Below are 230,686 nucleotides of genomic sequence, written 5' to 3'. Positions count from 1 at the left end.
GCCTACAGTCGTCTGAAATTCGAATCGGGCGGCCACCGCGTGCAGCGCGTCCCCGCCACCGAAAGCCAAGGCCGCATCCACACCTCCGCCTGCACCGTCGCCGTCATGCCCGAAGCGGACGAACTCGAAGACATCGAATTGAACCCCGCCGACCTGCGCATCGACACCTTCCGCGCATCCGGCGCGGGCGGTCAGCACATCAACAAAACCGACTCTGCCGTCCGCATCACCCACCTGCCCACCGGCATGGTGGTCGAATGCCAAGACGGCCGCAGCCAACACGCCAACAAGGCGCAGGCGATGAAAGTCCTCGCCGCCCGTCTGAACGACGCGCAAAAACGCGAAGCCCAAGCCAAAGAGGCCGCCGAACGCAAATCCCTTATCGGCAGCGGCGACCGCAGCGAGCGCATCCGCACCTACAACTACCCGCAAGGCCGCGTGACCGACCACCGCATCAACCTCACCCTGCACAAGCTGGATTTTGTGATGGACGGTGACTTGGAAGAAATTACTAATGCCCTGATTGCCGAGCATCAGGCAGAACTTTTGGCGGCAATGGGTGATTGAAAAGAAAAGTAGAGGAAAAATTAATTAACTTTTTGATATATAGAATACTGCTGTCGAGGCCGCAGCGATAAGAAGATACACCCAGTTAATCCCGAAACCATATTTTTCGGCGGAAAAATGTTCTTTAAATCTGAATAATCTTCCAACGAAAAAACATAAAAAGAAAATACTGAAGAAAAATATTCCTAAGTCGTTCCGCATACTAAATGCTCCTTTAATTTGGTTTATGTTTGTAGTTTCCCTTTTCAATAATCAGATTATTTTTAGTGTTTAGCGAGATGACCTGTAGCAAGTCCTCCAACAGCAGAGACTCCTATCATATCAACTGCTGCTGTTATACCTAAAACCATACCTGCATAGGCTGCGTAACCACTGATTCCCCCCGCGATTGCTCCGGGAACAGCAAATGCTCCAATAACCTTAACCAATTTACGATTATTTAATTCGTGTATAACTTAAGTCTCCTTGAAAAGAAAATGTACTAAAACAACGTACAGTAATGCGACGGTTAAATATAAAAAAGTTCACTAAAGAATATATGGTTATGATGTCTTGGTGTTTTCTGATTAAGTTTTGAAGGTTATAGGGTTATATATAACCTTTGTGTTAAAGTGATAAAATGAAAAATCAGTTTAGATGTTTTTTCATTTTTGTTGATGACGAACATATCAAAAAGGACACACAACATGGCAAATGTATTGGTAGTACCGATTTCTTCCGGTGCAGACGGTTTGGTCGTTACCGGCGCAGTAGCGGCCGCACTGGGTGCGCAGACATTCCGTGCTTTCGACAATAAAGCGGAAACTTTGTTGGCGCAAGGCAAGAGCGACGATTGGTTTGATTCGCTGGTCGGCAAAGTGGAAGCATTGAAGGCGGAAAAACTGGTTATCGAAGGCATTTATCCGAATGCCGAAAAAGCCTTTCTGTTCGGTAAAAACTTTGAATTGGCGCTTTCTTTCGATGCGGCGGTAGTGTTTGCCGTGGCAGGGGATGACGTGCAAGTGCTGGCCACTCAGTTGAATCTGGCCAAACAGATCTTCGCCACTTCTCCCGATTCCGTCGCCGGTTTCGTGCTCGACGGCGCGGATGAGGCGACAGGTAGCGCGGTAGCGGAGAAAACCGGTTTGTGCTACTTCGGTTCGAGCAGCGCGGTTAAAGATACCGAGCGGTTGGCCGCGCGTCAAAGCTCGCGCCTGTCGCCTGCACAGTTCCGTTTCAACCTGATTGATTTCGCACGTAAAGCCGACAAACGCATCGTTCTGCCCGAAGGATCGGAGCCGCGTACCGTTGAGGCCGCCGCCATCTGCCACGAAAAAGGCATTGCCAGCTGCGTTCTACTCGCCAAACGAGAGGAAGTCGAAGCCGTTGCCAAAGAGCGCGGCGTAACTCTGCCCGATTCTTTGGAAATCGTTGATCCCGCTTCCTTGGTAGAACAATATGTCGCGCCGATGTGCGAACTGCGCAAATCCAAAGGGCTGACTCCGGAAGACGCGCGCAAGCAACTGCAAGACACAGTGGTGCTCGGTACCATGATGATGGCGCAAAACGATGTGGACGGCTTGGTATCCGGCGCGGTTCACACCACCGCCAACACCATCCGTCCGGCCTTGCAGCTCATCAAAACCGCACCGGGCGCAAGCCTTGTGTCCAGCGTGTTCTTTATGTTGCTGCCGAATCAGGTTTTGGTATTCGGCGACTGCGCGGTCAATCCGAATCCGACCGCCGAGCAACTGGCCGACATCGCCATCCAATCTGCCGATTCTGCCAAAGCCTTCGGTATCGAGCCTAAAGTCGCCCTGATTTCCTATTCCACCGTTAATTCGGGCAGCGGTCCTGATGTCGATGTTGTGGTGGAGGCAGCCAAACTGGCGAAAGAAAAACGCCCCGATTTGGCAATCGACGGCCCGTTGCAATACGATGCCGCCACCGTGCCGGATGTCGCCAAATCCAAAGCGCCGAACAGTTCCGTTGCAGGCAGGGCCACTGTCTTGGTGTTCCCTGATCTGAACACCGGCAACTGCACCTACAAAGCCGTACAGCGCACCGCCAACGTATTGAGCGTAGGCCCGTTGCTGCAAGGCTTGCGCAAACCGGTCAATGACCTGTCGCGCGGCGCGCTGGTGGACGATATCGTCTACACCATCGCATTGACCGCCGTTCAGGCCAAACAGATGGAAGGCTGATACGCCTGATAGGTTGGAGGCCGTCTGAACACCGTTTCAGACGGCCTTTTTGATGTTAAAATCGTATCGGTTAACTTTAGAAAAGAAAGCCCGTTATGTCGGTTGACGAACAATTACAGCCCCACCGCGATGCGATTGACGCGATTGATGAAGCCGTGCTCCGCCTGTTCAATGAACGCGCTGCCCATGCCCATGCCATCGGCGAATTGAAAGGCACGGGGGCGGTGTACCGACCCGAGCGCGAAGCCGCCGTGTTGCGCCGCATCCAGAGTTTGAACAAAGGACCGCTGCCCAACGAATCCGTCGCCCGCCTGTTTCGGGAGATTATGAGCGAATGTCTGGCGGTGGAACGTCCGCTGACCATTGCCTATCTCGGGCCGAAGGGAACGTTTACCCAGCAGGCCGCCATCAAACATTTCGGCCATGCCGCCTGCACAAAAGCGTGTACTACGGTGGACGACTGTTTCAAGCTGGTGGAAACGCGGCAGGCGGATTATCTGGTCGCTCCGGTGGAAAATTCTACCGAAGGTTCCATCGGCCGCACGCTGGATTTGATTGCCGTGTCGCCGCTCAAAGCCTGCGGCGAAGTCGTCGTCCGCATCCACCATAATCTGCTGCGCAAAGACAATCACCAAATCAACGGAATACGCAAAGTGTTCGCCCATGCGCAGGCATTGGCGCAATGCAACGACTGGTTGGGCCGCAATTTGCCCGAAGCGGAGCGCATACCGGTTTTCAGTAATGCCGAAGCTGCGCGTATCGTAGCGGAATCAGACGACGGCACACTGGCAGCCGTCGCGGGTGTAACCGCTGCCGAAATCTACCGTCTGAGCATGGCGGCGAAATGTATTGAAGACGAGCCGAGCAACACCACCCGTTTTTTGGTGTTCGGTCATCAGGATACCGTCAGTACCGGCAGCGACAAAACTTCGTTGGTGGTTTCTGCGCCGAACAAGGCGGGGGCAATGATGTCGCTGCTGCGGCCGTTTACCGATTTAGGCATTTCTATGACCAAATTCGAGAGCCGTCCGAGCAAGTCCGCGATGTGGGAATATCTGTTCTTTATCGATATCGAAGGCCACAAAGACGACGAAAACGTGCAGGCTGCATTGAAGTTGTTGGATGAACGTGCCTCGTTTGTGAAAGTGGCCGGTTCTTATCCGACGGCAGTTCTGTAAATCAGATGAGTAATGCGAACCGCCGATCCTGTTCGCTCAGGAATGACGGCGGTTGATGAATTTAAAGAGGCCGTCTGAAAACCGAAATACGGTTTTCAGACGGCCTCTTCTGGTTTCTGGAACCCATTTTTACTGCTTGTTGTCCTCGCTGTCCAAGAAACTGCGCAGACGGTCGCTGCGGGTCGGATGGCGCAGCTTGCGCAGGGCTTTGGCCTCGATTTGGCGGATTCGTTCGCGGGTTACGTCAAACTGTTTGCCGACTTCTTCGAGCGTGTGGTCGGTGTTCATGTCGATGCCGAAACGCATACGCAACACTTTGGCTTCGCGCGGGGTCAGGCTTTCGAGCACTTCTTTGGTGACTTCGTGCAGGCTGGAATACATCGCTGCGTCGGCAGGGGCGACATTGTTGATGTCTTCGATGAAGTCGCCCAAATGCGAATCGTCGTCGTCGCCAATTGGCGTTTCCATCGAAATCGGCTCTTTGGCGATTTTCATGATTTTGCGGATTTTGTCTTCCGGCATTTCCATCAGTTCGGCCAGTTTGGCGGAATCAGGCTCTTCGCCGGTTTCTTGCAGATACTGGCGCGAAATACGGTTCATTTTGTTGATGGTCTCAATCATGTGCACCGGAATGCGGATGGTGCGCGCCTGGTCGGCAATCGAGCGGGTAATCGCCTGACGAATCCACCATGTTGCGTAAGTCGAGAATTTGTAGCCGCGCCGGTATTCGAATTTGTCGACCGCCTTCATCAGCCCGATATTGCCTTCTTGAATCAAGTCAAGGAATTGCAAGCCGCGGTTGGTATATTTTTTAGCGATGGAAATCACCAAGCGCAGGTTGGCCTGAATCATCTCCTGCTTGGCGGCAGCAGTTTCTTTTTCACTGATGACCATGTTTTTGTTGATGTCTTTCAACTCGCCGATGGAAATGCGGGTTTCTTTTTCCATTTCCGCCAACTCGGTCTGTTTTTCAAGGATGGCATGACGGAAACGGTCAAGTGCACCGCTCCATGCGTTTTCTTTGGCAATCTCGTTTTCCAGCCAGTTCAAATCGGTAATGACCGGCAGAAAATTCCGGATGAAGTAGTCTCGGTCCATGTGGACGCGGTCTAGGCAGATGTCGCGGATTTCACGCTCGAGTTTGCGGATGTTGTCTACGCGGTTGCGCAGGCTGCCGCTCAGGCTTTCGATTTGGCGGGTGGCAAAACGTACTTCCAACAACTTGCTGGCAATCGCGTCGCGGTGTTCCAAATAGGCGGCATGGCGGCTGTGGTGTTTCGTCAGTTGCTCGACCATTTTGGTATAAGCCGTTTCGATTTGGACAAAATGCTCCAGCACTTTTTGCTTCAGTTCCTCCAGATTCGCGGCGGACAGGGCATCGGAATCGTTATTGCCGTCGTCTTCATCGTCGTCGCTTTCGTCGTCGTTTTCATTGTCGGAATCGTTATTGTCGTCGGCCGAGGCGTTGTTTTCCAGATGACCCAAGCCGAGTTCGTTCAGCAAAACTTCATTCGGATCGATAATGGCTTCGACGACTTCGTCAACGCGGATTTCGTCGTTGCGCACCTGCTCGATCAGCGCGAGGATTTCGGCTACCGAACCGGGACAGGCGGAAATGGCCTGTACCATGTTTTTCAGGGCGTTTTCGATTTTTTTGGCAATGATGATTTCGTCTTCGCGCGTCAACAGGTCGACTTGCCCCATTTCGCGCATATACATGCGTACCGGATCGGTAGTACGGCCGAATTCGCTGTCGGCGCTGGAGAGGGCTGCTTCGGCTTCTTCAACGGCGTCGTCGTCGGTAATGGTGGCGGCGTTGTCGCTCAGCAGGATGTCTTCCGCATCGGGTGCCTGTTCTGTAACTTGGATGCCCAAGCCTGAAATCATGCTGACGATGTTGTCGATTTGGTCGGCATCCGACATGTCGTCGGGCAGGGCGTCGTTGATTTCGGAATAGGTGATGTAGCCGCGCTCTTTGCCCATGATGATGAGCTGGCGCAGGCGCGCCCGCTGCTCTTCAACGGTCAGCGGGCGGTTGTCGTCTTGATCGTGGTATTCGTCGGTATGTTTGGACATAGATTATCTCGTCGGTGTAACGGTTTTTAACAGTGCCGGCGGTATGCGGGTCTGCACCTTCCGGCAGGTGCGGAGCACGGCTCTGTGTGCTCCGAAGCCGTCTGAAACGTTTGAAAACGGTTGTTCTGCGGTGGGTTCAAGACGACGCGGTTGCAGCGGGAAAAACGGTTTTCAGACGGCCTGTTTTGTTTTTGGGTTCGGCGGGAACGGGTTGTACACCGTATCGTATTGCCGGTCGGACGAAGGTCAGTTCGCCTTCGATATCAGCAGCGACATCAGTAGCTGCTTTTCATAATTGTTCAGCCCGCTTTGCGAGCTTTTTTGTTTAAGTAATTCAATTTGGCTGTATTTTAACTCATTCAAGAGTTTTTTCATGCCGATTTTGAAACTTTCGCAATCTTCCTCATTGCCGCTTTCCATCTCGTCTGATGAATTGAGTGCCGATTGGAAGATTTGGTTCAATGCGGTTTCGTAGGGCGACCCGCGCATATGTTCCAAAATCTGCGCGCTGCTTGGCGGCTGGGGGTGGCTTTTTATCATTTCCGCCAGATTGGCCAAACAGGCGAAATCACCGGTCAGGGGCAGATATTCGGGCAGGTCTATATATGATGCCCATGCCGGATTTATCAAGAGGCTGCGGATTTGCCGCTGCACCAGTGTCAGCATGACCGGTTGTTTGACGGATATGGCCGGCAGTTTGTAGCTTTTCTGCTTTACATGGCGCTTGGGAGCTTCCTGCCCGAGCAGTTGGGCGAGGTTGTCAGGGTCGATGCCGACCAGTTCGCTCAGGCGTTGTTTCAGCAGGAAACCCAATGCCGGCGCGGTAATCTGTGCCAGCAACGGCGAGCTGGTTTTCACCAATTCAGCCTTGCCTTCCTGCATATTGAGGTTGAGGCCGTCTGAAAGAGCGTCCCAGAAATATTCCGAGAGCGGCTTGCTTTGGTGCAACAGTGCGTCTTCGAACTGGGCTTTGCCGTAGGCGCGGACGTAGCTGTCGGGGTCGTGTTCTTCGGGCAGAAACAGAAAATGCAGCGATTTGCCGTCTTTGAGCTGCGGCAGGGCGTTTTCCAGCGCGCGCCAAGCGGCTTTGCGGCCTGCGCTGTCGCCGTCGAAACAGAAATAGATGTCGTCGGTCTGGCGCATCAGGATTTTGACGTGCTCGGCGGTAGTGGCGGTGCCGAGTGCGGCGACACTGTAGCCGATGCCGAACTGCGACAAGGTGACGACGTCCATATAGCCTTCCACCACCAAAATACGGCCCGCGTCTTTAATGGCAGCGCGGCCTTCATACAGGCCGTAGAGGTTTTTGCCCTTGTCAAACAAAGGCGTATCGGGCGAGTTGAGGTATTTCGGTTTGGAATTGTCCAATACGCGCCCGCCGAAACCGATGACTTGCCCGCGCGGGTCACGGATGGGAAACATGATGCGGTGGCGGAAGCGGTCGTAATGCTTGCCTTCGTTGGCGATGACCATGCCGCTGTCCACCAGCGCGGTGTTGGGATAGGGTTGGAATACTTGCGCAAGCGGCTGCCAGCCGTCGGGCGCGTAGCCTAAGCCGTAATGGGCGATAACTTCTGTGCTCAGGCCGCGCTTGTCCAAATATTCTTTGGCAGCCGGATTGAATTTTAACTGTTGGGCGTAAAAATCCGCCGCCGCCGCAACGGTTTCTTCCAGTGTCTGTTGTTTTTTCTTACGCTCGGCACGGACTTCCGGATTGTCGTTCCGCCCGCGCACCTGCGGCACGGTCATGCCTACGCGGTCGGCCAGATATTGCACCGCTTCGGGAAACGACAGCCCTTGGTGTTCCATAACGAAACCGATGGCCGAGCCGTGTGCGCCGCAACTGAAGCAATGGTAAAACTGCTTGCTCGGGCTGACGGAAAAAGACGGGGTTTTCTCCTTGTGGAACGGACAGCAGGCCATATAGTTCGCGCCGCTTTTTTTCAGCGGAACCTGTTCGTCGATGATGTCGACCACATCGACTTTGGCCAAGAGTTCGTCTATAAATTCGCTCGGTATCATGGAGGCGGAGATCCGTCATTTTCAGACGGCCTTATGTTCAGGCGCTTAATACGGTTTTCAGGATTTTGTTGACTTCGCCCATATCGGCTTTGCCGGCCAGCGAAGTTTTCAGCACACCCATGACTTTGCCCATGTCGGCCATGCCGGATGCGCCCGTTTGCGCTACGGCGGCGGCAACGGCGGCTTGGATTTCTTCTGCGGACATCATTTGCGGCAGGTAGCGGTACAGGATTTCCATTTCGGCATTTTCTTTGTCAGCCAAGTCCTGACGGCCTGCCTCTGCGTAGATTTTGGCGCTGTCTTTGCGCTGTTTGACCATTTTGGTCAGGATGGCAGTAATTTTGGCGTCGTTCGCTTCGGTGCGTTCGTCCACCTCAAATTGTTTGACGGCGGCGTTAATCAGGCGGATGGTGCCCAGAGACACTTGGTCTTTGGCGCGCATGGCGGTTTTCATGTCTTCGGTCAGTCGCTCTTTCAGGCTCATTTTCTACTCGCTTTTCTCAGGTTGTTTCAGATGGCTTTACGGAAATGCTCCGTCGGACGGAAAGAAAAACACACCGCTGAACAAAGCCGGCGGTGTGCTGCGTCAATCACAGGGCAGGCCTGTAACCGGTCGCTTCCGATTAGTACATTTTCGGGGGAAGCTGTTGGCTGCGCAGGCGTTTTTGCAGGCGTTTCACTGCGGCTGCTTTTTTGCGTTTGCGTTCGGTAGTCGGTTTTTCGTAGGCTTCGCGGGCACGCAGCTCGGTCAGCAGGCCGGTTTTTTCTACGGCGCGTTTGAAACGGCGCATAGCGACTTCAAAGGGTTCGTTTTCTTTTACACGGATTGCAGGCATTTTATTTCCTTTAATTTAAATCGTAATATTCGTTTTGAGGCCGTCTGAAAAAGGATTTTGTGTCGTTTCAGACGGCCTGCGGATGGGGTGGTCCGTATCGCTGGTGTGCCGTATGCGGCTTCGGCGGGATACGCGCGCCGTGATGTGAACATCACCTCCTAACGGGTCGGCATTTGCCGGTCGGCGGCCTCTTTCAGGCCAGTAAACAATCGGGCGATTATCTTATAAGTGCGGCGTTATGTCAAGGCGGCGGAGGGCGCGCGAGGCCGTCTGAAAACCGGTTTGCCGTCAGTTTCGGATGACTTTGCGGACCTGAGGGATGGTGTGCAGATTGTGGATGATGCGGTTGAGTTGTTCCAAATCGGCGGTTTTGACGATAAATCTGAATTCGACGAAGCCTTCGGTTCCGTCTTGCGAACGCGAGGGCGTGTCCACGGATTCGATGTCTGCGCCGGAGCTGGAAATGGCTTGCGCCATCAGTGCAAGCAGGCCGTGAGTATCTGCCGACTGGATGAGTAGGATGGTGCGGTAGGTTTGGTTGCCGATGTTGTCCCAACCGGCGTCGAGCTGCTGTTCGGGATCGGTTTTGAGCAGGGTGGGGCAGATGTCGCGGTGGATAATCATGCCGCGGTCTTTGGTCAATACGGCGCGGACAGGGTCGCCCGAGACGGGGTGGCAGCATTCGGCCAGATGCACGCGGCCGGTTTCTTGTCCGTTGATTTTAATCGGACTGAGCTTGATTTCGCTGCCGAAGTGCTCGCCCGCCAGTTCGGCGATGTGCATGGCGACGGAAACGGGCAGGGTGTGGCCCATGCCGACGTTGTAGAGCACTTCTTCAAACGAGGTTTGCTTGTCGTTGAGATCGGCAAGGTATTTTTCTTTGAGGTCGTCTGAAAGCAGGATGTCTTTTGGCAACAGGCTGGAAAGAGCTTTTTGCAGCAGGTTTTCGCCGAGGACGATGGCATCGCGGTGATTGAGGTTTTTGACGTACTGGCGGATGGCGCTGCGCGCACGGCTGGAAACGGCGAAATTGAGCCAGGCGGGGTTGGGTTTGGCGTGTTCGGAGGTGATGATTTCCACCGAATCGCCGGTTTTGAGCTTGGTACGCAGCGGCATCATGGTGTTGTTGATGCGGGCGGCGACGGTTTTGTGGCCGATGTCGGTATGGACGGCATAGGCGAAGTCTATGGGTGTGGAACCTTTGGGCAGGGTGAGGATTTTGCCTTTCGGGGTAAGGATGTAGACTTCGTTGGGGAACAGGTCGACTTTGATGTGTTCCAAAAATTCGATGGCGTTCGCACTGCTGGCTTGCAGGTCGAGGATGTTTTTCAGCCATTGGTTGGTATGGAGTACGGCTTGGTCTACGGTGTTTTCGCCGGATTTGTAAATCCAGTGGCCCGCAACGCCCCCTTCGGCGACGGCATCCATTTCGCGTGTGCGGATTTGAACTTCGATGGGTAGGCCGTAAGGGCCGACGAGGGTGGTGTGCAGACTTTGGTAGCCGTTACTTTTGGGGATGGCGATATAGTCTTTGAAGCGGCCGGGTTTGGGTTTGTAGAGGGTGTGCAGCGCGCCGAGCGCGGCGTAACAGGCGGGAATGCTGTCGACGATGACGCGGAAGCCGTAAATGTCCATCACGTCGGCGAAGCGCAGTTTTTTCGCCAGCATTTTCTGGTGGATGCTGTACAGGTTTTTTTCGCGGCCTTTGATTTTGGCTTCTATGTTGGCTCCGACCAGCCGCTGGCTGAACGCGTGTAAGACTTTACCGACTACGTCGCGGCGGTTTTTACGGCTGTTGTTCATGGCCTTGCGCAGGGTTTCGTAGCGGTTGGGATGGAGGTTTTTAAACGATAAGTCCTGCAATTCCTGATAGGCGTTGTTCAGGCCGATGCGGTTGGCGATTTGTGCGTAGATTTCGAGGGTTTCTTTGGCGATGCGGCGGCGTTTGTCGGGGCGCATGGAGCCGAGCGTGCGCATGTTGTGCAGGCGGTCGGCGAGTTTGACGACGATAACGCGCACGTCTTTGGTCATTGCCAGAATCAGTTTGCGGAAACTTTCGGCCTGATGCTCTGCTTGGTCTTCGAATTTGAGTTTTTCGAGTTTGGAGAGGCCGTCCACCATTTCGGCGATGGTATCGCCGAATTCCGCCGCCATTTCGATTTTGGATACGCCAGTGTCTTCCAATACATCGTGCAGCACGCCCCCGCACAGGCCTTGGATGTCCATGTGCCACATGGCAAGCTGGGTGGCGACGGCGAGCGGGTGGGTGATGTAGGGTTCGCCGCTTTTGCGGGTTTGTCCGTCGTGGGCGCGAAACGCGAAGGCAACTGCTTTTTCAAGCTCTGCCTGTTCGTTTTCGCTGAGGTACGATGCGGTGCGGAACAGGAGTTCGCGGGCTTCGGCGGTCAGCGCGTCGTAAGGGGCGGTGGGCTGTGGGGCTGGCATTTCAGACGGCCTTTTTGTTTTGTGTGTGTCGGGGCGGCATTCCGAATGACGCGGGTGGGGTGTGCGGGAAAGTGTTCGGATGATTCTTTGAATGAAGGCGGCCGGCGGTCGGGATTTTCAGTTTTGCGGGAAAGAAACCGTGCCGCACGGGCCGTGCGGTTGTTTTAGGTTATTTGTTGCGTTTGAGCAGTTCCATGCCGATTTCTCCGGCGGCGATTTCGCGCAGCGCGGTAACGGTCGGTTTGTTGTGGCGGATGTCGTCTACCAGCGGGGTGTTGCCGTTTTCAAGCTGGCGGGCGCGGCGGGCGGCGACCAGCGTGAGGTCGAAGTGGTTGGGGATTTTGCCTGTGCAGTCTTCAGTGGTGATACGGGCCATGTCAGTCGTCTTTCTTATCGGATGAAATAAAAGCGTATTTTCGCTGTTTTTTAGGAATTTTCCAACAGGTTTTCTATAAAGGGCTTCTGTGCGGCCTGTTTCAGACGGCCTGCTTTGATGATGTGGAGCAGGTCGGCTTCGGCGGTGTCCAAATCGTCGTTGACGACGATGTAGTCGAACAAAGGGGCCTGCCCGATTTCGTGGCGTGCTTTATCCAGTCGGGTACGGATGACTTCCTCGCTGTCGGTGCCGCGGTTGGTCAGGCGTGAGGCGAGGATTGCAAACGACGGCGGCAGAATGAAGATGCTGCACGCTTCAGGCAGGAGGCGGCGGACTTGCTCCGCCCCCTGTACGTCGATTTCCAAAATCACGTCGTATCCTTGGCTGCGCAGTTCGTCTACGCCGGCGATGCTGGTGCCGTAATAGTTGCCGAATACGTCGGCGTGTTCTAAAAAGGCGTTTTGGCGGATGAGCGACTCAAATTCTTCTTTGGGTACGAAGTGGTAGTGGACGCCGTGCCGTTCGCCTTCACGCGGTTGGCGTGTGGTATGGGAGATGGAGACGCGGATGTCGCCGTTGTTTTTCAGCAGGCGGGAAACCAAAGTGGTCTTGCCTGTGCCTGAAGCGGCGGAAATGATGAAAATATTGCCTTTTTTGTTTGTCTGCATAATGGTTTTTGCTGCGGAAAACTATCTTTTCATTATAACACAAAGCGCCATATCCGCATTTTCAGGCGGCATCGGCATGGCGGCGGGATTTCGGGTAGAATATCCGTTTTTAGCTCACATAAACAAAGTGTTTGAAAACTTCTATCTGAGGAATAAATAAAAATGTTGATTCATCCTGAAGTGATGGGCGTGGAAGCGTTGGCGGCGAAAATCCGCAAAATCGAAAACTGGCCGCAAAAGGGTATTTTGTTTCACGATATTACGCCGGTGCTGCAAAGTGCGGAATATTTCCGCCTGCTGGTGGATTTGCTGGTGTACCGCTATATGGGGCAGAAAATCGATACGGTGGCGGGGCTGGATGCGCGCGGATTTATCATCGGCGCGGCCTTGGCATATCAGTTGAACGTGGGTTTCGTGCCCATTCGTAAAAAAGGCAAGCTGCCGTTTGACACCGTATCGCAGAGCTATGCTTTGGAATACGGCGAGGCGACGGTGGAAATCCACACCGATGCCGTCAAAAAAGGTGCACGGGTGTTGCTGGTGGATGATTTGGTGGCGACTGGCGGCACGATGCTGGCGGGAGTGGAGCTTATCCGCAAGCTCGGCGGCGAGGTGGTCGAGGCTGCTGTGATTTTGGAATTTACCGATTTGACCGGCGGTGAAAAAATACGTGCAAGCGGCGTGCCGCTGTTCAGTTTGTGCCGGAACAAGGGTTGCATGTAGCCTTTCGGGTATCAAAAAACGAAAAAGGCCGTCTGAAAATAAGCGTTTCTGCTTTTTCAGACGGCCTTTTAACAGTTTTTTAGATGACATAAAAGTAAATGCAGACAAACTGCGCCAGGCTGCCGCCGAGTACGAATAAATGCCAGATGCCGTGGCCGTGTTTGATTTTCATGTCGTTGACAAACCAGTAAATTCCGGCGCTGTAAAGAATGCCGCCGAGTGCGAGCCAGAACAATCCCGCGGCAGACAGGATTTTGGCCAGAGGATACATGGCAACCAGAATCAGCCAGCCCATGATGACGTATAACGCCATAGACAACCGCCGCTTTTCACTTTTCCGCCCTATGGTCAGCTCTTGGGTGATGCCGAACAGGGCCAGTCCCCAAGAAACGCCGAACAGCGACCAGCCCCAGCCGCCCTTGAGCGTAACCAGCGTAAACGGCGTATAGCTTCCGGCGATGAGCAGATAAATCATGCAGTGGTCGATTTTTTGCAGGACGGCTTTTGCTTTCGGTTGGGGAATGCTGTGGTAGAGGGTGGAACCCAGATAAAGCAGAATCAGGCAGATGCCGTAGGTCAGTGCGCCCGCGAGTTTGTAGGGGTCGAAATTGACGGCTGCTTTGACGGTCAGCAGCACCATGCCCGTAACCGCCAGCATGGTGCCGATTAAATGGCTGTATGCGTTGAACCGTTCGCCTTTGTACATAAAATTGATTCTTACTTGGATGAAAGAGCGCCAGTGTACGCTAAAGCCGGTACAAAAGGGCGGCGGCAAGCATAAAGATTGGTTAAGGCCGTCTGAAAAACAGGCGGGGCGAAAGGTTCGGGGTGTTTTGCCCATTCGGAGCGGCAAAGGTGAATGCAAAAAACGCTTTCACCGGAAAATGAAAGCGTTTTTAATAAACTGGCACGCCCACGGGGAATCGAACCCCGGTTACCGCCGTGAAAGGGCGATGTCCTAACCGCTAGACGATGGGCGCGGAATATTCTTGTGGCGCACCCGGAGCGATTCGAACGCCCGACCCTCTGGTTCGTAGCCAGATACTCTATCCAACTGAGCTACGGGTGCAGTGCAAGAAAGATTGAGATTATAGGTATGTGGTGCCGACCCGTCAAGCATTGTGCTGAAAAAAGTCGGGAATGCGGGTAGAATGCGCGCTTGTTTGTTGAATTTGCTGGAAAAGAAAAATGACGCACACAATGCGTTGGCCCAATCTGGCCGCCGCTTTCGCGGGATTCGGGCGGCCTGTGGCCGTGGTTGATTTGGAATCGACCGGCGGTAATTTTTACCGCGACCGCATTACGGAAGTGGCGGTGTTGCGTTTCGAACGCGGAGTGGCGAAGCGTTACGAGTGGCTGGTCAATCCGCAACAGCCGATACCGAAATTTGTGGCAGAGCTGACGGGGATAACCGATGAAACCGTATCCGGCGCGCCGGTGTTCGCCGACATTGCGGCCGACTTGCTGCCGCTGTTGCACGGGGCGGTGGTAGTGGCGCACAACAGCCGCTTCGATTATACCTTTCTGTGCCATGAGTTCCGGCGGGCAGGTATGAATTTTGCCGCGCCCGCGCTTTGCACCGTGCAACTGTCGCGCCGCCTGTATCCGCAGTTTTACAGGCACAACCTCGACAGCATCATCGAACGCTTCGGCATTGCGGTGGAAAGCCGCCACCGCGCGATGGCCGATGTGGCGGCGCTGAGTGATTTTCTGGAAAAGAGCCTGATTGAGAAAGGGGCGGAGGAATGGGGGCGGCATTGCCGCAGCCTGATGAATCCGAAAATGCTGCCGGCTTCGTTGCCGGAAGGATTGTCGCGCCGCCTTTACCAACTGCCCGACAGCAGCGGCGTGCTGATATGGCTGGACGAATCGGAGGGGGCGCTGGCGGTGGGGGTGCACGAACGGGTTTATTCGGAAACGGCGGCGGCGCTGCATGGCGGGAATATTCCGCCGTATGTGGCGCATGCCGCCGAGGTGCGCTTCTTGCCTGCCGCGGGCGGTTTGCACGCTTTATGGTTGAAGGCGCAGGCCGAGCGGAAGTATGCGTTGAGGCCGTCTGAAAAATCGGGAGGCTATCTGACGGTGAACTTTGTTCCCGACGAGCGCGGGGCGTTGCAGGCGCGGATTGTGCCGCTGGCCAACGGCAGCCGCGACGGGCGGCCTTACGGTTTGTTCGTCCACAAAAAAGCCGCCCGCCGCGCATTGGCGGCATGGGCGCTGGAACACGGGCTTTGTCCGGATTCGCTGAACATTCTGCCGGAAAAACACGCCCAGGGCCTGCCGTGTCCCGTACATGCCGTCGGACGGTGCGGCGGCGGTTGCGGACGGCAGGACGGTATCGGGAGGCAGAATGAACGCATCCTGACGGCGGCGCACCTGCTGCCCGTTACCGATTGGGGCAGGGTGCGCGAGATGGAAGTTACCGAAACCGATGCGCTGACGGGCGAAAGCATCACTTTGCGCTGCGCGGGCGGAGCATTGGCCCTGCCCGACGGAAGCTGGTATTTTGACGACACGCTGCCCGCTGTGTTGAAAGCCAAGTTCAAACAGGGCAGGGACGGAATAAAAGTGGTGGCTTGAGTTTTCAGACGGCCCGGCGGATGATGCAGGCCCTCTGAAATATTGGGTGTTGGAGTCTGGCGGGGTTTCTGCAAATTGCGGAAAGCTCGGCGATACGGCAGTGTACATGACATATTGAGGCCGTCTGAAAACAGGTTTTTCAGACGGCCTCGAGCTTTATTTTGTTCTCAATCCGCGCCGCGTGCGCGGTGTTCGTGGAACTGTGCCTGCCAGTCGGCGAATTTGCCCTGTTCGATGGCTTCGCGCATTTCGGCCATGATGGTTTGGTAGAAATGCAGGTTGTGGATGGTGTTCAACTGCGCGCCCAAAATTTCGCCGGCGCGGTGCAGGTGGTGCAGGTAGGCGCGGCTGAAGTTTTGGCAGGCGTAGCAGGTGCAGGATTTGTCGAGCGGTCGGGTGTCGTGTTTGTGCTTGGCGTTTTTGATTTTGATGTCGCCGAAACGGGTGAACAGCCAGCCGTTGCGGGCGTTGCGGGTGGGCATGACGCAGTCGAACATGTCCACGCCGTGCGCCACGCCGTACACCAAGTCTTCCGGTGTGCCGACGCCCATCAGGTAATGCGGTTTGTGTTCGGGCAGTATGGGGCCGACGGTGCGCAGCATACGGTACATTTCGGGCTTGGGTTCGCCGACGGACAAGCCGCCGATGGCGAGGCCGGGGAAGTCGAGTTGTTCCAGCCCGCGCAGGGACTGTTCGCGCAGGTCTTCGTACATTGCGCCCTGCACGATGCCGAACAGGGCATTGGGGTTGTTCAAATCTTCAAAGACTTTTTTGCTGCGTTCCGCCCAGTGCAGGCTCATTTGCAGCGATTTTTCGGCCTGCTCGCGCGTGGCTTCGCCGGGGGTGCATTCGTCGAGCTGCATGGCGATGTCGGAGTTGAGCACGGTTTGGATTTTCATGGAGATTTCGGGCGAGAGGAAGAGTTTGTCGCCGTTAATCGGGCTTTTGAAGGTGCAGCCTTCTTCGGTGAGTTTGCGCATGTCGGATAGCGAAAACACTTGGAAACCGCCGGAGTCGGTCAAAATCGGTTTGTTCCAGCCGATAAAGTCGTGCAGGCCGCCGAACTGTTCGATGACTTCGAGGCCGGGGCGCAGCCATAAATGATAGGTGTTGCCGAGGATGATTTGGGCGTTGATGTCGTGCAGGTTTTGCGGGGTCATGGCTTTGACCGAGCCGTAGGTGCCGACGGGCATGAATACGGGGGTTTCGATGCTGCCGTGGTTGAGTTCCAATGTACCGCGGCGGGCGTGGCCGTCTTTGTTGTGTAAGGTGAATTTAAGCATGATGGTTTTGTTTTTTAATGGTTTCCGTCAACCGGAGTAAAAACGGATTATAAAGGATTTTGCGGCCGGAACGTGCTTCGGATCGCACGGAGGCCGTCTGAAACGGTTTTCAGACGGCCTCCGGTTTGTGTTGCGGACGGTTGGCTTATTCCAGCACTTCTTCCGTTGTTCCGTTTCCGACGGGAACGTAATTGCCGAAGGTAACGGGCGGCGGGAGCAGGGAGTTCAGGTTCAGCGTGGCGGCGTTGAGGGTGGGATAGCCGCTGAACGTTACCGAGTAGCCGCCGTTGCCCGAACTGCGGATTTTGGCGTGCGCGCCCAGCGGGAAGGTGGATTTGTTGGCGATATGGCCGAACGGGAAGCCGGTCAGCACGGGCACGCGGATGGTGCGCTGGATTTGGCTGACGACCGACGGGAAATCGTAGCTGGAGTCGTAAATGTCGCGGATGGTACCCATGCGGAAATCGCCGAAGACGATGGCGCGCTGTTTTTGCAGAATCCCCGCCAGATACAGCGTGTTGAGCATACGCTCGATGCGGTAGGGCTGTTCGCCCACGTCTTCGATAAACAGGATGCCGCCCTGGATGTCGGGCATGTAGGGCGAACCTGCCAAAGAAGCCAGTACGCTGAGGTTGCCGCCCCAGAATGTGCCTTCCGCATTGACGTCGCTGCGCTGGATGACGGGGACGTCGACGGTGTTGCCGGCGGAGGTCGAGCCGCGGATGAACGAATCCATCGTATAGGTGCTGGGCTGCGGTTTGCCGAACTCGCTGTACACCATCGGGCCGGCGAAGCTGGAGACGTTGCCTTTGGCGAGCAGGGCGAGCTGGACGGCGCAGACGTCGCTGAAACCGAAAAACAGCGTGCCGCGTTCGCGCATCCTTGCGCCGAGCGAGGCGAAGTCGATGTGCGGCAGGATGCGCGCCGCACCGTAGCCGCCGCGCAGCCCCATCAATACTTTCGGCGTTTTGACGCGGCCGGTGGCGACGTCTTGGAAGTCGGCGATGCGTTGCGCGTCGGTGCCGGCGAAACGCTGGTAGCGGCGCGAACCGGCTTCTTGGTTGGTTACGGTAAAGCCTGCGTTATACAGGCGCGTCAGGCCGATGTTGACGCGGTTGATGTCTTCGGCGAAACCGGAAGGGGCGACCACGCGCAATACGTTGTCGCCGTGGTGGACGGTGGATGAGCTGATGGGTTGCACGGGTTTGGCTTTCTGAGGATTGTTCGTTGCCGCGGGTTGGGAAGTCGAGCCGGTGCCGCAGGCCTGAAGCAGCCCCGCGCCTGCCACGGCGGCGGAGGCGCGCAGAAAACGGCGGCGTGAAGGATTCCAGTCCATTGTTTTTCCTTTTGTTTGATAATGACGAAGCCTTGAGGCCGTCTGAAAGTTATACCAGTAACGCTTTGATTTGCTCTGGCCAGTCGTCGGGCAGGGACATTTCGTGCCTGCGTACCGCGGGCGCCCAAATCGGGGCGGGGAAGTTGGCGTCGTTTTCGAAGCGGGCGATGACGTGCCAGTGCAGGTGGGGGACGACGTTGCCCAAGCTGGCGAGGTTGATTTTGGCGGGACGGAACACGCGGCGCATTGCGGCTTCGACTTTATACACCGTTTCCATGATTTCCGCGCGTTCGGCGGCGGAGAGGTCGGTCATTTCCGCGACATGGCGCCGCCAGATGACGCGGCAGAAGGCGGGCGCGCCGGCTTCGTCGTGCACGGCGATGACGCGCAGGTTGGCGGTTTGCAGCAGGATGTGTTCGTTTTGCGCTTGGCAGATGGGGCAAGTCATCGGTTTTTCCGAGGGTGTTTGGAACCGGCCTATTCTAAGCCAAAAGACCGTCCGAATCATCTTAATTCTTTCGCATCGGGCAAGGGCGGAATGTCGGCGGCGTTTTCAGACGGCCTTTGACGCGGTTTTCGGACAAAAGGCCCGTTTGGAATCGCAGACGGGTCATAAAAACTGCGCCGCCCCTTGGTTGGCCAATACGTCCGCTTTTTCGTTTTCCGGATGTCCGGCATGGCCTTTGACCCATGTCCAGCGGACGTCGTGCTGCCGGACCAGGTTGTCCAGCTCCTTCCATAAGTCGTCGTTTTTGACGGGTTGTTTGGCGGCGGTTTTCCAGCCGTTTTTCTTCCAGCCGTGTATCCAGCTTTCCATGCCGTTTTTGACGTATTGCGAATCGGTGCAGATTTCCACCGTGCAGCGGCGTTTCAGGCTTTTCAGCCCTTCGATGACGGCGGTCAGCTCCATGCGGTTGTTGGTGGTTTCCGCTTCGCCGCCGAACAGTTCTTTTTCATGCGTGCCGTAACGCAGCAAAACGCCCCAGCCGCCCGCGCCCGGATTGCCTTTGCAGGCGCCGTCGGTGTAGAGGTAAACGGTTTTGTCCATGTTTTTTCCCGTGGTTGCGCAGGCGTCATCATAACATACGGGCCGTCTGAAATATTGCGTCCCGCCGGACACGCCTATAATATGAATGTTCTTTGGACGAAAGGAGAAACATATGGGCCGACAGGAGTTGTACCTTTACAAGCAGATGCCGAAATGGACGAAAGACACGGTGCCGGAAACGTTTTTGTCGAAACACAATACCGCCGAGGGTACTTGGGGGCACATTACGGTAACGAAGGGCCGTCTGAAATTTTACGAATTGGACGAAAAGGGCGCGGTGCAGGAAGAATACGAACTGTCGCCCGAAGGCGGCGCGTGGATGATAGCGCCGCAGCAGTGGCACAAAATCGAACCGCTGAGCGACGATTTGGAAATGCAGCTTGAGTTTTACTGCACGGCGGACGATTATTTCAGCAAAAAATACGGCATGAGCGCCACCCATTCCGCCGTGCGTGCGGCGGAAGGCATCGTGCCTGCGGGCAAGGCGTTGGACATGGGCTGCGGTCAGGGCAGGAACGCGCTGTTTCTCGCCTTGAAAGGTTTTGACGTAACCGCCGTCGACAACAATCCGCACGCGGTGCAGAACGTGGCGGAGCTGGCGCGGGCGGAAGGCTTGCCGGTGCGGGCGTTCGAATATGATTTGAACGCGGCGCATTTGCAGGACGATTTCGACTATATCGTGGCGACGGTGGTGTTTATGTTCCTCCGGCCGCAGTCTGTGCCGCAGATTATCGCCGACATGCAGGCGCATACCAATCCGGGCGGTTACAATCTGATTGTGTCGGCGGTGGACACCGCGGATTTCCCCTGCCCGATGCCGTTCCCGTTCAAATTCGGCGAAGGCGAACTGCGCGGCTATTATCAGGATTGGCAACTGGTCGAATACAAGGAAGAACTCGGCTCGATGCATGCGCGCGACGAGGCGGGCAACCCGATTCAGTTCAAATTCGTTACCATGCTGGCGAAAAAGCCTGAGTAGGGGCCAAACGGGCAAAGGCCGTCTGAAACGGGGTTTTCAGACGGCCTTTCGGCTTTTCGGCGGCCTTTCGGAGCGGCCGGCGGCAAAATCCGCACAAGGATTTTCGACAAACCGTTTCATCCTCTGATATGCTGTCGCCTTGTTTTGTTTTTCAGACGGCCTTTTTAAGGAAAACCATGTTTCGCAACTTTGATTTAGGTGTATTTTTACTGGCGGTGCTGCCGGTGCTGCTGGCGCTTACCGTGCGCGAAGTCGTGCGCGGCTATACCGCCCGCCGTTGGGGCGACCACACCGCCGAACAATACGGGCGGCTGACGCTCAACCCGCTGCCGCATATCGACCCGATAGGTACGGTGCTCGTGCCGCTGTTTTGCCTGATGCTGTCGGCGCCGTTCCTGTTCGGCTGGGCGCGGCCGATTCCCATCGACTCGCGCAATTTCCGCGACCCGCGCCGCGCATGGCGCTGGATTGCCGTATCGGGACCGCTGGCCAACCTGCTGATGGCGTTTTTCTGGGGACTGGTCATCGTATCGGCAATCTATGTGCCCGAAAACTTCCAGTCGCCGCTGGTGCAGATGGCCGGTTACGGCATCCTGATTAACGCCGTCCTGTTCGCGCTCAACCTGATTCCGATTCTGCCGTGGGACGGCGGCATCATCATCGATACCTTCCTGCCCGCCAAGCAGTCTATGCAGTTTCGCAAAATCGAGCCTTACGGTACATGGATTATCCTGATTCTGTTGTTCACCGGTCTGCTCGGCAAACTCATCATGCCGATGGTGGCGGCGGTTCAGATAGCGGTGCAGGCGCTGATGACGCTGTTTGTCTGAATCGGGTATCCTTGGCGGCAGGAGGCCGTCTGAAACGCCGTTTCGGTCGGTTTCAGACGGCCTGTTTCTTTGCAGGCGCCGAAAAGAAATGCCGGACGGCGGTGTAAAAGGCGTTGGAAAACCTGCTTAAAAATTGTACAATTTCCATCCTTTTACCGGCGGCGGAACTTCCATGCAAATCGGCGCATACACAATCGACACCCCCATCGCGCTCGCGCCGATGGCGGGCATTACCGACAAGCCGTTCCGCAGACTGTGCCGCGCGTTCGGCGCAGGCTGGGCGGTCGGCGAAATGCTGCACAGCGACCCTGCGTTCAGAAACACCGCCAAAACCCTGCACCGCAGCGATTTCGGCGGCGAAGAAGGAGTGGCGGCGGTGCAGATTGCGGGCAGCGACCCGCGGCAGATGGCGGAAGCGGCCGTATACAACGTCGCCCTCGGCGCGCAGCTTATCGACATCAATATGGGCTGCCCCGCCAAAAAAGTCTGCAACGTCCAAGCGGGCAGCGCGCTGATGCAAAACGAACCGCTGGTGGCCGCCATACTTGAAGCCGTCGTCGGCGCGGCGGGCGTTCCCGTTACCCTCAAAACCCGTCTGGGCTGGCACGACGACCATAAAAACATCCTCACCATCGCCCGCATCGCCGAAGAGTCGGGCATCGCCGCCATCGCCATCCACGGCCGCACGCGCACCCAGATGTACAGGGGCGAAGCGAGTTACGAATTAATCGCCGAAGCCAAAGGCCGTCTGAATATCCCCGTCTGGGTCAACGGCGACATCACTTCGCCGCAGAAAGCCGCCGCCGTATTGCGGCAAACCGGTGCCGACGGCGTGATGATAGGGCGCGGCGCACAGGGCCGGCCGTGGCTTTTCCGCGATTTGGCCCATTACGCCCGACACGGCGTGCTGCCCGAAGCCCTGAGCCTGCGGGAGTGCGGCGAAACCGTGTTGGCGCACGTCCGCGCCATGTACGATTTTTACGGTGCCGCCGCCGGAGCGAGGATTGCGCGCAAACACATAGGCTGGTATCTGGATTCCATGCCCGAAGGCGAAGCGGCGCGTCGGGAAATCAACCGTCTGGACGACGCGGCGGCGCAATATGACGCGGTGGCCGCCTATCTGGACAGGCTGCCCGAACTGACCGACGCTTGGGCGTGCGGCTACCGCTGAGGCCGTCTGAAAACGCTGTTTCTGCGGAGACGGGTCGGAAAGGAAACGCAATGGACTTTTGGCATGGTTTTTGGATTATCACCGGCGTGCATTTCCTCGCCTGCATGTCGCCCGGCCCCGATTTCGTGTTGGTTTCGCAGCAGTCGCTGGGCCGCGGCAGAGCGGCGGGGCTGCTGACCGCGCTGGGTATCGCGCTCGGTTTCGGCGTGCACATCGTTTATTCGGTATTCGGACTGGTTACGCTGGTCGCGCAGTCCGCGCCGCTGCTGACGGCGGTCAAAATCATCGGCGGCCTGTATCTGGTCTATATCGGCTATAAGGGCATCCGCGCCAAAGCCGGCGGCGGTGTGTTGGAAATCAAAGCGGAGAAAGCCGCGCGCGAACCGGTTGGCAAAACCGTGTGGCGCGGCGTGTTGTGCAACGTGCTGAACCCGAAGGCGGTGGTGTATATGCTGTCGCTGTTTACCGTGGTGCTGTCGCCTGCGACCCCGATGTGGCAGATGGCGGTTTACGGCGCGTGGATGACGCTGATGATTTTTATCTGGTTCGCACTGGTGGCGCTGATGCTGTCCGTTCCCGCCGTGAGCAGGCGGTTTTCGCGTTTCGGCCACTGGATAGACAGGGTTTGCGGCGGCGCGCTGGCATTGTTGGGCGTGAAAGTGATGAGCGGAAGCTGAGGCCGTCTGAAAACGGATATGGCAATCGATTTTGGAAAGGGAAGATAAAATGAAACAAAAAATAGACATCGCGCAATGTATCGAACAGAACCTGAAGCAATACTTTAAGGATTTGAACGGGGAAACGCCGTGCGCGGTTTATGAAATGGTGCTCAACCAAGTCGAAAAACCGCTGCTCGGCTGCGTTATGGAGGAATGCGGCGGCAACCAGTCGAAAGCCGCCGCCGTATTGGGGTTGAACCGCAACACGCTGCGGAAGAAACTGGTGCAGCACGGGTTGCTGGAAAATTAAAAAAGACACGACAGGCCGTCTGAAAACCGACCGTTTCAGACGGCCTGATTGCTTTTTGCGGCCGGATACATGCGGGCGGGGCGTCAAAGGATTTTCAATGAACAACCGAACCAAACTGTGGCTTGCGCTGACGATGGTAGGCATAACCGGCGGGCTGGTCGGCATCGTGCTGACGGAATTGCTGCATTTCGTGCAACATCACGCCTACGGTTATGCTTTGGACGGCGGACATCAGTCGTTCCGCGAAGGCGTGGAGGCGGCCGCCCCGCTGCGGCGGTTTTACGCGCTGCTCTCGTGCGGCGTTGCCGCGGGCGGCGGCTGGTGGCTGCTGAAGCGGTACGGCAAACCGCTGGTCGGTATCAAGGCTTCGTTGGCCAAACCGCTGGAAGGGTTGCCGTTTGCCGCCACCGTCGGCCATGCGCTGTTGCAAATCGTAACCGTCGGACTGGGTTCGCCGTTGGGGCGGGAAGTGGCGCCGCGCGAAATGACGGCGGCGTTCGCCTCGTTGTGGGTCAGGCGGCTCGGTTTGGACGAGGACGGCGCGCGGCTGTTGATTGCCTGCGCTTCCGGCGCGGGCTTGGCGGCGGTGTATAACGTGCCGCTGGCCGCCACGCTGTTTATTTTGGAAACAATGCTCGGCGTGTGGACGCGGCAGGCGGTAACGGCGGCGCTGTTCTGTTCGGTGCTGGCAACCGCAGTGTCCAGAATGGGGCTGGGCGACATGCAGCAATACAGCGTCGGCTTGCAGATTGACCGGCCGCTGCTGTGGTGGTCGGCGGCGGCCGGGCCGTTGTTGGGCGCGGCGGCGGTGCTGTTCCGGCGCACGGCCGCCCCGTTTCCGCTGCTGGCGCGCGGCGACCGGCGCATTGTGCCGCTGGCGGTAGCGGCGTTCGCCGCCGTCGGCCTGCTGGCGATGTACAGCCCCGATATTCTGGGCAACGGCAAAGCGGGCAACCAACTGGTGTTCGGCGGCCTAATCGGCTGGCAGGACAGCCTGCAACTGGCGGTGCTGAAATGGCTGGCGGTGTTGCTGGCGCTGGCGGCCGGCGCATACGGCGGGCTGATTACGCCTTCGATGATGCTCGGCAGCACGCTTTCCTTCGCAAGTGCGGCGTTGTGGAATGCTTTTTTACCCGCTATGCCGTCTGAAAGCGCGGCCGTGGTCGGCGCGGCGGTGTTTCTGGGCGTGTCGCTGAAAATGCCGCTGACCGCCGTCGTGTTCGTGCTGGAATTGACCCGCGCGCCCGTCGCGCTGCTGATGCCGCTGTGCCTTTGCCTGACCGGTGCGGTGGCGGCGGCGGAACGGTTGGAAAAGGCAATGAAATAAAGGGAAACCATGTTCTACCAGATTCTCTCGCTGCTGATTTGGAGCAGCTCGTTTATCGCCGCCAAATTCGCCTACACCATGCTCGATGCGGCATTGATGGTACAGGCGCGGCTGCTGATTTCCGTGTTCATCGTACTGCCCGTCTGCCGCCGCTATCTCGACAAAATTCCGAAAAACAAATGGAAGCCGCTGCTGTGGCTGTCGTTTCTCAATTATGTGGTGGTGCTGATGCTGCAATTCATCGGCCTGAAATACACCTCCGCCGCCAGCGCGGAAACCGTTATCGGGCTGGAACCGCTGCTGATGGTGTTTATCGGTCATTTTTTCTTCCGCGACCGGGCCGAATGGTATCACTGGCTGTGCGGGCTGGCCGCCTTTGCCGGCGTCGCCGTTATGATTGCCGGCGGGCACGGCGGCGGCAATATCGGCATTCGGGGCTGCCTGATGATTTTCATCGCCGGCATCGTGTTTTGCAGCATCACCCGCCCGACGCAGAAACTGATTGCCGACATCGGCGCGCCGGCGTTTACCTCCATGTCGCTGGCCGTTTCCGCCGTTATGTGCCTGCCGTTTTCACTGCTGCTGGCCGACAGCTATCAAATCAACTGGAACTGGCCGGGCGGCATCGCGCTGCTGTACCTCGGCGTCGGTTGCAGTTGGTTTGCCTATTGGCTGTGGAACAAAGGCATGAGCCGCGTTCCCGCCAACCTCTCCGGCCTGCTGACCACGCTGGAACCGGTGTTCGGCATCCTATTGGCGGTCGTTATCCTCGGCGAACGCATTTCCGCCGTGTCGGGAGCAGGGATGATGATTGTCGTCGCGGCGGCATTTGCAGCGGCACTGCTGCCTAAAGTTCTGAAGAAACAGGTAAATAAGGCCGTCTGAAAACCGGTTTTCAGACGGCCTTACTCAAAGGATTGTCAACAATTTTTCCAAAAACCTACTGCCAAAAAGCCGAAAATAGCGGATAATGACGCCTTGAAAATTTAATTAATATCTTTGCAAAAACACCGGTTCAACCTTCAAAAAAGGAATCCCCATGCCTTCCATCAAACGCGCCCTGATCAGCCTGTCCGACAAAAACGGCGCAGTCGAATTTGCCCGAACCCTGCACAAACTCGGTGTCGAAATCCTCTCCACCGGCGGCACGGCGAAGCTGCTTGCCGATGCGGGCGTTCCCGTGATTGAAGTCGCTGACTACACCGGTTTTCCCGAAATGCTCGACGGCCGCGTGAAAACGCTGCATCCGAAAATCCACGGCGGTATTTTGGGGCGGCGCGATTTGGGCGAACACGTCGCCAAGATGGAAGAGCACGGTATCGGCAACATCGACCTCGTTTGCGTCAACCTTTACCCTTTCGCCGCCACCATCGCCAAACCAAACTGCACATTGGAAGACGCGATTGAAAACATCGACATCGGCGGCCCGACCATGGTGCGCTCCGCCGCGAAAAACTGGAAACACGTCGCCATCGTTACCGACACCGCCGACTTCCCCGCCATTGCCGCCGAAATGGAAGCCAATGGCGGCGCGTTGAGCGACAAAACCCGTTTCAACCTGTCGCGCAAAGCGTTCAGCCACACCGCCCAATACGACGGCATGATTTCCAACTACCTGACCTCGCTTTCAGACGACGTCTTGAGCGGCACGCCCCAAATCGGCGAGTTCCCCAGCCAGTTCAACCAAAGTTGGATTAAAGTACAAGACATGCGCTACGGCGAAAATCCGCACCAACGCGCCGCGTTCTACCGCGATGTGTACCCCGCCGCAGGCAGCCTCGCCGCCTACAAACAGCTCCAAGGCAAAGAATTGTCGTACAACAACATTGCTGATGCCGATGCTGCATGGGAAGCCGTTAAGTCCTTCGACGCGCCCGCCTGCGTGATTGTGAAACACGCCAATCCGTGCGGCGTCGCCGTTGCAGCCGATACATTGACCGCCTACAAACTCGCTTACGCCACCGACACCACCAGCGCGTTCGGCGGCATCATCGCCTTCAACCGCGAAGTGGACGGCGCAACCGTGCAACAGATTACCGACAACCAGTTTATGGAAGTCTTGATGGCACCGAAGTTTACCGCCGAAGCCCTCGAAATCGCCGCCGCCAAGAAAAACGTGCGCGTATTGGAAGTGCCTCTAGAAGTAGGCGCGAACCGCTTCGAACTCAAACGCGTCGGCGGCGGACTGTTGGTACAAACGCCCGACATCCACCGCATCAGCCGCGCCGATTTGAAAGTCGTCTCCAAACGCCAACCGACCGAGCAGGAGTGGAACGATTTACTGTTCGTCTGGAACGTCGCGAAATACGTCAAATCCAACGCCATCGTGTTCGGCAAAGGCGGTCAAACCTACGGCATCGGCGCAGGTCAAATGAGCCGCGTGGACAGCACCCGCATCGCCGCCCGCAAAGCGCAAGACGCAGGTTTGGACTTAAACGGCGCGTGTGCTGCTTCGGACGCCTTCTTCCCGTTCCGCGACGGCGTGGACGTCATCGCCGAGCAGGGCATCAAAGCCATCATCCACCCCGCAGGCTCGATGCGCGATCAGGAAGTTTTCGACGCGGCAGACGAACACGGCATTGCCATGGTAGTAACGGGTGTCCGCCATTTTAGGCATTGATTCGGAAACACATTCAAAGGCCGTCTGAAAATTGTTTCAGACGGCCTTTTATAATTAATAAGCTTTCCGCAAGCGTGTTTAATTTAAGGGTTTGCCGGTATTCAAATCTTCACAGGAAACCCGATAAAAAACGACTTCAGAATCCGTATTCCACTTTAAACATGTATTCGTTGCGCTTGTAGCGGTTCAGCCAGGACGAGCTTTTGTTGTCGGTGTGTTTTACGGTGAGGACGGGTACGAAGCCGCGGAGGAAAGGGCGGTCGAATTTGATGTCCAACTGGTAGGTGCGTTCGAAATCACGGCGGCGGGTTTCCAGCCAGGCATGGTAGTCCTGATAGGCTGTTTTGCGCCAGATTGCCTGAAAGGTGGCGTCGATGCCGGATTCAAAACGTTTGTTGACACCTGCGCGCAGGCCGTGCCGGCGGTAGGAATCCACTTTTTCGCGGCTGTTTTTGCGCAGGTAGTCGTAGCCGCCGAATACCAGCCAGTCTTTCGGCAGGGCGTAGATGGCGGTGGTGAACAGAAGCGTCTGCGGGCCGTTGAAATGTTTTAATTCGCCGCGGTAGCGGTCGTATTTGTGGTCGAGCTGCACGCCCAGCGAGGCTTGGTCGGAAAAGGTGCGGCTGTATGCCGTGCTGATGCCGGCGCTGCTGTCGCGCAGTTTGCCGCCCGACCATTCGTATTGCACCTGCGGGCCGATACTGAAGGAATGGTCTTTGCTCTGAAAACTGTAAGCGGGGCTGACGTTGATATTGTGTTCGCCGTATTCCTTGTTGCCGGGATAGAGCCGGCCCCATGCGTAGCCGCCCAGTTGCAGGCCGTGGTGGCCGTTGAGCGAAATGCGTCTGCTTAAGTTGGCTTCATATACCCACATCCGGTTTTTCAACGCATCGGGCGCGTAGGCGTCAAGCCGTTCGTTGCGGCAGGACAGCATTCCGGCGTCGTCCAGAATCGGCTGCCCGTTCGAATCGAAACCGCAGCTTGTCTGATTGCGGACAACCGTCGCGCCCGACGACTGGTTTAAGTTGGTGTCGTAACCCGCGCCGAACGAAACCGAACCGCTCCACGCATCGCGTTTCTTCAAAGCGTCGGCAAACACTTTGATTTTCTCATTGACGGCGGGCACTTCGGGAATATCGATGCCGTCGAACAATGCCGCCGATTCTTTGTTTTGTTTGTCTATAAACAGCAGCCGCGCCAAATCCAGGCGGCCGCGCAGAAATTCGGGATTTTTGCGGTAAAGCTCGCGGTATTTCGCCAGCGCGGCCTTCAAATCGTCGCGGAACACCGCCTGATTGGCCTCGGCAAACAGCACTATATCGGGGTCGTAATCATCCTGACGGCGGTAAATGTCCAACAGCCGCGCCGTTTCCTCTTCGTTTTGCGCGTTGACCGCCTTCATCAGCGACAACGCTAAATCTTCGCCGTCCTGCACTTCTCCCGCGCCGAACTCAATCGCCGTATTGTCCGCTTCGTTCCTTTCCTGCTGTGCGCGGCGGAGTTCCGTTCCCTGTTTGAGCTGCATGAAGCGGTCTTCCCTGTCGTCGGCAAACGCGTGGGGCAGCAGGCTCAGAAAAACGGGCAGGATGAGCAGGCGTTTCATTTAGATTACTTTCCTTTTGGTGTGGTGGGATTGGGTTTTCAGACGGCCTCTGAAGCGGGCCGGCAGACATTCATTCGGGTTTTCAATTATTATTTTTTCGTACCGCCGAAAGCAGTATTGAGATTCGGATTTCGGGCGAACTCGGCGACACCGGCCAGCGCGGCGGCATCGTTGCCGTAGAAATTGCCGCGGGTCGTACCGCTTACATCGTTGGCCGTAGCCCTGCCGCCGAACGAAGCGTTCGCGGTGTTGATAACGGCATTGTCGACGGTAACGCTCAGGCCGGGGCGTTTAATCGTGCCGTTCAGCCTTTTTTTAGCGAAGTCCGCCTTTAAATCGCCGGTCAGCAGGGCGGTATTGGCGTCGACATAGTGATTGATGCCTTTGACCGAGTAAACGGCGGTGCCGCCGGTCGGCATTTTTGCGGTTTTGCCCGTACCGTTGTAGAACACGGAATAATTGGTTCCGGCCGTTCCCGCCGCCGCACCCGGCTGCACGTCCGCCCAATCGCCGAAATACACGTCCGCGTTGCCGACCCTGGCAAAAGATATACGGCCCAGGTTGGAATAATCGTTGGGTACCCCGCCGGGGACATATCTGTAAATCGGGCTGTACATACGGTAAAGGCGGGTAACGGTTACGCCGTTATCATCCCGGTTGACGATACCGTCGAACAGGCGACGCACCAGCGGTTTTTTGCCGATTTCGTCGAAGCGGGCGAACGAAGTCGAATTTTTATGGGTGTGGTACAGCATTTTCCCTTTATAAGTCAGTAGATTGGAATAAGTAACATGAACGGAGGCCCTGTTTCCGTACCAGCCTGACGATTCGGTTCCGAGCCTGATATAGCGCGGTTGCCTGCCGTCCGTAACCGTTGCGCCCGCTTGAGTGCCGGATACAAAAAAATGGGGCTGTGCCTGCGCGGCGGTAGCGGCAAACACAGCCGCCGCTATCATCAGAAGTTCGGTATGTTTCATAATCAACCTCTTCGGTATCGCTAAATATTTTTTGAAAATTCGTTAAAGGCCGTCTGAAACCGAATCGGGCGAAAGCGGGGCTTCCGCCCGACGGATAATCATCGTTTTCCAATCAGCCTGCTTTAGCGTCTGGTGCCGCCGAAGGCAGTGTTGAGTTTGGGATTGTTAAAATCGGCCACCCCGGCCAGTGCGGCGGCATTGTTGCCGTAGAAATGGCCTTGGGTTCTGCCGTTGATGCTGCCGTTGGCTTTGGCGGCGCCGCTAAACGAAGCCTGGGCGGTATTGATAACGGCATTGTTGATCGCAACGCTCAAACCTGTTTTGGAAATCGTACCGTTCAATTTCTTAGCGCCGAAATCGGCGGTCAGCGTGCCGGTCATGATGGGCGAATTCTGGTTAACGTAATTGTTGATACCTTTAACGGCATAGGTAGCCTTGCCGCTGGTCGGCATTCTGGTAGTTTTGCCCGTGCCGTTGTAGAACACGGAATAATTGGTGCCGGGATTGCCCGCACCGGCTCCCGCTTTCACATCCGCCCATTCGCCGAAATACACATCCAGATTGCCGACTTTGCCGTAAGTCATACGGCCCAAATGGGAGTGGTCGGGCATCACGCCTGTCTTGCTGAGAAGGTTCCATCTGCCACCAGTCATACGGTACATACGGGCAACGATAACGCCGTTTTTGTCTTTATTGACTACCCCGTTTGCTAGCGCTCGAATGATTGGTTTGGTCCCGATAGAATCTACTTTGGCGAACGGAGTGGGATTGTTATTGGCTACCTTTTTTCCTTGATTTTTCAGGCTGGGATCAACAACATTGATAGCAGCCTTGCCTCTGTAATTGCCTTCTCCTTCTATTCCCAATTTGATATGACGAGGAAGTCCGTTGTTTGTAACCGTTGCCCCCGCTTGAGTACCCGAAACAGAAGGTGCGATTTGAGCTTGGGCGGAAGATGCGGCAAACACGGCGGTCAAAGCTATCAGAAGTTTAGCGTGTGTCATGATTAAATCTCCTAAATATGGTGTTTACAAATGCCTTCCGAAGATTTACAAAAGGCCGTTTCAATCGGACCGGATTCGGATAAGCGGTCTTTAATGCGCTCAGAAGGCGATATGAACTATACGCCTGATTACAACTAATGCAAATAAAAATAATTTTAATTATCTTATTTGTTGAATATATTTCATCTATCAACTTTTGTGTTAATCAAATATAACTAAAAAAATAATTGTTATAGCGGTTGCATAAATATGTAATGCCGACCGGCACGGATAAATCTGCTTTGTTTCCCACCCGTTATTCCCGCCTGTGCAGGAATGACGGGTTTTTGTTGTCCGAGGGAATGGCGGGGTACGGGGAAGGGCGGTTTTGTCAAAGGGAATAATGGATGGGTTTGAAAAGGCGGAGAAGGCCGTCTGAAAAGGAGAAGGCCGTCTGAAAAATCTTCCGGCTGCTTTGGCGCGGCGGTGTTTTTCAGACGGCCTGACGATAGGCAAATAAATGGTCAGAATTTGCCGGTAATCCCTATCCTGACCGTCCTGCCCGGTGCGGGCATATAGGAACGGCTGAACGGGTCCATATAGTAGCGGTTGGTCAGGTTGGTGCCCACCAGTTCGGCGCTGATGTTTTTGTTGATGCGGTAGCGCAGATAGGCATCGACTACGGCCGTGGCCGACCAGCGCATGTTTTCTATGCCGTCGATATAATTTGTATTAATACCGTAGTTGCTATTGACTGCCTGCTGGAATCCGACCCATGAATCTTTGCGGCTTTTGTATACGTCGCTGTGCCAGTGGAAGCGGGTGCCGACATCCAGTTTGTTTTTCAGGAAACGCGCGCCCAGTTCGGCATCGACCGACCAGCGCGGCTGCATCATGGATGACAGGTAACCTTTGATTTCTACCCCGCCGGGGAAGCAGGTCGGTGCGCGTACCAATGGCTTGCTGCCGCTGCTTTGGACATAATGTGCCAATACTTCGGACTGTGCGTTGTCGGTAAATGCGGCACCCTCGTCGCAGACGTCGTTGCGGATGGTGCGGATGACGCCGAGGCTGCCGTACACCTTGCCGGTATCGAAGCGGGCGGACAATTCCGCGCCGGTGCGTATCTGCTTGTCGAATTGTTCGAATTCAAGCTGGTCGTTGCGGTCGATGATGTTTTTGGTGGTGTTGCGAAAATAGTTGATGCGGAAATCGGCCTTGCGCATTTTCGGGAACAGTCCGGTCAGGTCGTGGATATAGCCGACCTCGAAATTCTTGCCGCGTTCGGGTTTCCATTGGTAGCCATAGCGGTTTACCGAGGTGGTGTTAACCCTCGGGCTGATGGGAACACCTGCGGTACCCTCGAAAGTGCTGGGAAAACGCAGGGTTTGGGTATAGCGCAGATAGGCGCGGGCATAGTCGGTCAGATTGAAGGTTACCGAAGCGGCGGGCGCCCAGCCGCTGCCTTTCTGCTTCAGCGCCTGCTGCTTCTGCGCCGGTGTCAGTGCGCTTTTATAAGTGTAGTTACTTGCAGTTTCGGCCGTAAGGTTTTGGAATTTGTTTACAAAACGCGGGCTATTGGGATCGGCCGGATTATAGATGGGGTTTTCGACACGGGTCAGCACTTTGGGATTGCTTAAGATAGGATGGTCGGCCATATTCAGATTGCCGTATTGGTCTTTGGTCCAATCGAAACGTGCTTGAGTAACATACACTGGTATACCGTTAGATCCTCCGGGATTGATTTTAGCAGATGCATCCAACATGTCTTGTGTCGGTTCGCATGTAGGAGACATGATGCAGGCATCGGCTTTTTGATAGGCCTCATAATCTTTTTTCGTCGCCACGACATCGGCGGTATATCGAAGCCCTCTGTGGGCTTCCAATTCACCGCCGTTGTCTAAGAATTTTTTGACACTGTCGTCTTGCAGGGAGAAGTTGGTATAGCGCGCGCCTGCGGTCAGCGTCAGCCACGGGCGCGGCTCGAAGCGGAAATTGAAGCCGAGGTTGTATTCGCGTCGCCTACCGTTGCGCGGATAGGTGATAACGTCGAGAAATGGGTTGGGATAGAGCGAATCTTCACCGATTTCCTTTTTGAAATGGTCGCCGTATAAATCGGCAAATTCATTGCGTGTTGCCAGTTTTTCGTTCTGAAAGTCGCCCAATACGGTCAGCTCAAGATTGTCGCGCAGCTTCATGCGGTTGGAGAAATTGAAGCCGTTGCGGTTGTTGGTGGCATAGAGTGCCTGCGCCTGGCGGGTATTGAAGCGGCCGTCGGTATTCGGCAGGCCTTCATCTAAGCCGGGCCTGTTGCGGCGCAGGCCGTTCCTCCAATTATCGTAAGCCTCTCCCCAAGGGATATCCATCCAAGCGATATCGCCGGGGACACCGCCGGAGGAATTGGTTTTGGAGCGGGTGCGGGTGGCCCATAGCGAGGCGTTCAAATCAATCCAGCGGCTGCCTTCGGGTTTCCACGAATAGTCGATATTGTAGGCGCGCTGCTTGACCCATGCCTGCGGCCATTCGGCGATTTTGTTTTGGGAATCGATATTATCACCTTGGAAACCGCCGCCGCTGAGGATGCGTGATGGCATAACCTCGCCGAAGGTGGAGTGCGTATGGCGCAGGCCGAGTTTGATGCTTTGGTTGTTCGGCAGGCGGAAGGTGGTTTTACCCAGCCAGGATTCGGTTTCCAGCGAAGTATTGGCTACCTCGCCTCCCGGCGTGTAGAAGAGGCCGATAATGGGGACATCGGGGCTGAGTTCCTTTATCCCCTGTTCTTGTTCCAGCCTGCGGAGGTTCTCGGCATTGTCGGTGGAGTAGAAGCCGTAACGGTGCGCGCCTTTTTTGCCTGAAAAGTAATTGCCCTTGTTGCGGTAGGCATAGGTGAGTATGGCATCGAAATTATCTTGTTTGGTCGCAGCGGCGATGCGGTAGGCCTTGTCTTCCGAAAATTTATGCTTGCCGCCGAAGCGCGGGGTTAATCTGTCTGAATCGTCGGCATAAAACCGCCAGTATCCGCCTACTACATTTTCAGGATGTTCCAAAGTGCGGTAATCCACGTTTTCGGCATAGGTGGCTTTACGCGGCTTGATGGAATTGTTGCTGGTTTCCGCCTTGATTTCCACGCCGTATTTCTGACCTTCGGGCACGATGTCGTCGGCTTCGAGGGTTTTCAGCGCCACCGAACCGCCGATACCGCTTTTGACCTCGCGGTTGAACGACGGACCTTTTTCCACATACACGCTGCTGATGATATTGGGATCGACATAGTTGCGGTTGTTTGCGCCGAACATGCCGCGCCAGACGGTAATCGCCTGCTCGGTGCCGTCGATGGTAACGGGGATGCGCCCCTGTCCCTGTACGCCGCGGATGTTTGGGTCGAGCGCGCCGCTGTTGCGCGCTTCGCCGCTGTAGACTCCGGGCAGGCCGCTGAAGAGGTCGGATACAGTGTTGCCTTTGAAGGTTTCGACCTCTTCCTTGCCTTTGTAGAGGTTGACGATTTCGCGGGTATAGACGCGGTCCTTGCCGCGTTCGTCTTTGTGTTTGCCTTTTACGGTAATCGGATTGAGCGTAACGGTTTGGGTGGCGGCTCCTTCGGCGGAGGCGTCGGCATTGTCGGCGGCAAGGAGGGAAGGGCAGAGGCCGAGCACGCTCAGGCAGGCCGCGATGGTTTTCAGTCGGTTGTTTCTCATTGAGTGACTCCAAAATATTGTTTTGTTGTTTCACCCGTTTGTCGTAATTGGCGGGTACAGAGAAAATTAAAAAAGAAGCAGTTTGAATGTGATTCGAAGTTAAATTATTTTGAATAATATTGATTATTGTTTGGTTATTTGACGGAAGATGATGGATTTTGTTTCACTGCTTGGAAACTTTTACAAAAGATTTTCGCAGAAAATTCTAATTGTTTGCTATTCGGATAAAAAATATGGCTTGAATTAAAAGATTTTCGGTATTAAAAACCGATAAGCGGTATGAAGGACAAGCAGGCCGTCTGAAAACTTTTCAGACGGCCTGCTCCGATAGAAATAACGTGTCAGCCGCCTGCGCCGATGGTGTAAACCTTACCGATGCTGTCGGGGTTGCGGATGATGGCGGAAACGGCGGCGGCGAGTCCGTTCCGAGTCATGTATTTTTTTGGGATGCCTTCGGGTTGCAGGGTCAGGTTGTAGCTGTTGCCGTCGCCGTCGGCGAGGCCGCAGGGGCGGAGGATGGTCCAGTTCAGGCTGCTTTGTTTGAGGTAGATTTCGGCTTCGGTTTTGGTGCGGACGGCTTCGCCGAGGGCTTGTTTGAAGGGTTCGCTCATCATGTCCCATTGTTCGCCGCAGCCCATGCTGGTAATCAGGATGAAACGGGCTTGCGGGTTGGCGGCTTGAGCGGCGGCGATGATGTTGATGTTGCCCAGTGCGTCGCTGCGTATGCCTTGTTCGTTTTTGCCGCCGACGAAGCTGATGACGCTGTCGGGGCGGTATTGTGCGAACACTTTGTCGAGCGCGTCGGCATCGAGCGCGTCGGCTACGGTCGTCTGAATGTGATGATCGCTGAAGAACGAGTCTTCAGACGGCCTTCTTAAGACGGCGACGGTATCGGTGGGGTTGGTGAGCGTGCGGATGAATGCGCGGCCGGACGGGCCGTTGGCACCGAAGATGAGTTGCATGGGGTCTCCTTTGTTGGATGGTTTGGGGTAGGCTGGTTGATTTTCAGACGACTTGTTGTGTTTGATGTTGTGCTGTCGTGGGCATAGCCCACGCTACTTCTTTTCAGTTTTCTTTTGCGGTAGAGCTGAGGTCGTCTGAAAAACAGGCAAAGCGGGTTTTATAACAACTGCCGTGGCGTGGGTTTTACCCGCGGAATTGACTGCTTTGCCCTCTCCCTAGCCCTCTCCCACGGGGAGAGGGGATGGGTTGGCAAGGAAACTCCAAGTGGCAGAGAAGCCAAAAATGCTTGAATCTCAGTATCCTCAATTCCCTCTCCCCGTGGGAGAGGGTTAGGGAGAGGGCGGTAAGCGCAAGCTTACTTTGGGGTAAACGCCAATCTTGCAGGCAGCCTGTCGAATTTCATCGGCTATTTACGATGCCGGAAGATGATTTCGTTTGTGCAGGAATGTGGCAATTTCTATCGGTTTCGGGCAGAGGTCGTCTGAAACCTGTTTAAGCCGCATCAAACAGTTTTCTCATGGCTTCGATTTGGTGTTGTTTGAGTTCGCCTGCTTCGTCGCGGCCGACGAAGATTTTGAACATGGCGCCGCCGTTGCGGTTGATGAAGTTGAGCGAGCAGGTGTCTTTGCCCATAAACGGGCGTTCCAAAAGGTAGATGGCGGCGCAGTTTTCGTAATAGATATGACCGTGTACGCCGCCGTCGGTTTCGGGGTGGTCGAAGTTGTAGAAGCCACGGCCGACTTTGCCGCTAGGTAATTTGCTGGTAACTTCGACGATGGCGTCGGGGGTATGGGCGATGAAGGTGACGGCTTCGTTCCAAGCAGCGACGGCTTGGAGGATTTCGACGATGCGACTGCCTTCGGTTTGGCGGATGCAGTTTTCGGGCAGGCAGCGGATGACGTCTTCAAAGCTGCATTGGTTTTGTGCGGCGAGCATTTCGAGCACTTGGCCGGGATTTTTTTCCAATGATTGGCGCAACATGATTTGTTGTTCGGATGAAAGTTTTTGCATGGTTTGATCCTTTTCTTGGGTCGGGAGGGTGAGCATGAGTTTGCGGATGAGGGTGGGCGACCAGTAGCGGCCGCTGGTGTTCAGGCGGATGAGGCCGTCTGAACCTTGTTTTTCAAAGAGTTGCATTGCCTGCCATTGGGCGATCAGTTTCTGCGCGGCGGCGTTGCCGTCAAACAGGGAGGGATTCAGACGGCCTGTTTCCATGTCGTGCTGCACTTGTCCGAGCAGGGCTTTGTTCGGGCTGTGACCGCTCATGAAGGCGATGTTTTTTTCGCCTTTCGGGGTGGCGAGGTAGCTGTCCAAATCGCCCTGCACCTGATAGCTGAAGCCGCCGAAGTTGCCGCCTGCGCCGGAGCCGAACGCCCAGCAGGGGATATTGGATTTGACCAGGGTGTTGTAGCGGTTGCGTTCGCCGCGGCCGGGATAGGCGAAATGGCTGTTGCTGACTTGCTTCCAGCCTTTTTGCGCCAGCGTTTCGACGGCGTAGGCGTATTGGTCTGCCTGAACGTCGAAACCGGGCGGGGCGGGAAATGCGCCTTTTTCCACCATGCGGTTGATGGGTAGCATGGGATAGAGGTTGAAGGCGTAGGTGTCGAGTCCGGACAAAGGCAGGGCGGTGGCGCGTTCGAGGTCGTTTTGCCAGACGGCGTCGGTTTGGTTGGGCAGGCCGAACATCAAATCGACAACGATGACGGCATTGATTTCACACAGTTTTTCCAGATAGGCAAAGGCTTCGTCTCCGCCGTGTTTGCGGCCGAGGCGGCGGCGGATGGCGGTGTCGAAAGTTTGCACGCCGATGGAAATGCGGTTGGCACCCGCTTCGATGCAGGCTTGGGCTTTTTCGATGTCGAAATGGCTCATGCGGCCTTCGATGGTGAACTCGCAGTCGTCGGCAATCGGCAGGTATTGGTAACAGGCGCGGATGAGTCTGGCTAGGTCTTGGGTTTGCAGCGCGGTGGGCGTGCCGCCGCCGAAATAGACGGCGCGGATTTCGCCGTTGCCTTGGCGGATTTCCGCTTCCGCCGCCATTTCTTCGATGATTTTGTCGGTGTAAACGCTGCTGTAACTCTCTTTCCACGCGTTGCGGTAGAAGCCGCAGAACACGCAGTGGTTAGCGCAGAAGGGGATGTGCAGATAGGCGAGCGCGTCGGAATCGGCGGCATGAGGGAGCTTCTGCCGCCAGATGTTCTGCCACTGCGGACGGGGAATCGGTATGCCGCCCCATATCGGCATCAACGCCTGCCGTTCGGGAAAGGCTTTGGGCGCGGATTGGCGCGGTGTCCAAACAAGCTGCTGGGTCATAAGCAATTAAAAACGATTATTGTTCACTCTAATAGAGTAAATAACTAATTTTGAAAGGTCAAGGAAAGAAGCGCGGAAGGTTGCCTGGGCCGACGGGTAACTATGAAACCGATTTTCAGACGGCCTCAGCTTCTGAAATAAATCCCTTCTTCGTCTTGGCAGCGGCGTATCGGCCAGCCGTAAACCGCTTCGAGCAAGTCCGGCCGCATGACGGCTGCCGCATCGCCGGCAGCGATGATTTTCCCTTTATCCATCAGGACAATATGTTCGGCATAACGGGCGGCAAGATTGAGGTCGTGCAGCACCATCACGGATGAGGCGCGGCTTTTGTGGCGGACGAGATACTGCATCAGGCGGTGTTGGTGGCGGATGTCGAGGTGGTTGCACGGTTCGTCCAAAAGCAGGACGGGGGCGTTTTGCAGCAGGGCGCGGATGATGTTGGCGCGTTGCTGTTCGCCGCCGGAAAGAGAACCGATGCGTTTTTCCGCCAGTGCCGCCAAATCGAAATAGTTTAGAAGTTCGTCCGCCCATTCATGGTTCAGACGGCCTTTCTGCACGAACGCCGCCAGAGCGATGTATTCGCGCACGGTCATGGGCATGTTGTAACGGCCGTGCTGTCCGACCCACGCCGCTTTGCCTGCGCGGATTTGCGGCGCGGCGGCTTCGTCCAGAAGCGTAATCTCCCCTTGCCCCGCCTGTCCGATTAAGGCCCTCAGCAAAGTGGATTTGCCTGCGCCGTTAGGGCCGATAACGGCGGTGCTGCCCGCGGGAATATCGAGCGCGTCGATTTCGAGCAGGGTTTTGCCTTTGATGCGGACGGAAAGATTGCGGATTCGGAATACGGGTTGCATGGTGATGAAAGATACGGGGTAATGGGTTTTCAGACGGCCTGAACAGGCATTAACTGCCTTTCAATGGCTTAATAAACAAATACATAAAAAACGGTCCGCCGATTAGGGCGATGACGATGCCGACGGGCAGGTCGACGGGATAGGTAAACCGGCGCGCCGCACCGTCCACCATCATCAGAAACACCGCGCCCAGCCAGGCGGACAGGGCGGTGAGTTTGCGGCGGCCGCCACCGACGGCCTGCGAGAGCACGTTGGGCACCATCATGCCGAGAAAACCGATGATGCCGGCTAGCGACACCGCCGCGCCCGTCATCAAGGCCGCGCCGATAACGGTCTGCACGCGCAGTGCACCGACCGACACGCCCATGCTGGCGGCGGTATCCTCACCCGTCATCAGCACATCGAGGCGGCGGCCTGCGGAAAGCAGGAGCAGGAAGCCCGGCAGCATCACCGCCAGCGCCGCCGACGGCGAGGTAAAACCCGCTTCGGCCAAACTGCCCGAAAGCCATGTGGTCGCACTGCGCAACACTAGGTCGTCTGAAAGAAACAGAATCATGCTGACCACCGCGCCGGAAAACGCGCTCAACACAAAACCCAATACCAGCAGCCCCAAAGTGCCGCCGCCGAACAGCCTGTGCGCCGCCAAAATCAGCAGGCACACGCCCAGCGCGCCGGAAAAAGCCGCCGCCGGTACGCCGACGGCACCGCCGCCTGCCGCCAGCAGGGCAATCACGCCCAATGCCGCACCGCCCGAAGTGCCGATCAGGCTGGGGTCGGCGAGCGGGTTCTCAAACAGGGCCTGCAACGCCGCCCCCGAAGCGGACAAACCCGCGCCGACTAAAAGCGCGGTGTAGATGCGCGGCAGGCGGATTTGGCGGACGGTTTCGTCCATGGCAAACGGTGATTCCCACGCACCGAAACCGATGCCGCAGCAGAAATAAACGGCGGCGGCGGTGAGGGTGAGACAGATGAGGAAAGTGGGCAGTTTCATGGGTTTACAATGTCGGGGGCGTTCTGCTTTCAGTCGGCCTTTGAGGTCGTCTGAAAGCGTCAGTTTCAATAAAGTTAAAATTTAAAACGGCAAACCGTGAAGCAAACAACTGAAGTTTACCGGCCATCATCTCCGAAGGGTCGTCTGAAACCTATAAACCGTCATTCCCGCGCAGGCGGGAATCCATTTTTGAAATTCAGAAACTGTTTTTCAAATAAAGGTTATCAAGTTTTACGATGGAATCCCGCCTGCGCGGGAATGACGGCGGCGGGGAATAAGGTGTTCGGGTTGAAACATAGGTCGTCTGAAAACCGCGGCCTATTTCGCCAGCCCGTTCAAACGCCGCACCACCTGCGGCGTATCCAATCCGTAGCGGAACATGTCGTTGGCCTTCCACAGGTAAATCTTGCCGTTTTTCGCGGCGGGCGAGCCTGCGATTTCGGGGCGGGCGGCGAATGCTTTGGCACTGCCTATCATGGCGGTGTTGTGGTCGGCGATGACGATGATGTCGGGTTTGGCCGCTATCCATGCCTCGCGCGTCATCGGCTTGAGGCCGTCAATGGCGGCTGCGGCGTTGATGCCGCCGGCGCGGCGGATGATTTCGTCGGCGGCGGTGTTTTTACCCGAGACGATGCGGCCGTCGTAGCTGAACAGGTATCGTTTGCCGTTGGCGGGCTGCTGTTTCATGTCCGCCTGCCATTTCGAGGCGATTTTGTCCGCCTGCGCGCTTTTGCCGATGAGCTGCCCGATGCGGCGGATGCTTTGCGGGTAGGCGGCGATGCTGTCGTCGGGCGCGACGTTGACGGCGTTGATACCGGCTGTTTTCAGGCGGGTGAAAATGTCGGCAGGCTGTGCCATCCACGAACCGATGGCGATGTCGGGCTTGGCGGCGATAATGGGCTCGACGGTCAGGCGGCGGTGGATGCCGATGCTGGGTTTGCTTTGCAGGACGGGATTCTGCACGGTCTGGTCGCGGCCGACGATTTCGTCCAGCGAACCGAGTGCGGCGACGATGTCCGCCGTATCGGGCGTCAGCACGACGATGCGCTGCGCGTGGGCGGCGGCTGTAAGGGCGATGAGGGCGGCAAGAACGGGGTGTTTGGGTTTCATGGAATTTCCTTTGAGGGTTTCAGACGGCCTTGAAGGATTCGCGTTTAACAATCCGATTAATGACGGATTTTTTACGGAAAAATCTGATTGCTGCGCGTTTGCGGCCGGCGGTAACGGCTTTCAGTTCGGCTTGTCCGACGCATACGGATTATTGGGAAAACAGCGCAACCAACGCACAAGCAACAGCTTCTGGTTTCATGATATTTCTGTTTTTAGTTTTAAACTAAATAGTAATGATTTATATTTATAAAATAATTAAACATGGTTTGCAAGTTTTATCATGTCAATGATGAAAACAGGTTTTCTGAGATAGATTATTGCCGTTTTGTGCGCAATTTAATGATATAGGTTTGCCGATTTTTTGCATTTCTCTGCTGAATATGCAAAGGTCGGGGCGGAGGCGACAGCAAATATTTCAGGCAGATTGCTTGCGGTTGCGACAAAAGGCCGTCTGAAATTTTCAGACGGCCTCAAACTACTGCTTGATATGAAGGGGTTTATCCTCAGATTTAGAAAGACTAGAATACCTTATATATAATCCATCCAACACGGAAACCGACCTATATGACCCATACCGTCCACCTGCAACTTGAAGACATCGACAACACCGTCCTCCAACGCCTCTGCGGCGCACTCGACAGCAACCTTGAAGCCCTGGGCAAAGCCCTCGACATCCAAATCAGCCGCCGCTTCGAACACTTCACCTTCATGGGCGAACTCGCCCACGCTGGTCGCCGTGCCTTGCTCGCGCTCGCCGAAGCTGCCGAACAAGGCGATTTGGACGACAACGCCATCCGTCTTGCCGCTGTCGAAGCCAAAACCGCCGACGAGAAACACGAAGAAAAGCATCATGACCAACAATATTATTTCCGCACCAAACGCGGTAGCATAGGCGGGCGTACCCCGCGCCAAAACGGCTACATCCGCGCGCTGTTGAACCACGACGTCGTCTTCGGACTGGGTCCCGCCGGTACCGGCAAAACCTATCTTGCCGTCGCCGCCGCCGTCGATGCCATGGAAAAACACCAAATCGAACGCATCGTCCTTGTGCGTCCCGCCGTCGAAGCAGGCGAAAAACTCGGCTTCCTGCCCGGCGATTTGGCGCAAAAAGTCGACCCCTACCTGCGTCCGCTCTACGACGCGCTCTACGACTTGATGGGCTTCGACCGCGTCACCAAACTGATGGAAAAAGGCCTGATCGAAATCGCTCCGCTCGCCTATATGCGCGGCCGCACGCTCAACGGCGCATATGTGATTCTGGACGAAGCGCAAAACACCACGCCCGAACAAATGAAAATGTTTCTGACCCGTATCGGCTTCGGCGCTAAAGCCGTCATCACTGGCGACATCAGCCAAATCGACCTCCCGCGCAACGTCAAATCCGGCCTGAAAGACGCCCGCGAAAAACTGCGCGATGTGGAAGGGCTGTATTTCCACACCTTCACCAGCGAAGACGTCGTCCGTCATCCGCTGGTGCAGAAAATTGTGGAGGCATATGAAGCGGCCGAGGAAGCGGAAGACAAGATTTCCGGCCGAATCGGAATTAAGTTTTAGCGGTTGGGAAAGCGGGCCGGTTTGGTAAGCCTAAAAGGATTTTTTATTAAAGAATTTGTTTAATAAAAAATTAATCGGTACAAAAATCAGCGTCGAAATAACGGTGAATTTAAAGGCTTCACCGATTTCATGGTAGATGAAAAAATAAGAAAATATCAGCATGTATAAAAAAAATATCGCTCCGGAGATCAACATAAATTTTTTCATAATGGTTTTCTCATAATGTGAAGTTGAGATGACGGGATTGCAAGACGGCTTTGTTTCAAGCAAAGCCGTCTTGCAATCCGCCGATAGCTAATGTGTAGTTTCACCAGGCATCGTTGATAACTGAGCCTCCGAATCCGGCTATAAATCCACCGGCAGCACCAAATCCTGCGCCAACAGGGCCTCCACCGGCGCCGGCTATTCCGCCACCTAATGCTCCTACGCCACCTAGTGCGGCAGCCTTACCCCAATCTACCTTATTCCAATTCTAACCGCCGGAAACCAAATCCAGTTCGGTCATAGTCAATTCACGTGTACTAAATCCAGTTGCAGTTAATGTTTGCATGAGTAAACTCTTTATTAATTAAATACAAAAATAAAAATATGAGTTTGATTCCATAACTTTTGTGGAAAACGCACTAAGTCGGAGTATTTTCTTACAAAGTTTGTTCCTTATTTTTGTGTTTTCTTTTGCAATAATTATCATTAACTTTGTTTGCTTAAATACTCTACATATTTATTTGACAATGAGGCCGTCTGAAAAATATTTTCAGACGGCCTCAATATTATCCGGCGGACGCAGACCGGTTAACGGTCAACGCTGATGCTTTTTGCGGCGTTTTGTTTGTCCAGCCGTTTTGGCAGCGTGTCGCAGGGTGTTTCGCAGTCGCACACTTTTTTCATGCCCAGCGATGAAATGCCGCCGCAGCTTCCTTTGATGGTGCGTTTGGAGAAAATATAGCCGACCGACATGCCGAGGATAATCAGCAGGAAAAAGCCGAAGGTAAGTAGGATGGTGTACATAGGCGGTGTCGCTTTTTAGCGGATAAGTTGTTTGAATTTAGACGACATTTCCGTGCGGTAGCCGTCGCGTGTCCTGATGATTAAGAATACTGCCAAACCCTGCTGTTCGGCAAGGGCGAGGGCTTTTTCTTCGCCTAGGACGAACAGGCCGGTAGAGAGGCCGTCGGCGGTCATTGCGGTATCCGCCACCACGCTGATGGAGGCCAGATTATGGCTGATGGGTTCCATTTTCTGCGGATTGATGATGTGCGACAGACGCTTGCCCTGCTTGTCGGTGTGAAAATTGCGGTAGTCGCCGGAAGTGGCCAGCGCACGGTTGTCCAATGGTACGATAATCTGCGTACCGCCGCCTTGCAGCAACTGCGGCTGTTCGATGCCGATGCGCCACGGTTCGCCCTGTGCGTTACGCCCTTTGCCGCGTAGCTCGCCGCCGATTTCCACCAGATAATCGCGTATCCCCAGGCTTTCCAGATAAAGCGCGAGCTTGTCCACGCCGAAACCTTTGGCGATGGAGGATAAGTCCAGATACACTTCGGGGCGGCTTTTGGCCAGTGTGGCGGAACCGTCGTTGTGCGACAGCGAAATTTTGTCGATGCCCACAACATCCGACGCCCGTTTGATTTCTTCGGCGGAAGGGCTGTAAGTAAGCTGTTTGTCCGGTCCGAAGCCCCAAAGGTTGACCAGCGGGCCGACCGTTACGTCCAATGCGCCGTGCGTTGCTTTGTTCAGGCGGACGGCTTCGGCGGCTACGGCTGCAAAATCGGCGGCAATAGGCATAGGCTTGCCGGTTTCGCGCATTTTGTTGAAACGGCTGATTTCCGAATCTTCGCGGTAGGTGGACATCTGCCGGTTGACCTCTTCCAGAAGAAGGTCCAGTTGGGATTTGACTTTTTCAGGGGAAGGGAGGCCTTTGAGGCCGTCTGAAAGATATTTGACGGTGTAGGTCGTGCCCATCGTTTCGCCTTGCAGTGTTATTGTCGGGCGGGCGGGCTGCCGGTCGCAGGCGGTCAGGATGCCGGCGCTCAGCAAAATCAGAAAGGGGATGACGAGCAAGTTTTTTAAAAGGGACATATTGTTGAATCAGGTTAATACTGTGTTTTCAGACGGCGTATTGTATCGTAAAACCTGTTGTGGGGAGGCAAGACGGTTTTCAGACGGCCTAACCGAACAGGTAAAGGCGCTTTTCCTTGCGGAGAAAGCGCCTTTTTCAGGGAGAGGGTACGGAGATTATTTTAAGCTGGCTTGGTTGATTTTGCCGGTTTCGGAGAATTTGATTTCTTTCACCAGACTGAATTCCTGTGCTTGCCCGTTAACGAATACGGGTGTCATTTTTTGTGCTTCCAGCCATTGGACCGCGCTGTTGTCGATGCTGAGCGAACCGCTGCTGCGCACGACGCGTACATTGCTGATGTCGCCGTCGGTGCCGATGGTCAGACGCATCGCCACTTTGCCGGTAATCGGGGCTTGCGCTTCAGAAGCCTTTTGGTAGAAGGAGATTCCGTTGGCCATAACGCTTTGGGAAGCAGCCAGTACGGCAAAAGCGGCGAGGGCGGTTAAAGTGCGGCGGATATTCATGATGATGGTCCTTATGAGTTGTTACGTTTGTCGTAATTTTGTTTAAAATATCAGATTCATTATTTTTATAATGAGTTTTTATTCGGGCTTTGGGTCCCGTCAAACAAGTTTCCTTGTTTTGATGAATGCATTTTGCATTTTTATGAGCCGGAGTGCAATAGATAAATGCACGAAAAATGCGATGAACGGTTTTATTTTTAATAGCTGATACTCTAATTGTTGACAAAATAGACAGAATTTCAACTATACGAATCAAATCGGAATATAATTTCTCGATGTGTCAAACGTTTCAAATTATATTAAAAACATGATTTTGGAATTTAATTGTGATATGGCGGAGGATATCGGGGAAAACGCGGTTTGACGGTATATTATTTTATTTTCATAAAATACCGTTTGTCTCTTTTATGCACCGATTGTTTTATTATTGCCACAGTACAACAGCCCGTTTGAAGATTTTTCGTTTCGGAAGGTTGCCGGCCGTAATCCGATATTTGTGGTGCGCCGTTAAAACGGAAGCAGCCAACCGGTATGCGATATGGTGTAGAATCGCAGCATCACGCAGCAGGTCTGCAATACCTGCCGCATACGGTTTCCGCATGGTTGCACAGATTTGAGGAATGGCAATGAAAACCTTGAAATTTACCAAAATGCACGGTTTGGGCAATGATTTTATGGTAATCGACGGCATCAATCAGACGTTCGAGCCGAAAGAAGCGCCGTTGTCGGCGTGGTCGGACCGCTTCAGAGGCGTAGGTTTCGACCAGCTTTTGCTGGTGGAGAGGCCTTCTTCCGAATTGGTGGATTTCCGTTACCGGATTTTTAATGCCGACGGCGGAGAAGTCGGACAATGCGGCAACGGGGCGCGCTGTTTCGTACGTTTCGTTACCGATAAGGGATTGACCGATAAGAAGGAAATTTTGGTGGAAACGGCAGGCGGCGTGATTGTGCCCCGTTTGCTGGATAACGGCTTGGTAACGGTCAATATGGGCCAGCCGCGGTTTATGCCGTCTGAAATACCGTTCGTACCTGATTCGGGGGAGGATTCCGATGCGCTGACCCATATTATTTTGGTCGGTTTGGAGTCGGTGCCGGTCAGTTGTGTGAATATGGGCAACCCGCATGCCGTGATTATCGTGGAAGATACGGAAACTGCGCCTGTGGGGCAGTGGGGCGAGGCCATCGAATCCCACGAGCAGTTTCCCGAACGGGTCAACGTAGGATTTATGCAGATAATCAACCGCCGAGAGATACGGTTGCGTGTTTACGAGCGCGGTACCGGGGAAACCCAGGCCTGCGGTACGGGCGCGTGTGCGGCTGTGGTGGCCGGCGTCCGCCTGGGATTGCTGGATGCGGGCGAGTCCGTCAAAGTGATGCTGCCCGGAGGGGATTTGTTTATCAGTTGGGCGCCTGAAGGCGGCGTGATGATGACCGGTCCGGCAGAAACGGTGTTTGAAGGCGAACTGCAATATTGAATATTAAAAGGCAGATATGGGTTTTGATTTAGCGGCGGCTGTGGTTTATGCAGCCGTCTTTCTGATTGCGGCTTTCCGCGCGGGGATGTTCCAATGGCTTTGGGGCAGCGTGCTGTTATGGTTGGGGTGCGGCATGATCGGCGTGCAGCTTTTGCCGGGCATTTGGGGGATTACCCATCTGGGGCCGCTGTTTTTTCCCCATCTTTATATCACTGCGGCCAGCCTGTTTTTCTTCGTCGATCATTGGAAACGCCGGCCGGAACCTCAGTTGTGGCAGGCTGATTGCAGTCATATCTGGTTGGGTTTGTTTGCTGTCAGCAATGCGGTCATGACTTTGGCTTTCCTGATTCTTGCAGCCGCAGTGTGGTACCACTATCCGGGCGGGGTGAGTACTTTTGCGGCAGTGTCCCTGTTCAATCTGTATGCTTTGAAACCGTCAAACTGGTTTGTGATGCAGGCGGTTATCATGATGGTGTTTTACCTGCACAGGAAAGCGGTTGCGAAACAGGAAGCTTGCTTATTCAGTGCGAAGCAGCTTCAAGCCGGATTGTTTCTGGCCTTGGTTTTCCAGATGGTTACCGTAGTGGCGATGATGCTGGAAGGGCACTATTAACGAATGGTTATAAAGAAAGAAACAATAGCTATTGGTTTTTCAGACGGCCTCGGATTAAGATAATGCCGTCTCGTTTTTACTCAGGAACAGGATTATGAAGATTGCAAACAGTATCACAGAATTAATCGGCAACACGCCTTTGGTCAAATTGAACAATCTGACCAAAGGATTGAAAGCCGAAATCGCCGTCAAATTGGAATTTTTCAATCCGGGCAGCAGTGTGAAAGACCGTATCGCCGAATCGATGATTGAGGCGGCGGAAAAAGCAGGAAAAATCCACAAAGATACCGTAATTGTAGAGGCAACCAGCGGCAATACCGGTATCGGTTTGGCGATGGTATGCGCCGCCCGCGGCTACAAATTGGCGATTACCATGCCGGAGAGTATGAGTAAAGAACGCAAAATGCTGTTGCGCGCATTTGGCGCCGAGCTGATTCTGACACCCGCCGCCGAAGGCATGGGCGGCGCGATTGCCAAAGCACAGGCTTTGGTTGACGAGCATCCCGATACCTATTTCATGCCGCGCCAGTTTGATAACGAAGCCAACCCGCAAATCCACCGCGAAACCACGGCCGAAGAAATTTGGCGCGATACCGACGGCAAAGTCGATATTTTCGTGGCGGGCGTCGGTACGGGCGGTACGATTACCGGCGTGGGCGAAGTGTTGAAACAGCGTAATCCCGCCGTCCAAATCGTAGCGGTCGAGCCGGCGGCTTCACCGGTATTGAGCGGCGGAGAAAAAGGGCCGCATCCGATTCAGGGACTGGGCGCAGGTTTTGTGCCGAGCATCCTGAACACAAAAATTTACGACAGCATTATCCAAGCTCCGAACGAAGCCGCATTTGAAACCGCCCGCGCCATGGCGGAGAAAGAAGGCATTTTGGTCGGTATTTCTTCCGGGGCGGCCGTGTGGAGCGCCTTGCAGTTGGCCAAGCAGCCGGAAAACGAAGGGAAACTGATTGTCGTCCTGATTCCTTCCTACGGCGAACGTTATCTTTCTACTCCGTTGTTTGCCGATTTGGCGTAACTGCATGTCAGGTAGTTTGAAAAGGGCCGTTTCAGACGGCCTTTTTTATAAGCGTTGCGGCAGAATTAAAAAAAACGTTTCGTCAATACTTAGTTGGCATCCCTGATACGTAAAAGTTTATGATGACGCGCTTCGGTTATCGGTTATAATGTGCGGCATACGAGGCCGTCTGAAAATAGTGTTGCAGCCCGACCCTTTTCAGGCAGCGGTTATTTCATCGTTTTGATTATCAACCGAATCCGATTATAATAACGCCCATGAAAAAATATCTCCCCCTCTTATTTATCACTGTCGCCCTTACCGGTTGCGAATCGGTTTACCTGCCTTCTTTGAAAGAAGTGCCCGTGCGTCCCATCAACGTGAAACAAGGCGATACGGCGTCGAAAACACCGGCGGGCAAAACCGGCCAGTCGAATTTCCATCTTGCTTCGAACCACTGGTCCGACGTCTCCAAAATCCGCGATGAAGCGACCCGCCTGAGTTATCAGGTCAGCCAAGGGAAAATGACCAAAGTGCAGGCTGCGCAGTATTTAAACCGTTTCCGTATCCAGTTGGTCGGCCGTAACTCGGTTGACGATAGCATGTATGAAGTGTATCTGCGTTCGGCGGTGGACAGCCAGCGCGGCGAAATTTCGACTTCCCAGTCCAAGCTGTATATTCAAAATGCCCTGCGTGGTTGGCAGCAGCGCTGGAAGAGCATGACCAACAAACCGTCCAATCCTGCGTTTACCAACTTCCTGATGGAAGTGATGAGCATGACGCCGCTGCAATAAATTGTCGTGCCACAAAGAGGCAAGAGGCCGTCTGAAAAAATTCAGACGGCCTCTTTGATTTTGTTTTGTGTCAGTACATCATGATTTCTTGCCGAACAGGTTTTCGGCCGCCTGTCTGGCCCGTTCACGGATGTCCTCCGTAAGATATGCCTTCACTTGGCTGTATACCAAGGTAATCACGGCAATATCGTCGCTGAATCCCAAGGGGCCGAGCATATCGGGTATGCTGTCTATCGGGCTGAAAAAGTATACCAATGCGCCCAAAATAATCATCTTGGCACGTTTGGGTGTATACGGTGATTTGAAAAGAAAATAAAGCGCGTAAAGCTGACGGACGACAGGTTGCCCCAATCTGCCTGCAAAGCGTGCTAATTTTCTTAAAAACCCAGGTTCGTCGAGTTGCCTGCGACGGAAGCTGGGGATGTATTCTTCCGGAGGTGTCGTATTCATCAGAATCCTTTGTTGTGGTACGGGGAGCGTAAACAGTATAGGATGGTTGATTGAAAAGAAATGTAAGTATTTTGAATTTTCGGGCTAAACAGATGCCCGCCGAATCTATTTTTTGAGAATGATTCAGATTATATTAATGATAGCAGGTCAACATCGGTAGAAGGGCGGTATGGTTGAAAAAGGTACGAATAATCAGTCATACGAAGCAGGGCGGACTAATACGATAGATTTAATTTGTCGTATTTTTGTAAAAAAACATGAGATTGTTAACAGATTGCTCTGTTCAAATGCGGCTAAAACGGGTAAATTATGTTTCGTGTAACTTGATGTAGTTTGAGTTGCAGCGGTTTTGAAAAGAAAAAATCTGAGGAACGGACTATGCCTGTCAAATCACGCCCTGTTTTTCTGGAAATCCCGAATATCCGTCTGCCGATACCGGGAATTGTTTCTATCCTGCACCGTATCAGCGGTGTCATTTTGTTTGTAATGCTTCCCGTTTTGCTGTATCTCCTGTCCGGTACGTTGAGCCGCGAGTCTGCGTTTGAAACTTACCGTGCCATCGTTTCCAATCCTTTGGTCAAGTTGATTTTAATCGGCGTGTTATGGGCTTATCTGCACCATCTGCTCGCCGGTGTCCGTTTTTTATTTTTGGATGCACACAAAGGCCTTGAGCTGAATACTGCACGCAATACCGCCAAATTGGTGTTTACTGCTGCGCTGGTGTTGACCGTCGTTTTGGGAGCGTTGTTATGGTAGAACGTAAATTGACCGGTGCCCATTACGGTTTGCGCGATTGGGCGATGCAGCGTGCGACTGCGGTTATCATGTTGATTTATACCGTTGCACTTTTAGTGATTCTGTTTACCTTGCCTAAAGAATATTCGGCTTGGCAGGCATTTTTCGATCAAGTTTGGGTGAAAGTGTTCACCCAGGTCAGCTTTATCGCCGTATTTTTGCACGCTTGGGTGGGTATCCGCGATTTGTGGATGGACTATATCAAACCCTTCGGCGTGCGTTTGTTTTTGCAGGTTGCCACCATCGTTTGGCTGGTCGGCTGCTTGGTGTATTCAATTAAAGTAATTTGGGGGTAAGTATGGGGTTTCCTGTTCGCAAGTTTGATGCCGTGATTGTCGGCGGTGGTGGTGCAGGTTTACGCGCAGCCCTCCAATTATCCAAATCCGGTCTGAATTGTGCCGTTTTGTCTAAAGTGTTCCCGACCCGTTCGCATACCGTAGCGGCGCAGGGCGGTATTTCCGCCTCTTTGGGCAATGTGCAGGAGGACCGTTGGGACTGGCACATGTACGATACCGTGAAAGGTTCCGACTGGTTGGGCGACCAAGATGCGATTGAGTTTATGTGTCGCGCCGCGCCTGAAGCGGTGATTGAGTTGGAACACATGGGTATGCCTTTTGACCGCGTGGAAAGCGGCAAAATTTATCAGCGTCCTTTTGGCGGTCATACTGCCGAACACGGTAAACGCGCGGTAGAACGTGCTTGCGCGGTTGCCGACCGTACCGGTCATGCGATGCTGCATACCCTGTACCAACAAAACGTCCGTGCCAATACACAATTCTTTGTGGAATGGACGGCGCAAGATTTGATTCGTGATGAAAACGGCGACGTCGTCGGTGTGACCGCCATGGAAATGGAAACCGGCGAAGTTTATATTTTCCACGCTAAAGCCGTGATGTTTGCTACCGGTGGCGGCGGCCGTATTTATGCGTCTTCCACCAATGCCTATATGAATACCGGCGACGGTTTGGGCATTTGCGCCCGTGCGGGCATTCCGTTGGAAGATATGGAATTTTGGCAATTCCACCCGACCGGTGTGGCAGGTGCAGGCGTGTTGATTACCGAAGGTGTGCGCGGTGAGGGCGGTATTCTGTTGAATGCCGATGGTGAGCGCTTTATGGAACGCTATGCACCGACCGTAAAAGACTTGGCTTCACGCGACGTAGTTTCCCGCGCAATGGCGATGGAAATCTACGAAGGTCGCGGCTGCGGCAAAAACAAAGACCATGTATTGCTGAAAATCGACCATATCGGTGCCGAAAAAATTATGGAAAAACTGCCGGGTATCCGTGAGATTTCCATTCAGTTTGCTGGTATTGACCCGATTAAAGACCCGATTCCCGTCGTGCCGACTACCCACTACATGATGGGTGGTATTCCGACCAACTATCACGGCGAAGTCGTTGTTCCGCAAGGCGGCGAATATGAAGTGCCGGTGAAAGGTCTGTATGCTGCGGGCGAGTGCGCTTGTGCTTCTGTGCACGGTGCGAACCGTTTGGGTACCAACTCCCTGCTTGACTTGGTGGTGTTTGGTAAAGCTGCCGGCGACAGCATGATTAAATTCATCAAAGAGCAAAGCGATTGGAAACCGCTGCCTGCCGATGCCGGCGAGTTGACCCGCCAACGTATCGAACGCTTGGATAACCAAACCGGCGGCGAAAACGTTGATGCACTGCGCCGCGAGCTGCAACGCTCCGTTCAACTGCATGCCGGCGTGTTCCGTACCGATGAGATTCTGAGCAAAGGCGTTCGAGAAATCATGGCGATTGCCGAACGTGTGAAACGTACTGAAATCAAAGACAAGAGCAAAGTGTGGAATACCGCGCGTATCGAGGCTTTGGAATTGGACAACCTGATTGAAGTGGCGAAAGCGACTTTGGTGTCTGCCGAAGCACGTAAAGAATCACGCGGCGCGCACGCTTCAGACGACCATCCTGAGCGCGATGATGAAAACTGGATGAAACACACGCTGTATCATTCGGATACCAATACCTTGTCCTACAAACCGGTACACACCAAGCCTTTGAGCGTGGAATACATCAAACCGGCCAAGCGCGTTTACTGATGCGTTTTCAGACGGCTTCCGTATCACAAGAGGCCGTCTGAAAATCAAATACACCACCACACTGAACAGCCTGAACCCATAACATAAAACCATCAGGCGGTTTATGAGAAAAGGAACACTTCTCATGGAAAAAATGAGTTTTGAAATTTACCGTTACAATCCGGACGTTGATGCCAAACCATATATGCAACGTTACGAGTTGGAACTGGAACCGACCGACGTAAAACTTTTGGACGCGCTGGTGCGCCTGAAAGCGCAAGACGATACCCTGTCTTTCCGCCGCTCCTGTCGCGAAGGTATTTGTGGGTCGGACGGTATGAACATCAACGGCAAAAACGGCTTGGCATGTTTGACCGATTTGCGCGGTTTGAAGCAGCCTGTGAAAATTCGTCCACTGCCCGGTTTGCCTGTTATCCGCGACCTGATTGTGGACATGACCCAGTTCTTCAAGCAATACCACTCCATCAAGCCTTACGTCGTCAACGACACTCCGATTGATGCCGACAAAGAGCGCCTGCAAACGCAGGAAGAGCGCAAAGAGCTGGACGGTTTGTATGAATGTATTTTGTGCGCCTGTTGTTCGACTGCCTGTCCGTCGTTCTGGTGGAATCCTGACAAATTCGTCGGTCCGTCCGGTTTGCTGAATGCCTACCGCTTCATTGCCGACAGCCGCGATACCATTACCAACGAGCGTTTGGATAATTTGAACGACCCGTATCGTCTGTTCCGCTGCCATACCATCATGAACTGCGTGGACGTCTGTCCTAAACACTTGAATCCGACCCGTGCCATCGGTAAGATTAAAGAAATTATGTTGAAACGAGCCGTTTAAGAAATGATGGTTTTTGACGATATTGCCAAGCGGAAAATCCGTTTTCAAACCCGCCGGGGATTATTGGAATTAGATCTGATTTTCGGCAGGTTTATGGAAAAAGAATTCGAGCATTTGAGCGACGATGAGCTGACCTGTCTGGTGGAGATATTGGCGTTTCAGGACCAAGAGCTTTTGTCCCTGATTAACGGCAGCCGTACCACTGACAAAGCGCACTTGGTTCCGATGCTCGAAAAAATAAGACGGTCATGATCCAACGGGAATCTCCGGAGACAATGGAGGCCGTCTGAAAACGAAAATAATGGGCGGCCGGGCCGCTACTTTTACAAAGGAGTCATCTAAATGTCTGAAAAAACAAAAGTAACCTTGACCGTTTCCGGCTGCGAAACAGAATTACCGGTATTGGACGCGACTTTGGGCCACAATGTCGTCGACATCCGGTCATTGACCAAGTCCACTGGACTATTCGCCTTTGACCCGGGGTTTATGTCCACCGCCAGTTGCGAATCAAAAATCACTTATATCGATGGCGACGAAGGGCTGCTGTATTACCGTGGTTATCCCATCGAACAGCTTGCCGAAAAATCCGACTATCTGGAAGTCTGCTACCTGCTGATTTACGGCGAACTGCCTACGCCCAAGCAAAAAGCGGAATTTGAATGTACCGTGCGCCACCACACCATGGTACACGAACAGCTTACTTGGTTCTTCCGCGGTTTCCGCCGCGACGCGCATCCGATGGCGATGATGGTGGGTGTGGTCGGTGCTCTGTCCGCGTTCTATCAGGACAGTCTGGACATCACTAATCCCGAACACCGCAAAATCGCGATTTACCGCCTGATTTCCAAAATCCCGACCATTGCGGCGATGTGCTACCGCTATTCCAACGGTTTGCCGTTCAATTATCCGAGAAATAACCTCTCTTATTCCGAAAACTTCATGCACATGATGTTCGCGACGCCGTGTGAAGACTACAAACCCAATCCCGTATTGGCACGCGCGCTCGACCGTATCTTTATCCTTCATGCCGACCATGAACAAAACGCATCCACTTCCACCGTGCGGCTGGCCGGTTCTTCCGGCGCGAATCCGTTTGCCTGTATTTCGGCGGGTATCGCCTGTCTGTGGGGCGCTTCGCACGGCGGGGCGAACGAAGCCGTTTTGCTGATGCTGGATGAAATCGGCGACGTGTCGCATGTTGCCGAATATATGGAAGGGGTCAAACAGCGCAAATACCGTCTGATGGGCTTCGGCCACCGCGTGTACCGCAACATGGATCCGCGCGCCAGCATCATGCGCCAAACCTGTTATGAAGTGCTGAAAGAGCTGAACCTTGAAGATAATCCGAAATTCAAGTTGGCGATGGAGCTGGAAAAAATCGCACTGAAAGATCCGTTCTTCGTTGAGCGCAAACTGTATCCGAATGTGGATTTCTATTCCGGTATCGTATTGTCCGCACTCGGCATTCCGACCTCGATGTTTACCGTGATTTTCGCTTTGGCGCGCAGCGTGGGCTGGATTTCACATTGGCATGAAATGATTGGCGATCCTTCGCTGAAAATCGGCCGTCCGCGTCAGCTTTACACCGGTGCACCGCGCCGTGATTTTGTGCCGCCGGAGCAACGCTGATATCCGAATGCCCGACCATCGTAACGAAAGGAAGATGTCGGGCTGTTTGATATTATCAAACAAAAAGTTAAATTGTACCTGTACCGTTGAAAGCCTTGTCGGGCCGAAATACTACAAGCAGTTTCATCCGGAAGGGAGTAGAATGCTATCGTTCGGGGCGGTCGTGCAGGCCGTCTGAAAACAGACGGAGTTCTACTCTTTATTCACATCTTAATTGAAAAGAGCATACGCCATGATGGACGACAAACTCAATTTCTCTTACCTTTTCGGTTCAAACGCTCCCTATATTGAAGAGCTGTACGAACAATTCCTTGAAAATCCCGATTCCGTAGATGAAAAATGGAAGCAGTATTTCAGCGATTTGTCGAAACAGCCCGGTGCAGCCGCAGTCGATGTCGCCCACGGCCCCATCCGCGAATCGTTCGCCAATCTGACCAAGCACAAATCCCCCGCGGCGGGGGGTATGGACGAAACGATGATGAGGAAACAGGTCGGCGTATTGCGCTTGATTTCCGCTTACCGTATACAAGGTGCCGGTGCCGCCCAGCTTGATCCGCTGAAACGTATGCCGCCGCGCAATATCGAAGCCCTCGACCCCAAATTCCACGGATTGAGCGATGCCGACATGGCCGTTCAGTTCAGCATGGGGGAGGGCGATTTCTTCGGCCGCGACAAAATGGCGCTGTCTGACATCGTCAACAATCTGAAACAGACTTATTGCGGCCATCTCGCCCTGGAATACATTTATATCCCGAATACCGAAGAGCGTCGTTGGTTGCGCAATTATTTTGAGAGCGTCCTCTCTACGCCGCAATACAGTGCCGAACAGAAGCGCCGCATCCTGAAAGAACTGACCGCCTCGGAAACGCTGGAACGCTACCTGCATACCAAATACGTCGGTCAAAAACGCTTCGGTATCGAAGGCGGCGAGAGCGTGATTGTCGGGCTGAACTACTTGATTCAGAACGCGGGTAAAGACGGTGTGGAAGAAGTTATCGTCGGTATGGCGCACCGAGGCCGTCTGAATGTGTTGGTTAATTCCTTGGGTAAAAAACCGGGCGATTTGTTTGCCGAATTTGAAGGCCGCGCCGAAATCAAACTGCCCAGCGGCGATGTGAAATACCATATGGGCTTTAGTGCCGATGTCGCTACGCCGAACGGCCCGATGCACGTTTCATTGGCGTTCAACCCGTCCCATCTGGAAATCGTCAATCCCGTAGTCGAAGGTTCGGCGCGCGCCAAACAGGGCCGCCACGGTGAGAACGGCCGCGATAAAGTGTTGCCCGTATTGATTCACGGCGATTCTGCATTTGTCGGCTTGGGTGTCAACCAGGCAACGTTTAATTTGTCCAAAACACGCGGCTACACCACCGGCGGTACGGTTCACATCGTTATCAACAACCAAATCGGCTTTACCACATCCGACCTGCGCGACACCCGCTCAACGGTGCATTGTACCGACGTGGCGAAAATGGTTTCCGCTCCGGTTATCCACGTCAACGGCGACGACCCTGAACGCGTATGTTTCGCTATCCAGGCCGCGCTGGATTACCGTAAGAAATTCCATAAAGACATTGTGGTCGATGTGGTCTGCTTCCGAAAATGGGGCCATAACGAAGGCGACGACCCGACATTGACCCAGCCGATGATGTACAAAAAAGTATCGCAGCATCCGGGGACGCGCGCACTGTATGTCGAAAAACTGGTTGCGGAAGGTATCGTAACCGAGGCGGAGGCAGACGGTTATGTACAGGCTTATCGCGATGCGTTGGACAAAGGCGAACATGTCGAGCAGACAACTTTGAGCAGCTTCAGGCATACCCAAGTCGATTGGAGCAAATACCAAGGCAAAGACTGGCGCGAAAGCGTCGAAACCAGCCTGCCTGCTGCCGACATCGAGCGTCTTGCCGAAAAATTCACCGCCGTTCCCGAAGGCTTTTCCCTGCATCCGACGGCGAAGCGTGTGATCGAAGCGCGAAAAGGCATGGCTGCGGGCAGTCAGCCGATTGACTGGGGTATGGCGGAAACCCTCGCATACGCCAACTTGGTGACCAAAGGTCATGGCGTGCGCATTTCCGGCGAAGATTCCGGACGCGGTACGTTCTCGCACCGCCATGCCGTGTTGCACGATCAAAACCGCGAAAAATGGGACGACGGTGCCTATGTGCCGCTGCGCAATATGGGCGACAGTGCCGCCGACTTCCTCGTCATCGACTCTATCCTGAATGAAGAAGCAGTGATGGCATACGAATACGGTTATGCCTGCTCAGCACCCGACAAACTGACCATTTGGGAAGCGCAGTTCGGCGATTTTGCCAACGGCGCGCAAGTGACCATCGACCAGTTCCTGTCGTCCGGCGAAACCAAGTGGGGCCGTCTCTGCGGTCTGACCACCATCCTGCCGCACGGCTATGACGGTCAGGGTCCGGAGCATTCTTCCGGCCGCGTAGAACGCTGGTTGCAACTGTGTTCCGAACACAATATGCAAGTTATCATGCCGTCTGAAGCGTCGCAGATGTTCCATCTGCTGCAACGCCAAGTCTTGGGTTCGTACCGCAAACCGCTGGTGATTTTCATGTCCAAACGCCTGTTGCGCTTCAAAGGCGCGATGAGCCCGCTGGAAAACTTTACCGAAGGTTCGCGCTTCCGCCCCGTTATCGGCGATACCGCCGAGCGTGGCAACAATGAAAGCGTGAAACGCGTGATTCTTTGCGCCGGACAGGTTTACTACGATTTGGAAGCAGGCCGCGCCGAGCGCAAACTGGAAAACGATGTCGCCATCGTCCGCGTCGAGCAGCTTTATCCGTTCCCATACGACGAGGTGCGCGCGGAGTTGGCGAAATATCCGAACGCGAAATCCGTGGTTTGGGCACAAGAAGAGCCGAAAAACCAAGGCGCGTTCTACCAAATCCGCCACCGCTTGGAAGACGTTATCGGCGAAAGCCAAAAACTGTCTTATGCCGGTCGTCCGAGCAGCGCATCGCCAGCCGTCGGCTATATGAGCAAACACGTCGCCCAGCTGAAACAACTGGTTGAAGACGCAATGACGCTGTAACGCAATACGGTGCGGCGTTCCGAATGAAACACTTCAGACGGGACGCCCGCCAAACAAAAGAGATAACACACAACAGGTCGTCTGAAAAACAACGACCATCCGGAGACACAAAATGATTATTGATGTAAAAGTACCCATGCTGTCCGAAAGCGTATCTGAAGGCACGCTCTTGGAATGGAAGAAAAAAGTCGGCGAAGCCGTAGCGCGCGACGAAATCCTGATTGACATCGAAACCGACAAAGTGGTTTTGGAAGTACCTTCCCCACAAGCCGGCGTATTGGTTGAAATCATTGCTCAAAACGGCGAAACCGTTGCCGCCGAGCAAGTGTTGGCACGTATCGACACCGCTGCTACCGCTTCCGCTTCTGCTGAAGCCTCAGCCGCCGCGCCTGCGCCTGAAGCCGCTCCCGCCGCTGCGCAAACCAATGCCGCCATGCCTGCCGCCGCCAAACTGGCAGCCGAAACCGGCGTGGATGTGAACGCGCTGCAAGGTTCCGGTCGCGACGGTCGTGTCTTGAAAGAAGACGTGCAAAACGCCGCCGCCAAACCTGCTGCTGCACCCGCTGTTGCGCCAGCCCCTGTTCCGGCGGGCGCACGTCCGGAACAACGCGTTCCGATGAGCCGCCTGCGCGCCCGCGTTGCCGAGCGTCTCTTGGCTTCGCAACAAGAAAATGCGATTCTGACTACGTTCAACGAAGTCAACATGAAACCCATCATGGACTTGCGTGCGAAATACAAAGAAAAATTCGAGAAAGAACACGGTACCAAACTCGGCTTCATGTCTTTCTTTGTCAAAGCAGCCGTTGCTGCGCTGAAAAAATATCCGGTGGTCAATGCCTCCGTTGACGGCAACGACATCGTTTATCACGGTTACTTCGACATCGGTATCGCCATCGGCAGCCCGCGCGGTTTGGTCGTGCCGATTCTGCGTGATGCCGACCAAATGAGCATTGCCGACATCGAACAAGCCATTGTCGATTACGCCAAAAAAGCCAAAGACGGCAAAATCGCGCTGGAAGATTTGACCGGCGGTACGTTCAGCATTACCAACGGCGGTACGTTCGGTTCCATGATGTCCACTCCGATTATCAATCCGCCACAATCCGCCATTTTGGGTATGCACGCGACCAAAGAGCGCGCAGTCGTGGAAAACGGTCAAGTCGTCGTCCGTCCGATGATGTATCTGGCGCTCTCTTACGACCACCGCATCATCGACGGCCGCGAAGCCGTGCTGACTTTGGTTGCCATCAAAGACGCGCTGGAAGATCCGGCACGCCTGTTGTTGGACCTGTAAACGCCGCTAAAGGGATAGAAAGCGGATAAAAACAAAGCAGTTTGAAATCGGGCTGCTTACTGGTTTTCAGACGACCTTGAAACGAAAAAAGGTCGTCTGAAAACGGCGGGATATGTGAAATCTAAGGGAGGAAGTTTGTTGCTGCCATTTGCCGTGCAGAAGCAAACGGTTGAAAATCCATTAGGAGCGTATCCATGAAACCCATTTCCCTGTTTCCGCTTTTGGCTGTCGTTTCCCTGCTTGGCGCGTGTGCCGCATTCGAAGGCAAGGAATATTCCGTCAACGCCTACGACGCGCGCGGTAGAATGTTGAACAAGCGTTTTGAAATGGACAGCAACAAAGCAGGCATTCCCGTCGCCCGCAGCGTTTTGTGCAAACGCTATCCGCACGCTACCGTCCGCGTTTACAACAATTTCACCGGACACGAAGTCAGGGAATACAGCCCGCATTCCTGCCGCCGCTGATGCGTCCGAACCAATCGGGCTGAAATTTCAAAAGGTCGTGCCTGCGGGCAGGCTTCGCACTCTGAAAAAGGCAGAATGAGTTTTAACTGCGTTGAAGCCGCGCTTTCAGACGACCTCTTATGCAAAATATAGTGGATGAACTTTAAATCAGGAGAAGGCGACGAAGCCGCAGACAGTACAGATAGTACGGCAAGGCGAGGCAACGCTGTACTGGTTTAAAGTTAATCCACTATACCGCTGCCGAAGGTTTCCCTGCGGCAATTATGTCAAACAAAGGATTTTTCACATGTCTCAATACGATGTAGTAGTCATCGGCGCAGGCCCCGGCGGATACGTTGCCGCCATCCGCGCCGCCCAACTGGGTTTCAAAACCGCCTGTGTCGATGCAGGCGTCAACAAAGCAGGCGATGCGCCCGCGCTGGGCGGCACCTGCCTGAACGTCGGCTGCATTCCTTCCAAAGCCCTGTTGCAATCCAGCGAACATTTCCATGCCGCGCAGCATGATTTTGCCGAACACGGCATCAGCGTCGGCGACATCAAATTTGACGCGGCGAAAATGATTGCGCGCAAAGACGCCATCGTTACCAAACTCACCGGCGGCGTGAAATTCCTGTTCCAAAAAAACAAAGTAACCAGCCTGTTCGGTACGGCTTCATTTGCCGGAAAAAACGGCGATGCCTACCAAATCGAAGTCGATAACAAAGGCGAAAAAACCGTTATCGAAACCAAACACGTCATCGTAGCAACCGGTTCCGTGCCGCGTCCGCTGCCGCAGGTTGACATTGACAATGTAAACGTATTGGACAACGAAGGCGCATTGAACCTGACCGAAGTGCCTGCCAAACTCGGCGTCATCGGTTCGGGCGTGATTGGTTTGGAAATGGGTTCGGTGTGGAACCGCGTCGGTTCGCAAGTCACCATCCTTGAAGCCATGCCGACCTTCCTTGCCGCCGCCGACCAGCAAATCGCCAAAGAAGCCTTCAAATACTTCACCAAAGAGCAGGGCTTGAACATCGAGCTGGGCGTGAAAATCGGCGACATTAAATCTGAAGGCAAAGGCGTGTCCGTTGCCTTTCAAACTGCCGCAGGCGAAGCCAAAACCGAAGTTTTCGACAAACTCATCGTCGCCATCGGTCGTATTCCGAATACTAAAGGTCTGAATGCCGAAGCCGTCGGCTTGGAAAAAGACGAGCGCGGCTTTATCAAAGTGGACGGCGAATGCCGTACCAACCTGCCTAATGTCTGGGCAATCGGCGATGTGGTTCGCGGCCCGATGCTGGCACACAAAGCCAGCGACGAAGGCGTGGCGGTTGCCGAGCGTATCGCCGGTCAGAAACCGCATATCGACTTCAACAGCGTACCGTTCGTGATTTACACCGACCCCGAAATCGCTTGGGTCGGTAAAACCGAAGAGCAGCTCAAAGCCGAAGGTGTGGAATACAAAAAAGGCATTTCCGGCTTCGGCGCAAACGGCCGCGCGTTGGCGATGGGCAAAGCCAAAGGTACGGTCAAAGTGTTGGCGGATGCCAAAACCGACCGCATTTTGGGCGTACACATGATCGGTCCGGTTGTCAGCGAATTGGTTACTGAAGGCGTCACTGCGCTCGAATTCTTCGCCAGCAGCGAAGACATCGCCCGCATCATCCATGCCCATCCGACCTTGTCCGAAGTGGTTCACGAAGCCGCACTGGCCGCCGACAAACGCGCTTTGCACGGCTGATAAGGTCAAGTAAAGCATAAAAGGTCGTCTGAAACTTTTTCAGACGACCTTTTCGGAAAGATGAATGTTCGGAAGCAATGTTCCGATAGGTATAGAGAGAAAATAGGGCATATCAGTTGCCATTGTTCCCTTACCGGAATGACGATTTAAGCAGAATCTACTATATAATCGGCGACACATTCACAGACAGCATTTGATTATGAATAAAGAAGTAATCGGTATCTTGTTCATACCGATGGGCATCATCAGCATGTGTATGGCCGCGTTGTGGCAGATGTATGTGATGATGACCGAAACTTATACGCTCAACCGCTTCAAAGACAAAGAATTGGTTTGGCGCGTGGCATTGTTGTTTATCAGTTTCAGCCTTGCCGTTTACCTGCTCTGCCCGAATTCGCGTAAAAAAGGCATCGTCTTTTTTATCCTCGGGGGCGGCGGCGCAATCATGTATCTGCTTGCGCGGATGTGGTTGCCGTTCAGCAAGTGAAACGACGATTTTCCGACCGCCGAAAGGTCGTCTGAAACGCACGGGGTTGTCATTTATGGGCAGTCTCAGGGCATTCCACTAATCTAAAGGAGAAATCCATGAATCTACACGAGTATCAGGCTAAAGAACTGCTGGCAAGCTACGGCTTGCCCGTGCAAGGCGGTATTTTGGCGCACAACGGCGAAGAAGCCGCAGCCGCTTACGACAAACTGGGCGGCAAATTTGCCGTCGTTAAAGCCCAAGTCCACGCAGGCGGACGCGGTAAAGCGGGCGGCGTAAAAGTCGTCAAAAGCCGTGAAGAAGCCAAAGAAGTGGCAGAAAGCCTGATTGGCACCAATTTGGTTACTTATCAAACCGATGCCAACGGTCAGCCGGTCAACAGCGTTTTGGTTTGCGAAGACATGTATCCGGTGCAAACCGAGCTGTATTTGGGCGCGGTGGTCGACCGTTCTACCCGTCGCATCACATTCATGGCTTCGACCGAAGGCGGTGTGGAAATCGAAAAAGTTGCCGCTGAAACCCCTGAAAAAATCTTCAAAGTAACCGTTGACCCGCTGGTCGGCCTGCAACCCTGCCAAGCGCGTGAAGTTGCGTTCCAACTGGGCTTGAAAGACAAACAAATCAACGAGTTCGTCAAACTGATGACCGGCGCGTACAAAGCGTTTGTTGAAAATGACTTCGCCCTGTTTGAAGTGAACCCGCTGGCAGTTCGAGAAAACGGCGCGCTCGCCTGCGTGGATGGCAAAATCGGTATCGACAGCAACGCCCTCTACCGCCTGCCGAAAATCGCCGAATTGCGCGATAAATCCCAAGAAAACGAACGCGAGCTGAAAGCCTCCGAATTCGACCTGAACTACGTTGCGCTGGAAGGCAACATCGGCTGTATGGTGAACGGCGCAGGTTTGGCGATGGCGACCATGGACATCATCAAACTGAAAGGCGGCCAACCTGCCAACTTCTTGGACGTAGGCGGCGGCGCGACCAAAGAGCGCGTAGTTGAAGCGTTTAAACTGATTCTCGAAGACAAATCCGTCAAAGGCGTATTGATCAACATCTTCGGCGGTATCGTCCGTTGCGACATGATTGCGGAAGCCATCGTGGCAGCCGTTAAAGAAATCAACGTTGACGTGCCTGTCGTTGTCCGTCTGGAAGGCAACAATGCCGAACTCGGCGCGAAAATCCTGAACGAATCAGGTCTGAAACTGACTTCCGCCGACGGCCTGAATGACGCAGCCGAAAAAATTGTCGCAGCCGTAAACGCCTAAGGAGAAAAGAATGAGCGTATTGATTAATAAAGACACCAAAGTATTGGTTCAAGGTTTCACCGGTAAAAACGGTACTTTCCACTCCGAACAAGCTCTGGCTTACGGCACTAAAGTTGTCGGCGGCGTGACTCCGGGCAAAGGCGGTCAAACCCACCTGAACCTGCCCGTGTTCAACACCATGAAAGAAGCGGTTAAAGAAACCGGCGCGGACGCATCCGTAATTTACGTTCCCGCTCCGTTTGTATTGGACTCTATCGTTGAAGCGGTTGATTCCGGCGTAGGATTGGTCGTTGTGATTACCGAAGGCGTTCCGACTCTGGACATGCTCAAAGCCAAACGCTACTTGGAAACCAACGGCAACGGCACACGTTTGGTCGGCCCTAACTGCCCGGGCGTGATTACTCCGGGCGAGTGTAAAATCGGCATTATGCCGGGCCACATCCACACTCCCGGCCGCATCGGCATCATTTCCCGTTCCGGTACATTGACTTACGAAGCCGTGGCACAAACCACCAAACTGGGCTTGGGTCAATCAACCTGTATCGGTATCGGCGGCGACCCGATTCCGGGCATGAACCAAATCGACGCGCTGAAACTCTTCCAAGAAGACTCCGATACCGACGCCATCATCATGATCGGTGAAATCGGCGGTACTGCGGAAGAAGAAGCAGCCGAATACATTCAATCCAACGTAACCAAACCTGTTGTCGGCTACATCGCAGGTGTGACCGCTCCTAAAGGCAAACGCATGGGCCACGCCGGTGCGATTATCTCCGGCGGCAAAGGTACTGCGGAAGAAAAATTCGCCGCTTTCGAAAAAGCCGGCATCGCTTACACCCGCAGCCCTGCCGAATTGGGCAGCACCATGCTGGAAGTGTTGAAAGCAAAAGGCTTGGCGTAAATGTTTTGAGCTAATCTATAATGAGTAAGGCCGTCTGAAGGGGGTAAACCTTTTTCGGACGGTTTTTTATAAAAATTTCGAAATGTTTTAATTCGATAATACGCTTGTCGGAGGCGGGAGATATTCTTATACTGGCCGTTCGTGAATGTATTTATCAATATGGCCGATGGTAACGGCCGGACATCTAGGAGAGAATTATGGGCAAACAGGATTTTGAAGCGCGTCGGGATGCGTTGTTGCAGGACATCCGTTCTATGATGGACGATGTGCAGGAGCTGTACGACAACAGTGTCGAAGAAGGCACGAAAGAGGCGAAGGAAGCTAAAGCGAAATTGCAGGTCAAGCTGGATGCGGCTAAGGAAAAACTGGGCCGTTTTGAAGAAGAGGCCGCCAAACGTGTGAAATATCATGCGGAGCAGGCCAAAGAGCGGTTTGCGGAGTTTGGCGAAGAAGCCGGCGAACGTTTCAAACGCGGTAAGGAATGCTTCGACCGCTTTGAAGAGGAAGCCGCGGAGCGGGTTAAACACCGTGCGCGTCAGGCTGACGAAGCGGTACGCGAGAAACCTTATTATGCAATGGGCTTTGCCGCACTGGCCGGCTTGGTAGTAGGCGTATTGCTGAACCGCCGTTAATGATGTAGGTGAGAGGCCGTCTGAAAAGTTTTCAGACGGCATTTCTGTCCTTACCGTGCGAGGGGGTGAAAGATGGGCATCAGGCAGAACATCGAGCAGACGAAATTCTTGTTTAACCAAGGTATCGATTTGTTGCTGCTGCGCTTGCAGGTGTTGAACCTGGATTTGGCCGAGCAGGCCGGAAACGTGTTGCGCGCGGCAGTGTGGCTGGTGTTGGCGGCGGTATTGCTGTTTGTCGGCCTGATCAGCGCGCTGTTCGGCTTAAACAGAATATTGGACGACACGGCGGCGGTGTGGGTGTTTTTCGGTATCGCCGCATTCTGCCTGTTGGTGATTGCGGCGGCGGGGCGTGCGGTCATTGAAAACTGGCGCGGACAAAATAACCGGATTTCTGAAACTTTACGCGATATTCAGACCGATATTGCCTATCTGCGCGGAGAAACGGGGATAGAGGCTGCTGGCGGAAAAGGAGAAGGCGATGAATAGGGAGGCGCAACAGACCAGAGAACTTTTACAGTTGGAAATCAAACTGATACGCCTGAAAATTGCCGCGGCGCACCTTAAGCGGCAAAAGTCGGAAGAGAAGCGGCGCAATCGGCAGGAACCGCTGTTTAGATTGCTTGATTTGGGCAGCGAACTGGCTACGGGCGAGTTGTTGCAAAAGGTTGCCGGATTGCCGGTCAGCCGGAAATATCGATTCGGTACGCTGGCGGCCCTGCTGGCCGTACAGGTGTTGCAAAACGGTATAAAGCGCGATAAATAATAATCCTTATCAAGTTGAAAACATTGTCTGAACATTAAATTTTCATTACTATTTCCCGGCGATTTTTTTAAATTTCCGGGAATAATTTTATGAAAAGAACCATCATCGCCTTGGTAACGGCAGGCCTGCCGTTTGCCGCAGCGGCGGAAGTAACCCTGTACGGCCAAATCAAAAGCAGCGTATCGGCAGGTCAGGTCAGAATCAAGGGAGGTTCGGGCACGGAGAAAAGTCCGACCGTAACCAAAATCAACGACAACACATCACGCATCGGCTTCAAGGGCAGCGAAAAAATCGGCGATGATTTGAAAGCCATCTGGCAGGTTGAGCAGCGCACGTCTGTTTTAAACGAAAGCAACAGCACCAATTGGGGCAGCCGTGATTCCTTCATCGGTTTGGAAGGCGGGTTCGGTAAAATCCGTGCGGGTCACATGAATAACCTGCTCAATGAGATGGATACCATCGACACATGGCTGTACAAATCCAGCGCACTGGGTTTGGGGGCATATGTCCGCACCGGTTCGCGCACGACTTCCGTGCGTTACGACAGCCCTTCGTTCGGCGGTTTGAAAGCGAACCTGCAATATTCTCCGCGCGACAACCAGAATCCGAGCGACAGAAACACCCATGCCGAACCCGGCCGCGATCAGTACAATGTCGGCCTGACTTACGAAAACAGCGGGTTCACCGCCAATCTGGCCTACAACCTGCGTAAAAACCGTTATGCCGAAACGGGCGGCGGCGAAAGAAAAGACGGTCATGTCGTCCGCCTGGAAAGTTATTACGACAAGGATAATCTGTTTTTGGGTTTGGGCGCGCAATACGCCAGAGGCAATGAAACCGCCAACGATTATCTGGCCATTTTTACCAGCGGTTTCAATACTTACAACGGCAGCGGCATAACCGCCGATACGGGCAAGCAGGAAGCCGTCAAGGTAGTTGATGCCGCCGTTACCGCCGGTTACAACTTCGGCAACTGGCGGCCGCGTATTTCTTATGCCCGCGGCTGGCCGGCCAAGGGGGTGGAAAGCGGTGAGAAACTGGTAGACAAATTCGATCAGATTATCGTCGGCGGCGATTACACGTTCAGCAAGCGCACGGCGTTGCGCGGACAAATCGGCTATCTGCGCGTCGGCGGCAAAACCCGCCTGACTGCGGCGGAGCGGGGCAAAATCGAGCAGAGCGGCGCATCGTTGGGTATGGTGCATAAGTTCTGACCGCCCGATAAACGGATAAAACCTGCCCGAAGGGAATCGGGCAGGTTTTTTTTGCCGTTTCAGACGGCCTCTGTGTTAGTTCGGCGGCTTTCCGTATCCGAAAGTTGATCGATAATCGGGCAGTCAGGGCGATTGTCGCCGCCGCAGCAGTCGTGCCAGTTTTTCAATGTGTTTACCATGTCTTGCAGGCGGTCGATTTTGGCTTGCAGCGTAGCGATGTGCTCGGCGGTCAGCCGTTTGACTTCGGCGCTGGTGCGTTGCGGGTTGCTTTTCAGTTGCAGTAGCGTTTTAATCTGCGCCAGAGAGAAATCCACGTCGCGGGCGTGCCTGATAAAGCTCAGGTTTTCCAAATCCTGTTCGGTATAGCGACGGTAGCCCGATTCGCTGCGTCCGGCGGGCCGGATAAGGCCGATTTTTTCGTAGTCGCGAATCATTTTGCTGCTCAGGCCGCTGCGTTTCGCCATTTCGCCGATGTTCATCCTGTTCCTTTCTTTTCAGACGGCCTCACAAAGCCGCGCGTCAAACATAAGGCCGTTTTGCGGGATATTAAAGAGGCCGTCTGAAACCATTTTTCAGACGGCCTGCCGCCTTTCTTTTGGGCTTTATTTGTCGCGGTTGGTCAGCGAAGGGGAGTATCTGCCTGCGCGTTGCGTCAATCGAGCGCGCAGGGCGTCGACGGAAGAGGGGACGCCGTCTTCGCAGAAGGTTTTATAGATAACGGTGTGCAGCGCGTCGTTTCTGCTCATGGTCGAACCGATGTCTTTCCAAGTGCCGTTGCGCGGGCTGATCCAGCGTTTGTTGACCGTGTCGCCGTAGCCGAACACTTTGTAGGACGAGCGTTTGCTGTTGCCGGAGCTGAAAGAAGTGTCGGCGCAAAACAGGCCTTCCGCACTCAGGTTGTCGTAACCTTGTGCGGATTTGACGTTTAACACATAGCGGATGCTGCGGTCGGGGGCGATTTCGATGCTGTCGGTCAGGATTTTCGGGGATTTTCCGTAATTGCGGTCGACATAGATGTCGAACCAGTTGCCGCGTGCGGGATCGGGAAATGCGGGCAGGGGGATGTCCGCCTCTTTAAATTCCCGCGCGTTTTTCTCGGCGGCACTCTCTTTGTAGCGGGTATTGACCAGAGAGTCTTTGTCGGTGGAACCGGCGGCGTAAGCATGGGCCGCGGCAAGGGCCAGAACCAGCAGACTGATGCGTCGCATTGCATTCTCCATCTTGAAAATAACGGCCATTGTAGGGTTTGGAAGGTGCAGGTGCAAGCAACTGCGGTATAATTAACCCAATCTTAATTTTGAAAAAAATACCATGACACAGATTTTGGACGTTACCGGCCTGCGATGCCCGCTGCCGATTCTGCGGGCGAAAAAAGCACTGGCGCAGATGGAGGCGGGCGAGGTGTTGACCGTCTTGGCGACCGACGGCGGCGCGCCGGGCGACTTTGAAGCGTTCTGCCGTCAGACGGGACATATCCTGCTCGAATCCACAGAAGCGGACGGCGTGTTTACGCTGGTCATGCGGCATAAATAGTCGGGAGGCCGTCTGAAAATGCGTATTGCCGCGTCTGCGGTATCGTTCGGCATACTGCTGGCGGGATGCCGCGCCGATACCGTGCCGCCGGAGCAGTTGCAGCGGCAGGGCAGGGAAGTCGTAGCGCTGTTTGAGCAGTCCTGCGCAGCCAACGGCGGCGACGGTGCCAAAGTGACGGCATGGGCTGAATCGCGCCAAGCGCAGAAGCTGGCGGTGGACGAAGTGAACAAACTGCCTCCGGGTATGATGGAATCGGGCGTACAGGTCGTTTGGCGGATTCAAAAAGACGGCGCGGATTATTACCTCGGCCTCTCGCCAGACAGTTGCAGCGTCAAAACCGCCAAGGCCGACGAAAACACCGTGCGGCAGCAGTTTGAAGAACTGGTCAAACGCGGGGCGCAGGGCGCAAACGTCGAATTGCGTGCCGACAACGCCGCGCAATCGCCGTTTCCCATCCGCCAGCTTTCCTACGCATGGCGGCCCGCCGGCAGCGGCAGCGAAACCGTACTGACCGCCAATACCTCGACGTCCGACCGTCTGCCCGTTCAGGCGGCATTGATGCTCACGCATCAGGTTTACCATTCCGCCCCGATACTGGAGCAGGACTGAGCCATACCGTTTTTTCAGACGGCCTCGTCATACGTTCGGGCCGTCTGAAACCCGAAACAGCCCTTCCGAATAAGGAACACCTATGCAAACCCTGACCATCACCCGCCCCGACGATATGCACCTGCACCTGCGCGACGGCGACGCGCTCAAAGCCGTTGCCCCCTATACCGCCCGCCAGATGGGGCGCGCCGTCATCATGCCCAACCTCAAACCGCCCGTCGTCAGCGTTGCCGACGCGCTTGCCTACAAAGCGCGCATCATGGCGGCGTTGCCCGAAGGCAGCGCGTTTACGCCTTTGATGACGCTTTACCTGACCGACCAAGCCACGCCCGAGCTGGTGCGCGAAGCCAAAGCCGCCGGCATCGTCGCCTTCAAACTCTACCCCGCAGGCGCAACCACCAATTCCGATTCCGGCGTAACCGACCTGTTCAAACTCATCTCCGTTTTGGAAGAAATGGCAAAACAGGGCATCCTGTTCCTCGTTCACGGCGAAGTAACCGACCCCGAAATTGACATTTTCGACCGCGAAGCCGCCTTTATCGAGCGTGTGATGAAACCCGTTTTGGCGCAAGTGCCGAATCTCAAAGTCGTGTTTGAACACATCACCACTGCTGAAGCCGCCCGACTCGTTTTGGACGCAGGCGACAACGTTGCCGCCTCCGTTACCCCGCAACACCTCCTGCTCAACCGCAACGACCTCTTGGTCGGCGGCGTGCGCCCCCATCATTTCTGCCTGCCGGTACTCAAACGCGAGACCCATCGTCAGGCATTGGTCGCCGCCGTTACCGGCGAGAAGGCGCACAAATTCTTCCTCGGCACCGACTCCGCGCCGCACGCCAAATCCGCCAAAGAAAACGCCTGCGGCTGCGCCGGTGTGTTCAGCGCCATGACCGCCATCGAGCTTTACGCCGAAGTGTTTGAAAAAGCAGGCGCGTTGGACAAACTCGAAGCCTTCGCCTCGAAAAACGGCGCAAGGTTCTACGGCATTCCCGAAAACACCGACACGATAACGCTCGTCAAACAAAGCCAAACCGTCCCCGCAAGCGTCCCTTATGGCGACGGCGAACTCGTCCCGATGCGTGCGGGCGGCGAGATAGGTTGGACAGTCCGCTATTGAAGATTTCGAACCGGCAGTCAGGCCGGTTTAACGATACTGACAGGCCGTCTGAAATGTTTTCAGACGGCCTTTTTATATTCTGAATAATTGTCATGTTTCATATTTAACAAAAATATAATTTAATTTATAATTTCAATTTTAAATTTAACAAGAGAGGGAAACGAGATGGCAATCAAGGATACCGCAACAGATTTTGAATTACCGCAAGATAATCAAATCATTTTTGAAGATGCGTCGGTCGCAGATATCGAAAATATGCTGGAGGGCGAAGTGGAATTGCTCCCCATTCAAGCCGACACGAAAGTCAGCCGACTTCCCACTGTCGAAACGGTAGAGATGTTGGCGGAGGAAGTTCCGCTCAAACCGATTAAAGCCGAAGAAATCACCATTCCGCAGCCCGCCGCGTCCGCCGTATCTGCCAAAATGCTGCTCGGCTTGTCGGCACTGCTTGGCGGGGGCGCAGTATTGGCAGCGGCAGGGAAAAGCTCCGGCGGTGGAGAATCTAAGAAACAGCCGGTATCCGAGAAAAACGTTCCGCAGCAGGATGACCGGGAGAACGACGGCGATAAGGCGGAAAGGCCGTCTGAAAACAATCCTGTCCATAACAATGACCAAACGGCACCTGCCCGACCCAAACCGGATGAGGCGGCAGGTAGCAAGGTAACGTCGCCCGAAACCCCGCCTGTTGCCGAAAAAGCGCAGATTACCACGCATATCTATTATCCGAACGGAGCATCGGCCAGTATTACTTCTCCGGAGGATATGGCGTTTGATACGGCTTCGTTGGAGTATTCGGTTGCTGCCGTACAAACAGAAACTAAAGCAGGCGGGCGGCATCTTAGCCTTCCGAATACCGGTGCGGAAGTCATCACACTTAATCCCGACAAAGTTGCTTCATCTATCTACGGACGGGATACCGATAAAGACGGTTTGATAGATGTAATAGACAGAGCACCTAAAGAATGGAACGTTTCCGAACGTGATTTGCGGATGTTTGCTTCGTTGGCTTATGAAGATAAGGAAACATTAGAAGCTTTGTTTAGAGGAAAACATGAAGACGGCTCTAAATATATTAGTCAAAAAGAACTTGTAAATTACGCGGATGTATCCGAATTGACAGGTAAATGGGAATTGCTCAAAGCCGAAAGTCCGGGAAGTGGTTTGGATTATGCTGTATTTGGTAATCGTAATGAAAAAGGAGAATTGGATAGTGTAGTTGTTGCGTTTAGGGGAACACAATTATTTAGTCTGAGTGATATTTGGGCAGATTTGAAAATTCTATTTGCCAATACCCCGACGCAAGCTACTTATTTGAATGATATTGCTCAATTTATAGATTCTTTAAATCCAAAAAATGTTTATTCTACGGGGCATTCATTAGGTGGATATTTAGCAGAATATTTTGCTGCGCACACAATGCAGCAAAAATATGATTGGTCTGTTAATTTCCAACATAGTAGCTTATTCAATCCCGCTATCCTTAAAATTGATAATAATTCAAGCGATAACTTAAAAAATGCACGTTATATGGCTGAATCATTCACTAAAACTCCTGTAATTGATAAAAGTGATATTACGCAAGATAAACAACTCTATAAAACCAATTCGTATGTAATTAAGGGGGAATGGGTGAGCTCAGGTAACTGGCTTTTTAGCGGATTAGGGGAGTATAACAACACAATTTCTTTTGATTTTAAACAATCAGATTGGTGGGGAAAGCATGATATGTCCAGTTTCTATGAAAAAGATGCTACTGGAAAGCTGGAAAAATATTTTTCATATGGTTCGCGTATTGATAGCCATTATAACAATCCATACAAAACAGACACCGACCGCGACGGTTTTTCAGACGGCATCGAAGCCAAGCTCAAAAGCGATCCGCAGGATGCTGACAGTACGCCATTTGCCGTTACCGAACCTGCGGTGGCCCCGGATGAGGGCATGAGTTTGGCTATTGTTCAAACTGAAAAGGCAGACGGCAGCATAGTCAGTGTCAAAGGTGTCGAGATGACCGGAACGCAAGAGGAGGGAAATACGGTGTACAGGCCGTCTGAAAATCCCGTAGTGGATTTGGGTACGGAGAAAATCCAGTCCGCAGCCGACGGCGTTCATCAGGCCGTTATTACCGTCAAAGGTACGGCCGGTGACGATACCATTGTCGGCAGTAAAGGTAACGACATTATTTGGGGTGGCTTGGGCAGCGATACCATCAAGGGTAACGGCGGCAGCGATACGATTGTTTTTTCGGCGGAAGACATCCGCGCCGGCAAAGTGGATACCGTTACCGATTTCGGCCGTGATGATTTTCTTGATCTGGGAAGGTTGAGGACGCTTTTCAGCGACCATCCTGAAAATTTCAAATGGGAAAATATTTTGGATAATACAGACATTTCGTCTTCGGCTTTGGTTTATAAGGCTGAAGAGCATACGTTGGCTTACCGTGCGGCGGGTTCGGAAAATGCGAATGTGTTTGCCCGTTTTGACGAACAGGCGGAGGTTTCGGCGTCTCAGTTTATCGGTTAACCGCCATTTTTATAGAGTGGAGGCCGTCTGAAATGTTTTCAGACGGCCTTTTCCTTTTGTATATTGACCAAGCCCTACAGCAACACTTTCTCCACGCCGCCGTTGTTGGCTTTTTTCACAAACTCGTCCAGCCAGTTTTCGCCGAGGATGTGTTTCGCCATTTCGATGACGATGTAGTCGGCGGGCATGTCGTTGTCGTCGGCGTAGCGGCTCAGACCCTGCAGGCAGGCGGGGCAGGTGGTGAGCATTTTGACGGGTTCGCCCTGCGGCAGCTCTTTGAGGTTTTTCTCGATTTCTTCCTGTTTGCGGAATTTGACTTGGGTGGCGATGTCGGGGCGTTTGACGGCGAACATGCCGGATTCGCCGCAGCAGCGGTCGCTTAAGACGACTTTCTGCCCCATGAGGCTGCTGGCCATTTGGGTGGCGTTCATGGTTTTGATGGGCGTGTGGCAGGGGTCGTGGTAGAGGTATTGCTGACCTTTCACGCCGTTCAAGTGCACGCCTTTTTCGAGCAGGTATTCGTGGATGTCGATGATGCGGCAACCGGGGAAGATTTCTTCGAAGCGGTATTTTTCGAGCTGGTCGTAGCAGGTGCCGCAACTGACGACGACGGTTTTGATGTCGAGGTAGTTGAGGGTGTTTGCCATGCGGTGGAAGGCGACGCGGTTGTTGGTGCTCATTTGTTCGGCTTTTGCCTTGTTGCCGCCCGCGTCCTGCGGATAGCCGCAACACATATAGCCGGGCGGCAGGACGGTTTGTACGCCGACGTGCCAGAGCATGGCTTGGACGGCGAGTCCGATTTGGCTGAACAGGCGTTCGGAACCGCAGCCGGGGAAGTAGAACACGGCTTCGGCATCTTCGGGCGCGGCGGGGTTGCGGATGATGGGGATGCTTTTGTCGTCTTCGATGCCGAGCATGGAGCGCGGTGTTTTGGCGGGCACGCTTTTGGGCAAAGGACGGTTGATGAAGTGGATGATTTGTTCTTTGACCGGAGCGGTGCCGACGGTGGCTTTGGGTTCGGCTTTTTGTTTTTTGGTGCCGACGGGCAGGAGTTTGCCGATTTTATAAGCGAAGTTCTGCGCGGGGAAGCCGGTCTGTATCATGGCGGCGCGCAGGGCTTTGATGGTTTTAGGACCGGTGGCGTTCAAAAATGCCATGCCCATCGATGCGGCGGGGGCGAAGCGTTTGTGGCCGGAGTCGGCAAGGTAGTTGCGGATGGCTACGGTTACGTCGCCGAAGTCGATGTTGACGGGGCAGGGTTTGACGCAGCGGTGGCACACGGTGCAGTGGTCGCCGATGTCCATGAGTTCTTCAAAGTGTTTGATGGAAACGCCGCGGCGGGTTTGTTCTTCGTATAAGAAGGCTTCGGTCAAGAGCCCCACGCCGAGGATTTTGTTGCGCGGGCTGTACAGCAGGTTGGCGCGCGGAACGTGGGTGGAGCAGACGGGTTTGCATTTGCCGCAGCGTAGGCAGTCTTTGACGGAATCGGCGATGGTGCCGAGGTCTGATTTTTCCATAATCAGCGATTCCGCGCCCAAAAGCTCGAAAGACGGTGTGTAGGCGTTGCGTAAGTCCGAGCCTTTCATCAGTTTGTGACGGTTGAAGGTGTGCTTGGGATCGACTTGGTTTTTGTAGTCCCAAAACGGTTGCAAATCTTCATCGGTCAGAAATTCGAGCTTGGTGATGCCGATGCCGTGTTCGCCGGAAATCACGCCGCCGAGCGAGCGGGCGAGTTTCATGATGCGCTCGACCGAACGGTAGGCCGTCTGAAGCATTTGGGCTTCGTCTGAATTGACGGGGATGTTGGTATGGACGTTGCCGTCGCCGGCGTGCATATGCAGGGCGACGAATACTCTGCCACGCACGGTTTTGGCGTGGATTTTGCCCAAGCCTTCAATGATTTTGGTGTCGGTTTTGCCGCTGAAGATTTCGGCGAGCGGTTTCATTACGTCTTCTTTGACGGACACGCGCAGGCGGAAATCTCGGAAAGCGGTGAAACAGCTCTCGTCGTCTTTGGCTTCGGGCGCGGCGTGGACGGCAGCGCCGTAGCGGGCTTTGTAGTCGGCAAGCGGCGTGTCCAGATTGGCGAGTAACCAGTCCCAACGCGCTTTGACGGCGGAAACGTGGGCAAGGGCGTGTTTGCCGCGTTCGCCCAAAAGTTCGGCGGTCGGCAGGTCTGTGCCCATTTTGTCGATGGGGAGTTTGCCCGAAAGATATTGCTCCAATGCGGCGCACAGGGTGAGTTTGTTTTGGATGGAAAGCTCGATGTTGATGCGTTCGATACCGTCCGAATACTCGCCCAGCCGTTCCAGCGGAATCACCACGTCTTCGTTGATTTTAAAGGCGTTGGTGTGTTTGGCGATGGCGGCGGTGCGGCTGCGGTCGAGCCAGAAGGTTTTGCGCGCTTCGGGCGACACGGCGATAAAGCCTTCGCCGTCGCGGGCGCGGGCGAGTTCGCAGATGTGTTCGGCGGCTGCCTGCACGGCGGCTTCGTCGTCTGAAACCACGTCCGCCAGCAAGACCATTTTCGGCCGTCCTTTGCCCGCCGCTTTGGTGGCGTAGCCGACGGCGCGGACATAACGCCAGTCCAAATGCTCCAAACCCGCCAGCCGCACGCTGTCGTGGGCGAGCAGGAAATCGCGGATTTCAACGATGGACGGCGTAGCAGTGGCGACCGTGCCGAAAAACTCCATACACACGGTGCGCGTGTATTTCGGCATGGTGTGCAACACGAAGGCGACGCTGGTGATGATGCCGTCCGTACCTTCTTTCTGCACGCCGGGCAGGCCGCTCAAGAATTTGTCGGTAACGTCTTTGCCCAAACCGACTTTGCGGAATTTGTGGCCGGGGATTTCCAAGCGTTCGGTTTTAACGATATTGCGGCCGTCTGAATCCAGCGTGTGAACGTCGAACACGGCGGTTTCTTCGTCGTGGATTTTGCCGAAATTGTGGCGCACGCGCTCGATGCGCAGCCATTCGCCCTGCGGGTTGACCATCTGCCAGTAGGCGAGGTTGTCCAACGCCGTCCCCCACAACACGGCTTTTTTGCCGCCCGCATTCATCGCCACATTACCGCCCACGCAGGACGCGTCGGCGGAAGTCGGATCGACGGCGAACACCAAACCCGCCTGATGCGCGGTTTCTTCCACCCGCCGCGTTACCACGCCCGCGCCGCAATGGATAATCGGATGTTTGCCGTCCAAGCCCGCCAGTTCGACAAATTCGACGCCGCGATGCTTGTCCAGCTTTTCCGTATTGATGACCGCGCTGTTCGCATCCAGAGGCACGGCACCGCCGGTATAACCCGTGCCGCCGCCGCGCGGGATAATGACCAAATCCAGCTCGATTAAGGCGCGCACCAAAGGCGCGACTTCCGCCTCCGTATCGGGATTGACGACGACAAACGGATATTCGACGCGCCAGTCGGTCGCATCAGTAACGTGCGTTACCCGCGCCAGCCCGTCAAACATAATATTGTGCGGCTTGGTGATTTTGCTCAAACGTTCCAAAATCTGCCGCCGCTTTTGGCGCGTTTCGTCAAAGCTGCCGTCAAAACGCTCGACCGCCTTTTCCGCCGCCGCAACCAATATATCGACTTGCGGATTGTCGTCGCGGCGTTTGCGGATTTCGTTCAACCGGTGGCGCATTTCCCGCACCAACGCGGCGCGGCGTTTCGGGTGCTCCAGCAAATCATCAACCAGATACGGATTGCGCACGACCACCCAAATATCGCCCAACACTTCAAACAACATCCGCGCCGAACGCCCCGTCCTGCGCTGTCCGCGCAAGTCTTGCAGAATCTGCCACGCCTCATCGCCCAACAGGCGGATGACGATTTCGCGGTCGGTGTAGGAAGTATAGTTGTAGGGAATTTCCCGAATACGCTGCGGGGCGGTAGTCGTGGTCATGGTGGCGTTCTTTGGTGTTCGGTATTTTTTAGTATTTGAGGCCGTCTGAAAACAGGAATGCGGCCAGAGGGAAGGTGTTAATGTAGTTTAATTTCCATTATTTTTCAATGGGAAAAAGGGTTTATTTTACTGCGCCGACGGGCGCGGATGACGGCGGGAAGCGGCCGGAGCGGTGGTTTTTGTTGACAATCCGTAGCCTGCGTTGCGGGCGGGCGGCCCGGGAAGCGAAATTTCAGACGGCCTCTGCCGCAGTGGCGGCATATTGTGCCGCGATACTTGGTATTTCGGATAAAAGCCGTTATAATGCCATTCTCTTACGGCGGGCCTCCCCGCATGGCAATTCGGAACAACGGGTCAGGGGCGGAAGCCAGCAGCCCACTCCGATGCGTCAGTGCCGGGGGTTCGGCTCGCCACCTCATGAAAAAACCTGTTTGCTTAGGCAAACAGGTTTTTGTTTTGTCCGGCCGGATCAAACCGCCGCTTCGGAGCGTTCGCCCGTGCGGATGCGGATGGCTTCTTCCACCGGCAGCACGAAGATTTTGCCGTCGCCGATTTTGCCGGAGCGGGCGGTTTCGATGATGACGTCGATGGCGCGTTCGACATCTTCGTCGGCAAGCACCAGTTCGACTTTGACCTTGGGCAGGAAATCGACGGCGTATTCCGCGCCGCGGTAGATTTCAGTATGGCCTTTTTGGCGGCCGAACCCCTTGACTTCGCTGACGGTCATGCCGGTGATGCCGATTTCGGTGAGGGCTTCGCGCACGTCGTCTAGTTTGAAGGGCTTGATGATGGCTTCGATTTTTTTCATGGTGCACCTGTTTGGGTTGTGCCGACGGGAGTTTCAGACGGCCTTGAAATGGGCAGCCGCAGGAAATGCGGACGGTTTGCCGAAATTAGCATAAAGCGGGGCTTTATTCAATCGGAGGCCGTCTGAAAACCGGATGTCGGAAGTGGTTGGATTGTCAACATTTCGAGTAAAAACACGGCGGTCGGATACAGCTGCGGGCGGCGCGGCAAACCGCGGCACAGGCTGATATTGCGGCAGGTAGGACGATACGGTGCAAGATGAAATTTATCCTCTATTTTCAGGTATTACGACCGTTATCGGCGTATAATACAGCCTTTCCCAACCGCATTTGAGAGCTGAATCATGTCTGTTGTGTTGCCCTTGCGCGGCGTTACCGCCCTTTCCGATTTCCGTGTTGAAAAACTCTTGCAAAAAGCGGCCGCACTCGGTCTGCCCGAAGTGAAACTGAAAAGCGAATTTTGGTATTTTGTCGGCAGCGAGAAAGCATTGGATGCCGCGACTGTCGAAAAACTGCAAGCCTTGTTGGCGGCGCAAAGCGTTGAACAAACGCCCGAAGCGCGCGAGGGCTTGCATTTATTTTTGGTAACGCCCCGCTTGGGTACGATTTCGCCGTGGGCTTCCAAGGCGACCAATATCGCGGAAAACTGCGGTTTGAAAGGCATAGAGCGCATCGAACGCGGCATGGCGGTGTGGCTGGAAGGTCGTCTGAATGATAAACAGAAACAGCAATGGTCGGCTTTGCTGCACGACCGCATGACCGAATCCGTGCTGCCCGATTTTCAGACGGCCTCCAAATTATTCCACCATCTCGAATCCGAAACTTTCTCCACCGTCGATGTTTTGGGTGGCGGTAAAGAGGCTTTGGTCAAAGCCAATACCGAAATGGGTTTGGCACTCTCCGCCGACGAAATCGATTATCTGGTTGAAAACTATCAGGCTTTGCAGCGCAATCCGTCCGATGTGGAGCTGATGATGTTCGCGCAGGCAAACAGCGAACACTGCCGCCACAAAATCTTCAACGCCGATTTCATCCTCAACGGCGAAAAACAGCCGAAATCGCTCTTCGGCATGATACGCGACACGCACAACGCGCATCCCGAAGGCACGGTCGTTGCCTATAAAGACAATTCGTCCGTGATCGAAGGCGCGAAAATCGAGCGTTTCTATCCGAATGCGGCGGAAAACCAAGGCTACCGTTTCCACGAGGAAGACACGCATATCATCATGAAAGTGGAAACGCACAACCACCCGACCGCCATCGCACCGTTTGCGGGTGCGGCAACGGGCGCGGGCGGCGAAATCCGCGACGAAGGCGCGACGGGCAAAGGTTCGCGTCCGAAAGCGGGCTTAACCGGCTTTACCGTCTCCAACCTCAACATTCCCGACCTCAAACAGCCGTGGGAACAAGACTACGGCAAGCCGGAACACATTTCCTCGCCGCTGGACATCATGATTGAAGGCCCGATTGGCGGCGCGGCGTTCAACAACGAATTCGGCCGTCCCAACCTCTTGGGCTACTTCCGCACTTTTGAAGAGAAGTTCGACGGTCAGGTTCGCGGCTACCACAAACCGATTATGATCGCCGGCGGCCTAGGCAGCATTCAGGCACAACAAACACACAAAGACGAAATCCCCGAAGGCGCATTGCTGATCCAACTGGGTGGCCCGGGCATGCTTATCGGCTTGGGCGGCGGCGCGGCTTCTTCGATGAACACTGGCACGAACGACGCCTCTTTGGACTTCAACTCCGTACAACGCGGCAACCCCGAAATCGAACGCCGCGCGCAGGAAGTGATCGACCGCTGCTGGCAGCTCGGCGACCAAAACCCGATTATCTCCATCCACGACGTCGGCGCGGGCGGCCTGTCCAACGCCTTCCCCGAACTCGTCAACGATGCCGGACGCGGCGCGGTATTCAAGCTGCGCGAAGTGCCGCTGGAAGAACACGGCCTCAACCCGCTGCAAATCTGGTGCAACGAATCGCAAGAGCGTTATGTGTTGTCGATTTTGGAAAAAGATTTGGACACCTTCCGCGCCATCTGCGAACGCGAACGCTGCCCGTTTGCCGTGGTCGGTACGGCGACCGACGACGGCCATTTGAAAGTACGCGACGATTTGTTCTCCAACAATCCCGTCGACTTGCCGCTGAACGTCTTGCTCGGCAAACCGCCCAAAACCACGCGTAGCGACAAAACCGTGAGGTCGTCTGAAAAACCATTCACTGCCAAAGACATCGACATCACCGAAGCCGCCTACCGCGTTCTGCGCCTGCCTACCGTAGCCGCTAAAAACTTCCTGATTACCATCGGCGACCGCAGCGTCGGCGGCATGACCCACCGCGACCAAATGGTCGGCAAATACCAAACCCCCGTAGCCGACTGCGCCGTTACCATGATGGGCTTCAACACCTACCGCGGCGAAGCGATGTCTATGGGCGAAAAACCGACTGTCGCCCTGTTTGACGCGCCTGCCTCGGGCAGAATGTGCGTCGGCGAAGCCATCACCAACATCGCGGCGGTCAACATCGGCGACATCGGCAATATCAAACTTTCCGCCAACTGGATGGCGGCGTGCGGCAACGAGGGCGAAGACGAAAAACTCTACCGCACCGTCGAAGCGGTTTCTAAAGCCTGTCAGGCATTGGACTTAAGCATTCCCGTGGGCAAAGACAGTCTGTCGATGAAAACCGTGTGGCAAGACGGCGAAGAGAAAAAATCCGTCGTTTCGCCGTTGAGCCTGATTATCTCCGCGTTCGCACCTGTCAAAGACGTGCGCAAAACCGTTACGTCCGAATTGAAAAACGTCGAAGACAGCGTATTGTTGTTTATCGATTTGGGCTTCGGCAAAGCACGCATGGGCGGCTCGGCGTTCGGTCAGGTCTATAACAATATGAGCGGCGACGCACCCGATTTGGACGATACAGGTCGTCTGAAAGCGTTTTACAACGTGATTCAACAGCTTGTTGCCGAAGACAAACTCTTGGCGTATCACGACCGCAGCGACGGCGGCTTGTTTGCGACGCTGGCGGAAATGGCGTTTGCGGGGCGTTGCGGATTGAATGTGGATTTGACTTCACTGGTTGCCAACCAAGCCGACGTCAACGAAGCCAGCATCCGCGCATTGTTCAATGAAGAACTGGGCGCAGTGATTCAAATCGCCAAACAAGATGTCGCGGCAGCAGAAGCCTTGTTCAAAGCGGCGGCACTGCCCTTGCATACCGTTGCCACCATCGGTACTGACGAAAAAATCGTTATCCGCAATCAGGCAGGTATCGTGTTGGAACAAAACCGCGCCGACCTGCAACGCGCATGGCAGGAAACCAGCCACGCCATCCAACGCCTGCGCGACAACCCCGCCTGCGCCGACAGCGAGTTTGCCCTGATTGGCGACAACGAACGCAGCGCATTGTTTGCCGACGTGAAGTTTGACGTGAACGAAGACATCGCCGCGCCCTTCGTCAACAGCGGCGCGAAACCCAAAATCGCCATCTTGCGCGAACAGGGCGTGAACGGGCAAATCGAAATGGCCGCCGCCTTCACCCGCGCCGGATTCGATGCCTACGACGTGCATATGTCCGACCTGATGGCAGGCCGCGTCCACCTTGCCGACTTCAAAATGCTGACAGCATGCGGCGGCTTCAGCTACGGCGACGTACTCGGCGCGGGCGAAGGTTGGGCGAAATCCATCCTGTTCCACCCCGCCTTGCGCGACCAGTTCGCCGCCTTCTTCGCCGACCCGGACACGCTGACATTGGGCGTGTGCAACGGCTGTCAAATGGTCAGCAACCTCGCCGAAATCATCCCCGGCACGGCAGGCTGGCCGAAGTTCAAACGCAACCTGAGCGAACAGTTCGAAGCGCGCCTGAGCATGGTTCACGTCCCCAAATCAGCCTCCCTGATCCTGAACGAAATGCAGGGCTCCAGCCTGCCCGTCGTCGTCAGCCACGGCGAAGGCCGCGCCGACTTCGCGCTTCACGGCGGCAAAATTTCAGACGGTCTCGGCATCGCGCTGCAATACGTCGACGGACAAAACCAGGTTACCCAAACCTACCCGCTCAACCCCAACGGCTCGCCGCAAGGCATCGCCGGCGTTACCAACGCCGACGGCCGCGTTACCATCATGATGCCCCACCCCGAACGTGTGTACCGCGCCGCACAAATGAGCTGGAAACCGGAAGACTGGACGGAACTGTCCGGCTGGTACCGCCTCTTCGCCGGAGCAAGGAAGGCTTTGGGTTAACCGGCAGGCTGATTTGATTCGGCTTTAAAGAAAAGATCGTCTGAAAACGATTTAGTGGATTCTGCTATACCTATTTTCAGACGACCTTTATATGTTCTTTTGCGTATAAGACCGAACCGACCGCCGTCATTCCCGCGCAGGCGGGAATCCAGACCCCTGCATTTCAGAAATACTTCAAGATTACTGTAAATCCAAACTTCTGGATTCCCGCCTGCGCAAGAATGACGGTCATAGGAAAATCAATGCATTACCCAAAATAATTAAATTAGAAAACTTAACTTTGGTAGGAAGACTTAAATGGCAAAAACAAAATATTCCGCACGGATCAATGGAGAACATATTGATGGGACAATAGAAATTATAAAAAGAATCGTCTTACATCTGCATGATATGGGCAAAACACAATTTAAGGTAAAAGATGTAGATGAACAGATTGAAGAACTAAAAAACCAATGGCAGATTACTCCTGACTATAATGATGATACACGTGCTTCTTTGTATGTACTTAGTGTTAATTCAAACTCAAGGAAGCATTATCACGAATCAATGCACCAAGACTTTTTATGGTGGAAAAAAGGAGGAATATTTGAATTATACAAACCAACAAATTTTCAAATAAACTCAACCCAATCTTTGGAACAAGATCTCGGTAAACTCAAAGAACAATTAGCATCTGAAATTGAACCAGAAAAACGAACCGAAATCGAAACCTTAATAAAAGCCCGTCAAGGGCAAGGCAGATTCCGGCAAAAACTACTCGAACTGTATCCGAGCTGTCCACTGACAGATCTAGATGTTCGGTCTTTACTTATTGCCAGCCATATCAAACCTTGGAGCAAGTGCAATAATGAAGAGAGGTTAGATCCCTTCAATGGTCTGATGCTCGCCCCCAATATCGACGCATTATTCGATAGCGGTCTGATTACGTTTGAGACCGACGGTACGATAAAAATCAGTCCGAAAATCGATCTGGAAAATCAAAAGCGGCTTGGAATTTCTCCCGATATGAAATTAAAAATTCGACCGAAAAGCGAAAAATATTTCGAGTATCACCGCAACCATGTTTTCCAAAAAGAAGAATAGAAAGTGTTGAACAATCCGTTGACTTAAGGTCGTCTGAAAACGATTTAGCGAACCCCGCTATACCTGTTTTCAGACGACCTTTTTGCGTCCTTTTGCGTACAAATACTAACCAATTACCGTCATTCCCGCGCAGGCGGGAATCCAGACCTCTATATTTCAGAAATATTTAAAGATTACTGTAAATCCAAACTTCTAGATTCCCGCCTGCGCGGGAATGACGGCGGCGAAGTGTTTTTGGATTCCCACTATCGGCATTCTATCGGCGTATTCTGCAAGCAGAAGCATCATTCCGTATAATCCCCCTTAGCTCCCCATCAACTATAATCGGCACATTCAGACGGCCTCTCACGACACTATGACCCGACAAGCCTTTATCCTCAGTGATTGCGAATTTTCCGAATGCGGCGAAAAGCCTTATGCGCTGTTGACGGCGAATCCGACCAAGGAACACCACTATATCGCCCAAACCGAGCAGCGGCAGCACGCGCATAATCCGCAGGTCAGCCCGCAGAATCAGAATGTTTACAAGCTGCCTTTGTCCATGTTCCGCGAACCGGCTGCCGCCCGACGCTCCCGCTCCGGCGACAAGGTTCGCGGCGGGAACGAAAATCGCGGTGCGGCGGCGAGTGTCAACATCATCGGCAATCTGGCGGCAAAAAACCTTTACACGCTGACTTTCGTCGAAAACACCGCCAACCAGTACAATTTGGAAAGCTGGTTCAACCGCCACGAAAGCGGTTACGAAGAAGCCTGCAACCATCTGCGCACATTGCCCGAATGCCGTCTGAAAACGGGCGAACCCGATACGGTCAAAGTTCCCGAAGCATTGTGGCGGATATTGCGGCTGAAATTCCTCGGCATCCTGCGCAATCCGCACAACCATAAAAACCTGTTTGCCCACCGCCTGCATGAGGCCGTTCGGGCGCGGCTGCCGGAGGTCGGGTTTGAGTTTGTGCGCCTGATCAGCAAGCGCGATCCCAGCCGCATCGAAGCCATCATGCAAAACTACCGTTTTTCGTTTCTCGGCTATGTCGATTGGCTGGCGGGGCTTTACGGTATGTTGAGCGAAGGCGTGGCGCAGCCGTCGCTGTTTGAGCGGCTGTTTTGCACCATATTCGCCGAACCCGATGCGGTGAAAATTGAGCTGTTCCGCTATGCCGAAAACGAGGGGCTGTGCCTGTTCGGCGACAGCAGTTTCTGCCTTCAGGCTTCGCCGAAACTCATCAGCGTCGGCGTGAATATTTCGCACGATATGTTTGCCGTCGTCCACCTGCAAACCGACCGCTGGCTTGCGTTTAAAAACACTTTCCACCACGACGCGCCGAAATTGGAAGGCAGGGTAAGGATTATCGACGGCGACCAAACCCAGCGGCTGATGTTCAACCGGCTGACCATCAGTCAGGCGCATGAAGCCGTGTTCGGCAGAAGTCCGAATGCCGAAGATTATTTAGAGGCCGTCTGAAACCCCCAAACAAGAAGAGACCTTATGAACATCACTCCAATCCATGCCTTAAACGACAACTATATCTGGATGATACAAGACGGCAACCACGCCGCCTGCGTCGATCCGTCCGATGCCACGCCCGTTTTGAAATTCCTTGTCCGCAACCGCCTGATGCTGGCGCAAACGTGGATTACCCATCCGCATCACGACCATATCGGCGGCGTGAAAGCCCTTAAAAACAGCTTTATGGAATCGCTTGTGTACGGCGAGGCAGACATCGAAGCGGCAACGCATACGGTTAAGGCGGGCACGCAGTTTCCTTTCGGAGACGGTCTGGTTACGGTGTGGGCGACACCCGGCCATACCGGCCGCCACGTCAGCTATCTTTTGGAAAATTCAGACGGCCTGCACGTTTTCTGCGGCGACACTTTGTTTTCCGCCGGCTGCGGCAGGGTGTTCACGGGGACGATAGAAGAGTTGTACGACAGTTTCCAAAGATTCAATCAGTTGCCCGAAGAAACGCTGTTTTATCCCGCACACGAGTACACCGCCGCCAACCTGCGTTTCGCCGGATTCATCGAACCGGAAAATCCCGATATTCAGGCCGCTTTACGCGCGGCGGAGCATACGCCGACCCTGCCCGTTACCCTCGCGCACGAACGCAGAATCAATCCGTTTCTGCGGGTTGATTTCCGCCAAGTCCGCGAACGGGCGGAAGAACTGGCGGGGCGGGGTCTGAACAGCGGTTTGGAAGTGTTCGCCGCGCTGCGGGAATTGAAAAACCGTTTTTAGGCCGTCTGAAAACAGGGCGGGCAGGAACGGCGCAAATCAGGCATCATTGCCAAAGAGGCCGTCTGAAAATATTTTCAGACGGCCTCTTTGGCCGATATATAGCGTGGAATCGCTCAAAAATAAAACCATGCAAGGCATGGCGGCAATGGGATTTCAGACGGCCTCTATGCCGCAACGGCAATCTTGTCTCTTTTCCCGTTTGGCGGGGGAAGGTTAGGGTGGGGTAGCTTTGGGGGCTTGCAGAAAACCAAATTCATAGGGGCCGTAGGGCCGCGCTTTCCTGCCGGTCAGGAGAGGGGGATTACTGAATATGGCCGTTACTGTTTTTTAGATATTTCAATATATTAAACCCGTTTCGCTTTTTTCTTTTCCTCTTCCGCTGCTTTCAAGTCCACCAGCCGCGTTCCGGCCAAAAAATCATACAGAAACTGCCGGTCGGGATTGAAAAACGCAAACCCCCACGGCAGTATCAGCCAGATTAAGGCCGCGCCGAATGCGCCTTTGGGCGGAATTTGGCCCCAATAGCGCAGCCCGCTGTAAGCCAGAAGCGGGACGAACACGATGAAGACGCAGGCCCAGATGAAACGCAGGCGGAGCTGGTGCAGCGGCGGCCGCACGCCTTGCCGGTTGCAGAGGCCGATTTTCCAGACTTGCATCGGCAGGGTCCGGCCTTTTTTGTGCCAGTTGATTTTGAAGTAATACCACCAGCAGGCCAGCATCAGCAGGCATACCGTCAGCGAAGCGAGCCGATGGGAAACGGGATTGAGGCGGATGGCGGCGATACCCGCCGCAATGGCGGCGGCCGCGGTTACGGAGCCGACCAGCAGCAATTCGTACATCAGGGCGGCAAGGCGGCGCTTGACGGGGGCGGGGGGGAGTGTGGTCATGGCGGATCTTTTAAAACGGAAAACAGGCCGTCTGAACGGGCGGAAACATTCGGGCTGCGCGACGGCGCCGTTTCAGACGGCCTCGGGCGGTTGCGGGAAGCGGATGGATTAAAACAGGTTGAGCGGGCTGGCGCGCAATTCGTTCAGACACAAATCCGCCGTTACCGCGCCGGATTGCACCGCCGCTTCCAGCGTACACGGATAGCGCGGGTGCAGGTAGTCGCCGGCGGGATAGATGTTGCGGTGGTGCAGCCAGGCGAAATCCGGCAGGGTGCGGCCGGCCAGGGAGGCGGCGGTAGCGCGTTTTTCGGTGATGATGCGTCCGGCAACGGGGTCGCCGATGTCGGGACAGACGCGCAGTACGTCGGCATGGATTTTTTCCGCAAACTCGCTGTTTTTCAAATGAAGGCGGTCGGACACGCTAACGACGGCGGCGATTTCGTTGGCGGGCAGCCCCAGCGCGCCGCGGTTGACCAGCCATTGCGCCGTGCCGTCGGCAAGCCCCGTCAGCACGGCGGGCAGTTTGACGTCCTTGGCGTAACGCAGGTACACGGTGGTTACGGAGTGATAGCGGAGGTGGTCGTAGGCCGTCTGAATATACTCCGGCGTGGACGAGGGCAGCAGCATGGCGGTGTGGTAGGGGGCGGTGGCCAGAATGGCGGCGTCGAAGGCTTCGCTGTTGACGTCGACCCGTCCGTCGGGCAGATTGCCCAGCGGCGGAACGCGCGTTTCGAGGCGCACGGACGCACCGTGTTTCCTCAGGTAATCCAGCGCGGGTGCGGCGACGATGCCGCCCAAATCGCGTTTCGGCAGCAGGTAGTCGCTGCCTGTTTTGTCCGCCCATATGCCGTCGTGCAGCACGTTGCAGAGCGTGTTGAGGCCGGCGTCTTCCAGCGGTGTGTTGAGCGCGCTCCATACCAGCGGCTGCCAGAACTCGGCCAGCAGCTTGCGCGAAGTGCGTCGGTCGCGCAGCCATTTGGCAACGGGGACGTCGGGGCGTTTGCGCATGTGGTGCCGTTGCAGCGCGGCCATGTCGCGCAGCAGTTGGATTTTGTGGGCGAGCAGGATGTTGTCGGCCCGGAGTATGCCTGCGGCGATGTGCCACGGCGAAGGCAGGGAGGCCGTCTGAAACTGCAAACCTTCATGAATGTGCCATTGCAGCGGGCGGCGCACGAGGGCCTCTTCCGCCCGGACGCCGATGCGTTCCATCAGGGTCAGCACGCCGCGGTACGCGCCTATCATGATGTGTTGGCCGTTGTCGAGGAAGCTGAAGCTGTCGTTGCTGTTTTCGAGCGAGCGGGCGCGCCCTCCGGCCTGTTTTCCTGCTTCGAACAGGGTTACGTCGGCGCGGCCGACAAGTTGCACGGCGGCGGAAAGCCCCGCCCAGCCTGCGCCGATGACGGCGATTTTCGGTCGTTGGGTGTCATTCATGGTCTGAATCCGAATAACCAGGTTTTCAAGGCAATGCGCTTTTTGCGCGGCGAGGGGATGGCAATTTTGTAGGTCAGCACGTTTTCTGCGCCGTCACGCTCGATTTCGTTGAGCAGCGCATAGTAAATCGCCGCCATAATCAGGCCGACCTTTTGGGATTTCTTATCGGCGGCGGGCAGCAGCGATACGGCCTGGCGGTAGGTTTCGCGGGCGCGGCCGATTTGAAACGCCATCAGCGCGGCAAATTCGGGCGTGGGTGCGGAGCGCATGACGACGGACGCGGGTACGCCGAAACGCTGCATGTCTTCCACCGGCAGGTAAATCCGGCCTTTGCGCGCGTCTTCGCCCACGTCGCGGATGATGTTGGTCAGTTGCAGCGCCAGCCCCATTTTGTCGGCATATTCCAGCGTCTGCGGCTGCGTAAAGCCCAAAATCCGCGCAATCAGGCAGCCGACCACGCCGGCGGCGCGGCGGCAGTAGAGCTTCAAATCGTCGAAACTGTTGTAGCGCGCCTGCTCCAAGTCCATCTGCATCCCGTCGATTAATTCGCTGAATTCCCCGTGCGGCAGCGCGAAGCTGCGCAATACGGTTTTCAATGCCTGATTGACAGGATGTTCTGGCATTTGTTCCGTAAATGCTTTGGCCAAATCGGCGCGCCACCAGTTGAGCGCAGCCTGCGCCACGGCGGAATTGGAACTGTCGTCGGCCACATCGTCCAGTTCGCGGCAGAAAGCGTACAGCACGGTCATCGCCTCCCGCTGCGCCTGCGGCAGGAAACGGAATCCCGAAAGGAAACTGGATTTGCTTTCCGCCGCTTTCAGGCGGCAATATTCGAGCGGTTGCACGGCGTGTCCTGGGTTGGGTTGCAAAAGCGGGGGATTTTATAGCGAATCGGGGCGGGCAACAAATTTTCAGACGGCCTCATGCGCCCGCCACGGTCATTTCGGCAATCAGTATCGAACCGATTTTATTGGGCGAGCGGCGCAGGGCGTCGTCGGCGATGCCCGCGATGTTGAGGTACATGTCCTGCAGGCGGCCGGCGATGGTGATTTCGTGGACGGAATGGGCAATGACGCCGTTTTCTACCCAGAATCCCGCCGCACCGCGCGAGTAGTCGCCGGTGATGGTGTTGACGCCCTGTCCCATCAATTCTGTAACCAGCAGGCCCGTGCCCATTTCTTTGAGCAGGTCGGCTTGGGCGGCATGGGTGGGGGCCAGATAGAGGTTGTGCGGGCCGCCCGCGTTGCCGGTGGTTTGCATACCGAGCTTCCTCGCGCTGTAACTGCTGAGGAAGTAGCCTTCGACAATGCCGTTTTTGATGACGAAACGCGGATGCGTGGCGACGCCTTCCGAGTCGAACCAGCAGCTGCCGAAAGCGCGCGGAATATGCGGCTCTTCGCGCAGGTTGACGAAATCGGGCAGGATTTTCTTGCCGATGCTGTCCATCAGGAAACTGCTTTGGCGGTAGAGCGCGCCGCCGCTGAGCGCGCCCGCCAGATGGCCGATCAAGCCGCCCGACATCGTCGTGTCGAACAAGACGGGATAGGTGCCGGTCGGAATACTGCGGCTGTCGAGGCGGCGCACGGTGCGCAGGGCGGCGGTGCGGCCGATTTGTTCGGGGGTTTCCAAATCTTGATGGCAGCAGGCAGAATCGTACCAGTAGTCGCGTTCCATGCCTTGTTCGTCGGCGGCGACCACGCTGCACGAAATGCCGTGGCGCGTACCTTGCTGGTGCGCCATAAAGCCGTGGGAATTGCCGTAGACGTATTGGTAATGTCCGGTCTGGACATCCGCCCCTTCGGAGTTTTCGATACGTTCGTCCGAATCCAGCGCCGCCTGTTCGCATTGCTTTGCCAAAGCCGCCGCCTCTTCCGCACTCAAATCCCATTCGTGATAACGGTCGAGGTCAATCGGTTTGTCCGCCATCAGATCCGCGTCGGCCAAGCCGGCGCAGTCGTCTTCGGCGGTATAGCGCGCGATGTCGATGGCCGCCCTGACCGTATCGACCAGCGCCTTGTCTGAAAAGTCGGCGGTGCTGGCGCGGCCCTTGCGACGGCCGGCATAGACGGTGATGTCCAGCGATTTGTCCTGCTGGAACTCGATTTGTTCGATTTCGCCCAAGCGCACACTCACGCTTTGGCCGAGCGATTCGCTGAAATCGGCTTCCGCCGCCGTTGCGCCGTACTTCTTGGCAAGTGCGAGCGTGCGGCTGCATAAATCGGTCAGTTCGTCGGGGGTATGGTTGAACAGCATAACGGCATTTCCAAAGTATTTTCCGCATTTTAACCGTTTTCAGACGGCCTCGGCAAAAATGTATTCCGCGCGGCAGCGGCGGGCGTCTCATGCTAGAATACGCGGATTGAAAATGACAGAGCACCCGCAAGCCATGTTTGAACAGGAAGAAGAATGGGTCAGCAGGACCCGTATGAAAAAGCAGATGAACGATTTGCAGGACTTGGGCATGGAGCTGACCAAGTTCTCTCCCGACACCCTGAAGAAGATCGGTTTGGACGAAGAGCTGCTCGAAGCGGTGCTGGCCTATAAGAAAATCACTTCCAACGGCGCGCTCAAACGCCAAGGCCAGTTTATCGGCCGCCTGATGCGCGACACCGACCCCGCGCCGATTGAAGCGTTCCTCGCCAAACTGCGCGGCGACAATGCGGCGCACAACGCCTTTCTGCAACGCATCGAGCAGGCGCGCGACCGCCTGCTGGCGGACGACGGCGCGGTTACGCAATTCATGGCGGACTTCCCCCATGCCGACGCAGGCAAACTGCGCACCTTAATCCGCAACACGAAAAAAGAGCAGGAACAAAACAAACCGCCGAAAAACTTCCGCGCCCTGTTTCAAGAAATCAAGGCCGTGATGGAAGCGGGTGAAGGTTCGGAAGCCGAATAAGCTTTCTGCTTTCAGACGGCCTCTCTTTTGCAGACTGCCAAAATACTAGGAAAAAATATGCGATTTCGTCACACGATGGTTGCGCTGCTGATTGGCACGCTGACACTCAACGGTTGTACTGCCATGCTTTGGGGGATGAACGATCCGTTTCACAAAACCTATGCTGAGAAAACTGTTGCCAAAGATCAGATCCACGCATTCGGCGTGGTAGCCAAGGACAACATGCAATTGGAAAAAGGCAGCCTGGTCATGATGGGCGGCAAATATTGGTTTGTTGTCAATTCTAAAGATTCTGCCGAGTTGAAGGCTATTTTGGATGTCAAGTTGGACAAGCAGTTTCAAATGGTTCAGCACAACCCGAGCTATGCCTACGAAGCTTTGCCGGTTGAGTTGGAATCGCCTGAAAAGCAGACATTCAGTTCGAAATTCTGTCTGCGTTATGACACGAACAAGGCTGCCGATATTGCCAAACTGGAAAAGTTAGCATTCAAATCCGTCGAACTCGATGAAAAAACAGTGTACACACGTTGCGTGTCTGCCAAAGGCAATTATTACGCCACGCCTAACAATGTTGCCGAGGATTACCGCTTTGAAAAAAGCGTTCCTGTCAGAATCTATTACAAGGAAACCAAAACAAAGACTGATGGGTGGAAGCTGACAAACAATATTCTGCAAACGCCGTTTACACTGGCATTGGATGCTGTCGGCGCAGTGTTGGTCTTACCGCTTACCGCGCTTGGCAAGGTAGCGGATACTGTCCGCAAATAATCTTAAGGCCGTCTGAAAACAGCATGACTGTTTTCAGACGGCCTTCCCGCCTTAAAATACACGTTTCAAACATACCAATCCCATTTCTCCGTACCCGCACACCATGCCCGTCAAAATCCAAACCCGCCCTATCAACCAAAACGTCCTCGATGATTTGCTCACCGCCGGCGCCGACCCTTTAATCGCCCGCCTGTGCGCCTCGCGCGACGTGCAGAGTCCTGCCGAATTGGACGACAAACTCGCCGGCCTTCTGCCTTATCAATCGCTGACGAATTGCGAAGCCGCCGCCCGCCGTCTGGCGGATGCCATCGAGCGCAAGGAAAAAATCCTGATTGTCGCCGACTACGATGCCGACGGCGCGACGGCGTGTTCCGTCGGCATGAGCGGTTTGGCGGCGATGGGCGCGGCGGTGGATTTCCTCGTACCCAACCGTTTCGAACACGGCTACGGCTTGACGCCCGAGCTTGCCGAAATCGCCGCCGCGCAAGGCGTGGATTTGCTGATTACGGTCGACAACGGCATCGCCAGCATTGCAGGCGTGGCGCGGGCGCAGGAATTGGGTTTGGACGTGATCGTTACCGACCACCACCTGCCCGCCGAAACCGTACCCGACTGCATCATCGTCAATCCGAACCAAAAAGGCTGCGGCTTCCCAAGTAAAAGTCTGGCGGGCGTGGGCGTGATTTTTTATGTATTGATGGCGTTGCGTGCCGAATTGCGCCGCCGCGATTATTTTTCAGGCGACCTTAAAGAGCCGAATCTGGGCGAACTTCTGGATTTGGTCGCACTCGGCACCGTCGCCGATGTCGTTCCCCTTGACCACAACAACCGTATCCTCGTGTCGCAAGGTTTGAAACGGATGCGCTCCGGCAAGATGCGTCCCGGCATCCGCGCCTTATTTGAAGTGGCGCGGCGCGACTGGCGCAAAGCTCAGCCTTTCGACATGGGTTTCGCACTGGGTCCGCGCATCAACGCCGCCGGACGGCTCGACGATATGTCGGTCGGCATTGCCTGCCTGTTGGCGCGCGACGACGCGGAAGCGCAGGCATTGGCGGCGCAGTTGAACGACCTCAATATCGAACGCCGCGAAATCGAGCAGTCCATGCTGCAAGACGCGCTGAACGCCTTTCCTGAAACCCTGCCTTCAGGTCAGACGACTCTGGTCGCCTACCGCGACGACTTTCATCAAGGCGTGGTCGGCATCGTCGCCAGCCGCCTCAAAGACCGCTTCTATCGTCCAACTATCGTTTTCGCCCCGGCTGACAACGGCGAAGTGCGCGGTTCGGGGCGTTCCATTCCCAACCTGCACCTGCGCGACGCTTTGGATTTGGTGTCCAAACGCCATCCCGATTTGATTTTGAAATTCGGCGGACACGCGATGGCGGCGGGCTTGAGCATACTCGAACACAACATTCCCGCGTTTCAGACGGCCTTTGAAGAAGCCGTGCGCGAAATGGTTTGCGAAGACGACTTGTCGCAAACCTTCATCACCGACGGCAGCCTGAAAGCCTGCGACATCACGCTGGAACAGGCGCAAAACCTCGCCCGCCATGTTTGGGGACAAGGCTTCGCGCCGCCGAGCTTTACCGACGAATTTCACGTCATCCGCCAGCAACCCTTGGGCGCGGAGGGCAAACATAAAAAAGTCTGGCTGCAAAAAGACGGCTACGAATTTGAAGCCATGTTTTGGCGGTGCAGCGAAGACATCCCCGAATACATCCGCACGGTTTACCGCCCCGTGGCAAACGAATGGCGCAATCAGATGGAATTGCAGCTTTATATCGATTATTGGGAAGCGGCGTAAACGGCAAAAGGCCGTCTGAAAAAACAAATCCCTTATTCCTTTCCCCGTCCGCCGCTGCAATCGGCAACTGCTGCCACGTCGGACAGAAATCGCCTGATGTTCAGGGCCTCTCCGTGCTGGTGGGCTGTATTACGCGCATTGCAGAAAATGCCGGGCATTGCGCTGACGCCGTTAGGGATTCATTTTTTGGTCAGGAAGTAGGCAAACTGTATGCTAAAGGCCGTCTGAAACATTTTCAGACGGCCTTTTATACAAGAAACGTAAACCCCATTGTCCTGTTTTGCAGGATTTTGTACCAAGTACCGCCTTTCTTTAAGACGAAAGTACGGGAGGTAACGGCGGATAACAAACGGGCGGCAGTTTTAGTGAAGATTGTCTGCGTGTTGACACATGTTTACGCGTGTGCGGCTAAGATAACGGCCAGCAACCGGACGAGGTTGCGTGTATCTGTTTTGAAACTTAAGAAAGAGAGTTCGAAATGAAAAAACTGATTGCTGCCGCCCTGTTGCTGGCGACTTCTGCCACATTGATGGCAGCTCCCCGGCTCAATGACACGATGCGCGAGAAACAATACCGCCACGACGAGGCGCTGCGTGAAAAACAAGACCGGTATGATGAGGCGCTGCGCCGCAAAAGCGAGCAATACAGGGGAGACGACCCCCGCCGCTACGATGACATGTTGGATGAAAAAAGCGACCGCTACTATGACGCTTTGAAAGAACGCCAGCGCAAATACGATGAAGCGCTGGAAAGAAAGCAGCGCGAATATAACGAAGCCCGCGATCGCCGTATCGATGAAGCCCGTCGGGCGCGCGAACGCCGCATCGACGATGCCCGCCGCCGTTCGGACGAGCGCCGTTACCGCAGGTTTTAAAAAACGGTTCGGGTAAACCGGATGACGGCGGAACGTACGTTCCGTTTGGCCGAGGCCGTCTGAAAATCGTTTTCAGACGGCCTCATTGCTGCAAAAAACGTTTAAAACCGCCGTTTCAATTTGCACGCCTGCAAAATATGTACGGCCAGTTCTTCCACCGATTTGTCGGTCGTGTTGGTAAACGGGATGCCGTGGCGCTTGAACATGCTTTGCGCATCGGAGATTTCGCTGCGGCAGGTGTCGATTTTGGAATAAGTCGAGTTGGGGCGGCGTTCCTGACGGATGGCCTGGAGGCGTTCGGGCTGGATGGTGAGGCCGAACAGCTTTTCTTTGTAGGGTTTGACCATGCGCGGCAGGTCGGCCGACTCCAAATCGTCGGGAATCAGTGGGTAGTTGGCGGCGCGGATGCCGTATTGCAGCGCAAGGTAGAGGCAGGTCGGCGTTTTGCCCGAACGCGATACGCCCATCAGGATGACGTCGGCCTCTTTCAGGTTTTTGTCGCTGACGCCGTCGTCATGGTTGAGCGAAAAATTGACCGCCTCCATACGCGCGTCGTAACGCTGGGTGTTGCCGATGCCGTGGTGGCCGTGGTGGGCTGTGGTGGCTTCGACATCCAACTCTTTTTCCAACTCGCCGAGAAAAGTATCGAAGAAGTTGATTTGAAAAGCATTCGCTTCCTTGATGATTTGGCGGATTTCGTTGTTGACCACGCTGACGAAGGCAATCGGCCGCCGCCCCTGCGATTCGGCGGCCCGATTGACGATGTCGACGACCGAACGGGCTTTTTCGGCGGTGTCGATAAAGGGGTAGGTAGCCCGCTTGAATTCGATGTTGCTGAACTGGTTGAGCAAGGCTTCGCCGATGTTTTCAGCGGTCAGGCCGGTACGGTCGGAAATATAAAAGATATTGCGTGTGACGGTCATGGGGTGTTTTCCTTAGTGTTCAGGACGGTTTCGAATCATCATAGCAAGAGAACCGCAGGGAATAAAGCGGGAAAGCTTTGATTACAGGTGGTTACAATTGAAGTTGAATGAAATAAAAATACCAATTTTATATGGTGAATCATAAAATAATTGGTATTTAATGCTAATATTTTGTGTTAATATTAGGGCGGAAAAATCATTAACCTATTGCAAAACCCCTGTTTTACAAGATGATAACATACGGAGCATATGTTCCCGCCGGTTGGATTTCATTCTGCTACATGGTCGGAAGCGGCAATTTTTCAGACACCTGCAATGTTTGTCAAGGGATAAAGTACATGACAGGGGCGGATTGAATGCCTTAAAATACCCGAGCGGACTCATTTCTTTTTTAACATTTTGAATTGGACACAACAAATGGCTGACAACTACGTTATTTGGTTTGAAAACCTGCGCATGACCGATGTGGAGAGTGTGGGCGGTAAAAACGCCTCTTTGGGCGAGATGATCAGTCAGTTGACTGAAAAGGGCGTGCGCGTTCCCGGCGGTTTTGCGACCACAGCCGAAGCCTACCGCGCTTTTTTGGCGCACGAAGGTTTGAGCGAACGCATTTCGGCCGCGTTGGCCGAGTTGGACATTGAAGATGTTGCCGAGTTGGCGCGTGTGGGCAAGGAAATCCGCCAATGGATTTTGAACACGCCGTTTCCGGAACAACTGAACGCCGAAATCGAAGAGGCGTGGAATAAAATGGTGGCCGATGCAGGCGCGGACATTTCCGTGGCGGTGCGTTCGTCTGCCACCGCAGAAGACCTGCCCGACGCATCGTTTGCAGGCCAACAGGAAACTTTCCTGAATATCAACGGCTTGGATAATGTAAAAGAAGCCATGCACCATGTGTTTGCCTCCCTGTACAACGACCGCGCCATTTCTTACCGCGTCCATAAAGGCTTTGCGCACGACGTGGTGGCGTTGTCGGCAGGCGTGCAGCGTATGGTCCGTTCCGACAGCGGCGCATCCGGCGTGATGTTCACCCTCGATACCGAATCCGGTTACGACCAAGTCGTTTTCGTTACTTCTTCCTACGGCTTGGGCGAAAACGTCGTTCAAGGTGCGGTTAACCCCGACGAATTCTATGTGTTCAAACCCACTCTGAAAGCGGGCAAACCCGCGATTCTGCGCAAAACTATGGGTTCGAAACAAATTAAAATGATTTTCACCGACAAAGCCGAAGCCGGTAAATCCGTGATGAACGTCGATGTGCCCGAAGAAGACCGCAACCGCTTCTCCATCTCCGACGAAGAAATCACCGAGCTGGCACACTACGCGCTGACGATTGAAAAACACTACGGCCGCCCGATGGACATCGAATGGGGGCGCGACGGCATCGACGGCAAACTCTATATCCTGCAAGCCCGTCCCGAAACCGTGAAATCTCAGGAAGACGGCAGCCGCAGCCTGCGCCGCTACGCCATCAATGGTGAGAAAAACGTGTTGTGCCAAGGGCGCGCCATCGGCCAGCGGGTGGGACAAGGCAGAATACGTTTGGTAAAAGATGCATCGCAAATGAATACCGTCGAAGCCGGCGACGTACTCGTAACCGATATGACCGACCCGGATTGGGAGCCGGTGATGAAACGTGCTTCCGCCATCGTTACCAACCGCGGCGGGCGCACCTGCCATGCCGCCATTATCGCGCGCGAACTGGGCATCCCCGCCGTCGTCGGCTGCGGCGATGCGACCGGTCTGCTTTCAGACGGCCAAGACGTAACCGTATCCTGCGCCGAAGGCGATACCGGCTTGATTTACGCCGGATTGCTGGATGTGCAGATTACCGATGTCGCTTTGGACAATATGCCCAAAGCACCCGTCAAAGTCATGATGAACGTCGGCAACCCCGAACTGGCATTCAGCTTCTCCGGCCTGCCCAGCGAAGGTATCGGCTTGGCGCGCATGGAGTTCATCATTAACCGCCAAATCGGTATCCACCCGAAAGCCCTGTTGGAATTTGACGGCTTGGACGACGAATTGAAGGCCGAAATCACCCGCCGCATCGCAGGTTATGCCTCTCCGGTCGATTTCTATGTCGATAAAATTGCCGAAGGCGTGGCGACGCTGGCTGCATCGGTTTATCCGCGCAAAACCATCGTGCGCCTGTCCGATTTCAAATCCAACGAATATGCCAACCTGGTCGGCGGCAACCTCTATGAACCGCACGAAGAAAACCCGATGCTGGGCTTCCGCGGTGCGGCGCGTTACGTTGCCGACAGCTTTAAAGACTGCTTCGCGCTCGAATGCAAGGCCCTTAAACGCGTCCGTGACGAAATGGGACTGACCAACGTCGAAATCATGATTCCGTTCGTCCGCACTTTGGGCGAAGCCGAAGCGGTGGTTAAGGCATTGAAGGAAAACGGTTTGGAACGCGGCAAAAACGGCCTGCGCCTGATTATGATGTGCGAACTGCCGAGCAACGCGGTATTGGCGGAACAATTCCTGCAATACTTCGACGGCTTCTCCATCGGTTCCAACGACATGACCCAACTGACCCTCGGCCTCGACCGCGACAGCGGCTTGGTGTCCGAATCGTTCGACGAGCGCAATCCCGCCGTCAAAGTGATGCTGCACCTGGCTATCTCCGCCTGCCGCAAGCAAAACAAATACGTCGGCATCTGCGGCCAAGGTCCGTCGGATCATCCCGACTTTGCCAAATGGCTGGTGGAAGAAGGTATCGAAAGCGTATCTCTGAACCCGGATACCGTTATCGAAACTTGGCTGTATCTGGCTGAGGAATTGGGTAAATAAACAGAGGCCGTCTGAAAAATATAAAACGGCAAACCGCTCTGCCAGAGGAGGCAGGGCGGTTTTACATTTGCCGGAAAATCAGTTTCAGACGGCCTGTTCCATGAAATTCCCTTAAAATTGGTTTACAATGACGCCATTTATGAATCCCGTCGAGAGAACAAAATGTTAGACATCCAACAGCTCCGCAGCCACACCGCAGCCGTCGCCGAACGTTTGGCGCAGCGCGGTTACGAGTTTGATACCGCACGTTTCAATGCCTTGGAAGAGCAGCGCAAAGCCGTCCAAGTGAAAACCGAAGAACTGCAAGCCTCGCGCAACAGCATTTCCAAACAAATCGGCGCATTGAAAGGACAGGGCAAACACGAAGAGGCGCAGGCAGCCATGGATCAAGTCGCCCAGATCAAAACCGATTTGGAGCAGGCCGCCGCCGATTTGGATACCGTTCAGAAAGAATTGGACGCATGGTTGTTGAGCATTCCCAACCTGCCGCACGAAAGCGTGCCTGTCGGTAAAGACGAAACCGAAAACGTCGAAGTCCGCAAAGTCGGCACGCCGCGCGAATTTGACTTTGAAATCAAAGACCATGTCGATTTGGGCGAACCTTTGGGTTTGGATTTCGAAGGCGGCGCGAAACTGTCCGGCGCGCGCTTTACCGTCATGAAAGGTCAAATCGCCCGCCTGCACCGTGCGCTGGCGCAATTCATGCTCGATACGCACACGCTGAAACACGGCTACACCGAGCATTACACGCCCTACATCGTGGACGACACTACCCTGCAAGGCACAGGCCAACTGCCTAAATTTGCAGAAGATTTGTTCCATGTTACCCGCGGCGGCGACGAGAGCAAAAAAACACAATATCTGATTCCGACCGCCGAAGTGACGCTGACCAACACCGTTGCCGACAGCATTTTGGCGGAAGGCGATTTGCCGCTGAAACTGACCGCCCATTCCCCATGTTTCCGCTCCGAAGCGGGCGCATACGGTAAAGACGTGCGCGGTCTGATTCGCCAACACCAATTCGACAAAGTGGAAATGGTGCAAATCGTTCATCCCGAAAAATCATACGAAGCGCTGGAAGAAATGGTCGGTCATGCCGAAAACATCCTGAAGGCTTTGGAACTGCCCTATCGTGTGATTACTCTGTGTACCGGCGACATGGGCTTCGGCGCAACCAAAACCTATGACTTGGAAGTTTGGGTTCCCGCGCAAAACACCTACCGCGAAATCTCAAGCTGCTCCAACTGCGAAGATTTCCAAGCCCGCCGCATGAAAGCACGCTTCAAAGACGAAAATGGCAAAAACCGCTTGGTACACACTTTGAATGGCTCCGGCTTGGCAGTCGGCCGCACTTTGGTCGCGGTTTTGGAAAACCATCAAAACGCCGACGGCAGCATCAATATTCCCGCCGCTTTGCAGCCTTATATGGGCGGAGTTGCTAAACTGGAAGCGAATTAATTTTTTTTGCTAAAGAAGAGGCCGTCTGAAACGAGTTTTCAGACGGCCTCTAAAGTTATATCGGCAATCAAACCGGGTTATTTGGTTTTTTCGGCCTTTCCTGCTTTTGCTTCTTCTTTAGCGAAATATTTGGCGTAGATTTTGTCGTATTCGCCGCTTTCGCGTACTTTTTTCAGGGCATCATTCAACATTTTGACGGTTGCTTCGTCGCCTTTGCGCACCGCGATGCCGTAGTTTTCAACGGAAAAATCGGGCAGGGTGATGAAATCCAGACCTTTGGTCGGATTGTTTTTCACATAATTGGCGATAACGGCGCTGTCGCTGACCACGGAATCCAGCCCTCCGTTTTCCAGCTCTTTGATAATCAGCGGTACGGTTTCAAAGCGGGAGATTTTCGGATTGTCGCTGCCCAAGAGTTTGGAAACGGAGAAGTCGCCCGTTTGGCCGGTTACGACGCCGACTTTGGCCATGTTTTTCAGATCGTCGGAAGAAGCGACTTTTTTACCTTTCGGAACCAATACGACTTGCGTGATTTCAAAATAGGGGTCGCTGAAATCCATGGATTGTTTGCGCTCGTCAGTGATGGTTACGCCGGATATGACGATGTCGATGTCGCCGTTGCCGAGCGACGGGAACAGGCTTTCCCAAGGCTGGTGTTTGAATTCCACTTTGAAGTTGCCGGCCTTGGCCATCGCATTCATCAAATCGACGTCGAAGCCTTCCACATTGCCTTCTGATGTTTGCGATTCGAACGGCGCAAATTCGGCATTCATGCCGACGCGGTAAACTTTTTCGGGATTGGCTGCCGACGAATTTTTATTTTGCCCGCCGCAGGCACCGAGTGCCAATGCGGAACAGGCCACGGCGGCGATAATCCATTTTTTCATGTTCATGGGGATTCCTTAAGTCTTTTGTTGGTAGGGACGGTCGTTTAGTTTAGCATAAGTTTACATTAAATGCGGCGGGATTGTTATGAAATGAATATTGTCCCGTTTCTCCGGCGGATTAGCGTTCTTTTTCGCGGAAGAAGGCGTAAGTTACGTCATGGAATAAATCGATATGCGGGCTGTCTTCGTAGTTCAGTTCGTCCAAGGCGTCCTCGAAGGCCAGTTGGATGGACTCGACGGCATCTTGCGCGGTTTCGGGGGGAAGGGCGCGGATAAGCCCTTTGATAGCGGTTGCGAGGATATGGTTCTGCATACGCAAAACGTCATTGGCTTCTTCCAGATATTCGAGGCGTTGTTCGATGCTGCTCATGATAGTTCTTTCGGAATCTGTTAAAATACCGCGTTATTATATAGCAAACCGCTGGGTCGGTTTGCGCAACGGAACAACCGACAGGCACATGATAAATGGAAACGAATACCCCCAAGCAGGAACAGCCGGAAGAATCGTTTGACTGGGAAAGCCGTTTGGAAAAACTGCGTCAAACCCGTCAGATAAACGCCCCCTATACCCATGCACCGCTGATTAAAGAATCGGCGCGCGAGAAACCGGTCGAAACCGAAACGTACAAACTCGATGCCGGAACGCGCGACAAGGTATTAATGGAATATCTGGAGCAATGGCAGCGCGAACACAATGCCGAATTGGAAGAAACCGAACAGGTGGAAACCGACACCATGGTTTTGTTGCAGGAAAACTGGCTGAGTGCGCAGTCGTCGTTGCAGATGAAAGCGTCGGACAAACAAATCGACAGCACCCGTACGGTATGGCTGAACCCGAAGCATCAAAAAGTGGAGTTTGCCGCTCCCGAGCAAAGCGATCGGCCTTCTTCAGAAGGGCAGCAGGAAGGCGCGGCGGCCGAGAGCGGAGTTTCAGACGGCCTCGCGGCGGAAGAGGGGCCGCGCATCGCAGTCAACATTAACGTATTGAACCCGCAGGCAGTCAATCGCAAGGAAGTGTTCTGCCTTTCCGAAAAAGACCTGACCGAGCGGCTGATTGAACGGATGCGGCCGCATGTGGCCGATGCCGTCAACGGCATGATACGCGTCGCGGTGCAGAAACAGATGGCGCTCTTTACCTACCAGCTCCAGCAGACGCTTAACGAACAGGCGCCGCAGTTGGTGGAGGAAGTGTTGGAGTACAACATTAAAAAAGTGCTGACCGACCTGAAATACGAGATGAAATACAAACGTTGATGCGAAACGGAAACACAGCAGCGGCAAGCTGCTGTTGTTTTTTATCCGGATTGTTGTTTTATCGAAAGGTTTGATTGGAAGACAAAACATGAAAAGATGGGTGTGGATTATCGTTGCCGCGCTGGCCGTATTCGGCTACCGGCAATTTCAGCAGCATGAGGCGGGGCGGGGCCGCAGCGTTATCGAGAGGCCGTCTGAAAAGCGTTCGTCCGACGCCAAGTCAGGGCAGGGCAGCGCCGAACAGGTTTTGCGGCAGGCTTTTGAAGCCGGACGCGGCGACATTCAGATTGAGGGCCGGGGCGTAGTCGTCAAAACCCTGCCCGATGATGAAAAAGGTTCGCGCCACCAGCGGTTTATCCTGAAGCTGTCCAGCGGGCAGACGCTTTTGGTGGCGCACAATATCGACTTGGCCGACAAAATCAAAGGCTTGAAAAAAGGTGATACGGTCGGCTTTTACGGCGAATACGAATGGTCCAAGCAGGGCGGCGTTATCCATTGGACGCACCGCGATCCGGCCGGACGCCATGCCGACGGCTGGTTGAAGCATAACGGCAGGATTTACTGGTAAAAGTTGTTTTAAAACGAACAAACCCAAAGGCCGTCTGAAAAATGGTTTTTCAGACGGCCTTTGGGTTTAAAACGCCCGTTTATTTTGCTGCGGAAGCGGTGGAAGCGGCTTCGGCTTTCGCGCCGGCTGCTGTATTCTCACCCCATGCGGCAGGGTATTTGTAACCTTCGAAGCGTTTGCGTGCGTAGGTTTTAAACTCGTCGGAGTTGTAGGCTTCGGTTACGTCCTTGAGCCATTGGCTGTCTTTGTCGGCGGTTTTGACGGCAGCCCAGTTGACGTAGGCAAAGCTCGGTTCTTGGAACAGGGCTTCGGTCAGCTTCATGCCGCTGCTCATGGCGTAGTTGCCGTTAACGACGGCGAAATCGACGTCGGCGCGGCTGCGCGGCAGTTGTGCGGCTTCAAGTTCTACGATTTTGATGTTTTTCGGATTTTCGGCGATGTCGGCTTTGGAAGCGGTCAGCGGATTAACACCGTCTTTCAACTTAACCCAGCCCAATTCGTTCAACATGACCAGCGCGCGGGCGAAGTTGGACGGGTCGTTAGGCGCGGAAACACTGCTGCCGTCTTTGACTTCGTCCAGCGATTTCAGTTTGCCCGGATACAGGCCCAAAGGCGCGGTCGGTACTTGGAAGGCTTCGGTGATGTCTAATTTGTGTTCTTTTTTGAAGTCGTCCAGATAAGGTTTGTGCTGGAAAATGTTGATGTCCAGTTCGCCTTCTGCCAAAGCGAGGTTGGGGCGGACGTAGTCGGTGAATTCGACCAATTTGACGGTATAGCCTTTTTTCTCCAGCGCAGGTTGGATTTGGTCTTTGACCATATCGCCGAAGTCGCCGACGGTCGTGCCGAAGACGATTTCCTTTTTCGCCGCGCCGTTGTCGGCAGCCGGCGATGCGGCGGATGCGGCAGCGGGCGCGCTGTCTTTCTGACCGCCGCAGGCTGCCAGTACCACGGCGAGCGCGGCGGCGGAAAGGGTTTTGAAGAAGGTGTTTGTCTGCATGTTTTACTCCTGGTGAGTGTTAAGTCGATTTTTCAGACGGCCTCTGCCGTCGGGACAGGTGGAATTTTAAATCCATTTATGGGAAACGGGACGGTTTTTTATGGTGAGGTACAGGCCTTTGGCGGAGCGGTAACACAGCCAGATTAATCCCGCTTCAATCATCAGCGATGAAACGGACGTAACCAAATCCGTCGTAAGGACGAACGCGTCTTCATTGACGCCCGTTGCATCCGTTAGGATAAATGCCGCAATAATGTCTATTAAAATAAAAACGGCCATGACTGCAAGACACAGCAAAATAAAGAAGCACATATCGCCCAGCAGCATTTTGCCGTTGTGCGCTTTGATGCCCGCCGCCGAGTTTTTTAATTTGTACAGGCTGGCGAGTTGGACGATCAGCATACCGAGACTCAGGCCGAAGTACAACATGTCCGGCATCTCTTCAGGCTCGATATAGCTCCAAAGAGTACCGCCGATATTGATTAAATAATTGGCAATCAAAATTGGTCCGGCGTATTTCATTCCGTATCTTTTCATTCAAAAGGCCGTCTGAAATTTCATCAGGCGTATTTTTCAGACGGCATTTTTGTGTTTAGTTTCTAACGTTTGTCCAATTTCCGCGCCAACGCGTTGCCGGTGCTTTGAATCAGGATAACGAGCAGCACGAGGAGGGCGACGATGAAGATGATGACTTCGGTTTGGTAGCGGTAGTAGCCGTAGCGGATGGCGAGGTCGCCCAAGCCGCCGCCGCCTATCATGCCTGCCGCCGCGCTGTATGAGAGCAGTCCGATGGCGAGGACGGTGATGCTGGAAACCATGCCCGCGCGCGCTTCGTTCAAGAGGACTTTGCGGACGATGGCAAGCGGCGACGCACCCATGGCGGTGGCGGCTTCAATCACGCCTTTGGGGACTTCGCGCAGGTTTTGTTCCACTAAGCGGGCGAAGTAAAACAGGCCGGACACGCTCAATACCAGCGAGGCGGCAATCGGGCCGATGGTGCTGCCGACGATGGCGCGGGTCGCGGGTATCATGGCAATCATCAGGATGACGAAGGGGAAGGCGCGCATCAGGTTGACTAAGTTGTCGAGCAGGAAATTCACCGGTTTGTTGTAATGAAGCTGGCGGCTGGATGTCACGAAAAGCAAGACGCCCAAGAGCGTGCCGAAGATGACGGCGATCGTGGTGGACAGCCCGACCATGACGAAGGTTTCGCCCAAGGCGCGGACGATTTCGTCTTTCATGCCGACGATGGTGGAAACGGCTTGTTCGAATGTTAAGTCTGCCATATCAATCCTCCCGAATCAGTTCGCGCCCGATTTCGGATTGGGCGTGGATTTGGTTGCCGCGTACTTCGACGATTTCCACCACTTTTCCTTTATCCAAGAGGGCGGCGCGGTCGCACAGTCGTCTGATGACGCTCATTTCGTGGGTCACGATGACGATGGTGACGTTGAAGCGTTTGTTGATGTCTTCCAAACATTCCAAGACGCTGCGCGTGGTGGCGGGGTCGAGGGCGGAAGTGGGTTCGTCAGCGAGGATGACTTGGGGTTTGGGCGCGAGCGCGCGGGCGATGCCGACGCGCTGTTTTTGTCCGCCGGAGAGCTGGGCGGGGTAGTGGTCGGCGCGTTCGGTCAGGCCGACGATTTCAAGGCATTCTTTGACGCGTTCTTTGATTTTTTCAGACGGCCATCCGGCGATTTCCAAAGGAAAGGCAACATTGTCGGCGACGGTGCGGTTGCTCAAAAGATTGAACTGCTGAAACACCATGCCGATATTCTGCCTCGCCTGACGCAATGCGGCGGCATCAAGCGCGGTCAGCTCTTGTCCGCACACATTGACCCTGCCGCTGTCGGGACGTTCCAACAGGTTAATCAGGCGCAACAGGGTGGATTTGCCCGCGCCGGAATAGCCCATCAGGCCGAAGATCTCGCCGTCTTGGATTTCGAGGCTGGTCGGCTCGACGGCGGCAAAACGGGTTTTGTCGCGCGTTTGGTAATGTTTGGAAACGTTGTCCAAAATAATCATAAATACTTCCTGATACTTCTGGAAAAAAAGAAGCCCGATGCTGTACACAACGGGCTTGGATATAAAGAAAGGAATAAAAACAGCAGAAAATGAAAATACGCTTTAGCTGTTTATGCCCGCAAGCTGTGTCAAATCGGCAATGTTAACTCAGATACGACTATAATCAAAATCAGTAACTTTGTCAAGTTTTGATATGATTTGTAATTTTAAAATAATAAATTGTCAGCTTATTTGCCGAAAAGCTCCGCCACCATGCGGGCTTCTTCCTCGGTATACGCCGCGCCGTTGAGCTTGGCGGTCAGGATAAATTCGCCGCTTAACCCTTGTTCGGCGCAGGTTTCGCGCCAGCCTTGCAGCCGTTCTTCGTCGCTGGCTTTACGTTTCAGACGACCTATGGTCTGAGCCGCCTGTTTGGTTTCTTCGTTCATACAATTCCTTAACAAAAGGCAAAAGGTCGTCTGAAAAATTTCAGACGACCTCATGATTATTTGATGACCCGCGCCAGCAAGGCTTTTTCTTTGCCCTGCATATTCGGGATTTTGACTTGGATGCCGTTGCCCGGGGCGACGTCGACGGCTGTGCCTTTGCGGGTCATTTGTTCCAGCGTAACGGTTTGGTTGCCTTCGGGATGGATGATTTCCAAAGTGTCGCCGACGGCAAAGCGGTTTTTGACCTCCACCGTTGCCCAGCCTTCGGCGTCGATTTCGGTAACGTGGCCGACGTATTGGCTTTGTTTGGCGGTGGAATGGCCGCTGAGGTAGTTTTGATAGTCTTGGGTTTGGTGGCGTTCGAGGAAGCCGCTGGTGTAACCGCGGTTGGCGAGGCCTTCGAGTTCGCTTAACAAGCCGTAATCGAACGGACGGCCTGCGACGGCATCGTCAATCGCTTTGCGGTAGGACTGGGCGACGCGGGCGACGTAGTAGAGCGACTTGGTGCGACCTTCGACTTTGAGGCTGTCCACGCCGATTTTGGCGAGTTTTTCGACGACTTCGATACCGCGCAGGTCTTTGGAGTTCATGATGTAGGTGCCGTGTTCGTCTTCCATAATCGGCATCATTTCGCCGGGGCGGTTGGACTCTTCAATCAGGAAAACTTTGTCGGCGTAGGGGTGGCGTTTCTGACCGTTGATGCCTTCGAAGTTTTGGTTGGCTTCTTCTTGGGCTTTTTCAAAGTTGAAGCCTTGCAGAAGCTGGGCGTCGCCCGCGTCGCTTTCGACGGCGTTGTGGACTTTGTAGTCCCAGCGGCAGGAGTTGGTGCAGGTGCCTTGGTTGGGGTCACGGTGGTTGAAATAGCCCGACAATAGGCAACGGCCTGAGTAGGCGATGCACAATGCGCCGTGGATGAAGACTTCGAGTTCGATGTCGGGGCATTCTTGGCGGATTTCGGCGATTTCTTCCATGCTCAATTCGCGCGACAGGATGATGCGCTCGACGCCGATGTTCTGCCAGAATTTCACGCCCCAGTAGTTGGTGGTGTTCGCCTGTACGGACAGGTGGATCGGCATCTCCGGCCATTTTTCGCGCACGGTCATAATCAAACCCGGATCCGCCATAATCAGCGCGTCAGGCTTCATGGCAATCAGCGGCTCCATGTCGGCGACGAAGGTTTTGAGCTTGGAATTGTGCGGCAGGGTGTTGACGGTCAAAAAGAATTTTTTGTTGCGCTCGTGCGCTTCTTTAATGCCTTGCTCGAGGACGTCGAGTTTGGCAAATTCGTTATTGCGGGCGCGCAGGGAGTAACGCGGGCTGCCGGCATAAACGGCGTCTGCGCCGTAATCGTAGGCGGCGCGCATACGTTCGAGGCCACCGGCGGGAAGGAGGAGTTCGGGTGCTTTCATTGCGGTGTGCTTTAGATTTGAATGTTTCAGACGGCCTTCGTAATCTTGCTAAACAGGCCGTCTGAAAGGTGTTCGGAAGAGTCGGCGATTATCCGCTTTTTTGTTTTTCGGGTCAATTTCACGGCGAGGGGAGCGGGGGCGGTCTGCCTTGTTTTTCAAGGGAAATTGGCATGAAATGCCGTGTGCCGGTTTACAGGCGCAACCGGTTTTCAGACGGCCTGTCGCATTGCGTTCGGCGGCAGGGGTAAATTTAATTGCGGAAAAAGCATTCAGGAAATGTGTTTTCTTGTAAAATGGCAAATTCGTTTCTACAGCATTTTGAGATAAGAGTGGAACATGAATTTCCGTTTTGACATTATTTACGAATACCGCGAGATGTTCCTGTACGGCGTGCTGACGACGCTCGGCCTGACCGTGATAGGAACTTTGGGCGGTTCGATTTTGGGATTGCTGCTGGCACTGGCGCGCCTGATTCATCTGGAAAAAGCAGGTGCCGTCCTGCGTGCGGCAGTGTGGCTGGTGCGTAAGATCTCGCTGCTGTATGTAACGCTGTTCCGCGGTACGCCTTTGTTTGTACAGATTATTATCTGGGCTTACGTTTGGTTTCCGATTTTCGTCCATCCGGTCAACGGTATCCTCCTCAGCGGCGAGGAAGCCAACGAGCTGCGCAAGGCTTACGGCCCGCTGATTATCGGTTCGCTGGCGTTGATTGCGAACTCGGGTGCCTATATCAGTGAGATTTTCCGGGCGGGTATCCAGTCTATCGACAAAGGCCAGATGGAAGCTGCCCGCTCTTTGGGCCTGAATTACCGGCAGGCGATGCGTTATGTGGTTCTGCCGCAGGCGCTGCGCCGTATGCTGCCGCCGCTGGCCAGCGAGTTCATTACCCTGCTGAAAGACAGTTCGCTGCTCTCCGTTATCGGCGTGGTAGAACTGCTGGCGGTGCAGAAAGCGATTTCGGGACGGTATTCGGTGTATGAGGAACCGCTTTATACGGTGGCGTTGATTTATCTGGTATTGACGACTTGTCTGGGCTGGATGTTCCTGCGGATGGAAAACCGCTACAACCAACCGCGCCGCTGATAAGGTTGCTTTAGAGGCCGTCTGAAAAATCGGTTTTCAGACGGCCTCTTTGCGTTTGGCTTAATATACTGTGTCAACAAACGGCGGTTGTGCCTTTACGGCTCCGTAGGTATTCACACCAAACCCTGCCGATTCCTATGGAAGGCAGGGTTTCGGTTTGACGTTGTGAACGGAATATCCGTCCGTCAGCCGAAAAGACGGTTCACGTCGGATGTTTTCTTGCGGTAAGGCAGGCGTATGTCGACGCGGAACGTGCCGTCGAGTTCGCGGCTTTGTATTTTGGCATCGCTGTCGTACATCAGCGTGAGACGTTCTTTTAGGTTGCGCAAGGCCATTGAGTTGCCTTTGTGCGGTTTGGCGTTTTCGCTGTTTTCCGGCGGGATAAACGGGTTTTCGATGCGGATGTAGATGGACGATTTGTGCAACTGCGTCATCACGGTGATGATGCCCGGGCGGTGTGTGGTTTCGATACCGTGGAATACGGCGTTTTCCAACAGCGGTTGGAGCAACAGGTGGGGGGTTTCCGCATCGTCGGGCGCGTGGTGCTGCCACATGACCTGTACGCGGGTGTGTCCCATACGGATTTGCTCGATGGCGATGTATTCCTGCGCCCATTCGATTTCCTGACCCAACGTACTGTTCTGGCTGCCGTCGCGCAGTTGGGCGCGGAACAGGTTGGCGAGGTTTTCCAGCAGGGTTTCCGCGTCATACGGACGCAGGCGGATGAGGCTGATGGCGGCGTTGAGGCTGTTGAACAGAAAATGCGGGCGGATGCGGGCGGTCAGCGCGCTCAAACGTGCTTCGGAAAGGGACGGGGCCAGGCTGTTGCGGCGGGCGGCCTCAATATACATAAAGCTCAACATAAAAAGGTTGAACATACAAAAATGCTGGATAAATGCGCCGCTGCTTTCCTGTAGGACCAATACGTCGACAAACAGGAAAATAACCTGGTTGAGGATGAAGGCGTAATAAAAAGCATGGGGCGAATTGTGCAGACGGGGGGCGAAATGATGAATGATGTAGGCTTTCAGCATGACCAAAATCAGCACGGGGATAACCCATAACATGTTTTTGTTGACCTCTTCCGCATAACTCATCGACGAATTGGTCAGTAGCGGAAAGAGCAGCAGAGCGGTGAACGCTGCAATCAACATGCGGGCGGTGGTGGCGAAATTGCGCAAATCGGCTACTGCGAAGGAAGAACCTATTTGACGTATAATGGACATATGTGCAAACCTAACAGCTTTATTCTTGTATCGTAAACCGCAACGGGGTTTACTTTGATTTTTTGAAGGATGGAAAATGAGTAACGACAAAACCTGGTCGGGCCGCTTCAACGAACCTGTATCCGAATTAGTTAAAAAATACACGGGTTCCATCGACTTCGACAAACGGCTGGCCGAATGGGACATCCAAGGCTCGCTCGCCCACGCGCAAATGCTTGCGCAGGCAGGCGTTTTGAGCTTAGACGACCTAACGGCCATCCGTCAGGGTATGGCCGAGATTATAGCAGAAATCGAAGCCGGCAAAGTCGAATGGTCGCTGGATTTGGAAGACGTCCACATGAACATCGAACGCCGCCTTACCGACAAAATCGGCGATGCCGGCAAACGCCTGCATACCGGCCGCAGCCGCAACGACCAAGTCGCCACCGACATCCGCCTGTGGCTGCGCGACCAGATTACCGTCATTCAAGACCTGATTCGGAGCCTTCAGACGGCCTTGGTCGATTTGGCGGAACAAAACGCCGAAACCGTCATGCCCGGTTTCACCCATCTGCAAGTCGCCCAGCCCGTCAGTTTCGGACACCATATGCTCGCCTACGTCGAAATGCTCGGACGCGATTTCGAACGCATGACCGACTGTCGCAAACGCGTCAACCGTATGCCGCTCGGCGCAGCCGCCCTTGCCGGTACGACTTATCCGATTCAGCGCGAAATCACCGCCGAATTGCTGGGTTTCGAACAAATCTGCCAAAACTCGCTCGATGCCGTATCCGACCGCGATTTTGCCGTCGAGTTCACCGCCGCCGCTTCGCTGGTTATGGTTCACCTGAGCCGCCTGTCTGAAGAATTGATTTTGTGGATGAGTCCGCGTTTCGGCTTTATCGACATCGCCGACCGTTTCTGCACAGGCTCGTCCATCATGCCGCAGAAGAAAAATCCCGACGTTCCCGAACTCGTGCGCGGCAAGTCAGGCCGAGTCATCGGGCACCTTATCGGCTTGATTACCCTGATGAAATCTCAGCCTCTGGCGTACAACAAAGACAATCAGGAAGACAAAGAGCCGCTGTTTGACACCGCCGACACGCTCATCGACACCCTGCGGATTTACGCCGACATGATGCGCGGCGTGACCGTCAAACCCGACAATATGCGCGCCGCCGTGATGCAGGGCTTCGCCACCGCCACCGATTTGGCGGATTACTTGGTAAAAAAAGGCATGCCTTTCCGCGACAGCCACGAAGTCGTCGCTCAAGCTGTGCGCCACGCCGACCAAGCGGGCGTTGATTTGAGCGAACTGCCGCTCGAAGTCCTGCAAGGCTTCAGCAACCTGATTGCAGAAGACGTGTACGGTGTACTGACACCCGAAGGCAGCCTGAACGCGCGCAACCACTTGGGCGGAACCGCGCCGGAACAAGTGCGCTTCCAAGTGAAACGCTGGCGGCAGTTGCTGGCTTGATTCAAGTAATGGAAGAGGCCGTCTGAAAAAAGAAGTTTTCAGACGGCCTTTGCGACATAAGGAAACCGTAAAACATGAACCCAGTCCGCCCCTTCTTAAACCACATCCCGCAAATCCACGAATCCTGCCTCATCGACGAAACCTCCGTCATCATCGGCGAAGTGTCGCTTGCCGAAGACGTATCCGTCTGGCCGTATGCCGTTTTGCGCGGCGACGTGAACAGCATCAGCATCGGCGCGCGCAGCAACGTACAGGACGGCAGCGTCTTGCACGTTTCGCACAAAAACGCCGAAAAACCCGAAGGTTCGCCCCTCATCATCGGCGAAGACGTTACCGTCGGACACAAAGTCATGCTGCACGGCTGCCGCATCGGCGACCGCGTATTAATCGGTATGGGAACAATTATTCTGGACGATACCATTGTTGAAAACGACGTGATGATAGGCGCAGGCAGCCTCGTGCCGCCGCGCAAACGGCTGGAAAGCGGCTATCTCTATGTCGGCTCGCCCGTCAAACAAGTCCGCCCGCTGACCGAAAAAGAAAAAGAATTTTTGAAATACTCGTCCGCGCATTATGTGCGGCTGGCGTGGCAGCACAAACAGTCGTCGGGTAGTTCTGATTAATCAGTTTCCACTGTCAATATCGGTAGATTCGGAATTATTGTAAATTTTTTTGAGATACCGCCGGTAGAAAAACTCAGCCAACAAGATGGAAAAGATAAAAATAATGCTGAGAGGGATAAAATGGTCTTTGCCGAGAAAATATTTGGGATTAATGACAAAGGTGCTTAAGATAAAATTCGCTACAAATGCAACGAAACTGAAAAGAAGGCTATAAGCCAAAAAAACATATGTATGATTAATATATTTTTCATAATACTTTGCGTTTGATTCTTTTTTCATATATATATTGCCGTATAATTAAGTAACTGTTTCAGGAAAAAACTCCGTGTCATGCATTATGATATTGCTATGACACAGAGTTTATATTTAATTAATACGAGACCATTACGGTCTGATGCTTCTTTCAGTTACATAGGAACCTAATTTAGCCCCTAAATAACCTCCGACGGCTTGCCCAATAGTTCCTCCAACAGCTATACCGACCGGACCTCCAAACGCCCCTAAAGCCATTCCTGTAAACCGCCCAGCAAGCATACCAGCTCCACCACCAACAAAGTTACCTGCATCTACGGCTAGCGTTCATCCAATACCTTGTCCACCAGAAGCCAAGTTCAATTCATCTACCGTTAAAACATGCATAACATTACTCCTGTATTAATTAAGATTTGATTCGTATTCGTAATTTATTGAATACGATAACCGATTTTATGTCGGTATTAAATTGATTATTATTTTATTATTTTGTTCCTTAATTTACAAAATTTTGAAAGTTAATGCTAATTTAATGTTTACGGAAAATCCGCCATGAACCTCTACCTAGCCTCCGGCAGCCCGCGCCGCCGCGAAATTCTGGAAAACCTCGGATTCAAAGTTATCCGCATTCCTGCCGATATTGATGAAACGCCGCATTCCGACGAAAACGCCGCCGATTATGTGCAACGTATGGCGCGGGAAAAAAATGCCGCCGCCGTCGCGCAATGGTTTGCCGCATACGGCGAACCGCCCGAATATCCGATTCTCACCGCCGACACCACGGTCGCCTACCAAAACCACATCCTCGGCAAACCGGAAACCGAAGCCCAGGCAGCCGAAATGCTCGCGCGGCTTTCGGGTCGGACGCATCAGGTGCTGACCGCCGTATGCGTATATTGGCAGGGAAAGGCGCGCGGCGTTTTACAAACCAGCGACGTGCGTTTCAAAACCTTGTCTGCCGAAGAAATATCCGCCTATATCCGAAGCGGCGAACCGATGGACAAGGCGGGCGCATACGGTATTCAGGGTTTGGGCGGCGTGTTTGTCGAGCATTTGCAAGGCAGTTTTACCGGCGTGATGGGCCTGCCCGTTTACGAAACGGCCGTGCTGTTGAAACAGTTTGGTTTTGGCGTGCCGCCGTTTGCCTGATTATCGCCGTTGAGGCCGTCTGAAACCGTTGGCGCGGTGGTTTCAGACGGCCCCAATTTTGAAAGGTTTATCGGATTGTCAACAGAACCCTGTTTTCAGTTACAATGCGCACTTGTCGTTATGGAAAAGAAGCGGAATGAAAGAACACAAAGCCAGAAAACGCTTCGGGCAGAATTTTTTGCAGGACACGCGCATTATTGCCGATATTGTCAACGCCGTCCGCCCGCAGGCCGATGATGTGGTGATTGAAATCGGTCCGGGCTTGGCGGCGATTACCGAACCTTTGGCGAAGAAGCTGAACCGCCTGCACGTTATCGAAATCGACCGCGACATTGTAGGCCGTCTGAAAACGCTGCCGTTTGCCGACAAGCTGGTGATTCACGAAGGCGATGTGTTGCAGTTTGATTTCAACAGCATAGCGGGCAAAAAGAAAATCGTCGGCAACCTGCCGTACAACATTTCCACGCCGCTTTTGTTCAAGCTGGCGGAAGTGGCGGACGATGTCGTCGATATGCACTTTATGCTGCAAAAAGAAGTGGTCGAGCGCATGGTTGCCGCGCCGAAAAGCAACGACTACGGCCGCTTGGGCGTGATGCTGCAATATTTTTTCGATATGGAGCTGCTGATTGACGTGCCGCCCGAATCGTTCGACCCAGCGCCGAAAGTGGATTCGGCGGTGGTGCGCATGATTCCGGTGAAACACCGCATCGGCAAGGCGGACGATTTCGAGCATTTCGCCAAACTGGTGAAACTTGCCTTCCACCAACGCCGCAAAACCATACGCAACAATCTGAAAGAATTTGCCGACGACGAGGATTTGCAGGCAGTCGGCATCAGTCCGCAAGACCGTGCCGAACATATCGTGCCGGAAAAATATGTGGAACTGAGCAATTATTTAGCTTGCAAGTAATTTAAAATTCTTTATAACTAAATAAGAAAAGGAAAATCAATGAAAACGTCCCTTGTTGTATTATCTTTATTTGTTGTCAGTGCTTGTGCTACTCATAAAACTATGGTCCCGATAAGTGGGAGTAAGGCTGATGGAATTGTGAAAATGGCTTATGACTATGCCTTGTTTGAATCCCCAATGATTAATAGGGAAGCATCACAAGAACAGGCTGTAAAACGATGTAATGCTTGGGGATATTCTGATGCGGAAGCATTTGGTACAAGTAGTAAACAATGTATAGAAAATAATGGATTTGGTTGTGAAAGATTTAGAGTGATAACTGAGTATCAATGTACGGGTAGTTACAATTATCCCACCCAACAAATTCCTTCACGAAACGTTTCCCAATCTTCTTATGCTGCCCAGCAGGGCCAGCAGATTATCATTAATATTCCTGCTTCTACTCAACAGGAAGTTACGTTACAGCCGATTAATCGACATTAAATTCAAACGATATGATTAAATTCAAAAATGTACACAAACATTTCAAAGACCTGCACGTTATCAACGACGTCAGTCTGGAAGTGGGGCAGGGTGAGGTCGTGGTGGTTTGCGGGCCTTCGGGCAGCGGCAAATCGACTTTAATCCGCACGGTCAACCAGCTCGAAAGCATCGAGAGCGGTGAAATCTGGGTGGACGGTATCAATGTTGCCGACCCGAAAACCGATTTGAACAAAGTGCGCGAGGAAGTGGGCTTTGTGTTTCAAAGCTTTAATCTTTATCCTCACCTGACCGTTTTGGAAAACATTATCCTGTCGCCGATGAAGGTGAAAAAGCAGAGTTTGGAGCAGGCGCAGAAAAAAGCGATGGAACTGCTCGAGCGCGTGGGGTTGGCGCATAAAAAAGACGCACTGCCCAGCCAGCTTTCGGGCGGGCAGCAGCAGCGCGTGGCGATTGCGCGCGGGCTGGCGATGGAACCGCGCGTGATGCTGTTTGACGAACCGACTTCCGCACTCGATCCGGAAATGGTCGGCGAAGTGCTGAAAGTCATGAAGGATTTGGCTGAAAGCGGCATGACCATGATGTGTGTTACCCACGAAATGGGTTTTGCCCGCGAGGTGGCCGACCGCGTGATTTTCGTCGACCACGGACGGATTCTCGAAGAAGGTTCGCCGGAAGAGTTTTTCACCCATCCCAAACATGAACGCGCCAAGCAGTTCTTGCAGCAGGTGATGACCCACTAAACCATTCCAAGACCCCGAGGCCGTCTGAATTCGGGGTTTTTCATGCGTAAGCCGCAACCTGAAAGGAATATCCATGTATTTTGTCGACCGTACCGCCGTCGTGCTCAAACCGACCGCCCGTTTTCTGGACTGGCTGAACCATATTGACGAGGAGGGCGTCAACCTTACGTTGGAGCAGCTCCGTACCAACTGTTCGGTGTTTTTAGTGCCTGAGTTTGAAACGCCGGAAGAGGTCGTCGCCTATTTTGACGAACGCTATGCGGAGGTTTTCAAGGCGGAAGTGTCGGGATGGGCGGTTGACGAGGCGGCCTGGCCGAAAGATATGAGCCTGAAGGCGTTTTGGGAATTTTTCGAAGTGGAAATCCATGACCTTGTGGTGGACATGGAAGAGGGCGAATTGAACCTCGATCCTGTTTTCGACGATATGGGATGACGCCGTGCGCGCTTTTCAGACGGCCTTGAAGCCTTCGCGCACGCTGCTGCGGGCCGCCGTTTTACTGCATCTTGCCGCCGTTGCGGCCTGTCTGGCTTGGTTTTACGGTTGGATGATGTGGGCGGGGCTGGCTGCATTGGCGGTGAGTTTCGCCCATGCTTTGAGGGTGCAGCGCTTCCGATACCGGAATGCGGTCAAGCGGATTGAAGTCGACCGCCTGCAACAGGCAACCGTCTGCATCTACGGCGGACAAACCTGCCTTTCGGCGGTATTGTGCGATGAATCGGTGGTCTCGCGCCATGCGATGTTCTTAACATGGGATACGGGCGGGCGCAAAATCCGGCATCTGGTGTTGCCCGATATGACGACGCGGGAAGAATACCGCCTGTTGTCGGTGTGGGCGCGCTGGTGCCGCAGCGGAGAGGGCAGGCCGTCTGAAACGGCGGAGCCGTAATCCGCAAAGCCGGGTTTGTTTGGAATCGAGTATTTTCAGACGGCCTCAATGTCCGACCAACCAAAAATAACACTGAATCGAAATGAAAACATTACAAGAATGGCTTTCCCATCTGGAAACCGCACACAGCGCAGGCCTAATCGATATGGGGCTGGAGCGCGTGGGCGAAGTGAAAAAACGTATGGGCCTGCAACCGCAATGTCCGGTTGTGGTCGTAGCAGGCACAAACGGCAAGGGTTCGGTCTGCGCTTATTTGTCGCAAATCTACACCCAGGCCGGCTTCAAGGTCGGTACGCTGACCAGCCCGCACCTGCTGCGTTACAACGAGCGCATCGCCGTCAATACCCGTCCGGTCGAAGACGCGGCGATAGTGGCGTCGTTCGAGCGCATCGAAGCGGCGCGCGCCGGTATCTCCCTGACTTATTTCGAGTTCAACACATTGGCGGCAGTCGATATTTTCACCCGCGAAAAGGTCGATGTGATGGTGTTGGAAGTCGGGTTGGGCGGACGGCTGGATGCCGTCAACGTGTTTGATGCCGACTGCGCGGTCGTCACCAGTGTGGATTTGGACCACCAGGCGTTTTTGGGCGATACGGTGGAGCAGGTGGCTTTCGAAAAAGCAGGCGTGTTCCGTAGCGGCAAACCCGCAATCTGCGGACAAACGCCGCCGCCCGAATCGCTGCGCCGCCATGCAGGGGAAATCGGCGCGGAACTGCTGCTGATAAAGCGCGATTTTGATTTTTCCACACTGGAAAACGTGCAGTGGTCGTATCGTTACCATCCGCAAAATTCAGACGGCCGCACGCGCAACCGCAACGCGCTGCCGTTTCCCGCCCTGCGCGGCGCATACCAACTCTCCAACGCTGCCTGCGCGCTGACCGTGCTGGAATGCCTCGGCGACAGGCTGCCCGTCGACATCGCCGCCATTAAACGCGGTTTGCTGCTGGTGGAAAATCCCGGACGCTTCCAAGTCTTGCCCGGCCGGCCGCTGACCGTTTTGGATGTCGGCCACAACCCCCACGCCGCCCGCGCCCTGCGCCGCAGCCTGATTAACCTGATGTTTGCCGAAAAGCGCACCGCCGTGTTCAGCATATTGGCCGACAAAGACATAGACGGCGTGCTCGACATCATCAAAGACCAGTTTGACGAATGGTATATCGCACCGCTGGACGTGCCGCGCGGAATGACGGCCGAAGTACTTGTGCGGAAGCTGTCGGAGCACGGCATTGAGAATGTAAAAGTATTTGAAAATATAGAGAAAGCATACCGTGCCGCTTTGGAGAAAGCAGGCGAGAATGATAGAATCGTCGTATTCGGTTCGTTTCATACCGTCGCCGCAGTCATGGCGGCGCTGTCATAGGAATCCCAAGCATGTCAGACGATAAACAAAAAGAGATGCTGAGCGGCTACGAGCAGCTCAAACGAAAAAACCGCCGACGTTTGGTAGGTGCCTCCGGTTTGGTGCTGGTGTCCGGCATCCTGCTGGCCGGCGCGCTATATACCGGTGCGGATAAAGAACCGTCCGCCGAAACCGCCGCCGCGTCGGCTCCCGTCGAAAATGTAGCCGCGTCGGCGGAAGAGCCGGAAGTGGCGATTTGGGAACCGAATTCTTCCGGTTCGGCGCGGCAGGTTCCTGCCTCTGAAGCGGCTTCGTCCGCCCGGCAAAGCGCCGATGCAGCATCCGCCGATGCCGAAGCGGCGCCTGCTGCCGATATGAAGGCGGAAGAAGGCGCGCCGGTGGTGTTGATTAACGATACGTTGGTGGATAACGGTACGGAAGATCGAGCCGACAAGCCCAAAGCAGCGTCCGCCCCCCGCAAGCCGGAAACGCAGGTGGCACGTCGTTCGGAAGCAGAAGAGGAAACCGTTATTGAAGATACGATGGCGGAAGATACCGCCGACAGCGGGGCAGAGCAGCCGGATGAGGCGCAGCGTGCCGAAGAGCGCCGCCGACGGCTGGCCGAGCAGCGTGCCGCCGCCAAACGTGCAGAGCGTGAGGCCGCCGTTAAGAAACAACGTGCCGAGCGCGAAGCCGCCAAACGCCGTGCGGCGAAATTAGCCGCCGAGAAACGCGCCGCCGAGCGCAGGGAGGCGGAGCAACAGGCTGAAGCGAGAAAAGAACAGCAATATGCCGTCGGGGCGGCAGAATACCGCCGCGTCGAGCCGACAAGGACAGACAAGCCGAAAGAGCAGCAACCGGTAAGGAAGGCGGAAGCCAAGCCCGAAGCGGTAAGGCCTGAACCGAAATCCGAAGCAAGGAAACCCGCTGCCCCTACGGCCCCGACAGCAGAGAGCAAAACCGTCGCGGCTAAAGGTAAAGGCGGAAAAGCGGCGATTCAGGCTGGTTATCCCGAAAAAGAGCGTGCTTTGAGCCTGCAACGCAAAATGAAAGCGGCGGGCATCAATGCGGGCATTCTTGAAGTCAATACCGACAAAGGCAAGGTCTACCGCGTGAAAACCGGTTCTTACCCGAACCGTGTGGCGGCCGAACACGATTTGAACAGAATGCGCGTACACGGTATCGGCGGCACGGTGATTGAAGAATGATATGACCATAATCGATATGCTGGCCGGCTGCGTCATCCTGATATGCGTCTTGATGTCGATGATGCGCGGTGCGGTGGCCGAAGCCGCATCGCTGGGGATATGGGTCGTGGCGTTCTTTGTCGCCAAAGGGTTCGCCGTACCGTTTGCCGATATTGCCTTCAAATCGTTCCAGCCTCTGTTGGCCAAAGGGCTGTCGTTCGTCATGCTGTTTTTCGGCGCGTGGCTGGTGCAGCGCCTGTTGCTGGCCCTGACCACTTCGGCTTTGTCGGCAGCGGGATTGGGCGGCGTCAACCGTGCGTTGGGTGCCATGTTCGGCGCGGTCAAAGGCATCTTGCTGGTTACGCTGGTCGTGATGGTGTGTTCCCTGACCGATTTGCCGAAAACCGAAGGATGGCGGCGGTCGTTCAGCATTCCCTATTTCGAATATCTGGCGCAGTCGGCAGTGCCGTATCTGCCCGGCAAGGGGCTAGGAGAGCAGGCGGCGGATACGGATATGCAGTTGTTGCAGTTAAACAGATAACCGGTTTCAGACGGCCTTTTAACAGGACGGGCCGTCTGAAACCGGTTTGATTTTGAATCAGGCTTTTTATTCTTTGACGGCGCTTTGTCCGCCGTATGTTTCGGAGAAAACACATGTGTGGTGTATTAGGTTTGGTCAGCTATGAACCGGTGAACCAGCCGCTTTACGACGGATTGCAGATGCTCCAGCACCGCGGGCAGGACGCGGCGGGCATCGTAACGGCAGAGGGCAGCGTGTTTCATATGCACAAGGGCAAAGGGATGGTGCGCGAGGTGTTCCGCACACGCAATATGCGCGATTTGGTCGGCAACGCGGGCATCGCCCACGTCCGTTACCCGACGGCAGGTAATGCGGGCAGCAGCGCGGAGGCGCAGCCTTTTTACGTCAGTTCGCCGTTCGGCATCGTGTTGGCGCACAACGGCAACCTGACCAATACCGCCGAACTGTACGAAAACGTATGCTACAAACATCTGCGCCACATCAACACTTCTTCCGATTCCGAAGTGCTGCTGAACGTGTTTGCCCACGAGCTGAGGCAGGAAGTTTCAAAAAATGCCGACAACCATCTGACGGTGGACAATATTTTCAACGCGGTGGCGCAGGTGCACCGCCTGGTAAGCGGCGCATACGGCGTGGTTGCCATGATTGCGGGTTACGGCATGGTGGCTTTCCGCGACCCTTACGGCATCCGCCCGCTGGTGTTGGGCACTCAGGACGGCGGCGGGGGCAGGAAAGCCTATGCCGTTGCATCGGAATCCGTGGCGTTTAATGCGCTGGAGTTTGATTTGGAGCGCGATATAGCACCGGGCGAAGCGGTTTTTATTTCGTTCGACGGCCGCTTTTTCTCACGACAGTGCAGCGGCAGGCACACGCTCAGTCCGTGTTTGTTCGAATATGTTTATTTCGCCCGCCCCGACTCCGTTATCGACGGCGTGTCGGTATATCAGGCGCGTATGGACATGGGCGTGGCGCTGGCGGAAAAAATCAGGCGCGAGCTGCCGGTGGGCGACATCGACGTCGTGATGCCGATTCCCGATACCAGCCGCCCGAGCGCGATGGAACTGGCGGTGCATTTGAACAAACCTTATCGCGAAGGCCTGATTAAAAACCGCTATATCGGCCGCACTTTCATCATGCCCGGCCAGGCGACGCGTAGAAAATCCGTGCGCCAGAAACTCAGCCCGATGGAAACCGAGTTTCAGGGAAAAAGCGTGTTGCTGGTAGACGATTCCATCGTGCGCGGCACGACCAGCCGCGAAATTGTCGAAATGGTACGCGCGGCGGGTGCCCGAAAAGTATACATCGCCTCTGCTGCTCCCGAAGTCCGTTACCCGAACGTGTACGGCATCGACATGCCGACCCGTGAGGAATTGATTGCCAACGGCCGCAGCGCGGAAGAAATCGCCGCCGAAATCGGCGCAGACGGTATCGTGTTCCAGAACCTCGACGATTTGGAGCATGTGGTGAAAAAGCTGAATCCCGGCATCCGCTCGTTCGATTCGTCCTGTTTCAACGGCGTTTACCAGACCGGCGACATCGACGAAGCCTATCTTGCCCGACTGTCTGCCGAAAAATCCGGTTGCGGCGGTTTGAAAGTGTATCCGAGCAAGATGGAACACAGTATCAGCGTCAGCGATACGGCAGATGAAGAGTAACGAATCCTGAGGATGAGAGGCCGTCTGAAAACCATGATTCGTTTCAGACGGCCTCTCGGCAGACCATTGGCGCGGACGGAAATATTATGAGCACCGAAACCAAAAATTACATCACCCCTGTCGGCTGGCAGGCGTTGAAAGACGAGCTGTACCGGCTTGTACACAAAGAGCGCCCCGAAATCGTGCAAGTCGTCAACTGGGCGGCAGGCAACGGCGACCGCAGTGAAAACGGAGATTATCTTTACGGCAAACGCCGGATGCGCGAAATCGACCGCCGCATCCGTTTTCTGACCAAACGCCTTGAAGCCGCCGTCGTGGTCGATCCCGAACGGCGCGAACCGACCGAGCAGGTGTTTTTCGGTGCGACCGTCTGCCTGTTGCGCGGCGACGGTAGCGAGCAGACGGTCAGGATAGTCGGTGCCGACGAAATCGATACGGCGCAAAACAAGATTTCGTGGATTTCCCCGCTGGCCCGCTGCCTGATTAAGGCGCGCGAGGGGGACGAAGTGGTGTTGAACGGGCCGGAAGGCAGGGAAGAAATTGAAATTTTATCGGTGGAATACATCCGTATCGATTGACGTTTATGGTAGACAGGCCGTCTGAAAAAACTGATTCTATTCTTAATTAAGCAAAACCGCGGTTCAGACGGCAGTCCGGCCGCGGTTTTGTTTTACGCCGCCGTTTTGGCCGTAGGCACGCAAAAAAAACCGCCCGTACAGGCGGCCGAACCCAAGTTCCGGATTGCCGTTTTCACGCTGCCGGAAGGGCAATCCGAGGAGAGTTTCATTTCAAACAGCTAAGGTGGTTACAACAAAAAATCAGCGTTGCCGCGCTTTGAAACGCGGGTTGCTTTTGCAGATAACGTAGACCTTGCCCCTGCGGCGCACGATTTGGCAGTCGCGGTGGCGTTGTTTGGCGGTTTTCAGGGAAGATAAAACCTGCATTATTTGTCCTTTCTGAACGCAGACATCATGGATTGGTAGCGCTGGTTGAACTTGCTGGCGCGGCCTTCGACATTAACGTTGCGCCGTTTGCCAGTATATACCGGATGCGAGGCGGAAGAAGTATCGAGCGAAAACAAGGGATATTCTTTGCCGTCTTTCCAGACCATCGTTTTGCCGTGCGTGTCGGCGCAGGAACGGATGAGCCAGCCTTCGTTTGCGCCGCCGTCGTAGAATAGGACGGTGCGGTAGTTTTCAGGATGGATGTTTTGTTTCATTACGTCTCCTTGTTTATGTTATGGTATAACATTATACATTATTCGGTATGGAAGACAAGCCCATCCGGCTGACGGGCGGGATAAGGACGCCGAGGCCGTCTGAAAACCGGCGGCGGAACGGCGCGGATATGTGAAATATCAATATCCCGCACAACGTAATTTGCTAAAATACGTTTCGTTTTGTTGCAACGGTATTTTCAGACGGCCTGTGGGTTTACAGAAACAAAGGCCGTCTGAAACATTCGAATCCGCCCGAACGGGTCTGTTTGAAGATATGTATAAAGTCATTCCGATAATCCATGTGCTCTCGAAGCTGGGGCTGCTGTTTTCGATGCTGCTTCTGGTGCCGACGCTGATGTCGTATTTTTTCCTCGACAGCGCGTTTCCTGCTTTCGCTTATACCGCGTTGGTAACGACGATTGGTTCGTGTACCGCTTGGGTGCTGACGCTGCGGTTCAACCGCGAACTGCGCCCGCGCGACGGGTTTACGCTGGTATTGATGCTGTGGCTGGCGTTTGCGGCGGTCGCGGCGATGCCGATTTATTTTTATATGCCGAACATGAGTTTTACCGATGCGTTTTTCGAGTCGATGTCGGGGCTGACGACGACCGGATCGACGGTAATGAACAGTCTGGACACGTTGGCGCCGTCGGTGAATTTCTGGCGGCACATGCTCAACTGGCTGGGCGGTATGGGGATTATCGTGCTGGCGGTGGCGATTCTGCCGATGCTGGGTGTGGGCGGCACGCAGCTTTTCAAGGCGGAAATCCCGGGCATGGACAAAGAAAGCAAGATGGCGCCGCGGATTTCGCAGGTGGCGAAAAAGCTGTGGTTTTCTTATACGCTGACGACGGCGGCGGCATTCGTGTCGCTGCATCTGGCGGGGATGAGCTGGTTTGACGCGCTGTGCCATGCCATGTCGGCGGTGGCGTTGGGCGGTTTTTCGACGCATGACGACAATATCGCCTATTTCAACTCGGTATCGATTGAGTGGGTGTTGATTTTCTTTACCGTGTTCGGAGCGATTAATTTTGTCAGCCACTTTGCGGCTTTTGCCAACCGCTCGCTGAAAGTGTACTGGCGCGACGAAGAGTGCCGCGTGTTATTGTCGATACTTTCGGGCAGCATCGTCGTGTCGGCGGTGTACCTCTGGTATATGGAGTATTACCCTTCGCTGGCCGATTCGATCCGTTTTACCGCGTTCAACTTTGTTTCCGTCGGATTGGCCAGCGGGTTTTCCAACGCCGATTTTGCCAAGTGGCCGCTGATGATTTCGCTGTGGATGTTTTTCCTGTCGAACGTGCTGGCGAGTTCCGGTTCGATGGGCGGCGGGATTAAAAACGTGCGCGGATTGGTCATGTTCAAATTCAGTGTGCGGGAAATGATGATTTTGCTGCACCCTCGCGCCGTGCGTACCGTCAAAGTCAACGGCCGTTCGATTCAGGAACGCATGGCGTTGGCGGTGATGTCGTTTATCTTTATTTATTTTATGACAGTGGTGATATTCAGCTTTCTGATGATGGCCGCCGGATTGGATTTTCTTTCCGCGTTTACAGCCGTTATCGCCTGCATTACCAATGCGGGGCCGGGCTTGGGAGCGGTGGGGCCGGAGCATAACTATGCCGTGTTGAGCGATGTGCAGAAATGGTTGTGTGCCACGGTGATGTTATTGGGGCGGCTGGAAATTTTTACCGTGCTGATTTTGTTTACCCCCGCGTATTGGAAAAAATAACCTGAAACAAAGGGCAGGCCGTCTGAAAACCGGTTTTCAGACGGCCTGCCCTTTGTATGACTGCGCGAATCGGAATCAAGAATCGGCGGCGTACCGTTTCAGCAGTTCGCCGAATTGCGCGCCGGTTTCGGGATGTTTCAAACCGTAGGCGACGGTGGCTTCAAGGTAGCCCAGTTTGCTGCCGCAGTCGTAGCGTTTGCCTTCGAAAGCGTGAGCGAGGACGAACTCGTGGTCAAGCAGGCGGGCGATGCCGTCGGTCAGTTGGATTTCGCCTCCTGCACCGCGCGGCAGATTGGTCAGAAGGTCGAAGATGCGCGGGGTCAGGATGTAGCGGCCGACAACGGCAAGGTTGGACGGTGCTTCTTCAGGTTTGGGTTTTTCCACGATATTGGTGATGCGTTGGAAGTTTTTCAGTTTTTCCACTTCGACGATGCCGTAAGAGCCGGTTTGCGACGGTTCGACGGTTTCCACACCCAAAACACTGTTGCCGCTTTTATTGTAAATATCGACCATCTGTTTCAACGCGCCTTGGGGGGCATCGATTAAGTCATCGGCGAGAATAACGGCAAACGGTTCGTCACCCACTGCGGCGCGCGCGCATAAAACGGCGTGTCCCAAGCCCAATGCTTCGGCCTGACGGATATAGAGACAGGTGATATTGGGGGGGAGGATGTCGCGGACATGTTCCAATAAATTGTTTTTATTCCGCATCCCCAGCTCGGTTTCAAGCTCGTAAGCCTTGTCGAAATGGTCTTCGATGCTGCGTTTGTTGCGGCCGGTGATGAACACCATTTCGGTGCAGCCCGCTTTTACTGCTTCTTCCACCGCATACTGAATCAGCGGTTTATCAACAATAGGCAGCATTTCTTTGGGACTGGCTTTGGTGGCGGGCAGGAAGCGGGTACCCATGCCTGCAACGGGGAAAACGGCTTTTTTTATCGGTTTCATAAAGTTTCCTTTTATGTTTGCGGGTGTCGGAAGAATCGATATCCCAGTCAGACTGTATTAAGTCGTGAAACGTTCAAACGGATTTCAGTTTTCCAGCGGCGCATCGGTCAGAAGATTGCGGTAAGCGGTGTAGATGTTGATGATGACCAGTACGGCTAAGATTAATGCGGACAGAATCATGACGATATAATAGGAAATGATGCCAAAAGCCACGATACCGGCGCCGGCAAAACTAGGTGCGGTTTCCCCAAAGAGAAGCGCAAAAACTCCAATAACGGTGCCGGCGATGCCGACGATGGTGTAAATGCCAACTGTCAGGCCGATATAGATAACTATCCACATCAGAATATTGACAATCCCCGCAGGAATATTGCGCAGGCAGGCGGTGAAACTCATTTTCATGGCAGCCCACGGTTTGACGTCGTGCAGCATAATCAGACACGTTGCGAACCAAATGCTCATCCATAACGAAATGAAAAAAATGATGAATACGGCGGCAATCAACAATATCAAGAATGAAGCGGCAGGATTTGGTTCAGTTGTTATCATGCCTGACTTGAATGCGGCCATAAAAGAAATAATGGCAATGCCGACTACGATAGTCACGGCAAGATAGAGTAGGAGGAAAATAAAGAAAGCCCTCTTTTTGGTCGCAAACGCGGCAAACAGATAACTGAATTTCAATTCCCCATATATGGCCGACCGGTTGCAGGCGTACATGATACCGCCTGAGAATAACATACTGATCCACGTTCCTAAGAAGAGGAGCAAAGGGGCTGCAAGGAGGAAGAGAATGCTAAAAATACTAAAGCTTGTATTGCTTTGCTGTGATGGCGATATACCAACGTATAGACACAGAAGGAATAGACCCTGCCCCAGCCACTGTGCCAACATGGAGATAAAAAGAAAGATGAGGAGCATGACCGGCCATTTGACTTTGTTTCTGCGGTAAATTTTCCAAGCCTGCGAAATCCATTTTATCCCCTGCGACGCTTTGACGCGGCGGGGTGTTTCTAAAAGTCTCGGCTGTTGCGCCAAGGTTTGCTGTACTGGCTGCTGTTCAGAGTGTTCCATAGACGTCCTTCAAATATATTACGGAGTAAGAATGACGCCATTATAGCGAAACAGTAGGAAATCAGGTATGCGGTCGGCCAAACGGACGGCGGTGGAAACTTTTGAGGCCGTCTGAAAACCGGTTTTTCAGACGGCCTCATTCAAATTTAAACAGAAGCCGGAGGCGTTTGGGCGAATTTGGTCGGGTAGGTACTCAGCAAATCGATAAACGCTTCGGACAAATCCGGCATCATCGGCAGATAGCTGCGTTCGATCAGCAGGCGGTTGAGCGCCGTATCAAACGGGACAAACGAGGCCGTTACATCTCCCGTTTGCGCCGTATCCATATCCAGCATGGCGGTTCCTCTATACAGGGCGGCAGCATCGCGCAGGGCAATGGTTTTGACTGCGGGATGCCCAAGCGTTTTGAAATGCACGGTCAGGTTTTTGATGTCGTATACAATCGACCAGAAAGTGTAAGACGGCGCATCCGAGCGGCTGAACCAACGGTAGCCGATTTCGTGCGGCTTGTTTTTGAACGATATTTTGTCCAGCCAGCCGAAGGCTTGGCCGACGTCGGCTTCGTCCGGTCGGGCGTGCGTCAGAATATCGGTCAGGATTTTAAAGCGTTTGACCGATATATCGCGCTCTTCCGTGATTTCCTCTTCACTTTTCGCCTGCGGAACCGCAATGGTTTTCTCTAAATTGTTGTTGGTCAGAACGTGAAATGTCCCGAACTCGTGCAAAACGGGCTTTCCGTCGGTAAATTCCACCGTCAGCGAGCGTCCGTTGTGGTCGGCCAGCGAATAATGCAGGGGCATAAATTCCGCGTAAGGAATGCTGCGGCCCAAATGTTCCTTTACTTCGGCGACGGTGGCGAAATTGTCCAGTTGGTATTGCAGCCATTGCAATTCGTTCAGGCTGCTGCCGGCTTCCCTCGGCGGAAAACTGCCGTCTTCGTCGAACATGATGGCGGCGGTCAGCCCCGCCTCATTCATTCCGCCTATCGGAAATTCGCAACCGAACTGGTTGAACGTGATGCTGCTGTAACGGCTCCGCCATGTCAGCGGCTGTTGCGGCGGTTTGGTCAGCGTGAATTTTTGCAACCCGCGCGGGTTGAAAAAAAGATAGCCGTGGCCGAAATAAAAATCATAATTCTGCCCGAACAAACGGCTGCCGTTGACTGCGAAAGTCGTACACATCAATCGTTTCCTTTCGTTTTACAGAGTGATGGAGCTGCTGCGGAAATTTTCCGCAGGCCATAGAGCCAAGCCTCAAATTTACTTCTCTGCCGTGAGGGCTTCTCGCAAGAGGTCTAAAAATAAGAAGGATGAGGAGCGGGACGTGCCGTAGCGTTCTTATTTTGTCTCCGGTCAGTATATGCGGCGCATATGTTTAAAACAATAAAAATATCAATATTTATCAAATACATGCGATATATGCAAGCTTTGTAAGCTTATACGGGCATCATGTTTTCAGACGGCCTCTCCGGCATCTTTACCCAGCAATTCGAGCAGCTCCCCTTCGCTCAAAACCGCCACACCCAAGGCATTGGCTTTTTCCAGCTTACTGCCGGCGGCTTCTCCGGCGACGACGTAGTCGGTTTTTTTGGAAACGCTGCCGGAAACTTTACCGCCTGCGGCTTCGATCAAGGCTTGGGCTTGGTCGCGTTTGAGGGTGGGCAGAGTACCGGTTAACACAAAGGTTTTGCCTGCTACGGCTTCGTTGAGGCAGTCCCACGGGGAGGCTGCGCACTCTGAAAACACTTCATCTTGGTTTTCAGACGACGTTTGGGCGAAGAAGGTTTTCAGGTTTTCGAGCAGGGCGGCGTTTTGTGCTTCGCTGCGCCATGTTTGCCAGTCGGCAGGGAGGGCTTTGTCGGTTTGCAGGCCCTCTATGCTTTTGCCGGCGAGTTCCCATAAGGCTTGGGCTTTGTTTTCGCTGATTTTGAAACCGGGCAGGCGGGCAATCCAGCGTTGCGGCTCGGCGTGGCGGGCGGGTGGGATGGTAACCGCTTGGGTTTGCGGGGCAACGCCTGCGGCGAGCAGCTCATCTATCATCGCCTGCTGCGCGTCTTGGGCGAAGAAGTGGGCGATGGAGCGGGCGACGACGGTGCCGATGTCGGGCAGGCAGGCGAGGATGGGTTCGGGTGCGCGGCGGACGTGTTCCAGCGAACCGAATGCCTGCGCCAGCGTTTTGGCGGTGCGTTCGCCGACGTGGCGGATGCCGAGCGCAAACAGGAAGCGGGCGAGTTCGGGCGTTTTGCTGGCTTCTATGCCTGCGAGAATGTTTTCCGCCCACTTGGTCGGTTGTTTTTTGCCGTTTTGGGTGTTGGATTCAGACAGGTCGCCTGAAACCGTTTCGGCGTCGCCGTTTTCGTTTTCAGATGACGCTTTATCCGCCGTTTCCTTCATTTTTTGCAAGGTCGGGATGTCGAGGCGGTAGAGGTCGGCGAAATGGCGGACGAGGTCTTGGGCGACAAGCTGTTCGATTTGTTTTTGACCGAGTCCGTCGATGTCCATCGCTTTGCGTGAGGCGAAGTGGATTAAGCCTTGCGCGCGTTGTGCCTGACAAAGCATGCTGCCGCTGCATCTGGCGACGGCTTCGCCTTCTTCGCGTTCGATTTCGCTATGGCAGATGGGGCAATGGGTCGGCAGGCGGTAGGGCTTGTGTAGCGGAACGGATTGGGTTTGGTTGGCGGACGGTGTTTCGGCAAACAGGTCGTCTTGTTGATGTTTGAGGTCGTCTGAAACGGCAACGGTAGTTTTCTGCATCGGGCGGCGTTCGAAAATCACGCGCACGACCTCGGGAATCACGTCTCCGGCGCGGCGCACGACGACGGTATCGCCGACGCGCACGTCTTTGCGCGATACTTCGTCCTGATTGTGCAGGGTGGCGTTGGTGACGGTTACGCCGCCGACGAATACGGGTTGCAGGCGGGCGACGGGGGTAACGGCGCCGGTGCGCCCGATTTGCACGTCTATGGCTTCGACGACGGTCAGGGCTTCTTCGGCGGGGAATTTGTGGGCAATCGCCCAGCGCGGCGCGCGGGAGATAAAGCCGAGTTCGCGCTGTTGCGCCAAGCTGTTGACTTTGACCACCATGCCGTCGATTTCGTAGGGCAGTTCGGGGCGTTTTTGCTGCATTTGTTCGTAAAACGCCAATACTTCGTCGATATTTTTGAAACAGCCGAAATTGCCGTAGGGCAGGCTGAAGCCGAGCTCTTGGAAATAGGCGAGTTCTTGGATGTGTTCTTCCGCGACGAAACCGCCTTGCTGACGGGCGATGGAGTAGGGGAAAAAGTGCAGTTTGCGTTGCGCGGTGATGCGCGAATCGAGTTGGCGCAGGCTGCCGGCGGCGGCGTTGCGCGGGTTGGCAAAGGGTTTTTGCCCGTTTTCAGCTTGTCTTTTATTGAGAGCGGCGAAATCGGCTTTTTGCATCAGCACTTCGCCGCGTACTTCGATGAGTTCGGGCGTATTTTCACCGTGCAGTCGAAGAGGAATATTGGCTACGGTTTTGACGTTTTGGGTCACGTCTTCGCCTGTCGTGCCGTCGCCGCGCGTCGCCGCCTGCACCAATACGCCGTCGCGGTAAAGCAGGCTGATGGCGAGGCCGTCGAATTTGGGTTCGATAACGTATTCGGGATGGCCGCCGTCCAAGCCGTCGCGCACGCGTTGGTCGAAAGCGTACATTTCGGCATGGTCGAACACGCCGTTTTCATCTTGCGGGGAGAAGGCGTTGGTCAGCGACAGCATCGGCACTTCGTGGCGCACTTCGGCAAATCCCGCCAAAGGCTCGCCGCCGACGCGCTGGGTTGGGCTGTCGGGCAGCTTGAGCTCGGGATGGTTTCGTTCCAACGCTTCGAGTTCGCGGAACAATTTGTCGTATTCGGCATCGGGCACGCTGGGCGCGTCGAGGGTGTAGTATTCGTAGGCGTAGCGGTTGAGGAGGGCAGTGAGGTGTTTGATGCGTTGTGCGGTTGGATTCATGGCGGATAAAGGGATTTCAGACGGCCTGCGGTAGCGTGAGGCCGTCTGAAATCATGAAAAATAAAGGATAAAGACAGGCGGATTTTACCCGAAAAAAAGCGGATATGCCGTAACAGCATATCCGCTTTGCCGTGGGATTTCGGATTTAAGAAAACAGGCGCTGCGCCTGACGGCTGCCGGGTTTGATGCCGACTTTTTGCATTTCTTCCTGACGCGCCAATACATAACTGCGGACGTCTTTCAGCCATTGGGTCGAAAGCTCTTCCATTTTGTCGTTGACCAAATCCAAGCTCAGTTGGCCGGACAGTTTGACGGCCAAATCCATAAAGCGGTCGAAGGTTTTTTCCCCGGCCGGAATGTGGGGGATGTCAAACAGCATACTGAAGCCGCGGTAGGGCTGGTGCGACAGCAGCGACGGCGTAAACGGCGAATTGTCGAGCGTGGAAAGGCTGAACATGGTGTCGTTGTTGTTGCCGGGGAAGTGGAACTGACCATCTTCCGACAGGCGGAAGCCCACACTTTCTACCGCAGAGCGCAATTCGGTGCCGCTGATGCTGGAGCGGGAAACCAGATGGATGGCGATGGTCTGGTCGACGCGCGCGCAGAATTCGTCCAGCGCCTGCGCCACTTCGGTAAAGGCGGCGACGTCGGTGTGCATTACTTTGCCGCCCATCAGTTGGGCGAAAGTGTCAACCTGCTGGTTGAACAGTTCCAACTCTTCGCGCGAGGCCAAACCGTTGCGGCTGACGGCTTGCAGCCCCATGATGAAGCCTTGGTAGTATACGCTCGGAATCGGTTCGGCCACTTGGAAGCGGTCGTCCATCGTGCAGCCGATGATTTGGAAGCGGTGGCGGTTGGACAGGCGGGGCAGGGCGTGCAGTTCCTGCGCTTCGGTCAGGGCGATGTAGGCCAGATAGTCGAAGCGCGGGTCGAACCACGGCAGTTCGATTTGCACCAGCTCGTCAAGGCTGACCAGCGTGCGGCCGGCGTCGGGCGCAGATACGGCGGCGAAAATATCCTCGGTCTGCGTGGTCATTTCGTTGTTCAGGCCGATGGTGGTGTGTTTGACCGGTTCGTCGGTAAAGTCGTCTTCGACGGCGATTTCCACTTCGGGTTTGGTTGCGGCTGCTTGGGCGACGCGCGCGGCGAACAAGGCGTCTTGTTCCTGAAGGTTGCGCATGGCGGCATTTTGCTGCGGTTTGGCCGTTTTTCTCGACATCAGCCCTTTTCCGCCCGAGGCTTGCCGACCGTCGCGCACGTTGTCTGTTTTGCTGCCCAGCAGCGCGTCTTTGTCGGAATGGCCGAACTGTTCGCGTACCTGTTTGCGGTACTGGCTTTCCTGATACATATTGTAGGCGACGACGGCCAGAATAGCCACGAGGGCCAATACGATGAAATAAATCATAGTGAGTTGCTCTTAGAAAAGGTAAGAATTATCGGTTCAACCGCGTAAAGTTAAAAGAATACTCGGATTATAACGAAATTTGCCGCCCGCCGACAGCTTTATACGGGGCGGGGAGGCCGTCTGAAAAATCAGCGGCGGACGGGGAATCCCGCTGCTTCCAGCCGCGGCCAGTCGAAAAAATGGCCGGGGTCGGTTTTGCGGTCGGGGGCGATATTTTGATGCCCCGTTACCGCCTCTATCGGGTATTGTTCCATCAGTGCGGAGAGCAGGGGCAGGAGGGCGGCGTATTGCGCGTCGGTAAACGGCTCGAAGTCGCAGCCCTCTATTTCGATGCCGACGGAAAAACCGTTGCATCTTTCCCTGCCGTCAAAAGACGACACGCCCGCGTGGTAGGCCGTATCGTTGCAGGAAACGAACTGCACCGTCTCGCCCGTGCGTGCGATGAAGAAATGGCTGGATACGCGCAGGTTTTTGATGATGCTGTAAAACGGATGCTCCGCCTCGTCGATGCTGTTGGTAAAGAGTTTTTCCACCGCGCCCGTGCCGTATTCGAAGGGCGGCAGGGAGATATTGTGCAGTACCGCCAGTGAGATTTTTTCCCCTGCTTCGCGCGCGCAGAAATTGGGCGAAGATGCGCGGCGCGCGGGCTGCCACCAGCCGTTTTGCCAGAGGTTCGGTGTCGTATCCATGTTTTCAGACGGCCTTTCGTTCCCAAATCGGAGCGTTTATTATAAAACATCGGCAGTCAAACTGCTTTCGGTTATACTGTCGCCCGAATAAACAGGCACGAGTCTTATCTATGTTGAACAAATCGTTGAAATGGCTTGCTGTTTTTTTCGTTGCAGTGGCGGCAGTATTTGCCGCCTTGTTGTTTGTACCGAAAGACAACGGCAAAACCTACCGCATCAAGGTAGAGAAAAACCAAGGTATTTCCGCCGTCAGCCGCAAGCTGGCCGAAGACGGCGTCGTTTTCAACCGCTATGTCATCGTGGCTGCGGCCTATCTGACGGGGGCGCACAACGACCTGCGCGCCGGTTCGTACCGGCTGCCGGTCAAGATTTCCGCCTGGAACGTATTGAAAAAACTGCGCGGCGGCCGTCCCGATTCGGTTACCGTCCGCATCGCCGAAGGAATGCGGTTCGCCGACATGCGCTACGTTATCAACGACACGGAAGACATCGTGCACGAAACGCGCGGCTGGAGCAACGCCAAACTGATGCAGGCCGTGGCGCCGGAGGCGGCGGATATGAATCCGGAAGGGCTGTTTTTCCCCGATACCTATGAAATTGACACCGACAGCAGCGACATCCAGATTTACAAGTCCGCCTACCAGGCCATGCAAAACAGGCTGAAAGACGCATGGGAGGGCCGTCAGGACGGGCTGCCGTATAAGACGCCATATGAAATGCTGATTATGGCCAGCCTGATTGAAAAGGAAACCGCCCACGAAGACGACAGGGCGCATGTGGCGTCGGTGTTCGTCAACCGCATCGAAGCCGGTATGCGCCTGCAAACCGACCCTACCGTTATTTATGGTATGGGCGACGCGTATAAAGGCAAAATCCGCAAAGCCGACCTGCGCCGCGACACGCCTTACAACACTTACACCCGCGACGGCCTGCCGCCGACGCCGATTGCCTTGCCGGGCAAGGCGGCGCTGGAAGCGGCGGCGCATCCTTCGGCTGAAAAATATCTGTATTTCGTGTCCAAAATGGACGGTACCGGCCTGAGCCAGTTCAGCCACACGCTGAACGAACACAACGCCGCCGTCAGAAAATATATTTTGAAGAAATAAGGTGTTCGTATAAGACTTTGAGGTTTTCGGTCAACAAAGGCCGTCTGAAAACGTATAATTTGCGTTTTCAGACGGCCTTACACATTTATATATTATGAGTCAGCACATGAACCCCCGATTCATTACCCTCGACGGTATAGACGGAGCGGGCAAGTCCACCAACTTGGCCGTGATGAAGCAATGGTTTGAGGCCAGACGGCTTCCGGTATTGTTTACCCGCGAACCGGGCGGCACGCCCACCGGCGAAGCCCTGCGCGAAATCCTGCTCAATCCGGAGACGAAAGCAGGTTTGCGTACCGAAACGCTGTTGATGTTCGCAGCGCGCCAGCAGCATCTCGAAGACGTGATTTTGCCCGCGCTCAAAAACGGCATTCATGTCGTGTCCGACCGCTTTACCGACGCCACTTTTGCTTATCAGGGCGGCGGCAGGGGTGTACCGTTGCAGGACATTGAAACGCTGGAAAATTGGGTACAGGGCAGTTTCCGGCCTGACCTGACCCTGCTTCTGGACGTGCCGCTGGAAGTGTCGATGGAACGCATCGGCAGGGTGCGCGAAAAAGACCGTTTCGAGCGCGAGCAGGCGGACTTTTTCACCCGTGTGCGCAATGCATACCTCAGCCGTGCCGCCGCGAACCCCGAACGCTACGCCGTGATTGACGGCAACCGCAGCCCCGAAGCGGTCAGAACCAGCATCGAAGCCGCGTTGGACGCACATTTCGGCTTTATCGGACAAGCCGTCTGAAACGCATTCCGACTGTTGCAAAGATGCAAATCCCTGTATTCGCGGAACACGCGCCATGTTAAAATTACACGAAATTACACACCCCGCGGCAGGCGGGGAAGGCTTTTGGTTTCGTTTGGCGTTTCGGTTCCGAACCGGCAGGCGGAGTGCCGCAAGCCTTTGTTGTGTAATCCGTTCCGCCTGAAGCACGGTTTCAGACGGCCTGAACCTTTCATTACATTTCACAGGATATCCAGATGGAAGAATCATTAAAGGAAGCCGCACTGCGTTTTCATGAATTTCCCGTTCCGGGCAAAGTTTCCGTTACGCCGACCAAATCATTGTCCACTTCGCAAGACTTGGCATTGGCGTATTCTCCGGGCGTCGCCGCTCCCTGTATGGAAATCCATGCCGACCCGCAAAACGCCTACAAATACACCGCCAAAGGCAACTTGGTCGCCGTCATCTCCAACGGCACCGCCGTTTTGGGTTTGGGCGACATCGGCGCATTGGCCGGCAAACCCGTGATGGAAGGCAAAGGCGTATTGTTCAAAAAATTCGCCGGTGTGGACGTGTTCGACATCGAAATCAACGAAAAAGACCCGCAGAAACTGGTAGACATCATCGCCGCGCTGGAGCCGACTTTCGGCGGCATCAACCTCGAAGACATCAAAGCGCCCGAATGCTTCTACATCGAACGCGAACTGCGCAAACGCTGCAAAATCCCCGTATTCCACGACGACCAGCACGGTACCGCCATCATCACCGCCGCCGCCGTATTGAACGCCCTGCGTTTTACCGGCCGCAACATTGAAGAGGCGACTTTGGTTTGCTCCGGCGCGGGTGCGGCGGCGATTGCCTGTTTGAACCAGCTTCTGGCGCTGGGTTTGAAACGCGAAAACATTACCGTCTGCGATTCCAAAGGCGTGATTTACAAAACCCGCGAAGACAAAGACCGCATGGACGAGTCCAAAAAATTCTACGCGGTTGAAGACAACGGTCAGCGCGTCCTTGCCGATGCCGTCAAAGGCAAAGACATTTTCCTCGGCCTTTCCGGCGCGAACCTGCTGACGCCCGAAATGCTGAACACCATGAACGCCAAACCCATCGTGTTCGCCATGGCCAACCCGAATCCTGAAATCCTGCCGCCGCTGGCGAAAGAAACCCGCAGCGATGTGATCATCGGCACCGGCCGTTCCGACTTCCCAAATCAGGTAAACAACGTATTGTGCTTCCCGTTTATCTTCCGCGGCGCGTTGGATGTCGGCGCGACCACCATCAACGAAGAGATGAAACTGGCCTGCGTGTATGCACTGGCAGATTTGGCGATGGAAGAAGTCAGTGAAGAAGTGATTGCCGCTTACGGCAAAAAATTCGAATTCGGCGCGGATTACCTGATTCCGACCCCGTTCGACCGCCGCCTGATTTCCCGCGTGGCGGCCGCCACAGCCAAAGCCGCCATGGAAAGCGGCGTGGCGACGCGTCCGATTGCCGATTTGGTTGCCTACGCCGCCAAGCTGGAAGCCATGCAGCGCTAATCCGGCAGGGTAAGGCGAAATAAAGCAGGAGGCCGTCTGAAACAGGTTTTCAGACGGCCTCTTCGGTATCAATTTATATATTTTACATACGCTGCGGCTTTGTCGGCCGCTGCTATTCCTTCATGCGGAAAGAGTCGTGGCAGGCCTTGCAGCTTGCGGCCGCCTCACCGTAGGCCGCCTTGATTTCTTCCAGGTTGCCGCCTTGTGCTTTTTCATTCAGCTTTTCCACTGCGGCACGGAATTTTTCTTCCGCCGCCTTGAATTTTTCCGGATTTTGCCAGACGGCGGGCAGTGCTTCGCCGTTGCCTTGCGGGTCGGACTGGAAATGCTCGAACGGTTTTTTACTGCTTTCCGCAAACACCGCCGCCGCCTGCTTGAATTTTTCCACCTGGTAGACCTCGTCGCCTTTGATCATTTTCCTCATGCTGACATATTCGGGCATCATGGATTTGAACGCGGCGGTACGGTCTTCCGAAATCGGGCCTTTTGGTTGCGCGGGTTGCCCGCCGCCGCAGGCGCAGAGTATGAAGACGGCGGCCAGTGCCGGAACAAACGGCGTTTTTTTGATTTTCATGGTTTGGATTTCCTTGTGATGGTATGATTTATATCATTATTTATAAACGGGTTCAGAGGCCGTCTGAAAAAACTTCCCGCTTGGGTGCGGGCATGTGCAAGCCGGCTATGATACCCGAAATCATATTAAAAACGAAAGGAAAACAATATGGCGATTCTGATTACCGGTGCTTCGGCCGGATTCGGCGAAGCAATGTGCCGCGCCTTTACCGCGGCAGGCTTTAATGTTGTCGGCGCAGCCCGCCGTATGGAGAAACTACAGGCCCTTGCGGAAGAATTGGGCGGCAGCTTTTACCCGCTGCAAATGGATGTGGCCGACACCTCGTCCGTTCCCGCCGCGCTGCAAAGCCTGCCCGAAGGCTTCAAAGAAATCGACTGCCTCATTAACAACGCGGGATTGGCTTTGGGTTTGGACAGCGCCGACAAAGCCGATTTCGCCGACTGGCAGACCATGATTCAGACCAATATCGTCGGCCTGACCTTCCTGACCCGCCAAATCCTGCCGCAGATGGTCGAAAGGAAGAGCGGCTATATCATCAATATCGGTTCGATTGCCGGCAACTATCCTTATCCCGGCGGCAATGTTTACGGCGCGACCAAAGCCTTCGTGCGCCAATTCAGCCTCAACCTGCGCGCGGACCTCGCAGGCACGGGCATCCGCGTTACCGACATCGAACCGGGCCTGTGCGGCGGAACCGAATTTTCCAATGTGCGTTTCAAGGGCGACGACGAGCGTGCCGCCGGAGTATATGAAAACATACGGTTTATCCGCCCCGAAGACATCGCCGACACCGCCCTGTGGCTATACCGCCGCCCCGCGCATATGAACGTCAACACCATAGAAATCATGCCCGTGGCCCAGAGTTTCGGCGCACTGCCCGTCGTCCGCGAAATCCCGCCCGCTCCCGAACCGGAAAAAGTTTCGAAAAACAGAGCACCTCGCTGTTTGCCAAAATCAAATCTTGGTTTAAGTGAACCTAAGTTGGAAAACAGGCATAAGACCGTCTGAAAGCAATTTTATGGACACAATCAAACAAAAAATCCTTGAACAGGCACGCCGTGATGGCGTACAGGTAACCGCTTTGCGCGAGCAGGTGCTCGATATCGTTTTGCAGCAAAGCGGCGTGATTAAAGCCTACAACGTCTTGTCGCAGATGCAGCAGCAAAGCGAGGGCGTGGTTGCGCCGCCGACGGCCTACCGCGCCCTTGATTTTTGGGCGGAGCAGGGCGTTTTGCACAAAGTGGCGGCGGTCAACGGCTATATTTTGTGCAGCCACGCGCAGCACGAGTGCGACGACCAGTGCCACGACCACGAAGAAGCCGAAGCACACCACAGCGCGTTTATTTTGGTCTGCACCGAATGCGGCACGGCGGACGAGCAAACCCTGAGTCACGAATGGGCGGCATTGCGCGCAGGCGTTGCCGAAAGCGGCTTTGCGCTGAAAGAAGAACATGTTGTTTTAACTGGAATCTGTAAAAAATGTCAGAAGTGAAAAAAACCAAAGTCCACCTGATTTCAGGTTTTCTGGGAACAGGCAAAACCACCGCGCTTAAAAGCCTGATGGAGCAGAAAGATCCGAACGAGAAATGGGTCATCATCGTCAACGAGTTTGGTGAAATCGGTATTGACGGCGCGGTATTGAGCGACAACGGCATTCCCGTGGCAGAAATCGCCGGCGGCTGTTTGTGTTGTACCGCCGGCCCGCAAATGGGCGTAACCGTGCAGAAAATGCTGCGCGACGCCAAGCCCGACCGCCTGATGATTGAGGCAAGCGGACTGGCACACGCCGCCAGCGTCATCGACGAATTGAAAGCCAAACCGCTGGACAGCCTTTTGGAAATCGGCGCCGTCTTTACCGTCGTCGATCCGCGCCAGTTCATCAACCCCGATTACGCGCAGCAGGCGTTGTATAAAGACCAAATCGGCATCTGCGACGTATTGGTCGCCAGCAAAACCGATTTATGCACCCCCGAACAGCTTGCCGAATTTCACGACAAAGCGGCAAAACTGTTTCCGCCCAAAGCCAAAGTGGTCGAAGTCCAAAACGCACAACTCGACATCCAATGGCTCGATATTCCCGTTATCGAAAAATCACGCTACCGCCTCAAAGCCCTGCCGGACAACACGATGGGCTTCCAGTCGCAAGGTTTCACATTCCCCGCCGGACGCGATTTCGACGGCGAAAAACTGACCAACTTCTTCAACGACCTACCCAAATTCACAGACGGCCTCGTCCGCGCCAAAGGCGTGTTCCAAGTGCTCGGCACATGGGTGTGGCTCAACTGGGTGGACGGGCAATGGGGCGCCAACCAAGTCTCATGGCGGCGCGACTCGCGCTTCGAGCTGATTGCCAAGTCGTTTGACGCGGATTTGATTGAGAAGAAACTGCAAGAGGCTTTGGAGAGATAAGATTATTTGGAATGAGTTTGCATAGAGGATTGACATAACTAAAAGGCCGTCTGAAAAATCCGCTTTCAGACGGCCTTTCCATATTCGGGTAAAATGCAGCCTTTTGTATTACAGCCTGCGTTTCTTAAAAATGATAGAACTCAAAAATCTGACCCTGCAACGCGGCAGCAAGCTGCTGCTTGATAAAGCCAATCTGACTGTCAGTCCGCAGCGCCGTGTCGGGCTTGTCGGCAGAAACGGTACCGGCAAGTCCAGCCTGTTTGCCTTGATAAAGGGTGAAATCGCGCAAGACGGCGGGGATGTGTTACTGCCGGCGCATTGGAAGCTCGCGTCGGTGGCGCAGGAAACGCCCGCGCTGGACATATCCGCGCAGGATTATGTTTTGCAGGGCGACGGGGAATTGCAGCTTTTTCAGACGGCCTTACACGAAGCCGAAGCGAAAAACGAAGGCATGAAACAGGCCGAATATCATGCCAAATTGGAGGAAATCGATGCCTACAGCGCGCCCGCCCGCGCCGCCAAACTGTTAAGCGGCTTGGGTTTTTCCCAAGAAGAACACGGCCGGCCGGTTAAATCCTTTTCCGGCGGCTGGCGGATGCGCCTCAATCTGGCGCAGGCGCTGATGTGCCGCGCCGATTTGCTGCTGTTGGACGAACCGACCAACCATCTTGATTTGGAAACCGTGTTATGGCTGGAAAACCATCTGTCCGGCCTGCCCTGTACCCAAATCATCATTTCGCACGACCGCGATTTCCTCAACGCCACCACGACGCAGACCGTCGAACTTTCCGATCAAAAGCTCACGCTTTACGGCGGCAATTACGATTTTTACCAGGCCGAACGCGCCCGCCGCCTGGCACAACAACAGGCGGCCTACCTCAAACAGCAGGCGCAAATCAAACACCTGCAATCCTTTATCGACCGATTCAAAGCCAAGGCCACCAAAGCCGTGCAGGCACAGAGCCGCATGAAGGCCTTGGACAAGCTCGAACGCATCGCGCCGGCACACTTCGACAGCGGGTTTTCGTTTGAATTCGACAGCCCCGCCCACCTGCCCAACCCGTTGCTGCAACTGGACAAAGCCGATTTGGGCTATGGCGGCGAACCTGTTTTGCACGGCATCGACCTGTCGCTGGAAAGTGGCGCGCGTTACGGCCTTTTGGGGGTAAACGGCAGCGGCAAATCAACCTTTATCAAAACGCTGGCGGGCGAACTGAATGTCTTGTCCGGCCGGATTGTCCGCTCGGACAAGCTCAATATCGGTTATTTCGCCCAGCACCAGCTCGACACCCTGCGTCCCGACCAAAGCCCGCTGTGGCACATCCAAAAACTCAGCCCCGACGTGCGCGAACAGGAAATCCGCAACTTCCTCGGCAGCTTCAACTTTGTCGGCGATGCCGCCCTGCAGAAAACCGAACCGTTTTCCGGCGGCGAAAAGGCGCGGCTGGCGTTGGCGATGATTGTGTGGCAGAAACCTAATTTGCTGCTGCTGGACGAGCCGACCAACCATCTCGATTTGGACATGCGCCACGCACTCACGCTCGCACTGCAAAGTTTTCAAGGCGCGCTGATTGTCGTCTCGCACGACCGCAGCCTGCTCGAAGCCACCACCAACAGCTTCCTGCTGATAGAACAAGGCCGTCTGAAAACGTTTGACGGCGATTTGGAAGACTACCGCCGTTACCGTTTGGCACAAGAAAACGCCGCCGCCACGCCCACCGCTTCGGCGCAAAGCCGCAACCGCAAAGACGCCAAGCGCGTCGAAGCGCAAATCCGTCAAGAAAAAGCCCGCCTTGGCAAACCCTTGCAGCAGAAAATCGACCAAGTCGAAAAAGAGATGGCCGCCCTTAGCGAAATTCAGACGGCCTGTGAAGCATTTTTGGCACAGGAAGACACCTATTCCGATGCCAATAAAGCCAAATTGCAGCAGACCCTCGCGCAGCTTGCGGAAACTAAAGTAAAATTATCCGAATTAGAAGAAAGCTGGCTCGGCTGGCAGGAAGAATTGGAGCAGGTTCTGGCGCAGATTGACGCGCAATACGCCCAAACCGCCCTCTGACCGGCAGCCGCAAAAAATATCAAAAACTGTGTTTGGATATCGCTGAAATTTAACTTTTCGTCATTGCCGCCGCGTAGGCGCGAACGATAGCGGTAACGAACTTACATAACTGATAACGATAGTTAAAAATCAACGCAATATCCGAACACAGCCATATAAAAAGGCCGTCTGAAAACGCCTGACACACGGAAAACAATATGTCTTCGATAATCAAATCAAGCGGATGCCTGCTGGCTTCCGCATTCGTACTCGGGCTGCCGCCATACTCGGCGGCGGCCGTCTATACCTGCATATCCGCTTCGGGCGGCAAAACCTATACTTCCGAACGCACGTCTGCTTGCGAAGCAGGCGATTTGCCGCGTATCGGCAGCTACCAAGGCTACCGTTTGAAAGAAGCGAAAGCCAAGCCGGAGAAACGCAAAACGAAAGCGGCCGGACAAAGCAGGCGCAGCGGACGGGAAACGAGGCCCATTCCGGCGAAAAACAAGAGGCCGTCTGAAAAAGGCCGCGGCTATTCCGGTTTCCCGGCAACAGACAACTGAACGGACGACGTTAATGAACATTTTATTCAAAACTTCTTTTGCGGCGGTACTCGCCTTGGCCGCGGCGCAGTCAGCCGAGGCCGGTTCGAAAATCTACACTTGCGAAATCAACGGGGAAATCGTGTACACCTCGCGGGCATCGGGCAACTGCCATTCCGCCGATCTGCCGTCCATCGGGCGTTACAGCAGCAGCCGTTACGACAGTCCGATGCCGTCTGAAATACGGACCCAGCCGGAACCGCAATACCGTCCCGTACAGAAACGCAGCGCGGCAAGGGTGGGTATGCCGAAGCCCCAGCCGGTGCAGCAGGCTCCCGTTATCGCCGCGCCGAAATCGCCCGGCAACAGTTCCCGCCGCGCCATTCTGGAGCAGGAGCTGGCCAACGAACGCAGAGCGCTCTCCGACGCTCAGAAATCCCTCGCGCAGGCGCGCGGCGCGAAAGGCGGCAGCATCGACCAGCAGCAGATCAGTACACTGCAAAGTTCCGTCCTCGACCGCCAGCAAAACATTCAAGCCTTGCAGCGCGAGTTGGGCAGGATGTAGCGCAGGGCGGGGCAGTTGCCTCGTTTGATGGGCTTGAGGCCGTCTGAAACTGAGTTTTCAGACGGCCTCTCCGTTTATTTAAGCGGGTCAAATCAAACGCATCCGCCGTTATTTGTTTTCCTGCCCGTCTTTGGCCTGCACGGGATAAACCAGCAGCAGCGGATTGGCTTTAATCTGCGCCCACACGCTGTTGAGTAACTTGGAAATGCTGCTGATTTTGGTTCCGCGCGAGCGCAGGGCGACGAACAGGGCCAGTGTGAAGCTGACCATAAGGTTCACCGCGCCGATGGCGAGCACGCCTGCCAACCCCAATAAGAACGCTTTGGCGCCCAAGTTGCCGCTGACAACGGCGTAACCCAAGTTGGCCGATGAGAAGGCGACATGACGGATGTCCAGCGGCAAATCGAGCAGGTGGCCGAAAAATCCGGTCATGCCCAGCAGCATGCCGAAAATGAAATTGCCCGTCAGCGAGCCGTAATGCCGGTGCATATAGGCGGCGAAAGCGTGGCGCGCTTTGGCGGGCATGATTTTGCGCAGCAGCGGGTTGATGGTCAGCCGATTGCGCAAATCCAGATAGTCGGCGCGGTTGTCGAAAAATCCGGCGATGATGCCCGAACAGAACAGCCACAGTCCGGCAATGGCGGCATACCACAGGGTCGGCTGGGTGATGATGTCGACCGATTTCATCTGATAAGCGACCGTATGGGCGTCCAACAGCGGCTGCTGAGTGTTGGCGGCATAGGCGGCGGAAACGATACAGGCCAGCAGGATGGCAATCGTAACGTTGCCGAACACGGCCACGCTTTGCGAGCGGCACACGTCAATCAGCAGCTTGGCGAGCTTGTTTTCCACCGCGCGGCCGCGTTCGTTCAATTCGACCTGTTCGGCAAAGCTGGCGGCGGTCATGGCGGGCTGTTTGGTGGCGACGGTGCAGTGCAGCATGTGTATCAGCATAAAACCGATGCCGTAGTTCAAACCCGACAATACGGATGTGGCGAACTGGCCGAAACCGAGCGTGCCGATATGGATTTTATGCAGCGCCATCAGGGCGATCAGAATGCCGCCGCCCGCCGCGGAAAAAAACATATTCAGATATTCGCGCTTGTTGCGGGTGATGTAGTGTTCGCCGTGCTGGCTTTTGTTTTCGGTGATGCTTTTTGCCAGCATCCTGATGCTGCTTCTGCGCAGGTAGCGCGTGCTGTACTGCTCTACGGCGGCATAGGTCAGCGAGTGCAGCAGGGTGAGTTTGAAGCGGTTGTTTTCGGGGTGGGTTTGGATGTCGATGAGCAGTTTCAGCCGGTCCAAAGTCTGTTGCAAACGTTCCAGCAGGTGCGCCACCTTGACCGACGAACCGGAACCGGCGCCCGTCCCACGGCGGCGCAGGTAGTCAATCTGCGTGCGGCATTGGTCGAACATGACCTCCAGGTGGGCGGTGTCGTAGGGGGCGGTATCGTTGCAATAGTGTTCGGTCAGTTTTGCCGTTTCCCGTTGTAAGGCGACGAAGGCGGAATCGGCTTCCAGCAGTTTGGGCGCGAGGCGGATTAAATCGGGTTCGAGCGCCTCGGAGGCAATCCATATCGCCAGCATTTCCATCGCGCGCAGCCTTGCCTGCACAAGCTGCCTTGAGGCCGTCTGAAGCAGGGCCGCGTCGGTATGCCGGCGCAGCAGCCGGGAAAGCGCCAGCCATTGTTTCAAACTGATCTGCTGCAACCATTTTTCGTCGTTTTCGGAGTGGAACAAATACAGGAAGACTTCGCGCAGATTGCCGAAGTCTTTGTAGGAAGGGCTGAACCGCTCGTAGATGCGGATGCTCATTTCGCGGGTAAAGCTGTGGCGAGAAAATATACCCAGTTTTACCAAGGCGGGGTAAACGTGAACTTGCGCCAACCAACCGTAAAAGCGTTGGCTGAATTGCCGGCAAAGGTTTTCGTCTTGTTCGAGGGAGTTGAGGAGCAGATTGAATCGGACTGAGGCCCGTTTTTTGCCCCCTTGGCGGAGAAATTCTATTAGTGCGTTGAGTATTAAAACAAAATCGGTATCAGGCAGATGTTCGGCCAACATCGGGCCGAGGTTTTGTGAAGTGAGTTTTTTCATGTCTTCATTATTTCATAGAACACGGTATGAGCCAAGTTGATTGTAAAAATTAATAAATGCAATAAATAAAATTATAAATCAAGTATTGACTATTTGAACTAGTTAAAAATTTTAAGCGTATGAAATATATAAAAAATAAAAACCGTTAAGATTTTGTAAGCGATATGCTTTTGTCAAAACGGATTTTGCGGTTTGATTTAAGTCATTATATTTTGTGTGTTTAATCAATAAAATAGTCGGATTAATACAAAATATTGATTGATGGGCGACGGTATTCCGTCGCCGGACAAGGAACACGAAATGCGGAAAATTCCCGAATTGGTTTGTCCCGCCGGTAACCTGCCCGCTCTGAAAACGGCGGTGGACAACGGTGCGGACACGGTATACATGGGGCTGAAAGACGCGACCAATGCGCGTAACTTCCCCGGTTTGAATTTCGACATGAAGTCGGCGCGGGAGGGCGTGGCCTACGCCCATGCGCGCGGACGCAATGTGCTGATGGCGATTAATACGTTCGCACAGGCCGGGCAGGTGGCGCGCTGGTATGCCGCGGTGGATACGGCGGCAGAGCTTGGCGCGGATGCGGTAATTGTCGCCGACCCCGCCGTTATGGCCTATGTGGCGGAACGGTATCCGAACCTGCGGCTGCACATGTCGGTGCAGGGGTCGGCCACCAATTACGAGGCCATCAATATGATGAAGGAGCTGTTCGGCGTCCGCCGCGCCGTGTTGCCGCGCGTGTTGACCGTGGATCAGGTCAAACACGTTATCGACAATACCGATGTGGAAATCGAAGTGTTCGGTTTCGGCAGTTTGTGCGTCATGGTGGAAGGGCGCTGCATTTTATCGAGTTATGCGACGGGTGAATCGCCGAATATGCAGGGCGTGTGTTCGCCGGCGAAGGCCGTGCGCTGGGAGCAGCTTCCCGACCGTATGAACGTGCGGCTGAATCAGGTATTGATCGACCAGTACAAACCGGACGAACCGGCCGGTTATCCGACCCTGTGCAAAGGCCGTTTCGAGGTGAACGACGAAACGTATTACGCGCTGGAAGAACCGACCAGCCTGAATGTTTTGGAAATGTTGCCCGAACTCATCAAAATCGGCGTTTCCGCCATCAAAATAGAAGGCCGCCAGCGCAGCCCGATGTACACGGCGCAAGTAACCAAATCGCTGCGTCAGGCCTTGGATGCGGCCGCCGCCAATCCGGAGCATTTCAAAGTCAATCCGCTATGGAACAATGCTTTGAGCAAAGTTTCGGAAGGGCATCAGACTACTTTGGGCGCGTACAGCCGCCCGTGGAAATAAGGGGAAAAGGATGAATCCAATGAAATTATCGTTGGGGCCGGTTTTGTTTTTCTGGCAGAAGGAAGCGCTGTTGGAATTTTACGCTTCCATGCTGGATGCGCCGGTGGACACGGTTTATTTGGGCGAAGTGGTGTGCTCGCGCCGCCAGAAAATGCGCTTTGCCGACTGGTTCGGGCTGGCGGAAGACTTGGCCGACAGCGGCAAGGAAATCATCCTTTCGTCGCAGGTTCTGCTTGAGAGCGAATCCGACTTGAAACGCCTGCGCAAAATCACCGGACAGGACAAATTCAAAGTCGAAGCCAACGACATGGGCGCGGTCAAGCTGGCGCGCGAACACGGCATCCCGTTTGTCGCCGGTGCCAGCCTGAATATTTACAACGAATCCACGCTGGACGTATTCCGCAAACTGGGTACGTTCCGCTGGATTGCGCCGTCCGAGTTGAGCCGAGACAAGGTTGCCGCCATCGCCGCCGTTTCAGACGGCATCGAAACCGAACTTTTCGCCTGGGGCAAAATGCCGCTTGCCTATTCGTCGCGCTGCTTTACCGCGCGGCATTACAACCTGAACAAAGACGGCTGCGAATTCCGCTGCCTCGATTACGAACAAGGCATGGATATGAATACCCGCGAAGGCAAACCGTTTTTAACCATCAACGGTATCCAAACCATGTCTTACGGCTGCCAAAACCTGCTGCCGCACCATGAAGATTTGCGGCAAATCAGCGTGAATATGCTGCGCCTGTCACCGCAGATGCACGGCATGACCGAAATCATCCGCCTGCACCGCGACGTGTTGGATGGCAAAGCCGCATGGGCGGACGTACGGCCCGAATTGGAAAAACTGGCCGCCGGCACGCTGGTGGACGGCTATTGGCGCGGACTGCCCGGTATCGAAGCCGTAAAGGAGGAATATTATGGCGCTGCCTGAAATCGTACTGCCGAAATGGATGGGCAGAATCGGCGCGAAACTGCCCGGCAAACCGCCGCGTTTCATACTGGTGTCGGCGTTGAACGCCATGTTGAAAAAAGGGCTGCTGCCTGCCGATATGGAACTTTTCGCCGGAAGGAGGTTCGAAATTGAAGTACTGGATGCGGGCATCACAGTCCGTTTCAGTGCCGACAACCAAAAATTTACCGACGATAATTTCAACGGCACGCCCGATTTGCGGCTTGCCGCCAACGGCATCGACTTCATGCGCATGATGATGCGCGAAGAAGACCCCGACACCTTGTTTTTCAACCGCAAGCTGCAAATCGAAGGCGACACCGAGCTGGGCCTGATAACCAAAAACCTGCTCGACAGCGTCGATTGGCCGTTTGGAGGCTGGTTTCTGAACAAGGGAGCTTCTTCTTAGAGACTGGGAACATACCGACCGAGGCCGTCTGAAACGTTTTCAGACGGCCTCATCACAATCAAGGGCGCGATACTCGCGGCAGCGGCGACAAGCCGCCCATATACAACCTGACACCGACAACAGGAGCCGTCATGAAAACCCATTCCTCCACTTCGGCAGCACCCGACGAAACCGCCTCGTACGCGCAAGACGGTCTGACCGCCGAATTTTACCGCGGCAGGCAGGATGCCGTTTCCGACCAGGCCGTCATCATTCTCGGCGGCAGCGACGGCAACTTTAAGACCACGCAGCAGTTTGCCGCCGCCTTTGCCGACCACGGCTTGAACACGCTGGCGCTGCCTTATTACGGGCAGCCGCATCTGCCTAAGGATTTGGCGCAGATTCCCGTCGAAACCGTCGAAACTGCGGCGGGCTGGCTGCACCGGCGCGGCTTTACCCGTATCGGCATCTGGGGCATTTCGATGGGGGCGCAACTGGCGCTGCTGGCCGCCAGCCTGATTCCGGCGATAGGCCGGGTTGCCGCCGTCAGCCCGCTGGACGTCTGCGTACAGGGTTTGCAGGTTTCGCCCCGCAAACGACTGCTCGATTGCTCGGCCTTCACATGGCGCGGGCAGGACCTGCCGTATTGCCCGTTGCGGATGAACAGGCGGCGGGTCTGGCGCGACAGCCTGAAAAGCCTCGGCCTGAATATGCGTTCCTGTTATCGAAGCGTGGCGACGGCGGCGGAGGAAGCCCGCATCAAGATAGAAAACATCAACGGCGCCATCCTGCTGCTGACCGCGGGATACGACCTGATGTGGCCCGCCCATCCGTCCGCCCAGCGCATGATGCGGCGTTTGCAGCGCAAACATTTCGCCCATCCTTACAGCGAGCAGAGTTACCTTCATGCCGGCCATTTCCTGTTTCCCGACCTGCCGCATATCAAGAAACCGTTTGCCGCAACCCCTCTCGTTTATGCGAAGGAACACGCGCGCAGCAGTCGGGATGCGTTTGAAGCAACGGTACGGTTTTTCAGAGAGTGGGCGGATTGATATTTTTATTGTTGAGGCCGTCTGAATCTTCATAATTTTAAAAACGGTATCTCAAATTCAGTGCGATTTCATTCTGTCGGTAAACATAAAAATCCGAATTGCTGCGGCTGACCGTCCGCTTGAATCTTAATTCGGGAGAGATGTTTTTAAACTGCCATTTCGATGCGCCCAAAGCGGCGGTGAAAATGGTCTGCCTGTCGCGGCGGCGTTCGCCGTCGGTGTGGTAGCTGCCTTCGTCGTAGCGGCTGAGGCGGTGAAGGGCGGCGGCGTTGAGATAGATACCGTTGCCGAAAATTTTATAGCCGCCGATACGGGCGGTGTATTCCCTGCTGCGGGCAAACGCGTCGGGATACTTGCGGCGGGTAAGGTCAATGCCGCCGAACAGGCCGAGGCCGTCTGAAAACGTGTAGCCCAATCCTGCGCCGGAAGTATAAAGGCTGTAGTCGCTGTAATATCCGCGCTCGCTTTCCAGATATTTGACCCGTTTACCTTCCAGTCGGGCGTTGACCGACCATTTTCGCCCCAGATTCCGTTCCCAGTTTATATCCGCGCCCCATGCGCGGTAACGGCTGCGGCCGCCGCGAAAGTAATGTTCGAAATACGGGGTCAGCGTCAGGTTGTCGTCGGCATCGGCGTATTGGTAGCCGGCGGACAGCAGGGCGGTGTTGTCACTGTATTTTTCAATCGGTTCGCTTTGGGTGTCGGCGCGGTCAAATCGGCTGCCGTAGGCAATAGGGCGCAGGATGAGGTTGTGATGGCTCTTGAGAGGAACGGATTTCGAGGCGGCGGCGCTGTATTGCCAAAACGCCGAGCCGACGGGCTTGGGCAGGGAGCGGTAGCTGAAACATTCGCCCATCAATTCGCCCACGCATTCGCGTTTGCCGTTGCCTTGATTGATGTTGTCGCTGTAACCGCGCCCGACGGAAATATCGCCGTGCCAGCGGCTGCGTTTGTCAAGGATGTCGAGATAGTTTTGCACCGTCTCTTTGGTTTCAGACGGCATCCCGCCTTGCAAAACCTTTTCGAAACCGGCTTTTGCTTCGCGGGTCTGATTGTCTTCACCGTACAGCCGTGCCAGTTCCAACCCTATGCGGACATCGTCGGGCGCAGCCTGTTGCGCCGCTTTCATCTTTTCCAGCGCGCCGGAAACATCGCCTTGCGAACGCGCCAGCAGCCCCTCGGCCATCAGCACCAGATGCGGTTTGTGGCCGGAAAGGGTGTGGTAGTGCGTCAGAAATTCCCTCACTTTGCTCCACTGCCTGTCGTTGACCGCGTAATAAATGCCCAAGGCCAAATCGTGTTCTGTGTGCGGCACATGATAAGTCTCGCCGCCGATGTCAATGCGGCTTTCATCTGAAAGGCCGTCTGAAAACGCTTCCGCTTCCTGATACTGCCTGATTTGACGCTGAACTCCGTCGCGCAGCATACGGGTGTCGTCATCGTCGGCAAAGGCGGGGATGGAAAGGGGGAGCAGCAGGGCAAACAGGCAGGCGCGGTTTTTCATTTCGGGTTTCCACAATATAGGGGAAGCCGAATCACATCATCGGCTTCCCCATCCTTAAAATCCATCGGCGATCCTTTTGAATACATGTTTTCAGACGGCCTCAACGCTTGCGTCCGCCAAATGCCACATCGTCTGCCGCACCTGCTTTACGGGTGGCGATACCTGCCATTGCTGCCGCGCCTTTGCCGTAGAATTGGCCCTTCATACCTTGGGCGGTATCGGCAAACGTGCCTTTGGTGTTGTCGATTTTCGCTTTATCGAAGCTGATCCTGTCCGCGCCGCGCGCAATCTGGCCGCCCATCGTTCCTTGAGTTGTCGTACCGAATTTTGCCGTAACCGTGCCGCGGTAGAAATCGTTTGCGCCGGGCGTGTGTTTGTTGATGCCGACCACATCGTAGGTCGCCGTTGCCAAGCCTTGAGTCCGTCCGGTCGGATTGTCGCCGGCATACCATACCGTGCGGCGGACGTCGGCCATGTTCAGGTTGGTGCTGTTTTGAACAGGCGTACCCGATGCGCGCGGCGCCCATTCGCCGAAGTAAACGCCGCTATTGTCAGGCAGGTTTTTGACTTGGCCGATGACCAGGCCGCCGAATTTCGGCGCGATGGGCAGTTTGACATCGGTAATCTGGCGCACGGAATAAACATCCACATTCGCTGCGCGTTTTTCATACCAGACTTGGCCCAGCGTCGGATTGGTAAAGAACGAAATGACGGGATTGACGTCTTTCACCGTCAGATAAGTCGGATTGGCCAAACCGTTTGCCGTGCCGTTGATATTGGCTCCGTTAATCGGCCTGTTGCCGTATTTTTTGTTGATGCGTTTGACGGGGCCGTCGCCGATGTTGATGCGGATGGAACTGTTGTTGATTCTCAAAGCCGCTTTGCCTGCGCCAAACGGTATGGCGGTGGAAGGCTGCCTCGTATCGATGGTGTTGTAGTTGGAAGATTCGCCTGTCGGAGCGGCGGAGACGGTTGCAGATGCGGCCAGTGCCAAAGCTGCGGCCAATAATTTCAGTTTCATGGCTATCACCTTTTAGATTAAAGAATACGCCGTTTGCGGAACAGCGCAGCCGTTTTGCGTTTCAGCGCAAAATGTTGCGGCGGGGAGTGTTCGTTTGGGTTGGGGCGACCCGTCGTTATTCTTTGTAAGGCAGCGGCATGGAAACAGTGTTTGTAAATATTTTTGTAAATTTTATCTTTTCTAATTATGAAAATGAATATTAATACCGTTTGTATATATAATCAACCGTTAATCAGTGGATGTTGTGTCTAGTTTTGTAAAATCTTAAAGAAAATAACTTATGGTAGAACCGGATAGAAATATCCATTTGAATTTACTAGAGCTAAACCACTTATATCGAACTGTTTATTAGCCTCGTCATTCCCGCGCAGGCGGGAATCCAGACCCATCCGCACGGAAAGTTATCGGATAAAACGGTTTCCTCAATTCCACGTTCTGGATGCCCGCCTGCGCGGGAATGACGGTTGATAAGTAGGTAGCAGGCCTTGTATCGATGTAAGTGGCTTAGCTATACAAAAGGCCGTCTGAAATTTTCAGACGGCCTCTCAAGCATTGTCCTGTCAAAATTTGCCTGTAAACCCAACGGTAACCGCCCGTCCCGGTGCGGGGATGGGGACGTTGGACATGGGGTCGAGATAATAGCGGTTGGTCAGGTTGCTGACGCTGAAGTTCATGCTCAGATTTTTGCCGAAGTTGTAGCGTCCGTAAGCATCCAATACCAAGGCGGAACGCCAGTGGTAGGGGCGGCCCGATGCCTGCATAATCCGCGCCAGTCCTTGCCGTGCCAGTTCGTCCTGCTGGCCGGTATCGACGGTGCTGTGGTAGATGCCGCGCATACCCAGTTCCAGTCTGTTGTTGAAGCGGCGGGTGCCGACATCGAGGTTGAGCGAGTATTTCGGCTGCATGGTTTGATAGAAACGGGTGGCGCCGAAGCCGCCGTCGATACATTCGGGAATGCGGTTGTTATAGACGTCGTAGTTGAAGGCGGTCGATTTGTCGCAGGTACGCTGCTTTAAGCGGTAGTTTGCGCCGAACGAGGCAAACCATTTGCCGCTGTCGATACGGCTTTGCAGTTCGATGCCGCTGGTTTGTTTCTTGTCGTATTGGGTCAGGTTTTTGTTTTCGGTAATATCGATGGCGTTTTTGATGGTGTTGTTGTAGTAGGTCAGGCGGATGTTGCCGTGTTTCAGCCGTTGCCAGTAGGGGGCGAAATTGAAGGAATAGCCTGCTTCCCAGTTGGTACTGCGTTCGGGCTTCAGGTTGAATTCGGTATTGTAGGCTTCCAGCAGGTTGACGTTGGTGGTGGTCGCTTCGTAAATACTGGGGAAGCGGGTTGCCTGTGCGAAACGGGCGAACAGGCGGCTGTTGTCGGTCAAATCGTAGCTGACGGCGATGACAGGCGACCATGCGCTGGCTTTCAGGTGTTTGGGCATGGGCCATACTTCGTCTTCGTTAGCGGGCTTTTTATAGAGGCGGTGACCACCGGTACTGCCCATCGTAGTCGCCCGCTCTTTTTTTTGCAGATAGGGTGTTTTAACATCATCTATTGCAGCATTGGTTAAATATTTGAAATAGCTGCCTTGCAATCCCTGCGGATTGTTTACTTTTTCATTAAATTGCCCTTGCGCGAAAACCGGCCCTTGATATTTGCCGTCGATATAGGGCGTATAGATTTCTTTTTGCCGGTAAACGGCTTCGTCGTGGTTGAAGGACGGGTTATCTACCTGTGGATTGTCGCCGTTTGCGTTGGCATAGATGACCTCGCCGGTCTGCCTTTCTCCGTTAATCGAATATCCTTTATCGTTATAGTCATAACCGTATTTGTTGCGGAACTCGTTTATCAGACGATTTGACTCGTCAACATCTTCGGTTCTCAGGATTTTCCGCACATCGTCCGCTTCTTCTTTATTTGCAATCAGTTCGTAATAGGGGATATAGCTGCCGAGGATATAGCCGTCCGAGCTTTTCCCTCCTTGCAAATCGACGGAATAAAACGGATCTTTCCTCGACCGCCTTGCTTTTGCCAAGGCATCGTCGTAAGCCCAGAATTTGTCGTAGCGTATGCCTGCCTGAATGTTCAGGCGGTCGGTTGCCTGCCAGTCGAAAGCGACTCCCGTGCCCCATTCGTGGCGGCGTCCCGCCCTCGGGCCGGCAACGGCTGTGGCGGCTGTGGCGGCACCGATGATGTCGAAGATATCTTTGTCGTTGCTGGTGATTCGGTTGGATTCGTCCAGTTTTTCATATTGGACGTTGGCGGAGAGGGTCATGGCGAGCTTGTCGGTCAGGCGCATGCGGTTGCTGATGTCGGCGCCGGTACGGGTGGCGCGGGTGCGCTGTTCCACGCCTGATTTGACGCGGTATGCACCGGGTACAGGAGGCGGATCTTTCGGCTCTTCGGCAGGAACCAACCCTTCGGCAACCAGCTCGCGGCAGCCTATGCCTTCGCTGATGTGCCTGCCGATAAATTCGCTGGGAATTTTATTGTGGACGAAGCAGTTGGCCCACTTGTCGTATTCCTGATCTCCGTAGGTAACGGCCAAATCCGGCCCGCCACTTTGATGGCGGGAACCGGTGGTTTGGGTGCGCCAGATATTGGCCTGCAAGTCTATCCAGCGGCTGCCTTCGGGTTTCCATTCGTAGCCGATTTTATGGCTTTTGGTGTCGATGGTGGAATTGAGCGTTTGTGCAGGTATGACCAGCGGAGGCCTGCCGGTGAAGTTGAACTCGTTGCTGAAGCCCAGCAGTATGGCGTTGTAAAAGGGGTTGTTTTCGCCGAAACGGACGCGGGTGCGCATATGGCCGAGGCTGATTTTCTGATTATTGGGCAGATACCAGTTGTTTTTCAGCAGCAGGCTTTTGTTCGCAACGTTGCTGTTGAACACTTCTTCGCCGGGGCGGTAGAGCTTCGCCATGTTCGGTATCATGGTCGCGCCCGTATTGCCGAAATCCGCATTGTCGGGGTCGTATTCCGGATTGTTCAGATAGCCGCCCGCCCCGCGTTTGCCGCTGAAGTAATTGCCTTTTTTGCGGTCGCTGTAAGCAATCAGGCCGTCTGAAATATCGGTTTTAAACGCCGCCGAAACCATGCCCGAGCGGTCGTCTTTGAAATTGCCGATTTTGCTGCCGCGGCTGCGCGGCGGGTTTTTCTCTTGGAAATCGAGTGCCTGATAAGGTTCCAACGTTCCGGCAACCGCGCCCGCCGCCCCGTCTGCCGTCGGCCTGCTCGGAATGGTGCGGTAGTCTTCCACACCGAGGTATTGCAAATTATCAACGCGGGGCTTGGCCGTATTGCCCGAAAAACTGCCTTTTATCTGGATACCCCATTTTTTCCCTTCGGGAACAATATCTTCCGGTTCGATGGTTTGAATGGCGACCGAGCCGCCCACCCCTGATTTGACACCACGCGTCATCGACGGCCCTTTTTCTACCGCAATACTGCGGAACAGGGCGGGATCGACATAGTTTCTGTCGGCAACGCCGTAATTGTTCATCCATACGTCGACGGTCTGTTCCGTTCCGTCAATGGTAACGGGGATACGGCCTTTTCCGGCGATGCCGCGGATGCTCGGCGTAATCGCGCTGCCCGCATTGCGCGTATTCATGTTGTACACGCCGTTGAGCCCCTTGAGGATGTCGCCGGCGGCATCGGGGCGGTAGCGTTCGAGGTATTCTTTGCCGAGATAGGCGTTGGAGACGTTTTTGCTGTATTGCTGCGCTTCACCTTTCTGGTCTTGGGTCAGGCGTTTGCCGCGGACTTCGATAGTGTCGAGGACGGCGGTGTCGGGGGTAGCCGCATCTGCTGCCCACAGGTGCGGGCTGTGCCACAAAATACTGAGGCAGGCGACGATGGTTTTGAAGGTGAGGGGATGGTTTCTCATGGATATACTCCCAAGTGTTGTTTTCCAAGGTAAACCGACTCGGATTTCAGCCGCGAAAGCGAGAAATTTCGAATGGCCAGTTCGTCCTGGATATGTTGCGCGCAGATTATTCTGCGGCGGACAAAGACAAATGAGGAGTAGTGGTTTGTGGAATATTATGGTTCGGATAGGGTATTTTCAATCAATAAAAACGCCCCTCCGTTGATTTATGAATATTATATGATTTGAAAATATTTTATAAGTTTTGTCCCCTTATGTGGATTTTTATGGATAAACGGATTTCTGTCTGTATGCGTAAATGTGATATTACAAGGGGGGAAGAAAAAAGGGGATTTTTCTTTGGTAAGAAAAATATTTCAAAAATACTCAAGTTTAACAAAATCTAGCACTTATTTCCTTTCTCTATATTGTTATTTGTCATGGGTTATCAGTTCCAAATGCAAGTATAGTTTAATGTGGTGATTATGAACTTGACTATTACAGTATTTGTGAATAGGTATATTTCTACATTTTTTGACTTAGCGGGGTTCGTTAAAGCATAGTATGATGTTTTCCTAATTATCTTAATTACGATTGATAAATCATATTTCGAATGGATAGTTTAAAGTATAGATAATATATTGTGATTTACGAATAAGATATTGTTATGAAATGTTGATTTTTATCATAAAATGATATTGCTGATATTGTGTTGAAATTTGAGATAAAAAGAGTTGGTATGTTAAGACATTACCAACTCTTTTTATTGAATAGAAAGGTGTTATGATGTTCCAATAAATATAATCATCTGGAAAAACGCTTAACCAATCCTTCTCAAACATTCACGGTCTCGGCTACTTCGTTGTAGCTGTCGATTTCGTTGAAGTTCATGTAGCGGTAGATTTGGTCGCCTTGCTCGTTGATGATGCCGATGTTGGCTTGGTATTCTTCAACGGTCGGGATTTTACCCAGTTTGGAGCAAATCGCCGCCAACTCTGCCGAGCCGAGGTAAACGAAGGTGTTTTTACCCAAGCGGTTCGGGAAGTTGCGGGTGGAAGTGGACATGACGGTCGCGCCTTCGTGTACTTGGGCTTGGTTACCCATACACAATGAGCAACCCGGCATTTCCATACGCGCACCGGCGCGGCCGAGTACGCCGTAGTGGCCTTCGTCGGACAACTCTTTCGCGTCCATTTTGGTCGGCGGCGCCATCCACAGGCGGACGGGGATGTCGGACTTGCCTTCCAAGAGTTTGGAAGCGGCGCGGAAGTGGCCGATGTTAGTCATGCACGAACCGATGAACACTTCGTCGATTTTGGTGCCGGAACGTTCGGACATGAAGCATACGTCGTCGGGGTCGTTCGGGCAGGCGATAATCGGCTCTTTGATGTCGTCCATGTTGATTTCAATCACAGCGGCGTATTCGGCATCTTTATCCGCTTCGAGCAGCTCCGGATTAGCCAGCCATTTTTCCATGGCTTTGATGCGGCGTTCCAAAGTGCGCGGGTCTTGATAGCCATCGGCAATCATGTTTTTCATCAACACGACGTTGGATTTCATGTACTCGATAATCGGCTCTTTGTTGAGCTTCACGGTACAGCCTGCAGCGGAGCGTTCGGCGGATGCGTCGGTCAATTCAAAGGCTTGTTCCACTTTCAAATCAGGCAGGCCTTCGATTTCGAGGATGCGGCCGGAGAAGATGTTTTTCTTACCGGCTTTGGCAACGGTCAGCAAACCTTGTTTAATCGCGTAAAGCGGAATGGCGTTCACCAAATCGCGCAGGGTTACGCCCGGTTGCAGCTTGCCGCTGAAGCGTACCAGTACGGACTCAGGCATATCAAGCGGCATCACGCCGGTGGCTGCTGCGAAAGCAACTAGGCCGGAGCCTGCGGGGAAGGAAATACCGATAGGGAAACGGGTGTGGCTGTCGCCGCCGGTGCCGACGGTATCGGGCAGCAGCAGGCGGTTGAGCCATGAGTGGATCACCCCGTCGCCCGGACGCAGAGCCACGCCGCCACGGGTAGAAATAAAGGCGGGTAGTTCTTTATGGGTTCTGACATCGACGGGTTTCGGATAAGCGGCAGTGTGACAGAAAGACTGCATTACCATGTCGGCGGAGAAGCCCAAACAAGCCAAGTCTTTCAACTCGTCGCGGGTCATCGGGCCGGTAGTGTCTTGCGAGCCGACTGTCGTCATACGCGGTTCGCAATAAGTACCCGGGCGCACGCCTTGTCCTTCGGGCAGACCGCAGGCGCGACCGACCATTTTTTGCGCCAACGTGAAACCGGCTTTGCTTTCGGCAGGCGCTTGAGGCAGACGGAATTCGGTGGAAGCAGGCAGTTTTAGGGCTTCACGCGCTTTGGCGGTCAGGCCGCGACCGATAATCAGGTTGATACGGCCGCCGGCTTGCACTTCGTCCAGCAATACTTGGGATTTCAGGCTGAACTCGGCAACGGTTTCGCCGTTTTTCACGATTTTGCCTTCATAAGGCAGAATATCGACGACATCGCCCATTTTCAGCGCGGAAACATCGACTTCAATCGGCAGCGCGCCGGAGTCTTCTTGAGTATTGAAGAAAATCGGCGCGATTTTGCCGCCCAAACATACGCCGCCGAAACGTTTGTTCGGTACGAACGGAATGTCTTCGCCGGTATGCCAAATGACAGAGTTGGTCGCGGATTTGCGTGAAGAACCGGTACCGACCACGTCGCCGACGTAGGCAACGGGATGACCTTTGGCTTTGAGTTCTTCCAATAATTTAATCGGACCGACTTCGCCCGGTTTGTCGGGTGTGATGCCGTCGCGCGGGTTTTTCAGCATGGCCAGCGCGTGCAGTGGAATATCGGGACGGCTCCACGCGTCGGGCGCGGGAGAGAGGTCGTCTGTATTGGTTTCGCCGTCAACTTTGAAGACGGTAACGGTGATTTTTTCGGGAACTTTGGCGCGCGAGGTGAACCATTCGGCATCCGCCCAAGATTGCAAAACCTCCTGCGCGTATTTATTGCCTTTTTCGGCTTTTTCTTGAACGTCGTGGAAAGAATCGAACATCAGAAGCGTATGTTTCAAACCTTTGGCGGCGATGGGCGCGAGTTTGTCGTTGTCCAAGAGTTCGATTAACGCGTGAATGTTGTAACCGCCGAGCATCGTACCTAAAAGTTCGGTCGCATATTCGGGGGAAATCAGCGGGTTGGATGCGCTGCCTTCGGCAACGGCAGCCAGGAATGAGGCTTTGACTTTGGCGGCATCGTCCACACCGGGCGGAACACGGTGGGTAAGCAGTTCGACCAAGAACTCACCTTCGCCTGCGGGCGGGTTTTTCAGCAGCTCAACCAAATCGGCGGTTTGCTGCGCGTTCAAAGGGAGGGGTGGGATACCGAGGGCCGCGCGCTCGGAGGCGGCTTTGCGATAGGCTTCTAACATCTCTTTGTTCCTTTTTTCTGTTTTTCTTCTAAACTACTGCGAATGATTTACAATTAAAAAATTGTAAACAATTGCTTTGAACATCATAGACCAGTTTTTAAAAAATTGGAACATTCATGTTATTGGATGTAATAGATATTTACTATTGAAACGGATGGTTTTGAAATGATAGCAAAGGCCGTCTGAAAACAAAGTTTCAGACGGCCTTTATGTTTTATGTTAAGCATATTATCGGAAAAGGGCGGTCGCGTTATCCGGCGGCTTTTTCTTTGGTTGCGTACTCGCTCCCGTCTTGGCATAAAAGCTTAGGCTGTTCGCCTTTTTCGATAACGTCTTTGCCAATAACGACTTTTGCCACGCCTTTCAAATCGGGCAGTTGATACATGGTATCCAACAGGCAACGTTCAACGATGGAGCGCAGGCCGCGCGCGCCGGTTTTACGTTCCATTGCCTGACGGGCGATGCTGCGCAGGGCTTCTTCTTCAAATTCCAATTCGACATTTTCCATGCCGAACAGGGTTTGATATTGTTTAACCAAAGCATTTTTCGGCTCGGTCAAAATGTTCACCAACGCATCTTCATCCAATTCCGCCAGCGTGGCAATGACGGGCAGACGACCGATTAACTCGGGAATCAAACCGAATTTAATCAAGTCTTCAGGCTCAACGATTTCAAACAATCCGGTAATGTCGGCATTTTCGTCCTTGCTGTGAACAGACGCGCCAAAACCGATACCGCCTTTTTCAGTACGCTGACGGATCACTTTTTCCAAGCCTGCAAACGCACCGCCACAGATAAACAGGATGTTGGTCGTATCGACGTTGATAAATTCCTGATTCGGATGTTTGCGGCCGCCTTGGGGCGGAACGCTGGCAACCGTACCTTCAATCAGTTTCAGCAAGGCTTGTTGCACGCCTTCGCCGGATACGTCGCGAGTAATCGACGGGTTGTCGCTTTTACGCGAGATTTTGTCGATTTCGTCGATATAGACGATACCGCGTTGGGCTTTTTCAACATCAAAATCGCATTTGCCCAAAAGCTTGGTAATGATTTGTTCGACGTCTTCACCCACATAACCCGCCTCGGTCAGCGTGGTCGCGTCCGCCATGACGAACGGCACGTCCAGTTTGCGCGCCAAAGACTGCGCCAACAGGGTTTTACCCGAACCGGTCGGACCGATAAGCAGGATGTTGGATTTCGACAATTCGACGTTGCCGTTGGCTTTAGGATGGCGCAGGCGTTTGTAATGGTTGTACACCGACACCGCTAAGGCTTTCTTGGCTTGTTCCTGTCCGATAACGTGATCGTTGAGGTTGGCGACGATTTCGGCAGGCGTGGGCAGCTTGCCTGTGGGAAGCGATTTTTTCTCGGTTTCTTCCGCCGGCTCTGGATTTGAGTCGTGCAGCATAATGCCGCATGTTTCTACACATTCGTTGCATATAAAGGCGTGTTCGCCTTCAATCAGATTTTTGACTTCGTGCTCGGACTTGCCGCAGAATGAGCATGAGCGTTTTTCTTCAGACATGGCGTTTTCTTTATAAAGTAAGTGATGTTCGGCTCCACTGTGAGGGGAGATAAGGGCAGAAAAGCCGTTTTAAAGGGAGCCGTCCCATTCCCGCCCTTGATAAAGCCGTTAAGTATAATAAGTATCGACTGCTTTATCAAACTTATCCGAAAGGAGGGCGGATTAATCGTATTCAGACGGCCTAAAAGGAGACGGAAAGATGCAAACAAACGAAAAATTCGAGTAGTTTGCTTTACAAAGCCTTTGATTTTAAGCAAAATAATAGATTGAAAATAATTCGGGAAACGCCTGTGTTCAAGTTAGGTATTTAATTAGAAATACGGCAAGGCCCGTTTGAAATATCAAAATTAGAAAGATCCATAATACCGATGATGAAACTATGCAAAAAAATGACTGCCGTCTGCTTGGGCGTATCGCTCTCATTGGCGGCAATGCCGGCGGTGGCCGACGATATGGACGTGCTGGGCCAGTTTTTGGAACAGAATTTTCCAACCCAGCAAGACCCTTTGGAAGTTTTAGCAATCAGCAAAGCCGAGCAGGTAGAAGCGCAGGCGATGATGGCGGGGCCGCTGCTTTCTTCGCAGTCTGCCTTAATTATGAACAACAAAACCGGTGAAGTACTGTATCAGAAAAACGCCAACCGCGTGATGCCGATTGCGTCGATTTCCAAACTGATGAGTGCGATTGTGTTGCTGGATGCCGATTTGAACATGAACGAGCTGGTTACGATTACGCCTGAAGAAATCGATCGGTTGAAAGGTACGGGTAGCCGTTTGAGTATCGGTACGTCGCTGCCGCGCAAGGAATTGCTGCACTTGAGCCTGATGAGCAGCGAAAACCGTGCGACCCACGCGCTGGCGCGTACTTATCCGGGCGGGATTAACGCATTCGTTGCGGCTATGAATGCCAAGGCGCAAAGTTTGGGTATGAGCAACAGCCGTTTTTATGAACCGACCGGTTTGGATTACCGCAATGTATCGACTGCGCACGACTTGAGCCGCCTGGTGGCTGCGGCAAGCAAGTATCCTCTTATCCGTCGTAATTCCACTTCCAATTACGGGGCGGTTTCTACGGCGTCGGGTAGTCAGCGTTATAAAAATTCTAATGCGTTGGTGCGTGAGGGCGGTTGGAATATTGAATTGCAGAAAACCGGTTATATCCGTGAGGCAGGCCGTTCGATGGTGGTTAAGGCCAATGTGCAGAACCAACCGATTACCATCGTGCTGCTTAATTCTCCGTCATCCACAACCCGCGTGAATGATGCGCGTAAAATCGAATCTTGGATGTTGCAACGCCGTTCTTAATGCAGTTTGCCGGAAGTGGCAAAACAACTGTAATACTTGATATAACGATAAAAACCGCGTTAGCAGTATGATTTATGGGAAGGCCGTCTGAAAATCCGTTTCAGACGGCCTTTGTTGTTGTTTTTTGTTATGTATTTGTATTTAATCAATAATATTAACCAAGGAGGTTTTATGCAATTATTTCCAAATATGCGTTTGGCTTTATTGGTTACTGTCGTTACCGTCGCGGCGGGCTGTACTTCTGTCGCCGACATGGTCGGTTACGATACCGAAACATTGAATGAAAGTGCGGCTAAAAGCTATTTGCAGGTTTTGCGTCAGGCGCAGAGCAAACAGGTATTGGATACCTCGTCGCAGACGTCGCGGCGGATTACGGCGGTGTTCAACCGTCTGAAGCCGTATGCGGAAAGGGAAAACCGTACGGGAGTGCCGTTCCGTTGGCAGATGAACGTTATCCGCAGCAATGATTTGAACGCGTGGGCAATGCCGGGCGGGAAAATGGTCATGTACACGGGTATGGTGGACAGGCTGCATCTGAGCGATGACGAAATTGCTGCCGTTATCGGTCATGAAATGACTCACGCGCTTTTGGAACACAGTAAGAAAGCCATCGGCGGACAGGTGCTGACCGGTCTCGGCGGTTCGATATTGGCCAGCGCTACCGGTGTGGACGGCGGACTGGTCGGGCTGGGCTCAGACTTGATTGCGACCAAACCTTTTTCCCGTTATCAGGAAAGCGAAGCCGATGCGGGCGGGGTAAGGCTGATGGCGAAGGCGGGTTACAATCCGCAAGCGGCAATAACGGTATGGGACAAGATGAGCAAGGTGCAGGGCGGTATGTCTGTGGCGTTGCTCTCTTCGCATCCGACCAACGAGGCGCGCAGGCAGGCAATCATACGGATGTTGCCGGAAGTGATGCCGATATATCAGCGCAGCCGCAGCCGTTGAGGAGGAGAGGGTGTTTTGAGGCCGTCTGAAAAGTTTCAGACGGCCTTTTTGTGGAATTAAATTACATTCGTATTTTTATCAAATATTTTGTCTTAGGCCGTCTGGAAAAATATGCGGGATAAAAACAGCTATGATTTATAAAAAGTTTTGATTGTATAGGGGAGAATGGCGTGCGGGAGTAATACAAGGTTTTTGTTAACCGGATTGAGGTTTATATTGTTTGTTTTTTGATTTGCATCAAGGTTGTTTAAGATTCTGAAATTTTCCAACATTGGAATATTTGCAATGATATTTTATTGCTTTATGTATTAAATACAAAATGTTAGTTATGCTTTTAATACGGGTAATAATGAAATTTAGTTGTATTTGACAAGTTTAAATTTTATTAACCTGAAGCCGGACGTATTATTTTCATTTTGAGAAACATGAATTTGGTTTTCAGACGGCCTGCCGTTGATGGGATTTTGTCTACAATCCTATAGCCGGTATCTGTCAAGCGGGAGGCAATTCATTTATGCTTGTTTTCTGTTACACTTCATCTGCGTTATAGACCTTGATTTATATAATAAATTCTTGAGTGTATTGCTCAACTTTCCCATTTTCCGTCGGTTCGCGAATGTAATAAAAATACGGAACGGTTTTCCGTTTATGAACATCATCCCTAAAATTCCACAGGACACTACCATGAGTGAAAACTTGTTAACCCTGACCATAGACGGCCACGAGGTCAAAGCCTCCGCCGACTCGTCAATCATTCAGGCCTATGCCCGTTCAGGCAGCGCGATTACCGCCAACGTCGGCTGTATGGGACAAGGCGTGTGCGGTTCGTGCCGCTGCATGATCCGCAAGGAAGGCGAGCGCGAGGTAACGACTGCGTTGGCGTGTGAAACCAAAGTCGAAGAAGGGATGCAGGTCAGCTTCTTGGACTACTTCATTCCCGAGCATATCCAGTATTACGACGTGAGCGAGGTCGGCGACGGCTGGAACTGGCTGGACGACACCGCCAAAGCCTTTCCCGAAGCGCAACACTGCCGTCATTGCGGCGGCTGCAACCGCGCCTGCCCCAAAGGTTTGGAAGTGGAAAACGGCGTGGCGCAAGTGGTATCGGGCGATTTCGGCGCGGCTGCGCTGACCTTCGACCAATGCGTGATGTGCAACCTCTGCACCCTTTCCTGCCCCGAACACATCCGTCCGAACCACTTGGGTCTGTTCGCCCGCCGCATGAAAGCGGCGCGCACGCTGCGTCCAGTGGATTTGATGCGCCGCCTGCGCGAAATCGACAGCGGCAAAATGAAAGTCGAATTTGAAGAGGAGGCAATGTGATGGCGAACGAAATCCAAGGCATAGACTACGAAACCGCCCTTGCCAACCTGCGCGCTTCCTCATTGGAACTGCGCGGCGACTTACCGGAAAAAAACGAATTATTGAGTCAGTTCCACCCCGACTATCAAGCCAATGCGCGCGTCAAACTGCCCATCGGCCCGAACACGGGCGATTACTGCCATCCCGATTTGGCGAAACTGCTGATCAGCCATCCCCTGATTGACGACTATGATTTGTCGGGCGCGGAACATTTGAACACCGACGTACTGGTTATCGGCGGCGGCGGTGCGGGCGCGGCAGCGGCATTGTCTGCGACCGAAGCAGGCGCGCGCGTGATTATGGCGAACAAGCTGCGTATCGGCGACAGCAATACCGTGATGGCAGAAGGCGGCATTCAGGCTGCTGTCGGCGCGGAAGACAGCTTGCAGCAACACTTTGACGACACCATCAAAGGCGGCCACAACGCAGGCAAAAAAGAATTGGTGGCGCAAATGGTTACCGACGCGCCGTCCGCCATCCGCTGGCTGATCGGCTTGGGCATGACTTTCGACCTTGCCAAAGGCGCGGACAGCAACGGCATGTTGAGCCGCAAACGTGCAGGCGGTACGACCGTGCCGCGCATCCTGAGCTACCGCGACTTTACCGGCCTTGAAATGATGCGCGTACTGCGCGAGGCGGTCGAACTCGACGAAAACATCACCCAGCTCAACCGCCACCCCGCCATCGAATTATTGTCGGACGAACACGGCCGCTGCGTCGGCGCGATTTTGTACGATTTGGAAAAACGCTCCTTGGTATTGGTTCACGCCAAAGCCGTGGTATTGGCAACCGGTGGCAGCGGACGGCTGCATTTACAGGGTTTCGCCACTTCCAACCACTACGGCGCAACCGCCGACGGTTTGGTGATGGCATACCGCATCGGCGCGAAACTGCGCGACATCGATTCCTTCCAATACCATCCGACCGGTGTCGCCCATCCGCCGCACTTGGCGGGCGCGCTGATTTCCGAAGCTGTGCGTTCCGCAGGCACCAAACTGGTCAACGGTTTGGGCGAGCGTTTCGTTGACGAATTGCAGCCGCGCGACGTCGTTGCCGCCGCTATTTTGCGCGAGTGCCACAAAGGCCGCGGCGTGGTGCGCGACGGACAGGTCGGCGTTTTCCTCGATACGCCGCGCCTGATTGAAAACGATCCCGACGTATTGAACCGTTTGGTAACACTAGGCCACGTCGCCCACAAATGCGGCATCGACCCCGCCGTCGAACCTGTAATGATCCATCCGACCCTGCACTACCAAAACGGCGGCGTCGAAATCAACGGCGACGGCGCGACCTGCGTCGAAGGCCTCTATTGCGCCGGCGAAGTAACCGGCGGCATCCACGGCCGCAACCGCCTGATGGGCAACGCGCTTTTGGACATCATCAGCTTCGGCCGCCGCGCGGGTAAAGCCGCCGCCGGTTGCGGTCTGCCGCTGAAGAAAGTGCGCGGCGGCGTCGGACACGTCCACGATCTGCAACGCGAAATGACCCGCGCCGGATTGACCAGCGACATCAAAGCCCCCGTTTTATATCCCGACTACGGCAAATTCGATTTGCGCGAACACGCCGGTTTGCAGGAGCAACAATCATGAACCAAGCCAATCAAAACTTACTGCACCCGTCCCGCCAAGTCGGCGCGGATTTGGCCGCGTGGCGCAAAGTCGGCGGCGGCGAAGGCCTGCTGGCGGCGCTTGCCGATCCTCAAAGCATCGTTTCCAAGCTGCAAGATGCCAACCTCTGCGGCATGGGCGGCGCAGGTTTCCCGACCTGGCGCAAATGGGAGGCTGCCGTCGCAGCCCAAAGCAAACACGGCGACAAATACGTCGTCTGTAACGCCAACGAAGACGAACCGGGTACGTTCAAAGACCGTGTATTGCTGGCGAAAACGCCGCACCAAGTCATCGAAGGTGTACTGATTGCCGCCGTCGCCTGCCGCGCCAACAAAGCGATTATGTATGTCAACCCGCACCAGACCGAATCCATTGCCTCCATCGTACCCGCCATCGAGCAATGGAAAAAAAGCGATTTGTTCATCCGCATCGAAAACTACTTGGGTAAACCTTTAGACCTGCAACTGGTCGAAACTTCAGGCCGTTATATTGGTGGCGAAGAAACTGCCGTGATTTCATGGCTGGAAGGCGGTTTCCCGTTCCCGCGCCGCAAACCGCCGTTCCCCGCCGAAAGCGGCGTAGCAGGCGAACCGACCTTAATCAACAACACCGAAACCTTCGCCAACATCCCGCAAATCCTTGCCAAAGGCGCGGAATGGTACAAATCGCTGGGTTTGGGCGATGCCGCAGGCACGAAACTCTACTCGCTTTCCGGCGACGTATTGAATCCGGGCCTGTACGAACTGCCGATGGGCACAACCTTGCAATCGCTGATTTTCGACCACGGCGGCGGTATGCTCGAGGGCCGCACGTTTAAAGCCGTCTTCACCGGCGGCCCGTCAAACACGCTTCTGACCGCGAAAGATTTGGATGTGCCTTTGGACTTCGTGTCCGTGCGCGAACGCAAATCCAGCCTCGGTACGGGCGCGATGATTGTGATTTCCGAAGGCACCAGCGTGGTGCGTAAAGTGTCCGAGTATGTGGAATTTTTTGCCTCCAACTCATGCGGACAATGCCCGCCATGCAAAGGCGGCACGTTCCAACTTTCACGCCTGCTCAACCGCGTGGATACCGGCATCGGCACTTCAGACGACCTCCGCGCCCTGCAAAGCCTGTGCCAACTGCTGCCCCGAAGCGGCCGCTGCGGTCTGATTGACGGTGCGGTTACCGTGTTGCAAAGTTCGCTGCGTACCTTCCCCGAAGAGTACGGACTGCCTGCAGAGCAGGATTAATCCGATACGGGGTTTCAGACGACCTTTTCTATTATGGGAGGTCGTCTGAAAAATACCTGTAGGTTGGGTTATGACCCAACATGATGATTAGGGTTTAAGTATTTGTTGGGTTTCACAATCGAACCTGCTAAATCTGAGGTTTTGCCCTCTCCCTAGCCCTCTCCCACGGGGAGAGGGAATGATAGTGCTGAAGCCGACTATTATCGGATTTTCTGCAATCTGTCCCCTCTTCCACGGAGAGGGAATAATGGTGCTGAAACCGACCATTATCGGACTTTCTGCAATCCGTCCCCTTCCACGGAGAGGGAATGATGGTGCTGAAAATCGACCATTATCGGACTTTCTGCAATCCGTCCCCTCTCCCCGTGGGAGAGGGTTAGGGAGAGGGCAAAACGCAATAACCTTAAGAAAACGTCGTCTGAAAAGATGGCAACAAAAAATACGCATTACCCAAACCACCAAAAGAAAAACATAAACAACAACTGCTGCCAAATACGTTTCAGACGACCCCTCCCCACTAAAACGGACACACATCGTCTGACTAAAACTTACGGTAGATTTGCCATCAGAGAAAACGATACGGACATCCTAGGGTTTCGCTCTCTCCCTAACCCTCTCCCACAGGGAGAGGGAATGATAGTGCTGAACCGACCATTATCGGATTTTCTGCAATCTGCCCCTCTTCCACGGAGAGGGAATGATGGTGCTAAAAATCGACCATTATCGGACTTCCTGCAATCTATCCCCTCTCCCCGTGGGAGAGGGCTAGGGAGAGGGCAAAACCCAATAACCTTAAGAAAACGTCGTCTGAAAAAGACGACAACACAAAAATACGCATTACCCAAATACCCAAAAGAAAAACATAAAAAACAACTACTGCCAAGACATTTCAGACGGCCTTTCCCCGCTCAAACGGACACACGTCGTCTGAAATCCGATTTCCCCGATACCTCAAACTAGGAGACTCAACATGGGCTTCAAGCCAATTCCTGCGGCGGTTGCGCTCGCGCTGACGCTGATTATCTGGTTCGTCATACCCGTGCCGCAGGGCGTATCGCCCGACGCATGGCACCTTTTGGCGTTGTTCGTCGGCATCATCGCCGGCATCATCGGCAAAGCCATGCCCATCGGCGCAATGGCGATTTTGGGCATTACCTTGGTCGCGCTGACCGGCGTGACCAACGAAAAAGCCGCCGACGCGACCAAAGACGCACTGAGCAGCCTCAACAACTCGTTAATCTGGATGATCGGTATCGCCATCATCATCTCGCGCGGTTTGTTGAAAACCGGCTTGGGGATGCGTATCGGCTACCTTCTGATTTCCCTCTTCGGCAAACGCACGCTGGGCGTAGGTTACAGCCTGGCTTTGGCCGACTTGGTCATCGGTCCGGTAACGCCGAGCAACACTGCGCGCGGCGGTGCCATCGTGCATCCGATTATGCGTTCCATCGCCCTGAGTTTCGATTCCGACCCCGAAAAAGGCACTGAGAGCAAAATCGGTAAATACCTCGCACTGGTCAACTACCACGCCAACATCATCACCTGCTGCATCTTCATTACCGCGACCGCGCCCAACCCGCTGGTCGTCGAATTGGTCGCCAAAGCCACCGATTCGCAAATCCACCTCTCTTGGGGCACATGGTTCGCTGCCATGGTCGTCCCCGGCCTGATCGCCATGTTCCTGATGCCGCTGGTGCTGTATTTCCTGTATCCGCCCGAAATCAAACAAACGCCTAACGCGACCGCTCTTGCCAAAGAAAAACTGAAAGAAATGGGCGCGATGAAGCGCGACGAAAAAATCATGCTCGGCATTTTCGTGATTCTGCTGCTTCTGTGGGCAGGCGTTCCCGAAATGCTGTTCGGTGTGAAAGTCGATGCCACCGCCACCACCTTCCTCGGCCTCTCCCTGTGTCTGCTCACCGGCGTACTGACTTGGGACGACGCACTGAAAGAAAAAGGCGCGTGGGACACCATCGTCTGGTTTGCCGCCTTGGTCATGATGGCGAACTTCCTCAACAAATTGGGACTGATTGCATGGCTGTCCGAATCCATGCAGGGCGGCATTTCCCATCTCGGCTTGGGCTGGGAAGCCGGTTGCGCCCTTCTGGTACTCGCCTACCTCTACGCCCACTACGTTTTCGCCAGCGGCACGGCACACGTTACCGCCATGTTCGGCGCGTTCTACGGCGCAGGTCTCGCCTTGGGCGCACCGCCGATGCTGTTCGCCCTGATTATGGCGTCCGCCACCGGCATCATGATGTCGCTGACCCACTACGCTTCAGGTTCGTCCCCCGTCATCTACGGCTCGAACTATGTCAGCATGACCGAATGGTGGAAAGCCGGCTTCATCATGAGCGTGGTCGAAATCCTGATTTTCGGCACCATCGGCATTATCTGGTGGAAGGTGTTGGGCTACTGGTAAACCGCCGTTTGACGCATTGCCGATATAAGGCATAAAAGCCGAAGGCCGTCTGAAAATTTTTCAGACGGCCTTCGGCTTTTATCGGACGGATAAGGGTTGTTACATCGGGCCTCTTTCGGGGCCGCGTCCGTCGTCGGGACCGTGCATGTGGTGATGGTGGTGGTGTCCGCCGTGTCCTTCAGGACCCGGGCCTGGGGGAACCACACAGCCGGTCAGAGCGAGCAGGGCGGCGGCAGTTATGCCCAAGCCCAGTGCGGATTTGATTTTAGACAAATGAATCATAGTATTCTCCTTTGATGGGGAACGGGGTGGGGAACGGAAGGATTCTCGCTTTCTCTGGGAGTATGAAATTGAAAACAACAAACCGCTCCCCGAAGATTAACCGTTTTACGCCATGCACTTTAACGGACGGCCGCGTTGCAGTGTGCGCGGCTTGTGTAAAACTTGTTTTCCGGTTTTTCGTAGAATCAGCGGCGGGATGCGTTTATTTTGATTCCCATTAAATCCGATTAAAACAGGTAAGGCCGTCTGAACAAAATCCGTTTGTTCAGACGGCCTTTGCGTTACAATACGGGCATTTCCACAAATCGGGCCGCATCGTGAAAATCCTCATCATCGGCAGCGGGCAGGTCGGTTCGACCGTCGCCCAAAACCTCGCCTCTTCCTCCGCCAACGACGTTACCATCGTCGATTTAGACGAAAAAGCGCTGCACAGAATCGGCAGCCGGCTGGACGTGCAAACCATAGTGGGCAACGGCGCATCCCCGTTTGTCCTCGAACAGGCGGGCGCAGCCGATTCCGACCTGCTGCTGGCACTGACCCGCAGCGACGAAACCAATATCGTCGCCTGCAAAATCGCCGCCGACCTGTTCAATATTCCCAGCCGCATCGCCCGCGTGCGTTCGGCGGAATATCTGGAATACCTGCATCCGTCGGCAGACGGCGGAGAAGAAGCCGACAGCCTGAGCATTTTCGACATTACCGAAACCATCAGTCCCGAACAGCTCGTAACCGAGCAACTTGTCGGCCTGCTCAGCTATACCAGCGCATTGCAGGTTTTGCGCTTCAGCGACGACAGGGCGCGGATGGTGGTGGTGCAGGCGCGGCAGGGCGGTTTGCTGGTCAACAAAGAAATCGCGCAGATTAACGAGCACCTGCCCGAAGGTGCCGACTGCCAGATTTGTGCGGTTTACCGCAACAACCGCCTGATTGTACCCTCGTCCAAAACCGTGATTATCGAAGACGACGAAGTGTTTTTCGTCGCCAGTACCGACAGCATCAACGCCATCATGCGCGAATTGCGGCCGAACGAACAGCATACCCGCCGCATCATGATTGCCGGCGGCGGCAAAATCGGTTACCGGCTGGCCAAACAGCTTGAAAACGAATACGACATCAAAATCATCGAATACAGCAGCAGCCGTGCCGAATGGCTGGCGGAAAACCTCGACAACACCTTGGTTTTGCAAGGTACCGCCACCGACGAAACCCTGCTTGACGAAGAATACATCGACGAAATCGACGTTTTCTGCGCCCTGACCAACGACGACGAAAACAATATCATGTCCAGCCTGCTGGCGAAAAACCGCGGCGCCAAGCGCGTGATTACCATCGTCAACCGTTCCAGCTACGTCGATTTGCTCGAAGGCAACAAAATCGACATCGTGGTGTCGCCGCACCTGATAACCATCGGTTCGATACTCGCCCACATCCGCCGCGGCGATATTTCCGCAGTTTACCCGCTGCGGCGCGGCACGGCCGAGGCCATCGAAGTGGTGGTACACGGCGACAAAAAGACCTCGTCCATCGTCGGGCGCAAAATATCCGACGTGAAATGGCCGCAGGGATGCCATTTTGCCGCACTGGTGCGCGGAGACGAAGTCATTATGGCGCACCGCGGCGGAACGGTCTTGCAGGACGGCGACCATATCATCTTTTTCGTTTCGCGCCGCCGCGTGCTGCGCGAACTGGAAAAACTGATTCAGGTGAAAATGGGCTTTTTCGGTTAGGCCACCGTTTTTTCAGACGGCCTCCCAATGTTATTTTTCAATACTTCGATAAAAAAAGGTGGAAACTATGTTACGCAACGTTTTGATCGCTTCCCTCATCGCCGCCGCAACCCTGCCTGCCGCCGCCGAGCCGCTGAACTACAATGTCGTCGAATTTTCCGAAAGCGCAGGGATGAAAGTGCCGCGCGATACCATGACCGCAATGTTCCGCATCCGTGCCGAAGGCAAAGAGCGGCAGGCCGTGAACGCCGCTTTTATGGAGAAATTCAACGATTTCAGCCGTAAGGCCAAAAAAAGCGCGTTCAAAACCGAACTGACCGGCCGCAACGCCATGCCGCGCTACCAATACAACAACGGCAAACGCACGCAAACCGGTTGGGAAGAAAGCGCCGAATTAAAAGTGGAGAGCAAAGACTTTGCCGCACTCAACCGCCTGATTGCCGAGACTCAAACCAGCGCCGAAGTGGCGCAGACCTATTTCAGCGTATCCAAGCAGAAGCGTGAAGAAATCATCGACCAAGTCAGCAAAGCCGCCCTGCTGCGCTTTAAAGAACGCGCCCAAGCATTAACGCGCACGCTCGGTTTCTCGAATTACAAAATCGTCAAACTCAATTTGGGACATGTCGGCAGCCAAGTATCGGAACGAAGCACCGAGGCCGTCATGATGCGCAGCAAGGCCGTCGCCATGTCGATGGCCGCCTCGAGCGAAGAAATGGATAATGTGTCTCCGGGCAGCGAAGAAATCAGTATTACGGTAGACGGCAGCATTCAGATGTAAGGCCGTCTGAAACGGCACGGGGCAGGGCCGGAAGCTTCACCGAAGCAAACCTCAAAGAAATAAAAAGGCCGTCTGAAAACCCTTCAATCGTTTTTCAGGCGGCCTTTGCTTGTTTCAAAACTATCGGCAAAACACGATTAACGCGGATGAACCATATCGGCGGGGACGACCAGTTCGTCAAACTCTTCGCCTGTCAGCAAGCCCAACTCAACGGCGGTTTCGCGCAGCGATTTGTCGTTTTTATAGGCGGTTTTGGCGACTTTGGCGGCATTTTCGTAGCCGATTTTGCGGTTCAGCGCGGTAACGAGCATCAGGGAATGGTGCAGGAAATAGTCGATTTTTTCCGGCATGGGTTCGATGCCGGCGGCGCAGTTTTCGTTGAAGCTGTTGCACGCATCGCCCAACAGGCGGATGGATTGCAAGAGGTTGTAGGCGATAACGGGCATATAGACGTTCAGCTCGAAATTGCCCGACGCGCCCGCCATGCCGATGGTGACGTCGTTGCCGAACACTTGGCAGCACACCATGGTCATCGCTTCGCATTGGGTCGGGTTGACTTTGCCCGGCATGATGGACGAACCCGGCTCGTTTTCGGGGATTTTGATTTCGCCCAAACCGCAGCGCGGGCCGCTTGCCAGCCAGCGGATGTCGTTGGCGATTTTGTTCAGGCTTGCCGCCAGCGTTTTCAATGCGCCCGAAGCGGCAACGGCGGCATCGCGTCCGCCCAAGGCTTCAAATTTGTTCGGCGCGCTGACAAACGGCAGGCCGGACAGTTCGGCGAGTTTGGCGGCGGCTTTTTCGGCGTATTCGGGATGGCTGTTCAAGCCCGTACCGACCGCTGTGCCGCCCAAGGCGAGTTCGTATAAACCTTTGAGCGCGTCGTTCAGACGGCCTAAGCCGTGGTCGAGCTGGGAAACGTAGCCGGAAAATTCTTGTCCCAAAGTCAGCGGCGTTGCGTCCTGCAAGTGGGTGCGGCCGATTTTGACAATGGGTGCAAAGGCTTGGGCTTTTTTGTCCAATGTGTCGCGCAGGGCTTGGACGGCGGGAATGAGGTGGCGGTTGATTTCAATCGCGGCGGCGACGTGGATGGCGGTCGGGAACGCGTCGTTGGTCGATTGCGCGTGGTTCACATGGTCGTTGGGATGGACGGGCTGGTACGCCGCCAAACCCGTACCGGCGATTTCGTTGGCGCGGTTCGCCAGCACTTCGTTCATGTTCATATTGGACTGCGTGCCAGAGCCGGTCTGCCAAACCACTAAAGGAAACTGCCCGTCGAGCTTGCCGTTCAACACGTCATCCGCCGCCTGCGTAATCAAATCCGCCTGCTCGGGCTTAATCCTGCCGAGGGAAACATTGGTGGCGGCTGCGGCTTTTTTCACCAGCGCCAAAGCATAAATCAGCGGCTGCGGCAGGGTTTCGCCGCCGATTTTGAAATTGTTGCGGCTGCGCTGGGTCTGCGCGCCCCAATAGGCTTCAGACGGGACTTCGACATTGCCCATGGTGTCGTGTTCGGTACGGGTGCTCATTTAGTGCTCTCCTAAAAAAATTAATACTGCAAGCGAGAATAATTATAACGATGAGACGATGAACTTGGAAAGCATGGGAAAGACTGCATATAACATTGTTAAAGAATTATTGATATGAAACAAAGCACTGAAAAAGATGTGCTTCAGGTTGCTTAAAGAAATAATGCGGCGCCAAGGGATTAGCCTTCCTTTACTTCGAAATCCTTTAATAGCATAATAAATAGGAATTATTATCAAAAGTTATCTGGTTCGTACAGATGGGCGAAAGTGTATTTGTACCTCAGATGGATTCGATATGGAGATTGGAAAATGGAACTGAAAAGACGTGATTTCTTAAAAATGACCGCCGCGCTGGTTGCGGCAGGCGTTTCGCCTTCGCTGTTGGCGGCGGGAAAAGAGCAGTTTACAGTGTACGGCGCGCCGGCGATGCCCAGCGTCACCATCGCCGTAGCGGCGTTGCAGGGCAAGTTGGCGAAGCAGGCGGATGTGTCGCTGAAGGTTTGGCGTTCGCCCGACCAGCTTCGCGCGGGCGTGGCGAGCGGGCAATTTAAAGTGATGATGAGTCCGAGCAATGTCGGCGTAAACCTGCGCAACCAAGGGCAGAAAGTCGGCATGGTCAATATTTTGACCAACGGCATCACGCAGTTAGTCTGCAAAGGCAGCGCGATTGCCTCGCCGCAGGATTTGGTCGGTAAAAAAATCCTTGTGCCGTTTAAAAACGACATGCCCGACATCGTGCTGCAAGCCTTGTTGAAAAAACTGAAAATCGACGCGCACAAAGTCAGTATCACTTACATCGCCACGCCGCCCGAAGCAGTCGGACTGTTTTTAAGCAAGGACTACCACGCCGCCATCCTGCCCGAACCGATGGCGAGCGCGGGTATGCTCAAAGGCAAAACCATGGGCGTAAACGTCGTGCGCGGCTTTGATTTAGTCAAGGCATGGGGGCAGGCGTTTGACACCAAACCGCTGATTCCGATGGCGGGCATCATCGCCAACGAAGAATATTTCCACGCACACAAAGCGCAGTTCGACATCTTCCATCAGGATTTGAAAAACGCGCTCAACTGGATACTGGCCAACCGCCAAAGTGCCGCGAAAATCGGCAAAAACTACCTCCCCGCCCCCGAACCCGCCCTAGTCATGGGCTTGGACGGCGCGCGGCTGACGGTAACCAAAGGCAGCGAAGTGAAGAACGAGATTTTGAAGTTTTACGAAATCCTGATGCAGTTCAACCCGAAACTCTTGGGCGGCAAGCTGCCGGATAACGGATTCTTCTTGGCTTAAAAGAGGATAGAGGCCGTCTGAAAATAGTGAAAGCCATTGAAATCTGACTTGTCATCTTTCAGACGGCCTATCAGATAATAGTTAGAACAGTACACAAAGAGCCGTCATTCCCGCGTAGGCGGGAATCCAGTCTCTGATATTGCAGGAATATTTTAAAATTGCAGCGACGTCAAACCTCTAGATTCCCGCCTGCGCGGGAATGACGGCGGGTGGTAACCGTAGGTTGAGTTGCCAAACTCAACAAAACCGTCGGATTACCTGAAATGTTGGGTTATGATCCAACCTACAAGTTCAATACAATATTTTATTGAAAGGGATGATTTATGGAAAAGAATTTCCTATTTATAGATCACGAAAAATTAGATACAACAATTTATAGAATTTTTCCTATACACCGTTTTTTAGAAATTTTAGATACCAATAAATTGACTTTGGTAAAACCCAAATTATGGGATGACCCGTTTGAAAATGCCCTATTATCTTCAACATTCATCATGTCAGGAGAAGAAACCAGCATAGAGGCGAGAAATTCAGTATATGGTCAATGCTGGACTTGGCATCGGGAATCAGATGCAATGTGGCGCATTTACTCTCCTAATAAAGATGGTATTAGAGTTTCTACAACACCTAGAAAATTATTAACAGCTTTACATGAGGAAATCGAAAGGTTTGAAAAAGTTCGTGGTTTTCTTGGTCAGGTGCAGTATGCGACAAGTAAGGATTTGATAAATAAATTTCAAAAAATAGAACTATTAAAAACAGATGGAAGCGGTATCGCAGAATCGTTATTGTATAAACGAAAAGCATTTCAACATGAAAATGAGGTACGCTTAATCTATTTGGGACAAGATGGGTTATGCCAAGAAGACATCTTTAAATTTGATATTGAACCAACAGAATTATTTGATGTTCTCCTGTTTGACCCTAGGATAAATCCATATTTGAAAAAAGCATATAAGAGTCAGATTCTTAAAAAAGGTAAATTTGAATTTAGACGTTCTTCATTGTACGAGGCACCAAAGAATCTTAAGTTTAATTTGTAAACCAACAAGCAATCGTAGGTTAGCCGCAGTCGTAACTCAACAAAATACCAAAATCCCAAACCAAGGTCGTCTGAAAAACAATATTTGGGAAAACCAAACCGTTTTGTTGGTTTACGGTGTTCCATCTAACCCAATCAACCATTTTTTCAGACGACCTACCGTCCCCAAACCATCCCCATCAACCAACATCTAAACCATGATTAAAACCGACAAAATCCGCAAACCGCAGCCTGCGGTGTTTTACATCATCGACTACCTTTGGAGCGGCTTTGCCGGTTTGAGCGTGGCGATGGTGGTGGTGGCGTTGTGGGCGTGGGGCAGTGCCGTGTTCGGTGAGTTTATGCTGCCTGAGCCGGTGGAGGTATTTCAAAAGTCTTTGGATTTATTGAAACATTTTCAGGAAAACGAAATCGGGATTTCGCTGTGGCGGTCGGTAGTGGGCATTTCGGTTGCGCTGGTAGCGGGATTGGCGGCGGGGCTGGTGGCGGGCAGTTTTAAGACGGCGATGGCGTTGCTTAAGCCTGTGATTACAATTTTGTTGGCGATGCCGCCGATTATTTGGGTGGTGATGGCGTTGTTTTGGTTCGGTTTCGGCAATCCGAGCGTGTTGTTTACCATCATTGTGTTGGTTGCGCCGCTGACGTTTGCGAGTGCGGCAGTCGGGATGGCGAGCGTGAACAGGCAGCATGAGGAATTGTTTGACGCTTATAAGTTAGGCCGTCTGAAAAAAATCCGTTATCTGTATATCCCGCATCTGACGGGCTATGTGATTTCCAGCATCGGCGTGGCGGTGGCGATGGGGGTGAAGGTGGTGATTATGGCGGAACTCTTGGGCGCGAGCGAAGGCGTGGGCGCGCGGATTGCGGACGCGAGGGCGATGCTGGAGACTTCGACGGTGATGGCTTATGTGGTGTTGGTTATCGTGTTTGTGTCGCTGTTTGAATACCTGATTACCAAGCCTTTGGAAATTTTGTTTATGCCGTGGAGGAGATGATGCTCTGTCTTGAAAACGTGCGTTTTGAAATTCTCCGCGACCCCATCGTGCGCGATTTCAGTTTGAACCTGCAACATGGAGAAGTGAAGGCTTTGTTCGGACCGAGCGGCTGCGGCAAGACGACGGTTTTGCGGTTGATTGCGGGCTTGGAAACACCGAAATCAGGCACGATACGCAATACTTTCTGCAAAACGGGTTTTCTGTTTCAGGAAAACCGCCTGCCGGAAAACTTGACCGCGATGCAGAATATCACGATTTTTATGGACAAACCCGATGAGGACGAAATCATCGCGCTGGCGGCGAAAGTCGGGCTGACTGCGGGCGATTTGAACAAATATCCGATCGAATTGTCCGGCGGCATGGCGAAACGGGTGGCGTTTTTGCGCCTGCTGCTGTGCGGCTGCGACCTTGCCTTGCTGGACGAGCCGTTTGTCGGTTTGGACCGAGATTTGCGCGATATTTTGGTTGCCATGCTGGTGGAAAAAATCGAGCGGCAGGGCATGGCGTGTATGCTGGTAACGCACGACCGCTTCGAAGCCGCACGCCTGAGCCATGAAATCATGCTGCTTTCCACTAAGGGCATGAACGTGCAAAACATGATGACCCTGCCCACGCCGTTGTCCGAACGCGATTCGACTTTTGAAGAAGCCGTGGTGGCAAGGGAGTTTCAGGGGATTCGTTATTATGAGTGATACGGGCATTTGAGTATCTGACGAACCTTGCGGTTCGTTGCCCTCTCCCTAACCCTCTCCCACGGGGCGAGGGAATCAGGTTGCTGAAAATCAGAGGGTGTAGGATTAAGAATCGGATGGCAGGTAAACCCGAAAATGTTCAGGTTTGGCAGCTTAATCCCCTCTCCCCGTGGGAGAGGGCTAGGGAGAGGGCTAGCAAGCCGCAGGCTTGCCTCTTCGGCGAAAGGTACGAATCTGTTGTCCGAACGCGATTCGGCTTTTGAAGAAGCCGTGGTGGCAAGGGGCAGGGGATTCATTATGAGGTGCTTTATGTTTTCGACTGTGATTACTGCTGCTGTTTTATATATTGCTACAGCAGTAGATTTGTTGGTAATACTATTAATATTTTTTGCTAGAGCAAATACTAGAAAAGAATATCGAGATATTTATATCGGACAATATTTAGGTTCTGTAATTTTAATATTAGTTAGTTTATTTCTAGCTTTTGTTTTGAATTATGTTCCGGAAAAATGGGTGTTGGGTTTATTAGGTTTAATACCGATTTACTTAGGTATTAAAGTTGCTATTTACGACGATTGTGAGGGCGAAAAAAGAGCTAAAAAAGAATTGGATGAAAAAGGGTTGTCAAAATTAGTCGGTATTGTTGCTTTGGTTACAGTTGCTAGTTGTGGTGCAGATAATATTGGACTTTTTGTTCCTTACTTTGTGACTTTAGATCTTGTCGACTTATTAGTTACTCTTCTTGTATTTTTAATATTGATTTTTGTTTTAGTATATACAGCACAAAGATTGGCTAATATTTCAGGTGTTGGTGAAATTGTAGAGAAGTTTAGTCGTTGGATAATGGCTGTTATTTATATTGGTTTAGGGTTATTTATTATTATTGAAAATAATACAATTCGAACAATAATATCAATAATATGAATGATACAGGCATTTGAGTATCTGACGAACCTTGCGGTTCGTTGCCCTCTCCCTAACCCTCTCCCACGAGGAGAGGGAATCAGGTTGCTGAAAATCAGAGGGCGCAGGATTGGGAATCAGATGGCAGGTAAACTTGAAAATGCTCGGACTCGACATCCCGATTCCCTCTCCCACGGGGAGAGGAGATCAGGTTGCTGAAAATCAGAGAACGTAGAATTGGGAATCGGATGTCAGGTAAACCTGAAAATGTTCGGTGGCAGCTTAATCCCCTCTCCCAGTGGGAGAGGGCTAGGGAGAGGGCAAGCAAGCCGCGGGCTTGCCTCTTTGGCGAAAGATACGGCCCTGTCCACCCAATAAATCCATATCCGAAAGCATCTTCATGCAGAATCAAGCCAAGTCATGAATAAATTTTTCACCCACCCCATGCGGCCGTTTTTCGTCGGCGCGGCGGTGCTTGCCATACTCGGCGCGTTGGTGTTTTTCATCAGCCCCACCGCCATAGTCATGCACCGCCAAATCTTCTTAGAACTCATGCTGCCTGCGGCATACGGCGGCTTCCTGACTGCCGCCATGCTCGAATGGACAGGGTATAAAGGTCGTCTGAAACCCGTTGCCACCGTCTTGGCGGCGCTGTTGCTTGCCGCATCCGTCCTGCTGCCATTTTCGCCGCAAACCGCTTCGTTTTTCGTCGCTGCTTATTGGCTGGTGCTACTGCTGTTCTGCGCCTGGCTGATTTGGCTCGACCGCAACACCGACAACTTTGCCCTGCTGATGCTGCTTGCTGCGTTCACCGTTTTTCAGACGACCTATGCCGTCAGCGGCGATTTGAACCTGCTGCGCGCGCAAGTGCATCTGAACATGGCGGCGGTGATGTTCGTATCCGTCCGCGTCAGCGTCCTTCTGGGTGCGGAAGCCCTCAAAGAATGCCGTCTGAAAGACCCCGTATTCATTCCCAACGTCGTCTATAAAAACATCGCCATCACCTTCCTGCTGCTGCACGCCGCCGCCGAACTTTGGCTGCCCGCGCAAACCGCCGGTTTTACCGCGCTTGCCGTCGGCTTCATCCTGCTCGCCAAGCTGCGCGAACTGCACCATCACGAACTCTTGCGCAAACACTACGTCCGCACCTATTACCTGCTCCAGCTTTTTGCCGCCGCAGGCTATCTGTGGACGGGCGCGGCGAAACTGCAAAACCTGTCCGCCTCCGCCCCCCTGCACCTGATTACCCTCGGCGGCATGATGGGCGGCGTGATGATGGTGTGGCTGACTGCCGGACTGTGGCACAGCGGCTTTACCAAACTCGACTACCCCAAACTCTGCCGCATCGCCGTCCCCATCCTCTTCGCCGCCGCCGTCTCGCGCGCTGTTTTAATGAACGTGAACCCGATATTCTTCATCACCATCCCTGCGATTCTGACCGCCGCCGTGTTCGTGCTTTATCTGTTGACGTTCGTGCCGATATTTCGGGCGAATGCGTTTACGGACGATCCGGAATGAGGGGTGATGGGGGAAGTTCTTTATAAAATTTTTTCTCTTAGGGAGAAATTTAGAAGTAATTTTTCCTCACAAATTTTGTTGGCTATACTCATTAATTTGTAATTTTTTAGTTGTATAATCAAGCCAATTTTCACTATGGAACATCATTATGAAAAATGTTTTGAAAGCCTTGGTCGCTGCTGTTTTTGCCGTATCTGCTTTGTCTGCATCCGCTCGCGGTATGCACAAGCACAAGCCTTTGGCGTTTGAGGAGTTGCCGAAGATTTGTCAGCAGTATTTTACCCGTGCGGAGGTGTGTTATAAGAAGGCGGGGGATAAGGCTGAGTTTCAGCGCGACAACACTAAATTTCTGTGGCAATCGCTGCCTGCTGCGGATTTGGGTCAGCGTGAGCGTATGTGTCAGATTGCGATGGATTCGTTTGCGGAAAAAACGCGTAACCTTCATTGCGAATAATTGCCCTGTTTTCAGACGGCCTTTTGACCTTTTCCGCGCGTGTTTCCCAATATGACTTTTTCTTCTGTTTTTTAAGGAGATGCTATGCCGACTGTGATTACCGACCCTGCCAGACTTGCTTCCGCCCAAGCCTTGTTTACGGAAACCATCCGTACCGTGCTGCCTCAAAGGGTAATCTGTACCGTGTCGGGTGTCGGCGGCGGCTTTGAGACGGAGGCAGCGTATTCGCCCAAACTGAACTTGTGGTATGCGGTGCAGTGGCAGGATAAGAAATGTTGGAACGGTTTCGGCATCGGTGAACCGTTAGAAGGAAAGAAGGTGTCGATTGCGGCGGAAATCAATTTCCCGGTCGCAGGTCTGAACCGCGCGGTATCGGGGGTGTTTGCCGAAGACGGGAAGGGCGGGGTCTGGGTGCTGCACCGCGGCAAAATCCGCGGCGGCAAGGAATTGTTTTTTCGATATTTTGGCGGTGAAACGGTTGCGGCGGACGATGGCGGCAGGGAGGATACGTTTGCTCTGATCGGCAGGTTGGACGATGCGGATTTTGCGGCGAAACTGGCGGCATTTGTGTCGGAAGTGTTGCGGATTAAGGCTGCGGCCAAGGGTTGAGCGGGTATTTGTGAGGCCGTCTGAAAAAATGTGTTTCGAATTTCAGACGGCCTTTTAATGTGCCGGATGGATTTTTCGAGGGCGGTGCGTGCAGGCTGTTTTCATGATAAATCAGAAAGTTGGTGTGGTTACATGCCGTTATTCCTGTCGGGCGGTTTGAAATCGGCTATAATGATTTGCGAAAAATTTTCATTAAGAGGATAGTTTATGAACCGTTTGTATCCGCACCCGATTATTGCCCGTGAGGGCTGGCCCTTTATCGGCGGCGGTTTGATTTTGAGCGTGCTGTTTTCGATGTGCTGCGGCTGGTGGTCGCTGCCGTTTTGGGTTTTCACTGCGTTTGCCTTGCAGTTTTTCCGCGATCCTGCGCGCAATATTCCGCAAGACGCGGAGGCGGTGTTAAGCCCTGTGGACGGGCGCATTGTGGTGGTGGAGCGCGCGCGCGACCCTTACCGCAATGTGGAAGCGTTGAAAATCAGCGTGTTCATGAACGTGTTTAACGTGCATTCGCAAAAAGCGCCCGCCGATTGTACGGTAACGGCGGTGGAATATACGCGCGGCAAGTTTGTGAATGCGGATTTGGATAAGGCAAGCACTGAGAACGAGCGCAATGCGGTTTTGGCGACTACGCAGTCGGGGCGCGAGATTACCTTTGTGCAGGTTGCAGGTTTGGTGGCGCGCCGGATTCTGTGCTACACCAAAGCGGGCGAACGGTTGAGTCGGGGCGAGCGTTATGGCTTTATCCGCTTCGGTTCGCGCGTGGATGTGTATTTGCCTGTCGACGCGCAGGCCATGGTGTCCATCGGCGACAAAGTTACGGGCGTAAGCACGGTATTGGCGCGCCTGCCGCTCCATGCGCCTGTCGCCGCCCCCGACGAATCCGCTAAAGCCGAAGCTGTGGCTGCCGTGTCTCAGGATGAAATCGAGGCTTCGGCCGAGAAAGTGCGCGAGGCGGCAGACAAAGAAATCAAAGGTTAAACGCCTGTGTGAATGGAAAAGGTTTTCAGGCCGTCTGAAAACCTTTTTTTACGGCCGGATAGGGCGCGCTACTAAAGCCATTGCCGTAGCTAGATTAGGGCGGCTATTTCCTCCGATACGGGAATGACGGCAGCAGACGGAGTTTGTCGGGAAGTTTGACTTGTTAATCGAAACAAATGATTTGGCGGCTTGAGGCCGTCTGAAAAAAGGACATGGTTTGAGTAGAAATAAAATGTTCCAAGTCGATAAATCGCTGGAAAAACCCGAACGCGTGATGTTGGTCGGAGTCATGCTGGATACGGATTATGCGGCCGGCGGTGCGGGCGGGCAGGTTTTTTATTCCGCCGAATCCCGCAAAGCACATTTTCAGACGGCCTTGGACGAAGCCGCCGATTTGGTACGCGCCGCGGGCGGGGAATTGGTGGCGGTGGAAACGTCCAAACGCGACAGGCCGCATTCCGCTTTGTTTGTCGGAACGGGCAAGGCGGAGGAGTTGGCGGCTTCGGTGCGGCTGCATGATGTCGGACTGGTGGTGTTCAACCATGAACTGACGCCGACGCAGGAACGCAATTTGGAGAAAGAATTGCAATGCCGCGTACTCGACCGCGTAGGGCTGATTTTGGCGATTTTCGCCAAGCGTGCGCAATCGCAGGAAGGCAAGTTGCAGGTGGAACTGGCGCAGCTTTCGCATCTGAGCGGGCGGCTGGTGCGCGGTTACGGGCACCTGCAAAGCCAGAAAGGGGGCATCGGCCTGAAAGGGCCGGGCGAAACCCAGCTTGAAACCGACCGCCGCCTGATTAACCAGAAAATCACCGCATTGAAGCGGCAGTTGAAAAACGTGCGGCAGCAGCGCGCCACACGCCGCCAATCGCGTATGGGAGGCCGTCTGAAAACTTTTGCCATCGTCGGTTATACCAATGCGGGAAAATCCAGCTTGTTCAACCGTATGACCAAGGCGGGCGTTTGGGCGGAAAACCAACTGTTCGCCACGCTCGATACGACGGCGCGGCGGCTGTTTCTGTCGCATGAAGTGAGCGTGATTCTGACGGACACGGTCGGTTTCGTGCGCGATTTGCCGCATAAGCTGGTGTTGGCCTTTTCCGCGACCTTGGAAGAAACCGCACTGGCGGACGTGTTGCTGCATGTAGTCGATGTATCCAATCCCGAATTTGGGCGGCAGATGGAGGATGTGAACGCGGTGTTGGAAGAAATCGGCGCGCATGAAATACCGCAGCTTGCGGTATACAACAAGATTGATTTGCAGCCGTCGGAAGAGAGAAAAACGGGCATTGTGCGCGATGCGGCCGGAAAAGCGGCGGCGGTGAATATTTCGGTGGCGGAAAATCTGGGGTTGGACGATTTGCGTCAAGCAATGATAGAACGTGCGCTGGAAGGCCGACGGTAAGTCGGGCCGTCTGAAAATGCCGGTAAACTAGGGAGAAGGTTTATCGTTTGTTTCAGACGACCTGAAGAGGAAACCGGAATCGGAAAGCCGTTTACGCCGAGTGTTTTTTCTTCACATGAGGCAGGTTTTCATAAACCATCCAAACGGCCAAAGTCAGATAAACGATGCTGGAGAGGACGCCGATGACGGCGAAGAGGGGCATGAGTCGGTCAATCATGATGGTACCCGGGGTCAGTAAGAAGTTGTTCGCAAAGTGTTTTTATTTGAATGTGAAGCCGCGCAGGTTTCCTGCTTATAAGCTGTTTCCGCGGTGGCGGAATGTGGGTATAGTATGCGGGCGAAACATTTTCAGGTCAATCGGGATTGTCGTAAATCTTCTGGGAAAGTTTCCGAAAACGTCCGGAAAACAAAGCATATTATTTTAAAGGTGTGGATTCAGATAGGTATTCGTACTAAAAACAGCCCGTTTTTGTTTGAAAAACAAAAGGATAATAATGTTTTTGCATATTTTATTTTCATTAATGGAAAAGTAAAGAAATTGAATTTAAATGTAAAATGAAGCAATTCAGCCACACCTGCGGCGGGAAAACGGCCTGCCTGCACGCACACATCATATCGTAAAAAAACATCATGAAAAACAATTGTTTCCACTGCGGGCTGGAAGTGCCCGAAAATGTCCGTTTCCCCATCCGTTTTGAAAACGAAGAACACGAGACCTGTTGCGCAGGCTGTCAGGCCGTGGCGCAAAGCATTATCGACGCCGGACTGGGCAGCTACTACAAGCAGCGTACCGCCGAGGCGGAAAAAGCCGTGTTGCCGCCGCCGGACATGCTGGCGCAGTTGAGACTTTACGACTTGCCGGAAGTACAGGCCGATTTTGTGGCGGCGGGGCAGGGCGGAGAACGTGAGGCCGTGCTGATGCTGGGCGGCATTACCTGCGCAGCCTGCGTATGGCTGATTGAGCAGCAGCTTTTGCGTTTGGACGGTGTGGTGCGGGTGGATTTGAATTACAGCACCCACCGCGCCCGCGTGGTTTGGGACAATGACAGGACTGCTTTGTCGGACATCCTGCTGCGGATTCAGTCTACGGGCTATACCGCCGCGCCGTATGACGTGCAGAAGGTAGAAGTGCAGGCGCAGAAAGAGCGCAAGCAGTCGATAGTGCGCCTTGCCGTGGCGGGGCTGGCGATGATGCAGACCATGATGTTTGCCGTGCCGACTTATTTTTACGGCGGCGACATCGAACCGCTTTACCTGTCGATACTGCACTGGGGCGGTTTTCTGATGGCGCTGCCCGCCGTGTTTTACAGTGCGCAGCCGTTTTACCGCGGAGCGTGGCGCGATTTGAAAAACCGCCGCGTCGGTATGGATACGCCGATTGCGCTGGCGATTGTGATGACGTTTGCCGCGGGGATTTACAGCCTGGCGACCAATGCGGGGCAGGGCATGTATTTCGAGTCGATTGCCATGCTGGTGTTTTTCCTGCTCGGCGGCCGCTTTATGGAACAGATTGCTCGGCGCAAGGCGGGCAGTGCGGCGGAGAGGCTGGTGAAGCTCGTCCCCGCTTTCTGCCACAAGATGACCGGTTTCCCTGCCGACGAAGAGGTTGAGGAAGCCGTGGTCGCGCAGCTTCAGAGCGGCGATGTGGTGCTGGTGAAACCCGGGGAGGTGGTGCCGGCGGACGGTACGGTGTTGTCGGGCGAGAGCGAAGTCAACGAAGCGATGCTTACCGGCGAAAGCCTGCCCGTTGCCAAGGTGCGCGATGCCAAGGTAGTGGCGGGCACGCTCAATACCACCGGCCCGCTCGTTGTCCGTATCGACAGCGCGGGCAGCGGCACGCGGCTGGCGCATATCGTCAGACTGCTCGACCGCGCCCTTGCGCAGAAGCCGCGACTGGCGGAAATGGCCGACCGCTACGCTTCCGCCTTCGTTTTCGGCGAACTGCTGCTGGCCGTGCCCGTGTTTGCCGGTTGGGCTTGGTATGCCGATGCGCAAACCGCGTTGTGGATTACCGTAGCCCTGCTGGTGATTACCTGCCCGTGCGCCTTATCGCTGGCGACGCCGACCGCGTTGGCGGCTTCCACCGGCACGCTGGCGGCGGAGGGGGTGTTGGTCGGCGGCAAGCAGAGTTTGGAGACGCTGGCGCAAATCGACGACATCGTGTTCGACAAAACGGGAACGCTGACCAAGGGCGAGTTGTCGGTCAGCCGGATTATCGGTTTAGGCCGTCTGAAAAATGATGAGGCGCTTGCAGTGGCGCAGGCGCTGGAGCGGCAGTCGGATCATCCGGTTGCCCGGGCTATCCTGCGTTGCCCGCTTTCAGACGGCCTGCCGCATATCAGGATCGGGCAGCGCGTCAACCGCGTCGGACACGGCGTCAGCGCGCAAATCGACGTCGGCGGGAAAACGCTGGTTTGGGCTTTGGGACGGGCCGGATTCGTGGCCGAAACGGCAGGCGCGCTGCCGCCGGATGCGGCACATATCGCGCACGACGGCAGCATGGTGTTTCTGGGTAATTCCGAGGGTTTTCAGACGGCCTTCCTGCTGGAGGACGGTATTAAAGACGGCGCGGCCGGTATGGCGGCCGAATTGAAGAAACGCGGGCTGCGGCTGCACCTGTTGAGCGGAGACCGCACTGCCGCCGTCGCCCACGTCGCCGCACAACTGGGTTTGGACGAATACCGTGCCGAAGCCGCGCCGGAAGACAAACTTGCTTATGTCGAAGGCTTGCAGCGGCAGGGGCGGAAGGTGCTGATGGTGGGTGACGGCATCAACGATGCGCCCGTACTCGCCCGTGCCGATGTGTCCGCCGCCGTTGCGGGCGGAGCCGATGTTGCGCGCGACGGGGCCGATGTGGTGCTGTTGGGCGACGATATGGGCGTGCTGCCGCTGATGATTGACCAAGCCGTGCGCACCCGTGCCGTTATCCGCCAAAACCTTTTGTGGGCGAGCGCATACAATATCATTGCGGTTCCGCTTGCCGTGCTGGGTTATGTCAAGCCGTGGATTGCCGCGCTGGGCATGAGTGCCAGCTCGCTGCTGGTACTGGGGAATGCGCTGAGGCTGCTGAAGAAGTGAACCGAAGGATTGTATCTCCCGCGATGTATTGAGGCCGTCTGAAAATCTGTTTTTCAGACGGCCTGATGTTTCAGGGATAAACGCGGAACTATTTTCCGGCTTTGTCCGCGTCCAGCATCGGTTTCAACGCCTCCCACACCTGCGGCAGTTCGGTGAAGCCGTCCGAATCCATCAGATGCCCGCCGTTCGGGATATGGATGACGGGGCTGTCGAGGCGTTCGGCCATGCTCAGGGTCAGTGCGAGCGGGACGTGGCTGTCGTTGTCGGACACGAGGCATTGCTTGGGCATACGGATGCGTTTGAGCACGGAGAAATCGGGAGCGGCCCCTTTGATATAGGGATCGAGTTGCGGCAGCGGCGGCAGCGGATCGGCGAAGCCCGCCGCCAGTACCAAACCGCCGATTCTTTCGGGCTGCTGGCGGCAAAGGAAGTGCAACAGGGTGATGCAGCCCAAGCTGTGGCCGACGAGGAAAGCGTTTTCGTCGGGCTTGCCGATGTGTTGGTCGAGGGTGAATTGCCAAGACTGGACGGTCGGATTGCCGGGATTGGGCATGGCTAACGCACCGGCCTGCACGCCGCAGGCACGCGCCTGTGCTGCCAGCCAGTCAAACCAGTTGCCGTGGGGATTGCCCTCAAAGCCGTGTACGATAAAAACGCGTCGGGTCATGATGTCCTTCCTTTCCAGCCTGTTTTGCTGTTGCGGCAATTTTATATTCTTCTTTGAATTATATCGCAAACAGACATGAGGCCGTCTGAAACCTTACTAAGGGCGTTTCAGACGGCCTTTGACATACAGGTGCGCCGCTTTTAGAAATATCCCGCCTTTTTACGCTCTTCCATCGCCGCTTCCGACACGCGGTCGTCCATGCGCGTGGCGCTGCGTTCGGAAATGGTGGCAGCCGCGGTTTCGGCGATGATGTCTTCGGGCGTGGCGGCGGTGCTGGCTACGGGGCAGGTGCAGGAAATGTCGCCGACGGTACGGAAGCGCACGTCGCGGATTTGGGAAACTTCGCCTTCGCGTTTCGGCGTCAGCGGGGTAACGGGGACGAGCAGCCCGCCGCGTTCGACGACTTCGCGTTTATGGCTGTAATAAATCGGCGGCAGCGCGAGGTTTTCGCGGGCGATGTATTGCCAGATGTCGAGTTCCGTCCAGTTTGAAATGGGGAACACGCGCATGTTTTCGCCGCTGAACAGCCGCGTATTGTAGAGCGACCAGAGTTCGGGACGCTGGCTTTTCGGGTCCCATTGTCCGAATTCGTCGCGGAACGAGAAAATCCGCTCCTTCGCCCGCGCTTTTTCCTCATCGCGCCGCGCGCCGCCCATCAGCGCGTCAAAGCCTTGTTCTTCAATGGTTTCCACCAGCGTAACCGCCTGCGCGGCGTTGCGCGAATCGGTTTCGCGGCGCAGGACGACCGTGCCTTTTTTGATGGAGTCTTCGACGCTGCCGACCACCAGTTGAACGCCCGTGCGCGCCACGGTTTCATCGCGGAACTGAATCACTTCGGGGTAATTGTGCCCTGTATCGACATGCAGCAGCTTGAACGGCAGCTTGAGTGGGCGGCCTTCGAGTTTGAACGCCTTGACCGCCAGCGCCAGCAAAACGACGGAATCCTTGCCGCCGGAAAACAGCAGCGCGGGATTTTTCGCCTCGGCGACGACTTCGCGGATGATGTAGATGGATTCGGCTTCGAGCCAGTCTAGGTGGCGGTTTTGGATGGACATGTTTTTCTCTTTTGCAGACTCCGTGACAGGCGATACTTTAAACAGGCCGTCTGAAAAAGGGAAAGAATGGTTTGTTCGTTATTAAGATGATTTCGTTATATATGCCAAAGCATGCGAACGTAAGAATGCGGGGGATAACGGATGTTTCGGCACCTTTAATTTTCGGCGCAGAATGCAGTCAGGCCGTCTGAAAAAATTTCAGACGGCCTTTATCTTTATCAGTCGGGTCAGACAGCGGGCGTTTCCGATTCGGCAGGAGAGACGTCTGCGGCGGAAGCCGTTTCGGGTTGTTCTTCCTGTGCCGCCGCTTTGCGCGCGGCTTGGGCGGCCGAATCCTGCTGTACGGCGGGATGTTGCTGGGCTATCGCCTGCTCTTCCGGGCTGACTTCGCCTTTGAAGCGGTTATTCAAATCAAAACGTTTGCCGCCGCGGGCCAGTGATTTCAGATAACGCGGACGGCGGCAGTGGTTGGCCAGCACGCGCGCAATCAGGGACGGGTCAAACTGCGGCAGCGCGGCAACCAAATCCTGATCGATACCGACTGCCAACGGTTTGAAACGTTTGAACACATCATATTTGCTGTAGATATGGTCGGCAATCATATCGGTCTGCTTTTTCTTGCTCATGGTTTGGACGGCGGACTTCAATGCTGCGCCCAAAGCGGTTTCTTGTGTCATCTCGGTTTTATTCCTGTGTAACGAATCCGTGGATTTTTTACGGCAAATTTCCGCCATTGTAGTATAAAGCGGATGTTTTGGCTAAATTTTTTAGGGGCGGCGGGCTTTGCCTGCACGGGCGATGTCGGGCGTATCAACGGCTACGTCGGCATTTTGTGCGCGATGGCGCAGGGCGTGGTCGATGAGTACCAGCGCGAGCATGGCTTCGGCGATGGGGGCGGCGCGCAGGCCGACGCAGGGGTCGTGTCTGCCGTGGGTGGCGAGTTCGACGGGGTTGCTGTTGATGTCGATGCTGCGGCGCGGGGTGGCGATGGAACTGGTGGGTTTGATGGCGATGTTGACGTGAATGTCTTGTCCGGTGCTGATGCCGCCGAGGATGCCGCCTGAGTGGTTGGACAGGAAGCCTTGCGGGGTGAGTTCGTCGCCGTGTTCGCTGCCGCGCTGGACGACGCTGCCGAAGCCCGCGCCGATTTCCACGCCTTTGACGGCATTGATGCCCATCATGGCGTAGGCGATTTCGGCATCGAGGCGGTCGAAAACGGGTTCGCCCAAGCCGACGGGGACGTTGGCCGCTTCGATATGCAGTTTTGCGCCGACGGAATCCAAGGATTTGCGTACGCTGTCCATATAGTTTTCCAGCTCGGTGATTTGGCTTTGGTTGGCGGCGAAGAAGGGATTTTGGGAAATGTGTTCGTAACCTTCAAACTGAATTTCTTTTTCGCCGACTTGGGTCACGTAGGCGGTGATTTCCGTGCCGAATTTTTCTTTCAGCCATTTTTTGGCGACGGCTCCGGCGGCAACGCGGGCGGCGGTTTCTCGGGCGGAGCTTCTGCCGCCGCCGCGATAGTCGCGCGTGCCGTATTTGTGCCAATAGGTATAGTCGGCGTGGCCGGGACGGAAGCTGGCGGCGATGTTGCCGTAGTCTTTGCTGCGTTGGTCGGTATTGCGGATTAAGAGGGCGATGGGTGTGCCGGTGGTTTTGCCTTCGAAGACGCCGGAGAGGATTTCGACTTGGTCGGCTTCGCGGCGTTGGGTAACGTGGCGGCTGGTGCCGGGTTTGCGCCGGTCGAGGTCGGCTTGGATGTCTGATTCGGTTAAGGCCAGTCCGGGCGGGCAGCCGTCGATGATGCAGCCCAAACCTGCGCCGTGGCTTTCGCCGAAGGTGGTAACGGTGAAGAGTTGTCCGAAAGTGTTGCCTGCCATTGCGTACCTGATTGGGAAATGTTTGAATCGGAGGGGATTTTAACATAAAGGCCGTCTGAAAATCTTGTTTCAGACGGCCTCTCGTATCCTAATGTCTTAAATATAAGGTCAGTTTAATTTGCCGTGGCATTGTTTGTATTTTAAGCCGCTGCCGCACGGGCACAGTTCGTTGCGGTGTACGATTCTGCCTTCTTCGGCCAGTGTGTCCAAACTGAAATCGTTGCCGGTCGGATCGAAGGCTTCGGTAACCAAATCGGTCTGCGATTCGCCGAGCAATTCTTCCATATCCGGTGCGCCGGAGTGCGTGGCGTGTATGTCGGTGGGCGTGCGTTCTTCCATTTCCTCCGGAACGGTATTGCGCTCGATTTGTACCGATGCCAGCAGTGAGGCAATATTCTGCTTGATGCCGCGCCACAGGTTTTCGAACATGGCGAAGGCTTCGCGCTTGTATTCCTGTTTCGGGTTTTTCTGGGCATAGCTGCGCAGGTGGATGCCTTGGCGCAGGTAATCCATTGCGGCCAGGTGCTCGCGCCATTGTGTGTCAATGACTTGCAACATGACGTTGCGTTCGAAATCAGCCATCGGTTTTTTGCCGACCAGCTCGGTTTTTTCGGCGTATTCGGTTTCGATGCGGTCAATCAGACGCTCTTTGATGTCTTGGCCGTCAAGGGTGTTGTCTGCTTCCAGCCATGACCGGATGTCTGCCGACAGGCGGAATTCCGCCTCAAGCTGGTGTTCCAGTGCGGGAATGTCCCATTGCTCTTCCATGCTGTCGGGCGGTATGTGCAAATCGACCAAATCGCTGATGACTTCTTCGCGGATACCTTTAGTCAGATCGCTGACGTCTTGGTTGTTCAGGATTTCGTTGCGCTGGTGGTAGATGACTTTGCGTTGGTCGTTGGCAACGTCGTCGTATTCCAATACTTGTTTGCGCATGTCGAAATTGCGGCCTTCGACTTTGCGTTGCGCACCTTCAATCTGGCGGGTCAACAGGCCGTGTTCGATGGCGACGCCCCGTTCGGGAGCAAGGCGGTTGAGGATGGCGGCGGCGCGGTCGAGTGCGAAGAGGCGCAGCAGCGGGTCTTCAAACGAGAGGTAGAAGCGGCTGGAGCCGGGATCGCCTTGGCGGCCTGCACGCCCGCGCAATTGGTTGTCGATACGGCGGCTTTCGTGGCGTTCGGTGCCGACGATATGCAGGCCGCCTGCGGCGACGACTCTGTCGTGTTCTGCCTGCCAGCCGTTTTCGAGGGCGGAAATCTGCGCTTGTTTTTCTTCGTCGCTCAGGGTTTCGTCGGCACGGATGGCGTCGATTTGATGTTTGAGGCTGCCGCCGAGCACGATGTCGGTACCGCGCCCCGCCATATTGGTGGCCACAGTGATGGCGCCGACTTTACCGGCTTGGGCGACAATCAGGGCTTCGCGTTCGTGTTCTTTGGCGTTGAGGACGTTGTGCGGCAGGCCTGCCTGATGCAGCAGCTTGGACACGAGTTCGGAGTTTTCGATGCTGGTGGTACCGACGAGGACGGGTTGTCCGCGTTTGTGGCATTCTTGGATGTCTTTGACGACGGCCTCGAATTTTTCTTCGGCGGAACGGAAAATTTGGTCGTTGAAGTCTTTACGCTGTACGGGGCGGTTGGTCGGGATGATGACGGTTTCGAGGTTGTAGATGCTTTGGAACTCGAAGGCTTCGGTATCGGCGGTACCGGTCATACCGGAGAGCTTGGTGTACAGGCGGAAGTAGTTTTGGAAGGTGATGGAGGCGAGGGTTTGGTTTTCGCGTTTGATTTCCACGCCTTCTTTGGCTTCGACGGCTTGGTGCAGGCCTTCGGACCAGCGGCGGCCGGACATCAGACGGCCTGTAAATTCGTCAACGATGACGATTTCGCCGTCTTGGATAACGTAGTGTTGGTCTTTGTGGAACAGCGAGTGCGCGCGCAATGCTGCCATGAGGTGGTGCATCAGGGCGATGTTGGCTGCGGAATAAAGGGAGTCGTTTTCTTGCAGCAGCCCCATTTGGGTCAGGATTTGCTCGGCGTGTTCGTGGCCGGCCTCGCTCAGGATGACCTGATGGGCTTTTTCGTCCACCCAATAATCGCCTTCGCCTTCTTCGGTTTCTTGGCGGACAAGTTGGGCGGGGATGGCATCCATAATCTGGTAGAGCTGCACGTTGTCGTCGGCCTGGCCGGAGATAATCAGCGGGGTACGCGCCTCGTCGATCAGAATGGAGTCTACTTCGTCCACTACGGCAAAATTCAATTCGCGCTGAACTTTGTCGTATTGGTCGGTTACCATATTGTCGCGCAGGTAGTCGAAACCGAATTCGTTATTGGTACCGTAGGTAATGTCGGCACCGTAGGCGTTTTGACGGTCAAACGGCTGCATATCGGCGATGATGACGCCGACGGTTAAGCCGAGGAAGTTGTAGAGCGGCGCCATGATGCCAGCGTCGCGCGAGGCAAGATAGTCGTTGACGGTAACGACGTGCACGCCTTTGCCGGACAGGGCGTTGAGATAAACGGCAAGGGTGGCGACCAAGGTTTTTCCTTCGCCGGTGCGCATCTCGGCGATTTTGCCGTCGTGCAGCACCATACCGCCGATAAGCTGTACGTCGAAGTGGCGCATACCGAGTACGCGGCGGGATGCTTCGCGGCAAACGGCAAAGGCTTCGACCAAAATGTCGTCCAGAGTCTGTCCGTCGGCGAGGCGTTGTTTGAATTCGGCGGTTTTAGCTTGGAGGGATTCGTCGCTCAACGCCTGCATTTCGGATTCAAGCGCGTTGATTTTGGCGACGGATTTACGATACTGTTTCAGCAGACGGTCGTTGCGGCTGCCGAAGATTTTCTTAGCAATGTTTGTAAGCATGAATATTGGTTCCTGCGCCTGATATAATTTGAAGAAGGCGAAGCACTGATTCTAACACAGGCAGCCCTTTAAAGTGATGATGCCCGTCGGAAATGATGGCTGATTTACTATATTTCAATATCTTCCGGTATTTTTCCAGATAAACAATCAAAAACCAAAGGCCGTCTGAAATATGAATTTAGAGCAACTGAGTAAACGCGACAGGCAGCTTGAAAGCCTGTTGCGGCAATCGCAACAATGGCGGAAGCTGGATGGAGAGGTCAAACGGATTATGCCGGCCAACCTGCGTCCGCATTTTCAGACGGCCTGTGTGGAAGGAGGGAGGCTGGTATTGCTGGCGGCGAACAGTATGGCTGCTTCAAGGTTGAAAATGATTTTGCCCGCGCTATTGCCGCAACTGCGAAAATTCAGGGGGGATATTGAAGCCGTCGCTGTAAAAACCGTGCCGAAAATACCCGAACGTGAAAAAGTCAACAGCCTGCATTTGAGTGAAACTGCACTGGAGAATCTCGGAAAAACGGCGGACAGGGTGCGTGAGAGGCATCCGGAATTGGCGGATGTGTTGGAAAGATTAGCTGAAAAACATAAAGTTAAATAACAGGTGATGGAATGGTACGGACAGGCGGAAGCTGTATCTTGCAAGGGTGAGAAGTACATATTGTTAATATGAGTTAATAAAATAAGTAATATTCATGTCCGACAAATAAAACTAATTCTCTTTTGTAAACAACTGTAAGCTATCTGGAATTTTTTGACTTAAATCAAAGTTTGCCTGAAAATAAAGTCGCATACTCCGCGACTAGACTTTACAGGACTTCCTGACAATCCGTTGCATGGTTTCCATAGAATCCTGTTTTGTGAATGAATTATCAGGATTTCCTAGATATATGTCTTTAAAAAACAATTTTCCATAAAACCTTAAGAAAGTTCCAAACTAGGAGATATCCAAATGAAAGCCTATTTAGCTCTAATTTCTGCTGCCGTCATCGGCTTGTCTGCTTGTTCGCAAGAAGCTTCAAAACCTGCCGAAGCCTCTGCTCCGACTGCATCTGCTGCTTCCGAAGCCGCACCTGCTCCTGCAGAAAGCACGCCTCCTGCCGACGCACCTGCTTCCGAAGCAGCATCTACGGCTGCCGCACCTGCGGCGGGCAACTGCGCGACTACCGTTGAATCCAACGATAACATGCAGTTCAACACTAAAGACATCCAAGTCAGCAAAGCTTGTAAAGAATTCACCATCACCCTGAAACACACCGGTACCCAGCCCAAATCAGGCATGGGTCACAATATCGTGATTTCTAAAGTGGAAGACATGGATGGCGTATTGAAAGACGGCGCTACTGCCGGTGCCGATGCCGACTATGTAAAAGCCGGTGATGCCCGTATCGTTGGTCATACTAAATTGATCGGCGGCGGCGAAGAGGCTTCCGTAACCGTTGATCCTGCCAAACTGGCCGACGGCAGCTACAAATTCTACTGCTCATTCCCCGGACACGGTGCTTTGATGAATGGTACCGTTACCTTGGTTGACTAAATCGCCGACAATCAAACAGCCTGCCCGCGTGCAGGCTGTTTTTTATCTGTATGGCGGAGCAGTCGGAGTAGAATATAGGCCGTCTGAAAACCATTTGAGAACACGCCAACATGAATCCGTTTGAAACCAAAAGCGTTACCTTTGCCGAACCGATTGAAATGCTGTATGCCTGCCACGGCAAAGTGCGCCGTTTCTGCGGCCAGGTCGCCATGCTGTCGGACTATATTGCCGAAAACGGCTGCAATCAGATTGTTTTGCAAACCATCCGCCAAATCGCGCAGTATTTCAACGTTGCCGCCCCGCTGCACCATGAAGACGAAGAAGAAAACTTCTTCCCGCTCCTGCTGCAATACGCGCCGCAAGCCCAAGAAAGCGTGGACGAGCTTTTGCGCCAGCATGTGAGCCTGCATGGCAACTGGGATGCCGTGGCTGCCGAATTTGCCAAACTCGAAGCAGACAACGCCTATATCCCCGATGCGGAAGCGTTCAAACGCTTTGTGGTAGGTTACGATGTGCATCTGGCGATTGAAGAACCCTTGTTTGACATGGGCAAAACGTTTATCCCCAAAGAGAAACTGACCGAAATCGGTGAAATTATGGCGGCGCGCCGACGCAGATAAGGCCGTTTACAGATTGCCGTTTCTTCAAACAAAGGTCGTCTGAAAACTTGAAAACAGAGTTTCAGACGGCCTCAGTATCCCCCTTAACACGACCATGTCGTCTGAAAAGGAAGCAAACCATGCTGACGCCAAAAAGCTGCGATTTGTTCAATATCCCGTTTTTCCAGTTTGCCCAACTCAAAAAATATCAGCCCGAAAGCATTCCGCAAATCAAAGCCGACTACAAGGAAAACTGGCAGATATGGCAGCAGTTGATACAGCAGGTCGCCGCAGATTTGGGCGAACCTTTCGCCCCGCCGCATATCGAACGCTGGTGTAACGGCTGGCAGGTGCGCGCCCATTTCTTCGCCTACTTCAAATACGCCCAATACAAAAACTCCGCCGCCATCCTGTCGATACTGCTCAACCGCCGCCGCCTGAGCGTCAGCTTGGACTGGCACTGTTACAAAGCCGACGTATCACCGATTGCGCTGCCGGAATACAACCGTTGGCTGGATGATTTCGATACCGAAAAATACGCCGCATTCGATATGTGGCATGGCGCGGAAAGCGAATATGACGACTACCGCACCGTCACACAACAAAGCGAATCAGACCGAAAGTTGCAAAACGACGAAGACTTTTTCTGCATCGGCAAACACATCGAACGCGACGATTTGGGCAAACAGGATGTAGCAAAATGGATAGTCGAAACGGTGGAAGATTTGCTGCCGCTTTATGAAGCCTGTCATGGCAAATGATTCAGAACATATCAACCTAACCCGAAGGTCGTCTGAAAATCAGATTGAGAACATTTCAGACGACCTGATTTCCAAAGTGAACAAAATGACCGAAACCCAATCCCTAGAACTCGCCAAAGCGTTGATTTCCCGCCCGTCCGTTACCCCCGACGACCGAGATTGCCAAAAACTGCTCGCCGAACGCCTGCACAAAATCGGTTTTGCGGCTGAAGAACTCCATTTCGGTGACACCAAAAACATCTGGTTGCGACGCGGCACGCAGGCTCCTGTCGTCTGTTTTGCAGGGCATACCGACGTCGTGCCGACGGGTCCTGTCGAAAAATGGGATTCGCCCCCGTTCGAGCCGACCGAGCGCGACGGAAGATTATACGGGCGCGGCGCGGCGGATATGAAAACCAGCATCGCCTGTTTCGTTACCGCCTGCGAACGCTTTGTTGCCGAGCATCCCGACCACCAAGGCAGCATTGCGCTCCTGATTACTTCCGACGAAGAGGGCGACGCGCTGGACGGCACGACCAAAGTCGTCGATGTATTGAAAGCGCGCGACGAGCTTATCGACTATTGCATCGTCGGCGAACCGACCGCCGTGGACAAATTGGGCGATATGATTAAAAACGGCCGACGCGGTTCGCTGTCAGGCAACCTGACCGTCAAAGGCAAGCAAGGCCATATCGCCTATCCGCATTTGGCAATCAATCCCGTGCATACTTTTGCCCCGGCCTTGTTAGAGCTGACGCAGGAAGTCTGGGACGAAGGTGACGAATACTTCCCGCCGACCAGTTTCCAGATTTCCAATATCAACGGCGGCACAGGCGCGACCAATGTCATACCGGGCGAGCTGAACGTCAAATTCAATTTCCGCTTCTCCACCGAGTCCACCGAAGCAGGGCTGAAGCAACGCGTCCACGCCATTTTGGACAAACACGGAGTGCAATACGATTTACAGTGGTCGTGTTCGGGGCAGCCCTTCCTGACCCACGCGGGCAAACTGACCGACGTGGCACGCGAAGCCATTGCCGAAACCTGCGGCATAGAGACCGAATTGTCCACCACCGGCGGCACTTCGGACGGACGCTTCATTAAAGCCATTGCGAAAGAACTTATTGAATTAGGCCCGTCCAATGCCACCATCCACCAAATTAATGAAAACGTGCTGCTGGACGACATTCCGAAGCTGTCGGCGGTGTATGAGGGGATATTGGCGCGGTTGTTGGTTGAAAAGGCCGTCTGAAAACGGCAGAAGGGTATTGCTCCGCCAAAATCGGCATCCTTGAGGCAATACCTTAAGGAACATCCTACGACGGTTCAATCAATTCTTTATCATAATAAGAATGGTGATGGATACCGGTACACATTTTCAGGAAGGTAGATTTTTATTAAGTCTTTTTATTGATAGGGCATTCCATTCAATTTTCTTAAGTGATATTGTGATACCAACTCGTTGATAAGGAGAAAAATGATGAAGTACGATAATTTTTTCTTTCCCGCAGACGATCTTGCTGCCAGTTGCCGCTTTTACCAAGAAGTGCTGGATTTGCCCGTTAAATTCGACTTTTCCGAAAACGGCATGGTTGCTTTTCAGGTAGGCGACGAAGAAGCCGCCATCATTCTCAAAGAGCGGAAAAAGTTTCCCGATATGACGCCTACCGTGTGGATTGAAGTGGAAGATGTGCAGGCAAAATATGCGGCGTTACAGGGTAGGAATATCCGTTTTCTAAGCGAACCTTTCCGCATTCGTACCGGATGGGCTGTGGAATTTATCGATCCGTCGGGTAATCGGTTGGGGTTTGTAGATTATCGGGAATAAAAATCTATGAAATGAAAACGGGGCGAGCTGTAGTATTGGCAAAGAAGCCGATAAATTGTTATAACAGGGAGGGTCATGCCTCCCTTTATTGTAAATAGATCTATACCTATGATTACCCTACCTTCTTTGAACGACCTTCCTTCAAAATGGAATGAAATCCGCGAGCGACTGGAAACAGACTTTTCAGACGACCTCGAAGCCCTGCTGCATGAACGTTTTACAGAACACGAAGCCAAGCAGTTCGAGCAGGATTTTATCGACCGTATCGGTTGCGCGCCTGAAGAATATGTCCGCATCCGCCGCGCCATCCGTTTGTTGGAAGCGCATTATCCTGACAGCTCAAACGAATTAACCGCCGCCGCCATTGCCACGCCTTTGGGCGAGATGCTGGCGGTGTTCGGTGGCAAAGGGTTGTGTTTGCTGGAATTTGTCGGGCAGAAGCATATGGAACAGGAAATTACCGCCGTCCAAAAAGCCTTGCGCGGACGGTTTGTGTTTCGGGAAGATGAGCGAACGCAACTTCTGCGGCAGGAATTGGACTTATACTTCAAGGGTCGTCTGAAAACCTTTGCCACGCCTTTGGAGCAGATCGGTACTGAATTTCAAAAGCAGGCATGGGATGCGCTCTTGGCGATTCCTTACGGCGAAACGCGCAGCTACAAGGAGCAGGCGCAGCGTTTGGGTAATCCCAAAGCCGTCCGCGCCGTTGCCGCCGCCAACGGGCAGAACAAAGTGTCCATCCTGATTCCCTGCCACCGCGTTATCGGCAGCGACGGCAAGCTGACCGGCTACGCGGGCGGCCTGAACCGCAAACAGTCGCTGCTTGCTTTGGAACGCGGCGAAGTTCAGACGACCTTGTTTTGATTTTGAGGTAGACAACACCGATTAAAATTATCGGATTTGAAAATCCGACCTGACTAAAATAGAGCAGCGGCAGATTGCTCATCAATGCCCGAACTGCCGGAAAGGAGAAATACGAATATGAACCTGAAAAACCGCCATTTCCTGAAACTTTTAGACTTTACGACCGAAGAAATCACCGCCTACCTCGACCTTGCCGCCGAGTTGAAAGCCGCCAAAAAGGCAGGGCGCGAAGTGCAGCGGATGAAAGGGAAGAACATCGCCCTGATTTTTGAAAAAACATCGACCCGCACCCGCTGCGCGTTTGAAGTTGCCGCGCGCGACCAAGGGGCGGGGGTCACTTATCTGGAGCCGTCCGCCAGCCAAATCGGGCATAAGGAAAGTATCAAAGACACCGCCCGCGTGTTGGGCAGGATGTACGACGGCATCGAATATCGCGGCTTCGGGCAGGACGTGGTCGAAGAATTGGCGAAATACGCCGGCGTGCCCGTGTTCAACGGTCTGACCAACGAGTTCCACCCCACCCAAATGCTCGCCGACGCGCTGACCATGCGAGAACACAGCGGCAAACCCTTGAACCAAACCGCGTTTGCCTACGTCGGCGACGCGCGTTACAACATGGCAAATTCGCTGCTGGTGTTGGGCGCGAAGCTCGGTATGGACGTGCGTATCGGCGCACCGAAAACCTTGTGGCCGTCTGAAAACATCGTCGCCAGCGCACGCGCCGTCGCCGAAGAAACTGGCGGAAAAATCTTGCTGACCGAAAATGCGGAAGAAGCCGTCAAAGGTGTAGATTTTATCCATACCGACGTGTGGGTCAGCATGGGTGAGCCGAAAGAAGCGTGGCAGGAACGCATTGATTTGTTGAAAGATTACCGCGTTACTCCCGAGCTGATGGCGGCATCGGGCAACTTGCAGGTCAAATTCATGCACTGCCTGCCCGCCTTCCACAACCGCGAAACCAAAGTCGGCGAATGGATTTACGAAACCTTCGGCTTAAACGGCGTGGAAGTAACGGAGGAAGTATTCGAAAGCCCTGCCAGCATCGTGTTCGACCAAGCGGAAAACCGGCTGCACACGATTAAAGCGGTGATGGTGGCGGCGCTGGGGGATTGATTGTGCGAAGGTATCAGGCCGTCTGAAAATCTGTTTTCAGACGGCCTTTTTGTTTTATTTAGTGTTAGTGGTTTTCAAAACTGCTTTTCCACGCTGACAAACCATTGCATGTTCCGGCGCGAGTAAAAGCCGCTCATATTGCTGTCGGTTCGCAGATAGCGCATATTCAGGTGCGGTACCAAACCTTTCCATGCGATTTTGTCGTGCCAGATTGAGGCATTGGCCTGATATTCGCGGTCTTTGCGGATAAAGCGGTAAACCAGCTCTCCGGGCGCGTCGAATGTGCGGCGGGTGTAGCGCAGGTTTGCACGCAGGCCGAGGCCGTCTGAAAAAAACTTTACCATACCCAGCCGGACGCCTTTGCGTACCGATGCCTGTTCCGCCTCCTTGGTGATGTCGTGCGACCAGTCCGCACCGCCGTAAAACAGCCAGTTTTTCGGCGCGGTATACAACAGCATGGCGCCCGCCAGCGGCATGCCTGCGTCGTAACGTGCCGCCATGCGGTGGTCCTGGTAGTGTTTTCGGACGTATCCCGCATTCAGCATCACGCGCCATCGGGCGTTCAGACGGCGGGAGAAGTCGGCATGGACACCGAACGAGCGGTTGTAGCGGCTGCCGCCGAGCCAGTTTTGTTCCGCAAACGGCACGATGCCGAACGAGCGCGTTATCGAGCGGTTTTTGTAGCCCGCCGCCAAGTTGACGCTTTGTTCGTTAAATTCCCGATTGTCCCAGTAATGTACGCCGTCGCCGCTGAGGTTGCCGTAGGCGAAATGATGGCCGCCCAGATTGATTTCGCGCGACAGGCCCAAGCCGTAGCGGAAGCCGTGCGCGCTTTGCGGCAGGCTGTCGGCGGTTTTGTGCCACTGCCGCCCGCCCCATTCGATGATTTCGGTAGCGGAAGCACTGTTGACATTATCCGTCGCCTCATATTGCAGCGAGGCTTCGGGTTGCCAGCTTTGTGCGTCTTTAACGGCTTTCAGGTAATGGTCGGCGAGCTGTTGCATGTCGGGTTGCAAATCCGGCTTGGCGCGTTCCAGCTCCGCCGCCGCTTCGCGGTATTGTTTGTTTTCAAACAACATCACGCCCAAATCGAAACGCGGATACGCCAAATCGGGCTGCCGCAGCACGATGCCGCGATAGAGCGCCACCGCTTCGTCATGACGCAATTGCGAACGGCGCAGCGCGCCCAGTGCGTAATCGTACAGGATTTGGTCGCGGTCGGGACGGGTGCGGTATTGTGCCAACAAGTCCGTCAAAGCGTCCCAATCCTGCCGGATGATGGCGCGGTTGATTCGTTCCTCCAAGGCACTGCCCGGACTGAGGCCGTCTGAAACGGCGGCGGGCGCGGGTTCGTCTTGTCCGGCGAGTTCTTCGGAAGAGGGTATTTTGTCGCCCGGGTGTTCGTCGAAGAAAACCGGTGCGGGCACGCGCACGGGCGGGACGTCGGCAAAGGCCGCGAGGGAGAGCGGCAGCAGAAGCAGGGGAAGTTTGTTCATATTTTAAGTAAGGCGGTAATGTGTCGTTTTTAGGCCGTCTGAAACGGGATTTCAGACGGCCCGGAAATTATAGCGGATATTACGGAAGGTTATTCTTTGATTTGGCTTAAAAGGCCGTCTGAAATCCCGTTTCAGACGGCCTTTTAAGTATGTTTTCCGATTGAAACGGAATGTGTGGCGGCAGTAAAATAAAAAATATTCAACCTGTTAACCGAAACGGAGGCTGTGATGAAAAAAACTTGGACGGCGGTAGCGGCGGCATTGGCCGTGGCGGCATGCAGCAGTGCGGGCAATGAAACGGAAATGCTGAAAAACCGGCTCACAGAGGCGCAGACGGCAGTGAAGCTGTCGGCTGAAAACACCAAGCGGCTGGAAGACACTTATTCGGACATTTATTTCGAGTTAAACAGCCTGACGGTGGCGAACTTCAAAGCGAAAGTGGCAGCGGGGGATACTTTCTATGCCTACATCGGCCGCCCCAGTTGCGGCGACTGCAACGCATTCGAACCGATGTTCAAGCGTTACATCGAAAAACACCGCCTGGGCAGCAAAATCTATTTTGTCAACGTGCACCGCCTGCATCAGGACAAAGAAGCATGGATGGCGTTCCGGCAGCAGTACAAACTGAGCGGTACGCCCGTATTGGCGAAATATTCCAAAGGACGGCAGGTGAACAAGCTGGATTTGGAAGACAACGGCGGCAGCATCAGCGCGGCCGATTTGGAAAAATGGCTGGCTTTGAATAAGTTATAACTTTTATCTTACTCAGAGGCCGTCTGAAAGGCATGGCCGGAAGATTTCATTCCGGCGGTGCGGTTTCAGACGGCCTTTTGTTTCGATGTTAATCTTGAGTAAATAAGTAGGATATTAATAATAAAAATCAATTAAAAACTAGATTAAATAAAGTTAGACTATGAAGTGCGTATGTCTTAAAATTTACCGCATGAATGCAATCCTCAATAATAGGGTAATACTAAAGAACTATCATGTTGATATGATTTAGAATTAGAAATCAAAAAAAGGCCGTCTGAAAACGGCGGATGAAGAAGAGCAGGAACACAATATGAACGTATCGAGACGGCAGTTTTTCAAGGTAACCGCCGCCGGCGCAGGAGCGACCGGTTTGGCGGTAATGGGCGTCATGCCCGAAAATGCGTGGGCCGAAGTGCGGCAATACAAACTTTCCCGCGCAACTGAGACGCGCAACAACTGTACTTATTGTTCGGTGGGCTGCGGTACGATTCTCTACAGCATGGGCGACGGGGCGAAAAACGCCAAAAAGGTGATTTTCCATATCGAAGGCGACCCCGACCATCCGGTCAGCCGCGGTTCGCTGTGCCCCAAAGGCGCGTCATTGTTGGATTTCGTACACAGTCCGAACCGCGTGCATTATCCGGAAGTGCGCGAACCGTTTACCAACGAGTGGAAACGCATCTCTTGGCACGACGCGCTGACCCGCATCGCCAAATACATCAAAGCCGAAAGAGATGCCAATCTGATTGTGCAAAACGAAAACGGTACGCCCGTCCACCGCCTGCCATCCCTCGGTATGCTGACCGCCTCGGCCTCTTCCAACGAAACCGGTATTCTGACGCAAAAATGGATGCGTTCGCTGGGTATCGTGGCGACTGACGCGCAGGCACGCGTGTGCCACGGCCCGACCGTGTCGGCGCTGGCCTCGACTTTCGGCCGCGGCGCGATGACTAATACTTTTGTGGATATTCAACATGCCGACTTCATCATGGTCATGGGCGGCAATGCTGCCGAAGCGCACCCTGTCGGTTTCAAATGGGTTATCGAAGCCAAAAAGAAAAAAGGCACCAAACTTTTTGTGGTCGACCCCCGTTTCAACCGCACTGCTTCCGTGGCCGATTTCTATGCACCCATCCGTTCGGGCAGCGACATCGCGTTTCTGGGCGCGTTAATCAACTGGCTCATCGAAAACGACAAAATCCAGTGGGAATACGTTAAAGCCTATACCAATGCGGGTTTTATCGTGTCCGAAGGATTTGATTTTGACGACGGTATGTTCAGCGGTTACGACGAAGGCCGGAAAAAATACGACAACGAAACCTGGTATTACGAGTTGGACGAAAACGGCTATGCCAAAACCGACCTGACCCTGCAACACCCGCGCTGCGTTTTCCAATTACTGAAAAAACATTATTCCCGCTATACGCTGGACGTTATGAACACCATCTGCGGCACCAGCAAGGAAGACTTTTTGAAAGTGGCCGAAGCATGGGGCGAAATGGCTGCGCCGGATAAAGCGGGTACGATTCTCTACGCACTGGGCTGGACCCAGCACACCACCGGCAGCCAGATTATCCGCACTATGGCGATGGTTCAATTGCTGTTGGGCAATATCGGCATGTCGGGCGGCGGCGTCAACGCCTTGCGCGGGCACTCCAACATTCAAGGTTTGTCCGATTTGGGGCTGCTTTCCACCTCGTTGCCGGGCTATCTGAACCTGCCCAACGAATTTAACCATCCGACCTTCCAAGACTATATCGCCAAAAACACGCCGAAGCCTTTACAGCCCAACCAGTTGAACTATTGGGGCAACACGCCGGCTTTTTTCGTCAGCTTCCTGAAATGGATGTACGGCGAAAACGCCACCAAGGAAAACAACTGGGGCTACGACTGGCTGCCGAAATGGGACAAGATGTACGACATCTTGCAACTTATCGAACTGATGTATCAGGGCAAGGTCAACGGCTTGCTGGTGCAGGGCTTTAACGCGCAGGGTTCGTTTCCCGACGCCGGCCGCGTTACCGAGGCGTTTTCAAAACTGAAGTTCATGGTGGTGATGGACCCGTTGAAAACCGAAACCGCTTCTTTCTGGGAAAACCACGGCGAAGCGCACAATGTGGATCCGTCGAAAATCCAAACCGAAGTTTTCCGTCTGCCGACGCCGTGTTTCGCCGAAGAAGCGGGTTCGATCGTGAACTCTTCACGCTGGCTGCAATGGCACCACCCGGGAGCGGAACCACCCGGCGAGGCGCTGCCCGATTTGGACATCTTGGGCGAACTGCACATGATGCTCAAAGAAATGTATGAAAAAGAGGGCGGTACCGCTCCCGAACCGATTACCAAGCTGGCTTGGCACTATAAAAACCCGAATGCGCCGACACCCGAAGAAATGGCCAAAGAATCCAACGGTTACGCACTGGCCGATTTGACTGATTCAGACGGCAACATCATCCGTAAAAAAGGCGAGCTGCTCGACGGTTTCTCCCAACTGCGCGACGACGGTACGACCGAATGCGCCACTTGGATTTTCTCCGGTTCATGGACACAGGCCGGCAACCAGATGGACCGCCGCGACAATACCGATTCCGGTTTGGGCAACACCCCGAAATGGGCTTGGGCATGGCCAGCCAACCGTCGCATCCTTTACAACCGCGCCTCGTGCAATCCGGAAGGCAGGCCGTGGAATCCTGACCGGGTACTGATTAAATGGGACGGCAAAAAATGGGGCGGAGCGGATGTGGCCGACTTTAAAGCCGATGCCGCACCCGGTTCAGGTATGAATCCTTTTATCATGAACGAAGAGGGTGTAGGCCGCCTGTTTGCCGCGCGCAAATTGGTGGACGGTCCGTTCCCCGAACATTACGAACCGCTGGAGTCGCCCATCGGCACCAACCCGCTGCATCCGAAAGTGGTGCAGTCTCCGGCCATACGCCTTTTCGACAGTGTGAAGGAGCGAATCGGCACGCACGAGAAATTCCCTTATGTGGGCACGACTTACCGTCTGACCGAGCATTTCCAGTTCTGGACCAAATCGGTCAGGCTGCTGATGATTGCCCAGCCGGAACAGTTTGTCGAAATCAGTGAAGAGTTGGCGAAAGAAAAAGGTATCGAAAAAGGCGATTGGGTGAAGGTCAGTTCGCAACGGGCCTACATCAAGGCCAAAGCCGTCGTAACCAAGCGTGTGAAGCCGTTGCAGATTCACGGCAGAACCGTACACCAAATCGGTATCCCGCTCCACGGTGGTTGGGAAAACATTGCAGGAAGCAAACAATTTATCGTCAACGGCCTGACGCCGTTTGTGGGCGACTGCAATACCCAAACCCCCGAGTATAAAACTTTTCTGGTAAACATCGAAAAAGCATAAGGAGCGGAACATGGCATTACAATCTTTGGACATCAAGCGCCGTTCCGCCACCTCGGCCGTTACCCCGCCGCCTGGCGTGCGCAAACCGATTGAAGTGGCGAAACTCATCGACGTCAGTAGCTGCATCGGCTGCAAGGCCTGTCAAGTGGCCTGTTCGGAATGGAACGACATCCGCGACGAAATCGGCACCAATCACGGCGTATACGACAATCCCATCGACCTGACGGCGAAAAGTTGGACGGTTATGCGGTTTTCCGAAACCGAGGAAAACGGCAAGCTGGAATGGCTCATCCGCAAAGACGGTTGTATGCACTGCGCCGACCCGGGCTGTCTGAAAGCTTGTCCGTCGCCAGGGGCGATTATCCAGTATCAGAACGGTATTGTTGATTTCCATCAGGAAAACTGTATTGGCTGCGGATACTGCATCGCAGGCTGTCCGTTCAATATTCCGCGCCTCAACAAGGAAGACAACCGCGCTTACAAATGCACGTTGTGTTCCGACCGTGTCGCCGTCGGTCAAGAGCCGGCCTGCGTGAAGACTTGTCCGACCGGAGCGATTCAGTTCGGTTCTAAAGAAGACATGAAGGCCGTGGCGCAGGAACGTGTCGAAGATTTGAACAGACGCGGCTATAAGAATGCCGGTCTGTACGATCCTCAGGGCGTTGGCGGTACCCATGTGATGTATGTGTTGCACCATGCCGACAAGCCCGGCCTGTATCACGGCCTGCCTGAGAATCCGAGCATCAGCAAAACAGTCAAACTGTGGAAAGGCTTTTTGAAACCGCTGGCGACTTTCGGTATTGCCGCCGCAACGCTGGCCGGCTATTTCCACTACATTACCGTCGGTCCGAACCGTGCGGTCGAAGACGGAGAGGAGCCGGAAGTTATCGGCAAAGACGGTAAAACCCTGCCGCGTGAGGAGGATGCATAATGAAAGAAAAACTGATTCAGCGCTATACCCGCCCCGAACGCATCAACCACTGGGTTGTCGCTATTTGTTTCGTCCTGCTGGCGGTTTCGGGATTGGCGTTTTTCTACCCCGCCTTTTTCTGGCTGACCGGTATTTTCGGTACGCCCCAACTGGCGCGCATGATACATCCGATTATCGGCGTCGTGATGTTTCTCGGCTTTGCCCGCCAATTCCTGCGTTACTGGCATCATAACTTTATCGACAAAGAAGACGTGAAGTGGATGACTTCGGTATTGAAAGTATTGAAAGGCTATGAAGTGGGCGACGTCGGCAAGTACAACGGCGGCCAAAAAGGCATGTTTTGGCTGATGACCGCCTGTATGCTGGTTTTGATTGCCACCGGCGTTATCGCATGGCGCCCGTATTTTGCGCAATATTTTCCGATTCCCGTTATCCGCCTTGCTTTGCTGGCGCACGCATGGGCGGCGACCATTCTGATTGCGGGCATTATCGTTCACGCTTATGCCGCCATCTGGATTAACGGCACCATCCGCGCGATGGTTGAAGGTGTGGTTACGCAGGCATGGGCGAAGAAACACCATCCGCGCTGGTATCGTGAAATGATTGCCAAAAACAAGGCACACGAGGAAAACACCGGCAACGGAGGTATCGATGGTGAGGCGGAGAAACCGTAAATCGAACGGAAAACCTCATTGATGTTTTGAGGCCGTCTGAAAAATCGGATTCCGCTTTTTCAGACGGCCTTTTTATGTCGCGCAGTCAAGCCGGTGAAAACGATGGAAGGTTTGTCCGTTTCTGTCAGGGCTTCCAAAAACATCTTTTCTAAATTCTGAAAGGCCGTCTGAAAACATCGCAATAACGTTTTCAGACGGCCTTTTATTGCCTTGAATTACGCTTTGGCTTTCAATGCCGCCGCTTCTTTGGCAAGGCGGGTGATGGTATCCCAGTCTTTGTTTTTCACGGCTTCTTTCGGGGTCAGCCATGAGCCGCCGACGCACAAGACGTTGGGCAGTGCCAAGTAATCGGGTGCGGTGGCGAGGCTGATGCCACCGGTCGGGCAGAAGCGCACGTCGGCATAAGGGCCGTAGAGTGCTTTGAGCATGGCTTTGCCGCCGACGACTTCGGCGGGGAAGAGTTTGAGGGTATCGATGCCGTGTTCCAAAGCCAGTTGGACTTCGCCCGGAGTGGCAACGCCGGGAATCAGTGGGATGCCGCTGTTGTGGCTGGCTTTGGCGAGGGATTCGTGCAGGCCCGGGCTGATGGCGAAAACCGCGCCTGCGTCTTCGACGGCTTGGAGCTGTTCGGGGTTGGTAACCGTACCTGCGCCGACGATGGCGTTGGGCACTTCTTTGGCAATCAGGCGGATGGCGTCGAGGCCGACGGGGGTGCGCAGGGTGATTTCGAGGGTGGGGATACCGCCTTCGACAAGGGCGTGGGACAAATCGACGGCGGTACTCAAGTCGTCAATCGCCATTACCGGCACAACTGCGCCGGCAGTCAGGATTTCGCGGGGGGTCAGTTTGGACATTTCGGTTCTCCAGGTGGAATGGGGTGTTGTTTTTTGCTGCGGTCAAACGGGATGGGGAGTTAAGTTTTCAGACGACCTTTTGTGGCTGTATTCGGATACCCGTATCCGACAAATGCCCTGATAACGTCGGATTTGAGAATCCAACATACGTCTATCTTAAACCGCTTTAATAATTTTTCAGACGACCTTCCGTTCACAAAGGTCGTCTGAAACGTACATCAGGCAAATTCGCCGCCGAAACTCATGGCGCCGGTTTCTGCGCTGCTGGTCATGCTGCGGAAGTTGGCGAAGAGTTCGCGGCCGCAGCCTTGTTGGTTCGCGCTCAAATCAATGTGTTCGACTTCGCGGGCGTTCCATTCGGCCTCGTTAATCAGGACGTTGAGTTCGCCGGTAACGGAGTCGAAGCGGATTAGGTCGCCGGTACGGATTTTGGCGATGTTGCCACCCATCAGGGCTTCGGGCGTCATGTGGATGGACGCGGGCACTTTGCCGGATGCGCCGGACATACGGCCGTCGGTCAGCAGTGCCACTTTGAAGCCGCGGTCTTGCAGGATGCCCAAAGGCGGGGTCAGTTTGTGCAGCTCGGGCATACCGTTGGCGCGCGGGCCTTGGTAGCGGACAACACACACAAAATCGCGTTCCAACTCGCCTCGCTCAAACGCAGCCAACACTTCGCGTTGGTCGTTGAACACAATGGCGGGTGCTTCGATGATGCGGCAGCCTTCGCGCACGGCGGACACTTTAATCACGCCGCGTCCGATGTTGCCTTTCATCAGGCGCAGGCCGCCGTCCGGGGAGAACGGGTTGTCGGCTTTACGCAGGATGTCGTCGTTGCCGCTGGTTTCGGGGGCTTCGCGCCATTCGAGTTTGCCGTCGATGAGGAAAGGTTCTTTGGTGTAGTGGCGCATACCGTGTCCGACGACGGTATCGACATCGTCGTGCAACAAGCCTGCGTCCAGCAATTCGCGGATGACGAAAGGCAGGCCGCCCGCTGCGGTAAAGTGGTTCACGTCGGCTTTGCCGTTGGGGTACACGCGGATGAGCAGCGGGATGATGGAAGAAATTTCGTCAAAGTCGTCCCAGTTCAAAATCACACCTGCGGCGCGCGCCATGGCAACGAGGTGCATGGTGTGGTTGGTCGAGCCGCCGGTTGCCATCAGGCCAATCAGGGCGTTGATGAAGGATTTTTCGGTCAACATTTCACCCAAGGGTTTGATGGTGCCGTTTTTGATGCCGCGCGCGAGGTGTCCGGCAGCGTAGCGGGTCAGGGCTTCGCGCAGGTCGGTATAAGGGTGGACGAAAGCGGCGGCGGGCAGGTGTACACCCATCATTTCCATCATCATTTGGTTGGAGTTTGCCGTACCGTAGAAAGTGCAGGTACCTGGGCTGTGGTAAGAACCCATTTCGCTTTCGAGTAAGGCATCGCGGCCGACTTTGCCTTCGGCGAAAAGCTGGCGGGTGCGGGCTTTTTCTTTATTGCCGATACCGCTGGACATCGGGCCTGCGGGGACGAAGATGCCGGGAATATGACCGAACGAAAGCGCGCCTATCATCAGACCCGGCACGATTTTGTCGCACACGCCCATAAACAGGCTGCCGTCGAACATTTGGTGCGACAGGCCGACGGCGGTGCTCATGGCAATCACGTCGCGGGAGAACAGCGACAATTCCATACCGGCATAGCCTTGCGTGATACCGTCGCACATAGCGGGCGTACCGCCGGCAACTTGCGCGGTCGCGCCGTTTTTCTGCGCTTCGTCTTTAATTTGGTCGGGGAAGTCTTTAAACGGCTGGTGTGCGGAAACCATGTCGTTGTAGGCAGTGATGATGCCTAAGTTGGGAACGGTGTCCTGAAGCATTTCGATTTTGATGCTTTTGGGCATGGAGGCGTAGCCGTGCGCCAAGTTGCTGCAACCGAGCTGGTTGCGCTCCAGCCGTCCCATTTGTTTGGCGCTGCGGATTTTCGCCAGATATTTTTCGCGGGTCGGACGGCTGCGTTCGATGATGCGCTCGGTGATTTCGGCGAGCTTGGGGTGGATAGGAGTGGTCATATTGTGGTTTGCCTTTTTGGTAGGTGGTGTGTCTGCGTGTTGCAGACGGCCTGATTATAGTATGTTGTGCTGTAACTGTTGTTTGTGAGACGGTTGAATGGCAGGCCGTCTGAAATTATTTTTCAATCAATATTGTAATGCATTTTTTGTAATTTAGTTACAAAAAATGCATTAATTGAGGCTGGAATTTGATGTAATCCATATAACGAAGACCTAATAGGTTGTGTATGGAAAATATTGCATATTTTTTTTAACCAAGTCAAAAAAATTTGAAAAAACAAGATAGACAAAATGTGTAGTGGCGTGTAGGATTACTACCGATTTTCCTATAAATTAAGGCATTGCCTGCTGCCTATTCGCAGGCCGTATAAATTCGTGTGATTAACGAAAGATAACAGATGATGAATACACAAACCAATTTCGACTTGATTCTGTTCGGCGCTACGGGAGATTTGGCCATGCGCAAGCTGCTGCCGTGCCTGTATCAGGCCCATGTCGCCGGACTGTTGCATCCCGAAGGCCGCATTTTGGGCGTGAGCCGCAGTAAATTCGATACTGCCGAATTCCTCGCCAAAGTCGAAACAAATTCCAAAATCCACATCAAGAATCATTTTTCCGAGGCGCAATGGCAATCGTTTGTCGACCGCATTACTTATCTGTCGCTGAACGTTACCGAGCCTGAAGACTTCGTTCGGCTGGGCGAAGCGGTGAAAGAACGCGCGGTGCCCAAAGACATTGTTATCTACCTTTCAACCGCGCCCAAGTTCTTCGCTCAGGCCTGTGAAAATCTGGCGGCAGTCGGCCTGAATGCCGACAATGTGCGCGTAGTGTTGGAAAAACCGCTGGGCACGGATTTGCAGTCTTCTCGAGAAATCAATGACGACGTGGCGCGCTTTTACAGAGAAGACCAGATTTACCGCATCGACCACTATTTGGGTAAGGAAAGCCTGCAAAACCTGCTGGCGCTGCGCTTTGCCAATGTTGTATTAGAGCCGTTGTGGAACCATAAATACATTAAGAGCGTGCAACTGACCATTGCCGAGCAGCTCGGCGTGGAAGAGCGCGGCGAGTTTTACGACATTACCGGCGCGTTGCGCGATATGGTGCAGAACCATTTGCTGCAAATGCTGTGTATGACGGCGATGGAGCCTCCGGCAAGTTTGGACGCGGACGCGGTGCGCAATGAGAAGGTGAAAGTGCTGAAAGCCCTGAAACCGATGACTTCGGCGGATGTCGACAAAAACGTTGTCCGCGGCCAATATATTGCCGCAGGGGGCATGAACGGCTACCTTCAGGAAGTCAACGTACCTTCCGGCAGCACCACCGAAACCTACGTTGCCATCCGTGCCGAAATCGATACGCCGCGTTGGGCGGGCGTACCGTTTTATCTGCGCACCGGCAAGCGCATGGCAGATAAAGTGGCCGAAATCGTGCTGAATTTCCGCGAATTGGACAATCGTATTTTTGAAAACAGCATCTCCGTACCCAACCGTCTGGTTATTGAATTGCAACCCGACGAGGCCGTTCGGCTGTATATGCAGGTCAAAACGCCGGGCGTGGGCAATACCGTTGAAATCGCGCCGTTGGATATGGATTTGGGCAAAGCCGCCGAAGGCCACCGCGCCGAGGCCTACGAGCGACTGCTGTTGGACGTGATTGACGGCAAACTGGCGCTTTTCAACCGCCGCGACGAACTTGAGGCCGCATGGGAATATGTGATGCCGATTCTGGAAAACTGGGCATCCAGCGCCACGCGGCCGCACGGTTACGCCGCCCATTCTTGGGGGCCTGAGGCCGCCCGCGAACTCTTGGCGCGCAACGGCGACAAATGGCACGAAGAGCAATGAGGCAGGTTTTCAGACGGCCTGTCCCATGAGCGGTGTTGGCCTACCGAGGCCGTCTGAAAATAAATCATACTGAAACGGGTGATACGGATGCTTCGTAACGGCGGTTCCGCATAACGGTTTTTCAGACGGCCTCATGGCTTCGGAAGGCCGTCTGAAAATAAAATACGGAAAGGAAAAATATGTTTACCTGGCATGAAAACGATAACGCTGCGGCAGCGGCGCAGTCTCTGGCAGACGCGGTTGCGACCGCACTGCAAAGCACCTTGGACGAAAAGGGCCGTGCGGTTCTGGCAGTGTCGGGCGGTCGTTCGCCGATTGCGTTTTTCGAAGCGCTCTCGCACAAGGATTTGGCTTGGAGCAACGTCGGTATCACCTTGGTGGACGAACGCATCGTGCCGACGGTTCATCCCGACAGTAATACCGCTTTGGTGCGCGGATACCTGTTGAAAAACAAGGCATCGGCAGCCAGATGGATTCCTATGGTGGAAGACGGCAAGCCTGAAAACCGGCTGCCGCCTCAAGAAGTGGTCGATTTCGCCTTGCAACACTACCGCCAGCCCGACGTGCTTGTCCTGGGCATGGGCGGCGACGGGCATACGGCTTCGCTGTTCCCGCAGGCGCCGCAGTTGGAGGCAGGAATCGATTTGGAGAACGACGTTACCCTGCTGCATACCACCCCGGTTACCGCACCGCATGAGCGCGTGAGCATGACGCTGGGTGCCATCCTGAAAACGCCGCATATCTTTCTGGCGATTCAGGGCGCGGACAAAAAAGCCGTATTCGAGCGGGCCGCCGCAGCACCGACTACCGAATTCCCCATCAGCCTGATTTTGAACCAGAATGGAGCAAACTGCCATGTCTACTACGCAAAATAAACCCGTAACGAACCAACCTTCTACAAGTTGGCCGCGCATGGTGGCCGACATAGGCGGCACCAACGCCCGCTTCGCGCTGGAAGTTGCGCCGCAGCAAATCGAGCAGGCGGAAGTTTTGCCCTGCCACGACTACGACACTATCATTGATGCGGCCCGCGAATTTCTGAAGCGCGTCGGCAATCCGAAAATCAGCCATGCCGCAGTTGCCATTGCCAATCCGATTTTGGGCGACTGGGTGCAGATGACCAACCACCACTGGTCGTTTTCCATCGAAACCACACGCCAGTCGCTCGGTTTGGAAACCCTTATCCTGCTGAACGATTTTACCGCGCAGGCGCTGGCGATTACGCAGACGAAGCGCGAAGACTTGGTGCAGGTCGGCGGAAAAGAGCTGGTGGAAAACGCGCCGAAGGCCGTTATCGGTCCCGGAACAGGTCTGGGCGTCAGCGGGCTGGTTCCGAGCAAGGCCGGCTGGGTACCGTTGTCGGGCGAGGGCGGCCATGTCAGCTTTCCGCCGTTTGACGATGCGGAAGTGATGATTTGGCAGTACGCTAAGAAAAAATACGGCCACGTTTCCGCCGAACGCTTTTTGAGCGGTTCGGGACTGACGCTGATTTACGAAGCATTGGCGGTTAAAGAAGGGCTGAAGCCGAAAAAACTGACGCCCGCCGAAATCAGTGAAAACGCCCTGAGTGGTTCGTCGCCGCTGTGCCGCCTGACGCTGGACATGTTCTGCGCGATGCTGGGCACGGTGGCTTCCAATCTGGCGCTGACGCTGGGCGCAAGCGGCGGGGTGTATCTCTGCGGCGGCATCATTCCGCGCTTTATCGATTATTTCAAATCCTCCCCGTTCCGCAACCGTTTTGAAAACAAAGGCCGGTTTGACGCCTATCTGGCCTCGATTCCCGTATATGTTGTGTTGAGCAAGTTCCCCGGACTGATCGGTTCGGCGGTAGCGTTGGACAACCATTTGCAGGGATTGGGCGGAGAATAGGCGCGGGATATGGTTTTCAGAGGGCCCCACGCAGGCCGGAAAGAATAACGAGGCCGTCTGAAAGCCGCCGCCTGCCGTATATCATCTCACCGTTTCGGTATCGAAAGGTCAAATATCATGTTAAGCAAAATCAGCGAATCATTGTCTAATTTATCCGGCGCCGAACGCAAAGTGGCGGAATGGGCGTTGGCGGAACCCAAATGGTTTGTCCATGCTGCGGTGGCCGAAATCGCCGAGCGCGCATCGGTGAGCCAGCCGACGGTCATCCGTTTCTGCCGCAGCCTGGGTTACAAAGGGCTGCCGGAATTCAAACTGGCATTGTCCGCCAGCATCGGCCACGAAGGGATGCCTTATGTGCATGAAGAGTTGAATGCCGACGACGACATGGCCAGCGTGGTGGAAAAAGTGTTGAGCAATACCGCCGCCTCGATTCTGGGAGAGCGCCGCGTTTTGCAGGAGTCGGAGCTGGAAAACGCCGTCGCCATGCTGCTGCACGCGCGGCGCGTGGAATTTTACGGCGTCGGCAATTCGGGCATCGTGGCGCAGGATGCGCAACACAAATTCTTCCGTTTCGGCATTTCCACCGTGGCTTATGTGGATACCCACACCCAACTGATGGCCGCCGCCGTGCTGACCGACAAGGACGTGCTGGTTGCCGTGTCCAATTCGGGTTCTTCCATAGAGCTTCTGGATGCGGTAAGCATCGCCAAGGAAAACGGCACGTCGGTCATCGCCATAACGCGTAACGATTCGCCGTTGGCGCAGCTTGCCGACTGCGTGCTGAGTATCGCCACGCAGGAAAACATAGAAGTGTATACCCCGATGGTGTCGCGGCTGTTGCAGCTGGCGGTCATCGACATCTTGGCCATCGGCCTCGCATTGCGGTTGGGCGAACCCGCCAGCCAGCAACTGAAAAAAGGTAAGCGCAGCATTTACGGCAAACATAAACACCACTTGGAAACACATAAAGACTGAAACCGAAACAGGTCGGCAACCGGCAATCGTGAACAAGGAAAAGGCCGTCTGAAAAATCCGAAATCGGGTTTTTCAGACGGCCTTTTCCTTGCCGGATATTAAGTAAAATGGTCTAGCAGGGTTTGTAGCCGTATTACGAAAGCATTACGTCAAAATATGTAGCAAAATAACAGTATTCAAGGCAAGCAGACATAAAGTATGATTTGTCGGTAGTCGGTTTAATTCGGATTACCTCGCCGAACCGGCCGCTATTCCGTCTGTAACAACAAGAGAGGACATCGATATGTCTACGCCTTCGTAACAAAACAACAATACCGCATTGTCGGTCTTAACCGCTTTGTTCTTTATGATGGGGTTCATCACCTGTCTGAACGACATTCTGATTCCCCACCTGAAAGCCATCTTCGACCTGTCTTACGTTCAGGCGATGCTGGTTCAGTTCTGTTTCTTTACCGCTTATGCCGTGATGTCGATTCCGATGGGCAAACTGGTCGGTAAAATCGGCTATAAGGGCGGCGTTATCGGCGGGTTTCTGTTGACTGCCGTCGGCTGCCTGTTGTTTTATCCTGCCGCCGACAGCGCATCGTATCCGACTTTTCTGGCCGCACTGTTTATTCTGGCTTCCGGCGTTACCCTGCTGCAAGTGGCGGGCAACCCTTACGTTACCCTGTTGTCCAGGCCGGGCAAGGAATCTTCCACGCTGACGCTGGTACAGGCGTTCAATTCGCTGGGTACGACGGTTGCGCCGTGGTTCGGTTCGATGCTGATTCTGGCCGATGCCGGACAAACCGCCAGCAAGGCCGAACAGATTTCTTCGGTGCAGATACCTTATTTGGGCTTGGCCGGCGTTTTGATATTGCTGGCCGTATTCGTGAAAATGATCAAACTGCCCGACGCGCGTAAAATCGCCGAGGAAGTAACCGAACACAGCCATGACGGCAAAACCAGCGTGTGGCAGTACAAACACTTGATTCTGGGTGCGCTCGGCATTTTCTGTTATGTCGGTGCGGAAGTATCCATCGGGTCGTTGCTGGTCAGCGTAATGGAAGTAACCGCCGGACTGGATCATGCCACCGGCGCGAGATTGCTGTCGGTATATTGGGGCGGCGCGATGGTGGGCCGCTTCTTGGGCACGCTTCTGATGCAGCGCATCGCGCCTTCCAAATATCTGGCCTTTAACGCAACGGCGGCGGTCGTGCTGATTGCGGTTGCCATCCTGTTCGGAGGAGGAAAAGTGTCGATGTGGGCGTTGCTGTTTATCGGTTTCTTCAACTCGATTATGTTCCCGACCATCTTTTCGCTGGCCACCAGCGGTTTGGGCAAATTTACCGGAGCGGCTTCCGGCATCATCTGTACCGCCATCGTCGGCGGTGCCATCGTGCCGGTAATGCAGGGTTTCTTTGCCGACCATATCGGCCTGCTGCTATCGTTCTTCGTTTCCGCACTTTGTTACCTGTATATCCTGTTCTTTGCAGTGAAAGGGCATAAAGCCGACGAAGCGGCATAATCCTTTTTGATTGCGGCATAAAGGCCGTCTGAAACCCGATTTCGGGATTTCAGACGGCCTTTATTGTCGGTGTGCGGATGTTTTACGGCTGTTGCGGTTGGACCGGTTTGCCGTCTATCGTTGCCCCCGTCAGCCTCAGATTGTAGGTTTTGCCGTCGTCGGTGTAGCTGATTTGCGCGGGAATGTTGTCAAACGCCGTGGCGAAAGCGTAGCCGACAGTGCTGTCGCCGCGGCGGACGCGGTATTTGTCTATATCGATATAGCCTTTGCCGAATTTGTATTTCGAGCTGCCTGTTTTATTGATGCTGTTGATGCGGTAGAGCTTTTTACCATTGGTAATGCGCGTTCCGGCAGGCAGCTTGCCGTCGCCTGCGGCGAGCTGCCAAGCCAGTGTAAACAGGTCCATCGTCGGGCCGGAAACGGTTTCGGTTTCTTCGCCTTCCTTGATTCTGCCGTAGGTAACGCTGTTGCCGTTGAATTTGGCTTCGGCGTAGAGTTTGCCGCCGCGTATGTCTTTGTAGTAAGACGGATAGAGGATGCCGTCTGAAATCGTGCCTGCGGATTCAAAGCGGATTTTATACAGCGGGACTTTGATGGACGAGACGATTTTGTAGCTGTTGCCGTTGCGGGTGAAAGTCATAACGGCGGGAATCCCGTAGCTGCCGGAATATTTCAATACGGCAGAATGCGGCAGCTCGGAAGCGGTTGCGGAAAGGGAAAATACGGCCAGAAGCAATGCGGTTGCTTTTGTTGTGTTCATGGGGTCTCCTTTCTTAATCTGTGTTCGGGTTATATCTGTATTTGGGATGCCGTTAAGCCAACAACGGGCGGTCTTCGGGCTGGTTCCGGCTGTTAATAACCCGATTGCCCTCGATTTTCAGACGGCCTGCGGCGAAATCGGCTACGGCTTGGGGGAAAAGCCGGTGTTCGACTTTCAATACCCGTGCGGCAATGTCGTCGGCCGTGTCGTTGTCGAAAATCGGTACGACGCCTTGGGAGATAATCGGCCCGCAGTCCAGCTCGGGGGTAACGAAATGAATGGTGCAGCCGGCCACGCGGCAACCCGCCGCCAGCGCGCGTTCGTGGGTGTGCAGGCCTGTGAACGACGGCAGGATGGACGGGTGGATGTTCATCAGGCGGCTTTCGTAACGGGTGCAAAATTCGGGGGTAAGGATGCGCATGAAACCGGCGAGGACGACCAAATCGGGTTGGTAAGCATCGATTTTTTCCATCATGGCCCGATCGAAGGCGCCGCGGGAGGCGAAATCTTTGTGGTTCAGGCTGTCGGTAGGGATGCCGCGCTCCGCAGCCCATGCCAGGCCGGCGGCGGTTGCGCTGTTGCTCAAAACGGCGGCGATGCGGACGTCCGGAATACCAGCGTTGACGATGGCCTGCATGTTGCTGCCGCGGCCGGAAATCAGAATAACGATGTTTTTCATGGGCGTACCAATTTTGGGTTAACAGTTTAAAACGGTAAGGGAATTTGCTGCGGCTGCATGGTCAAGGATAAAAGGCCGTCTGAAAACGAAGTCCGCAATGCCCGAATGGAGTGGCCTTGCCGATAAGAAGCCGCAGAACGGATATGGTTTCCGGATTTGAAAATCGGATTGATGCGCGCAGGGCCGGCCGGCGGTTTGGCAGAAGTGCTTTCCCAAAATGCAGAAATGCCGTCTGAACGGTTCGGATGCGGCGTTCAGACGGCATTTGCAAAGGGTTGCCGAAATAACGGCCGGTTATTGGGATTTTTGACCGCTCGCTTCCGCTGCAGATGGTGCCGCAGGCATACTTTCGGGTTTGCCGACTTTCAGCAGTTTGACGTCGAAGATCAACGTGGCGTTCGGGGCGATTTTGTCGCCGGCGCCGTTTTCACCGTAGGCCAGTTTGGCCGGAATGAAGAATGTGGCTTCGCCGCCTTCTTTCATCAGTTGCACGGCTTCGGACCAGCCCGGAATCACTTGGTTGACTGGGAAGGTAACCGGTTGTCCGCCGTTTTGTTTGCTGCTGTCGAACACGGTTCCGTCAATCAGACGGCCTTCGTATTCCACGGTTACGATGTCGGTTGCTTTGGGCGATGCGCCGGTACCTTCGGTTTTGACTTTGTACTGGAGGCCGGAAGCGGTGGTTTTCACGCCTTCTTTAGAGGCGTTTTCTTTCAGGAAGGCGTCGCCTTTTTCAAGATTGGTTTTCGCGTCTTCCAACCGTTTGGCCTGGGCTTTGGTTTGCTGCTCCTGAAGGAATTTCAGCATGACTTCCTGGGCCTGCATTTCGTTCATTTTCGGCTCTTTGCCGTCGTACATGGTTTGTATGGCTTCGTTGAATACTTTCAGGTCGATGTCCGTACCTTGGTCTTTCATCTGTTTCAGCGAACGGCCGATGTCCACGCCCATTGCGTAGCTGGCTTGTTGCGCCGGTGTGCCGATGGCGGAGGCTTCGGCGCCGGATGCGGCAGGTGCGGAGGCAGCCGGTGCGGCCGCGTCTTTCTTGTTGCATGCGGTTACGGTCAGGGCGGCAGCCAGTGCCAATGCGCTTAATTTGAAAGTTTTGTTCATAGCGGTATTTTTCTTGAAGAAAGGAAAAGCCCGATTATAGCCCAGTTTGCATGAATTGGCAGGCGGGCCGTCTGAAAAATTATCCATAAAACTGTAAATTAAATTCTGACATGCCGTTTGGCGGCGGATAAACGGTAGATATACGGTGGGTTCAGGCTTTTCCGTTCATGTCGAAATGTTCGATTTCGAAGCCGCGGCCGCGGTAGGCTTTGAACCGTTCCCGCGCTTCGGCCAGTTCTTCGAGGCCGGTGCCGACGATTTCGAACACGCGCACGGGCGGGGCGGGGGCGTCGCTCCAGAAGTCCGGCGACAGGTTCAGCACGGCGAATCCGTGCGGCAGTTCGGGCAGTTCGAAACCCGAAGCAAGCAGGACGGGCGTTTCAGACGGCACGGGGCTGCCGGTTGGCCAGATTTCGTGCGGGATGAAACTTTCGGGGTCAAACTGCCATAAATCGCGGTCTATCCTTGCGACGGTCTCGGCGGAATCCGACCAGACCAGCACGCGGTTGTCGCGCATGGCGCGGGCGGCCAGCCGGCAGGAAAAGACGGCGGGTTCGGCAACGTGGGTGTAGAAGGTGGCTTTGGGCATCGTGCGTTTGTTTGGAATGGGATGAAGGCCGTCTGAAAACGGAGCGCGGTTTTCAGACGGCCTTTTTAAGGTTTTATTTCTGCGGTGCGGCAGATTTGGCGGCAGCGGTTTCGGCAATCAGGTCAAGGAAGACCAGCGGCTCTTTGCCGGTGTTTTTCAGCGCATGGGACTGGCCGGGGCGGGCGATGGTGATGTCGCCGGCGCCGACTTGTGTCTGTTTGCCCGTGCTGTCGGTAAACAGGCCCTTGCCCGATACGATGATGTAAACGTCTTCGTTGTCGGTGTGTTTGTGTTCGCCGATGGATGCGCCCGGCGGCAGGGTCAGCCAGCCGATTTCCCTAAACGCGTCTTGTGCGGCGGTCTGGTGGCGGTTGAAGGCGAAGCGGCCGAGCAGCGGGCCTTTGCCTCCGGCTGCGTTTTCGCGGTTCCACTCCGCCAAGTCGGCTTTTTTGTACACTTGGACGCTACGGTCGGTAGGTTTGGCCTGTTCCGCGGCGTGAACGCTGACGGTCGTGCCGAGCAGAAAGGTGACGGACAATGCGGCAAATAGCGGTTTCATCATGGTTCTCCGTTTGTCGGGTTGTGTCAGAAGATGATGCGTTCCGTTTTCAGACGGCCTGCGGGGTCGGTTGCTTTGCCCCGCAGGCGTCAAGGCTTATTTCACGTTGCGCAGATAGTTCAGCAACAAGGGAACGGGGCGGCCGGTCGCGCCTTTTTCGCTGCCGGATTTCCATGCCGTACCCGCGATGTCGAGGTGCGCCCACGGGTAGTCTTCGGTGAAATAAGACAGGAAGGTGGCGGCGGTAATCGTGCCTGCGCCGGGCGTGCCGATGTTGGGGATGTCGGCGAAATTGGATTTGAGCTGGTCTTTGTAGGTTTCAAAGAGCGGCAGTTGCCATGCTTTGTCGTCCACGTTGCGGGAGGCGGCAAGCAGGCTGTCGACCAAATCCTGATTATTGCCCATCACGCCGCTGACGTCATGTCCCAAGGCGATGATGCACGCGCCGGTCAGGGTGGCGACATCGATGACGGCTTTAGGCTTGAACTGCTCGGCGTAAGTGAGCGCATCACACAAAATCAGACGACCTTCAGCATCGGTGTTCAACACTTCAATCGTCAGGCCTTTCATGCTTTTCACGACGTCGCCCGGTTTGTTTGCCGCGCCGGAAGGCATGTTTTCGCAGGTGGCGACGACGGCGACGAGGTTAATCGGCAGTTGCAGTTTGACGGCGGCGCAGAAGGTGCTGATGACGGTTGCCGCGCCGCACATGTCAAACTTCATTTCGTCCATGTTCAGACCGGGCTTGAGGGAGATGCCGCCGGTGTCGAAGGTAATGCCTTTACCGACCAAGACGATGGGGGCGACTTCTTTGTCGGCCGCGCCGAAGTAGCTCAATTCAATCAGATAGGGGTCTTCCATGCTGCCTTTGGCGACCGACCAGAACGAACCCATGTTTTCTTTGATGTAGTCTTTTTCAATGATTTTGGCGTGTGCGCCCAGTTTTTCGGCTTCGGCTTTGGCGGTGCGCGCTAAAAATTCGGGCGTGCATTCGTTGGGCGCGGCGTTACCCAAATCGCGGCAGAGGCTTTGTCCATAAACCTGCGCTTCGGCGACGCGCAGGGCTTCTTTGACGGCGGCTTCGTGTGCGGTGTGGAACACGGCTTGCGAGAACTTGGCGGGCTTGGCTTCTTTTTTGTAGCGGTCGAAACGGTAGGCGGCGTTGCCGAACGCGATGGCGAAGGCTTCGGCAACGGCGGCGGCTTGCGCTTCATCGAAGGCATGGATGTCCGCATTGACCGTTTCCTGATTTTGCGCCCATTTGGCGGCTTCGGCGGCAGCTTTGTTCAGCGCGGCGCGGTCGGTTTTTTCGAGGCGGACGACGGCGACTGCCTGCAAACCGTTGTCCGTCGGGATTTTGGTGTCGGCGAAATTTTGACCTTCTTCAAGCGAAGACAAAAGGGCAAGGGCGGTCGGGTGGTTTAATTGCGCCTCTTCGGTGCAGACAAATAACTGCGCGCCTGCCTGTTGCGGCTGCAAGGTTCCGGCTTTTGTGCTAAATTCCACGTTTATACTCCTGATTGAAGCGGTTGTTTGGGAGGGTTTCAGACGGCCCCGCCATTCTTGGGAGGCCGTCTGAAAAGACGGTTTGATTGTACTCCATCATCAGGCCGTCTGAAACTGCGGCGGCGGGACGGAAGGCTGCCGGAAGTTTTTTTCAGACGGCCTGCATTATCAAACGGGCGTACCCGAAACAGCGAAGATATGATTTACCAAAGAAACTTTATCAAAGAACTTTCCTTTACCGCCGTCGGCATTTTCGTGGTGCTGCTGGCGGTGCTGGTATCGACGCAGGCCATCAACCTGCTGGGGCGCGCGGCGGACGGGCGTGTGGCGGTAGATGCCGTGGCCGCATTGGTCGGCTTCTGGGTTATCGGCATGACGCCGCTTTTGCTGGTGCTGACCGCGTTCATTAGCACGCTGACCGTGTTGACCCGCTACTGGCGCGACAGCGAAATGTCGGTCTGGCTTTCCTGCGGACTGGCGTTGAAACAGTGGATACGCCCCGTCATGCAGTTTGCCGTGCCGTTTGCCCTGCTGATTGCCGTCATGCAGCTTTGGGTGATGCCGTGGGCGGAACTGCGCAGCCGCGAATACGCCGAAATCCTCAAGCAGAAACAAGAACTTTCGCTGGTGGAGGCGGGTGAATTCAACAGCTTGGGTAAGCGCAGCGACCGCGTGTATTTCGTCGAAACTTTCGATACCGAGTCGGGCATTATGAAAAACCTGTTTCTGCGCGAACTGGACAAAAACGGCAACGACAACATTATTTTTGCCAAAGAGGGCAATTTCGCCCTGACCGACAACAAACGGACGCTGGAACTGCGCAACGGCTACCGTTACAGCGGCAAACCGGGCAGGGCGGACTACAATCAGGTTTCGTTCGAACACCTGAGCATGATTATCAGCACCACGCCGAAAATCGTCGATCCGATTGCGCACCGCCGCACCATTCCCACCTCCAAATTATTCGGCAGCGACAATCCGCAGTATCAGGCCGAACTGATGTGGCGGCTGTCGCTTCCCATCAGCGTACTGCTGCTGAGTATGCTGGCCGTGCCGCTTTCTTATTTCAACCCGCGCACCGGCCATACCTATAATATTTTGATTGCCATCGGCATGTTCTTAATCTACCAAAACGGCCTGACTTTCCTGCGCGATGCGGTGGAAGACGGCAAAATCCATTTCTGGTTCGGCATGCTGCCGATGCACATCCTGATGATTGTCATCGCCGTCGTTTTGCTGCGCGTGCGCAGTATGCCGGCGCAACCGTTCTGGCAGGCGGTAGGTAAAAGTCTGACTCTGAAAGGCGGAAAATGAAACTGATTCCCCGCTATATCATCCGCCAGATGAGCGTAATGGCGGTATACGCGCTGCTGGCGTTTCTGGCTTTATACAGCTTTTTCGAAGTCATCAACGAAATGGGCGATGTCGGCAAAGGCAGCTATACCGGCGCGAAAATGGCGCAGTATGTTCTGATGCAGATGCCCGCCCGCGCTTACGAACTGATGCCGCTGGGCGTGTTGATCGGCGGCCTGATTGCCCTGAGCCAGCTTGCCTCCGGCAGCGAACTGACCGTGATTAAGGCCAGCGGTATGAGTACGAAAAGGCTGCTTGCCGTGCTGTCGCAGTTCGGCCTGATTTTTGCACTGGCGACCGTGGTATTGGGCGAGTGGGTCGCGCCGGACCTGAGCCGCCGCGCGGAAAACATGAAAGCCAGCGCGATCAACGGCAGAATCAGCGCCGGTGCGTCGGGTTTGTGGATGAAAGAGCAGAACAACATCATCAATGTGCGCGAAATGCTGCCCGACCACACGCTGCTGGGCGTGAAAATCTGGCAGCACGACGACCGCTACCAGCTTGCCTCTGCGGCCGAAGCCGAATCCGCCGCGTTGAATCCGGACGGAAGCTGGCAGCTTAAAAACGTGCGCCGCAGCGTGCTGAAGGGCGAGCAGGTCGCCGTGTCCTCCGAATCCTCACAACGCTGGCCGGTGGCGCTGCAAAGCGGCCTGCTGGACGTGTTGCTGGTCGATCCCGACCAGATGTCGGTGTCCGAGCTGACCACCTATATTGCCCATCTGAAAAGCAATCATCAGAAAACCGATACCTATTCCGTCGCCTGGTGGCGCAAACTGATGTATCCGATTGCCGCATGGGTGATGGCGCTGGTGGCGTTTGCCTTTACGCCGCAGACCACGCGCCACGGCAACATGGGGCTGAAACTCTTCGGCGGTATCTGCCTCGGCCTGGTGTTCCATTTCGCCGGACGGCTGTTCGGCTTTACCAGCCAGCTTTACAGCGTGCCGCCTTTTCTGGCGGGAATGCTGCCGACGGTCATTTTCGCGCTGCTGGCGGTCTATCTGATACGCAGGCAGGAAAGGCGCTGATTATGCCGGATAGGAAAAGGCCGTCTGAAACTCAATTTCAGACGGCCTTTCGGCTTTTAACGGCTCAAGCGAACCAGAAACGGAAGACCAGATAGAAGACCAGCAGCAATACGCCCGCCCACACCAGCAGCATGAATCCCGCCACGGCGCGGCCCAAACGGAATACGGGGTTTTTGCTTTCGTCTTCCGGCAGCAGGCCGGCGGTTTGTTTGTCGGGGATTCGGTTGTCGGACATGGTTTTCTTTCCGGTAGGATTTTTCAAACGCGTAAGGTTACGCCGATAGCGGGGAAGATTCAAGGGCGTATTGTTTCTGCCGTGCGGCTTCAGAAAGAATCTTCTCCGTAACCGTTGTTTTCGTCCCACGCGGTTTTCAAGGCCGTCTGAACCGTATCCGCATCAAAGCCGCGGTAGGTCAGAAAGCGTGCCTGTTTCTGCTTTTCCTTCAAATCGGCGGCGCTCTGCCGGAATTTTTTGCGCAGGATGGCGACGGCGGTCCGCAGCTCGTCTTCGCGGCGCGGCATCAGGCTGCGGCTGATTGCTTCGTCCACGCCCTGCGCCGCCAGAGCCTGTTGCAGCCGCAGCCTGCCTTGCCGGCGGCTTTTGCTGTGGATGTAGGCTTCGGCGTAGCGTTGGTCGGACTGCCAGTTGCGTTCGGCAAATTCATCCAACACTTGTTCCAATTCTTCTTCGCTTTCGGCATACGGGGCGAGCTTGCGCTTGAGTCTGACACGGCTGGTTTCCTGTCGGGAAAGAATGTCCATCGCGCGGGCGCGCAGGGATTTTTGGGGTTTCATGCGGAGGTCGTCTGAAAATGTGCTTGAACAAATACTAAAAATAATGCCAATGCAGGGATAGGAATATAAAACAGAAGACGGAGTGTTTTTTTCTCTAATGCACGGTGATAAAAACAAGTAAAATCAGTGGAGCCTATTTGTTTATTTACATAAACTGATGATTTATAAATACTATAAGGTTTTAAAATACAGAGAAATCCAAATAATAGAATTATCCATAATAATATAACGATACCTATAAGTATCAATATCTCATGAAAATTTTTTATTTTTATATCTAATAGCCTAAAAAGAAATAGCGCTACACTTCCTAATAAATAAAATCCTAATATTGCTTGGCAATATCCAATAGTTTGTGAAAGTTTTGGAATTTTAATTGATATGATGTTTTTATCATCATCAAACTTAAAATACTCAGCTACTCTTTTGTAGTGATGAAATGCAACAGGTGCTTTATTTTTCAGATATAACTCCATCAATTTTTCCTGATAACCAAAACCCAAAGACAATCCTGTTACCAATTTAAAATATTCTTCGGATAAGGAGGTCTTAAGAAATTTTTTAGTCCCCTTGTCATGACCATTGAAGTTATGGGCCTCTTTTAAATTATTAAGCCTACTTCTACTAATATCATCCCAAAATGATTTTAAGGGTTTATATAATGCTCCTAGCAATAATAAACAATAAATAATAGGCAGGAATTGTTTATTTACTCCTAGTTCATTAATAATTTTTAAAATATCAGTCATAAAGGTATCTTGTTTTAGGCGTCTTTTGCTTTTTGCGGCCGCAGGTTTTCGTAGATTTCGGGCAGCGAGCCGATCAGCCAATCGGGCTTGGTCGCCTTGTCTTGCGACAACAAAGGCATGTCGCCGTAGCCGTAGGTTACGCCGACGCTGAGGCAGCCGGCGGCTTTGGCGGCGATGATGTCGTTACGGGAGTCGCCGACCATAATCATGTTGGCGGTATCGATGCCCAGCACTTCGGCGGCGTGTTGCAGCGGCAGCGGGCTGGGTTTCTTTTCCGGCAGGCTGTCGCCGCCGAGTATCAGGCTGAAATAGTCGGCAAGGCCAAGCTGCTTCAACAGTTCGGCGGCGAGGATTTCGTTTTTGTTGGTAATCACCACCAGCGGGATGCCCAGTGTCTTCAGCAAGGCAAGTCCGGCTTCGGTTTCGGGATAGGGGCGGGTGAAGTCGCTTAAGTGATCGCGATAGTATTTCATGTAGAACACGAAACCTTTTTCCCATAAGTCGGGCGCGGCCTCTTGGTCGCGGTCGTCGGTGATGACGCGGTGGACGAGTTTGCTGATGCCGTCGCCGACGTAGCTTTCCACGGTTTTGGCCGGGAGCGGCCGCATCCCCAAATACTCGCGCATGGCTTCGGCGGCGGCGGCCAAATCGGGAACGGAATCGCACAAAGTCCCGTCAAGGTCGAATGCGGCGGCTTGGACGTGGTCGATGGTCGGAGTCATGGTTTTCTTTCTGCGGGATTAGTTTGAAGGGAGATATTCTAACATCGTTCGCAACGGAAGGCCGTCTGAAACCGGATTTTCAGACGGCCCGTGCGGAAAATATACGGTGGCGGAGCGCTTGTCGGGCCGTTACGGAATCCCGTTATAAAAATCAATCTGCATCTATGAAACGATTTATTTTTTCTTGACTACATGCTATTACATTTTAGGCGGTTTTTGTATATAGTACGAAATGTATTATGTTAATAACCCGTATGAAAAGGAAAGATATGTCTCACTCTGCTACAAAAGAAACACTGAATCCTTTCGAAATCGCGCAAAAGCAGGTCAAAACTGCCTGCGACCGACTCAATGCCGACCCTGCGGTGTATGAAATCCTGAAAAACCCGCAACGCGTTTTGGAAGTTACCTTCCCTGTCAAACTCGACAACGGCACGGTCAAAACCTTCACCGGCTACCGTTCGCAACACAACAACGCCGTCGGCCCCTACAAAGGCGGCGTGCGCTTCCATCCTAATGTGAATCTGGACGAAGTCAAAGCCCTGTCGATTTGGATGACCATCAAATGCTGCGTTGCGGGCATTCCTTACGGCGGCGGCAAAGGCGGCATTACTTTGGATCCGCGCGATTATTCCGAAGCAGAGTTGGAGCGCATTTCACGCGCTTATTCCGAAGCCATCTCCCCGCTCATCGGCGAGAAAATTGATATTCCCGCCCCCGATGTGAACACCAACGGCAAAATCATGTCGTGGATGGTTGATGCCTACGAAAATGTCGTTAAAAAATCCGCGCCGGGCGTGTTCACCGGCAAACCGGTCGAATTCGGCGGCTCTTTGGCGCGTACCGAAGCGACAGGTTACGGCGTGAACTTTGCCGCCGTCCAAGCTTTGGAAAAACTCGGCAAAGACGTGAAAGGTGCGACCTACGCCATTCAAGGCTTCGGCAATGTGGGCTATCACACGGGCTATTACGCGCATCAATCCGGCGCGAAAGTCGTTGCCGTTTCCACCGTCGATGTCGCCATCTACAATGAAAACGGCTTGGATATGGAAGCCCTGTTCAAAGAGTTCCAAGAAAAAGGCTTCATTACCAATGAAGCGGGTTACGGCAAGGAAATCAGCAACGCCGAACTCTTGGCGCTGGATGTGGACGTACTCGCCCCTTGCGCTCTGGAAAACCAACTGACTTCCGAAAACGCAGGCAAAGTACGCGCTAAAATCGTCGTCGAAGGCGCAAACGGCCCGACTACGCCCGAAGCTGATGCCATCCTGCGTCAAAACGGCGTGCTGGTCGTGCCCGATATTCTGGCGAACTGCGGCGGCGTGGTCGTTTCTTATTTTGAATGGGTGCAAAACCTGCAAGGCTATTATTGGGAATTTGACGAAGTTCAGGAAAAAGAAACTGTCGTCCTGCGCCGCGCGTTCCGCGATATTTGGAATTTGGCGCAAGAGTATGACGTGGACTTGCGTACCGCGTCTTACATGATGAGTATCCGCCGCGTTGAAAAAGCGATGAAGCTGCGCGGCTGGTATTGATTTTGTTCCGTTATCCCTGCCGGAAGGGTGGGACATTCCGATTTGTTTGAAACCGAAAGAGGCCGTCTGAAAACTGTTTTCAGACGGCCTCTTGATTTGCGATGCGGGCTTATTTGCCCAAATCAAACGCTTTGTGCAGCACTCTGGTCGCCAGTTCCATATATTTTTCGTCAATCAATACCGAAACTTTGATTTCGGAAGTGGAAATCATCTGGATATTGATGCCTTCTTCCGCCAGCGTGCGGAAGATTTTGGCGGCCACTCCGGCGTGCGAGCGCATACCCATGCCGACGGCGGATACTTTGCATACGGTGTCGTCGCCGTCGATGGCGGTGGCGCCGATGCTGTCTTTCAGGCCGTTCAGCAGGTCGAGCGTCTGTTTGTAGTCGCCGCGCGGGACGGTGAACGAAAAATCGGTGGTGCCTTCCGAGCCGACGTTTTGGATAATCATGTCGACTTCGACGTTGGTATCGGCCACCGCGCCTAATATCTGATAGGCCACGCCGGGTTTGTCGGGTACGCCGCGCACGTTGATGCGGGCTTGGTTTTTGTCGAACGCGATACCGGTTACGGCAGCTTTTTCCATGTTATCGTCCTCTTCAAAGGTAATCAGGGTGCCGTCGCCGCCTTCTTGCAGGCTGCTGAGTACGCGCAGGCGCACTTTGTATTTTCCGGCAAATTCAACTGAACGGATTTGCAATACTTTCGAGCCGAGGCTGGCCAGCTCGAGCATTTCTTCAAAAGTGATGGTATTGAGGCGGCGCGCTTCGGGCACGACGCGGGGGTCGGTGGTGTAAACGCCGTCCACATCGGTGTAGATTTGGCATTCGTCGGCCTTGAGGGCGGCGGCAAGTGCGACGGCCGAGGTGTCCGAACCGCCGCGGCCCAGCGTGGAGATGTCGCCCGTGCTGCTGACGCCTTGGAAACCGGCGACGATGACGACGCGGCCTTTAGCCAGATCGGCACGCATTTTCTCGTCGTCTATGCTTTCGATGCGGGCTTTGGTGTGGGCGGTATCGGTTTTCAGGGCAACCTGCCAGCCGGTATAGCTTTTCGCGTCCACGCCGATGTTTTTCAACGCCATCGCCAAGAGGCCGATGGTCACTTGTTCGCCGGTGGCTAAGACCACATCCAGTTCGCGCGGGTCGGGGTGTTCCTGCATTTCGTGCGCCAGTGCCACCAAACGGTTGGTTTCGCCGCTCATGGCGGAAACGACCACGACCACGTCATGACCTTCGGCGCGGGCTTTGGCAACACGGTTGGCTACGTTTTTGATGCGTTCGGGGGAACCTACCGATGTTCCGCCGTATTTCTGTACGATTAACGCCATGTTTCGTGCTTTCTGTTTGAGATTGGTAGGGCAGCGGTATGCTGCAAAGTCGGAATCTTCCCGCCTGCCTGAGCAGGTTTCCGCGCTGCGGCAAAATGCGGGCAAATCTTTGTGTATTTTACTGTCGTTTACATGAATTTCAAGGATAAATTGGATTTTGGCGGCAAACGGGCCGCCGGATACAGGAGGCCGTCTGAAAATATGGTTTCAGACGGCCTTTGTATAGTTTGCAGAATACCGTTATCCGACAGGGCGGGGTGTTTTCAACGCGTTTTGCTGGTGCCGCACCAGCTCGGCGATGCCTTTTTGCGCCAGCGCAATCAGTTTGCCCAATTCGTCCAAGCTGAACGGCGCGCCTTCCGCCGTACCTTGGATTTCGATGATTTTGCCCGATGCGGTCATAACGATGTTGACGTCGCTGTCGCAGCCGGAATCTTCGGGGTAGTCCAAATCCAGAAGCGGCACGCCGCCCACCACGCCTGCGGATACGGCGGCAACGGCTTCGCGAATCGGGTTTTCGCCGATGAGGCCGTCTGAAAGCAGTTTTTCCACGGCGATTTTCAGGGCGACGAATGCGCCGGTAATAGACGCGGTGCGCGTGCCGCCGTCGGCCTGAATCACGTCGCAGTCGATCAGGATTTGGCGTTCGCCCAGTTTTTCCATATCCACGACGGCGCGCAGCGAGCGGCCGATTAAACGCTGGATTTCCTGAGTGCGGCCCGATTGCTTGCCCGCTGCGGCTTCGCGGCGCATACGCGCGGCGGTGGAGGCGGGCAACATCCCGTATTCGGCAGTAACCCAGCCTTTTTCTTTGCCGCGCAGAAACGGCGGGACGTTTTCATCGACGGAAGCGGTGCAGATGACTTTGGTGTTGCCGCATTCGATGAGGCACGAGCCGTCGGCATGGGGCAGGAAATGCGGGGTGATTTTGATGTCGCGCAGGCTGTCGGCGGCGCGGCCGGTGCGGGTGTAATGGCTCATGAACTTTCCTCAAACGATGTCGGAGCGGATTATATCATGGTATATTGCCGCTACTTTCACTCGTATTTTGAAACGGAGTAAAACCATGACAGTCAACAGTATGACCGGCTTTGCCAATGCCGCGGGCGAATGCGGCGGCAAACGGATTAATTTGGAAATCCGTGCGGTAAACCACCGTTATCTGGATGTTCAGTTCCGTATGCCCGACGATTTGCGCCATCTGGAAGGCACGTTGCGCGAGCAGATTGCGGCACAGGCGGCGCGGGGCAAGCTGGAATGCCGCATTCAGGTTCAGGATGTAGCGCAGGGGACGCAAGGGCTGGATGTCAATCAGGATTTGGTGGCGCAGCTTGCCGATTTGAACAAACTTTGGCGCAAGGAACACGGTTTCGGCAAACTGAGCGTGGCCGAAGTGTTGAAGTTTCCGGGCGTATTGGCCGTGCAAACCGAAGATGCGGAAGCGTTCGCCAAAGCCATGCAGGCGCTGCTTGCCCGCGCGTTGAAAGACTTTGCCGCCGCCCGTCAGCGCGAAGGTAAAAAACTGGGCGAACATTTGGTGCAGCGTTTGGACGGCATGGAGGAAATCGTCGATGCTTTGAGCGAATTGTTCCCCAGCCTGCTTGAAGCGCATATGGAAAAAGTCCGCGGCCGCTTGGCCGAAGCCGTCGCCAATATCGACAACGACCGCTTGCAGCAGGAATTTGCGCTGTTTATTCAGAAATCCGATGTCGACGAAGAATTCAGCCGCCTGCGCACCCATATCGCCGAAGTGCGCCGCATCATTACCGAAGGCAAGGGCAGTATCGGCAAACGCTTGGATTTTCTGATGCAGGAATTGAACCGCGAAGCCAATACGCTCGGCAGCAAAGCCATCGCCGCAGAATGCACGCAGGCATCGGTGGAATTGAAAGTGTTGATAGAACAGATGCGCGAGCAGGTTCAGAATATCGAATAAAGCCGGATAAACCGAGGCCGTCTGAAATTTCAGACGGCCTCTCTTGTTTGTAAGGCTGTTCGGGATGTTAAAACAAATCGGATTGAGGCCGGTTTAGATAATCCGACAACGGTTTGGGCAGGCCGTAGTCTGCCAAGTGTTCCGGCGATACCCACAGGCCGTCTGAAAGGTTTTCAGACGGCCTCTGCGGTGTCTGGAAAGGTGTAATCATCAATAAGCGGTGGGTCAGGCGGTGGGTGAGGGCGGGTTGTTCTTCGAGGTCGTCTGAAACGATGCCGAGCTTTTCGGCGCAAACGTATGTTTCGTTCAGGGTTTCAAAACACGGCACGCAATACAGACCGCCCCAAATGCCTTTGGCAGGACGTTTTTCCAGCAGGATTTCGCTGTCTGGGTTGCGGACAATCAGCCAGTAAAGCGGCAGGGTTTGCACTTCGGGGGCGGTTTTTTTGCGCGGCAGCTCGGCGATGCGGTTTTGCTTTTTCGCTTCGCAGATGTCCGCCATCGGGCATTGATGGCACAAGGGTTTTGTCCGTTTGCACACGGTTGCGCCCAAGTCCATCAAACCTTGCGTATAGGCAGGCATATCGGCGTTTTCAGACGGCAGCAGGCTTTCGGCAAGCGTCCAGAGCGAGTTTTCGAATTTTTTGTCCTGCGGATTGCCGTCGCGGTCGAACACGCGGCAGAGCACGCGTTTGACGTTGCCGTCCAAAATGGTTTCGCGGCGGTTGAAGGCAAAGGCACAAATGGCGGCGGCGGTGCTTCTGCCGACGCCGCAGAGGGTTTCCAAGTCTTTGCGTTCGGATGGAAACATACCGCCGAATTGTTCGACGACTTGTTGCGCGGCTTTGTGCAGATTGCGCGCGCGGCTGTAATAGCCCAAGCCAGCCCACAGCGACAACACTTCGTCTTGCGGCGCGGCGGCAAGCGTTTGTACGGTCGGGAATTTTTCCAAGAAACGCGGATAGTAGTCTAAAACGGTGGCGACCTGCGTCTGCTGGAGCATGATTTCGGAAAGCCAGACGCAATAAGGGTTTTGCACTTGCCAAGTCAGGTGGTGGCGACCGTGTTGTTTTTGCCAGCGGATGAGTCGTTCGTAGAAGGGGATGGGTGTGTTCATTAATATCAATCGGGGGTTTTATTTATATTTAAAACAGCATGTTATGGTATAACATCGTGAAAATAATTCTTATTGACTTATTTTTTGTAGGGGTATATAACTCATATAAAGAGACTTTATTGCGGTATTGAAATTATTTATCAACAAGCAAGGAGTATCAGCATGAAAGCAATGGTTTATCACGGCGCAAACGACATCCGTTTTGAAGAAAAACCCCGTCCGCAGATTATCGACCCGACCGACGCAGTGGTGAAAATCGTCAAAACCACGATTTGCGGTACCGACTTGGGTATTTGGAAAGGCAAAAACCCCGAAGTCGCCGACGGCCGTATTCTCGGCCATGAAGGCATCGGTATTGTAGAAGAAGTCGGCGAGGCTGTAAAAAACATCAAAGTCGGCGATAAAGTCATTATTTCATGCGTCAGCAAATGCTGTACTTGCGACAACTGCAAAATCCAACTCTATTCACACTGCCGTAACGGCGGCTGGATTTTGGGCTACATGATTGACGGCACGCAAGCTGAATACGTCCGCACGCCTTATGCCGACAACAGCCTCGTTCCGCTGCCCGACAACGTTAACGAAGAAGTCGCCCTGCTGTTGAGCGACGCCTTGCCGACCGCCCACGAAATCGGCGTGCAATACGGCGATGTCAAACCCGGCGACACCGTATTCATCGCAGGCGCAGGCCCTGTCGGTATGTCCGCCCTGTTGACCGCCCAACTGTACAGCCCCGCCGCCATTATCGTTTGCGATATGGACGAAAACCGTTTGAAACTGGCGAAAGAATTGGGCACGACCCATACAATCAGCCCCGCTTCAGGCGACGTCTCCAAACAAGTCTTTGCCATCGTCGGCGAAGACGGCGTGGACTGCGCCATTGAAGCCGTCGGTATCCCCGCCACATGGAATATGTGCCAAGACATCGTTAAACCGGGCGGTCATATCGCCGTCGTCGGCGTGCATGGTCAATCCGTTGATTTCAAACTGGAAAAACTCTGGATTAAAAACCTCGCCATCACAACCGGCTTGGTAAACGCCAATACCACTGAAATGCTGATGAAGGCAATTTCCAGCAGCTCCGTCGATTACACCAAAATGCTGACCCACCGCTTCAAATTCAGCGAATTGGAAAAAGCCTACGACGTGTTCAAACACGCCGCTGAAAACCAAGCCATGAAAGTGGTGCTGGAAGCGGATTGATTTTAGAGGAAATTTTTGTGTGGGGGAGGGGGACAACCCCCCCCAAGTCTGAATAGTTGCCGAACCACAGCAGCCTTCCCTCACCGTCGGTCATCTCCCGCGGCAGGCCGATCTGGTCGCAGTGGAAGTAGTTGGTCTGCCGTCGGGGACGGTTTTCAGACGGTCTAAAAGAACGTGAATTATTTTCCGATGGGGAAAGTATCAGAGCATTTATGTATCTTATATTTTTCCCAATGGAATTGACGAATATCTTCTTCTGAGGCGTTGGTTATTTTTGATTTTATTGAATATTCCATAAATTTATTTTGTTGATGATTCAAGTCATCCTCGTTTTTCCAGCAGCTTATGCACTCATCACAGCAAAAAAATAGGTTGTTTAAGGTAACATTCCTTTTAATATTGAGCCTTCCTTGCCCATCACATATAGGGCATTCTTTGTACCAAAAGCAGTTGGGACTAGTATTCATCTTGTTGGGTATTCTATTAACAATTCGGTGGCGGGATTAGTGGAATATGCGGTATGGGACAATGCGGGGATTGGAAAGTTCGACAGGCTGTCTGAAAGGTTTTTTTCAGACAGCCTTACAGGTTTGTTGGGGCGGGACTCAACCTACGCTTGTTACAGTTTGCTTTTCATAGATACACAGTTTGTAATTTCCCATCATAAGTATCAACTTCCTTAATGCTATCTATTTTCCATGTATTATCAATATACTTTAGTTTATATATTCTTTGTTTATTAATTTTGCATAAATCCTGTCAGTAGTTACAGTTGCTTGCTTTCCATTAATTTTTATTTCAACAGGTATTTCTAATTTTGAGTCATATTCTGGAGGGAATAAAACGAAAGGATTATTTAATCTTCCCATCTTTCTTTTGTAGTTACATACTTTGAATAGATAATAGAAAGTTTTTCTTTTAAATCATCGTTAGGTAAATCATGCCCTTTGTCTATATAATGATTTGCATCATTTCCCCATTGATTCATTTCAGTCATAAATGATTTTAGTAAGTCAGTTATGTTTTTTTCCATAATACCCTCGATTATTAAATACTAATTTGAAAATACGCCTTCTAAGCAGGAAGGAGAGGCTGGAAATGTAAAATTGTCTTTTATCTTAATAAGTAAAATGCTTTTATTATATGTTACGGCTTGTTTTCCCATACGATT

The 230,686-nt window shown here is 54.1% G+C and carries 203 protein-coding genes, 2 tRNA genes, 1 other RNA gene and 3 pseudogenes (1 of these 209 cut by a window edge); 122 read left to right on the top strand and 87 right to left on the bottom strand.

All coding sequences use genetic code 11. The features are described 5' to 3' along the window. From prfA to pheA, 3 genes are all read left to right on the top strand, one after another. Positions 1–567 carry the 3' portion of a peptide chain release factor 1 gene (prfA, locus tag ACI43T_RS05660; protein WP_009174477.1) on the top strand. 510 nt of this gene lie to the left of the window's left edge, so only the last 567 of its 1,077 coding nucleotides appear in the window; the start codon falls outside the window, past its left edge; its stop codon occupies positions 565–567. A gap of 686 nt (positions 568–1,253) precedes the next feature. Next, positions 1,254–2,750: a phosphate acetyltransferase gene (gene pta, locus ACI43T_RS05655; RefSeq protein WP_405385783.1), complete on the top strand. Its 1,497-nt coding sequence runs from the start codon at positions 1,254–1,256 to the stop codon at positions 2,748–2,750. Positions 2,751–2,845: 95 nt separating this feature from the next. Further along, positions 2,846–3,928, top strand: a complete 1,083-nt coding sequence (gene pheA / locus ACI43T_RS05650; RefSeq protein ID WP_377081649.1) for a prephenate dehydratase — start codon at positions 2,846–2,848, stop codon at positions 3,926–3,928. A gap of 129 nt (positions 3,929–4,057) precedes the next feature. On the opposite strand, the gene rpoD is transcribed toward pheA, so the two are convergent. From rpoD to gmk, 7 genes are all read right to left on the bottom strand, one after another. Continuing rightward, positions 4,058–6,004 (bottom strand): RNA polymerase sigma factor RpoD, encoded by a 1,947-nt coding sequence (gene rpoD, locus ACI43T_RS05645; RefSeq protein ID WP_308023049.1) that lies wholly within the window; start codon positions 6,002–6,004, stop codon positions 4,058–4,060. 246 nt (positions 6,005–6,250) lie between these two features. Continuing rightward, positions 6,251–8,026, bottom strand: a complete 1,776-nt coding sequence (dnaG, locus tag ACI43T_RS05640) for a DNA primase (RefSeq protein ID WP_377081652.1) — start codon at positions 8,024–8,026, stop codon at positions 6,251–6,253. A gap of 37 nt (positions 8,027–8,063) precedes the next feature. Next, positions 8,064–8,510, bottom strand: a complete 447-nt coding sequence (locus ACI43T_RS05635; protein ID WP_377081655.1) for a GatB/YqeY domain-containing protein — start codon at positions 8,508–8,510, stop codon at positions 8,064–8,066. 139 nt (positions 8,511–8,649) lie between these two features. Then, positions 8,650–8,862, bottom strand: a complete 213-nt coding sequence (gene rpsU, locus ACI43T_RS05630) for a 30S ribosomal protein S21 (protein WP_002214819.1) — start codon at positions 8,860–8,862, stop codon at positions 8,650–8,652. Positions 8,863–9,150: 288 nt separating this feature from the next. Next, positions 9,151–11,307: a RelA/SpoT family protein gene (locus ACI43T_RS05625; protein ID WP_297954212.1), complete on the bottom strand. Its 2,157-nt coding sequence runs from the start codon at positions 11,305–11,307 to the stop codon at positions 9,151–9,153. Between the two features lie 169 nt (positions 11,308–11,476). Next, positions 11,477–11,683 (bottom strand): DNA-directed RNA polymerase subunit omega, encoded by a 207-nt coding sequence (gene rpoZ, locus ACI43T_RS05620; RefSeq protein WP_009174004.1) that lies wholly within the window; start codon positions 11,681–11,683, stop codon positions 11,477–11,479. Positions 11,684–11,733: 50 nt separating this feature from the next. Then, on the bottom strand, positions 11,734–12,351 hold the full coding sequence (gene gmk, locus ACI43T_RS05615) for a guanylate kinase (protein WP_405385782.1): 618 nt from the start codon (positions 12,349–12,351) through the stop codon (positions 11,734–11,736). A 162-nt stretch (positions 12,352–12,513) separates the two neighbouring features. Between gmk and ACI43T_RS05610 the strand changes: the two genes are divergently transcribed. Further along, the gene (locus ACI43T_RS05610) at positions 12,514–13,074 is read left to right on the top strand and encodes an adenine phosphoribosyltransferase (RefSeq protein ID WP_377082077.1); all 561 of its coding nucleotides are present in this window, start codon (positions 12,514–12,516) and stop codon (positions 13,072–13,074) included. Between the two features lie 79 nt (positions 13,075–13,153). On the opposite strand, the gene trhA is transcribed toward ACI43T_RS05610, so the two are convergent. The 3 genes from trhA to ACI43T_RS05595 all read right to left on the bottom strand — a co-directional run bounded on the left by trhA (position 13,154) and on the right by ACI43T_RS05595 (position 14,143). Then, positions 13,154–13,780, bottom strand: coding sequence for a PAQR family membrane homeostasis protein TrhA (gene trhA, locus ACI43T_RS05605; protein ID WP_009174000.1), 627 nt, complete (start codon positions 13,778–13,780; stop codon positions 13,154–13,156). Between the two features lie 199 nt (positions 13,781–13,979). Then, positions 13,980–14,054 (bottom strand) — tRNA-Glu (locus ACI43T_RS05600). 12 nt (positions 14,055–14,066) lie between these two features. After that, positions 14,067–14,143: transfer RNA gene (locus ACI43T_RS05595), tRNA-Arg, on the bottom strand. A gap of 119 nt (positions 14,144–14,262) precedes the next feature. Between ACI43T_RS05595 and ACI43T_RS05590 the strand changes: the two genes are divergently transcribed. Next, positions 14,263–15,654: a 3'-5' exonuclease gene (locus ACI43T_RS05590; RefSeq protein ID WP_405385781.1), complete on the top strand. Its 1,392-nt coding sequence runs from the start codon at positions 14,263–14,265 to the stop codon at positions 15,652–15,654. 167 nt (positions 15,655–15,821) lie between these two features. Here the strand turns inward: ACI43T_RS05590 and tgt are convergent, their stop codons facing one another. The 4 genes from tgt to rnhA all read right to left on the bottom strand — a co-directional run bounded on the left by tgt (position 15,822) and on the right by rnhA (position 19,321). After that, a complete protein-coding gene (gene tgt, locus ACI43T_RS05585) occupies positions 15,822–16,937 on the bottom strand; it encodes a tRNA guanosine(34) transglycosylase Tgt (RefSeq protein ID WP_405385780.1) in 1,116 nt (371 codons plus the stop codon). A 145-nt stretch (positions 16,938–17,082) separates the two neighbouring features. After that, positions 17,083–18,273 carry an LD-carboxypeptidase gene (locus tag ACI43T_RS05580; protein WP_405385779.1) on the bottom strand — a complete coding sequence of 397 codons (1,191 nt, stop codon included), beginning with the start codon at positions 18,271–18,273 and terminating at the stop codon, positions 17,083–17,085. Between the two features lie 49 nt (positions 18,274–18,322). Then, complete coding sequence (locus tag ACI43T_RS05575) at positions 18,323–18,721, bottom strand: HIT family protein (protein WP_293277725.1); 399 nt, start codon at positions 18,719–18,721, stop codon at positions 18,323–18,325. A gap of 162 nt (positions 18,722–18,883) precedes the next feature. Further along, a complete protein-coding gene (rnhA, locus tag ACI43T_RS05570; RefSeq protein ID WP_009173995.1) occupies positions 18,884–19,321 on the bottom strand; it encodes a ribonuclease HI in 438 nt (145 codons plus the stop codon). Positions 19,322–19,433: 112 nt separating this feature from the next. Here rnhA and tehB point away from each other — a divergent pair, with 112 nt between their 5' ends. The 8 genes from tehB (at position 19,434) to purH (ending at position 27,217) form a co-directional block, all read left to right on the top strand. Beyond that, on the top strand, positions 19,434–20,300 hold the full coding sequence (gene tehB / locus ACI43T_RS05565) for an SAM-dependent methyltransferase TehB (protein ID WP_405385778.1): 867 nt from the start codon (positions 19,434–19,436) through the stop codon (positions 20,298–20,300). A 176-nt stretch (positions 20,301–20,476) separates the two neighbouring features. Further along, the gene (locus ACI43T_RS05560; protein WP_009173993.1) at positions 20,477–21,130 is read left to right on the top strand and encodes a site-2 protease family protein; all 654 of its coding nucleotides are present in this window, start codon (positions 20,477–20,479) and stop codon (positions 21,128–21,130) included. A 172-nt stretch (positions 21,131–21,302) separates the two neighbouring features. Continuing rightward, a complete protein-coding gene (dusB, locus tag ACI43T_RS05555; RefSeq protein ID WP_405385777.1) occupies positions 21,303–22,301 on the top strand; it encodes a tRNA dihydrouridine synthase DusB in 999 nt (332 codons plus the stop codon). A 50-nt stretch (positions 22,302–22,351) separates the two neighbouring features. After that, positions 22,352–22,978 carry a LysE family transporter gene (locus ACI43T_RS05550; RefSeq protein WP_405385776.1) on the top strand — a complete coding sequence of 209 codons (627 nt, stop codon included), beginning with the start codon at positions 22,352–22,354 and terminating at the stop codon, positions 22,976–22,978. A gap of 49 nt (positions 22,979–23,027) precedes the next feature. Continuing rightward, positions 23,028–23,270, top strand: a complete 243-nt coding sequence (locus tag ACI43T_RS05545) for a Fis family transcriptional regulator (protein WP_009173990.1) — start codon at positions 23,028–23,030, stop codon at positions 23,268–23,270. A gap of 97 nt (positions 23,271–23,367) precedes the next feature. Beyond that, the gene (locus ACI43T_RS05540) at positions 23,368–24,597 is read left to right on the top strand and encodes a chloride channel protein (RefSeq protein WP_405385775.1); all 1,230 of its coding nucleotides are present in this window, start codon (positions 23,368–23,370) and stop codon (positions 24,595–24,597) included. 9 nt (positions 24,598–24,606) lie between these two features. Then, a complete protein-coding gene (locus ACI43T_RS05535; RefSeq protein WP_405385773.1) occupies positions 24,607–25,482 on the top strand; it encodes a DMT family transporter in 876 nt (291 codons plus the stop codon). Positions 25,483–25,636: 154 nt separating this feature from the next. Beyond that, a complete protein-coding gene (gene purH, locus ACI43T_RS05530; RefSeq protein ID WP_405385771.1) occupies positions 25,637–27,217 on the top strand; it encodes a bifunctional phosphoribosylaminoimidazolecarboxamide formyltransferase/IMP cyclohydrolase in 1,581 nt (526 codons plus the stop codon). A gap of 136 nt (positions 27,218–27,353) precedes the next feature. On the opposite strand, the gene ACI43T_RS05525 is transcribed toward purH, so the two are convergent. From ACI43T_RS05525 to ACI43T_RS05485, 9 genes are all read right to left on the bottom strand, one after another. Further along, positions 27,354–28,820, bottom strand: coding sequence for a surface lipoprotein assembly modifier (locus ACI43T_RS05525; protein ID WP_405385769.1), 1,467 nt, complete (start codon positions 28,818–28,820; stop codon positions 27,354–27,356). Between the two features lie 89 nt (positions 28,821–28,909). Beyond that, positions 28,910–29,797, bottom strand: a complete 888-nt coding sequence (locus tag ACI43T_RS05520; protein ID WP_405385768.1) for a Slam-dependent surface lipoprotein — start codon at positions 29,795–29,797, stop codon at positions 28,910–28,912. Positions 29,798–29,919: 122 nt separating this feature from the next. Then, positions 29,920–30,801: a Slam-dependent surface lipoprotein gene (locus tag ACI43T_RS05515; RefSeq protein WP_405385767.1), complete on the bottom strand. Its 882-nt coding sequence runs from the start codon at positions 30,799–30,801 to the stop codon at positions 29,920–29,922. Between the two features lie 503 nt (positions 30,802–31,304). Continuing rightward, on the bottom strand, positions 31,305–34,475 hold the full coding sequence (locus ACI43T_RS05510; protein ID WP_405385766.1) for a TonB-dependent receptor domain-containing protein: 3,171 nt from the start codon (positions 34,473–34,475) through the stop codon (positions 31,305–31,307). Between the two features lie 341 nt (positions 34,476–34,816). Continuing rightward, on the bottom strand, positions 34,817–35,437 hold the full coding sequence (locus tag ACI43T_RS05505) for an NAD(P)H-binding protein (RefSeq protein ID WP_405385765.1): 621 nt from the start codon (positions 35,435–35,437) through the stop codon (positions 34,817–34,819). Between the two features lie 493 nt (positions 35,438–35,930). Next, entirely contained in the window at positions 35,931–37,751 is a 1,821-nt protein-coding gene (hutW, locus tag ACI43T_RS05500; RefSeq protein WP_405385764.1) for a heme anaerobic degradation radical SAM methyltransferase ChuW/HutW, read from the bottom strand. 125 nt (positions 37,752–37,876) lie between these two features. Continuing rightward, positions 37,877–38,602, bottom strand: coding sequence for an ABC transporter ATP-binding protein (locus ACI43T_RS05495; protein WP_405385763.1), 726 nt, complete (start codon positions 38,600–38,602; stop codon positions 37,877–37,879). Between the two features lie 49 nt (positions 38,603–38,651). After that, a complete protein-coding gene (locus ACI43T_RS05490) occupies positions 38,652–39,593 on the bottom strand; it encodes a FecCD family ABC transporter permease (RefSeq protein ID WP_405385762.1) in 942 nt (313 codons plus the stop codon). A 318-nt stretch (positions 39,594–39,911) separates the two neighbouring features. Then, positions 39,912–40,703: a heme/hemin ABC transporter substrate-binding protein gene (locus ACI43T_RS05485; protein WP_377082092.1), complete on the bottom strand. Its 792-nt coding sequence runs from the start codon at positions 40,701–40,703 to the stop codon at positions 39,912–39,914. On the opposite strand from ACI43T_RS05485, the gene ACI43T_RS05480 reads away from it, so the two are divergent. Then, on the top strand, positions 40,702–40,953 hold the full coding sequence (locus tag ACI43T_RS05480) for a hypothetical protein (RefSeq protein WP_377082090.1): 252 nt from the start codon (positions 40,702–40,704) through the stop codon (positions 40,951–40,953). The genes ACI43T_RS05485 and ACI43T_RS05480 overlap by 2 nt on opposite strands. Positions 40,954–41,267: 314 nt before the next feature. Then, the gene (locus ACI43T_RS05475; protein ID WP_009173974.1) at positions 41,268–42,257 is read left to right on the top strand and encodes a PhoH family protein; all 990 of its coding nucleotides are present in this window, start codon (positions 41,268–41,270) and stop codon (positions 42,255–42,257) included. A 792-nt stretch (positions 42,258–43,049) separates the two neighbouring features. Here ACI43T_RS05475 and nqrM read toward each other — a convergent pair. The 3 genes from nqrM to ACI43T_RS05460 all read right to left on the bottom strand — a co-directional run bounded on the left by nqrM (position 43,050) and on the right by ACI43T_RS05460 (position 44,840). Next, positions 43,050–43,265 (bottom strand): (Na+)-NQR maturation NqrM, encoded by a 216-nt coding sequence (gene nqrM / locus ACI43T_RS05470; protein ID WP_405385760.1) that lies wholly within the window; start codon positions 43,263–43,265, stop codon positions 43,050–43,052. A 15-nt stretch (positions 43,266–43,280) separates the two neighbouring features. Next, positions 43,281–44,336 carry an FAD:protein FMN transferase gene (locus ACI43T_RS05465; protein ID WP_314107246.1) on the bottom strand — a complete coding sequence of 352 codons (1,056 nt, stop codon included), beginning with the start codon at positions 44,334–44,336 and terminating at the stop codon, positions 43,281–43,283. 156 nt (positions 44,337–44,492) lie between these two features. Next, positions 44,493–44,840 (bottom strand): energy transducer TonB, encoded by a 348-nt coding sequence (locus tag ACI43T_RS05460; RefSeq protein WP_314765391.1) that lies wholly within the window; start codon positions 44,838–44,840, stop codon positions 44,493–44,495. A gap of 626 nt (positions 44,841–45,466) precedes the next feature. Here ACI43T_RS05460 and dapF point away from each other — a divergent pair. From dapF to ACI43T_RS05440, 4 genes are all read left to right on the top strand, one after another. After that, positions 45,467–46,315, top strand: coding sequence for a diaminopimelate epimerase (gene dapF, locus ACI43T_RS05455; protein ID WP_293276476.1), 849 nt, complete (start codon positions 45,467–45,469; stop codon positions 46,313–46,315). 16 nt (positions 46,316–46,331) lie between these two features. Next, positions 46,332–46,928, top strand: a complete 597-nt coding sequence (locus tag ACI43T_RS05450) for a hypothetical protein (protein WP_405385759.1) — start codon at positions 46,332–46,334, stop codon at positions 46,926–46,928. Positions 46,929–47,022: 94 nt separating this feature from the next. Further along, the gene (gene cysK / locus ACI43T_RS05445; RefSeq protein WP_009173968.1) at positions 47,023–47,955 is read left to right on the top strand and encodes a cysteine synthase A; all 933 of its coding nucleotides are present in this window, start codon (positions 47,023–47,025) and stop codon (positions 47,953–47,955) included. Positions 47,956–48,203: 248 nt separating this feature from the next. Next, on the top strand, positions 48,204–48,728 hold the full coding sequence (locus ACI43T_RS05440; RefSeq protein WP_372338358.1) for a prokaryotic membrane lipolipid attachment site family protein: 525 nt from the start codon (positions 48,204–48,206) through the stop codon (positions 48,726–48,728). Between the two features lie 78 nt (positions 48,729–48,806). Here ACI43T_RS05440 and ACI43T_RS05435 read toward each other — a convergent pair whose 3' ends face one another. After that, positions 48,807–49,178 carry a YkvA family protein gene (locus ACI43T_RS05435; protein WP_293276479.1) on the bottom strand — a complete coding sequence of 124 codons (372 nt, stop codon included), beginning with the start codon at positions 49,176–49,178 and terminating at the stop codon, positions 48,807–48,809. 378 nt (positions 49,179–49,556) lie between these two features. Between ACI43T_RS05435 and sdhC the strand changes: the two genes are divergently transcribed. From sdhC to ACI43T_RS05350, 17 genes are all read left to right on the top strand, one after another. Then, entirely contained in the window at positions 49,557–49,934 is a 378-nt protein-coding gene (gene sdhC, locus ACI43T_RS05430) for a succinate dehydrogenase, cytochrome b556 subunit (RefSeq protein ID WP_377080622.1), read from the top strand. Continuing rightward, positions 49,928–50,269, top strand: coding sequence for a succinate dehydrogenase, hydrophobic membrane anchor protein (gene sdhD, locus ACI43T_RS05425; protein WP_003755562.1), 342 nt, complete (start codon positions 49,928–49,930; stop codon positions 50,267–50,269). The genes sdhC and sdhD overlap by 7 nt, the downstream gene beginning before the upstream one ends. Positions 50,270–50,271: 2 nt before the next feature. Next, a complete protein-coding gene (gene sdhA / locus ACI43T_RS05420) occupies positions 50,272–52,035 on the top strand; it encodes a succinate dehydrogenase flavoprotein subunit (RefSeq protein ID WP_049226518.1) in 1,764 nt (587 codons plus the stop codon). Positions 52,036–52,159: 124 nt separating this feature from the next. Then, positions 52,160–52,867, top strand: a complete 708-nt coding sequence (locus ACI43T_RS05415) for a succinate dehydrogenase iron-sulfur subunit (protein ID WP_405385758.1) — start codon at positions 52,160–52,162, stop codon at positions 52,865–52,867. 3 nt (positions 52,868–52,870) lie between these two features. Beyond that, the gene (locus ACI43T_RS05410; protein WP_009173964.1) at positions 52,871–53,119 is read left to right on the top strand and encodes an FAD assembly factor SdhE; all 249 of its coding nucleotides are present in this window, start codon (positions 52,871–52,873) and stop codon (positions 53,117–53,119) included. A gap of 90 nt (positions 53,120–53,209) precedes the next feature. Next, positions 53,210–54,496: a citrate synthase gene (gene gltA, locus ACI43T_RS05405; RefSeq protein WP_297954099.1), complete on the top strand. Its 1,287-nt coding sequence runs from the start codon at positions 53,210–53,212 to the stop codon at positions 54,494–54,496. Positions 54,497–54,728: 232 nt separating this feature from the next. Continuing rightward, the gene (locus ACI43T_RS05400) at positions 54,729–57,551 is read left to right on the top strand and encodes a 2-oxoglutarate dehydrogenase E1 component (protein ID WP_405385757.1); all 2,823 of its coding nucleotides are present in this window, start codon (positions 54,729–54,731) and stop codon (positions 57,549–57,551) included. Positions 57,552–57,663: 112 nt separating this feature from the next. Beyond that, a complete protein-coding gene (odhB, locus tag ACI43T_RS05395) occupies positions 57,664–58,845 on the top strand; it encodes a 2-oxoglutarate dehydrogenase complex dihydrolipoyllysine-residue succinyltransferase (protein WP_070681628.1) in 1,182 nt (393 codons plus the stop codon). 194 nt (positions 58,846–59,039) lie between these two features. Continuing rightward, a complete protein-coding gene (locus tag ACI43T_RS05390; protein ID WP_003741785.1) occupies positions 59,040–59,309 on the top strand; it encodes a hypothetical protein in 270 nt (89 codons plus the stop codon). 286 nt (positions 59,310–59,595) lie between these two features. Continuing rightward, a complete protein-coding gene (lpdA, locus tag ACI43T_RS05385) occupies positions 59,596–61,029 on the top strand; it encodes a dihydrolipoyl dehydrogenase (protein ID WP_377081237.1) in 1,434 nt (477 codons plus the stop codon). A gap of 199 nt (positions 61,030–61,228) precedes the next feature. After that, complete coding sequence (locus ACI43T_RS05380; RefSeq protein WP_003755543.1) at positions 61,229–61,516, top strand: hypothetical protein; 288 nt, start codon at positions 61,229–61,231, stop codon at positions 61,514–61,516. Positions 61,517–61,614: 98 nt separating this feature from the next. After that, positions 61,615–62,781, top strand: coding sequence for an ADP-forming succinate--CoA ligase subunit beta (gene sucC / locus ACI43T_RS05375; protein ID WP_070496245.1), 1,167 nt, complete (start codon positions 61,615–61,617; stop codon positions 62,779–62,781). A 10-nt stretch (positions 62,782–62,791) separates the two neighbouring features. After that, complete coding sequence (gene sucD / locus ACI43T_RS05370; protein WP_314107726.1) at positions 62,792–63,682, top strand: succinate--CoA ligase subunit alpha; 891 nt, start codon at positions 62,792–62,794, stop codon at positions 63,680–63,682. Positions 63,683–63,879: 197 nt separating this feature from the next. Then, positions 63,880–64,314: a DUF883 family protein gene (locus ACI43T_RS05365; RefSeq protein ID WP_009173957.1), complete on the top strand. Its 435-nt coding sequence runs from the start codon at positions 63,880–63,882 to the stop codon at positions 64,312–64,314. Positions 64,315–64,386: 72 nt separating this feature from the next. Beyond that, positions 64,387–64,800: a phage holin family protein gene (locus ACI43T_RS05360; RefSeq protein ID WP_405385756.1), complete on the top strand. Its 414-nt coding sequence runs from the start codon at positions 64,387–64,389 to the stop codon at positions 64,798–64,800. Continuing rightward, on the top strand, positions 64,793–65,077 hold the full coding sequence (locus tag ACI43T_RS05355) for a hypothetical protein (protein WP_405385754.1): 285 nt from the start codon (positions 64,793–64,795) through the stop codon (positions 65,075–65,077). The genes ACI43T_RS05360 and ACI43T_RS05355 overlap by 8 nt, the downstream gene beginning before the upstream one ends. Before the next feature lie 89 nt (positions 65,078–65,166). Then, the gene (locus tag ACI43T_RS05350; protein ID WP_405385753.1) at positions 65,167–66,291 is read left to right on the top strand and encodes a porin; all 1,125 of its coding nucleotides are present in this window, start codon (positions 65,167–65,169) and stop codon (positions 66,289–66,291) included. Positions 66,292–66,350: 59 nt separating this feature from the next. Here the strand turns inward: ACI43T_RS05350 and cueR are convergent, their stop codons facing one another. After that, positions 66,351–66,770: a Cu(I)-responsive transcriptional regulator gene (cueR, locus tag ACI43T_RS05345; protein ID WP_405385752.1), complete on the bottom strand. Its 420-nt coding sequence runs from the start codon at positions 66,768–66,770 to the stop codon at positions 66,351–66,353. A 123-nt stretch (positions 66,771–66,893) separates the two neighbouring features. Continuing rightward, positions 66,894–67,499: a CNP1-like family protein gene (locus tag ACI43T_RS05340; RefSeq protein WP_039850794.1), complete on the bottom strand. Its 606-nt coding sequence runs from the start codon at positions 67,497–67,499 to the stop codon at positions 66,894–66,896. 103 nt (positions 67,500–67,602) lie between these two features. On the opposite strand from ACI43T_RS05340, the gene ACI43T_RS05335 reads away from it, so the two are divergent. From ACI43T_RS05335 to ACI43T_RS05320, 4 genes are all read left to right on the top strand, one after another. Then, positions 67,603–67,824 (top strand): sulfurtransferase TusA family protein, encoded by a 222-nt coding sequence (locus tag ACI43T_RS05335; RefSeq protein WP_009173951.1) that lies wholly within the window; start codon positions 67,603–67,605, stop codon positions 67,822–67,824. 18 nt (positions 67,825–67,842) lie between these two features. After that, complete coding sequence (locus ACI43T_RS05330) at positions 67,843–68,433, top strand: NMCC_0638 family (lipo)protein (protein WP_405385751.1); 591 nt, start codon at positions 67,843–67,845, stop codon at positions 68,431–68,433. Positions 68,434–68,515: 82 nt separating this feature from the next. After that, positions 68,516–69,550, top strand: coding sequence for a dihydroorotase (gene pyrC / locus ACI43T_RS05325; RefSeq protein WP_405385750.1), 1,035 nt, complete (start codon positions 68,516–68,518; stop codon positions 69,548–69,550). Between the two features lie 165 nt (positions 69,551–69,715). Then, complete coding sequence (locus ACI43T_RS05320; protein ID WP_405385749.1) at positions 69,716–72,073, top strand: hypothetical protein; 2,358 nt, start codon at positions 69,716–69,718, stop codon at positions 72,071–72,073. Positions 72,074–72,147: 74 nt separating this feature from the next. Here ACI43T_RS05320 and ACI43T_RS05315 read toward each other — a convergent pair whose 3' ends face one another. Continuing rightward, entirely contained in the window at positions 72,148–75,981 is a 3,834-nt protein-coding gene (locus ACI43T_RS05315) for a DUF3683 domain-containing protein (protein ID WP_405385748.1), read from the bottom strand. Positions 75,982–76,299: 318 nt separating this feature from the next. Here ACI43T_RS05315 and ffs point away from each other — a divergent pair. Then, positions 76,300–76,396, top strand: an RNA gene (gene ffs, locus ACI43T_RS05310) — signal recognition particle sRNA small type. Between the two features lie 54 nt (positions 76,397–76,450). Here the strand turns inward: ffs and ACI43T_RS05305 are convergent. Further along, positions 76,451–76,789, bottom strand: coding sequence for a P-II family nitrogen regulator (locus ACI43T_RS05305; RefSeq protein WP_009173947.1), 339 nt, complete (start codon positions 76,787–76,789; stop codon positions 76,451–76,453). A gap of 342 nt (positions 76,790–77,131) precedes the next feature. Between ACI43T_RS05305 and purL the strand changes: the two genes are divergently transcribed. The 4 genes from purL to gloB all read left to right on the top strand — a co-directional run bounded on the left by purL (position 77,132) and on the right by gloB (position 84,347). After that, positions 77,132–81,028 carry a phosphoribosylformylglycinamidine synthase gene (gene purL, locus ACI43T_RS05300; RefSeq protein WP_405385747.1) on the top strand — a complete coding sequence of 1,299 codons (3,897 nt, stop codon included), beginning with the start codon at positions 77,132–77,134 and terminating at the stop codon, positions 81,026–81,028. Between the two features lie 297 nt (positions 81,029–81,325). Beyond that, positions 81,326–82,111 carry an HNH endonuclease gene (locus ACI43T_RS05295; RefSeq protein WP_405385746.1) on the top strand — a complete coding sequence of 262 codons (786 nt, stop codon included), beginning with the start codon at positions 81,326–81,328 and terminating at the stop codon, positions 82,109–82,111. A 355-nt stretch (positions 82,112–82,466) separates the two neighbouring features. Further along, positions 82,467–83,573: a hypothetical protein gene (locus ACI43T_RS05290; RefSeq protein ID WP_405385745.1), complete on the top strand. Its 1,107-nt coding sequence runs from the start codon at positions 82,467–82,469 to the stop codon at positions 83,571–83,573. A 24-nt stretch (positions 83,574–83,597) separates the two neighbouring features. Next, positions 83,598–84,347, top strand: coding sequence for a hydroxyacylglutathione hydrolase (gloB, locus tag ACI43T_RS05285; protein WP_405385744.1), 750 nt, complete (start codon positions 83,598–83,600; stop codon positions 84,345–84,347). 344 nt (positions 84,348–84,691) lie between these two features. Here gloB and ACI43T_RS05280 read toward each other — a convergent pair whose 3' ends face one another. The 4 genes from ACI43T_RS05280 to pmbA form a co-directional block, all read right to left on the bottom strand. Continuing rightward, positions 84,692–85,234, bottom strand: a complete 543-nt coding sequence (locus ACI43T_RS05280) for an RDD family protein (RefSeq protein WP_405385743.1) — start codon at positions 85,232–85,234, stop codon at positions 84,692–84,694. 108 nt (positions 85,235–85,342) lie between these two features. Next, positions 85,343–86,665 carry a hydroxysqualene dehydroxylase HpnE gene (hpnE, locus tag ACI43T_RS05275; protein WP_009173941.1) on the bottom strand — a complete coding sequence of 441 codons (1,323 nt, stop codon included), beginning with the start codon at positions 86,663–86,665 and terminating at the stop codon, positions 85,343–85,345. Next, a complete protein-coding gene (gene hpnD / locus ACI43T_RS05270; RefSeq protein WP_405385742.1) occupies positions 86,662–87,510 on the bottom strand; it encodes a presqualene diphosphate synthase HpnD in 849 nt (282 codons plus the stop codon). The genes hpnE and hpnD overlap by 4 nt, the downstream gene beginning before the upstream one ends. A 76-nt stretch (positions 87,511–87,586) precedes the next feature. Further along, a complete protein-coding gene (pmbA, locus tag ACI43T_RS05265; RefSeq protein WP_293276502.1) occupies positions 87,587–88,918 on the bottom strand; it encodes a metalloprotease PmbA in 1,332 nt (443 codons plus the stop codon). Between the two features lie 133 nt (positions 88,919–89,051). On the opposite strand from pmbA, the gene yjgA reads away from it, so the two are divergent. From yjgA to ACI43T_RS05245, 4 genes are all read left to right on the top strand, one after another. Then, on the top strand, positions 89,052–89,564 hold the full coding sequence (yjgA, locus tag ACI43T_RS05260; RefSeq protein WP_405385835.1) for a ribosome biogenesis factor YjgA: 513 nt from the start codon (positions 89,052–89,054) through the stop codon (positions 89,562–89,564). Between the two features lie 57 nt (positions 89,565–89,621). Further along, positions 89,622–90,332 carry a hypothetical protein gene (locus ACI43T_RS05255; protein ID WP_377080085.1) on the top strand — a complete coding sequence of 237 codons (711 nt, stop codon included), beginning with the start codon at positions 89,622–89,624 and terminating at the stop codon, positions 90,330–90,332. A 103-nt stretch (positions 90,333–90,435) separates the two neighbouring features. Continuing rightward, on the top strand, positions 90,436–92,136 hold the full coding sequence (gene recJ, locus ACI43T_RS05250; RefSeq protein WP_377080083.1) for a single-stranded-DNA-specific exonuclease RecJ: 1,701 nt from the start codon (positions 90,436–90,438) through the stop codon (positions 92,134–92,136). A 478-nt stretch (positions 92,137–92,614) separates the two neighbouring features. Next, positions 92,615–93,010: a hypothetical protein gene (locus ACI43T_RS05245; protein ID WP_009173933.1), complete on the top strand. Its 396-nt coding sequence runs from the start codon at positions 92,615–92,617 to the stop codon at positions 93,008–93,010. A 101-nt stretch (positions 93,011–93,111) separates the two neighbouring features. On the opposite strand, the gene ppsR is transcribed toward ACI43T_RS05245, so the two are convergent. After that, on the bottom strand, positions 93,112–93,933 hold the full coding sequence (gene ppsR / locus ACI43T_RS05240; protein ID WP_377080081.1) for a posphoenolpyruvate synthetase regulatory kinase/phosphorylase PpsR: 822 nt from the start codon (positions 93,931–93,933) through the stop codon (positions 93,112–93,114). Between the two features lie 417 nt (positions 93,934–94,350). Here ppsR and ppsA point away from each other — a divergent pair, with 417 nt between their 5' ends. Together ppsA and serS are read left to right on the top strand one after the other, a co-directional pair. Then, a complete protein-coding gene (gene ppsA, locus ACI43T_RS05235) occupies positions 94,351–96,732 on the top strand; it encodes a phosphoenolpyruvate synthase (protein ID WP_405385741.1) in 2,382 nt (793 codons plus the stop codon). Positions 96,733–96,894: 162 nt separating this feature from the next. Then, on the top strand, positions 96,895–98,190 hold the full coding sequence (gene serS, locus ACI43T_RS05230) for a serine--tRNA ligase (RefSeq protein WP_405385740.1): 1,296 nt from the start codon (positions 96,895–96,897) through the stop codon (positions 98,188–98,190). 77 nt (positions 98,191–98,267) lie between these two features. On the opposite strand, the gene ACI43T_RS05225 is transcribed toward serS, so the two are convergent. Together ACI43T_RS05225 and ACI43T_RS05220 are read right to left on the bottom strand one after the other, a co-directional pair. Continuing rightward, the gene (locus ACI43T_RS05225; protein WP_297958317.1) at positions 98,268–99,083 is read right to left on the bottom strand and encodes a basic amino acid ABC transporter substrate-binding protein; all 816 of its coding nucleotides are present in this window, start codon (positions 99,081–99,083) and stop codon (positions 98,268–98,270) included. 112 nt (positions 99,084–99,195) lie between these two features. Then, positions 99,196–99,447 (bottom strand): NGO1151 family protein, encoded by a 252-nt coding sequence (locus ACI43T_RS05220; protein WP_405385739.1) that lies wholly within the window; start codon positions 99,445–99,447, stop codon positions 99,196–99,198. Between the two features lie 95 nt (positions 99,448–99,542). Between ACI43T_RS05220 and ACI43T_RS05215 the strand changes: the two genes are divergently transcribed. Both ACI43T_RS05215 and ACI43T_RS05210 read left to right on the top strand, forming a co-directional pair. Continuing rightward, positions 99,543–100,331, top strand: a complete 789-nt coding sequence (locus ACI43T_RS05215) for a hypothetical protein (protein ID WP_405385738.1) — start codon at positions 99,543–99,545, stop codon at positions 100,329–100,331. An 88-nt stretch (positions 100,332–100,419) separates the two neighbouring features. After that, positions 100,420–100,899: a DUF3465 domain-containing protein gene (locus tag ACI43T_RS05210; RefSeq protein WP_405385737.1), complete on the top strand. Its 480-nt coding sequence runs from the start codon at positions 100,420–100,422 to the stop codon at positions 100,897–100,899. Between the two features lie 79 nt (positions 100,900–100,978). On the opposite strand, the gene ACI43T_RS05205 is transcribed toward ACI43T_RS05210, so the two are convergent. From ACI43T_RS05205 to trhP, 6 genes are all read right to left on the bottom strand, one after another. Beyond that, positions 100,979–101,896, bottom strand: a complete 918-nt coding sequence (locus ACI43T_RS05205) for a MetQ/NlpA family ABC transporter substrate-binding protein (RefSeq protein WP_405385736.1) — start codon at positions 101,894–101,896, stop codon at positions 100,979–100,981. 66 nt (positions 101,897–101,962) lie between these two features. Further along, positions 101,963–102,418, bottom strand: a complete 456-nt coding sequence (locus ACI43T_RS05200) for a hypothetical protein (protein WP_405385735.1) — start codon at positions 102,416–102,418, stop codon at positions 101,963–101,965. A 77-nt stretch (positions 102,419–102,495) separates the two neighbouring features. Further along, complete coding sequence (locus ACI43T_RS05195; protein WP_009173923.1) at positions 102,496–103,182, bottom strand: methionine ABC transporter permease; 687 nt, start codon at positions 103,180–103,182, stop codon at positions 102,496–102,498. Position 103,183: 1 nt separating this feature from the next. Then, positions 103,184–103,921, bottom strand: a complete 738-nt coding sequence (locus ACI43T_RS05190; protein WP_405385734.1) for a methionine ABC transporter ATP-binding protein — start codon at positions 103,919–103,921, stop codon at positions 103,184–103,186. A gap of 227 nt (positions 103,922–104,148) precedes the next feature. After that, a complete protein-coding gene (locus tag ACI43T_RS05185) occupies positions 104,149–104,349 on the bottom strand; it encodes a hypothetical protein (protein WP_003777093.1) in 201 nt (66 codons plus the stop codon). A gap of 56 nt (positions 104,350–104,405) precedes the next feature. Beyond that, positions 104,406–105,758 (bottom strand): prephenate-dependent tRNA uridine(34) hydroxylase TrhP, encoded by a 1,353-nt coding sequence (trhP, locus tag ACI43T_RS05180; RefSeq protein WP_405385733.1) that lies wholly within the window; start codon positions 105,756–105,758, stop codon positions 104,406–104,408. A gap of 336 nt (positions 105,759–106,094) precedes the next feature. Here trhP and ACI43T_RS05175 point away from each other — a divergent pair, with 336 nt between their 5' ends. Then, a complete protein-coding gene (locus tag ACI43T_RS05175) occupies positions 106,095–106,841 on the top strand; it encodes an amino acid ABC transporter permease (protein ID WP_377081535.1) in 747 nt (248 codons plus the stop codon). Positions 106,842–107,026: 185 nt separating this feature from the next. On the opposite strand, the gene ACI43T_RS05170 is transcribed toward ACI43T_RS05175, so the two are convergent. Continuing rightward, complete coding sequence (locus ACI43T_RS05170; RefSeq protein ID WP_377081537.1) at positions 107,027–108,067, bottom strand: sensor histidine kinase; 1,041 nt, start codon at positions 108,065–108,067, stop codon at positions 107,027–107,029. Between the two features lie 76 nt (positions 108,068–108,143). Between ACI43T_RS05170 and argH the strand changes: the two genes are divergently transcribed. The 13 genes from argH to greB all read left to right on the top strand — a co-directional run bounded on the left by argH (position 108,144) and on the right by greB (position 119,867). Further along, positions 108,144–109,523: an argininosuccinate lyase gene (gene argH, locus ACI43T_RS05165; protein ID WP_377081539.1), complete on the top strand. Its 1,380-nt coding sequence runs from the start codon at positions 108,144–108,146 to the stop codon at positions 109,521–109,523. 74 nt (positions 109,524–109,597) lie between these two features. Further along, on the top strand, positions 109,598–110,146 hold the full coding sequence (locus ACI43T_RS05160; RefSeq protein WP_377081541.1) for a gamma carbonic anhydrase family protein: 549 nt from the start codon (positions 109,598–109,600) through the stop codon (positions 110,144–110,146). A gap of 804 nt (positions 110,147–110,950) precedes the next feature. Continuing rightward, a complete protein-coding gene (locus ACI43T_RS05155) occupies positions 110,951–111,547 on the top strand; it encodes a Maf family protein (protein ID WP_405385732.1) in 597 nt (198 codons plus the stop codon). Positions 111,548–111,683: 136 nt separating this feature from the next. Then, positions 111,684–112,457: a 16S rRNA (adenine(1518)-N(6)/adenine(1519)-N(6))-dimethyltransferase RsmA gene (rsmA, locus tag ACI43T_RS05150; protein ID WP_377081227.1), complete on the top strand. Its 774-nt coding sequence runs from the start codon at positions 111,684–111,686 to the stop codon at positions 112,455–112,457. Positions 112,458–112,496: 39 nt separating this feature from the next. Then, positions 112,497–112,940 carry a YecR family lipoprotein gene (gene yecR, locus ACI43T_RS05145; RefSeq protein WP_377081225.1) on the top strand — a complete coding sequence of 148 codons (444 nt, stop codon included), beginning with the start codon at positions 112,497–112,499 and terminating at the stop codon, positions 112,938–112,940. Positions 112,941–112,951: 11 nt separating this feature from the next. Further along, positions 112,952–113,680: an amino acid ABC transporter ATP-binding protein gene (locus tag ACI43T_RS05140; RefSeq protein ID WP_009173913.1), complete on the top strand. Its 729-nt coding sequence runs from the start codon at positions 112,952–112,954 to the stop codon at positions 113,678–113,680. 73 nt (positions 113,681–113,753) lie between these two features. Further along, entirely contained in the window at positions 113,754–114,113 is a 360-nt protein-coding gene (locus tag ACI43T_RS05135) for a hypothetical protein (protein ID WP_377081222.1), read from the top strand. A 4-nt stretch (positions 114,114–114,117) separates the two neighbouring features. Then, entirely contained in the window at positions 114,118–114,567 is a 450-nt protein-coding gene (locus ACI43T_RS05130) for a protein YgfX (protein WP_405385729.1), read from the top strand. 82 nt (positions 114,568–114,649) lie between these two features. Next, complete coding sequence (gene folC / locus ACI43T_RS05125) at positions 114,650–115,927, top strand: bifunctional tetrahydrofolate synthase/dihydrofolate synthase (protein ID WP_405385728.1); 1,278 nt, start codon at positions 114,650–114,652, stop codon at positions 115,925–115,927. Between the two features lie 11 nt (positions 115,928–115,938). Then, complete coding sequence (locus ACI43T_RS05120; RefSeq protein WP_405385727.1) at positions 115,939–117,114, top strand: SPOR domain-containing protein; 1,176 nt, start codon at positions 115,939–115,941, stop codon at positions 117,112–117,114. Position 117,115: 1 nt separating this feature from the next. Next, positions 117,116–117,634 carry a CvpA family protein gene (locus ACI43T_RS05115; protein WP_009173908.1) on the top strand — a complete coding sequence of 173 codons (519 nt, stop codon included), beginning with the start codon at positions 117,116–117,118 and terminating at the stop codon, positions 117,632–117,634. A 113-nt stretch (positions 117,635–117,747) separates the two neighbouring features. Next, the gene (purF, locus tag ACI43T_RS05110) at positions 117,748–119,289 is read left to right on the top strand and encodes an amidophosphoribosyltransferase (protein WP_405385726.1); all 1,542 of its coding nucleotides are present in this window, start codon (positions 117,748–117,750) and stop codon (positions 119,287–119,289) included. Positions 119,290–119,375: 86 nt separating this feature from the next. After that, on the top strand, positions 119,376–119,867 hold the full coding sequence (gene greB, locus ACI43T_RS05105; protein ID WP_308022701.1) for a transcription elongation factor GreB: 492 nt from the start codon (positions 119,376–119,378) through the stop codon (positions 119,865–119,867). A 240-nt stretch (positions 119,868–120,107) separates the two neighbouring features. Here the strand turns inward: greB and ykgO are convergent, their stop codons facing one another. Both ykgO and ACI43T_RS05095 read right to left on the bottom strand, forming a co-directional pair. Continuing rightward, positions 120,108–120,233, bottom strand: a complete 126-nt coding sequence (ykgO, locus tag ACI43T_RS05100; protein ID WP_002213788.1) for a type B 50S ribosomal protein L36 — start codon at positions 120,231–120,233, stop codon at positions 120,108–120,110. Further along, positions 120,233–120,508, bottom strand: a complete 276-nt coding sequence (locus tag ACI43T_RS05095; protein WP_009173905.1) for a type B 50S ribosomal protein L31 — start codon at positions 120,506–120,508, stop codon at positions 120,233–120,235. Before ACI43T_RS05095 ends, ykgO begins: the two co-directional genes overlap by 1 nt. 274 nt (positions 120,509–120,782) lie before the next feature. On the opposite strand from ACI43T_RS05095, the gene ACI43T_RS05090 reads away from it, so the two are divergent. Then, a complete protein-coding gene (locus ACI43T_RS05090; protein ID WP_405385833.1) occupies positions 120,783–122,240 on the top strand; it encodes a TrkH family potassium uptake protein in 1,458 nt (485 codons plus the stop codon). A 75-nt stretch (positions 122,241–122,315) separates the two neighbouring features. Here ACI43T_RS05090 and galU read toward each other — a convergent pair whose 3' ends face one another. From galU to ampD, 7 genes and pseudogenes are all read right to left on the bottom strand, one after another. Beyond that, complete coding sequence (gene galU, locus ACI43T_RS05085) at positions 122,316–123,188, bottom strand: UTP--glucose-1-phosphate uridylyltransferase GalU (RefSeq protein ID WP_009173903.1); 873 nt, start codon at positions 123,186–123,188, stop codon at positions 122,316–122,318. An 84-nt stretch (positions 123,189–123,272) separates the two neighbouring features. Then, a complete protein-coding gene (locus ACI43T_RS05080) occupies positions 123,273–124,262 on the bottom strand; it encodes a hypothetical protein (RefSeq protein ID WP_377082179.1) in 990 nt (329 codons plus the stop codon). A gap of 146 nt (positions 124,263–124,408) precedes the next feature. Then, entirely contained in the window at positions 124,409–125,443 is a 1,035-nt protein-coding gene (locus ACI43T_RS05075) for a linear amide C-N hydrolase (RefSeq protein ID WP_405385725.1), read from the bottom strand. A 273-nt stretch (positions 125,444–125,716) separates the two neighbouring features. Further along, positions 125,717–128,230, bottom strand: a complete 2,514-nt coding sequence (ligA, locus tag ACI43T_RS05070) for an NAD-dependent DNA ligase LigA (RefSeq protein WP_405385724.1) — start codon at positions 128,228–128,230, stop codon at positions 125,717–125,719. Positions 128,231–128,375: 145 nt separating this feature from the next. Beyond that, positions 128,376–129,200, bottom strand: a pseudogene (locus ACI43T_RS05065) (cell division protein ZipA C-terminal FtsZ-binding domain-containing protein); the annotation flags it as partial. Between the two features lie 119 nt (positions 129,201–129,319). Continuing rightward, positions 129,320–129,632, bottom strand: a pseudogene (locus ACI43T_RS05060) (cell division protein ZipA C-terminal FtsZ-binding domain-containing protein); the annotation flags it as partial. A 131-nt stretch (positions 129,633–129,763) separates the two neighbouring features. Further along, complete coding sequence (ampD, locus tag ACI43T_RS05055; RefSeq protein ID WP_377080745.1) at positions 129,764–130,324, bottom strand: 1,6-anhydro-N-acetylmuramyl-L-alanine amidase AmpD; 561 nt, start codon at positions 130,322–130,324, stop codon at positions 129,764–129,766. Between the two features lie 110 nt (positions 130,325–130,434). On the opposite strand from ampD, the gene mltG reads away from it, so the two are divergent. The 3 genes from mltG (at position 130,435) to ACI43T_RS05040 (ending at position 133,689) form a co-directional block, all read left to right on the top strand. Next, on the top strand, positions 130,435–131,430 hold the full coding sequence (gene mltG / locus ACI43T_RS05050) for an endolytic transglycosylase MltG (protein ID WP_405385723.1): 996 nt from the start codon (positions 130,435–130,437) through the stop codon (positions 131,428–131,430). Positions 131,431–131,536: 106 nt separating this feature from the next. Then, positions 131,537–132,172, top strand: a complete 636-nt coding sequence (gene tmk, locus ACI43T_RS05045; protein WP_377080741.1) for a dTMP kinase — start codon at positions 131,537–131,539, stop codon at positions 132,170–132,172. Between the two features lie 236 nt (positions 132,173–132,408). After that, entirely contained in the window at positions 132,409–133,689 is a 1,281-nt protein-coding gene (locus ACI43T_RS05040) for a malic enzyme-like NAD(P)-binding protein (protein WP_405385722.1), read from the top strand. Positions 133,690–133,801: 112 nt separating this feature from the next. Here the strand turns inward: ACI43T_RS05040 and ACI43T_RS05035 are convergent, their stop codons facing one another. Continuing rightward, positions 133,802–134,263, bottom strand: a complete 462-nt coding sequence (locus ACI43T_RS05035; RefSeq protein WP_405385721.1) for a c-type cytochrome — start codon at positions 134,261–134,263, stop codon at positions 133,802–133,804. A 147-nt stretch (positions 134,264–134,410) separates the two neighbouring features. On the opposite strand from ACI43T_RS05035, the pseudogene ACI43T_RS05030 reads away from it, so the two are divergent. From ACI43T_RS05030 to ACI43T_RS05005, 6 genes and pseudogenes are all read left to right on the top strand, one after another. Beyond that, positions 134,411–135,237, top strand: a pseudogene (locus tag ACI43T_RS05030) (SDR family oxidoreductase). 44 nt (positions 135,238–135,281) lie between these two features. Next, a complete protein-coding gene (locus ACI43T_RS05025) occupies positions 135,282–135,755 on the top strand; it encodes a Fur family transcriptional regulator (RefSeq protein ID WP_314106454.1) in 474 nt (157 codons plus the stop codon). Further along, complete coding sequence (locus ACI43T_RS05020) at positions 135,743–136,672, top strand: CobW family GTP-binding protein (RefSeq protein WP_377080733.1); 930 nt, start codon at positions 135,743–135,745, stop codon at positions 136,670–136,672. The genes ACI43T_RS05025 and ACI43T_RS05020 overlap by 13 nt, the downstream gene beginning before the upstream one ends. Before the next feature lie 130 nt (positions 136,673–136,802). Next, entirely contained in the window at positions 136,803–138,731 is a 1,929-nt protein-coding gene (locus tag ACI43T_RS05015; protein WP_377080731.1) for an ABC-F family ATP-binding cassette domain-containing protein, read from the top strand. Between the two features lie 197 nt (positions 138,732–138,928). Then, the gene (locus tag ACI43T_RS05010) at positions 138,929–139,273 is read left to right on the top strand and encodes a nucleolar protein (protein WP_377080729.1); all 345 of its coding nucleotides are present in this window, start codon (positions 138,929–138,931) and stop codon (positions 139,271–139,273) included. A gap of 13 nt (positions 139,274–139,286) precedes the next feature. Further along, on the top strand, positions 139,287–139,817 hold the full coding sequence (locus ACI43T_RS05005) for a hypothetical protein (RefSeq protein ID WP_377080727.1): 531 nt from the start codon (positions 139,287–139,289) through the stop codon (positions 139,815–139,817). Between the two features lie 108 nt (positions 139,818–139,925). On the opposite strand, the gene ACI43T_RS05000 is transcribed toward ACI43T_RS05005, so the two are convergent. Then, positions 139,926–141,911 carry a site-specific recombinase gene (locus tag ACI43T_RS05000; RefSeq protein ID WP_377080725.1) on the bottom strand — a complete coding sequence of 662 codons (1,986 nt, stop codon included), beginning with the start codon at positions 141,909–141,911 and terminating at the stop codon, positions 139,926–139,928. A gap of 300 nt (positions 141,912–142,211) precedes the next feature. Between ACI43T_RS05000 and ubiU the strand changes: the two genes are divergently transcribed. The 4 genes from ubiU (at position 142,212) to ACI43T_RS04980 (ending at position 145,605) form a co-directional block, all read left to right on the top strand. Then, positions 142,212–143,219 (top strand): ubiquinone anaerobic biosynthesis protein UbiU, encoded by a 1,008-nt coding sequence (gene ubiU, locus ACI43T_RS04995; protein ID WP_314106447.1) that lies wholly within the window; start codon positions 142,212–142,214, stop codon positions 143,217–143,219. A 10-nt stretch (positions 143,220–143,229) separates the two neighbouring features. Next, entirely contained in the window at positions 143,230–144,147 is a 918-nt protein-coding gene (locus tag ACI43T_RS04990) for a U32 family peptidase (protein ID WP_405385720.1), read from the top strand. Beyond that, entirely contained in the window at positions 144,134–144,574 is a 441-nt protein-coding gene (ubiT, locus tag ACI43T_RS04985) for a ubiquinone anaerobic biosynthesis accessory factor UbiT (protein WP_009173884.1), read from the top strand. The genes ACI43T_RS04990 and ubiT overlap by 14 nt, the downstream gene beginning before the upstream one ends. Before the next feature lie 131 nt (positions 144,575–144,705). Continuing rightward, positions 144,706–145,605: an alpha/beta fold hydrolase gene (locus tag ACI43T_RS04980; protein WP_405385719.1), complete on the top strand. Its 900-nt coding sequence runs from the start codon at positions 144,706–144,708 to the stop codon at positions 145,603–145,605. A 37-nt stretch (positions 145,606–145,642) separates the two neighbouring features. On the opposite strand, the gene ACI43T_RS04975 is transcribed toward ACI43T_RS04980, so the two are convergent. The 5 genes from ACI43T_RS04975 to clpX form a co-directional block, all read right to left on the bottom strand. Then, complete coding sequence (locus ACI43T_RS04975) at positions 145,643–147,109, bottom strand: surface lipoprotein assembly modifier (RefSeq protein WP_405385718.1); 1,467 nt, start codon at positions 147,107–147,109, stop codon at positions 145,643–145,645. 100 nt (positions 147,110–147,209) lie between these two features. Next, the gene (locus ACI43T_RS04970; protein WP_405385717.1) at positions 147,210–148,130 is read right to left on the bottom strand and encodes a Slam-dependent surface lipoprotein; all 921 of its coding nucleotides are present in this window, start codon (positions 148,128–148,130) and stop codon (positions 147,210–147,212) included. Between the two features lie 560 nt (positions 148,131–148,690). Next, positions 148,691–152,008, bottom strand: a complete 3,318-nt coding sequence (locus tag ACI43T_RS04965; protein WP_405385716.1) for a TonB-dependent receptor domain-containing protein — start codon at positions 152,006–152,008, stop codon at positions 148,691–148,693. A gap of 813 nt (positions 152,009–152,821) precedes the next feature. After that, positions 152,822–155,407, bottom strand: a complete 2,586-nt coding sequence (gene acnB, locus ACI43T_RS04960) for a bifunctional aconitate hydratase 2/2-methylisocitrate dehydratase (protein WP_377082247.1) — start codon at positions 155,405–155,407, stop codon at positions 152,822–152,824. A 250-nt stretch (positions 155,408–155,657) separates the two neighbouring features. After that, positions 155,658–156,932 carry an ATP-dependent Clp protease ATP-binding subunit ClpX gene (clpX, locus tag ACI43T_RS04955; protein ID WP_009173878.1) on the bottom strand — a complete coding sequence of 425 codons (1,275 nt, stop codon included), beginning with the start codon at positions 156,930–156,932 and terminating at the stop codon, positions 155,658–155,660. 368 nt (positions 156,933–157,300) lie between these two features. Here clpX and ACI43T_RS04950 point away from each other — a divergent pair, with 368 nt between their 5' ends. The 6 genes from ACI43T_RS04950 to ACI43T_RS04925 all read left to right on the top strand — a co-directional run bounded on the left by ACI43T_RS04950 (position 157,301) and on the right by ACI43T_RS04925 (position 165,807). Further along, positions 157,301–158,236: a serine hydrolase gene (locus ACI43T_RS04950; RefSeq protein WP_009173877.1), complete on the top strand. Its 936-nt coding sequence runs from the start codon at positions 157,301–157,303 to the stop codon at positions 158,234–158,236. A gap of 171 nt (positions 158,237–158,407) precedes the next feature. Continuing rightward, a complete protein-coding gene (locus ACI43T_RS04945; protein ID WP_405385715.1) occupies positions 158,408–159,184 on the top strand; it encodes a M48 family metallopeptidase in 777 nt (258 codons plus the stop codon). Between the two features lie 684 nt (positions 159,185–159,868). Next, complete coding sequence (locus ACI43T_RS04940) at positions 159,869–160,507, top strand: 2Fe-2S iron-sulfur cluster-binding protein (protein ID WP_003777402.1); 639 nt, start codon at positions 159,869–159,871, stop codon at positions 160,505–160,507. Further along, the gene (locus tag ACI43T_RS04935) at positions 160,507–162,135 is read left to right on the top strand and encodes an FAD-binding protein (protein ID WP_405385714.1); all 1,629 of its coding nucleotides are present in this window, start codon (positions 160,507–160,509) and stop codon (positions 162,133–162,135) included. The genes ACI43T_RS04940 and ACI43T_RS04935 overlap by 1 nt, the downstream gene beginning before the upstream one ends. Then, positions 162,132–163,385 carry a complex I 51 kDa subunit family protein gene (locus ACI43T_RS04930; RefSeq protein ID WP_405385713.1) on the top strand — a complete coding sequence of 418 codons (1,254 nt, stop codon included), beginning with the start codon at positions 162,132–162,134 and terminating at the stop codon, positions 163,383–163,385. The genes ACI43T_RS04935 and ACI43T_RS04930 overlap by 4 nt, the downstream gene beginning before the upstream one ends. Before the next feature lie 970 nt (positions 163,386–164,355). Next, positions 164,356–165,807, top strand: coding sequence for a DASS family sodium-coupled anion symporter (locus ACI43T_RS04925; RefSeq protein ID WP_405385712.1), 1,452 nt, complete (start codon positions 164,356–164,358; stop codon positions 165,805–165,807). A 99-nt stretch (positions 165,808–165,906) separates the two neighbouring features. Here the strand turns inward: ACI43T_RS04925 and ACI43T_RS04920 are convergent, their stop codons facing one another. Continuing rightward, complete coding sequence (locus ACI43T_RS04920; RefSeq protein ID WP_405385711.1) at positions 165,907–166,089, bottom strand: hypothetical protein; 183 nt, start codon at positions 166,087–166,089, stop codon at positions 165,907–165,909. A gap of 317 nt (positions 166,090–166,406) precedes the next feature. On the opposite strand from ACI43T_RS04920, the gene trkA reads away from it, so the two are divergent. Then, entirely contained in the window at positions 166,407–167,816 is a 1,410-nt protein-coding gene (trkA, locus tag ACI43T_RS04915; protein ID WP_405385710.1) for a Trk system potassium transporter TrkA, read from the top strand. A 67-nt stretch (positions 167,817–167,883) separates the two neighbouring features. Continuing rightward, positions 167,884–168,594 (top strand): SIMPL domain-containing protein, encoded by a 711-nt coding sequence (locus ACI43T_RS04910; protein WP_009173869.1) that lies wholly within the window; start codon positions 167,884–167,886, stop codon positions 168,592–168,594. A gap of 137 nt (positions 168,595–168,731) precedes the next feature. Here the strand turns inward: ACI43T_RS04910 and fumC are convergent, their stop codons facing one another. Continuing rightward, positions 168,732–170,120 carry a class II fumarate hydratase gene (gene fumC / locus ACI43T_RS04905; RefSeq protein WP_405385709.1) on the bottom strand — a complete coding sequence of 463 codons (1,389 nt, stop codon included), beginning with the start codon at positions 170,118–170,120 and terminating at the stop codon, positions 168,732–168,734. A 309-nt stretch (positions 170,121–170,429) separates the two neighbouring features. On the opposite strand from fumC, the gene ACI43T_RS04900 reads away from it, so the two are divergent. The 10 genes from ACI43T_RS04900 to hflX all read left to right on the top strand — a co-directional run bounded on the left by ACI43T_RS04900 (position 170,430) and on the right by hflX (position 180,003). After that, positions 170,430–171,407, top strand: a complete 978-nt coding sequence (locus ACI43T_RS04900) for an ABC transporter substrate-binding protein (protein ID WP_405385708.1) — start codon at positions 170,430–170,432, stop codon at positions 171,405–171,407. A 323-nt stretch (positions 171,408–171,730) separates the two neighbouring features. Beyond that, on the top strand, positions 171,731–172,450 hold the full coding sequence (locus tag ACI43T_RS04895; protein WP_405385707.1) for a DUF2971 domain-containing protein: 720 nt from the start codon (positions 171,731–171,733) through the stop codon (positions 172,448–172,450). 196 nt (positions 172,451–172,646) lie between these two features. Continuing rightward, positions 172,647–173,444 carry an ABC transporter permease gene (locus ACI43T_RS04890; protein ID WP_405385706.1) on the top strand — a complete coding sequence of 266 codons (798 nt, stop codon included), beginning with the start codon at positions 172,647–172,649 and terminating at the stop codon, positions 173,442–173,444. Continuing rightward, entirely contained in the window at positions 173,444–174,136 is a 693-nt protein-coding gene (locus ACI43T_RS04885; protein ID WP_405385830.1) for an ATP-binding cassette domain-containing protein, read from the top strand. The genes ACI43T_RS04890 and ACI43T_RS04885 overlap by 1 nt, the downstream gene beginning before the upstream one ends. A gap of 309 nt (positions 174,137–174,445) precedes the next feature. Next, positions 174,446–175,060: a CadD family cadmium resistance transporter gene (locus ACI43T_RS04880; protein ID WP_003703682.1), complete on the top strand. Its 615-nt coding sequence runs from the start codon at positions 174,446–174,448 to the stop codon at positions 175,058–175,060. A gap of 399 nt (positions 175,061–175,459) precedes the next feature. Further along, on the top strand, positions 175,460–176,557 hold the full coding sequence (locus ACI43T_RS04875) for an NnrS family protein (RefSeq protein ID WP_405385705.1): 1,098 nt from the start codon (positions 175,460–175,462) through the stop codon (positions 176,555–176,557). Positions 176,558–176,705: 148 nt separating this feature from the next. Next, positions 176,706–177,011: a hypothetical protein gene (locus ACI43T_RS04870; protein ID WP_405385704.1), complete on the top strand. Its 306-nt coding sequence runs from the start codon at positions 176,706–176,708 to the stop codon at positions 177,009–177,011. 84 nt (positions 177,012–177,095) lie between these two features. Next, positions 177,096–177,620 carry a restriction endonuclease gene (locus ACI43T_RS04865; protein WP_405385703.1) on the top strand — a complete coding sequence of 175 codons (525 nt, stop codon included), beginning with the start codon at positions 177,096–177,098 and terminating at the stop codon, positions 177,618–177,620. Between the two features lie 207 nt (positions 177,621–177,827). Beyond that, on the top strand, positions 177,828–178,598 hold the full coding sequence (locus ACI43T_RS04860) for a phosphatidylserine decarboxylase (RefSeq protein ID WP_405385702.1): 771 nt from the start codon (positions 177,828–177,830) through the stop codon (positions 178,596–178,598). 232 nt (positions 178,599–178,830) lie between these two features. Further along, positions 178,831–180,003, top strand: a complete 1,173-nt coding sequence (hflX, locus tag ACI43T_RS04855; RefSeq protein WP_405385828.1) for a GTPase HflX — start codon at positions 178,831–178,833, stop codon at positions 180,001–180,003. Between the two features lie 91 nt (positions 180,004–180,094). Here the strand turns inward: hflX and ACI43T_RS04850 are convergent, their stop codons facing one another. After that, positions 180,095–180,220 carry a hypothetical protein gene (locus ACI43T_RS04850; protein WP_256359118.1) on the bottom strand — a complete coding sequence of 42 codons (126 nt, stop codon included), beginning with the start codon at positions 180,218–180,220 and terminating at the stop codon, positions 180,095–180,097. 413 nt (positions 180,221–180,633) lie between these two features. Here ACI43T_RS04850 and ACI43T_RS04845 point away from each other — a divergent pair, with 413 nt between their 5' ends. Then, complete coding sequence (locus tag ACI43T_RS04845) at positions 180,634–183,081, top strand: heavy metal translocating P-type ATPase (RefSeq protein WP_405385701.1); 2,448 nt, start codon at positions 180,634–180,636, stop codon at positions 183,079–183,081. Positions 183,082–183,169: 88 nt separating this feature from the next. Here the strand turns inward: ACI43T_RS04845 and ACI43T_RS04840 are convergent, their stop codons facing one another. The 5 genes from ACI43T_RS04840 to secA all read right to left on the bottom strand — a co-directional run bounded on the left by ACI43T_RS04840 (position 183,170) and on the right by secA (position 189,545). Continuing rightward, on the bottom strand, positions 183,170–183,748 hold the full coding sequence (locus ACI43T_RS04840) for an RBBP9/YdeN family alpha/beta hydrolase (RefSeq protein ID WP_405385700.1): 579 nt from the start codon (positions 183,746–183,748) through the stop codon (positions 183,170–183,172). A 140-nt stretch (positions 183,749–183,888) separates the two neighbouring features. Further along, positions 183,889–184,848, bottom strand: a complete 960-nt coding sequence (gene cysD / locus ACI43T_RS04835) for a sulfate adenylyltransferase subunit CysD (protein WP_083774586.1) — start codon at positions 184,846–184,848, stop codon at positions 183,889–183,891. Between the two features lie 182 nt (positions 184,849–185,030). Beyond that, positions 185,031–185,480, bottom strand: coding sequence for a ProQ/FINO family protein (locus ACI43T_RS04830; RefSeq protein ID WP_405385699.1), 450 nt, complete (start codon positions 185,478–185,480; stop codon positions 185,031–185,033). A gap of 90 nt (positions 185,481–185,570) precedes the next feature. After that, positions 185,571–186,683, bottom strand: a complete 1,113-nt coding sequence (aroC, locus tag ACI43T_RS04825) for a chorismate synthase (protein WP_405385698.1) — start codon at positions 186,681–186,683, stop codon at positions 185,571–185,573. Positions 186,684–186,791: 108 nt separating this feature from the next. After that, positions 186,792–189,545 (bottom strand): preprotein translocase subunit SecA, encoded by a 2,754-nt coding sequence (gene secA, locus ACI43T_RS04820; protein ID WP_405385697.1) that lies wholly within the window; start codon positions 189,543–189,545, stop codon positions 186,792–186,794. Positions 189,546–189,717: 172 nt separating this feature from the next. On the opposite strand from secA, the gene ACI43T_RS04815 reads away from it, so the two are divergent. From ACI43T_RS04815 to argF, 8 genes are all read left to right on the top strand, one after another. Next, positions 189,718–190,143 (top strand): DciA family protein, encoded by a 426-nt coding sequence (locus ACI43T_RS04815; protein ID WP_405385696.1) that lies wholly within the window; start codon positions 189,718–189,720, stop codon positions 190,141–190,143. A gap of 351 nt (positions 190,144–190,494) precedes the next feature. After that, a complete protein-coding gene (azu, locus tag ACI43T_RS04810; RefSeq protein ID WP_405385695.1) occupies positions 190,495–191,079 on the top strand; it encodes an azurin in 585 nt (194 codons plus the stop codon). Positions 191,080–191,189: 110 nt separating this feature from the next. Further along, a complete protein-coding gene (locus tag ACI43T_RS04805) occupies positions 191,190–191,699 on the top strand; it encodes a hemerythrin domain-containing protein (RefSeq protein ID WP_405385694.1) in 510 nt (169 codons plus the stop codon). Between the two features lie 119 nt (positions 191,700–191,818). Then, positions 191,819–192,439, top strand: coding sequence for an HI_0552 family protein (locus tag ACI43T_RS04800; RefSeq protein WP_405385693.1), 621 nt, complete (start codon positions 191,819–191,821; stop codon positions 192,437–192,439). A gap of 85 nt (positions 192,440–192,524) precedes the next feature. Continuing rightward, complete coding sequence (gene dapE, locus ACI43T_RS04795) at positions 192,525–193,670, top strand: succinyl-diaminopimelate desuccinylase (protein ID WP_405385825.1); 1,146 nt, start codon at positions 192,525–192,527, stop codon at positions 193,668–193,670. Between the two features lie 225 nt (positions 193,671–193,895). Next, on the top strand, positions 193,896–194,246 hold the full coding sequence (locus ACI43T_RS04790; protein WP_293276739.1) for a VOC family protein: 351 nt from the start codon (positions 193,896–193,898) through the stop codon (positions 194,244–194,246). 108 nt (positions 194,247–194,354) lie between these two features. Next, entirely contained in the window at positions 194,355–195,110 is a 756-nt protein-coding gene (locus tag ACI43T_RS04785; protein WP_405385692.1) for a methylated-DNA--[protein]-cysteine S-methyltransferase, read from the top strand. Positions 195,111–195,227: 117 nt separating this feature from the next. Further along, positions 195,228–196,223 (top strand): ornithine carbamoyltransferase, encoded by a 996-nt coding sequence (gene argF, locus ACI43T_RS04780; RefSeq protein ID WP_405385691.1) that lies wholly within the window; start codon positions 195,228–195,230, stop codon positions 196,221–196,223. Positions 196,224–196,297: 74 nt separating this feature from the next. Here the strand turns inward: argF and ACI43T_RS04775 are convergent, their stop codons facing one another. Continuing rightward, entirely contained in the window at positions 196,298–197,719 is a 1,422-nt protein-coding gene (locus ACI43T_RS04775; RefSeq protein ID WP_405385690.1) for a surface lipoprotein assembly modifier, read from the bottom strand. 228 nt (positions 197,720–197,947) lie between these two features. Here ACI43T_RS04775 and ACI43T_RS04770 point away from each other — a divergent pair, with 228 nt between their 5' ends. The 4 genes from ACI43T_RS04770 to ACI43T_RS04755 all read left to right on the top strand — a co-directional run bounded on the left by ACI43T_RS04770 (position 197,948) and on the right by ACI43T_RS04755 (position 203,441). After that, positions 197,948–198,472, top strand: a complete 525-nt coding sequence (locus ACI43T_RS04770) for a thioredoxin family protein (protein ID WP_293276746.1) — start codon at positions 197,948–197,950, stop codon at positions 198,470–198,472. A 310-nt stretch (positions 198,473–198,782) separates the two neighbouring features. After that, positions 198,783–201,836, top strand: coding sequence for a formate dehydrogenase-N subunit alpha (gene fdnG, locus ACI43T_RS04765; RefSeq protein WP_405385689.1), 3,054 nt, complete (start codon positions 198,783–198,785; stop codon positions 201,834–201,836). Positions 201,837–201,846: 10 nt separating this feature from the next. Continuing rightward, the gene (gene fdxH, locus ACI43T_RS04760; RefSeq protein WP_009173841.1) at positions 201,847–202,767 is read left to right on the top strand and encodes a formate dehydrogenase subunit beta; all 921 of its coding nucleotides are present in this window, start codon (positions 201,847–201,849) and stop codon (positions 202,765–202,767) included. Beyond that, positions 202,767–203,441: a formate dehydrogenase subunit gamma gene (locus tag ACI43T_RS04755; protein ID WP_009173840.1), complete on the top strand. Its 675-nt coding sequence runs from the start codon at positions 202,767–202,769 to the stop codon at positions 203,439–203,441. The genes fdxH and ACI43T_RS04755 overlap by 1 nt, the downstream gene beginning before the upstream one ends. A 215-nt stretch (positions 203,442–203,656) precedes the next feature. Here the strand turns inward: ACI43T_RS04755 and ACI43T_RS04750 are convergent, their stop codons facing one another. Both ACI43T_RS04750 and edd read right to left on the bottom strand, forming a co-directional pair. Further along, a complete protein-coding gene (locus ACI43T_RS04750) occupies positions 203,657–204,295 on the bottom strand; it encodes a bifunctional 4-hydroxy-2-oxoglutarate aldolase/2-dehydro-3-deoxy-phosphogluconate aldolase (RefSeq protein WP_377080237.1) in 639 nt (212 codons plus the stop codon). Positions 204,296–204,513: 218 nt separating this feature from the next. After that, entirely contained in the window at positions 204,514–206,346 is a 1,833-nt protein-coding gene (gene edd, locus ACI43T_RS04745; protein ID WP_377080235.1) for a phosphogluconate dehydratase, read from the bottom strand. A gap of 401 nt (positions 206,347–206,747) precedes the next feature. On the opposite strand from edd, the gene zwf reads away from it, so the two are divergent. The 5 genes from zwf (at position 206,748) to ACI43T_RS04720 (ending at position 212,544) form a co-directional block, all read left to right on the top strand. Then, on the top strand, positions 206,748–208,193 hold the full coding sequence (zwf, locus tag ACI43T_RS04740) for a glucose-6-phosphate dehydrogenase (protein WP_377080249.1): 1,446 nt from the start codon (positions 206,748–206,750) through the stop codon (positions 208,191–208,193). Positions 208,194–208,372: 179 nt separating this feature from the next. Further along, positions 208,373–209,068, top strand: coding sequence for a 6-phosphogluconolactonase (gene pgl / locus ACI43T_RS04735; protein ID WP_377080232.1), 696 nt, complete (start codon positions 208,373–208,375; stop codon positions 209,066–209,068). Beyond that, positions 209,049–210,062, top strand: a complete 1,014-nt coding sequence (locus ACI43T_RS04730; protein ID WP_293276760.1) for a glucokinase — start codon at positions 209,049–209,051, stop codon at positions 210,060–210,062. Before pgl ends, ACI43T_RS04730 begins: the two co-directional genes overlap by 20 nt. A gap of 117 nt (positions 210,063–210,179) precedes the next feature. Further along, positions 210,180–211,037 carry an SIS domain-containing protein gene (locus tag ACI43T_RS04725; RefSeq protein ID WP_009173834.1) on the top strand — a complete coding sequence of 286 codons (858 nt, stop codon included), beginning with the start codon at positions 210,180–210,182 and terminating at the stop codon, positions 211,035–211,037. Between the two features lie 346 nt (positions 211,038–211,383). Continuing rightward, positions 211,384–212,544 carry a sugar MFS transporter gene (locus ACI43T_RS04720; protein ID WP_405385823.1) on the top strand — a complete coding sequence of 387 codons (1,161 nt, stop codon included), beginning with the start codon at positions 211,384–211,386 and terminating at the stop codon, positions 212,542–212,544. 82 nt (positions 212,545–212,626) lie between these two features. Here the strand turns inward: ACI43T_RS04720 and ACI43T_RS04715 are convergent, their stop codons facing one another. From ACI43T_RS04715 to ACI43T_RS04690, 6 genes are all read right to left on the bottom strand, one after another. Further along, positions 212,627–213,304, bottom strand: a complete 678-nt coding sequence (locus ACI43T_RS04715; protein ID WP_405385688.1) for a DUF3108 domain-containing protein — start codon at positions 213,302–213,304, stop codon at positions 212,627–212,629. 52 nt (positions 213,305–213,356) lie between these two features. Further along, positions 213,357–213,983: a phosphoribosylglycinamide formyltransferase gene (gene purN, locus ACI43T_RS04710; RefSeq protein ID WP_377080229.1), complete on the bottom strand. Its 627-nt coding sequence runs from the start codon at positions 213,981–213,983 to the stop codon at positions 213,357–213,359. Positions 213,984–214,277: 294 nt separating this feature from the next. Further along, a complete protein-coding gene (locus ACI43T_RS04705) occupies positions 214,278–215,093 on the bottom strand; it encodes an FKBP-type peptidyl-prolyl cis-trans isomerase (protein ID WP_009173831.1) in 816 nt (271 codons plus the stop codon). A gap of 151 nt (positions 215,094–215,244) precedes the next feature. Further along, positions 215,245–215,682 carry a DNA polymerase III subunit chi gene (locus ACI43T_RS04700; RefSeq protein WP_377080227.1) on the bottom strand — a complete coding sequence of 146 codons (438 nt, stop codon included), beginning with the start codon at positions 215,680–215,682 and terminating at the stop codon, positions 215,245–215,247. A gap of 73 nt (positions 215,683–215,755) precedes the next feature. Continuing rightward, positions 215,756–216,241: a cupin domain-containing protein gene (locus ACI43T_RS04695; RefSeq protein WP_377080245.1), complete on the bottom strand. Its 486-nt coding sequence runs from the start codon at positions 216,239–216,241 to the stop codon at positions 215,756–215,758. Between the two features lie 96 nt (positions 216,242–216,337). After that, positions 216,338–217,747, bottom strand: coding sequence for a leucyl aminopeptidase (locus tag ACI43T_RS04690; RefSeq protein ID WP_405385687.1), 1,410 nt, complete (start codon positions 217,745–217,747; stop codon positions 216,338–216,340). A 198-nt stretch (positions 217,748–217,945) separates the two neighbouring features. On the opposite strand from ACI43T_RS04690, the gene lptF reads away from it, so the two are divergent. Together lptF and lptG are read left to right on the top strand one after the other, a co-directional pair. Next, on the top strand, positions 217,946–219,061 hold the full coding sequence (gene lptF, locus ACI43T_RS04685; RefSeq protein ID WP_405385686.1) for an LPS export ABC transporter permease LptF: 1,116 nt from the start codon (positions 217,946–217,948) through the stop codon (positions 219,059–219,061). Further along, a complete protein-coding gene (gene lptG, locus ACI43T_RS04680) occupies positions 219,058–220,128 on the top strand; it encodes an LPS export ABC transporter permease LptG (RefSeq protein ID WP_293276775.1) in 1,071 nt (356 codons plus the stop codon). Before lptF ends, lptG begins: the two co-directional genes overlap by 4 nt. Positions 220,129–220,192: 64 nt before the next feature. On the opposite strand, the gene ACI43T_RS04675 is transcribed toward lptG, so the two are convergent. The 4 genes from ACI43T_RS04675 to ACI43T_RS04660 form a co-directional block, all read right to left on the bottom strand. Continuing rightward, positions 220,193–220,363 carry a hypothetical protein gene (locus ACI43T_RS04675; protein WP_009173825.1) on the bottom strand — a complete coding sequence of 57 codons (171 nt, stop codon included), beginning with the start codon at positions 220,361–220,363 and terminating at the stop codon, positions 220,193–220,195. 89 nt (positions 220,364–220,452) lie between these two features. Beyond that, positions 220,453–220,923 carry a recombination regulator RecX gene (gene recX / locus ACI43T_RS04670; RefSeq protein WP_405385685.1) on the bottom strand — a complete coding sequence of 157 codons (471 nt, stop codon included), beginning with the start codon at positions 220,921–220,923 and terminating at the stop codon, positions 220,453–220,455. Continuing rightward, the gene (locus ACI43T_RS04665; RefSeq protein ID WP_405385684.1) at positions 220,920–221,672 is read right to left on the bottom strand and encodes a hypothetical protein; all 753 of its coding nucleotides are present in this window, start codon (positions 221,670–221,672) and stop codon (positions 220,920–220,922) included. Before ACI43T_RS04665 ends, recX begins: the two co-directional genes overlap by 4 nt. 14 nt (positions 221,673–221,686) lie before the next feature. Further along, positions 221,687–222,394: a phosphoglycolate phosphatase gene (locus tag ACI43T_RS04660; RefSeq protein ID WP_405385683.1), complete on the bottom strand. Its 708-nt coding sequence runs from the start codon at positions 222,392–222,394 to the stop codon at positions 221,687–221,689. Positions 222,395–222,663: 269 nt separating this feature from the next. Between ACI43T_RS04660 and ACI43T_RS04655 the strand changes: the two genes are divergently transcribed. Then, positions 222,664–223,929: a Glu/Leu/Phe/Val family dehydrogenase gene (locus ACI43T_RS04655; protein WP_405385682.1), complete on the top strand. Its 1,266-nt coding sequence runs from the start codon at positions 222,664–222,666 to the stop codon at positions 223,927–223,929. Positions 223,930–224,038: 109 nt separating this feature from the next. On the opposite strand, the gene ACI43T_RS04650 is transcribed toward ACI43T_RS04655, so the two are convergent. Both ACI43T_RS04650 and rph read right to left on the bottom strand, forming a co-directional pair. Continuing rightward, complete coding sequence (locus tag ACI43T_RS04650; RefSeq protein WP_009173821.1) at positions 224,039–225,259, bottom strand: aspartate kinase; 1,221 nt, start codon at positions 225,257–225,259, stop codon at positions 224,039–224,041. A gap of 240 nt (positions 225,260–225,499) precedes the next feature. Then, positions 225,500–226,240, bottom strand: coding sequence for a ribonuclease PH (gene rph / locus ACI43T_RS04645; protein WP_405385681.1), 741 nt, complete (start codon positions 226,238–226,240; stop codon positions 225,500–225,502). 85 nt (positions 226,241–226,325) lie between these two features. Between rph and ACI43T_RS04640 the strand changes: the two genes are divergently transcribed. Next, entirely contained in the window at positions 226,326–227,195 is an 870-nt protein-coding gene (locus ACI43T_RS04640) for a YicC/YloC family endoribonuclease (RefSeq protein WP_405385680.1), read from the top strand. 67 nt (positions 227,196–227,262) lie between these two features. Here ACI43T_RS04640 and mutY read toward each other — a convergent pair whose 3' ends face one another. Beyond that, on the bottom strand, positions 227,263–228,312 hold the full coding sequence (mutY, locus tag ACI43T_RS04635) for an A/G-specific adenine glycosylase (protein ID WP_405385679.1): 1,050 nt from the start codon (positions 228,310–228,312) through the stop codon (positions 227,263–227,265). Positions 228,313–228,474: 162 nt separating this feature from the next. On the opposite strand from mutY, the gene ACI43T_RS04630 reads away from it, so the two are divergent. Continuing rightward, positions 228,475–229,515 carry a zinc-dependent alcohol dehydrogenase family protein gene (locus tag ACI43T_RS04630; RefSeq protein WP_070773709.1) on the top strand — a complete coding sequence of 347 codons (1,041 nt, stop codon included), beginning with the start codon at positions 228,475–228,477 and terminating at the stop codon, positions 229,513–229,515. On the opposite strand, the gene ACI43T_RS04625 is transcribed toward ACI43T_RS04630, so the two are convergent. Together ACI43T_RS04625 and ACI43T_RS04620 are read right to left on the bottom strand one after the other, a co-directional pair. Then, positions 229,463–229,717 carry an RHS domain-containing protein gene (locus ACI43T_RS04625; protein ID WP_405385820.1) on the bottom strand — a complete coding sequence of 85 codons (255 nt, stop codon included), beginning with the start codon at positions 229,715–229,717 and terminating at the stop codon, positions 229,463–229,465. The genes ACI43T_RS04630 and ACI43T_RS04625 overlap by 53 nt on opposite strands. A gap of 654 nt (positions 229,718–230,371) precedes the next feature. Further along, positions 230,372–230,548: an NTF2 fold immunity protein gene (locus ACI43T_RS04620; RefSeq protein ID WP_405385678.1), complete on the bottom strand. Its 177-nt coding sequence runs from the start codon at positions 230,546–230,548 to the stop codon at positions 230,372–230,374. Positions 230,549–230,686 lie beyond the last annotated feature (138 nt).

This window comes from Neisseria oralis, from assembly GCF_045062685.1.
Classification (GTDB): domain Bacteria; phylum Pseudomonadota; class Gammaproteobacteria; order Burkholderiales; family Neisseriaceae; genus Neisseria; species Neisseria oralis.
The sequence above is the reverse complement of the archived record's forward strand: the minus strand, read 5'-3'. Positions and strand labels throughout refer to the sequence as shown.

Excerpts from the sequence above, each read along its gene's own strand:
- pta (WP_405385783.1), top strand. The coding sequence starts at position 1,254 with ATGGCAAATGTATTGGTAGTACCGATTTCTTCCGGTGCAGACGGTTTG.
- pheA (WP_377081649.1), top strand. The coding sequence starts at position 2,846 with ATGTCGGTTGACGAACAATTACAGCCCCACCGCGATGCGATTGACGCG.
- rpoD (WP_308023049.1), bottom strand. The coding sequence starts at position 6,004 with ATGTCCAAACATACCGACGAATACCACGATCAAGACGACAACCGCCCG.
- dnaG (WP_377081652.1), bottom strand. The coding sequence starts at position 8,026 with ATGATACCGAGCGAATTTATAGACGAACTCTTGGCCAAAGTCGATGTG.
- ACI43T_RS05635 (WP_377081655.1), bottom strand. The coding sequence starts at position 8,510 with ATGAGCCTGAAAGAGCGACTGACCGAAGACATGAAAACCGCCATGCGC.
- rpsU (WP_002214819.1), bottom strand. The coding sequence starts at position 8,862 with ATGCCTGCAATCCGTGTAAAAGAAAACGAACCCTTTGAAGTCGCTATG.
- ACI43T_RS05625 (WP_297954212.1), bottom strand. The coding sequence starts at position 11,307 with ATGCCAGCCCCACAGCCCACCGCCCCTTACGACGCGCTGACCGCCGAA.
- rpoZ (WP_009174004.1), bottom strand. The coding sequence starts at position 11,683 with ATGGCCCGTATCACCACTGAAGACTGCACAGGCAAAATCCCCAACCAC.
- gmk (WP_405385782.1), bottom strand. The coding sequence starts at position 12,351 with ATGCAGACAAACAAAAAAGGCAATATTTTCATCATTTCCGCCGCTTCA.
- ACI43T_RS05610 (WP_377082077.1), top strand. The coding sequence starts at position 12,514 with ATGTTGATTCATCCTGAAGTGATGGGCGTGGAAGCGTTGGCGGCGAAA.
- trhA (WP_009174000.1), bottom strand. The coding sequence starts at position 13,780 with ATGTACAAAGGCGAACGGTTCAACGCATACAGCCATTTAATCGGCACC.
- ACI43T_RS05590 (WP_405385781.1), top strand. The coding sequence starts at position 14,263 with ATGACGCACACAATGCGTTGGCCCAATCTGGCCGCCGCTTTCGCGGGA.
- tgt (WP_405385780.1), bottom strand. The coding sequence starts at position 16,937 with ATGCTTAAATTCACCTTACACAACAAAGACGGCCACGCCCGCCGCGGT.
- ACI43T_RS05580 (WP_405385779.1), bottom strand. The coding sequence starts at position 18,273 with ATGGACTGGAATCCTTCACGCCGCCGTTTTCTGCGCGCCTCCGCCGCC.
- ACI43T_RS05575 (WP_293277725.1), bottom strand. The coding sequence starts at position 18,721 with ATGACTTGCCCCATCTGCCAAGCGCAAAACGAACACATCCTGCTGCAA.
- rnhA (WP_009173995.1), bottom strand. The coding sequence starts at position 19,321 with ATGGACAAAACCGTTTACCTCTACACCGACGGCGCCTGCAAAGGCAAT.
- tehB (WP_405385778.1), top strand. The coding sequence starts at position 19,434 with ATGGGCCGACAGGAGTTGTACCTTTACAAGCAGATGCCGAAATGGACG.
- ACI43T_RS05560 (WP_009173993.1), top strand. The coding sequence starts at position 20,477 with ATGTTTCGCAACTTTGATTTAGGTGTATTTTTACTGGCGGTGCTGCCG.
- dusB (WP_405385777.1), top strand. The coding sequence starts at position 21,303 with ATGCAAATCGGCGCATACACAATCGACACCCCCATCGCGCTCGCGCCG.
- ACI43T_RS05550 (WP_405385776.1), top strand. The coding sequence starts at position 22,352 with ATGGACTTTTGGCATGGTTTTTGGATTATCACCGGCGTGCATTTCCTC.
- ACI43T_RS05545 (WP_009173990.1), top strand. The coding sequence starts at position 23,028 with ATGAAACAAAAAATAGACATCGCGCAATGTATCGAACAGAACCTGAAG.
- ACI43T_RS05540 (WP_405385775.1), top strand. The coding sequence starts at position 23,368 with ATGAACAACCGAACCAAACTGTGGCTTGCGCTGACGATGGTAGGCATA.
- ACI43T_RS05535 (WP_405385773.1), top strand. The coding sequence starts at position 24,607 with ATGTTCTACCAGATTCTCTCGCTGCTGATTTGGAGCAGCTCGTTTATC.
- purH (WP_405385771.1), top strand. The coding sequence starts at position 25,637 with ATGCCTTCCATCAAACGCGCCCTGATCAGCCTGTCCGACAAAAACGGC.
- ACI43T_RS05525 (WP_405385769.1), bottom strand. The coding sequence starts at position 28,820 with ATGAAACGCCTGCTCATCCTGCCCGTTTTTCTGAGCCTGCTGCCCCAC.
- ACI43T_RS05520 (WP_405385768.1), bottom strand. The coding sequence starts at position 29,797 with ATGAAACATACCGAACTTCTGATGATAGCGGCGGCTGTGTTTGCCGCT.
- ACI43T_RS05515 (WP_405385767.1), bottom strand. The coding sequence starts at position 30,801 with ATGACACACGCTAAACTTCTGATAGCTTTGACCGCCGTGTTTGCCGCA.
- ACI43T_RS05510 (WP_405385766.1), bottom strand. The coding sequence starts at position 34,475 with ATGAGAAACAACCGACTGAAAACCATCGCGGCCTGCCTGAGCGTGCTC.
- ACI43T_RS05505 (WP_405385765.1), bottom strand. The coding sequence starts at position 35,437 with ATGCAACTCATCTTCGGTGCCAACGGCCCGTCCGGCCGCGCATTCATC.
- hutW (WP_405385764.1), bottom strand. The coding sequence starts at position 37,751 with ATGACCCAGCAGCTTGTTTGGACACCGCGCCAATCCGCGCCCAAAGCC.
- ACI43T_RS05495 (WP_405385763.1), bottom strand. The coding sequence starts at position 38,602 with ATGCAACCCGTATTCCGAATCCGCAATCTTTCCGTCCGCATCAAAGGC.
- ACI43T_RS05490 (WP_405385762.1), bottom strand. The coding sequence starts at position 39,593 with ATGAAACTGCCCACTTTCCTCATCTGTCTCACCCTCACCGCCGCCGCC.
- ACI43T_RS05480 (WP_377082090.1), top strand. The coding sequence starts at position 40,702 with ATGGAATTTCCTTTGAGGGTTTCAGACGGCCTTGAAGGATTCGCGTTT.
- ACI43T_RS05485 (WP_377082092.1), bottom strand. The coding sequence starts at position 40,703 with ATGAAACCCAAACACCCCGTTCTTGCCGCCCTCATCGCCCTTACAGCC.
- ACI43T_RS05475 (WP_009173974.1), top strand. The coding sequence starts at position 41,268 with ATGACCCATACCGTCCACCTGCAACTTGAAGACATCGACAACACCGTC.
- nqrM (WP_405385760.1), bottom strand. The coding sequence starts at position 43,265 with ATGTACACCATCCTACTTACCTTCGGCTTTTTCCTGCTGATTATCCTC.
- ACI43T_RS05465 (WP_314107246.1), bottom strand. The coding sequence starts at position 44,336 with ATGTCCCTTTTAAAAAACTTGCTCGTCATCCCCTTTCTGATTTTGCTG.
- ACI43T_RS05460 (WP_314765391.1), bottom strand. The coding sequence starts at position 44,840 with ATGAATATCCGCCGCACTTTAACCGCCCTCGCCGCTTTTGCCGTACTG.
- dapF (WP_293276476.1), top strand. The coding sequence starts at position 45,467 with ATGAAAACCTTGAAATTTACCAAAATGCACGGTTTGGGCAATGATTTT.
- ACI43T_RS05450 (WP_405385759.1), top strand. The coding sequence starts at position 46,332 with ATGGGTTTTGATTTAGCGGCGGCTGTGGTTTATGCAGCCGTCTTTCTG.
- cysK (WP_009173968.1), top strand. The coding sequence starts at position 47,023 with ATGAAGATTGCAAACAGTATCACAGAATTAATCGGCAACACGCCTTTG.
- ACI43T_RS05435 (WP_293276479.1), bottom strand. The coding sequence starts at position 49,178 with ATGAATACGACACCTCCGGAAGAATACATCCCCAGCTTCCGTCGCAGG.
- sdhC (WP_377080622.1), top strand. The coding sequence starts at position 49,557 with ATGCCTGTCAAATCACGCCCTGTTTTTCTGGAAATCCCGAATATCCGT.
- sdhD (WP_003755562.1), top strand. The coding sequence starts at position 49,928 with ATGGTAGAACGTAAATTGACCGGTGCCCATTACGGTTTGCGCGATTGG.
- sdhA (WP_049226518.1), top strand. The coding sequence starts at position 50,272 with ATGGGGTTTCCTGTTCGCAAGTTTGATGCCGTGATTGTCGGCGGTGGT.
- ACI43T_RS05415 (WP_405385758.1), top strand. The coding sequence starts at position 52,160 with ATGGAAAAAATGAGTTTTGAAATTTACCGTTACAATCCGGACGTTGAT.
- ACI43T_RS05410 (WP_009173964.1), top strand. The coding sequence starts at position 52,871 with ATGATGGTTTTTGACGATATTGCCAAGCGGAAAATCCGTTTTCAAACC.
- gltA (WP_297954099.1), top strand. The coding sequence starts at position 53,210 with ATGTCTGAAAAAACAAAAGTAACCTTGACCGTTTCCGGCTGCGAAACA.
- ACI43T_RS05400 (WP_405385757.1), top strand. The coding sequence starts at position 54,729 with ATGATGGACGACAAACTCAATTTCTCTTACCTTTTCGGTTCAAACGCT.
- odhB (WP_070681628.1), top strand. The coding sequence starts at position 57,664 with ATGATTATTGATGTAAAAGTACCCATGCTGTCCGAAAGCGTATCTGAA.
- ACI43T_RS05390 (WP_003741785.1), top strand. The coding sequence starts at position 59,040 with ATGAAACCCATTTCCCTGTTTCCGCTTTTGGCTGTCGTTTCCCTGCTT.
- lpdA (WP_377081237.1), top strand. The coding sequence starts at position 59,596 with ATGTCTCAATACGATGTAGTAGTCATCGGCGCAGGCCCCGGCGGATAC.
- ACI43T_RS05380 (WP_003755543.1), top strand. The coding sequence starts at position 61,229 with ATGAATAAAGAAGTAATCGGTATCTTGTTCATACCGATGGGCATCATC.
- sucC (WP_070496245.1), top strand. The coding sequence starts at position 61,615 with ATGAATCTACACGAGTATCAGGCTAAAGAACTGCTGGCAAGCTACGGC.
- sucD (WP_314107726.1), top strand. The coding sequence starts at position 62,792 with ATGAGCGTATTGATTAATAAAGACACCAAAGTATTGGTTCAAGGTTTC.
- ACI43T_RS05365 (WP_009173957.1), top strand. The coding sequence starts at position 63,880 with ATGGGCAAACAGGATTTTGAAGCGCGTCGGGATGCGTTGTTGCAGGAC.
- ACI43T_RS05360 (WP_405385756.1), top strand. The coding sequence starts at position 64,387 with ATGGGCATCAGGCAGAACATCGAGCAGACGAAATTCTTGTTTAACCAA.
- ACI43T_RS05355 (WP_405385754.1), top strand. The coding sequence starts at position 64,793 with ATGAATAGGGAGGCGCAACAGACCAGAGAACTTTTACAGTTGGAAATC.
- ACI43T_RS05350 (WP_405385753.1), top strand. The coding sequence starts at position 65,167 with ATGAAAAGAACCATCATCGCCTTGGTAACGGCAGGCCTGCCGTTTGCC.
- cueR (WP_405385752.1), bottom strand. The coding sequence starts at position 66,770 with ATGAACATCGGCGAAATGGCGAAACGCAGCGGCCTGAGCAGCAAAATG.
- ACI43T_RS05340 (WP_039850794.1), bottom strand. The coding sequence starts at position 67,499 with ATGCGACGCATCAGTCTGCTGGTTCTGGCCCTTGCCGCGGCCCATGCT.
- ACI43T_RS05335 (WP_009173951.1), top strand. The coding sequence starts at position 67,603 with ATGACACAGATTTTGGACGTTACCGGCCTGCGATGCCCGCTGCCGATT.
- ACI43T_RS05330 (WP_405385751.1), top strand. The coding sequence starts at position 67,843 with ATGCGTATTGCCGCGTCTGCGGTATCGTTCGGCATACTGCTGGCGGGA.
- pyrC (WP_405385750.1), top strand. The coding sequence starts at position 68,516 with ATGCAAACCCTGACCATCACCCGCCCCGACGATATGCACCTGCACCTG.
- ACI43T_RS05320 (WP_405385749.1), top strand. The coding sequence starts at position 69,716 with ATGGCAATCAAGGATACCGCAACAGATTTTGAATTACCGCAAGATAAT.
- ACI43T_RS05315 (WP_405385748.1), bottom strand. The coding sequence starts at position 75,981 with ATGACCACGACTACCGCCCCGCAGCGTATTCGGGAAATTCCCTACAAC.
- ACI43T_RS05305 (WP_009173947.1), bottom strand. The coding sequence starts at position 76,789 with ATGAAAAAAATCGAAGCCATCATCAAGCCCTTCAAACTAGACGACGTG.
- purL (WP_405385747.1), top strand. The coding sequence starts at position 77,132 with ATGTCTGTTGTGTTGCCCTTGCGCGGCGTTACCGCCCTTTCCGATTTC.
- ACI43T_RS05295 (WP_405385746.1), top strand. The coding sequence starts at position 81,326 with ATGGCAAAAACAAAATATTCCGCACGGATCAATGGAGAACATATTGAT.
- ACI43T_RS05290 (WP_405385745.1), top strand. The coding sequence starts at position 82,467 with ATGACCCGACAAGCCTTTATCCTCAGTGATTGCGAATTTTCCGAATGC.
- gloB (WP_405385744.1), top strand. The coding sequence starts at position 83,598 with ATGAACATCACTCCAATCCATGCCTTAAACGACAACTATATCTGGATG.
- ACI43T_RS05280 (WP_405385743.1), bottom strand. The coding sequence starts at position 85,234 with ATGACCACACTCCCCCCCGCCCCCGTCAAGCGCCGCCTTGCCGCCCTG.
- hpnE (WP_009173941.1), bottom strand. The coding sequence starts at position 86,665 with ATGAATGACACCCAACGACCGAAAATCGCCGTCATCGGCGCAGGCTGG.
- pmbA (WP_293276502.1), bottom strand. The coding sequence starts at position 88,918 with ATGCTGTTCAACCATACCCCCGACGAACTGACCGATTTATGCAGCCGC.
- yjgA (WP_405385835.1), top strand. The coding sequence starts at position 89,052 with ATGTTTGAACAGGAAGAAGAATGGGTCAGCAGGACCCGTATGAAAAAG.
- ACI43T_RS05255 (WP_377080085.1), top strand. The coding sequence starts at position 89,622 with ATGCGATTTCGTCACACGATGGTTGCGCTGCTGATTGGCACGCTGACA.
- recJ (WP_377080083.1), top strand. The coding sequence starts at position 90,436 with ATGCCCGTCAAAATCCAAACCCGCCCTATCAACCAAAACGTCCTCGAT.
- ACI43T_RS05245 (WP_009173933.1), top strand. The coding sequence starts at position 92,615 with ATGAAAAAACTGATTGCTGCCGCCCTGTTGCTGGCGACTTCTGCCACA.
- ppsR (WP_377080081.1), bottom strand. The coding sequence starts at position 93,933 with ATGACCGTCACACGCAATATCTTTTATATTTCCGACCGTACCGGCCTG.
- ppsA (WP_405385741.1), top strand. The coding sequence starts at position 94,351 with ATGGCTGACAACTACGTTATTTGGTTTGAAAACCTGCGCATGACCGAT.
- serS (WP_405385740.1), top strand. The coding sequence starts at position 96,895 with ATGTTAGACATCCAACAGCTCCGCAGCCACACCGCAGCCGTCGCCGAA.
- ACI43T_RS05225 (WP_297958317.1), bottom strand. The coding sequence starts at position 99,083 with ATGAACATGAAAAAATGGATTATCGCCGCCGTGGCCTGTTCCGCATTG.
- ACI43T_RS05220 (WP_405385739.1), bottom strand. The coding sequence starts at position 99,447 with ATGAGCAGCATCGAACAACGCCTCGAATATCTGGAAGAAGCCAATGAC.
- ACI43T_RS05215 (WP_405385738.1), top strand. The coding sequence starts at position 99,543 with ATGGAAACGAATACCCCCAAGCAGGAACAGCCGGAAGAATCGTTTGAC.
- ACI43T_RS05210 (WP_405385737.1), top strand. The coding sequence starts at position 100,420 with ATGAAAAGATGGGTGTGGATTATCGTTGCCGCGCTGGCCGTATTCGGC.
- ACI43T_RS05205 (WP_405385736.1), bottom strand. The coding sequence starts at position 101,896 with ATGCAGACAAACACCTTCTTCAAAACCCTTTCCGCCGCCGCGCTCGCC.
- ACI43T_RS05200 (WP_405385735.1), bottom strand. The coding sequence starts at position 102,418 with ATGAAATACGCCGGACCAATTTTGATTGCCAATTATTTAATCAATATC.
- ACI43T_RS05195 (WP_009173923.1), bottom strand. The coding sequence starts at position 103,182 with ATGGCAGACTTAACATTCGAACAAGCCGTTTCCACCATCGTCGGCATG.
- ACI43T_RS05190 (WP_405385734.1), bottom strand. The coding sequence starts at position 103,921 with ATGATTATTTTGGACAACGTTTCCAAACATTACCAAACGCGCGACAAA.
- ACI43T_RS05185 (WP_003777093.1), bottom strand. The coding sequence starts at position 104,349 with ATGAACGAAGAAACCAAACAGGCGGCTCAGACCATAGGTCGTCTGAAA.
- trhP (WP_405385733.1), bottom strand. The coding sequence starts at position 105,758 with ATGAAAGCACCCGAACTCCTCCTTCCCGCCGGTGGCCTCGAACGTATG.
- ACI43T_RS05175 (WP_377081535.1), top strand. The coding sequence starts at position 106,095 with ATGAATTTCCGTTTTGACATTATTTACGAATACCGCGAGATGTTCCTG.
- ACI43T_RS05170 (WP_377081537.1), bottom strand. The coding sequence starts at position 108,067 with ATGTCCATTATACGTCAAATAGGTTCTTCCTTCGCAGTAGCCGATTTG.
- argH (WP_377081539.1), top strand. The coding sequence starts at position 108,144 with ATGAGTAACGACAAAACCTGGTCGGGCCGCTTCAACGAACCTGTATCC.
- ACI43T_RS05160 (WP_377081541.1), top strand. The coding sequence starts at position 109,598 with ATGAACCCAGTCCGCCCCTTCTTAAACCACATCCCGCAAATCCACGAA.
- ACI43T_RS05155 (WP_405385732.1), top strand. The coding sequence starts at position 110,951 with ATGAACCTCTACCTAGCCTCCGGCAGCCCGCGCCGCCGCGAAATTCTG.
- rsmA (WP_377081227.1), top strand. The coding sequence starts at position 111,684 with ATGAAAGAACACAAAGCCAGAAAACGCTTCGGGCAGAATTTTTTGCAG.
- yecR (WP_377081225.1), top strand. The coding sequence starts at position 112,497 with ATGAAAACGTCCCTTGTTGTATTATCTTTATTTGTTGTCAGTGCTTGT.
- ACI43T_RS05140 (WP_009173913.1), top strand. The coding sequence starts at position 112,952 with ATGATTAAATTCAAAAATGTACACAAACATTTCAAAGACCTGCACGTT.
- ACI43T_RS05135 (WP_377081222.1), top strand. The coding sequence starts at position 113,754 with ATGTATTTTGTCGACCGTACCGCCGTCGTGCTCAAACCGACCGCCCGT.
- folC (WP_405385728.1), top strand. The coding sequence starts at position 114,650 with ATGAAAACATTACAAGAATGGCTTTCCCATCTGGAAACCGCACACAGC.
- ACI43T_RS05120 (WP_405385727.1), top strand. The coding sequence starts at position 115,939 with ATGTCAGACGATAAACAAAAAGAGATGCTGAGCGGCTACGAGCAGCTC.
- ACI43T_RS05115 (WP_009173908.1), top strand. The coding sequence starts at position 117,116 with ATGACCATAATCGATATGCTGGCCGGCTGCGTCATCCTGATATGCGTC.
- purF (WP_405385726.1), top strand. The coding sequence starts at position 117,748 with ATGTGTGGTGTATTAGGTTTGGTCAGCTATGAACCGGTGAACCAGCCG.
- greB (WP_308022701.1), top strand. The coding sequence starts at position 119,376 with ATGAGCACCGAAACCAAAAATTACATCACCCCTGTCGGCTGGCAGGCG.
- ykgO (WP_002213788.1), bottom strand. The coding sequence starts at position 120,233 with ATGCAGGTTTTATCTTCCCTGAAAACCGCCAAACAACGCCACCGCGAC.
- ACI43T_RS05095 (WP_009173905.1), bottom strand. The coding sequence starts at position 120,508 with ATGAAACAAAACATCCATCCTGAAAACTACCGCACCGTCCTATTCTAC.
- ACI43T_RS05090 (WP_405385833.1), top strand. The coding sequence starts at position 120,783 with ATGTATAAAGTCATTCCGATAATCCATGTGCTCTCGAAGCTGGGGCTG.
- galU (WP_009173903.1), bottom strand. The coding sequence starts at position 123,188 with ATGAAACCGATAAAAAAAGCCGTTTTCCCCGTTGCAGGCATGGGTACC.
- ACI43T_RS05080 (WP_377082179.1), bottom strand. The coding sequence starts at position 124,262 with ATGGAACACTCTGAACAGCAGCCAGTACAGCAAACCTTGGCGCAACAG.
- ACI43T_RS05075 (WP_405385725.1), bottom strand. The coding sequence starts at position 125,443 with ATGTGTACGACTTTCGCAGTCAACGGCAGCCGTTTGTTCGGGCAGAAT.
- ligA (WP_405385724.1), bottom strand. The coding sequence starts at position 128,230 with ATGAATCCAACCGCACAACGCATCAAACACCTCACTGCCCTCCTCAAC.
- ampD (WP_377080745.1), bottom strand. The coding sequence starts at position 130,324 with ATGGATACGACACCGAACCTCTGGCAAAACGGCTGGTGGCAGCCCGCG.
- mltG (WP_405385723.1), top strand. The coding sequence starts at position 130,435 with ATGTTGAACAAATCGTTGAAATGGCTTGCTGTTTTTTTCGTTGCAGTG.
- tmk (WP_377080741.1), top strand. The coding sequence starts at position 131,537 with ATGAACCCCCGATTCATTACCCTCGACGGTATAGACGGAGCGGGCAAG.
- ACI43T_RS05040 (WP_405385722.1), top strand. The coding sequence starts at position 132,409 with ATGGAAGAATCATTAAAGGAAGCCGCACTGCGTTTTCATGAATTTCCC.
- ACI43T_RS05035 (WP_405385721.1), bottom strand. The coding sequence starts at position 134,263 with ATGAAAATCAAAAAAACGCCGTTTGTTCCGGCACTGGCCGCCGTCTTC.
- ACI43T_RS05025 (WP_314106454.1), top strand. The coding sequence starts at position 135,282 with ATGGACACAATCAAACAAAAAATCCTTGAACAGGCACGCCGTGATGGC.
- ACI43T_RS05020 (WP_377080733.1), top strand. The coding sequence starts at position 135,743 with ATGTCAGAAGTGAAAAAAACCAAAGTCCACCTGATTTCAGGTTTTCTG.
- ACI43T_RS05015 (WP_377080731.1), top strand. The coding sequence starts at position 136,803 with ATGATAGAACTCAAAAATCTGACCCTGCAACGCGGCAGCAAGCTGCTG.
- ACI43T_RS05010 (WP_377080729.1), top strand. The coding sequence starts at position 138,929 with ATGTCTTCGATAATCAAATCAAGCGGATGCCTGCTGGCTTCCGCATTC.
- ACI43T_RS05005 (WP_377080727.1), top strand. The coding sequence starts at position 139,287 with ATGAACATTTTATTCAAAACTTCTTTTGCGGCGGTACTCGCCTTGGCC.
- ACI43T_RS05000 (WP_377080725.1), bottom strand. The coding sequence starts at position 141,911 with ATGAAAAAACTCACTTCACAAAACCTCGGCCCGATGTTGGCCGAACAT.
- ubiU (WP_314106447.1), top strand. The coding sequence starts at position 142,212 with ATGCGGAAAATTCCCGAATTGGTTTGTCCCGCCGGTAACCTGCCCGCT.
- ACI43T_RS04990 (WP_405385720.1), top strand. The coding sequence starts at position 143,230 with ATGAATCCAATGAAATTATCGTTGGGGCCGGTTTTGTTTTTCTGGCAG.
- ubiT (WP_009173884.1), top strand. The coding sequence starts at position 144,134 with ATGGCGCTGCCTGAAATCGTACTGCCGAAATGGATGGGCAGAATCGGC.
- ACI43T_RS04980 (WP_405385719.1), top strand. The coding sequence starts at position 144,706 with ATGAAAACCCATTCCTCCACTTCGGCAGCACCCGACGAAACCGCCTCG.
- ACI43T_RS04975 (WP_405385718.1), bottom strand. The coding sequence starts at position 147,109 with ATGAAAAACCGCGCCTGCCTGTTTGCCCTGCTGCTCCCCCTTTCCATC.
- ACI43T_RS04970 (WP_405385717.1), bottom strand. The coding sequence starts at position 148,130 with ATGAAACTGAAATTATTGGCCGCAGCTTTGGCACTGGCCGCATCTGCA.
- ACI43T_RS04965 (WP_405385716.1), bottom strand. The coding sequence starts at position 152,008 with ATGAGAAACCATCCCCTCACCTTCAAAACCATCGTCGCCTGCCTCAGT.
- acnB (WP_377082247.1), bottom strand. The coding sequence starts at position 155,407 with ATGTTAGAAGCCTATCGCAAAGCCGCCTCCGAGCGCGCGGCCCTCGGT.
- clpX (WP_009173878.1), bottom strand. The coding sequence starts at position 156,932 with ATGTCTGAAGAAAAACGCTCATGCTCATTCTGCGGCAAGTCCGAGCAC.
- ACI43T_RS04950 (WP_009173877.1), top strand. The coding sequence starts at position 157,301 with ATGATGAAACTATGCAAAAAAATGACTGCCGTCTGCTTGGGCGTATCG.
- ACI43T_RS04945 (WP_405385715.1), top strand. The coding sequence starts at position 158,408 with ATGCAATTATTTCCAAATATGCGTTTGGCTTTATTGGTTACTGTCGTT.
- ACI43T_RS04940 (WP_003777402.1), top strand. The coding sequence starts at position 159,869 with ATGAGTGAAAACTTGTTAACCCTGACCATAGACGGCCACGAGGTCAAA.
- ACI43T_RS04935 (WP_405385714.1), top strand. The coding sequence starts at position 160,507 with ATGGCGAACGAAATCCAAGGCATAGACTACGAAACCGCCCTTGCCAAC.
- ACI43T_RS04930 (WP_405385713.1), top strand. The coding sequence starts at position 162,132 with ATGAACCAAGCCAATCAAAACTTACTGCACCCGTCCCGCCAAGTCGGC.
- ACI43T_RS04925 (WP_405385712.1), top strand. The coding sequence starts at position 164,356 with ATGGGCTTCAAGCCAATTCCTGCGGCGGTTGCGCTCGCGCTGACGCTG.
- ACI43T_RS04920 (WP_405385711.1), bottom strand. The coding sequence starts at position 166,089 with ATGATTCATTTGTCTAAAATCAAATCCGCACTGGGCTTGGGCATAACT.
- ACI43T_RS04910 (WP_009173869.1), top strand. The coding sequence starts at position 167,884 with ATGTTACGCAACGTTTTGATCGCTTCCCTCATCGCCGCCGCAACCCTG.
- fumC (WP_405385709.1), bottom strand. The coding sequence starts at position 170,120 with ATGAGCACCCGTACCGAACACGACACCATGGGCAATGTCGAAGTCCCG.
- ACI43T_RS04900 (WP_405385708.1), top strand. The coding sequence starts at position 170,430 with ATGGAACTGAAAAGACGTGATTTCTTAAAAATGACCGCCGCGCTGGTT.
- ACI43T_RS04895 (WP_405385707.1), top strand. The coding sequence starts at position 171,731 with ATGGAAAAGAATTTCCTATTTATAGATCACGAAAAATTAGATACAACA.
- ACI43T_RS04890 (WP_405385706.1), top strand. The coding sequence starts at position 172,647 with ATGATTAAAACCGACAAAATCCGCAAACCGCAGCCTGCGGTGTTTTAC.
- ACI43T_RS04885 (WP_405385830.1), top strand. The coding sequence starts at position 173,444 with ATGCTCTGTCTTGAAAACGTGCGTTTTGAAATTCTCCGCGACCCCATC.
- ACI43T_RS04880 (WP_003703682.1), top strand. The coding sequence starts at position 174,446 with ATGTTTTCGACTGTGATTACTGCTGCTGTTTTATATATTGCTACAGCA.
- ACI43T_RS04875 (WP_405385705.1), top strand. The coding sequence starts at position 175,460 with ATGAATAAATTTTTCACCCACCCCATGCGGCCGTTTTTCGTCGGCGCG.
- ACI43T_RS04870 (WP_405385704.1), top strand. The coding sequence starts at position 176,706 with ATGAAAAATGTTTTGAAAGCCTTGGTCGCTGCTGTTTTTGCCGTATCT.
- ACI43T_RS04865 (WP_405385703.1), top strand. The coding sequence starts at position 177,096 with ATGCCGACTGTGATTACCGACCCTGCCAGACTTGCTTCCGCCCAAGCC.
- ACI43T_RS04860 (WP_405385702.1), top strand. The coding sequence starts at position 177,828 with ATGAACCGTTTGTATCCGCACCCGATTATTGCCCGTGAGGGCTGGCCC.
- hflX (WP_405385828.1), top strand. The coding sequence starts at position 178,831 with ATGTTCCAAGTCGATAAATCGCTGGAAAAACCCGAACGCGTGATGTTG.
- ACI43T_RS04850 (WP_256359118.1), bottom strand. The coding sequence starts at position 180,220 with ATGATTGACCGACTCATGCCCCTCTTCGCCGTCATCGGCGTCCTCTCC.
- ACI43T_RS04845 (WP_405385701.1), top strand. The coding sequence starts at position 180,634 with ATGAAAAACAATTGTTTCCACTGCGGGCTGGAAGTGCCCGAAAATGTC.
- ACI43T_RS04840 (WP_405385700.1), bottom strand. The coding sequence starts at position 183,748 with ATGACCCGACGCGTTTTTATCGTACACGGCTTTGAGGGCAATCCCCAC.
- ACI43T_RS04830 (WP_405385699.1), bottom strand. The coding sequence starts at position 185,480 with ATGACACAAGAAACCGCTTTGGGCGCAGCATTGAAGTCCGCCGTCCAA.
- aroC (WP_405385698.1), bottom strand. The coding sequence starts at position 186,683 with ATGGCAGGCAACACTTTCGGACAACTCTTCACCGTTACCACCTTCGGC.
- secA (WP_405385697.1), bottom strand. The coding sequence starts at position 189,545 with ATGCTTACAAACATTGCTAAGAAAATCTTCGGCAGCCGCAACGACCGT.
- ACI43T_RS04815 (WP_405385696.1), top strand. The coding sequence starts at position 189,718 with ATGAATTTAGAGCAACTGAGTAAACGCGACAGGCAGCTTGAAAGCCTG.
- azu (WP_405385695.1), top strand. The coding sequence starts at position 190,495 with ATGAAAGCCTATTTAGCTCTAATTTCTGCTGCCGTCATCGGCTTGTCT.
- ACI43T_RS04805 (WP_405385694.1), top strand. The coding sequence starts at position 191,190 with ATGAATCCGTTTGAAACCAAAAGCGTTACCTTTGCCGAACCGATTGAA.
- ACI43T_RS04800 (WP_405385693.1), top strand. The coding sequence starts at position 191,819 with ATGCTGACGCCAAAAAGCTGCGATTTGTTCAATATCCCGTTTTTCCAG.
- dapE (WP_405385825.1), top strand. The coding sequence starts at position 192,525 with ATGACCGAAACCCAATCCCTAGAACTCGCCAAAGCGTTGATTTCCCGC.
- ACI43T_RS04790 (WP_293276739.1), top strand. The coding sequence starts at position 193,896 with ATGATGAAGTACGATAATTTTTTCTTTCCCGCAGACGATCTTGCTGCC.
- ACI43T_RS04785 (WP_405385692.1), top strand. The coding sequence starts at position 194,355 with ATGATTACCCTACCTTCTTTGAACGACCTTCCTTCAAAATGGAATGAA.
- argF (WP_405385691.1), top strand. The coding sequence starts at position 195,228 with ATGAACCTGAAAAACCGCCATTTCCTGAAACTTTTAGACTTTACGACC.
- ACI43T_RS04775 (WP_405385690.1), bottom strand. The coding sequence starts at position 197,719 with ATGAACAAACTTCCCCTGCTTCTGCTGCCGCTCTCCCTCGCGGCCTTT.
- ACI43T_RS04770 (WP_293276746.1), top strand. The coding sequence starts at position 197,948 with ATGAAAAAAACTTGGACGGCGGTAGCGGCGGCATTGGCCGTGGCGGCA.
- fdnG (WP_405385689.1), top strand. The coding sequence starts at position 198,783 with ATGAACGTATCGAGACGGCAGTTTTTCAAGGTAACCGCCGCCGGCGCA.
- fdxH (WP_009173841.1), top strand. The coding sequence starts at position 201,847 with ATGGCATTACAATCTTTGGACATCAAGCGCCGTTCCGCCACCTCGGCC.
- ACI43T_RS04755 (WP_009173840.1), top strand. The coding sequence starts at position 202,767 with ATGAAAGAAAAACTGATTCAGCGCTATACCCGCCCCGAACGCATCAAC.
- ACI43T_RS04750 (WP_377080237.1), bottom strand. The coding sequence starts at position 204,295 with ATGTCCAAACTGACCCCCCGCGAAATCCTGACTGCCGGCGCAGTTGTG.
- edd (WP_377080235.1), bottom strand. The coding sequence starts at position 206,346 with ATGACCACTCCTATCCACCCCAAGCTCGCCGAAATCACCGAGCGCATC.
- zwf (WP_377080249.1), top strand. The coding sequence starts at position 206,748 with ATGAATACACAAACCAATTTCGACTTGATTCTGTTCGGCGCTACGGGA.
- pgl (WP_377080232.1), top strand. The coding sequence starts at position 208,373 with ATGTTTACCTGGCATGAAAACGATAACGCTGCGGCAGCGGCGCAGTCT.
- ACI43T_RS04730 (WP_293276760.1), top strand. The coding sequence starts at position 209,049 with ATGTCTACTACGCAAAATAAACCCGTAACGAACCAACCTTCTACAAGT.
- ACI43T_RS04725 (WP_009173834.1), top strand. The coding sequence starts at position 210,180 with ATGTTAAGCAAAATCAGCGAATCATTGTCTAATTTATCCGGCGCCGAA.
- ACI43T_RS04720 (WP_405385823.1), top strand. The coding sequence starts at position 211,384 with ATGATGGGGTTCATCACCTGTCTGAACGACATTCTGATTCCCCACCTG.
- ACI43T_RS04715 (WP_405385688.1), bottom strand. The coding sequence starts at position 213,304 with ATGAACACAACAAAAGCAACCGCATTGCTTCTGGCCGTATTTTCCCTT.
- purN (WP_377080229.1), bottom strand. The coding sequence starts at position 213,983 with ATGAAAAACATCGTTATTCTGATTTCCGGCCGCGGCAGCAACATGCAG.
- ACI43T_RS04705 (WP_009173831.1), bottom strand. The coding sequence starts at position 215,093 with ATGAACAAAACTTTCAAATTAAGCGCATTGGCACTGGCTGCCGCCCTG.
- ACI43T_RS04700 (WP_377080227.1), bottom strand. The coding sequence starts at position 215,682 with ATGCCCAAAGCCACCTTCTACACCCACGTTGCCGAACCCGCCGTCTTT.
- ACI43T_RS04695 (WP_377080245.1), bottom strand. The coding sequence starts at position 216,241 with ATGAAACCGCTATTTGCCGCATTGTCCGTCACCTTTCTGCTCGGCACG.
- lptF (WP_405385686.1), top strand. The coding sequence starts at position 217,946 with ATGATTTACCAAAGAAACTTTATCAAAGAACTTTCCTTTACCGCCGTC.
- lptG (WP_293276775.1), top strand. The coding sequence starts at position 219,058 with ATGAAACTGATTCCCCGCTATATCATCCGCCAGATGAGCGTAATGGCG.
- ACI43T_RS04675 (WP_009173825.1), bottom strand. The coding sequence starts at position 220,363 with ATGTCCGACAACCGAATCCCCGACAAACAAACCGCCGGCCTGCTGCCG.
- recX (WP_405385685.1), bottom strand. The coding sequence starts at position 220,923 with ATGAAACCCCAAAAATCCCTGCGCGCCCGCGCGATGGACATTCTTTCC.
- ACI43T_RS04665 (WP_405385684.1), bottom strand. The coding sequence starts at position 221,672 with ATGACTGATATTTTAAAAATTATTAATGAACTAGGAGTAAATAAACAA.
- ACI43T_RS04660 (WP_405385683.1), bottom strand. The coding sequence starts at position 222,394 with ATGACTCCGACCATCGACCACGTCCAAGCCGCCGCATTCGACCTTGAC.
- ACI43T_RS04655 (WP_405385682.1), top strand. The coding sequence starts at position 222,664 with ATGTCTCACTCTGCTACAAAAGAAACACTGAATCCTTTCGAAATCGCG.
- ACI43T_RS04650 (WP_009173821.1), bottom strand. The coding sequence starts at position 225,259 with ATGGCGTTAATCGTACAGAAATACGGCGGAACATCGGTAGGTTCCCCC.
- rph (WP_405385681.1), bottom strand. The coding sequence starts at position 226,240 with ATGAGCCATTACACCCGCACCGGCCGCGCCGCCGACAGCCTGCGCGAC.
- ACI43T_RS04640 (WP_405385680.1), top strand. The coding sequence starts at position 226,326 with ATGACAGTCAACAGTATGACCGGCTTTGCCAATGCCGCGGGCGAATGC.
- mutY (WP_405385679.1), bottom strand. The coding sequence starts at position 228,312 with ATGAACACACCCATCCCCTTCTACGAACGACTCATCCGCTGGCAAAAA.
- ACI43T_RS04630 (WP_070773709.1), top strand. The coding sequence starts at position 228,475 with ATGAAAGCAATGGTTTATCACGGCGCAAACGACATCCGTTTTGAAGAA.
- ACI43T_RS04620 (WP_405385678.1), bottom strand. The coding sequence starts at position 230,548 with ATGGAAAAAAACATAACTGACTTACTAAAATCATTTATGACTGAAATG.